This is a genomic window from Anaerovirgula multivorans, assembly GCF_900188145.1.
GTDB classification, from domain to species: Bacteria; Bacillota; Clostridia; order Peptostreptococcales; family Natronincolaceae; genus Anaerovirgula; species Anaerovirgula multivorans.
Window position 1 is genome coordinate 115,344 of the sequence record NZ_FZOJ01000001.1, and the last position, 230,686, is coordinate 346,029.

Consider the following 230,686-nt stretch of genomic DNA (forward strand, 5'->3'; position numbering starts at 1 on the left):
TGTTGGAGTAAGCGCCCTAATTTTAGGCGCAGGTAGAGATACTAAAGAAAGTAAAATTGATTTGTCTGTAGGAATTATTCTAAATAAAAAAGCAGGAGATTTTGTTGAAGAGGGAGAAATCTTAGCCTATATACATTGTAATGATTTTGCTAAAGGAAATGCAGCTATAGATAAATTAGCAACTGCATATATAATAGAGGATTTTGAGCCGGAATATAGACCTTTTATATATGGTGTAGTAACAAAAGATGGTATCAAGAGACTGTAGTAACAGTCTCTTTTTATGTTCTCTCCTTGTATAACTAATTGTATAACTAACTATCTATATGGAAAACCTAACATTAAATAGTTATAAGGAGGAGAATCTATGAAAAAAAAATTAATAAGGATTATGTCTATCGTATTTATTATTACGTTGTTATTAGGTAATTCTACCTCTATGGCAGAAACACAGCCCTTTGAAGTAGACTCGAAAGCAGCTATATTGATGGATGCTTCAACAGGTACCATTCTATATGAAAAAAATATCCATGAAGCTTTACCTCCAGCAAGTGTAACAAAGATTATGACTATGCTATTAGCAATGGAAGCGCTGGATTCTAATAAGATTACTTTAGAAGATAAGGTTGTCATTAGTGAAAGAGCCTCCTCAATGGGCGGCACCCAGATCTACGTGGAGCCTGGAGAGATTAAAACTGTAGAGGATTTAATGAAGGCAATAGCTATAAGGTCTGCTAATGATGCTGCAGTTGCAATTGCTGAACATATTGCTGGAACCGAGGATCTTTTCATTGAAAGAATGAATGCTAGAGCTAAGGAATTAGGAATGCAGAATACTCATTTTGTTAATACAAATGGTTTGCCTGTAGAAGGTCACGTCACTTCTGCCTATGATATTGCATTGATGTCTCAAGAGCTACTGAAGCATAAGGAAGTGCATAGGTGGTTAACCACTTGGATGGATACTGTAGAAGTAGGAAGAAAAACTCCATCTGTACAGGAACTAGTGAATACGAATAAATTAATAAGAACCTATAAAGGTATTACTGGCATCAAAACTGGTTCTACTTCTGAAGCAAGGTATTGTTTATCGGCTTCAGCTACAAGAGGCAGTAATACTTTTATAGCAGTAATTCTATCTGCTCCTACTTCCCCTATACGTTTCAGTGAAGCATCTAAACTTCTAGATTATGGATTTGCAAATTTTAATACGATTAAGATTGTAGAAAAGGATGGAATCCTAGGTACAGTACCAGTTGACAAGGGCAAAACATTAGAGGTGCCTGTTGTTTCTAACGAAGATCTAAATGTTTTAGTTAAAAAAGGAGAAGAATCAAAAGTTAAAAAAGAGATCATTTTACCTCAATCAGTAAAGGCTCCACTAATGAAGGGTGAAAAGATTGGTGAAATAATTGTTACAATTGATGGAAAGGAAGTTAAAAAAACAGATATTGTTTGCGCTGAAAATGTTGAGCAGGCTTCAATCATAAATATATTAAGTAGAATGTTCAATAGAATGATGGGGCGCTAATCATTAGCATATTTCTATAGTAAAACTGATAGTAGTACAGAAATGTACTACTTCACTTTTTGTTGAAAAATATGTATGTTATAATGAATAGGAATTAGCTGAATTGAAGGAGAGATACTGTGAAGGTAATTACTAGTCATATTAACTTAGATTTTGATGGAATCGCTAGTATGGTTGCTTGCTCTAAACTATATCCTGAGGGGATATTAGTTTTCTCAGGAAAGCTTAATAATGATGTTAAAGAATTTTTTGGTCTTTATAAGAATGTTTTATCAATAAAATCAGCTAATGAAATTGATATCAAAGAAATTAAAGACCTAATCATTGTAGATACAAATACTGCGAATAGAATAGGTAAATTTAAAGATGCTATGGAAAATCTCAAAACTATTACTATTTTTGATCATCATATGGAAACAGAGCTTTCAATAAAGCATGCTACTCATAAAACAATAAAGCCCTATGGGTCATGTACAGCGATTTTAGTAGAAGAGATAAGAAGAAATAAAATTGAAATTTCAAGCTTTGATGCTACTTTGTTTATCTTAGGCATCTATGCTGATACAAATTGCTTAACCTTTACAAGTACTACAGCAGAAGATGTAGAAACAGTAGCTTATTTGTTAAAAAAAGGAGGGGACTTGAATATTGTAAGTACTTATATTCAAAAATCCCTGACTAACCAACATGATCAATTGTTCCTATCTTTATTATTAAACATGGAGTCGATAGAAGTAAATAGTTATAAAATTATTATTACAGTCTATTCTCAAGATCATTATCTTGGTGAATTAGGATATATTGCTAACAAAATGCTGGAAATTAAAGATTGTGATGCTGTATTTCTTATCGTACAAATGGTTAATCGTTGTTATATTGTCGGAAGAAGTTTACATAATAATATTATTATCCCCGACATTCTTGAGAATTTTAATGGAGCAGGTCATGCAAGTGCAGCATCTGCTGTAGTAAAAGATGGTAATCCTAACGAAATTAGAGATATCTTATTAGATAGTCTATTTCATCGAATAAAACCTCAGACCACAGCTAAGGATATTATGAATTATCCTGTAAAAACAGTTATAGAGGATATGACGGTGGAGGAAGTAAATAAGATCATGCTGCGGTATGGTCATACAGGGATGCCTGTAGTAAAAGATAATAAGCTTATTGGAATTATTTCTCGAACAGATGTTGATAAGGCAATACAGCATGGTTTAAGTCACGCTCCTGTAAAAGGTTTTATGACCAGAGAGGTTCAAACTATTAATCTCGGTACTTCCATAAATGAAATAAATAATTTACTTGTAAAACATAATATTGGTCGGTTGCCTGTTGTAGAAAATAATATCATCGTTGGTATCGTTACAAGGACAGATTTGTTAAGAATGCTTCATGGAGAGAAACATCCCTATTGGTATAAAAAGACCTTTCATGAAACAAAGGATGCTATGAACTGTATTCAAAAATTGGAGGCACTTCCAGAGGACATCTCTCAGCTATTAATTACCACCGGAGCAGCAGGGGATTTATTAGGTAAAAATGTATTTGTGGTTGGTGGATTTGTAAGAGACTTATTGTTAGAAAAAAAGAATCTAGATATCGATTTGGTAATAGAAGGGGATGGGATTCTTTTTGCTGAGAAGTTAAATAAAACGTTGGGTGGCAAATTATTATCTCATTCAGAGTTTGGTACCGCTACGATTATATTGGATAATGATACAACTTTAGATATTGTTTCTGCTCGACGGGAATATTATGAATACCCAGCTGCTTTACCAAAGGTAGAAAAAAGCTCCCTTTGGAATGACTTGTTTAGAAGGGATTTCACAATAAACTGCATGGCAATTCAAATCAATTCTAATGGTTTTGGAAAGCTAATTGATTATTTTGGAGGCTTAGAAGATGTACAAAATAGAAAAATAAGGGTTCTTCATAATATGAGCTTTATAGAAGATCCTACTAGGATTTTTCGTGCTATTAGATTTGCCTCTAGACTGAATTTTGAAATTGACAGAGAAACAAATAATTTTATTATAGAGGCTATTAAAGGGAATATGTTATCGAAGGTTACAGATGATAGAATTCGAGAGGAATTTATTCATATTATAGAGGATGAAAATATCAGTATGAGTATCTCCCTTATGAATTCCTTAAATATTTTTAAAGCAATGCATTCAAGTTTAATGATTACCGATGATACGATTCACAAACTAAGCAATATTGACTCCTCTGCTAAAGAGTTTAGTAGATTTAGTAATGGAAGTATAGATAAACGAGAATTAATAATAACACAGCTTCTACATAATATCCCAATAAATAAACTATCTGAGGTTATTTGTAAATTTATTAATTATAGGATCATTATGACTAATGTGGAAATGGCTTTACAGCATAAAGAAAATGTATACAATATCTTAATGAAGGAAGATGTAGATAAACTTACTCTACATACTATTTTAAGTCAGCATAGTCTAGAGAATCTAATATTTTACTATAATGATTGTCACAACTCATATATAAAGCATTATATTATGTATTATATGCTAAATCTAAAAAATGTTAAAATTAGTATAACAGGAAAAGATTTATTAGATCTAAATATCAAACCTGGACCAATTTACAAGAGAATTCTTGATGAAACTTTAAAAGCAAAGGTGCTAGGAAAAATATATGATAAGACAGATGAAATTCGTTATGCAGTTGAGCTGTATGAAAAAATAAAGGGGGAAGATGATGTTTAATATTGATATTCCTACTATTCTATTAACATTACCTGGTATATTGATAGCATTAACTGTGCATGAGTTTTCTCATGCCTACAGTGCTTATTTATTGGGAGATACAACTGCTAAGCAGTATGGCAGATTGACCTTAAATCCACTTTCTCATATAGATATCGTTGGATTTTTAATGCTTATCTTCTTTAGATTTGGGTGGGCAAAACCAGTTCCTATAAACCCTAATAACTTTTCTAACAGAAAAATGGGTTATTTTTTAGTGTCTATTGCTGGGCCTCTCTCTAATGTTATATTAGCAATTATTACGACGCTTATTATGGCGATTGCTATACGGTTACAATTAAATGTTTTTATTTATAATATGTTATACTACGCTATATTCATAAATTTAGTACTAGCAGTATTTAATTTGTTTCCTATTCCTCCATTAGATGGATCAAAAATACTTTTAGCGGTTCTACCCCATAGTATGGAACAGAAATACTACCAATTACAGAAATATTCTTATATTCTTTTACTTGCGCTTGTATATTTTAGAGTAATTAATAAAGTATTATTTCCTATTGTTAACTTCATATTAAATTATCTAATGAGCTTTTTATTTTTGATAATATAGGAGGTCAACAATGGCATACACAATTAAAATTGAAGCCTTTGAAGGGCCCTTTGACTTATTATTTCATCTTATAGAAAAAAATGAGATTGATATTTATGATATTCCTATAAATGATATTACTGAGCAATACCTTCATTATATTTATGAAATGGAAAAACTAGATTTAGATGTTACCAGTGAATTTTTAGTAATGGCAGCAACTTTAATCGAAATAAAGTCTAAAATGTTATTACCAAAAGATGTATTCGTAGAAGAAGGAATAGAGGTCGAAGATATTGATCCCAGGGATGAATTGGTAAGGAAACTATTAGAATATAAAAAATATAAAGCTGTAACGGAGGAATTTAAGAAAAGAGAAGGATTATATAATAGAATCTACTTTAAGGCAAAAGAAGAGATTATTTTTGAAAGCCATGATCATGATAAAATACTTGACAATCTTGAAATAAATGACTTAATCAATGCTTTTAATAAGTTACTAAAGGATACTAGCAAAAAAATTCAAGATCCCTATTATAATATTAGAGAAATCGAACGGGAACCAGTCTCAATAGAAGATAAATTAGTTGATATTTTAAATATATTAAATCATAAAAAAAAGATTACTTTTCAGAGCATATTTACATCAATAGCAGATAAATTAGAGGTTGTAGTTACCTTTTTGGCCCTACTAGAGTTAATGAAAGTAAAAAAAATAAAAGTTATTCAAGAAAAATGTTTTGATGGTATAATGATAGAATTAGTAGATTAAAAAGCCTATAGTTTAATAATAGTTTTGAGGTGTAATAATAATGGACAAAGATGAAATTAAATCAGTATTAGAAGCTATTCTTTTTGTATGGTCTGAACCCATATCTGTTAAGGAACTAAGTAAAGCCCTAGCTGTTGATGTTAAGAATATTAATAATGTTCTTGAAGAAATGATAAACGAGTATAATTTTGGTAAACGAGGTCTTCAAATCATTAAAATGAATGATCATTACCAACTATCAACTAGACCAGAGCACTATTCCTATATACAAAAACTCGTAGAACCCAAGCAAAACAAAGGATTAACTCAAGCTGCTTTAGAAACTTTAGCTATTATTGCTTATAAACAGCCTATTACCAAGATAGAAATCGAAGAGATTCGCGGGGTTAAATGTGATAAAGCAATTAGTACTTTGCAGGAAAAGAATTTGATAGAAGAGCAGGGAAGACTAGAAAAGATTGGTAGACCAATCATATATGGTACAACTTTAAGCTTTTTAAAAACCTTTGGATTAAAATCGATTGAAGATCTCCCTGATATTAGTGAATTTAAATTATTAACACAGGAAACCAATGATATCAAGCATATTTTTACTAAAGGATAGTTCAAATGAGAAAGCTGCTTTTTAATAGATTTATTAAAAAGCAGCTTTTTTTATTAGAGAGAAATAGATCTTTTACTATTTTATATAAATAAACTTTATAAAATAGTCTATTATCAGTAAAAATGGAAAAAATAGTAATAGTTCAGTTATGAGGTGATTTCCTTTGGTATTTAATTATTTTATTTTCGCAATAGTTCTTCTAATGGGTCTTATCGTTGTATTATCTTTTTTAAATATAAAAATAGAAGTAAGAGTCATCAGAGAAGATAACAATGATGAGGTTAATGTGTCTATTTCTTTATTAAACGACTTATTGAAATATAGAATGGTCATTCCTTTTATAGATATATTCAATGGCTATAATAATTTGCTAAAAGCTCATATGCATGGTCAAGCTGAAGTGGGGGATGATAATGCCCTCGCTGATCATGCTGAAGAGAAGGGCTTTAATCTAAATGAAATGAAAATATTGATTGAAAAAGCAGAGGTTTTATATAGGAACTATCACAATATTATTAGTTATGTTATGAAAAAAATTATAATTAGCAAAGTACAATGGGAGACAAAAATAGGTGTAGAGGATGCTGCCGGTACAGCTATCCTTACAGGAGCTTTATGGGGAATAAAATCGTCTATTATACTATTTTTTAAAAATAAATTTAACTTGAACAATATTTATGTCAACGTAACTCCCTATTATGTTTCAAAAAAATTTGCTATGACTTTTAACTGTATAGTGACTTTAAAAATAGGATATATTATAAATACAGGTATAAAATTATTCTTAATAAAAATTAGAGGTGGTGATAAATTTGAATGATCATCCAATTGAAGCATTAATGAAGACAACGATGGAAAGTATCAAAGAAATGGTTGATGTTAACACTATTGTAGGTGACGCCGTTGAAACACCAGATGGTACAGTAATCATACCTATATCTAAGGTTTCCTTTGGGTTTGCATCTGGTGGTGGAGATTATATAAGTAATACTAAGCCAGAAAATAACAAAGAAGAAAATAGTGAACCCAAACAAGAAAAGCTTCCTTTCGCAGGGGGTGCAGGAGCCGGTGTCTCTGTGCAACCAGTTGCATTTATGGTTGTAGGCAATGGACAAATTAAGCTTATGCCCGTAGATCAAAGGGCAAATATGATTGATAATTTGATAAATACTACACCAAAAGTAATAAATAGTATTCAAAATATGTTCAATAAAAAACATAAAGGTAATGATCAGGATCATATAATTACTTATGAATAGAGGATATAGCTGTCCTCTATTTTCATATTGTTAGAAATTTGAAACTTATAGAGGATGAGAGTATAATAGTACTTAGATACTATTAAATAAGGGGGAAAAATATGGATCTTAGAGAAGCAATCGAAAAGATATGGAATAATAGAAAGTATAATACCAATGACCCTAAAACCGCTATTAGTCATTTGAATGAAGAAGTAGCCGAATCTCTAAAAGCGCTAATGAAGGGTGATGTAGACAAAGCCAAACGTGAATTACAGGATGCCATGTCTTGTTTATTTATAGCAATGAAAGTCTTAGATGTCGATGCTGTTGATGCTGTTAACAAACAAGTTGAACAAATGAAAAAAAGAAATACTAAAATTATGATATTTAAAAATGATAAAGTGGAAATATATGTAGATGGAGTATTAAAGGGTGGATGGTCCATCTGGAGTACAGAAGATATTAAAGAAGCAGAAAAGCTCGCTAAAGAATTTGGCTGTGAAATAAAACATGAATTTAATGAAGCGTAAAATGATAAGTAGATAATTTTACTTATCATTTTTTTTATTGCACTCTGTGAAAGTGACTGACACCAAATCAAAGATTTGGGTCATCTATTTTGTATTTATATAAGTAACTAACCGAAAATCAAGGATTATACTCTGTATAAGAATGATTTTACCTCCTTTTGTTTATAATAATCTACGTACAGCATTTTTACTAAAAGGAAATGAGGTAAAAGTATATGTTAAAAAAAGTTGTAGGTTTTTTATTAATCATTTTCTGTATAACCCTAGTCTTATCTCCACCTGTGTTTGCTGAAGAAATTCATACAACTGGCAAGGCTAATATCGTGATAGATGTAGCTACTGGAAGAATATTGCATGAAAAAAATATCCATGAAAAATTGCCCATGGCCAGTACTACTAAAATTATGACGGCTTTATTAGCGATTGAAAATATGCCTCTTGATAAAAAAGTGAAAATTCATCCAGAAGCTGAAGGAGTAGAAGGATCATCAATTTATCTTAAGGCTAATGAGAAAATAAAAATGATTGACCTGCTCTATGGATTGATGTTAAGATCTGGAAATGATGTTGCAACTGCTATTGCTTATGAAGTTAGTGGATCTGTAGAAGAATTTGCTAAGCTTATGAATCTACGAGCAAAGGAATTAGGAGCAAACAATACCAATTTTGTTAATCCCCATGGCCTATCACATAATGATCATTATACAACAGCTTATGATTTAGCTATTATCACAAGAGAAGCATTAAGAAATCCCACCTTCAAAGAAGTAGTGAAAACAAAATTTTGGTTAGCTGAACGTGATGGTTACCAACATTTCACCAATAAGAATAAGATATTGAATATATGCGAAGGGGGAGATGGTGTTAAAACAGGCTATACAATAAAGGCTGGCAGGTGCCTGGTTGCTTCAGCTACTAGAAATAACATGCAATTTATAGCCGTTACGTTAAATGATGGAGATTGGTTTAATACAACCAATAAGTTATTAGATTATTCCTTTAATCAATATAAACCCTATACAGTTTTTAAGGCGCAGGACTTAATCAAAACCATAATGGTTAAGAATGGCGTCAAGACCACTATGTATTTAGAAGCGGCTAAAGAATTAATTGTTCCGATCCAAGAGGAAGAAGAAGGTAAAATATTATCTATCATACAAGCCCCTGAGACCGTCTCTGCTCCGGTGATCAAGGGCCAAAGAATTGGAAAAATTTCAACTTATCTAGATGGTGAGCTTATCAATAGTACCTATCTTTTAGCAAAGGAAGATATAGAACGATTAACTACAAAGGATAAGTTTTTAAGATTTTTCAAATTTAAGTGACAATATTTATTATTTATTATACATTATCATAGATTCATTTATTAAATAAGAAAAAAAGTGATAGCTTATAAAAGCTGTCGCTTTTTTCTTATGTTATATAAAAACATTGTAACAAAAATTGTTAAAATAAATATTCTAATATTATAGTGATTTTAAGGATAAAAGGAGGCAGATTATGAACAACCATCGATGGCGGTGTATTGATGCTGGTAGTGAATATTGCCCTTGTTACTTAGCTGAGACAATGGACTGTATTACCTGTTCTCATTTGAAAGGAAAAGAATTTTGTGATTGTGATTGGAGAGGTATATGTATATATCAAGCTTATATCTTTGAAGGCAATAAGAAAAAGGACCCCAGAATGAGTTTACAGGTTGAGGTTGCAGAGATAAGAAAACTAGATGAAAATATATTGGAATTAACCATAAAAGTTCCTCATACATTAGCTAGGCAACTCAATCAACCAGGCTCCTATATTTTTATACGAAATAAAAATTTCAATCAGTATTTTGATATACCTATATCTATTATGCAAGCCGATACAAGAAATGATTTAATAAAAATAGCTGTAGAGGTTCATGGGATAAAGACAAAAACAATAAAGTCTATTAATGATCAATTACTGATACGAGGGCCCTATTGGAATGGTATCTTTGGACTGGATCATCTAAAGCAGGTTCAGAATAGCAAATGTTTAGTAGCAGTGCGCGGTATTGCACAAGCTCCAGCAGTACTAGTAATTAAGCATTTGTTGAAAAATAACAATTCCGTCGATTTAATAATTGATAAGACTTCAACCAGTTATAATTTTATAGCGGAATATTGTAATATACAGGAAGTAAAGGAATGTAACCTTTATGAAGCTGAAGGACTAGAATTTCTCAACAGACAAATATCTTCTAAAGATTATGAACTGATTTTTTTAGGCACTTCTGACTATTTACGAGAAAAAGTGTTTTTGTCTATTGAGAATATAAAGAACTTCAGAATCGTAACGACTAATAATAATGAAATCTGTTGTGGCGAAGGGATTTGCGGCTCATGTACGAATCATGATATAAATGGAATCCCGATTCGAACATGTAAGGCTCAGATGATAACAAACTAGAATTAGGGGGGGATTTCTTATGACAAAACCGAAAGTTGTTAAGGTTGTTATTGTAGGTGGAGGTTGGGCTGGATGTGCAGCAGCTCTAACAGCAAAAAAATCTGGAGGAGAAGTTTCCATATACGAAAGAACAGATATGTTATTAGGCTTAGGTAATGTTGGTGGTATTATGAGGAACAATGGTAGATATACTGCTGCAGAGGAATCCATCTTATTAGGAGCTAATGAGCTATTTCAATTATGTGATGAATGCTCTAGACATAAAAACATTGACTTTCCAGGACACAAGCATGCTAACCTTTATGATGTTGCAATTATAGAGCCTTCTGTTAGAAGGTTGATAAAATCAAAAGGTATCAATATATATCTTCAGCAGCGTGTTACTGATGTTATAAAACAAGGAAATAAGATTACAGCTATAAAACTTCATGATGGCAGTATTATTCAAGGGGATATTTTTATTGAAACAACAGGCTCCACTGGGCCAATGGGGAACTGTTTAAAATACGGCAATGGCTGTGTTATGTGTATATTACGCTGTCCATCCTTCGGACCTAGAATTAGTTTAAGCTACAAAGCTGGCGTGGAGGATCTATTAGGGCAAAGGGCTGACGGTTCCTTTGGAGCTTTTAGCGGGTCATGTAAACTTAACAAAGAATCATTGTCTCAAAAGATCGTTGAAGAATTGAATAGTAAAGGCGTTGTGGTTTTACCAGTCCCTGAAGAAGAAATCAATATGGATAAATTAAATATAAAAGTGTGTCAACAATATGCTTTAAAGGATTATGCTGAAAATATAGTATTGCTTGATACAGGTCATGCCAAATTAATGGCACCGTTCTATCCCTTAGATAAGCTTAGAAAATTAGAAGGCTTTGAGAATGCTAGATTTGAAGATCCTTATGCCGGCGGGGTAGGGAACTCTATTCGATATCTATCAATTGCTCCTCGAAATAATAGTATGAAGGTGAAGGGTATAGATAATTTATTATGTGCTGGCGAGAAAAGTGGTCTCTTTGTTGGCCATACAGAAGCAATTGTAACTGGAAGCTTAGCAGGACATAATAGCATTAGAATGTTACTAGGCATACCCTTGTTAGAACTACCTAGAAATCTCGCCTCTGGTGACTTAATAGCCTATGCTAATGCTGAAATATTAGAAGAAGAAGGTTTGAAAAAAAGATATACGTTTGCTGGTGGCGAGTATTTTAGAAGAATGCAGAAGTTGAGATTATATACTACAGACAGTAATAGTCTCAAGTCTAAAATAGAAAGATTAAATCTATTGAACATATACAACGAAAAATTAGTATAAAGATATTATAATTAACAGGGCAAAATTGCCCTGTTAATTAATTTCTATAGAGGCTTCATTTACTATGCTAATATGTTCTTCGTTTTTTAATTCATCTATTAACTTAAATAAAGCTAAATCTTTTTTCTTTGCCTCGATCATTACATCAAAGTCATGTGAATACTTCTCAGCTATCCCTATAAAATCCATTAGAAAGTTCTTGTCAACATAATCAGCATGAGCTCTTATGTTTTTTTGATCTTTAGGGCTTGAAACATGAATTTTAGGAGGATACTTTTCATTGACCCATGTTTGAAATATGTTGGGCAAAAGTTCTTCAAGGCTTTCGCCATTATTATTACACCAATGATGATGAATGTCTAATACCATAGGTATAGATAGACTTTGACATATCTCTAATACCTCCTTAGCAGTAAAGGATTTATCATCATTTTCCAGTATAATCCTATCTTGATATCTTTTTTCCATCTCTTGAAAATTTTTAATAAACCTTTCAGAAGCTGTTTTTTTATTGCCATATGTACCTCCCACATGTAAAACCAATTTAGCATCCTTTGCACTTAAATTCATAGCCTCAAAGATCTTTACATGGTATTCTAAATCTTTCAACGAAGCCTGTAGGATATCTTCTTTAAGCGTATTAATTAAAGTGAAGTGATCAGGATGCGCACTTACCCTAAGCCCATTTTCTAATATGTAATTTCCTATATCTTTATATAATCCAGCAAATTCTTGAATATAGTTCCATGGTAAAGCCTCAGGATGAGTAGCTAAAGGTACAAGCTTGGAAGTGAAACGGTATAACATAATATTGTAAGCTCTATTATAGATCAGAATTCTTTTAGTGGTGTCTAAATTTTTCTTTGTTAAAGTTTTTAATTTATATAGCTTTGTTTCATCATCTGAAAGCTTACAAAACTGTTTGAAAGTAATTGTTTTGTTAGGAGATCCCTCATTAACATTTAGAGCTATTGCAACATACCCTAATCGTATTCTCAAATAAATCACCTCACCTATTAATATACCCAAGTCAAAGATAAAGATAAATAATTATATTATCAAGTAGGGGAGGAACTGTGCTCATTGATATTACTAATATGTCAATTGATATACATTATCATTTTCTGTAAATATGAATAAACATACAATGTATGTATGTACTGTATATTTATGTATGGTTATGCAGTGACTGGATATTACTTTAATAAAATGTCGAATGTAATAGAATAACTATAACTAATACTATGAAAATGTTGTCGAAGAATCACTGATTGATCCATGCACTTTAACGACAAAATTCATGGAGGCAATGTCAAAAAAACACGTATAGCTAAGGTGAATTTCTATGATTTTTTACAAAATTAGTAACTATAGGATATAATATTTTATAATTTATTATTTATAAAGGTTAATGATTTGATTCATTATAAACCAAATAAATTATCAAACTGATTTGATCTAATTTGAGAATTATAATTTATTTATACAATTATTTATTTTAAATGTTTTTATTGATACATAAATAAGTAAAAGGATATAAAGCATTATCTAGAATTTCAATGCAGAGACAGGCCTATTTACTGGCTCATCAAACTATTCTTTAAATGTATATTTAGGGAATAGTTTGATGGAATTTATCTGTTGTCACAAAACTTATTACAAATCAGTTGTCTATAAGCCATTATTCTATCTGTTAGATATTTATATTGATTATATCGATTCATCTATTTAAGTAATATAAATTAAGTAATATAAAAAAAGTTATCTATATCATAAGTTGCAAGTTCTATATTAATAGGGAAAACAATGGAATTAACTTCCTTGGAATTCTAGTTAGCCATATTTATTTTGTATTTCCAGTGTAATAGATGCTCTTATCTGTCCTGCTTCTTAATTGCTATCCAATTTATTAAACATTTTCATAAATTCATCATAGCTGGTTTTTACTTTTACCTTCCCCAGTAAAAATAGCTTTATAAGTCTTTTTATTTTTATTCTGCTATTTTCTTTTGTTAATGATTTTTTCATTATATAATCTTCTATTTGACTTTCGTAAATTATATAGATGACCTCAGTTGCTTCTCCTAAATTTATAGGAAGAAGAAAAACATTATTTTCCTCGCAGTTTTTTAATATTTCCATGATCTTCTTTTTTAAGCCTTCTTCCCAAGAAGCAATGGTTTTTTCCTTCTCTTTAATTTCTTCTGCCAAATAAAAGGAACAATAAAATTGTTTCAATATATCTTTGTCCAGTTTATTAATTTCTTCGAAATGGAACATAAACAAAAATGTTAATAATTCACTGAGATTATCCAGGTTTAAACTTCCATAATCCATAGATCTAATCCCATAATCTACATCATCCATTTTTTTTAAATCACTAAAAAAAGTTGCTATAAATATCTCCTGTTTTGAAGAAAAATATCCATATATTGTGCTTACCCCTATTCCAATTTCACCTGCAATGTTTCTCAGGTTTGTTTTTTCAAATCCTTTTTCAACGAACATTTTTTTACTTGCTTCAAGTATTTTTTTTCTTGTTTTTATTTTTTCTTCTTCTGTAATCATTCCCATACATTAAACACCTCTCCACAAAACTAATCCGAACGCATTCGCAAGGGGATATCATACAACACGAGCACGTTCGAATTCCTTCTACGTATTTAAATATATCATATTCTAGATACTCTGATAAGAATATATCATTTATTTGGTGAGATAACCTATATCTCCTAACTAATATATCAATATTATATGGTAATTTCAACATATTAGTCAAATCATTACAAAAAGTTCCCTTTAACCTAAGGGAACCTTCAAATTTTACTTTTCACCCTGTAGAGAAAATAAATTTTAAATATCTATCTGAAACCCCTGCTGACGGATAGCCTTGAGTATCTCTTGTCTATTAGACATAGAAGTATCTAATTTCGTCACTACTTGGTCACTGAAGGAATCTACTCTCCTATTTGCATTCCTTAAGTCATAGTAGGTTGTCATTTCTTCATCGTAATCCTTTATTTCTTCTAAATAACTATCAAAAATCCTATAACTGTTTTCAAAAACCCTAAGCCTATTTTCAAATCTTGGCTTAAGCTGTGGATGTTGATTGGGATATCCTATGCCCAATCCTACTACTGGAAATGTTAGCTTAGGTAGGTTTAAAACTTCACAAATTTTTATTGGATCATTTAAAATACTACCTAAATATACAGCACCTAAATCCATTGCTTCTGCTGCATTAACAACATTTTGAGATGCTAAACATGCATCGGTGAAGCCCTGAAAGAATCTATCCATATCTGCTGCATTCTCAGTTGTCGGCCCTTTCTCCTTTGCAATGTTATTATTTCTAAATTGGTCTACCATAAATATCAATAGTTCTGGTGCCCTTCCCACATATTCCTGTTTACAAACCTCTGCAATTGCCTTTTTAATAGAGGGGGCTGTTACACGAATTATTGAATATGATTGCATGCCATTGGAGGTTGCAGTTCGTCTCGCAATCTCCATCAATGTATCGAAAACTTCTCTGGATATGCTTATATCCTTAAACTCACGGATTGTACGATGTTGAAGCTGTCTTTGAATCATTTCATTTATCTGGTTCATCAAAAATCCCTCCGATTATAAATATTTCTCCCTTACTTATTTCTGTATTTGTTTATTCTTGCATAAAAGCATGCACCCTTTAATAATTATATTCTTATGTCTATATCAACTAATTCTTGTCTACAATAATAACTATAAATTTACCAAAAGTTTCTTGTGACGTTCCGATATAGTCTGCCAAATCTTTTTTGCTCATGGATAATGTCACTTTATTTTCCTCGTCGGCCATACTTAAAATCATATCCACCACCCGCTGCTCCACATCATGAGTCCCTAACTGCTCTATTAGGTTTTCTGCATTGGTTCACTTAATTTCTTTAATATTTTATACCCCTTTACCTATCATATTACACCTATATTTGTATAATAACATTTTGATGTTCAAAATTTGCTTAATCATGACCATGCTCATGTTACGACTACACAATTGTATGCTGCCCATAAAAAGGACGTGAAGCGAGAAATTAGAAATTTTACCAAACAAAAAGAGTCAAATGTAACCGCCCTTTTGACTCTTAAAGTCATCATCTATTACCTTTTTATGTAGGGTTTAGCATATAAATGCCTATGCATATTAAACTGCTTAGCCTGAGTTTTCCAACCTTGATTTCCAAAAAAAAGTATATAACCATACTGGGAATAACTTGCTTGACATCAATTCAATAGCTTTAGAAGGAATAGTATCATCATTAACTATTGATTTTGCAGCCATATCTAAGGCTTTGACTATATTTCTAGTCATACCACCTATTTGTTTAATAGGTCTGCCATTTATTGCAGAACCACATCCCATAGTAAGACCTCCAAGCCACTTAAAGTTAGTTTTATCTGCAAAGCTTTTCAATATTTTAAGTGCAGTCTCACTATGAATAGCTTCAGGAAAGCCACTATAAATAAAAGAAGCTCTCTTTTAAGAAAGCTTCTTAACCATAGATGTGTATGATGGAAATCTATTTTAATATGCTATAAATATACTCCTTTGAAGAATTTATGGTATTTGCTTTATAGCTATCCTCGATGCTATTGCCCTTTTCTAGCAAGGCTAAAGTCTCTTCAAACACATGAACTAACATGGTGTTGACCTTGTCATAGTTTTCCGTCATACCTACTGCATTGTAGGTGCCGTTACACCATAAAGTCTTATAACAGCTAAAGATACAATTTGTTATCTCCCTCATGATGGTAGCAAATAGAGCTACCTGTGGATTTTTATAATCAGCACTTCCTTCATAGGTAGATAAAGAAGACAGTTTTAGTCTACCCTGCTCTTTTAATTCTTTGTAGGACTTTGTTCCTTGAAGAATAATTTGATGATGGTAAAGAACATTGACGGTAATATCAAGACTATTAAGAATCTCATTTCTTTTTAAGAAATCATAATTAATTCTCAAGTCCTCCACCGTAGAATCTGGCTCAAACATGATGAATCCTACATTAGGTTTTATGCCATACTTTCTTAATATTTTTAAGGCTTTTTCGTTTTGTTCTACGGTGGTCATTTTATTTAATCTTTTTAAGCTTTCTTCTTTGCCGCTTTCCAGGCCGATGAGGATATGCTTTAGCCCTGCATCTACTAAAGCCTTTATGGATTCATCGTGGATATCATTTACTCTTGCTTCTATACCAAATTGTATATTTCTAGACTTTAATAAAGAAGCCAATTTTATAGCTCTTTCTTGTCCTTGTTTTCCTGGGCCAAAAAAATTGGGATCTGTAAAATAAAAGGATCTCATACCAGTTTTAGCAATAACTTGATCAATTTCCTGTACAATATTTTCAGGGCTTCTTCCTCGCCACCTAGAAGAACTGCCGATAAAAGGATTGATATAACAAAAACTACAGCTACCATAACAGCCTCTGCTTCCCATGATATTCACTTCCCCTATAGATAACGAAGCGACGGTCCTTTCTGGAAAGGGGATGCTATCTAAATCATCAAAGGCTTCAGCATATGCAATATGTATTTTATTTGTTGATTCCCTATAGGCTATCCCCTTCAAATGGTGATGCATATCATGATCCTCTAGCTTTTCAACAAGCTGTAGGAAAGTCATCTCTGGTTCCCCAAGGATGATAGAATCTAGGGCGCTACACTCTTTGAAGATTTCTTCATAGGCAAAGGTAGGATAATAACCATAGGCTGTAATATAAGATACCAAACCCTCATTTTTTACTTTATCTAAAAGATGATATAGCTCTAAATCCGATTTCCATTGGTATACCATATGTATCCCCAATATCTTCGGTTTGCAGTTTTTAATCCTCTGATATATTCCTTCATAGGTGATTTTTTCTAGATTACCTTCAGTAATATCTACATGATGGTCCTGTTGTTTTAACACCCCCGCAATATATCCAGTGAACAAGCATGAGGAAAGTGGTGCATTAGCAATATCATTGATGTTTTCCTCATCAATGTTTCGAGGATGTTCTAATAATAAGATTTTCATTTTATTTCAACTCCTGCCACATGAAAATATTTTTGCACAGATGGAAGGTTTCTAATTGATATCTCATACTACTCAACGGCTCAGGATTGTAATAGACAGGATATAATAGATCTGTGGAAGAGGAAATAAACCCCTTCTTTCTAGCTATTTCAAAAATAGGTGTATTGGGATAAATCCTAACATTGTTTAGAACAATAGTGCCTAGACTTTTGGTTTCCCTATGAATAGTATAAATTTCATCTATTAACTCCATGCCCTTTTTTATGGTATCTTCATTGTCTCCTGGAACATTCACCATAAAGTGATATACACTCAATACACCAGTTTTAGCTGATAGCTTTGCAGCTCTTATGATATCCTCAACCTTGAAACCTTTCCCTAAAACATCTAAGGCTTCCTGAGAAAGACCATCGGGAGAGAAGGAAAAACATTCACATCCAGAGTTTTTGAAAAGCATCATATTGTCTTCATCTAAATAATCCTCTCGAAAAAATCCACTCCATTGAACTTTAATGTTTCGTTCTATTAGCAGTTCACATATGCTTTCTAGATGTCCCCTCGGTATGTTAACCACTGGATCAGTGAAATGTATTCTTTCGATACCAAATTCTTTATTTAACAATTCTATTTCATCTACTACCTTTTTGGGACTTCTGCAACGAAGTTTTTTTCCCTGTAGATTAGGATATACGCAATAACTACAGTTAAAGGGACACCCTCTTTTTGTTTCCACCCCCATAGTCTGTACATAGCTATTTCTATGATTATATAGGGTTGGACTTAGTAAATTTCTATCTGGCTGAATATAATCACAGTCCATATCCAACTCTTTAGAAGGGCTTAATATCACCACTTCACCTTTTTCTCTGAAGCATAATCCCTTGAGGTGTGAAGGATTTTCTAAATTAGCCAGCAGCTTAGGTAATGTATTTTCCCCCTCACCAATGATCCCATACTGAATTTCTGGTAATTCCTCCATAATTCTTTTCGGAAAAAGAGAAAATCCAGTACCACCCACAATGATTTTTCCTTTGGGGACAAGGACTGCTATCATTTTTATGGTTGCTACAAAGGGAGGAATAAGAGAGGTCATCTTATTTCCTAGAGGATCAATATTCCTTAGGGAAATGCATATTATCTCTGGCTGGTAGCTTTCTAATTTTTTCTTTAACTGACTAAAAGGATCCTCTTGAATGTTCATATCGAAAATTTCAACAGTATAGTCCTTCTTAATCAGCGTGGCTAAAGTAACAATACCTATAGGATAAACCATTTCCGATGTACTGGTTTCCGTGGACATAGCTTGTATAAATAATATTTTCATATAATCACTCCAATAATAATAAGCCAAAATATTTGACATAATCATTTTTGTTTTTTACCGGTTCAAGAGTTTCCTTTAAGTTTTTCACTGTTTCAAAAACATCTATGCCTGAACCCTCCATAGAGGGTCTTGCCTTTGGACAAGAGCTTTGGGGCTTACACTGATGACATAGAGAGCAAGGTCCCGCCCACAAACTAAATGCTTTATAAAAACCCTGCTGATAGGCTTCTTTTTCAGCTGCGATGATTTTCAACTGGAAGTCTTTTGTGGGGGGTTCTCCCTCCAACAATAGTCCATATTTAAATTCTTTTAAAAGTTTTTTTGTTTTTTCTATAGGAAGACTGTTTGGAGGACATTTCCCTAATCCATAATGCTCACAACCAAATTGACACTTTACCTCCGCCGATTCAGTGAAACATACCTCGTCACTAGATAGAAGCTGTATGTTCTTAAAACCTAGAGCTTTTAGCTTTAGCATCAGGTATTGTTTTGGCTCCCTATGAATTTCCTTCAAAAGCTCCTTCTTTCTTGAAGCAATAATGAGGGCTGTATCACTTTTCAGAGGAATAAGTCCTTCATCATAAAATCCAAGACTTCTCAATGTTTTACATACCCAATCCCCTTCAAACACCTTGCCGTTGTAGGTATTTACCATCATATTTAAATCAGATAGTCCAGCCTTTAAGGAATGATGTTCCATAAAAAAGTCATGAATAATGATCATTCCATTTGCATCACTCCATTTGGCTACTTGATTTAGGATATGCTCCACTTCCTTTTCTGAATAGGCATGAAGAATATTGGATAATAATATTACATTGAATTTTTCTGTTTTAAAGTTCCAATCTTCTAAAATATTTCCTTGATGATAGGAAATTTTGCACTGATAACCTTCTAAATTTTCTTTTGTTATATCAATTACCGAGCTTAAATCAAAAAGCGTTGGCCTCATAGAAGGAAATTCATGGAGAAAGGCTAAAGAAAAGGCACCAGATCCTGCCCCTACATCTAAGAGATTACCCTCTAGGTTAAGTCCTTCAAAGTGTTTGACAATTTCCTTAGCTTTGGATTTTGCTATGCAATCCATTGCTTTTATATATTTCTTTGTTTTTTGTTTCAGAATCTCCTCCTTTTCATCAGGAATATAGTTGAGCCGTTTTCCGTGGATTAAAGTATCCTTTAAATCCTGCCAGTTGGAATATAGCTCTTTTCTCCATAAAATTGAATCCCCTTGATACATTTCCTTATCTTTTATCAAGTATTCCGAAGCCAATTGGCTGTTATAATAATACTCACCATATTTTACCAACAATCCTAATATCGTCAAGGTATTGAGAAAGCGCTGCATTGCATTTTCATCACTAGTGTAGTGCTTGCTGATCTCTGTTAAAGTTCTTTGTTCTGTTCCTATGTAGGTAAACAATTCTAGCTCCACAGCAGTAAAAATCACCTGGGAATTCCAGTAGGCACAAGCCAAATCCTCTAAATACTGAACACCAGATTTTTGAGGATCATAGAAAGAATTAAGCATCTTTACTAACCCCTGCATCTTCAAAGGTAAGAACCTTGTTGATTACTTGAGCAGCAGCTTCAACAATATTCATAGCCATGACAGCACCAGTACCTTCCCCCAGTCGAAATTTCAAATCAAGTATAGGGTCCAGACCTAGTTCCTGCCACATATGTTGATGACCTACTTCTACAGATTTATGAGAAGCTATCATATAATCCACCACATTTGCATTCAATCCTTTAGCGATCAGTGCTCCTGCAGTAGAGATAAAACCGTCAATAACAACTGGTACCTTATAATAAGCTGCTCCCAAAATCACCCCAGCAATTCCCGCTATTTCATAGCCCCCTACCTTTGATAGAACATCTAAAGAATCCTTAGCATCAGGCTTATTGATCTCTATCGCCTTCTCTATGGCGCGAATCTTATTTTCTAAGGCCTGATCATCTATACCTGTTCCTCTACCGGTAACTTCAGTAACACTTTTCCCAGTCATTACCGACACAATTGCACTGCTGGGGGTAGTATTGCCTATTCCCATGTCACCAGTGGCAATTAATTCTACTCCCTTTTCTTGAATCATTTTGCTAACTACTTCAATCCCTGCTAGAAGTGCTTTTTCAGCTTGATCTCTTGTCATTGCCGGTCCTTTGGTCATGTTTTTTGTCCCATAATCTATTTTATAGGGTAGAACATCTCCTGTTTCAATAAACACTGTTAAATCCTCTGCTACCCCCATATCAACAACAACAACCTTTGCTCCTACCACTTCTGATAGAACATTGATACTGGCACCACCCTTTACAAAATTTGATACCATTTGAGGGGTAACTTCCTGCGGAAAAGCACTGACACCTTCTTCCACTACCCCATGATCTCCCGCCATGACGATAACCATTTTATTCCTTACAGAAGGCTTCAAGGTTTCTTTTATTGCTGATAATTGTTCTGCTAATGTAAGTAATTCTCCTAGGCTACCTGGAGGAATTGCTAGATGATTTAAGTATTCCTTCGCTTTTAATCGCCATACCTTATTACTGGGTTGAATTCCATGAAGGATTTCATCTAATTTAACACACATTCATTATCATCCTTTCCCATTTAGCATTTATGCAATACCAAAGTATTTTGCTGCCACCTGCATAGCACAGTCATCATCACCACAAGCACTGCAATGATGATCTGAATCCTTTTGCTTATTCATTGCCTGCTTTAATATTTCAGGATGAATCGCTCTTTGAAGCTGTTTATCTAAGTTCATCTCTACTCTAGCTTTGGCCATTTGTAGTTCATTGTTGATAACATGACCACGCTTTCTGGCAATATTTGCAGCTTGAGCCGCTATCCTTGTAGAGATTACCCCTGTTCTTACATCATCTTCATTAGGTAACCCTAAATGCTCCGCTGGTGTCAAATAACAAAGGAAGTCTGCACCGTGCATGCCAGCAAAAGCACCACCGATGGCACCCGTGATATTATCATATCCTGGAGCAATATCTGTTGCTAAAAACCCTAGTATGTAATAAGGAACGTTATGACATAATCTTTTCTGTAATTCCATCGTGGTCTTTACATGGTTTAGTGGAACATGTCCTGGGCCTTCGATCATTACTTGAACCCCTGCTGCAAGAGCTCTTTTTACCAAATCTCCTGCAACCATTAATCCTTTGATCTGAGACTGATCTAATGAATCCGCTGTAGATCCTGGTCTTATGGCATCACCTATGCTTAGAACTACATCATAGGCCTTCATGATTTTCAGCAGTCTATCAAACTCTTCATATAAAGGGTTTTCTTTTTGATTTTGAAGCATCCAGCCTGTAAGGAAGGATCCCCCTCTACTTACCACATCTGTTACTCTTCCTGTTTTTTGAAGGGTATTGATAATGTCGAAGTTTAGTGCACAGTGAACAGCCATAAAATCCATACCATCAGCTGCTTGTTTTTCTATAGTTTCAAAGAGATCATCGGAAGTCATACCTACGATACTACCTTTTTTATCTATTGCCTCCACTCCTGCTTGATAAACTGGGACACTTCCTACAGCCACGTTAGCTGAGGATAAGGTTTGTTTTCTCATACCATCTATGTCTCCACCTGTACTTAAATCCATAAAGGAGTGACAGCCCGCTTCTTCAGCAATCCTTAACTTCTTCATCTCCATATCCATTTGGTCTCTATCACTGGAGGTACCAATCAGGGCATTCACCTTAATATCTAAACCTGCACCGATACCACATATTTTTGAACGGTTTCTTAATCTATTTTTAGGTATAACGATTCTTCCCTCCGCTACACCTTTTCTGACAAATTCAACTTCTACCTGTTCCTGTAATGCAACAATTTCCATTTCTTCTGTAACCTTACCTGCTCTTGCCGTCTCTATTTGATTCATCTTTTTCCCTCCTAAATTAACTCACTTTTTTCTAATGCATAAGCCATAATCTTTCGAATGCATTTCATCTAAAGCCTATCTATATTTCTTCTAAGCTAAGGCTTTTTCCTTATTTAAAAATTCTGAAACAATCTTCATTGCACAATATTTTCCACACATACTACATTCAGAGGAGAAGTCATCACTTCTTTCCTTCCACATTCTTCTTGCGGTCTCAGGATCGATGGATAATTCCATTTGTTTTTCCCAATCTAAACTTCTCCTAGCCTGTGACATTTCTAAATCCCATTGCATTGCTTTTTCTATGCCCTTAGCTACATCTGCAGCATGAGCAGCAATTCTTGAAGCTATCACGCCATCATAAACCTGTTTCTTATTGGGTAACCCCACATGTTCTGCTGGGGTAACATAACATAAAAATTCCGCACCAGCAAAGGCACTAATAGCACCGCCTATAGCTGCACTTATATGGTCATAACCTACTGCACTATCTGTTACCAGTGGCCCAAAAACAAAATACGGTGCACCTTTACATAAGCTTTTTTGCAGCTTTACTGTTGTTTCTATTTGATCAATTGGAACATGTCCAGGACCCTTCACCATTACCTGCACCCCTGCATTTCTTGCTCTTGTTACTAATTCCCCTAAGATAACAAGTTCATGGACCTGTGCACCGTCTAGTGAATCTGCAAGACAGCCGGGTCTCATGCCGTCAGCAAAGCTTAGAACCACATCATATTTCTTTGCTATTTCTAAGAGTCTATCAAAATATTGATATAGAGGATTTTCTGCTTGATTGTGTATCATCCAACCGATTAGATGAGCTCCTCCAAAGCTTACTAAAGGATCTATTCTTCCTTCACGTTTTGCCCTTTCAACAATATCCATCGTGGTTCCACAGTGTAGGGCTAAAAAATCTATTCCTTCAGAAGCATGTTTTTCGATAACTTCAAATAAATCATTCACTGTCATTTTTAATGAAGAACCCCTTCTTTTTTTAGCATCAGCCAGCGCCTGATATAGAGGCAAAGTACCAATGGGCTTTGCTGTAGCGCTTAAAGCTGCTTTCCTCATTCCGTCTATATCACCACTTACACTTAAATCCATAAGGGCATCTGTACCTGCTGCAATTGCGGTCATTATTTTATCTACTTCTCCAGTGATACTATCGTCATCATTATGTATACCCACACTTGCACTAACCTTGGTGGATAATCCAGTGCCTACTGCAACTGGATTTACATCTTTGTGATGGTTACTTCCCAGTAGAACGATTTCCCCCTTGGCTATCCCCTGTCGTATAAATTCTTCTGTTACTCCCTCCTTCACAGCAGCCTGTTTCATTTCATCGGTGATGATTCCATTTCTTGCACTTTCTAATAAAGTCATCGTATCTTCCTCCTTTATAAAATTGGCAAACAAAAAAGTCCGCAGTCGTATGACCGCGAACTTTACCATGATTCACATATAGAACACTTCATTACCAGGCAGGTCTCCTGACTTCCGGATCATAATCTTACTTGCGCCTTCCCATTTATTTGTAAATAAACAGTGGCATTTTGCAAAAGACTCCTCGGTTACAGTGGCGGGACCGTTCGGGATTTTAACCCGATTTCCTATTCTCCTCTTAAATAGAGGCACCTAGTAATTGATATTTTTATTCGATTATGAAAAATATTATAATTCAGATTGAAAATATTGTCAATATATAAATGCATAAGAATAAAAAATCATAAAGCTAATGTTTTTGCAATTATGATTCCTTTAATACAACAGGAATTTGAATTTCTGAGATATATTCTTCTTCAGAATCAGAGAATCCATAATCCACTATATTTTTTTCAATAGAATCCCCAGCTATTTCATAACCATTTTCATCAATCCATTGAATTAGCATCTTGTAATAGTGATCAATCTTATTATAGGAACCACAATACACAATACAAGCATGATCATTTTCTGGCAAGACTCTCACTTGGGTGTTAACATTTTCTCCTCTAGATAAGATTTCAATAAAGTAGTTAAACCGTTGAAAACGCTGACCTAGAATATCTTCCTTTGATATAGAAGTATAGATTTGTCCTTCATTAAGCCATGAAGATATCTTAAAGTGGGCTTCATGTTTCTTAAAGGAGTTTTTTATCTCGTAATTATCCTCTATATTTTCAATATCAATAAAAACACCCCATCGTTCTGATAGTCGTTCAATTCTTATTTCATTGATGTATTGATCTGCACCTTCAATTAAATTAATTTTATTTGTGATTTTTCTTTTTAAATTCATAAGTCGATGAATTTCAATATCAATCTCAGTCTCTTCATTTTTAAGAAGCATCAATAAATGATCTGTATTTTGATTATTAAAATAACTTTTAATATCTTCAAGAGAGATATCAAGGTTTTTTAAAAATAGAATCCTACTTAATATAAAAAACTTCTCAATACTATAGTAGCGATAACGATTAACTTCATCATAATCAGGCTTTAATAATCCAATTTTATCATAGTACCTTAATGTATCTGTACTTATATTGAAAATTTTAGAAAGCTCTCCTATTAAAAATTTTTCTTTCATAAAATGCTGACTCACCCTAACCTGATTAATAACTGTATCAATCCCTTTTCCATTGATTTCATCTGCGGAATAAACATTGAGTTTCATTTCTTTGATTAATTCAATTTCCCCAGGATCAAGATCTCTAGCACCTAGAATAAATACATTTTCTGGATTAACTTTTTGGCCTTCAAAATAGATATTCGTTAAGTCCTTATAACCCACATTCATTGCTTTTGCCAATGGCATGCCATGAATATTACCACTTCTACTAGTTTCATGGGTATTGATATCTCCATGGGCATCCATCCAAATCACTGCAAAATTCTTATAAGCACGGCTAACACCAGAAATACTACCAAGTGCAATGGAATGATCCCCACCAATAACTAACGGAAAGCTCTCTGCTCTCAGTGAAGAATATACGCTGTGTGCCAAATTTTTATTGACTTCTACAATCGGCTCTAAGTATTTTAAGTTTGAATGGGAATAGAATTTATCATAATCCTTGACCTCAGGAACATATAAATTGCCAAGGTCGTAGACTTGATGGCTGTTTTTGCTAAGAATTTTTAATAGTTCTTTTTGTCTCAGCTTTTCTGGTCCATATTCTCCACCTCTTTTATCCGCACCATAATATATAGGAACACCAATAATATTAATATCCATAGGATATACCCCCTTTTGCTTTGTCCATTACCAATTTTTATTCGACATTGAATATTTTCCGAATACCTTTAGTATAAAGGTTGGAGTAGCTCAAAGGTCAATACTTTTTTATTTCCCCATTATAGAGGCTCAGATTCCCAAATTTTTAACTTTTCATCTTAGTTTTTTGATATAATGGTTTATAACAGCACAAGAAACATATTCTTTATTTCACAATTGAAACCTATTACTTATTTCCTTCTTTTCAATAATTTTACAATGTATATATCAAGGAGTGATAACATGGTCAAAAATAAAATATCTATACATAATAAATCTGATAAACCTGATAATATTGTTTTAAAAGAAAATGAAATCATAGAAAGATGCTTAGAAATAGAAAATCACTTACCTAATTTTATGAAGGATTTTTTCCTCTATTTAAAAAGTGGTGTTGCTTTATCTACTCGTTTAGCTTATTTAGAAGATGTACTATTCTTTTGCAAATATTTAGTAACTGAATCTAATTTAACTGAGGCTGATTCTACTAAACTTATATCCATTAATGAATTTAACCAAATTACTGCTAAAGATATTAATCGTTTTTTAGGTGACTATTGTTCAAGATACACAATGGAAAATGGTGAATATATCAAAGTTATTGAAAATCGTAATAGGGCTTTAGCTAGAAAAAAATCTACCTTATCTGTATTATTTAAATTCTTATATAGGGATGAAATCATAGAAAAAAACATAACCGATGGTTTTAATCCTATTCGTCTTCCTAAACCTCAACCGGATGCTATTAAACGTCTTGAAATTGATGAGGTAGCAAGAATGTTAGATATTATTGACAATGGTAGTACTTTTACTGATAAAGAAAAAATCTATTGGGAAAAAACAAAGTATAGAGATAAAGCAATCATTATATTATTTGTTACCTATGGACTAAGAGTAAGTGAGTTGCAGCAGTTAAATATTTCTTCCTTTAATTTTAATAGAGGAGATTTTAAAATTTATCGCAAACGTGGGAAAGAGGTTCTAATGCCTCTAAATAAAACCTGCGAAAAAGTTATTAAGGAGTATATTACCCAACAACGCTCTCCTGATCATAGCCTGGATGATATTGATAAAGATGCTCTGTTCTTATCATTGCAAAATAAGCGCATGACTATAAGAGCTATTCGGAATTTAGTTAAAAAGTACACATCGTTGGCTCTAGGAACAAGTCGAGATAATGGATATAGCCCTCATAAATTAAGAGCAACAGCTGCTACTTCGTTGATACAACAAGGGTTTTCAATATATGATGTTCAAAATTTGCTTGACCATGACAATGTCACCACTACGCAATTATATGCTGCACATAAAAAGGACGTAAAACGAGAAATTGTCAAAAACTTTGAATGGTTAGATGAGATTTAGAGTTATTCCAAATAAATGTTCGAAGACATTTAATACAGGTGATTTTATCAACCTTAAGAGTTAAATGAAACCATCTCTTTTAACTCTTTTTCAGTATACCGTTTTCCATACTCAAACTGTTCTGCTATTTTGGCTAAGATTACAACTTTTTTCTTTTCTTTTTGCGATTTCTTTGCTTGTCAATTGGTACTTTACCCTACTGTTTTACATCTCTATTTGAATTTTGCACTTGTATCATAAACTCTTCAAAGTCCCTGAAAATTTACAAGTATTACCCCTAAATCTAAATATAGCCCACTATAAAAGTAGGTAAAGAGTCCTGTTGGTTCTTGTCAAATTTTGTGTTAATATTATCCAGAAAATACTGTTTGAAAGGAGTTTGATACTTATGAAACAATTTAAACATTTTGAAGAAAATTACGGTTTCCAGAGTGACAAAAAACAAGCTTGGGGAGATTATAAAGGCTATCAGTTTGCAATTGGACGCTATGAGAATAATAACAATATTCTCACGGTTTTTACAGCACTTAATTTTGAGGACTCTTCCCATGAAGAAAAGCTAAATTCTATACTGGAAGGTATGGTGGCCAAAAAAGAAATCCAAAACTATGAAATCAATAGAGGCTCACTAACCATAAAAAAAACGAAACTTTTTGGACGATTTCCAATAAAGGAATTAGAAAGCTTGCTGGATAATCTTGTAGATGTATTTCAGAAAATTGATGCTAAACCCGCTTGTTTTATTTGCAACAGTGAGGGCAAACAAAAATTTGCTCGCTATAACAATATTGCCACCACATTGTGTCCTATCTGCTATACCTCTATCTCTGATAATATTAATGAGGTAATGGTTGAATATCAAGACATAGATAATAATTATGCTTTTGGCACATTAGGTGCTATTTTAGGTGCACTATTGGGCTCTATCATATGGGTTATCATCAGTCTCCTTGGATATATTGCTTCTTTTGCTGGTTTTGCCATCATTGTTGCTTCTGTAAAGGGCTATCTCCTCTTCAAAGGTAAGATAACCAGTGTATCATTATGGATTATAGGACTAACAAGTCTTACTGCACTCATTCTGGCTCAATTTGTCACTCTTGATATTGTTTTTTACAGAGAACTTACAAATGCAGGTTTCGATATACCTATTTTTGATGTGCTGCGTGCTACTTTTGAATTGCCCTTCACGGATCCAGAAATCACTAGCGCATTTATTTTTGATACAATACTAGGTCTACTCTTTGCTGGTTTAGGAGCTTATAGTACCTTTAGAAAGCTATGGGAAGAAGTTAAATCACCAGTAGGCAACCTAGAGTGGCTCTAATAAATCCACATTTTACTTCATCTGCAGCACACTATATATTCGTACTCCATACTAAACAGCAATAAAAAGATCTTTTAAAAAATTTAAGGAGTGTAAGAAAATGAAAAAATACAAAAAAATTGTTAGTAGTGTCGTTTTGATTTTTATGATTTTAACATTTACAACTGCTTGTTCATCTCCAGAGGAAGAACTAAGCTTTGAAGGATTAATAGAAGAAATGGAGCAACTAGAAAAGTATGAGACCCAAGGAGAAATTTCTATTAATATTAAAGAGCTGCCGCAAAGCTTTCTAGAAAATCTTGATGACGAGTCTCAGCTTGTCTTGAATGCTATTGAAAATTATTCCTTTATTTATGAATTTAAAGAAGATACCAATACAAGACAAGCAGCCCTTACATTGTTTGTTAATGATAAGATTAATAATGAAAAGATTCCTTTCCTGTCCATACTTTCCAATGAGGATACATACTATGTCAAAATAGATGATATCAAAAACTTCATTGAAAAATTTGTTGATACTAATTCCCTGCCACAGGAAATAAATACTGCTTTTGCCCTTATTTTTGGTGATACTGAATATATTAGTTTTACTGTGGAAGAAATTCTTGACTTGTATATAGATGTACTCGAGTTATCAGGTGAGATGGATGAAGGGGAAATAGATTTCTTGAAACAAGTGATAAGTAATGCTTCATTTGACCAAGAATTCTTACAACAGGAGCAAAATGAAATGATAGAACGTTTTGAACCTTTTGTAGAGAAAGCAATGGATATCTACAGTAATCTTAAAATGGATTTAGTAAACCAAGAAAATAATAAATTTACGATATCCATTAGCATCATAGATTTCTTGGATTTAGTACAAGATTTTACTAATTATTCTATAGATAATGCTAATGAAGTAGGAGAATTATTAAAGGAATTTCTTCCTGTTTATATTGAAACTGTTAAAGAACAGATGTATGATAATAATATGATGGGAATGTATTTTGATGAAACTGAAATAGAATCGCTTACTGTTGAATTTGATACAATGCTTGAAGAAATCAGTAATCAAATTGATTATTTTGTTGAAGAAGTAAGTTCAAATAAAGAACATTATAAATCTATGGTTGATGCGTCTATGGATACACTTCGTAGTGAAGTTCAAAATTATGCAGAGAATACCAAATTAAACATAATATTTGAAAAAATAGATAGCCATACTTATGAAACTATAATAAATCTAAACATAGACATTAATACTGGTGTAGAGAAGATAGCGTTTGACTTTTTTATGGAGAGAACCATCAAGGCTTTAGACTCTTTTGAAATTACGATGCCTACAGATAATGTGATGGAAGGCAGAACATTTTTTAACAGAGTTGAAAATATAATAGAAACAATGCAATAGATTGCTAGTTTAAAAAAACATCAACTACAGTATCATCTCATTAACAAAGTCCTATAAATCTAAATACATAAACCTATGCATCTCATCGAAAGTCCGGCTTTTTTAAAAGAAAGCCAGACTTTTTGATGAGTTCAATTTGTTTTATTTACGGCGCGCCGTTATATTCAGTATACCAATATGTTTTTATACTACAATCCTTTTTTAAAAAATAATTTTGAAAAGTTATTGAAAAGTTCTTTTTGTTGCTCCTTTTCCCTTGAAATTTTTCCATTTTTCTTATCCTTTATATCTAAAGGTAAAGATCTATATTCTCTTGTATTTTTAAATTCTTTGGTCACATTATTATATGCACTTACTAATAATTGTTTATCTGGATCCTTTTCGTGAATCATAGATATAGCCTGATTATGCGCTTCTGCTACTTCTTTTTTAGACTTGCATTGTTTTAATTTCCTCTCCAACATCTCTCTTTGCATCTGAACCCGCTTGATACGCATATACATAATGGGATTCGTTCTTTGAATATAGCTCATCTCACTTTGTGATAATTTTTCACCTGACTTAATCTTTTCATTTAGCTTATTCTCATATCTGCTTTTTTCTTCTTCTGTTTTGAAATTAGTTCCTTCTAAAACCTGCTTTATTTTTTCTAAATTTTTTTTGAACATATCTTTCTTACTTTCTTCATAGGATACCTTACTTTCTTTATTATACAGATCACGTATAACATTTCTTGATATGCCATTCATATTTCTCACCCCAATTATTTTTAACTAATATCAAGCTGTGGTTCAACCCCCAAAATTAAATACTATATCATGTTTCTTGCAGTAACTACTTTCCTCGCAAAATATAGCATTTAATATTCTATATTTACTATACTGCTTCTTTTCAGTATTTTTTAATCACTTATCATGTGTTCCTAGTTTAAACATTAGAATCACCTCCTAATAAAAAAATACATATAAAAATATATCGGCAATTTTTTTCATTATTTTACTATACTGTGAGAAAAACTGTATTTTTTTATACTTTCACGAATCTGCAAGTAGAATATACAAAATATAATTAACAACGTTAAAATTTTAATATATAATAAGAAAAGACACTCTACTGAGTGCCAATATAATTTATTCATTATGTTTAGATATTACTACTCCTATCAGACCAGGTCCCGTATGAACTACCATAACTGGACTGATTTGGGTGAAGACAGTATCTTTTACATTTTTAAGTTCTTTAATTTTCTCAAGTAATGTATAGGCTTCTTCATATGCATTACCATGGGCTACTGCTATGCTTACCATTTTATCACTTGCTTTTTCCTTAACTAAATTATATATTTCTTGAATTGATTTATATCTGCCTCTTACCTTTTTAAAGGTATAATATATTCCATGTTCATTAATTGAGATAATAGGCTTTATATTTAGTATTTCTCCTATAGTCCCTTCTACCTTACCAATACGACCACCCTTTTTAAGATATTCTAGAGTCTTCACTACAAAATAAACTTCAGTATTCTTTATAGTGTCTTTAATCTTTTGAACTGTCTTTTCAAAATCATTTGATTTTTCTAATTCCTTCGCTCCCTCTAGTACTGGAAAACCCAATCCCATAGTCAGTGCTTTAGAATCAATAATTTCAAATACCATATTTTTAAAATCCGCTGCAACATTACGAATCATATTCATAGTTCCGCTTAATTCAGTGGATATTGTTGTTACAATTACATGGGTATATTCTTCTTCCTCTAACTTCCTAAAAAGATTAATTGTATCCTCAGGAGAAGGTAGTGATGTTGTGGGAATATCTTTATCGAATCTTTCATATATATCCTCTGGTGTTATTTCTATTCGATCTCTATACTCTTCTACATCAGAATATACTACTTTTAGGGGTAATATCTTTATGTCATACTTTTTTACTATATCGTCTATTAGGTCGCTGGTAGAATCCGAAACAATGGCTATCTTTGTCATGGTTTTCCTCCTTATACTTAACATTATATATATCTAATAGAACTATATACTCATTCTTAACCGTCTTATTAGTAATATGCTCAGAAAAATAATGGTTATTAATTAAGATTTTTAACAGTTAAATTTTACTAATCATATCATTTCTCAATCGGTTATTCAACAAATTTAAATTATACCTTTATAGATTGTCTAGTAATTTATATAGAAATATTTACATTATCAGTTAGATCTAAGGTTTTTCTTTTGTCTTCCACTTTGTTCACCTCTATTTTCTTGTCTAAATCAAAGAATCAGCATGAGTACCTATTGAATAAGTCTCTAACTAATTGAACATAATAAAACAATTACTAGTAAGAACAACGTCTTCCTTTGGAAGATTTATAGATAGACTTTAGATGAACCAACTAAGTGACCAACACAAAAGTTACAAATCAAACTTGCACTCTGTATAAGCGATTGACACAAAATCAAAGATTTTGGTCACCTGCTTATGGTTGTCTACTTATGTTGAAATACATTACGGAAATTATGACTTATCCACAATTTATGAAAGTACATAATTTTCTATATATTATAAAAAATTTGCTGTTTATATCTTTTGATAAATGGTTAAATCTCATTAAATCAAAAGGAGTAGTGGAAATAGTGTCATTCTCTTATTCGATTTTTTTACTAATGTGTTTAATAGAAAGTATTTCCCTTTGTAAAAAAAAACAGTGGAAAGAATTTATTGCTTTATCAATTATGGTAAGTGTCGCTATCCTCTTTTATGTCTCAAACAAAATGGGCTTACCCTCTATATTACATCATATCCATAATTTATTAAGTCCTTTAGGGGAGTCTATATTTAAGCGCTTTTAATTGACTATAAGATTGAAAAGAAGCCTTATATAGTATACCTGCTGCTCAAATTACATATGACAACAGAGTGTGATAAATGTTGTACAGGAAAAGGAATGATAGCTGATGCAAGAAAAAGGAATTATTAGTACCCACCAATTTGTATGGATGCTTTTTATAATTATTACCAGTTTTACCGCTTTACAGGTACCTGGACTTCTAATTTTACATAGTCATCAGGATGCTTGGCTGGCGATTCTTGGAGCATGGCTTTTAGATGTTCTTCTTGCTATTGTCTATGCTTATATGGGGATTCGATTTCCAGGGGAAAATTTTATTCAATACAGTCAAACCATTTTAGGAAAGTACATAGGAAAAATAATAGGTATTCTCTTTCCCCTTTATTTTATATTGATTTGTTCTATTTTAATGAGGGCTTTAGCTTTGCTGCTCAGCAATGCCTTTATTCCAGAAATGCCAATAAGCGTACCTCTGACAGTATGTTATCTTATTATTGCCTATGCAGTTAAAAATGGTATTGAAAGCATGGCAAGAGTCAGTGAAATTTTGGGACCTTTATATTTTTTTAGCTTTATAGTGTTGTTTATCTTACTAGCTCCTCTAATAAAGCTAGATAATTTAAAGCCTCAGTTATACGAAGGGTTTTATCCAGCCTTAACGGGTACTCCTTTTATGCTGTCTTTCATTGGTATTTGCATTATGATGTCCATGTACATTCCCATCTGCAATAAACCAGAAAACGGATTTTTAGCTAAGTTTATTGCAGTCACTATGGGATCTTTTGCTATTCTAATAATCGTCGTTACCAGTATTGGTGTTTTTGGTATAGATCATGCTAGTATCATGGTTAATCCTGGCCTTCAGCTTACAAAATATATTCAATTAGGTAATTTTTTTGAACGGGTTGAGATTATCTGGATGTCTATTGCTGTTGGGGCCGGCATTATGACTGGTGCCAGTCTGATTTGGGCCTCAAGCTTAGGAATATCCCAGGTGGTTGAATTAAGTAGCTATAAACCGTTGGTATATCCTGTTGTATTGATTTCCTTTGCCCTCAGTATTACTTCTTTTGAAAGCGACACTGCCGCACTTCGATTCGTCTTTTATAGCTACCCTTTTTTAGCGATCTTTGTTCAAAGTGGTTTAGAGCTATTTTTGTTTGTTATGGCTCTCCTATTAAAAAAGCGGGGAAGTGCTACCTAGTATCCTTTTTATTCCTAACATGATTTGTCTTTCCTCTATATTTAACAAATAGACATTTTTGTGCAATGTAGGCAGATATTAGACCTGCTGTCATAATTATAATACCAATAACTAGAGCTAGCATATTATAGGAATTTAGTATAGTCATCTGCATCTACCACCTTTTTAATTTATTTAATAGAATAGGGGCAGCTATATTATCTCTACAAACCTATGAGAGACAATAAAAACCACCCTTTGTTCCTTTCCCCTTCGGGGAAGCTCTCTCTACTTTGAACCCAAAATATTATTTGAAATAGTTTTATACGAGTCAGCTTTATTACTATCTTTCGTCTAAAAACGCTCACCCATTCTGTCTACATTCACCGTTACTTCATATTTCACCTCTACTCTAGGGAATATTGTGTCCCAATCATTTTGTATTTCCTTCCATACATTAGGATACTCTCTATGAAGAATTCTTCCAAAGCCCAAAAAATCCGATTCATATTCTCTTTGAGCTTTTGCAATTGTCTTGTCCATTCTTTCTATAAGATAAGCTTCAAAGCTTTTTTGTATGTCCTTTACAGCATTTTCGTCTAAAACATTGTCTCGACCTAAATTTTCTACTATGTCCCCATCTAGTTTAAGCTTTATAGTAAATAAAATTTCTTCCTCCTTTACCTTTGCTTCAATGTTGCTATTTAAATTTCTGACTTCCAGACTTACCAGTTGGTCATCATTTTTAACAGTAGCAGCGCCATAGTCTATTTCCCCGATAATCAAACGATATCCCCTTGTTTCTTCAGTATCCAACCATCCTATCAGCTTATCTCCTTTAAATACAGCACTACCTTTAACTGTAACTACTTTCTTTTTCTTATCTTCGCCATTATCTTCTATACTTTTGTATTCTTCTCTTGAAGTAGAAAAAGTATCTATATCCGTTTCATAATAAGTGAGTCGACCAGCAACAGCTTCTATATGTTTATCTAAGTACTTAATTAAAAAATCATTTAAATCTGGGACATAGGCTTTTAACCATTCCTCAGTATTTCTAATAATACCTTCAAGCTCCTGGGGTAAACCTTCCTCAATATCAGCTGGAATAGACAAAGTATCCAATGCCTTTCCTTCGGAAACTAGTATTGAGTTTCTATATCTGAATTCTCTAGTTCTTATAAAGAAATCCATAATTTCATCTAGTCCATGCCGTGCCATCTCTTCTCCAACGACTATAATTTTATTATCTATCCATACTAACCGTTTAGGAGCAATAGCTCTTAGGTTTTTACTAGCATCGTTAATACTTGTTCCCACAGCACTTCCAATCCAAATTGTTGATCTGTCTAAAGATTCTTCAGTCCCTCCTATAGGAATAATCGCCAATACCGTCATCCGGAAATTTCCATCAGGCTCTTTGTCAATCCCCGTCACCTGAATAATGCCTAAATCATTGACCTCTTTTTGTCCCCAGCAGCCTGCTAAGATTAATGCCATAAGGATGATTAAAAAAAACAATTTTGTTTTTCTTTTCATCTACATACACCTCATTTTATTCATTATCTTTATTTGGTGGTTTTGGTGCCAATCCCCTTTCAGTACGAACTTGATTATTATGCTGTAAAAAGGTTGGCCGTTTGTGTATTAACCACTTTGGCAGCATGATAAATGTATCCTTCCAATCTTCTAAGCTAATTGGTGTAAAGGGTGATAAGAAAGGAACCCCAAAGGACCTTAGGGATGCTAAATGAATTAGCAGTGTTAATACACCAGCGATTATACCAAAAACACCCATTGTCGATGCCAGTAAGAGCATTGGAAATCGTAGAACGCTAATGGCTCTATAAGAATTAATTTTGGGAATCAAGAAAGAGGAAATAGCAGTAATGGCAACTACAATCACCATACCAGGAGATACCAACCCTGCTTGAATTGCAGTATTTCCGATTACTAGAGCACCAACAATACTTAGTGATTGACCAATAGATATGGGAAGCCTTGCCCCTGCCTCTCTAATAATTTCAAAGGTTATTTCCATGAAAAAAGCTTCAACCACTGCAGGGAAAGGAATCTCTGCTCTGGCATTGGCAATAGAAATCAATAAAATAGATGGAATCATTTCATGATGGTAAGTAGTAATTGCCACATAAAGAGGCGGAAGTGTCAATGTAATAAAAAAGGCAAAATATCTTAATAATCTAACAAAGGATGAAGAAAAAAATTTATTGTAATAGTCTTCTGGTGCAGTAAAAAAATAGCTAAAGGTAACTGGTACAATTAGTACAAAGGGACTACCATCAGCAATAATAACAACCCGCCCTTCTGCCAAGGAAGCAGCACTACTATCAGGTCTTTCTGTAACTTCCGATAGTGGAAAGGGAGAGAGCCAATTATCTTCTGTAAAGAACTCTATCTCTCCTCCTTCTATGATTACATCAGTATCTATTCGACTTAACCTCTGTCTTATTTCACTAAGAACATCCTCAGCAGCAATGCCTTCAATATAACACATAACTACTTCAGTTTGACTCAACCGCCCTAAATTAAACTTTTCTATCTTTAAATCAGGGGTTTTAATTCTTCTGCGAATTAATGTAGTATTAACATTAATATCCTCCACAAAAGCCTCCATAGGACCCCTCAGAACAGTCTCTACCAAAGGCTCTGAAACTTTACGGGCATCTCCTCCTACGGTATTCATGGCCAGGGCTCCATTATTTTCATCTATAAAAATCACACAGTAACCCTTCAATATAAATTTAACTGCTTCTTTAATGGAATAGACGGGTATTACTTCACTTACAGAAATCAAGCTATTCATCACCAGTGATAATAAATTTTCTTGATAGCTTTCTTTTTCATAGTCTGTATTCTTAATATCTGTCATCAAAGACTTTAACACATTTTGATTAATATCATCTCGATTTACCATACCGTCTATATATACAATAAAGCTCTCTACTTGTTTTTCTCCAATGGTAAATTTTCTTAGTATAACCCCATAGCAATTGTTAAAAATACTGCTGATGCTTTCATAATTATCCTCCAATTTATCTGATAACAAACATTTTTCAAGAGATTTTTCACTTTTTATTTCAATTTCTTCAAAGACACTTTGGAGTCTGTTATTTTTTTTTTCTTCTTTTCGATTAAAGTTGCTTCCTATTCTTATAGGTTTTTTAGTCCTTCTAAATTTTTTCATAGTCTTATGATCTCCCCTTTGGAGTTAGTCATGTAATTTATTATTTGTTTTTTTTGCTATTATATTCCTTCTTATATAATAGCTTACTCCTTATTCAAACTCTTTTAACTAATGTTGTATTTAATGAAAGAAATTGTTTTTTTTGAAATCATTCAATTAATCTTTAACATCTTCTTCATATTGTGTATGTACCATTTTATGATCAGTTTCATATTATAATGTAGCAATATGAAGGGAGAGATTATTATGATTTTTCATAAAGTTAGCTGGATCCGTTCCCATAGACATAAGTTCTGTCCTACCTTAAGAACAATGGCTTTAGAATGGTATCGACCTGTTAACTATGTTCCTTGCTTTATACAAAAATACTTTAGAATTTTCAAACAATCTTTTCGTAAAATTCCAGTAATTGTCGAGACAAACGAATTGGGGAAAATGAACCAATCCGTTGAATCCTTAGCCACCTCTATTGGATGTAAAATTGATAGAAAATTGCATACTATTAATGCTTTCTCTACTAAAGTTAATGCCAAAACATTAGAATTACTTGCTCAAAATAATAATGTTAAAAAAATTTGGTATGATAGAGAAGTAAAGACTCTACTAGATGTGGCTAGTCCAACTGTAGGTTCTACACCTCTATGGAATAACAATATTACAGGAAAAGATGTTGTAGTAGTTGTGATGGATACAGGTATTTATGAACACCCTGACTTATCTGGTAGGATTATAGCATTTAAGGACTTTGTTAATCAAAAATCACACCCTTATGATGACAATGGTCACGGAACTCATGTAGCTGGAGATATTGCAGCTAATGGAAGTCAGTCAAATGGCAATTATCGTGGTCCTGCACCTGAAGCACAACTTATAGGAGTTAAAGTGCTTAATAAAATTGGTAGCGGATCGCTTTCTGTAGTAATCGAGGGACTACAATGGTGCATAGACAACAAAGAATCTCTTAGCATTAGAGTTATAAATATGTCCTTAGGTGCTGAAACCACTATGCCCTATTCCGAGGATCCTGTTTGTATGGCAGTTGCAAATGCTTGGGAGGCAGGTATTGTTGTATGTGCAGCAGCAGGTAACAGTGGACCACAAAATAATACGATTAATTCACCAGGTATCCATCCTTCAGTAATAACAGTAGGTGCTTTAGATGATAGAAATACCGTATCCCTAGAAGATGATTCAGTTGCTGACTTTTCTAGTCGTGGTCCTACAATCGATGGCTTTGAAAAACCTGATATCATTGCTCCTGGCACAGATATTATATCTCTTCGTTCTCCAAACTCTATGTTAGACAAACAAAATAAACAGGCTAGGATTGATGAATGGTATACTTCTCTTTCAGGGACATCTATGGCTACCCCTGTATGTTCTGGAGTGATAGCTCAAATTCTACAGGTTAACCCATCTCTTACACCAGATCAAGTAAAAGAACTATTGATTCATACTGCAAACCCACTAGAGGACGTAGATGCTAATTCTCAAGGAGCTGGTATTATTAATGTAAAAAATGCAATTGGCCTATCTAAAAATTCTATAACGATTCATTAAGCTACTTGCATTTTCTGATATCTAGCTAATAAAATGAGACTTAATTCATAAGTAGTCAACCGAAAGTTTGATTTATAACTTTCGTGTTGATCACTTAGTTTGTTTATCTAGAGGGAGTTTTTACTCCCACTGAATTGTAGCCGAATTTACTTCGAGGATGTAGTGCTTGATCTCCCGCTTTAAGTAGACAACCGAAAGTTTGGTTTCTAACTTTCGTGTTGGTCACTTAGTTTGTTTATCTATAAGCAGATAACCAAAATCTTTGATTTTGTGTTAGTCGCTTAGTTTGTTTATCTAGAAGAAGCGGGAGTCTTAGCAATACACCGAAGGATAAACTTTGGTAATATATAGAACCTAAGTATTCATTAGTGAGACTGCTAGAAAGAATTAGACTATTGGCTATACGCTAATAGTCTTTTCTTGTATTTCTTACTTCATAGGTTTATATTTAAAGATTTCTAGAGACTGTAAATAGATTTAGTGTGATCAAAATCCAAAGTTTACAGCTCTTAAATTATTGCAATACACTACTATATCATTCTTTTAAGGTTCTCCGTAATAGTTTTAACGACGGTTAAGTATGTTTTAACCTAAATACTCCAAAATAGAATCTCTTGCTATCTGAAGCATAAAGTCAATTTCATGATCATTTATTACATAAGGTGGCATAAAATAAACGATATTTCCTAATGGTCTTAATAAAACACCTTTTTTAACAGCTATTTTATATATTTGATATCCTACACGCTTTCTCCAGTCAAAGCCTTCCTTGGTCCTTTGATCCTTAACCAGTTCAATTGCTCCAATCATTCCAATTTGTCTAAATTCTCCTACACAGGGTATATCTTCTATCATTTCTTCAATCTTTTCTTTTAACAATTTAGATTTTATTTTGTTTTTCTTTATTATATTTTCTTCTTCAAATATCTTTAAGGTTTCTACAGCAACAGCACATCCAAGAGGATTTCCTGAATAACTATGACTGTGTAGAAAAGCCTTCATCGTATGATATTCATCATAAAAAGCATCATAGATTTTATCTGTCATAATAGTTAGGGATAAAGGTAAGTATCCCGCCGTTAATCCTTTAGAAACACACATTATATCCGGTGAAATACTAGCATGGTTACATGCAAACATTTCTCCAGTTCTTCCAAAACCAACCGCTACCTCATCAGCAATTAAGTTTATATTATATTCGTCACATAGCTTTCTCAGCTTTTTAAGATATTTTACAGCATATATTTTCATTCCAGCAGCTGCCTGTACCATCGGCTCTATTATAATAGCGGTAATTTCTTCGTGTTGTTCTTCTACTGTTTTTTCCATATGCTCAAAGCATTCAGCATTACAGTTATTTCTATTTCTACCATATGGACATCTAAAGCAATCTGGTCCCTGTGGTCTAATCACATCCAATAGTAATGGTTTATATATTTTGTTATATAAATCAACACCGCCTACTGAAAGTGCGCCTATGGTCTCTCCGTGGTAGGCACCTGTTAGAGCTACAAATTTTGTCTTCTTGATTTTACCGATTTGTTGGTGGTATTGAAAGCTAAGCTTCAAGGCAATTTCCACAGCTGAAGAGCCATTATCACCGAAAATTACTTTACTTAAACCTTTTGGAGCAATGTTAATAATTCTCTCGGCTAACGCTATAGCTGGCTCATGGGAAAAGTTTGAAAAAATAACATGTTCTAATTTATTGGCTTGATTATATAATGCATCGTTTATTCGCTGATTTGAATGCCCGAATAAATTTACCCACCATGATGATACGGCATCTAAGTACTTTTTGCCATTTATGTCTTCAAGAAATACTCCCTCTCCCCGCTTAATCACGATAGGAAGAAAGGTTTCATAGTCCTTCATTTGTGAACAAGGATGCCAAATATATTTTAAATCCTTCTCTTGAAAATCTCTCATCCGACTCATTCTATCTTCTCCTCATATTTAACTTCGTTTATAGATTTTAAATTCAATAGCTAATGAAATAAATCTAAGACACTCTCTATTTTTAGACTTGTTTCAAAGGCTTGTCTTATATTGATCACAGCTTCTTTCTCTTCTTTTAAATCAATTTTATAAATAGTAGCTACAACATCTAATCCTGTAATTTTCTTGATCACTTCTATGTTATCCTTTTCGTAATAGCTTCCACTATATTGATTGACAATAAATCCCTTTATCTTTACTCCCAACCTCCTGAGAAAATCAGCAGTTAATACAGTATGATTAATCGTACCTACACCAGCCCTTGCAACGATTACAACAGGGATATTCAATTCCATAATCAGATCATAAATATAATACCGATCTCTAATCAGTGGTACCACTACTCCCCCTGCCCCTTCTACCAACACATAATCATAAGCTGCTTTTAGCTTTGCATAGTCATCAATAATTTTCTTAACATCGATCTCCACCTTCTCTTTTTCAGCAGCTATATGGGGGGACACTGCCTCCTTTAGACAATAGGTATTCATCACAACATCATCTTCCTTTATTGCAGCTATCTCTTTTACAAACTCCGCATCTGTAGCTATTAATTTTTTATTTTTTAAAATCCCCCCACTTTGTACGGGTTTAAAACTTATTGCGTTAAAACTGTTTTTCCTTAAAACATGAGTTATTCCTGCTGTAACAAAGGTCTTGCCTACATCAGTATCCGTTCCTACGATAAACAATCCCTTTTGCAAGTCAATCCCTCCTTCCATTCCACAAGTACTTTTATTATTAGACTAGATAATACCTAATTCCATTCCTGCTTCTTTTAATTTATCCAGAACATATTTAAGCTCTTCTCTATTATGGCTAGACATCAATGTGATTCTTAATCGACTGGTATGCTCTGGTACAGTGGGAGGTCTAATTGCCGAAATAAAAATACCTTTTTCAAACAATTTTTCGCTTAATTTTATTGTTTTTTCTGCATTCCCTATAACAAGTGCAATAATCACTGTGTTGCTTTCTAAAACATTAAATCCAAGTTTTCTTAGCTCCCATTGGAACCATTTGGAGTTTTCAAGAAGTTTAACCCTTCTCTCCTTTTCATTTTTCACAATATCTAAAGAACACAATGAAACTGCAATCATAGCTGGAGATAATGCAGTTGAATAAATAAAACTCCTAGCTTTATGTCTTAAATACGTCACCAAGCTTTTGGTGCCAGCCACAAAGCCCCCTTCACTAGCAAGGGCTTTACTAAGGGTTCCTAACTGTATGTCAACCTGTCCCTTTAAGTTAAAATATTCTACACAGCCTGTACCATTGTCCCCTAGGACTCCTGTACCATGGGCATCGTCAACCATTGTTAAGATGTTATTTTCTTTGGCCAACTTAACGATTTTATCCAATGGCGCTATATCTCCGTCCATACTAAATACTCCATCTGTCACAATGAATCGCTTATTTCCTTTATAAACCTTTATTTTTTCCTGTAAATCATCCATATCACAGTGCTTATAGACAACAATCTTAGCACCACTTAACCTGCATCCATCGATAATACTTGCATGGTTTAACGCATCACTAAATATAATCCATTCCTTATCTGCTATCGCCGTTATCGTACCTATATTGGCCATATATCCTGTATTAAAAAGAATTGCCGCCTCTGTCCCTTTGAAGATAGCTATCTTTTTTTCTAATTGATCATGAAGTTCATAGCTTCCAGTAGTTAGTCTAGACCCGCCTGATCCTACCCCATATGTATGAATTGCCTTCTCTGCTGCATCCTTCAATCTATCATCATTGCATAGATCTAAGTAATTATTAGAGGCCATCAATAACATCCTTTTATTACCTATTGACGTATATTTACTTTGAGGACGATTAAAAAATTTCAACTCTCTATATAGACCTTTATCTTTTATATCACTTAAATATTCATCTATAAACTTCATCCGTTATTCCTCCATAAAATCTTTATAGGAGATATAATCCTTTATCATAGGAATCTTATGGATCAGCGTCACTTTTTTCTGTAAATATTCTATGCATTCTTCTATGGATGTCTTTGATGAATCAAAGCAAAATACCCTTCCTCCAGTGGAATCGCCTAAGGGCTTTAGTTTCGTAATCCTCATATAGCCTACATCTTTAGAAGCTACATATCCAGCAGTATAATCTGGATCATCTGACCAACACAATTCAGCAACGATACCAGGGGCATTGGAAACCTTACTTGCAAGTGCAACTGCCTCTTTTACATGATTGTTGTTTAACCCTTTTTTTTCTAATGCTTTCTCTAAATCTTCCTTTATTTTAAAGCTCCAGTCTATGTTGGTGACTCTCACACCCCTATTTTCATCTGGCTCAAGTCTCTCTAACGAATGAATGTCCAAAAGAATGGCTCCCCTCATCGTATTACAAGTCTTTAACATATTGAGTATTGCCTGAGAGGTTTTACAAGATAAACCACTTTTTTGTAGAGCTTTAATGGCACATTCTCTCCCTTTGAAATAATCATCTACTGTAATCGTTGCTATATTTAGAGGAGCAATATATTCAATCGCTTGATTCCCTATGTTTTGTATAGTTATATTTATAAAGTCCGGCTTACCTTTGCTATGACCCAATGCCCTTGCTGTTAGTTGCTGTACCAATACCTCTATTTCTTTTTCTGAGATAATTCTCTCAGCGCCAGAAATATGTTTTTCCTTCCTTACTGCCCTCATTTTAATACTATACATGTCTTCCTTCATAGGATATCTCTCTCCAAGGCGTATGCTCTTTTATTTTATTCAACAATTTACTTAATGGCCAAGCAACTATAGCAGTATATATCATTCCTGGCAAACCTGCCACTAGCATTACAGCAATAGAATTTTTGAACAATAAACCCAGTACGATCCTTGCAGCTATAGATCCTAATGGTCCTGCTATAATAACAGGTATCAATCTAGGTTTGAAAAAGTGAATGATTCCTCCCGCTACAACTCTAAATGTCATTGCGATTATCACATTAATAATAGTATGGGTTCCAAGAACTAAAGTAATGGCACTAGCTATAATACCTGCCAATATGTATCTCCTAAATCCAAAAGAAGCTGCAATAGCCACCGCTATAGGTGCAGATAACTGAAATTCTGTTCCTGGTATAGGTCCAGGTATTTTAAAGGACCCTGAAATTGCAATTATCACTGCTAACAAGCTTATTAATGTTATCTCTCTTGTGTTATTCACATCATTTCCCCCTTACTTTTTCTCCAATTGTAAGTTAGTACTTAAGTCCCAAGTCTTCAATCATTGCCAGGTCTTCTGAAATTCTCTGACCCTTTGTGGTAAGGTAATTTCCCGTAAGCATGCCGTTTATCCCTGAAACAAGCCCTAATGCCTGAAGGCTCCGTAGATTTACTTCTCGACCACCGGCAAACCTTATATTGGTCTTAGGTAAAACAAATCTGAACATCGCCATGGTTTTTATTATTTCTAAAGGGGGCAGGGGTTCCTTATCTTCTAGAGGTGTGCCAGGAATAGGGTTCAATACATTTAAAGGTATGGAGTCAACCCCTAAATCTCTAAGTGCAAAGGCAAACTCAACTCTTTGAGAAAAGGTCTCACCCATGCCGATTATACCTCCGGAGCAAACTTCCATTCCAACTTTTTTAACCTCCATAAGGGTTTTCTCTCTTTCCTTATAGCTGTGGGTGGAAACAATCTGGTGAAAGAAACTCTCAGCAGTTTCTAGGTTATGATTGTATCTCGTAACCCCCACATCTCTGATGGCCTGAGCCTCTGCCTCCCCGATTACCCCTAGACAGGCACATAGTTGCAGTTTCGTCTCCTCCCTCAGTTTTTTAAAAATATCTAAAAGTGTCGTGAATTCAGGGTCACCTAATTTATAGCCTTTCCCACTAGTTACAATATCAAATCGGTGAACTCCTGCCACTTCCATAGCCTTAGCCCTCTGTAAAATTTCTGCTTCATCAAGATTAATTTCCACTTTTGTATCTGTTTGATGATGTGCAGACTGAGAACAAAAGGCACAGTTCTCTCCACATCCTCCTGTACGGGCACTGACGATAGAACAAAGATCGACCCGGTCCCCATGGTAGACTTCTCTAATTTTAAAAGCGTAAGCCGAAAGAAAATGAAGATCAGCTCCATGAACCTTTCCCAAAGTCAAAGCTTCCTCATAATTGATTTGACCTCCGTCTAAAATTTTTTCACCTAATTCTGCTATGTAATGATGCATAAAATCTCCTCCTAATCATTTAAATTTTCCTCTTAAAACCTTACTGTCTTTTTGCCTACCCCATATTCTTATTGCCAATAAAGATTAATTTTCAAAGCATAAAAGTCGTTTCTACTTTTTCATTCGTCAACCTTAATGCGTGGGTTTGGTTAACAATAGTATAGCTAGACACTTTTTAATTGTCAACCTAAAATTTTTATAAGGTTGACTAATTGCAAATAAATAAAGCCTACCCTCCATGGTTAGGCTCTAAGCTTCTCTTCTATATCCTCATCTTTTTACTATAACCGGAAAACCGCAGTTATGGTACGGTTCACCGCAACGGGTATAACAGCGGTTTTTTTGTAGCTTCTAGATTACTTCTATTTGTTTTTTGAGTTACAGAACAAATCTATTTAACATTGCATAGTTAATTCATCAATTAACCTATCCAAATCCTCATCCTTACCTTTAAAGTACTCCAACCACATACGTTCTCTATGTCCAACATAATAAATATAAGGATAACTATTTTTATTTGAATTTATAAATTGCTCACGATCATTATTATACTCCTTTATTCCATCTATCTTAGCTTGTACATATAGTTTTAGTATATGAATTGGAATGTTATTTAAACTTCCTCTTAACTTGTCGCCTGCAGCTCTACATCCATAGTCATAGTGCTGTTCATTCCCGTCACCTGCCTTTGCTTCGCCGGCTGATTCTATCCATTTCCGTCTTAAGGCAGGAGTCGTCCGGACTCCAGCAGATGAAGCCAACACGGGGATAGGGACAGCCTTCACAACAGTCGGAATCTTTTGGAGGCGGTGTGGTATACTTTTTCGGCGGATCGTTTACCTCGGCACCTGTTTTTTCTTCTGCGTTTACATCATGCTTCATGATTCAGCTCCTTTCTCGGAAAAGCAAAAAAGGTGCTGCCTTTTTTGTAAGACAACGCCTTTTTAGTATTTTATTTTCTCGTATGAGTCACAGCATCTGCTGGCCTGTTTGGGGATTGGAGTATTCTAATACCATCTCATTTTCGTTACGGCGGATGATACCGTAGGGAGTAATGTACGCTTGTTCTTCCGGCAACATGGTCGGATCTAACGGAGAAAAATAAGTTATCTGCACAATAGGATCATTGGCAGGAATCTGATAGCATTTCAGGAATGCTTGCCTAGCATAGTCCTCCAATGCAGTTAATTCTGGATAAAAATCATAGCAGTCAAGGTTTTGAGTCAAATCCAACAGCTAATCCATATTCGTCCGGGCAGCAATTGTGTGGAATTTATCTGTACTAAATGCAATTATTCTTTGTGGGTTCCTAGATTTATTGTCCATCAGCTTGAAGAAGATAATATTTTTGATGACCTTGACCAATCTGTTCCACCTCAACCTTTTTGTCAGAAATGTGATGATACCATGACTCCTGTTTCTTATACTGGTATTCGTGGCATAAAATATGAATTTAAAAAGTAATCTACCTACAAAATCCCTTATTTTTAAAGTCATTCCCCAATGGCCTTTTTGTTGTTCCCAGAAATATCTATCCATTATATGAACCATCCTTTTTTATATAATAGGAAAAGTAGAACTTTCCTATTATATAAAAATAGCTCCAGTCAATTTAATTGACCAGAGCCTTATTTCAATGTTTGTTATTAAATGCAACTTCTATTTAATCATATCCTTATCATACTTATTTAAAAAATAATTCATAAATAATTTCATAGTATGATTTATTTTAGTATCTTTTTTTACTAAAAAACCAATATCCCAGAAAGCAGTAGGAATAGTAATAGGAATACTGATTATTTCATTATAAGTTTCTATATGGGTTAAGGAATTTACAAAAATAAATATGCCTTTATTTAATGTTACAAAATCATATACTATCTTTAAATCATGACTACATCTACTATAAATATCTGGATTAAAGCCTGCTTTCTTAAAATGCTCCATTACTACTAACTGCATACGAAATGTATCATCTAATAAAATAAGTTTTTGATTTTTAAGATCTTTAAAATCTATAGTGCGTTTATAAGCAATAGGATGATTTTTATTAACTACTGCTACCAAATCATCTTTTATCAAACTATAGAAGGAAAAGTCTATTTTATTTCTAGGATTAACCGTAAATGCTATATCAAGACATCCGTTTAGTATATTTGCTTCACAGGAAGTGTCTGAGTATTCAGATATAAGAATATCTATTCCTAGACATTCTTTGCTCTGTTCTAGCACCTCCCTTGCCCCCAATACTTGGAGTGTTCCAGGAGAAAAACCTACTTTTAACTTCCTTTTTTCAGCTTTTACTTTATTGTTAATATCCTCTACAAAATCATCAAATTGTTTTATTAAATCTTCTGCCCTTGAGTAAATATATTTGCCTAATTCAGTAGGTGTTACGCCTCTAGAATTTCTATCAAATAGTGGTGCTCCTATTTCCTTCTCAAAATTACTAATAATCCTACTAAGGGCCTGCTGTGTTATAAATAACTCCTTTGCAGATTTTGTTAAGTTTTTATTTTTATATACTTTTATGAAGCATTTTAAATCAGTTGTATCCATAATATCACTCCATATACTAAAGGAACTTGTACCATATATATATTATACAATACAAGTCCTTGCGAATACAAATACTTGATAAATTAGAGTGTTATTAACTTGTGACAATGTCACCTTTTTACCTAATTTAATATTATTTAAAATCGTGTCATTTAATATGGGAGATATGCTTACTTAAGTTGATTTTCATAGCTATCCTGATTGTTGCGACAGACTTTAATAATATGATACGTATGAAATCTCTATCTTCAGATCAGGCCAGTCTAGACTAGAGATAAAAAAACTCCTAAAATAACTTTCTTTTTGTTATTATAGGAGTTTGAATTTTAATAAGAAATAGAATCTAAAGGTATATTTAGAATTATATTCTAGTAGTATTTTTCTGTATGATATTCAAATAATGCATGTAATATAGTTAAAGTATTATCAACAGATACTGTTGCACCAGTATAAGCATCTACAAAATCATACATATTACCATTTCTTTCTACCTGATCAGCATCTTTAATATCTTTTAGAGTTGTCATAGCATCAATCTCTGCTTTACTCTTATAAATCAAATATGGCAGAAATTCTTTCTCTATCATCTCATAGGTCATTCCGTTTTCAGGATTAACAGCACTGTCTCCCCAAAATTGGAATTCTATATCTCTTATTGTCGCTTCTTGAGCACTGTCATTATTATTGTTGATCTCAACATATAATAGGTGTTGATAATTAGCAGATGCTGCTCTGCAACTGCAGGATAAATAGCTTATTTGATACTTCGTATAGTTATCCATCTGATACTCAAATAATATAACAGCTGCATACTCTTCTGCACTTCCATGTTTAATATGTTGATAGGGAATAATTCTGCTATCATTAAAATTAGGATATTCCTTAGAATTGCTTGTAGGTGCCGCTTGGCAGCCAACAAATAACATGACAGTAATTAGCAATAAAGATAAAATTCTAAGTCTTCTCATAATACATGTCCCCCATTTCTAATATGATGTCTTTTTATTCAATTGATTAAAATCTATCAGGCGATAGTTTAATCTATGAAGAGCATTGTACTCTTTCGCATTGTTTTCTCCATATGAAACTTTCACATGAACTTTTCGATTCCCATTATATTGCCAGAATCCTCCAATATTATAGAGTTTCTCTGGATCATATCCTAATTCAATCAATAACGTTCTTGTAAAGCTAGCATAACCGCCGCCGCCGCACATTAGGAAAATTGCTTTATCTTCTGGAAACAGATCTTTAATAATCATTTCTGATTCTTCATAGTTTGGTTGAATCGTATCAATAATTCCATCAGCATCCCATGTTAAAGTAAATAATGTAGACCCACTATATTGGGAAGCGGCAACTTCCGGTGGTAATCCAGTTAGGTTTGCCAAATACGGGTAAGGAACTACTTGAAATCCTTCAACAGTTCCAGATAATACTGGATCTCCCCCAATTTTATCGTAATCACCTGGATCTACAAGCATTCTAACATCAATGTAAGCTACATCATCTCTACCTAACCAATCATCAATAGTACCAATATTGATATTTCCATCCACACCAAACTGACTTCCTGCATCTACAGAAGCTTTTGGCAATGCCCTTGTCTGTTGAACACTGACTTCATTACTGCATGCTGATAGCATCATAAATAAAGTGATAACTATAAAACAGCCTATAAACTTTTTCATTTCTTTTTCCTCCTTAACAGTCATTATGGATATCCTCCAGGATTTTTAAATAATTATAAAACTGCTTCCTGACATCTTCATAAAAAGTAATTCAATTAGGGCTTTGTCCGTCATTCAACAGTTTCAGTGGGAGATTGAACTCCCACTGAAAAAATTAAGTGGAATCCGCCGCCTATAGAGGCGGTGTACATCTTAATTTAGCTATAATTATCGTACATGTTTTCAAGTATGGTTGTAACTTCCTCTTTAGATAATTGTCTTGGTATAAAGTTAAAGCAAGCATCATCAATAACCATATCTGCTGTACTAATTAGTTCATCTTTTGATATTTCTAATTCCTTTAAGGATTTAATGTTTATCTCTTTAGCAAATTTTCTTATTTCTGTAGCTACTATCTCTCCAATTTCCACTTCTGTTTCTTTTCCAATAAAAGCAATTCCCATAGCTTCTCCTACAATTTTTACTTTTTCTGCATTTATATCAGCTGCATATTTCATCACTTCAGGTAATGCAAGAGCACAAACAATACCATGGGTAATGTGGAATTTAGCACCCACTGCATGAGCTATAGCATGACCTAAATGCACTAAGGAATCATTAAAGGCAATACCAGCAAAATTACTTGCTAATAGGAGATTTTTTCTTGCTTCAATGTTTTTACCATCATCTATAGCTATTGATAGATAGGTTTTTACTTTTTTTATTGAATCCACTGCAAGCAGTTCAGACTTTGGATTTGGAAACTTTGCTGTAATTGCTTCTGCTGCATGTGCAAGCGTATCCATACCAGTATAGGCTGTTATATCAGCAGGAACCGTTATAGTAGCTTCTGGATCTAAGATGCCTAAAGTAGCATTACATATAACTGAGTTTTTAACATTATTAATTGTGTCAGTTACTACACCTATAGATGTACTTTCACTTCCTGTTCCAGCAGTTGTTACAACCATTACTACAGGTACTCCTGGATTATAGAAAGGATTTCCAAAATATTGATTTATTGGGGTTGGATTATTAACTAATACGTTGATGGCTTTTGCTGCATCCATCGGGCTTCCACCACCTATAGCAACGATTCCATTTATTTTTTCTGCCTTAGCTAGTTCTCCACCTTCATTTATAATATAGTCAGGTGGATCAGACACTACTTTATTAAACTCTACAATTTCCAAACCTGCTTCTAATAAACTTTTTTTTGCTGTAGCATAAAATTCTTGCTTTTCAACCGTTTCATCTGACACTATCATAATCTTGCTACAACCAAGATTTTTAACTTCTTCACCTAATAAATTAATTGTTCCACTTCCATAGATTATTGGACATGTTTGTGCATATTTTCCCATTTCTTCTTTCCCCCTTTTATAATTTATAAAGTAAATGCATTTACATATCCTGCTTCTATTGCATCTCTTATTTTTCCAACTTTTTTAGCATCGCCAAGCAGTTTAACATTTTCAAAGTTTGATTTTATTTCAGCTACTAATTCATCATTAGATTGTGTACCAATAGAAATAACAATATTATCAAAGTTAAATTCTTTCTTTTCCCCACCTTCCATGACTTCAAAAATTACATTGCCATCTTTTATACTAGTCAATTTATGTTTTGGATATATCTGTACACCTAATTTTTCGATATGTCCCATTACATCTATAAGGTTTTGGAAATATAATCCTGGCCCTATATTATCAGCCATTTCAAAGATGCTTACTTCATTACCATCTTCAGCTAATAAATGAGCTGTCTCTATACCTGTCATTCCAGAACCAATTACGGCAACTTTTTTACCTATTAGTTCTTTATTTCCACTTAATATGTCAATACTTGATAAAACTTCGTCACCATCAATTCCTGAAATAGATTTTGGTAGGACTGGATTTGAACCATGTGCAATAAATACTGCATAAGGATCTAATGCTTTTAGTTCTTCTATAGTGGCAGGGGTATTTAATCTTATTTCTACTCCTAATTTTTCCACCTGCACTCTCAAATAGTCTATTAACCAATTGATTTTGTCTTTTTTAGGTGGCTTATTAGCATATTGTAATTGACCACCTATTTTGTCGTTTTTTTCGAAAACTATAGGTTTATATTTTCGCTTTGCTAAAATTCTTGCCGCTTCTAAACCTGCAGGACCTGCTCCTATTATCGCTACAGTTTTTCCTTCGCCATCTTCCCTTAAATTACTGTATTCTAATTCTTTTCCAGCTTCTATATTGATACCGCATTGACATGGTGTTGAGGTCATATCAGTTGAACTCAATGTTTCCATACAGTGAAGACAGGATATACACTTTCTAATTTCATCAGTTCTACCTTCTTTTGCTTTACTAGACCATTCAGCATCAGCATAATGCTGTCTGGCAGAACCTACAAAGTCAACTTTTCCTTCTGCTAAGATTTGTTCTGCATATTCAGGGTCTCTAATAACAGCAACACCTATTACTGATATATTTACTGATTTTTTTATAGTTTCAGACAAATGAATTTTCCATCCTTGTTGAAAAGAGGAGGGTTCCCAAGCAACATTCATACTTTCATAAATTCCAGAACTTACATCTAGTGCATCTACCCCTAGTGCCTCTAGTCTCTTAGCTATCTTGACACTATCCTCAAGCTGAAGTCCTTTTCCTGGTAATCCTATAACTCCTAAAAATTCGTCTACAGACAATCTAACTAATAAAGGATAATCCTTACCACACCGTTCTCTTATTCCAACAATTATTTCTTCTAAAAATCTCATTCTATTTTCAAAGCTTCCACCATACTTATCTGTTCTTTCATTGGTATATGGACTTAAAAATTCATTTATTAGATATCCATGGGCTCCATGAACTTCAACACCATCTATTCCTGCTTCTTTGAGTCTTACTGCAGCTTGTATAAATCTTTCTACCATATCAGAAATTTCTTCTGTTGTCATAGTTGTTACTGGTTGATGTACAGCATTACATTCAATAGCACTTGGTGCAAGCATAGGTAAATTCTGATTAATAGCGCTTATACCTTGTCTTCCTGGATGGTATATTTGTACAACTATTTTACTGTGGTACTTATGGATCGCATCCGCCAGTTTCCTTAAGCCAAGTATGAACTTGTCGTGGGATACAGTTATTTGATGGGTATTACCTTTTCCTCTTAAATCTTCAACAATAGCACATTCTGTAATTATGGTTCCTATGCCGCCTTTTGCCCTTGCACTATAAAAGGCAATATCTTCTTCTGATACAGTACCATCTGTATTTGCCAAATAATTTCCCATAGCTGTCATCACAATTCTATTTTTTGTTTCCATTGTTCCAATTTTACCCTGCGAAAATAAATTTTTTAACACTTTAACGCCTCCTTTTAGTTTGAATACGTGCCTTTTATAAGCAAGCAATTATATTGTTTTTTTTTGACATAATTATTTATAAGTATATGTTCTCTTGATTACTCACACTTTTATATTAGAATCCTTTTATCAATTTGTAAAACACCTAACTATTGTATTAGACACAACATTTTCAGATAACGTTTTCATAATGTAGTTTTCAAACATCTTTTCAGATGAAAAGCATGTGATGTCACCTAATTTAGTACTAAGGGCAAATAAAAACACACCTTTACTTCAATAGAAATGCTAGAACATCCTGTACTTCTGGTGCAATATAATTTTCTTTCATGAATAGCTTCATGTTGGCTATCCCTTGTATAACTGAATAATATAAAAGAGATAGTTTATATGGATTTCCTGACTTAAATTCTCCCATCATTTGTCCTTCCTTAATCAATTCTACAGTATTCTACAGTATGTCGTTAACTGGTTAGATGAGATATAGAATTGTTTCGAACAAACGTTTGATAATCCTTAATACATATGATATACTTAGTTTATAAAGAAAGATAAGACTAGATAAGAAACTAGATAAGAGAAAGATAAGAAAGGAGTCTTTATTTCTATGTATGAAGATTTAAGTAATAAACAGATGGAAATACTGCAATATATGAAAAATGAAATAAATAAAAAAGGTTATCCTCCTTCAGTAAGAGAAATTTGCCTCGCTGTTGGTTTAAAGTCCACTTCTACTGTACATGGACATTTAAATAAATTAGAAAATAAGGGTTATATCAGAAAGGACCCCACAAAGCCTAGAGCTATAGAAATCCTGGATAATGATAGTACATATGATTTTAAGATACATAAAGAGATGATCAATGTTCCAATTATAGGTAAGGTTACTGCTGGAGAACCTATTTTAGCAGTTGAAAATGTAGAAGAAATGTTTCCTCTGCCTGCTGACTTTTTAAATCATAATAATGAAGATGTTTTTATCCTTTCTATTAAAGGAGAAAGTATGATCGAGGCTGGAATCTTAGATAAGGACTATGTTGTTGTTCGAAAACAAGCCCATGCTTCCAATGGTGACATTATCGTTGCTTTGCTAGACAACGAAGCAACAGTGAAAAGGTTTTATCGTGAATCTGATCATATTAGATTACAACCAGAGAATAAATTTATGGAGCCTATAATAGTTAAAGACATAGCTGTTCTTGGAAAAGTAATTGGGGTATTTAGAAAAATATAGGGAGGTTTTATACCCCCTATATTTTTTACTATAAATTCTTAATGTTTTGTAACGCCATTAATGCCCCTAGCTTGCTATGTTCATAAGTTAATCCCCCTTGAAAATATACAATATAGGGAGATCTTATTGGAGCATCTGCACTAAGTTCTATAGAGGACCCTTGTACAAAGGCACCAGCAGCCATAATAACTGGATCATCATATCCTGGCATATCCCATGGTACAGGTGTAACAAATGAATCTACAGCTGCTGCAGCTTGTATACCTTTGCAAAATGCTATGACTTTTTCTTTCTTTTCCAACTTAACCGCTTGAATAATGTCACTTCTATCTTCATTATACTTTGGCTTAACTTCATAACCAGCTTCTTCAAATAGTTTGGAACAAAAAACTGCACCTTTAATCGCTTCACTTACTATATGTGGAGCTAAAAAAAGTCCCTGAAACATAGTTCTTGAGAGTCCAAAGGTAAGTCCACATTCTTTCCCAATACCTGGCGAAGTAAGCTTATAAGAAATTAATTCTATTAGTTCTCTTTTGCCAACGATATATCCCCCTGATAAAGCTAATCCTCCACCAGGGTTTTTGATTAAAGACCCTGCCATAATATCTGCCCCTACTTCTGTGGGTTCTTTAGTATCTAAAAACTCACCATAGCAATTATCAATCATACAAATGACCTCAGGATTTTTCTTTTTTACGAAATCAATAATACTTTTAATCGTATCAATATTTAATGCTTTTCTAAATCCATATCCTGTAGATCTCTGAATATATACTAGTCTTGTTTTTTTTGTAACCTCATTCTTGATTAATTCAAAATCAACTTCTCCATTTTCTAAAAGATCGATTTGCTTATAGTTTATACCAGTATTTTTAAAGTTTCCTCTATAATCACCACTAATACCAATTAGCTCATTCAATGTATCATAAGGCTTACCGGTAACAGCAAGCATTTCATCTCCACCATGAAGTAATCCTGTTAAACATAAGGTCAGAGCATGGGTACCATTTGCGATAGTAGGTCGTACAATAGCATCCTCTGTACAAAAAACCTTTGCATAAACTTCTTCTAATTTATCTCTACCTATATCATTATAGCCATAACCTGTTGTCCAATTAAAGTGTTGATCACTTAATCTTGATTTCTGCATTGCATTTAAAACCTTATATTGATTATAAGCTTTGATAGAATCAATTTTAGCAAATGTTTCTTGTAATTTTTTTTCTATTTCTTCAGTTTTTTCAATAATACTTTCATCAATATTAAATAAACTAGATAATATATGATCCTGCATTTATTTCTTCCTCCTCTTTTGTACATTCCATGCAATCTATTTAAATGAATTTTTATTTACTGAGTTATTCAGACAGATCGGACACTTTTTATTATTATAGTAATCTAGCTTCAGTTCAATAATTGCATGATTTTTAGCCCTCTCTCGGCCTTCTTTTATACCAATTCTTCTACCAATGCTATAGCCTAATAGTACCATTGTTAAACAAGCTATTAGTATGTATCCATATAACATTATATCCCTCCTATATTCTAGAATACAAGTGGTTTATTAAAAAGCTTGATGATAATATAATCATCGTATTCATCAAAGATATTATAATACATAGAACCAATAGTATGCCACTTACTAGAATTACCTCTCCTTTGCCATATTTGTTAACAAAGTTTTTAAAACCATATTTGAAATCATATTGATAATCCTGCAAATCATCAAGTAATTGGATAAGAAAAATCGATATAAAAGCAATTGCAAAAATATCAAAAGGTATTAACAATAGATTAATGCAAAAAAGAATGATCATTTCTTCATAACCTTTTAACTTGAAGGGTAATCTTTGATGAGGAAGATGAAACATACCTATCATATAGGCGGAAGTAAATAGTGCAAAGATTAGCTGCGATTCTAGTAGCATCGCTATAGCCAAAAACAAAAGACAATAGGGAAGCTTATACTCCATAACATCTCTGTAAAGATTACTTTGAGATCTTGTATTGGTTTTATCATCATCAATTTCATCATCCAAAAGCTTGATCACAATTCCTATCAATAATATTCCAAAATACTTACTCAATATTTCTAGAAACAAATTTCCTCACCTCTTTAAATCCTATTTGCTTAAGAGCAGATGTTGGGATGATATAAGTATCCTTGAATTCTTTTTTTAGAAACTCTAGCCCTTCTAACCCTTCTCTTAAATCAATTTTATTAGCTAAAATACAGTAGGCCCCTTTAGAATTGCCATATTGATTTATTTGGTAATCAATTTCACTTATTGTACTTGTTTGTTTCTTATAGATACTAGAAGCATCAATCATATGTATAATAATATTAGCTATGTATAAATGCTTTAAGGTTTCTGCCATAGATATTCTAATGGACTCATCTTTGTTTATCCCATCTATTAATCCTCCCGTATCAAGTAATACAATATCTGTTTTCCCCTTATATATAGGAATAGATAGTTTCATCTTGCAGACCTCTTTTGTTTTGAAAGCAGTTGAACTTATTAAATAGCTTTTTGCAGCCTTAATAGAATACTTTTTAACACTCTTTTTACCTTCAAAATCAGTAAATTCTAAGATACAGCTATTCATACCTAAGTATTCTGCAAAATTCAGAAAGAATGATGTCTTACCTACATTGGGCTTTCCTAATAATATACAATTACTCATTATCCTTCACCATCCATAAAATCCTCTCTTTTTAAAGTAATTAAATCATCCCTTGTACAATAAGGCTTATCGCTTAATCTTACTGCCTGTTTTCTGATAGACCTTTCAATTAGATTTCTTACCAGCCTAGCATTACCAGAGTATCTGCCCTCATTTATTCTTTTCGATGCTAATACATTGTAAAGCTTTGCTCTAGCAGATTTTGAAACAGTATATTGTCTTTCTTCAACCATTAAATCAGCAATATCTATTAATTCTTCTATTGAATAATCCTTAAAATCTATATGTATAGGAAATCTTGATTTTAATCCTGGATTCACTTTTAAAAAATTATCCATTTCTTCTTCATATCCGGCTAAAATTAAAATGAAATCATCTTTATAATCCTCCATAGCCTTCACCAATGCATCAATTGCCTCTTTACCAAAATCCTTTTCTCCTCCTCTTGCTAAAGAATATGCTTCATCAATAAAAAGAATGCCTCCCATTCCTTCTTTGATTTGCTGTCTAACCTTTAAAGCAGTATGACCAATATATTCTCCTACTAAATCAGCTCTTTCAACTTCGATAAGATGTCCTTTTTCTAGTAATCCCCTTGCCTTAAATATCCTTCCTAAAAGCCTAGCCACTGTAGTTTTACCAGTTCCAGGATTCCCTTTGAAAATCATATGTAATACGAGAGAAGAGGCATTTAATCCTTGTAATCTTCTTTTTTGCTGTATTTCTACATAGGCCAATATTTCATTTACCATACTCTTAACTTCCGTTAAGCCTATTAATTGATGTAATTCCTTCATAATATCTTCTAGTGATTCTTGACATTCTTTTGCAGTAGCTTCTTTTATTCTTTGATCTTCCATAGTCCTACTTGTCTTGGCATTTATAATAAGATGATTTAAAAAGTCATTGCTTCTAATATCGCCTCTTCTAATTAGCTCATATAAATAATCAATCTCTTTTCTATTTTTGCTTGTCATATCATCACCTCAAAAACATACTATATTATCATATTCTTTAAACATAAGAAATGTTCCATAAAAAAAACTTCTCTATCATGAATTGATAGAGAAGTTTACTTTGAAGTTTTCTATTCTCCAGTATTTTTATTGTTCTGCATGAAATTTACAGCACTTCCAGGAGAAATAGTTGAAATCGCATGCTTATAAATTAATTGCTGTTTACCGTCACTGTCTAAAACGATTGTATAATTATCAAATCCCCTAACTAGACCCTTGAGTTGAAATCCATTTACCAGATATATTGTAATTGGAACACTTTCCTTTCTGACTTGATTTAAAAAAATATCTTGCAAATTGATATTATTTTTCATCTTTTACCCTCCTTGAATTTATCCTTATACTTTACATTCAGGCAATAATGCTTGAACGTTCATTTAATAATTATCTATCTATTATATCTATTGTCATACTAATATTAGTATTCTATAAGATATCAAAATGTCCTTCAACATACTCCATAATATTATCAATTAATTTTTCATTTGAAGTATATTCTGATAAATTGTACCATTTCATCTTTTCTAATCTTTTAAACCAGGTTAATTGTCTTTTAGCATATCTTCTGGTGTCTCTCTTTAATATTTCTATTGCTTCTATAAGGCTATACTCACCCTTTAGATGACTTATTATTTCCTTATATCCTAGACCTTTAAAGGCTACTAAATCTTCACTATACCCTAAATCAATAAGGCTTTTCACTTCTTCAATAAGCCCATTATTCATCATTATATCAACCCGCTGATTAACTCTCTCATAAAGTTCTTGTCTATCTCTAGTTAAACCTATTAATACAAGATCATATTCATTATTGAATTTTACATCCTTATGAAAATCTCCAATACTATCTCCACTTTCGTTAAAAACTTCTATAGCTCTAATGACTCGTTTCACATTATTTTTGTGAATTCTTTCTGCTGCTTGAGGATCAATTGCTTTTAATTTATTATGTATATATTCATTACCATACTCAAGTGCTTCTTCCTGCAGTTGATTTCTTAAATCCCAGTTTGAAACTGTACTTGTAAAATCCATATCATAAATGATTGAATTAACATATAGTCCGGTTCCCCCTACTACAATTGGTAATCTATGCTTATGATTTATTTCTGTAATTAGTTTTCTTGCTTCTTTTTGGAATACCGCAACTGAATATTCTTGATCTGGATCTATGATGTCAATTAAATGGTGAGGAACACCTTTCATTTCTTCAGGAGCTGGCTTAGCTGTTCCAATATCCATATATTTGTAAATCTGCATTGAATCAGCTGATATGATCTCTCCATTTAATCTTCTGGCTAGTTCAATGGAAGTATCTGTTTTGCCAACAGCTGTTGGACCAGCAATTATCAGCAACTTCTTCTTATCCAAAACATCTCCCCCTATTGAATTCTTTTAAAATTCTTTTCTATTTCATACTTTGTTAGTGACAGTAAAATAGGTCTACCATGGGGACAAGTAAGTGGAGGCTCTATTTTACATAAATCTTTTATTAACTCATTCATTTCACTAAGGCTTAATTTGTCCGATGCCTTTATAGCTTCTCTGCAAGACTTTCTAATAATCGTTTCTGTAAAGTATTCTTCATTATAGTTATCGTTTTTTAACTCATCTATGACCTCAAATAAGAAGTCATAATTTTTTGGTTTTCCCATGACTAAGGGAACTTCTCTAATAATCATCGTATTCATACCAAAGCTTTCGATTTCAAAACCAAGATTTTTAAATTTATCTAGAAACTGTGTAATGAAGGAATAGTCTTCATTAGATAAGTGTAAAATCTCTGGGCTTAACAACCTTTGGGCTGTGATGCTATTTTCTTTAAATTGCTGTGACAATTTGTTATAAACTAATCTTTCATGTGCAGCATGTTGGTCTATAAGGAACATAGAAAGTTCTTTTTCTACAATGATATAGGTATTAAATAGTTGACCTATAATTTTATAATCTTTTAATAAATTACTTAGAAAACTTTCTTGAGTTGTTTCTGACTCCTCAAAAGTTTCACTAACCTGTGGACTGAATTCTTCTTTATGATCAATAGAAAGTTTTATATTTTCATTTTGTTTCGTGTCAATTTTATTTTCATTAGGTTCTTTCATAGCGATCTGTAAACTATTAGATTCGTTGTTATTATGTGTATTATAAGTGCTTTTATTCTCTTTAAAATTGTTATGATAAAAAGTTTTATCCAGCCATAAGTTTTTGCCTTCATTATTTTTTTTCATCACTAAGGAAGGAATTGTGACATTTTTTCTTAAACAAGATGTAACTGTATTATGAATGAGACTATACACTATTTGTTCTTCATGAAATTTAATTTCTGTTTTTGTTGGATGCACATTGACATCGATTAGGTTTGGATCTATATTTATGTTTAAAATGCATACTGGAAACTTATTAATAGGTAACTTTTCCTTATATGCGTCTTCTATAGCCTTTGAAATCAGTTTGCTTTTAATATATCTACCATTTACAAAAACAATCTCATAGTTTCTATTACCTCTGACGTATGTAGGTTGACTAATAAATCCATCTATTTCTATCTGGTTCGTTTTAATTTTTGTTGGCAATAGATTTTTAACTAATTCTTTATCTAAGATAGATAAAATTGTCTGTTCCAAGTTATTATTGCCAGGAGTAGTAAACATAATATTGCTATTGTTAATATATTTAAAGGCTATATTAGGTTGACTGAGGGCAAGTCTTGAAATGATCTCTCCTATTTTTGTTGCTTCAGCTTGCGAGCTTTTCATAAATTTCAATCTTGCAGGTATGTTAAAGAATAGATTTTTTACAATAATCGTTGTTCCATTAGGAGCACCGATCTCTTGTCTATTAACAATATCTCCTCCAACAATATCTAAAGAAACACCATGTAATTGTTCCTTAGGCTTTGTGATTATTTGCGCTTGAGATACAGCAGCAATACTTGCTAATGCCTCTCCCCTGAAGCCTAATGTAAGAACAGAATTTAAATCTTCTACAACTTCTATTTTAGAGGTAGCATGCCGCATAAAAGCTATTTCTACATCTTCATCATCGATGCCTACACCATTATCACTAACTCTAATATATTTTTGGCCCCCCTCTTTTATTTCTACTACGATATTGGAAGCACCAGCGTCGATAGCATTCTCTATTAACTCTTTTATAACGGAGTAAGGCCCTTCGACTACTTCACCCGCGGCAATTTTATTTATCGTTAAATCATTCAGAATCCTTATTACTTTACTCATTCAAGGCCTCCTTAAACACCGCTAGCTTTTTTCTGCAAGCGATAAAGAATATTTAATGATTCTATAGGTGTTGTCTCCATCAAATTTAAAGCTTTTATTTGACTAATAATTTCTTCATTATCAATATCTAAGAAATTTAGTTGTTGATTATTGACATTACCCTGTAGAGGATTTTCTTTGATTACGATATCATGCTTTGCTAAATCATTTTTTTCTAAGTCCATTAATATTTTTTGGGCTCTACCTATAACAGCTGTAGGAAGTCCTGCAAGCTTAGCAACTTGAATTCCATAACTCTTGTCTGCACTTCCCTCTATAACCTTTCTTAGAAAGACGATATTGTCTTCTTCTTCTTTAACAGCAATACGATAGTTTTTAACTCCTTCAATGATCCCTTCTAATTCTGTTAATTCATGATAATGGGTAGAAAAAAGGGTTTTGCATTTCAAAGCTTGACTAATATGTTCAATGACTGCCCATGCAATACTTAAGCCATCAAAGGTACTAGTCCCTCTACCTATTTCATCTAATATCAGTAAGCTGTTCATCGTCGCATTACTCAATATATTGGCCATTTCACTCATTTCAACCATGAAGGTGCTTTGCCCTTGACTTAAATCATCACTGGCTCCAACTCTAGTAAAGATTCTGTCAACTACGCCTATCGTAGCACTTTCAGCTGGTATAAAGGACCCTATTTGTGCCATTAAAACAATTAATGCAACTTGTCTCATATAGGTAGATTTGCCTGCCATATTGGGTCCGGTTATTATGGAAATCTCATGCTTTTCTCGATCAATAATCGTGTCATTTGATATAAAGCCATTATTGTTTATCATTTTCTCTACCACTGGATGTCTTCCATTGCTAATAATGATTTTATGATCATTATTAACTAAAGGTTTGATATATCCATTTTCATAAGCTGATTCTGCCAGTGAGTACAGGGCATCTAATTGCGCAATAGATTGAGCAGTGTTTTGTATATTAGGCACCTCTTTTTCTATTTCCTTTCGAATTTCTAGAAAAAGCTGATATTCTAATGTTATCACTTTTTCTTCAGCCCCCAGCACCTTTGATTCCATCTCTTTTAACTCAGGTGTTATATATCTTTCACAATTTGCTAAGGTTTGTTTTCTTATGTAGTCGTTAGGAACCATATGGAGATTAGATTTTGTAACCTCTAAATAATAACCAAAAATTTTATTGTAGCCTATCTTTAAGGATTTAATTCCTGTTCTTTCTCTTTCTTTTGTCTCTAGACTGCTGATCCAGCTTTTCCCCTCTTTTGAAGCGTATCTCAATTCATCTACATCCTGATTATACCCATTTTTTATGATGTTTCCTTCTTTTACATTAATTGATGGTTCATCTAGTATCGCATTTTCTATTAAATGCTTAACTTCTTCATGATTACTTATTTTTGATAAAATATCTTGCAAAAATGTAGATTCTTTATTTGATAATAAATCCTTAATTGCAGGCAGACAAGCTATAGAGTTTTTTAGGGCAATTAAATCTCTTGGATTAACAGTGCCATAAGCAATTTTACCGGATAACCTTTCTAAATCATAAATGTCTTTTAAGTATTCTTTTAACTCTTTTCTCAATAGCAAGTCTTCTTTAAATATTTCTACAATACTTAATCGGTTATTGATACTTTCAATATCCAATAAAGGTTCTTCAATCCATCTCCTCAGTAATCTTCCTCCCATTGAAGTCATGGTTTTATCGAGAACCCACAATAGAGAACCCTTTTTCTTCTTCTCCCGAATCGTTTCAGTTAATTCAAGATTTCTCCTAGTATTTAAATCTAAAATCATTGTATCCTTCAATGTATATACTTGTATTCTTTTCAGATGATTTAGTGTTCTTTTCTGGGTTGATTTTAAATAATCAATCAAAGCCCCTGTGGACTGCACACCTAAATGTTTATACTCAAATCCTAATCCTTCTATAGAAATAGTATTGAAATGGCTCTTTAACTGTTTTGTTGCATATTCATAATCAAAGTGCCAATCTTCATAGTCATTTATATATAAATTAAGCTTTTCTCCACAATCTGTTATTAGATCTTTTAGTAAAGGATCTTCAACATAATAAATAATCTCTTTTGGGTGGACTTTACATATTTCATCATGTAGATTTTCCTTAAACTTTTCCTTTACTATTTCAGTTGTTAGCAGTTCACCAGTTGAAATATCAACATAGGTTATTCCAACACCTTTACCCTTACCATATATTGACATTAAATAGTTGTTCTTTTTTTCTTCCAACAGCTCTGTATCGATTAAAGTACCTGGTGTAATAACACGAACAACATCTCTCTTCACAATACCTTTAGCCTCTGCAGCATCCTCTACCTGGTCACATATAGCAACTTTATATCCTTTTATGATCAACTTATTAATATAGTTATTTACTGAATGATAAGGGACACCACACATAGGAGCCCGTTCCTCAAGACCACAGTCTCTTCCTGTAAGAGTAATTTCTAGTTCTCTAGAGGCGACTAAAGCGTCGTCAAAAAATAGCTCGTAAAAATCCCCCAACCTAAACAGCAATAATGTATCATTATATTGATTTTTAATTTCCATATATTGTTCCATCATGGGCGTTAACTTTTTCAAAAATAAAACCTCCTAATAAAGAAAATCATAGGTTAATTATATCAGATAAGTATTGATAGAACAAAGTCAACATTACTTATTGATACTAATATCAATTATGATAAGATCTGTTATGATTTTTTGCAATAATCTTTATTTTCTTCAAACAAAAACTGGCTATATGAAGAAGCCAGTTTCATCTAACAAAACGCTATGTCGTAGACGTACACCTATAGAATTTCACCATTCAAAGAAAAGGTTTTGGGTTCAGTAATTTTTACCATCACAAGCTTACCTACCAAAGATTTACCTCCATCAAAATTGACTAATTTGTTTTGTCTTGTTCTGCCCATCAGTCTATCTGGATCAGTTTTACTGGGTCCTTCCACTAAAACCTCAACTTCTTTATTTAAATAATTCTTATTAATTTCACCACTTATTTGATTGATCATTTCTACTAGTTTGTTGAATCTACTATGTTTTGTTACGTCATCTACCTGTTCTTCCATCTTTGCTGCTGGCGTTCCTTCTCTTATTGAATATAAGAAGGTAAATGCAGAGTCAAACCTAACCTTTTCTACTATATCTAAAGTGCCTTGAAAATCTTCTTCGGTTTCTCCTGGAAAACCTACAATAATATCTGTTGTTAATGCTATATTAGGTATAGTGTCCTTCATCTGATGAACTAAGTCTAGATAACTTTCTTTTGTATAATTTCTGTTCATCTTTTTCAATATGTGATTGCTGCCAGCTTGAAAAGGAAGATGTATATGTTCACATACCTTTTGACATTCAGCTATTGCTTTAATTAACTCCTGCGATAAATCTTTAGGATGAGAAGTCATAAATCTAATTCTTTCAATACCTTCCACTTCATTGAGCTCTCTTAAAAGATCAGCAAAATCAGTTTTTACTTCTAATGTTTTTCCGTAAGAATTTACATTTTGACCTAATAAAGTAATTTCTTTAGTACCGTTTTTTGCTAAATCAATCACTTCATTAAGAATGTCTTTTACTTCCCTGCTTCTCTCCCGACCTCTTGTGTAGGGAACGATACAATAGGTGCAAAAGTTATTACAACCATACATAATATTTACAAAGGCTTTAATGTCATATTTCCTAATTGACTGAATACCTTCTATTATTTCTCCCTCTTGCTCCCATACTTCTACCAGCATATTATCTGCTTGTTTACAGTTTGCTAATAGTTCAGGAAAGTTATGAAGGTTGTGGGTACCAAAAACTAAATCTACATGTCTATACTTTTTTTTGATCTCATCAACTACTTTAGGCTGTTGCATCATACAACCACATACTGCTATGATCAAATCACTATTTTTTTGTTTTAATGGTTTTAGGGCTCCTAGATTGCCATAAACTTTTAATTCGGCATTTTCTCTTACACAACATGTATTATATATAATTAAGTCTGCGGTTTCTTTTTGAGTAGTCTCTGTATAACCCATATCCTTCAGCATCCCTAATAGCTTTTCAGAGTCATGTTCATTCATTTGACAACCGTAGGTTACAATCATTACCTTTTTTTCTTTCCCAGTTTTCTCAAATATTTCTTTATTTCTATAGGATATTTCCTCTATTATTTCTTGTTGTCTTTGTAGGTCAAGAGAATTGACTTCATAACTACTTTGTCTTTTCAAAACTATTTCCTCCTTATAGTATAACGCCCTTTACAAATATTTCTTTTTGCGCTCTGTGAAAGTGACTGACACCAAATCGAAGATTTGGGTCATCTACTTGCACTCTGCGAAAGTGACTGACACCAAATCGAAGATTTGGGTCATCTACTTGCACTCTGCGAAAGTGACTGACACCAAATCGAAGATTTGGGTCATCTACTTTTCATTAATATATTATATCCTAACTTGACCTATAAAAAAAGCTTCTTTAGTACTTCATAAGTAAATGCTGACTATCCTCCTAATGTGACATCCTGCTTATCATACCATTCTAATGCTTCAAATAAATGTTTAGATTGGAAATTCGGCCAATAGTCATCCACTACATAAAAATCAGAATATACTGATTGGACTGGAAGAAATCCACTTAGTCGACGTCTACCTCCCCATCGAATGATTAAATCTATACGGGATATATCATAGGAATATAAATTTTGCATTATATTATCTTTGCTGCTTGAGTCATTTACAGAGGCCTTTGATAAATCCCAATGCCATCCGTAATTTACTAAAAAATTAACCTTTGTTTTACCTTCCCCAAAAGCTTTCCTTGTTGTATAGGATTCTAACTCTTTAGGAAACATAGGTGAATCTGTATTTCCAATAACTAATAAAGATGCGTCTTCTTTCGATAGTATATTTACCGCATCAATACATGCTTTCGTAAAAGCCAATGTTTGTATAGATGGCCTTTTGGTATTATCCATTGTAAAGCCATAATAGGTTAGTTCCTTTATTCCCACTTCTTGACAAAGCTTAAATAATTCTACACCTGGTCTTAATCCGCTATTATAGCCCTCCTCTTTTCCCAAGCCCTTTTCTTGGGCCCATCTTCTATTTCCATCAGGAATTATTCCTATATGTGTTGGCATTCGCATTTTTCTTCCTCCAAACTATAATTTCAATTCAATAAGGGCTTTGCCCGTCATTCAACGTTTTCAGTGGGAGATTGAACTCCCACTGAAAAAATTAAGTGGAACCCGCCGCCTATAGAGGCGGGGGACATCTTAATTTAGTTATATTTTTTCATTATTACCATTAACTAAATCTATCATTCAAATCGCAAAATAATATTTGCGAATTTATTCTATAGATAACCAATTTTAAACTTTAATTTTGATATACACGGTCTACGGTTTCGCCCAAAACCATGGGTTGCAAATGTAGCCCTTAGTATATCAAAATTAAGTTCTGTAGTTGGTTATCTATATCAATATATCAATTTTGAATAAAATTTATATATAATTTAATATAAAATCTAAATATTCCAACTTATTTTCAGTGCAAAGGTTTTCCTTGTTTAATTTTTACAAATTGTGTTATTATATAATTGTGTACATAAATAATATATATAGGAGGTAATTAGTATGAATTTATCTAAACGAATCACTGGCATGCAAGAATCTCCCATTAGAAAACTAGTTCCTTATGCACAAGCTGCTAAAGCCAAAGGAAAGCATGTTTATCATTTGAATATTGGACAACCTGATATAGAAACCCCGTCATCCTTTATGGAATCTATTCGTAATTTTGATGAAAAGGTTTTAGCTTACTCTCTATCACAAGGTATGCCTGAATTAATTGATTCCATTATCAACTATTATAAAAAATACGATATGGAGTATGAACAAGATGAAATATTGATAACGAACGGAGGTTCTGAAGCTCTTTTATTTGCCATTATTGCTATAGCTGATACAGAGGATGAAATATTAGTACCCGAGCCCTTCTATACAAACTATAATGGCTTTAGTTCAGCTGTAGATGTTAAGGTTTCTCCTATTACCTGTAAAGCTGAAGATGGTTTCCACTTACCAAGCAAAAAGAGCATTGAAGAGGCAATCAACCCTAAAACAAGAGCGATACTTTTATCTAACCCAGGTAATCCAACTGGTGTTGTATATACAAAAGAAGAGATAGAAATGTTAGCAGAACTAGCTAAAGAATACAATTTATTCATTATTGCAGATGAAGTATACAGAGAATTTGTTTATGATGGATTAGAATATACTAGTTTTGGTAACATTGAAGGAATCCAAGATCGAGTAATTATTATAGATAGTGTATCTAAGCGATATAGTGCTTGTGGTGCAAGAATTGGTTCCATTGCTAGTAAGAATAAAGAATTGATGAAACAAATACTAAAGCTTTGTCAAGGTAGATTATGTGTACCTACATTAGAGCAAGTTGGCTCTGTTGAGTTGTATAAAACTTCAGAAGAGTATTTTACCCTAGTAAATGAAGAATATCAGAAACGTAGAGATATCGTTTATACTGCTCTAAATAATATTCCTGGTGTTCTATGCAAAAAACCGACTGGTGCATTTTATGTGGTAGCTAAATTACCAGTTGATGATGCAGAAAAATTTGTTATATGGATGCTAAATGACTTTGATGTAGATAATAGCACTGTAATGTTAGCACCAGCTGAAGGCTTTTATGCTACTCCTGGCCTGGGAAAAGATGAAGCTAGAATTGCCTATATTCTAAATGAAAATGACTTAACAGCATCTATGGATCTCTTGAAAAAAGCTTTAGAAAGTTATCCAAATAGAACATTATAAATTTAATAAAATCTAGACTGTTGAAAAGCCTTCAGATTCGAGGCGCAAGAAAATCCAGCAACCGCAGCGTATACAGAAATACGTAAGGGTGCTGGATTTTTGAAGCAACGAAGAAGATGGAGGTTTTTCAACAGTCTGAGCTCGGATTAAATCCGAGCTTTTATTGTTTACTTCCAAATATTTTAGCGAAAATAGAAACCTTTTTGTTTTCCTCTCTTTTTAGTTTTTCCTTTAACTCTGCCATCTCATAGGACTTCTCTTTAATTTTCATTTTTAGTTTTGCATTTTCACATATTAAAACATCTTTTTCTTGATTAACAAGCTGATTCTGAAGCTCATCTATTTTATAATAAAGCTCTTCTATATCCTTTTTATAGTCAATTTGTTGAATGTGAGCAAATAATTGTTTTAGAATAGTATACAAATTTTCATTACCAAATTCTGCTATGTATGAGGAATTTTCTAAATTTGCTACCGAAGCAGCTATTTCTTGTGCATTATCCTCATTCATCACTATTTCAGGTGATTTTAATACCTGCTTTATTTGTTTGTTTGTTAGTCCCTTTTCCTGCAGAGTTTTGATGTTCCGCAGTTCTTCTAATTCTTTATAGGTAAAAAACCTTCTATTACTTTCATTTCTTGGAATTTCTAAATCAAATTCTTTTTCATAGTATCTTATAACATGGGGTTTGAATCCAGTTATTTCGGAAATTTCTTTTATAGAATATATTTCATTCATTACTTCCACATCTTCACCTCCTATAGATTTCTTCCATATCTATGGAAGGTTTTCCTTTAAAAAACTGAAAATTTCGTTATACAAATTCAGTCATTCTCTAATAAAAGGTTAAAGCTTTAGACAAAAAAAGACATGCACACCATGTCTTTTTAAATAAGTATTTTTATTCGATGCTATTTTGTAAAATATACTTTGTTAATTCAACTGAATTCTCTATGTCGGAAAGAAATACCATTTCACAATTACTATGGAGATATCTACAGGGAATCGAAAGAACACCTGAAGGAACACCACTTTTAGTAATATGAATAGCTCCAGAATCAGTTCCTCCATGCTCCAGCACTTCCATTTGATATGGTATGTTATTTTCTTTTGCTTGTGCTATCATATAATCCTTAACCTTAGGGTGACATAGTATTGAGTTGTCTTTCACCTTAACTGCTGGACCTGCACCCAGTTTTACTGCCATTGTTTTAGCCTTAGGAGTATCTCCTGTCGCTGTAACATCGAAGGCTATGGCTATGTCTGGTTCTATTCCAAATGCTGCAGTCCTTGCGCCCCTAGTCCCAACTTCCTCCTGTACTGTAAATACAAAATATAAATCATTATTTGTATTTTGTATTCTTTTTAATGCTTCAATCATTATGAAGCAACCTATTCTATCATCTACAGCTTGAGATATAACTTTTTTATCATCTATTAAAGGCTCACTATGATATACACAGACATCTCCTATTGAAACCATGGTTTCTGCCTCTTCTTTATTGCTGGCTCCAATATCGATGTAGAGCTTATCTAAAGTTAAATCTTTTAAGCTATCGATCTTTTCATTCCCTATTACACCAATAATCCCATCTTCAAAGATAACTCTTTGAGATAGTGTTATAGCAGGGGAAATACCTCCTACATTAGTAAATCTTAAAAACCCTTTATCATCAATATAGGTTACCATTAATCCAATATGATCCATATGTCCTGCCAACATTACTTTGGTTCCATTACCTTTTCTTCTGGCAATTAAATTTCCTAATGGGTCAACTGAAATTTCATCAACATAATCTTCAATCGCATTTTTTATTAATTCTCGAACATTTGATTCGTTTCCTGAAGGAGAATAGGCTGAGAGCATTTTTTTTAAGAGCTCAAGATCTAAGTCATGCATTATATTATACCTCCTTTACTAATCTCTTCAATATATTTGATAACTAACTCTTTCGTGTTATCTACATCGTTTTTGCTCAAAACTGAAACTGGGGAGTGAATATATCTACATGGAACAGCTATCGATACACAAGGTGTACCTGTACCTGCAAGATGAAATTTGCCAGCATCATTACCTCCGAAGGTAGTTCTACGATATTGCCAGGGAATGTTATACTTTTTTGCTGTATCTATTACAGATTGTATATGCTTTTTTTGATATATGGAAGTCTGATCCATGATAGAGATGGCTGGTCCCTTATCTAAGGTAGTAACTTGAAAATGTGGCTCGATATCAGCAACATCAGAACAGGTAGTTCCTTCCAAAACGATTATTAGATCAGCCTCTAATTGATTCGCTGCAACCTCTGCACCTCTTAATCCAATTTCTTCTTGAACAGTAATCACAGCTGTAACATTCACTGGAAGTTGTCTTTTCAAAACATCTATGATGACATTACAGCCTACCCTGTTATCTAACGCTTTTGCTTTTATTCTATTTTCTCCAAATTCCACGTATTCACTATGGAAGCTGATATAGTCTCCAATAGTGACTTTTTTTTCCGTTTCTTCTTTACTTTTTGTGCCAATATCTATGTATAAATCATCATAGCTTAAAGCTTTTTCCCTTTCTGTAGGCTTTTGCATATGAACAGCCTTAGCTCCTATGACTCCTGGAATTCTAGCGTCACCGATTAAAACAATCTTAGATACTAGTATTCTACTATCAATCCCGCCAACTGATATGAATCTTATCAATCCACTATCCTCTATCCCTTTGACCATAAATCCAACTTCATCCATATGGGCAGTAATAACAACATTGTAAGAGGAGTTAGGTGTTTTTTTCTCTGCTATAATATTTCCGATTCTATCTACTTTAACTTTATCGACAGTATCCTTCAGCTCTTCCAGTATAACATTACGAATCTCCCTCTCACACCCTGAAACACCAAAAGCACTCGTTAGTTTTTTTAATAGCATGATAACAATTCCTCCAAATCCACTTGATTTAAGGCTACTATAAAATGGGCTAACAGTTTACCAGTTTTTTCAATATCAGAAATACTTATTGTTTCAACAGAAGTATGCATGTATCTTAATGGAATAGATAAAAGTCCAGTTGCTACACCTTCTTTTGAAACCTGCATAGGCCAAGCATCTGTTCCAGTTCGTCCTGGAGCTACTTCTATCTGATAATCAACGTAATGCTTCCCTGCTACTTCCTTCAACTTTTTAAATACTTCAGGATGTATATTTGCTCCTAATGTTATGGCAGGTCCCTTGGTCATTTCTATTGTATCAAATTTATTTAATTCTGGTGTTCTTCCAAAACCTACATCTATAGCAATTCCAATTTCGGGGTTGATTCCATAGGTTGAAGTGATTGCACCTCTAGTACCTACTTCTTCTTGTACAGTACCAACACAGTAAACATCCATATCATGTTTCATTTCCGCTAGTTCCTTTACACATATATACATTGCTGCAACTCCAGCTCGATCATCGAAGGCTTTTCCTGACATCCAATCATTCAATAAAAATGTTACATTTCTTTTTATCGTAATGACATCACCAATTTTGATTAAAGACTCTACTTTTTCTTTATTTAAACCTACATCAACCACTAATTCTTCTATCTTTAATGCCTTACTTCTTTCTTGCTCCGTCGTTAGATGGGGAGGCTTCACTCCAATAATTCCAAAAACTTTTTCTGTCCCGTGAACAATAACTTCTTGGCATAGCAATGTCCTTTGATCTATTCCTCCGATATTTGTAAATTGAATGTATCCATTTTCATCAATTTCTTTCACCATAAGGCCTATTTCATCCATATGAGCCGCTAGCATGATTTTTCGCCCATCATTTTGTGTTCCTTTTTTAACACAAATGACATTGCCTAATGGATCAGTGTAAATGTTATCAGTATACTGTGCAAAAGATGTATATACTAATTCAGCAATCTCTTTTTCATGACCAGAAACACCAGTTGCTTCGGATAATTTTTGTAACAATTCTTTTATTTCCATAAGCAGCTTCCTTTCTTTGTTTAAAACATTTTTGTATAGAAAAAAGTTTTAATTGGTGCTAATTTATATCTATGCGGTAATATGATTTGTTCAGTACTTCCAACAAATAATATACCATTATTATTTAACGATTTATAAAATTTATGATACATTTCCGCTTTTGTTTCCTCTGTAAAATATATCATTACATTTCTACAGATAATCAAATCACAATCATCTGGATATTTATCCTCCAAAAGGTTATGCTGTTTAAAAGATATTCTTTTCTTTATTTCATCAGAGATCTTGTAGCTTTCACTAATTTTTTCGAAATATTTATTTATAAACTCTATCGGGAGATTATCTAGACTCTTTTTTGAATAAATACCCATATTGGCTTTAGCTAATGCGCCTTTATCGATATCTGTAGCTATAATATTAATTTCATGGATTGGAAGGAACTTTGTTAACAACATAACCAAAGAATATGGTTCTTCACCTGTTGAGCATGCGGCACTCCATATTTTAAGCCTTTTTTTGTTTTTTAGTAGTTCAGGAAACACTTCTTTTTCTAATGTATTCCACTGTTGTGGATTTCGATAAAACTCAGATACATTTATTGTCAGGTAGTTAACAAATTCTTCTAATAACTTTGGGTTTTTTGTAAGCGCTTCAAAATATTTTTCATATGTATCATAGCTATTGCGAGTTATTAAAGATTCAATTCTTCTTTTCATTTGTCTTTCTTTATAGCTAGATAAATTAATTCCTATCATTTTATATATTTTTTCTTTAAAAACATTATAGCCTTCCATTTTCTGTCCCCCCTACTTATAACATTTTATTAATTACGGCTAAACTTTTTTATAGATAGAAATAGTATTTTATAATTTCCTACTGTATTGTAAAAAATAAAGAGTCTATGACTCTTTATTTTCATTGATACTTTCAGGTGTATTAACAACATCTCCAATTTTTACTGATTCATCATCGCTAATATATTCCTGTATCGTATCTTCTTCCTTCTTTTCTGTTGCTAGTATACTTAGACTAATTCGTTTTCCCTCTTTATTTATATCTAGAATTTTCACTTTTACTTTTTCATGGACATTTAAAACATCAGAAGGCTTTGCAATATGCTTGTCACTAATTTGCGAGATATGAACTAATCCATCTAAACCTGGTTCTAGTTCAATAAAAGCACCAAAATCTAGTAATTTTACAACTTTACCTTCTACAATATCTCCTGCTTTATAATTCTCTTCAACGGAATTCCAAGGTTGTGGTTGTGTGTTTTTTAGACTTAAGGATATTTTCTCAGCAGTTTTATCAAAATCTAAAACCTCAACTTCTACAATATCTCCACTTTTTAATATTTCTGATGGATGTTTGACTCTTCCCCATGACATCTCAGAAATATGTACTAAACCATCAATTCCTCCGATATCAATAAAAGCACCAAAATCCGTGATTTGTCTTACTTCTCCTTTTATACGTTGACCCTTTTCTAATTGGTTGAAGACTTCATGTTTCTTTTCTTTCTTCTCTTCAACTACAACTATTTTTCTTGATAATACTACTTTGTTTTTTTTTCGATCAAATTCTATAATTTTTGTATTAAAGCTTTTACCAACAAAGCTTTTTAAATCCTCTACATATTTATCAGACAATTGACTAGCCGGAATAAAACATCTTATTCCTCTCGATATTGAAACAACACCACCTCGAACAGCTTCAATAACTTTAGTTTCTACCAAGGACTGAGACTCTTTATTTTTTTCCAAGTCTAGCCAACCCTTTTCAATATCTACTTTCTTTTTAGATAATAAAACATTGCCTTCACCATCATCTACCTTAATAACATATACTTTTATTTCATCTCCTATTTTTACAATATCATGTGGGTTAATTGAATTATCATTGGAGATTTCGTTTCTAGGTATGATCCCATCGGCTTTGTAGCCAACGTTTACAACAATTTCATCTCCTGTAACGTTTATTACTTTACCTGTTACTATATCCCCTCTATGTAATCTTATCATAGACTTTTCTATTTCTTCCATCAAATTTTCCATTTCATTATTCATTTTGTAGCCTCCTTAGTTAAATTATATATTACTTAGTTTATGAATAATTTCATTAATAATCCATTTTGGGGTAGATGCTCCAGCAGTTACACCAACTATTTTGTATTGTTTTATATCTTTTAGCGGTAAATCTTCTACAGTTTCTACATGGTAGGTAGCATCAGGTTTTATTTCTTCACAGATAGACACTAGCTTTTGAGTATTGGAACTATGATATCCGCCAATTACAATCATTGCCTCTACCTTCTCTGCTAAGTTTTTTGCTGCCAGTTGTCTTTCTTTAGTGGCTGAACAAATCGTATTAAATTTTACAATTTCATTTGCATAATTTTCTAGTTGTTCAATAATTTTTTCATATTGATCAACTGACATTGTTGTCTGCGCTACTACACATAGCTTATCAAACTTAGGTATTTGTTTTAAATTCTCTTCATCTTTTATAATGATCGCTTCATTATTACACCATCCATTAATCCCTATAACCTCTGGATGTTTTGGATTACCAATGATAGCTATAGTATATCCTTTATCATGATATTTCTTAGCAATATTTTGTATTCTTCTTACAAATGGGCAGGTTGCATCAATAATGTTTAATCCTTTGTCTTTAGCAATTTCATATATTTCTTCTGATACGCCATGGGATCTCACAATGACTGATCCAGTAGATATATCATTAATATCTTCAAATACTTTTACCCCTTTCTCTTCTAAGTCTTTTACTACCTGATTATTATGTATAAGGGGGCCTAGTGAAGAAATGTTATCTTTCACTTGCTTTTTTTCTAATTCTTCAAAGGTAGTGTTGATGGCTTTTTCTACTCCAAAGCAAAATCCTGAGTAGTCAGCTAGTATTACTTTCATTATTAGCCTCCTGTTAAACAACATGTTATGTTAAGTATTTTATCATAAAAAGTAGTCCAAAATTAATTTCTATAAAATATTAAAAATTCCTTCTTTATTATTTAATAGTTTTTGAAAAGGTTATCATTCTTAGTTGTTTAATAAAGTATTACTATCCTTTTTTATTTTTTTCATAATCAAATTTATTATCCTTTCTACTACTTCATCTATGTTTAAACCTGTAGTGTCTATAATGATAGCATCTTCTGCTTTAACTAATGGAGCGTACTCTCGCTCAGTATCAATTCTATCCCTTTCCACTATCGACTTTTCAATATCCTTTAAGTCTATATTTTCACCCTGCTTTAACAGCTCAGAATATCGTCTGTATGCTCTTTCTTCAATCGAAGCTGTTAAAAATATTTTTATATCTGCATCTGGCAAAACAAAAGTACCAATATCTCTACCATCCATAACTACACTATTACCCAATGCAATTTTTTTTTGAAGTTTAACTAATATTTTTCTCACTCCGGGAATCTGAGCTATGTAGGAAACATGATCATTTACCCCTTGACTTCTTATCTCATCCTTTACATATTTTGCATCAACATATAACTCGCCTTTATTAATATTTATATCCGTATTAGCTGCCAGTTGAATTATTTCTTCATGATTATACATACTTATATTATTCATAATAGCTTTATAAGTTAAAGCTCTATACATAGCACCAGTATCAATATATGTTATATCAAGACTTTCAGCTATTTTTTTAGCGATTGTACTCTTACCTGCTCCTGCTGGTCCATCAATAGCTATTTGTATATTATTCAATAATATTCCTCCCATTAAAGTGTTTAAACCACCAGTAGGGTGGTTATTTTTGCTTAACCTCTCTGTTGTGGCATACACTATTAAAATTATACATTAATTTTTTCAATTACTCAAGTATAGATATACGCTTATAGAGTTTAATACACTAATGGCTACATTTGCAGTCTTCAGCAATAGATGAAAGCATATGAAATTAAAGTATAGAGGCTATTAAAATCGAATTAAGCATAGAAATTCTATATTCTGGTTCACAATAACTTGCCTTGCTAAGTCTTCTCCTTTTAGTTTTAGAGATTTATCTACCACTTCTAGTTTTATCTTATCTTTATACATGGTACCATTAATTTGAACTACATCTCCTTTTTTTACAGGAACTAGCAGCACTTCGTCTTTTCTAAATGTTTGAAAAATTTCACCATTAATTAACACCTCCAGGTCAGGATAATTCTTATCTGCTATCAACTGTAGCTTTATAAAACTTTCTTGATCTAATGGCAGATATAAGCTATATTGGCTTCTGTCACTAAAATAGGAGGTATGATAGTATCTAAAGTAATTTGTATAATAGTTAAAAACAAGAATTCCTAAAATAAAATGTATTGAAATAAAGAAAAAGATTTTTTCTATTTTATCTATCTTCAAACTTTTCATTGTCTTCACCATGATTTCTTATTTTAAATGACATTGATCATTATATTTCAATAATACAGGTCCATAATTTTCAAAACTAATAATATTTAGACTACAATTTTGTTGTTTTAATCGATAATAACTACATAATTCCATTCCCAAAATATGTAATAGTAATAATTTAATGATTGTACTGTGACTAATCACTAATATGTTAGAATAGAAGGAATTAATAACTAGTCTTTCAAAAAATTTTACTATTCTTTCTTGAGCTGCTAATAGTTTTTCGCCCTCTGGTATACAGACGTTATGTGGTTCGTTTCTCCATTTCTTTAATTCATTAGGATACAATCTTTCTATTTCTTGACTCGTTAGCCCCTCCCATCGTCCATAATTGATTTCATTTAAATCTTCATTACAAAAATATGGTACATTGACTCTATTACTGATAATTGACGCTGTTGATTTAGCCCTAGATAAGCAACTTGAGTAAATAACTTCGATATTCTCATTTATTAGTCTTTCTGCCAATAAATCTGCCTGCTGTAATCCTAGCTCAGTCAATTCAGAATCCTTTATACCCTGTGTTCTTCCTTGTAGATTCCAATTGGTTTCTCCATGTCTAGCTATATATAATTTTTTCATTTTATCTTGCCTCTATTTGTAAGTATAGTTTTTTTTATTTATGCTCAAATACTAAGGAAATTATTACAACTATTCATATAACAAAAAAATAGAGTACCTTTTTATTATTAGGTACCCTAATCTTTTTTTATGATCAATAAAAAAGTAGATGACTCAAATCTTTGATTTGATATCAGTCACTTTCACAGAGTAAAATTAAAACTTTATAGGATTATATATAAGTTATCATTTTCGTTATTTGTTCCATCTAAGGTAGATCTTTAACTTTTTCAAAAGAAGACTTTTTACTTTTCTGTATCATAAACATGATGTTTATCCCATAAAGTCTCTAATTTATTAAAGTATGCTGTTATTTCTTCTTTTTCTCGCATCCCAACTGCTATTGTGAGTGCATTAATTAAGCTTAAGGGGGCTACTAGGGAATCGACGAAGGATGCCATATTATTTTTAGCTGTTAAACAGTAATTAGATATTCCATATATTGGTGACATAAAGCTATCAGTAATTGAAACAATCGTTGCATTTTGTTCTTTAGCATATTTTAGTGCTTCTACAGTTCGATTAGAGTATCTTGGAAAGCTTATACCAATAACTAAATCTTTATCAGATACCCTAAGCATTTGTTCAAAAATATCGCTAATGCCGTATCCTACAATTTTCACATTATCTAGAATCATATTTAAATAAAATCCTAAGTATTGGGCTAATGCTGTTGAACTTCTAAGTCCAATGATATAGATCTTGTCCGCAGCTAATATCTTATCCACAACTGTTTGAAAGACTTCAAAATCCATACTTTCTTGTGTAGAACGAATATTTTCTATATCAGATTTGAACATTTTCTTTAAAATCATCTCTTCGCCAGAGTAATCTCTAGCCATTTCTACCCGTTGAACAGTCGTAAGCTTTACTTTGATAATGTCCTGTAAACCTTTCTGTAGTTGAGGGTATCCATCAAAACCTAAAGCGTTTGCAAATCTTACAACTGTGGATTCACTAACTCCAACGATCTTAGATAATTTTGAAGCAGTCATAAATGCAGCTTTATCATAATTATCAACAATATATTGTGCAATCAGTTTTTGTCCTTTACTTAATCTAGTAAAGTTTTTTTGGATCTCTTGTATTAAATCTTTTTTTTCCTCTTTCATAGGTCCTCATCCCACTTTTATAATATTTTTGTATTAAATACTTAATATTCTAAACAATGACCTTCAAGGATGTGTGTTCTTCAACTAAATGATATCCTTCCATCAAAGCTTGTTTGTTTAACTCCTCTGTTCCTTTAGGAACTCTATTAAGAACTGCTTTCTCTAGTGCTTCCTTTGTAACAATGTTTGTTAACTGTTGAATTGAACCAATTGCTACAATATTAGCAACCATAGATTTACCGACTTTTTCTGCAGCCGTTGATAATATTGGTATCTGTAGAATTTTATGAGTTGTATTATTATGTTTTACTATTGAATCAATAATCAGAATACCATCATCTTTTAATGTCTTTATATATTTGTCATATGCCACTTGAGTTAAAGCTAATAATACGTCTGCCTTTTCTACCTTGGGATAATCAATGACATCACTACTAATAATTACTTCAGCCTTGCTAGCACCACCTCTTGCTTCAGGCCCATAGGATTGAGATTGCACAGCATTTTTTCCATCTATTATTGCCGCTTCTGCTAAAATAATACCACCTAGAATTAAGCCTTGACCCCCAGAGCCACTGAGTCTTATTTCCTGTTGACTCTTCATAACATCTCTCCTTTAATCTACTTAATTTTTTTAGACTATTTGCTTTCACGAACCATCTCTATGATTTTCATGTATTCTTCAGTGTATTCTGGTTCAGTAGTTTTCTTAAATTCTCCTATTAAAAATTTCCCATCTAACTTTTCTTTTGGTAATTTTTCAGCTACCTTTGCATCAACTGCAAAATCTTTCAAGTACTTCATCATATCTACAGCAGAACCTTTTTTGTTTTTTCGTCCGTAATAAGTTGGACAGGTACTAATTGCATCAACCAGAGAAAATCCTTTATTTTCTATAGCACTTTCAATTAATTTTATTAATTGAGTTGTATGATAAGCTGTTCCCCTAGCAACATAAGTAGCGCCCGCACCAGCAGCTAGTTTACATACATCAAAAGCTTTTTCAATATTTCCAAAGGGTGCTGTTGTTCCAAATTCAGCAGTTGGCGTTGTTGGTGAGTATTGTCCGCCAGTCATTCCATAAATGTTATTATTAAATACAATTGTCGTAATGTCTATATTTCTTCTAGCTGAATGGATCAAATGATTTCCACCAATCGCAGTGCAATCACCATCTCCAGTTATAACGATAACTTTAAGCTCTGGATTTGCTAGCTTTACACCTGTAGCAAAAGCTAGTGCTCTTCCATGGGTTGTATGTAAGGTATTAAAATCCATATACCCTGGAGCCCTCGACGAACATCCAATTCCCGATATAACACATACCTTTTTCTTATCTAGATTACAGTTATCAATAGCTTGTGCAACAGCCTTCATTAAAATTCCATGTCCGCAGCCTGGACACCAGATATGAGGTAATCTTTCCATTCTAAAATTATTTTTTAATAACTCGCTACCTGTATGCATCTTATAGCACCTCCCTAATTTTAGTTAGGATTTCTTCAGGAGTAATTGCCTCTCCATTAACTTTGCCTAAATGACTTACTTCAGCTTGCCCTGCAACGATTCTTTCTACTTCCAATACATATTGTCCTAAATTTAATTCAGGCACTAGTATTTTTTTTGTATTTGAAATTAACTCTTTTACTCTTTTTTCTGGAGAAGGCCATATTGTTAAAGCTTTAAACAATCCTACCTTTAAACCTAATTCTCTAGCCTTTTTTACTGCACTTCTAGCAGAACGAGCTGTACCACCATAGGCTAATACAATTAAATCGGCATCTTCTACTTGCTCCTCTTCATACATTATAATGTCGTTAACGTTTACATCTATTTTTTTCATTATTCTTCTTAAAAGGTTGTCAGATACTTCAGCATCATTTGTAGGAAATCCGAATTCATCATGCATCAATCCTGTTACATGAAAGCTAAATCCTTCTCCAAAGGCAGCCATTGGTGGTACTAATCCACCCTCTACTGGCCTATATGCCATATAATTTGTATCTCCCACCTCTGGCTTTAATCGATCTATTACTTCTATCTCATCTTCAGCGGGAATCTCTATTTTTTCTCTCATATGTCCAACAATTTCATCCAACATCAAAAATACTGGTGTTCTATATTTTTCTGCTAAGTTAAAGGCTTTTATGGTTAAATCAAAGGTTTCCCTTACAGAAGTAGGAGATAGTGCTATAACTGGATGGTCACCGTGGGTCCCCCATTTAGCCTGCATAATATCTCCTTGTGAAGGTGCTGTTGGTAATCCAGTACTTGGGCCCGCTCTTTGAACATCTATTATCACACATGGGATTTCTGCTAATGCTGCATAACCAATATTTTCTTGCTTCAATGAAAACCCTGGTCCACTGGTTGCTGTCATAGATTTAAGCCCTGCTAGTGAACCTCCAATTGTTGCAGCCATGCCAGCAATTTCATCTTCCATTTGAATGAATTTGCCACCTATCTGCGGCAACTTTTGTGCACAAATCTCAGCTATTTCTGTGGAAGGAGTTATAGGATAGCCTGCATAAAATTTCATCCCTGCTGCAAGAGCTCCTTCAACACATGCCTCATTCCCCTGCATTAATTTTACTTTTCTATTTTTCATTGTTATCCACCTCCAAATAAATAGCGTAATCTGGACATCTTAATTCACATAAGCCACATTTTATGCACTTTTCTTTATCTGTAATATGAATTTTATCGTCCTTTAGCTCTAAAATTTTCACAGGACAAAATTCAACGCAAATGTTACATCCCTTGCACCATTCTTTAACAGTTTTTAATTCTTTGTTAACTTTTTCATTAGCCACCCTTTACAACTCCCTCCATCTTCATAAACTATTACATTTTCTTCTTCTTAATAACAGAATATCATTCTTTCAACTATTTTGCAATTTATATTTCATAATTCAAAAAATATTTATTTGTTTTGCAATTTTTATTTCACATTTTTCATTTTTCACTGTTTTTTCGCAAAAAAATATAACCTATTTTATTAGGTTATATTTCAAAATTCCAGCTTTTAATTTTTTCGAAGGTTTTAAAATGAGTTAAATCAAAATGTATAGGTGTAATAGAGATATAATTGTCTTTCAAAGCTACAATATCACTTTCTGTATTTTGCTCCATTTCAACTACTGTGCCTGAAGTCCAGTAATAGGAATTTCCTCTGGGATCCTTTCTTTCAATAAATGTATTAGCATATTTTCTGATTCCTAGAGTGGTTACTTTTACTCCCTTTATCTTATCCTTTGGGCAGGTTGGATAGTTTATATTAATAATTGTATCTATAATACTCTGATGATGAAATATTTTCTCCGCCATCCTGCATGCAAAATCCGATGCATCTGTGTATTCTTTTATATGAATATTCCCCATAGATATAGCGATTGAGGGAATATCCATAATAGCTGCCTCTACTGCTGCTGATACAGTGCCAGAATAAATAACGTCTGTTCCAAGATTAGGTCCGTTATTGATACCGGAAACAACAAGATCAGGCTTTCTGTCCTTTAACAACGCTTCAGTTGCTAATTTTACACAATCTGCTGGTGTACCATTAATCGAGTAGGCCTCAATCGTTGTATCAAAAAACTTAACTTTATCCACTCTTAGAGGATGGTGTATAGTGATCGCATGCCCTGTTGCACTTCTTTCTGTATTAGGAGCCGCTACAATTACTTCACCAATATTTTGTAACCCTTTAGCTAAATAGTATATCCCTTCTGCAAATATGCCATCGTCATTTGTAACTAAAATCCTCATATTTTTCCTCCTTTATAAGGATACGCCTCTAAATTTTAATTATAAAGCCTTATATGTTTAATATTTATTAATAATTTAATCATATATAGTCCATCAATTACAAATAATATAAGAACTAACTTTGTTTAATTAAATATATCTTTCTTATTGAGGTGATACTTTGATTCAAATTGATGATGCAGGTAGCGGAAGCCTACTTGGTGGAACAATTATTGGTGTTCTAAGAACAGAAACTGGTGAATTTACATATGAAATTATTCCTTTGAAATTCTATAGAAACCAAAATTTCGAAAATAAAGCTTATATACAATATGTGATACCTATCGTAAAGAAAATGTTAAAAAAGCTAAGAGTCAATAAAAATGAAGGCATTGAAATTTGTCGTGGTTATATGTTTGATGCATTAGCCCTATGGCTTGAAGATCATGGATATCATTTTATAAAAACAGAAATCAAGGATCCTCTTCAGACAAAAATAGAAAAAACGTTTGAAGAATATACTATTGATTTAGGATTGCCAAAAAGCTTCATCACTTATACAAAATATCCTTTTCATTTTCACCGAATTTTAAAATGGGTTTATGCTGACCATCCAAAACGACATTTATTATGTAAAACAGGTTGGAAAAGCTGGAAAAAGTATGGTAATTTAGAGGTGCAACATAATAGAGAATTAATTAGAAAAAACGATCTGATGTGCTTAAAGTGCTATAAAAATATTCCTCAAGATACCGAAGGCATTGCTATCACATATACTAGCAATAAACTTACTAAAGTATTTGTTCATAATTCTTGTATATAGATAGCCCCTAGTATTCTAGGAGCTATCTGTTTTGTGATTTTTTTACACTGGATGTGTTTTTTCTTCTTCATTATATAAGGTAGACTCTATCTTATATTTTTCTGCCCATCTTTGTTTAAAGAAGTTCATTGCAACTTGAGGGAAAAGAGCATAGGATAATACATCCTCCTCCTGCTCCATATACTCCTTCATCTCGTTTTTTAAAGATTCTAATTGAGGTGGTATATGATTAGCAGGTCTATCGGTAATTAACTCTTTATTACCTATAATTGCCTTTTGTATTTCTTCTTTTATTGGTATTGTAGGTTGCCCATATAAACCACCCACATAATCTTTTATTTCTTTAGGCACCATTTTATAGCGTTCTCCCATAATTACATTAAATACTGCCTGTGTTCCAACCATTTGACTCATTGGTGTTACTAGTGGCGGAAAACCTAAATCTTCCCTAACCCTTGGCACTTCAGCTAATACCTCTTCGAATTTATCTAATTTATTTTGCTGCTTCAATTGAGAGATTAAATTTGATAGCATGCCCCCAGGAACTTGATATATAAGCGTATTTGCATCTACACCCAATACCTTGGGATCAATAAGCCCTTCTTTTAAATATTTATCACGTAAAGGTCTAAAATAATCCGCTATTTCACTTAACAACTCTAAATTCATGCCAGTATCGTATGGTGTATCTTTTAAAGCAGCTACTATAGGCTCTGTCGGTGGTTGAGAAGTTCCCAATGCTAAGGGGGAGATGGCGGTATCAATAATATCTACTCCAGCTTCAATTGCTTTCAAATAGGTCATAGAGGCGATTCCACTACTATAATGAGTGTGCAAATCTATAGGGATTTTTACTGCCTGCTTAAGCTGTTTTACTAAGTCATAGGCAATATATGGAGTAAGAATACCAGACATGTCCTTGATGCAGATTGAGTTTGCTCCTAAGTTTTCCATTTCTTTAGCTTTGTCTACATAGTATTGCAAATTATGGACTGGACTAATTGTGTATGAAATAGCACATTGTGCGTGTCCACCTTCTTTATTTGTGACCTTTAAAGTAGTTTCTAAATTTCTCAAATCATTTAAAGCATCAAATATTCTAATAATATCTATACCATTATAAACTGATTTCTTAACGAATTCACTGACTACATCATCTGCATAGTGCTTATATCCTAATAAATTTTGACCCCTCAATAACATTTGTAGTTTTGTGTTTTTAACAACCTTTCGTATGCTTCGCAGCCTCTCCCAAGGATCTTCATTTAAAAATCTTAGGCAGGAATCAAAGGTTGCTCCTCCCCACATTTCTAGTGAATGATAACCTACCTGATCCATTTTTTCTGCAATAGGCAACATATCTTCAGTTTTCATTCTAGTAGCAAGTAGAGATTGATGAGCATCTCTAAATACAGTTTCAGTAATTTTTAATTTTGTATTCATTTGCACTTACCTCCTTATTAAAGTATGAGTAATAATAAAAAAAATTATTTTTTCTCTATAATTAAAATTATAGGGGGATTATTTTTATGGTTCATATAACTACATTTTAATACTGTAAATTTAGAATCCTCTAGCTGATTAACATAAGTAAGCAAGGCATTCTTTTCTTCCATTCCACCTAAGTGACCATAATAAATAATAAAAGAGATGATCCCCCCTTTTTTTAACAATGATAATGCTATAGAAAGAGCTTTTATAGTAGTGTTAGGATTCGTAACTATTTCCTTAGCCCCACCTGGCAGATAACCCAAGTTAAACATGACAGCATCTATCGGCTGTGTTATATATTTTTCCATATTTTCGTGCCCATCGAGAATCAGTTTAATGTTGGTTGAATCAATTGTTATGTCTCTTTCCTTAAACCGCTGTCTAGTCTTTTCTAATGATTCTTGTTGTATATCAAAAGCATATACAATACCTGAAGAACTCACCTGTTCCCAGAGAAATAAGGTATCATGACCATTGCCCATTGTAGCATCAACTACAGTCCCACCTTGATGAATTCGCTCTCTTAATAAAGAGTGCAAAAAATCAGTTGTCCTATGGATTGACTTTGAGTTCATTTCACACCTCAGTTTTTATTATTTTTACACCCTTTTTTAAAGAATAGCGGTATATTGCAATAATATGTAGAGTTAGAATCATAATCCTTTATTGCGTCCATGATAGCTGTTGAAATTGAAGCCTCTCGAAGTAAAACAAATCCCTCTTTTCTTAGGAATCCATTAAGCTGTATATTATCCTGAACCAAAGTCCATAGGTAACCGTTCTTTTCAAGATAATTCAATGTAGCTCTTAATAATCCATCACCTAAGCCCTGTCCCCTTTCATTTTCATTTACATAAATATTAATTATTTCCGCTATGTGTTGCCCAATATCAATTTGTGTAAATCCTAAAAATTGATTATTATCAAAAGCAACTATAAATTCTTGGTTGCTATCTTCTTCATAAAAAACATTATCCTGATAAAAATCTACCAAAGCTTCAATTTCATCTCGAAGTATTTTTCTAACAGTAATCATTTTTTTTACTCCTTTATCATATTTTTATAGCTCTTTCAGGTATTTAATCTCGTTTTCAGTTAAGTATCTCCACTTACCAATAGGAACCTCCCCTAGTGATATATTTCCCATAGCTATTCTTTTTAAAGCCATAACAGGATGCCCAACAGCATCACACATTTTTCTTACTTGTCTATTTCTGCCTTCTCTAATGATTATTTCTACAATACTATGTTTTCTATCTTTTTTAAGGAGCTCTATTTTCGCAGGCAAGGTAACATAATCTTCTATTGGTATACCATTTCTAATCATTTGCATTTCTTTGTCTGTCATTATGCCTTCTACCTTAGCAATGTAGGTCTTTGTAACTTTAAATTTAGGGTGTGTCAATTTAAAGGTTAATTCTCCATCATTTGTTAGCAGCAACAAGCCCGATGTGTTATAATCTAATCTCCCTACAGGAAAAATCCTATAGGGTAAATCTACTAAATCTATTACCTTCTTTCGGTTAAATTGATCTGATGCAGTGGTTATATACCCTGTAGGCTTATTTAATAGAATATATACCTTTTTCTCAGTTAATTCAACAGGTTTATCATTTATGGTGATTCTGTCATTATCTGGATCTACCGTATATCCCATCTCTGTAATCACTTTTCCATTTACTTTAATGATACCCTTCTCTATTAATTCTTCACTTTTTCTTCTTGAAGCGATTCCACAGGAGGCTAAGTATTTTTGCAGGCGCATTCCTTTCACTTCCTTTAATCTACTTTACACCTTAAAAGTCTACTGTTGTTTGTATGTATATAAGTAGAAAATTCCCTCTTATTCAATTTTTATTCTTTTAATTACTTGAGAAACACTAAGAAATAATAGCCATTTATTAATAAAACTAATCGTAGTCTTATTAGACCACAATTAGCTTTATTATTTAAAAATTCATCAGTTACTATGGATATACACGGTTTAATGTACGGGCAAAAGGAATTGTTTGTCTAATATGATCTATACCACATATCCACGCAACTGTTCTTTCTAGTCCTAATCCAAATCCTGAATGGGGTACTGATCCGTATCTTCTTAAATCTAAATACCATTCATAAATTTCCATAGGTAAATTTTCTTCTTTGATTTTATGTAAAATCAAATCCAAGTCATGAATTCTCTGGGAACCACCAATAATCTCGCCATAGCCTTCTGGGGCAATTAAATCAGCTCCCAAAATAACATCTGGATTCGTAGGATCAGGCTGCATATAGAAAGCCTTCATTGCTGTTGGAAAATGTGTGATAAATACTGGTTTATCAAACTGTTCTGCAATATAGGTTTCATGCGGAGCACCAAAATCATCACCCCATTCAAACTCATAATCTGCTTCCTTTAGCATTTTTACTGCGTCTGTATAGGAGATTCTAGGGAATGGTGCTTTAATACTTTCTAGCTTTGATGTATCTCTTCCTAGTATTTTTAATTCATATTGTTTATTTTGAAGTACCTTTTGTGCAATGTATTCTAACATTTCCTCTTGTATTTTCAAGTTGCCTTCAAAATCTACGAAGGCCATTTCTGGTTCTACCATCCAAAACTCATTAAGATGTTTTCTAGTTTTTGACTTTTCAGCTCTAAAGGTAGGTCCAAAGCTATATACCTTACCAAAGGCCATTGCTGCAGCTTCTGCATATAATTGTCCTGTTTGTGACAAATATGCATTTTCCCCAAAATAATCTATTTCAAACAATTCTGTTGTTCCTTCACAGGAGGACGGGGTAATGATAGGAGGTTCTACTAATACGAAGCCTCTTTCATGGAAAAACAATCTAATGGCTAGATTAATTTCATCTCTGATTCTTAATATAGCATTTTGTTTAGGTGTTCTCATCCAAAGATGTCTATTTTCCATTAAGAAATCTGTGCCATGCTCCTTAAGAGAAATTGGATAACCTTCCTCAGCAATATGTACTGGTTGAACATCCTTAACTAATAATTCAAAGCCACTTGGCGCTCTATCGTCTTTTTGTACTATGCCGATTACTTCCATGGAAGATTCCTGTGTCAAGTCTTTGCATGCCTTAAAAACTTCTTCTTGCACTTCATTTTTAACAACAACCCCTTGAATAAACCCAGAACCATCCCTTATTTGTAGGAAATGTATTTTACCACTAGAACGTTTATTATATAACCAGCCTCTTAGAAGAACTTCTTGTCCATCATGTTTATTTATCTCTTCTATAGTTGTGAATACAGCCATTGGGCTACACCTCCAAATTTACTTGTATAATTCAATTTAATTTAAACCTTTAAATCAACTTCAATTCCAATTAACTCTTTGTTTACTTCTAAGAGTGGATGAATATATTCTTCTAGAAACTCTGTAACCTGTTGTGGTGCTCTCCCAATGAAGTTTAACGGATTCATGATCTGGGATAATATATTCTCTGAAAGATTAAAGGTACGATCTTGAAGGATTCGATGTAATAAATCATTTTCTTTTCCTTCAATTTTCACTACCTTGGCAGCTTCCATAGAATGTATTCTTATTTTCTCATGTAACTCTTGCCGATCTCCACCATTTTTTACAGCTTCCATAATAATATTCTCTGTTGCCATAAAAGGCAATTCTTTTTCAATATGTTGATTGATCATATTTTCATATACTACTAATCCATTACTAACATTTATGGAAATCTCTAAAATCGCATCAGTAGCCATAAATATTTCAGGTATGACAATGCGCCTATTTGCTGAATCATCTAAGGTTCTTTCAAACCATTGAGTAGATACCGTCATTGCAGTATTCTGCACCCCAGCTATTATATACCTTGCTAACGAAGCAATTCGTTCACTTCTCATGGGATTTCGCTTATATGCCATTGCCGAGGATCCTATTTGATTCTTTTCAAATGGTTCTTCTATTTCCTTAAGATTTTGTAATAGTCTAATATCATTTGTCATTTTATGTAGACTTTGTGCTATACCACTTAATATGGATAATACCTCATAATCTAATTTCCTAGTGTAGGTTTGTCCCGTAACTGGAAAAGTTTTTTCAAAGCTCATTTTTTCAGCTACTTTTTTATCAAGCATTTTCACTTTATCATCATCATCATCAAAGAGGTTCATAAAGCTTGCTTGCGTACCTGTTGTGCCTTTTACACCTCTAAGCTTCATTTTATTCAATTGCGTTTCTACATTTTCTAAATCCATTAATAAATCATGTAACCATAGTGTAGCCCTTTTCCCAACAGTTGTCAATTGTGCTGGCTGAAAATGTGTAAACCCTAATGTAGGTAAGTTTTTATATTCATTACAAAATTTCGATAGTACAAAAATGAGATTAACTAATTTCTTTTTTATTAATTGTAATGCATCCCTCATAATGATAATATCTGTATTATCACCTACAAATGCACTTGTTGCTCCTAAGTGTATAATAGGTTTTGCTTTAGGACATTGTTCTCCATAAGCAAAGACATGAGACATCACATCATGCCTTGTTTCCTGCTCTCTCTTTTTTGCTACTTCATAATTGATTGTATCTCTATATTTCTTTAATTCTTCTATTTGTTCATCAGAGATAGGCAAGCCTAATTCTTGTTCAGCTTCTGCTAGTACAATCCATAATTTTCTCCAGGTAATAAATTTATTGTCGGAGGAAAATAAATAGTTCATGTCTTTACTTGTATATCTTTCAATTAAAGGGTTCTGATATGTTGATGAACTCAAATTCATATTGCTCCTTTCTTCAAATCATTAATTCAATACGGTATGCTTCAACAAATAAGATATGAGAAGTCCCCATATCTTATTTGTTCAAATAGTCATCAATTCGATTAAGTCCTTCTTCAATATTTTCTAATGAAGTAGCATAGGATAATCTCATGAAATCATCAGCTCCAAATGCTAGGCCTGGTACAATTGCTACCTTAGCATTTTCTAACAGTATTTCTGCAAAATCAATTGAATTTTTAATAGTATGACCTTTTATCTCTTTCCCAATCCATTTCGAGATATTCATCATTACATAAAAAGCACCTTTTGGCGTAATACAAGATAAATCCTTTATTGCATTTATTCTATTTACCATGTATTTTCTTCTCTCGTCAAAAGCTTTTCTCATTTCTTCTACTGAAGATTGATCTCCTTTTAACCCCTCAATGCTTGCATATTGTGCTACTGTGTTAGGGTTAGAGGTAGCATGACTTTGAATATTTCCCATCACTTTAGCGATTTCTTTTGTTGATGCTGTATAGCCTATTCTCCAGCCAGTCATAGCATATCCTTTAGACATTCCATTAATTACTATAGTTCTTTCTTTTATCTCATTGTTTAGACTGGCAATACTAATATGAATCTGACCATCATAAACCAATTTTTCGTATATTTCGTCAGAGACAACGATAAGATTATTTCTAACAGCTACTTCAGCAATTTCTTCTAACTCCTCTTTAGAATAAAGAGATCCAGTTGGATTGGATGGGCTATTTAAAATAATAGCTTTTGTTTTTGACGTTATTACTGATAACAAGTCTTCTTTCTTTAATTTAAATTGATTTTCTTCACTACATTCTATGTATACAGGAATCCCATCCGCCATTTTTACTAGTTCTGGATAGCTTACCCAATAGGGAACAGGAATAATAACTTCATCTCCAGGATTGCATATTGCTTGAAAAATGTTATACAATGAATGTTTTGCACCATTAGATACAATGATATTTTCAGGATGATAGGACAAATTATTTTCTTTTTCAAGTTTTTGGCAAATAACCTTCTTTAATTCTGGTAATCCTGCAGCGGCAGTATAACCTATTGATCCTTTTTCTATGACCGCTATAGCAGCTTTCTTGATATTTTCTGGAGTTTGAAAATCTGGTTCTCCAACACCAAAACTAATAACATCTATACCTTCTGCTTTCATCTGCTTTGTCTTAGCATCAATGGATAATGTCGGTGATGCTGAAATGTTAAGATTTTTTTTAGAAAGTGTAATATTCATTGATTCCCCTCCATAATATTTATTAATTTTGCCACTAAATTAATTATAGATACGCCCTTAAATTTTAATATACTAAGGGCTACATTTGCAGTCCTTGGTTTTGGACGAAACCGTAGACCGTGTATATTAAAATTTAAGTCTAAAGGCGTATATCTATATACATATTTCTGCATACCTTTAATTTTACCAGATTTTTGTGATTACTGATAGAAAAATGTAGAAAAAAATATATTTAATCAATAGCTCAATCTCGTTTATAGATATCTTTTAAAGTATTCTTTATAATTGTTAATGAATCTAGTAAAACCGATTCATATAACCTTTTAATATTTTTATAGTGTTCTATTCCTTCATCTGTTATACGATAATGTCTAATCGATCTTTTGTCTGGCTCTTTCCACCATCCTTTAATATAATTATTTCCTTCAAGTTCTCTTAATAAAGGATAAATCATTCCGGGACTAGGTTCCCATTTATAATCCATTCTGCTCCTAATTTCATCGATTAATTCATTTCCATAATAACTCTTAAGAGAGAGCAAATGCAGTATGTATAGTTTTACAAGCTGTGTTGTGCTAATCTTCGAAGGAAATTGTCTATTTCTTTCACTCTTTATCATCATAGTCAGCAAATCACCTCTCAAGACCTTTAATAAACCTACTTATGTATTCTTTTAATACCTTTTCACTACCTAAATCCCCATGTCGATCGTCATCAATCGGCGGGCTATGAAAGTCAGAGCCACCAGTAATGATTAAATTATGTTCCTGTGCTATAGATAAAAATCTCTTGCGATCTTCTTCCTTATGTTCAGGATGATAAGCTTCGATACCATCAATTCCTCTTTTTATAATATCAATCAATATTTTCTTGTTTTTAATTAATCCAGGATGAGCTAATACTGCTAATCCTTTTACCCTATGAATTAAATCTATGGCTTCAAAGGGGGTCAGTTTATATCTTGGTACGTAGGCAGGGCATCCTTTGTTTAAATAATTTTCAAATGCTTCCTCTACAGTTTTCACATAGCCTTTCTCCATTAAAACCTTTGCGATATGTGGTCTCCCAACAACACCCTCCTTAGAAATCTGTAATATCTCCTTATATGTGATGGATGCTTTTAAATCTTGCAATTTTTCTACAATTTTTATTGCCCTATTTACACGTTGATTTTGAATTAATTTAAGAACATCCAATAATTCATTTTCATTATAATTAATATCATAACCTAAAATATGCACTTCCTCATTTAATAATTCTGTACTTAGTTCGATCCCAGCTATGATGGAGAATTCACAGTATCTTTTACTATAATTTACTGCTTCATGAATTCCATTTACTGTATCGTGATCTGTTATAGCCATACCACTTAGTCCCTTCTGTAGTCCATAATCAATCAATTGTCTAGGTGTTAATATCCCATCGGAAGCGGTAGTATGGACATGCATGTCTATGTATTTCATCTAACTACTCCTTTTACAATACATCTATCCTCTTATTATATCATTATTGACGATTATTTGTACTCTATGCCCATATATTTTAAAAAGCCTACTTAAAGTAGCAGGCTTTTATCTTATAAATACTATCTTGGTTCTACAATTAGCTTAATCGCCGTTCTCTCTTCACCATCTATTTCGATATCTGTAAATGCAGGTATACATATTAAATCAATTCCACTAGGAGCCACGAATCCTCGTGCAATTGCTACTGCTTTTACTGCTTGATTTAGAGCTCCAGCCCCAATAGCTTGAATTTCAGCAGTGCCGCGTTCTCTTAGAACTCCTGCTAATGCTCCAGCAACAGAATTTGGTTTTGATTTCGCTGATACTTTTAATACTTCCATTTTTAAAAAAGCCCCCTTTGATATAATGTATTTTCCTACAATTAATTAAATTTATCCTATTAGTATTCTACTTATTTTTAAAAATACCTGCATTATTTATAAAATTTTGCGAAAATTTATTTTCTTTTGTCTTTTGTTTCATAGTAAAAGAAAAAACTGCTGGTAGCAGTTTTTACTTAGCATATTCTATTGCTCTTGTTTCTCTTATAATGTGAACTTTAATTTGACCTGGATATTCAAGTTCATTTTCTATGCACTTTGTAATATTTCTTGCCAAGACAACAATTTCTTCATCATTATATTGATCTGGTTTTACCATGATTCTTATTTCTCTTCCTGCTTGGATAGCAAATGATTTTTCAACACCATCGTAGCTATCGGCGATTTCCTCAAGCTTTTCTAAACGTTTAATGTATGATTCTAATGTTTCACGTCTAGCACCTGGTCTTGCTGCTGAAATAGCATCTGCAGCAGTTATTAGAACAGCTTCAATAGTTTCCGGTTCATAATCTCCATGATGTGTTGACATAGCATGGATAACATCTTTTGATTCCTTGTATTTTCTAAGCAGCTCCATACCTATTTCTACATGAGTACCTTCAATCTCATGATCTACAGCTTTACCAATATCGTGAAGCAAACCTGCTCTTTTTGCTAGTTTAACATCTCCACCAAGTTCAGCTGCCATGATTCCTGCTAAATAAGATACTTCTATTGAATGTTTTAGAACATTCTGACCATAGCTTGTTCTATATTTCAACCTACCTAACAGTTTGATAAGTTCAGGGTGAAGTCCATGAACACCAGTATCAAAAGTGGCTTGTTCTCCTTCTTCCTTGATGATATTATCAACTTCTCTTTTAGCTTTTTCAACCATTTCTTCAATTCTTGCTGGATGTATTCTACCATCTACTATTAATTTCTCTAATGCTAGTCTAGCTACTTCACGTCTAATAGCATCAAATCCAGAGAGAATTACTGCCTCAGGTGTATCATCAATTATTAAATCAATACCTGTCAAAGTTTCAAGGGTTCTAATATTTCTACCCTCTCTTCCAATAATTCTTCCCTTCATTTCATCATTAGGTAATTGAACAACTGTCACGGTAGTCTCCGCAACATGATCCGCAGCACATTTCTGAATAGCATAAGTAATGATTTCTTTTGCCTTCTTCTCTGCATCTTCTTTCGCTCTCGTCTCAATTTCTCTAATCATCATTGCAGCTTCATGTTTAATCTCTTTCTCGATATCACTTAGAAGGAGTTGGCGCGCTTCCTCAGAAGTCAAACCTGACAATTCTTCAAGTTTATGAAGTTCTTTCTCATGTAGTAACTGTATTTCCTGTTGTTGATCTTCTAAATCTTTAATTTTTTTATTCAACTTCTCATCTTTGTGTTCTAACACGTCTGATTTTTTATCTAAAGTTTCTTCCTTCTGTATCAGTCTTCTTTCAACCTTTTGTAGTTCATTTCGCCTTTCTCTACTCTCTCGTTCAAATTCATTACGAAGTCTATGAACTTCTTCTTTTGCTTCTAGCAAAATCTCTTTTTTTGATGTTTCAGCATCTTTTTCAGCTTCTTCAATTAATTTTTTTGCCAGTTCTTCAGCAGAATTTATCTTACCCTCCGCAATGTTTTTTCGAATAAAATAGCCGATAAGGCATCCTACTATTGCAGCAACTAACGCTATGAGTATGATTAGACCGTTATTAATACGTGGACACCTCCTTTATTAAGTTTTTCATTCATATTATTATCAATTTCATTATAAAAAACTTTTATCTCTAAAAGTTTAGGTAAAATCATCTAAATACAATGATTTGATATTATTGTATATCTTTTTTTATTATGTGTCAAGTTACATTCTTCCTTCTAATCTTATGTACAGCATACGCTGCGGTGGTTAGGTTTTCTTACACCTTGAATCGGTAGAATTTTAACACGCTGGATTTTGTTAACTTTTGCAACAAACAACAACAGAACTTCTAATATAGAAGTTCTGTTGTTGTTTGTTTTATGACTACGCTTCCTTTTCTACTGCTGCATCATCTTTAATTTTATTTTTCATTTCTGGCAGATTGTAATGTTTTCTGATAATATTTTCTACTTCTAAATAGATATCAGGATTTTCTTGGAAAAATTGTTTTGCATTTTCCCGACCTTGACCTAATCTATGCTCTCCATAACTATACCAAGCACCTGCTTTTTTGACAATTTCTAGATTGGTTGCTACATCTAAAACATCTCCATGTTTTGAAATACCTTCTCCATACATAATATCAAATTCTGCTTGACGGAAAGGTGGCGCTACTTTGTTTTTCACAACCTTTACTCTAGTTCTATTTCCCATTACATCGTTCCCCTGCTTAATAATATCTATTTTTCTAACATCCAGTCGAACCGAAGCGTAAAATTTCAAGGCTCTACCACCAGAAGTAGTTTCCGGATTTCCAAACATGATTCCTACTTTTTCCCTTAATTGATTTATAAAGATAGCTGTTGTTCTTGACTTGTTAATAGCACCTGCTAGCTTTCTCAAAGCTTGGGACATCAGTCTAGCTTGTAACCCTACATGTGAATCTCCCATTTCTCCCTCAATTTCAGCTTTTGGTACCAATGCTGCCACAGAGTCTATAACAACAACATCTACTGCCCCACTCCTTACTAATGCTTCAGCAATTTCTAACGCTTGCTCACCTGTATCCGGTTGTGAAACAATTAAATTGTCAGTATCTACACCTAATTTCTTTGCATAGGCAGGATCCAATGCATGCTCAGCGTCAATAAAAGCAGCTGTTCCACCATTTTTTTGAGCTTCAGCAACAATATGCAGAGAGACCGTTGTTTTACCTGAAGATTCTGGCCCATAAATTTCTATAACTCTTCCTCTGGGAACACCGCCAATTCCTAACGCAATATCTAAATCAATTGAACCAGTAGAAATACATTCAAGATTTAATTTAGCTTCTTCTCCTAGTTTCATGATTGAACCTTTACCGAATTGTTTTTCTATTTGGCTAATAGCCATTTCCAATGCTTTTTTCTTTTCCATAGTAATCCAGAGTTTTCTCTGGTTCACCTGCCTTTCGTTTATTTCGAACAAACGTTCTTGTTTCATTATAACTTATTAAAACTTAATGGTCAAACAAAATTTAGACAAAATTTAGGGCTAACAAAATTTATAGCCTAAAAAAAATTGCCTTTAGTTTATGAAATGCTTTATTCATTTCCAATAATCTAAAGGCTTGTAAAATATTATTTTTTGCATCATCATACTAATGCTTTAATATGTGTTTATTAATTCTAATATAATCTATTCCAGATACAACAGTAAAAATTACTGCTACCCATATCATAATCGTATCAAAGGGAAAATTAATATATTTAAATGGAAAATTATCAATTAAAATCGCTATAATTGCAATGATTTGAGTAATGGTTTTAAACTTTCCCCACCAACTGGCTGCGATGACTACACCCTCTGCAGCAGCTACGGCTCTTAGTATGCTGATAGTAAATTCTCGAGCAATAATGATAACAACCACAAGAGCAGATAACTTCCCCATTTGTACCAAAGAGATTAATGCAGCTGAAACTAAAAGTTTGTCTGCTAATGGGTCCATAAATTTGCCTAATGTTGTAATCTGGTTCTTTTTTCTAGCTACATAACCATCGAGAGCATCAGTAAGTGCTGCGATGATGAAAATAATAGCAGCAATCTCTACTCCATATGAAATTTTGTTCAGTAGAAAAATCATAAAAACTGGAATCAAAAATATTCTTAGCAGTGTTAACTTATTTGCTAAATTCATCTATTCTCTCTCCTATCAAATCATACTCCAGTGCATTATTAATTCTTGCAGGAATAATATCACCAGGCTTTATGGGTAACTTCGATTGAAGGTATACTAAACCATCAATTTCTGGTGCATCTCCTCTTGTTCTACCTAAATACTCGTTATTTCCTTCTAGTTTTTCTTCAATCAGCACATCGACTATTTTCCCAATCTTTTCTCTATTTTTATCTAAAGAGATTTGTTGCTGAAGTTCCATAATTTTTCGTTGTCTCTCTATTTTTACATCTTCGGTAACTTGATCGGTCATTCTTGCAGCTGGAGTATTCTCCTCTTGGGAATAGGTAAACGCCCCTAATCTATCAAACTTTATGCTGCTTACAAAATCTACCAACTCAGAAAAGTGTTCTTCACTTTCTCCAGGAAATCCTACAATTAGTGAGGTTCTAATAACAATATCAGGTATTTGGAATCGAAGTCTTTCAATTAATTCAATTAATTTTTGCTTACTTGTTCTTCTATTCATTTTTTTTAGTACTTCATCACTACAGTGCTGAATGGGTATATCAATATATTTACATATTTTTTTCTGATTTGCAATAGTTTCAATTAATTCATCAGTAATCATTTCAGGATAACAGTATAGCAGCCTGATCCATTGTATCCCCTCAATGTTATTTAACTCTCTCAATAACTTCGGTAACATATATTGATCATATAAGTCTATTCCATATCTAGTCGTATCCTGTGCAATTAATATGATTTCTTTAACACCCTTATCAGCTAATATCTGTGCTTCTTTAATGATACCTTCTATTTTTCTACTTCTGTATTTACCTCTAAGCTTTGGAATAATACAATAGGTACAAAAGTTATCACAACCATCAGATATTTTGACGTATGCACTATAGTTCGCTGTTGTTTGAAACCTAGGTAATGTTTCATCGTAAACTTTGTCAACATTGCCTATCCTAACAGTCTTATTGCCCTTCACCGTTTCGTTAATAATATCTATAATTTCATCATAATTGCCTGTTCCCACAATAGCATCTACTTCTGGTAATTCTTTTAATAAATCTTCAGCATACCTCTCTCCTAAACAGCCAGACACAATCAATAGTTTTAAGTTTTCTCTTTTTAATTCTCCCATTTCTATAATTTTATTTATTGACTCCTCCTTAGCAGAATCAATAAACCCACAGGTGTTTACAATGATAACATCTGCTTTATGCTTATTATTGGTTAATTTATATTTATACTTATTTAGCAAACCCAACATGATTTCTGCGTCAATAAGATTTTTAGAGCATCCAAGGGATTCTAAATAAATAGCTAAGCTCATCTTTTTATCTCCTTTTCTATTGTATGATAAAAGTTCTCGATTACATCCACTGCCTCCTCAATTTTATCATAATCTATAGTTAAATCATAATTATATTTTTTTATAGAATGCTGGTAAAGTGGATCATAGTAATCTATCACTAATTCCCGTGCTACATCTTCATAATGTTTATTTTTAATATATTCAATATATCTTAATACATTTTCATTTCCGATTCTAGCTTTCAAGCTCATAATAGACTCTATTAATAATTCATCATGTTCAGGAATTTTATAAGCATAATCATTTGCCAACCTATCTACTCTATTTTCTATGGTAGTTTTAAGAAGAATATGTTTACCTTTTATAATTGATTCATATAAACTATTTGGCATAGATACATTTCCTATTCTCTTGCTTTCACTTTCAACTATCATCGTTCTTTGCTTTGACTTTATCAATGTATCAACAATTATTGCTTCGAAATTTTTTTGATTAATAGTTTGACTATCTATAAAGCCAATATTGCCAAATACAGAACCAGTATTTCTTGCTAACATTTCAATATCTAATACAGCAATATTTCTTTTATTGATTTTTTGTAGGATTTCTGTTTTCCCAACACCTGTATACCCATGCAGTACAATAAATTGATGATGTTTATTAAGTTCTTCAAAATATTCTAATATAAATCTTCTATATCCTTTGTAACCATTCTTTAACTGATAGACCTCTACCCCTAAATTATTAAAAAAGGATACGATTGAACTACTTCTTAGTCCTCCTCTAGCACAAAAAATTATAATATCTTTTTTTGTTTTGCTTAATTCTAATAGTCTCTCATAGAAAACTGATAGTTTAGTAGCAGCATACTCTATACCTTTGATCTTTGCATGATCAACTCCAACCTTTTTATAAAGCGTACCTACTTCTATTCTTTCTTTATCATTAAATAGAGGAATATTAATAGCACCTGGAATTGTCCCTTCCGAATGTTCAAAAGGAGAGCGTACGTCTACAAGCAATTTTTCTTCCTTATATATGGCATCTTTAACATCTATAAATTTTATCATCTTTTCACCTTCATATCTATTATTTCCACTATTGCTATATAGGTAACCAACTATAGAAGCGAACATCTATATTTAACTGCTATTATCAACTATTTTCGCCAAAATATGTTTCTTTATCCACTAAAACTTGTCTAGGCTTACTCCCTTCATGTGGACCGACAATTCCTTTAGCCTCCATTTCATCAATCAACCTTGCCGCTCTATTATAACCTATCTTCAATTTTCTTTGCAGCATCGAAATAGACGCCTGTTGATTTTCTACTATAATTTTTAAAGCATCATCAAATAGTTCATCAGAATCTGAATTTTCCTCAATGATACTATTTTTATCAATTTTTTCTATAATTTCGGTTTCATAGCTAGGCTTTTCAATTTGTTCTTTAATAAAAGTAACGACTCTTTCAACTTCCTGCTCCGAAACAAAAGCCCCTTGAATCCTTGTGGGTTTACTTGATCCAATAGGGTGGAAAAGCATATCCCCTTTACCTAATAACTTTTCTGCACCACCCATGTCTAATATTGTTCTAGAATCTGTTTGAGAAGCAACTGCAAAAGCAATTCTTGACGGAATATTAGCTTTAATAACACCAGTGATAACATCTACTGAAGGTCTTTGAGTAGCTATAATTAAATGTATACCTGCTGCTCTCGCCATTTGTGCTAATCTACATATGGAATCTTCAACGTCGTTTGGAGCAACTAACATTAAATCGGCTAATTCGTCTATTACAATGACTATAAAAGGTAATTTATCACCTGAGGTCTTTTCATTGTAACCAGTTATATCTTTTACTCCGTTTTCTCCAAACATTTTATATCTTTGTGTCATTTCTTGAACTGCCCAGTTTAAAGCACTAGTAGCTTTTTTAGCATCTGTTACTACAGGAATTAATAAATGAGGAATACCATTGTATTGATTTAACTCTACGACTTTAGGATCAATTAAAAGTAATCTTACTGCTTCGGGTGTTGCTTTATACAATAAACTTAATATTAAGGTGTTTATACAAACACTTTTCCCAGATCCAGTTGCTCCAGCTATTAATAAATGTGGCATTTTGCTAATATCTGTAACAATAGGATTTCCAGAAATATCTTTGCCTAAAGAGAAGGGTAAGTTAGCTATTGATGTCTTGTATTTTTCGCTATCAATAATTTCCTTTAAGGTTACTGTAGTTATATCATCATTAGGTATTTCTATGCCAATAGCAGCTTTCCCTGGAATAGGTGCTTCTATTCTTATGGCTGGCGCAGCTAGATTTAAAGCTATATCATCACTTAAATTCACAATTTTACTTACTTTGACTCCTGTGCTTGGCTGCAATTCATACCTTGTAATAGTAGGCCCCTTACTCACCTGTAAAACCTTCGCTTGAACTCCAAAATTACTTAATGTTTCTTCAAGAATTTTTGCCTTTGAAACAATTTTTCTTTTATCCTCTTTATTGGGTAAATAATCCACTTGATTTAATAGCTCAGTGCTAGGTAGATCATATTCATATTTTTCAATAATATGATAATCTTCTTCTTCTAAAATGGACAACACTTCTTCATCAATTCCAGCTTCACCTTTTGCCATATTATGTCTAGGAATATCTTCCTGTGTCTCAATGTCGTCATCACTCGCAGTGTAATCTAATACCTTAATTTTTTCATCAAGATTCTTTGAAGATAATGCAGTGTCATCTTCAATAAAGGTATCATTTTCAGTGGCCATTGTCTTTATTTTAACACTTTTCTCTTTTTTATTGGAAATAACCTTAGGCTTTACTAACAAATCTTTAATAAGAGTGAAAAATTTGTTAACAGATGCTTTAAATTTTATTGTAATATCCAATAAAGATATTTTTGTATATAGAATGATAGAGACTAAAAATATTGTAGTGATAATAATATAACTGCCAACTTGTCCAAATAAACTTACCAAAAGATAAGTTATAGATACACCAATAATTCCTCCACTTTTGCCCTCTGACCCACTTAAAAAAATCATTTTAGCTGACTGGCTTAAGCCTTCATTAGATATCTCATGCAAAAATTCCATATCCAAAAGAGATTTAAAAACTAACCCACATATAAATATTAATATAAAAAACAACGAACCCTTTAGTTCCCTCCAGAAGGGTTTATCAATAAAAATTAATACACCAAAGAAAACTAAAATATAAGGAAGTGCAAGAGCAATATTAGAAAATAGTCCCATTAATAAATATTTAAGCCCCGCCCCTACCTTCCCAGCACTATTAGTTTGCAGCGCCGTTAACAAAATAAGTCCTGAAGCAATAGTAAATATACCATATATCTCATTATTAAATTGTTCTTTAAAATTAAAAGAGTTTTTTTTATTTGTTTTGCTTTTTCTAGCCACATTCATCACCTCTTCACAATATGTACTTATGTATTGTATCATAATAATAACTACTTGGCGTATATTTTATAACATTTTATCAGATGGCTTATTTCTCTTTAAAATGTTTATGCCTTTAGCAGAAGAATAGGAATTGTAAAATTTCTATCCTACGCAAGAAAGCGCAGGTACCTGCGCTATTATAATTGCTCTCATAATAATTTTACAACATAATTTGTATTTCTACAAATTGTAAATTGCAAAAAATCCAGATTGTTCAATAGCCTTCAGATTCGAGGCGCAAGAAAATCCAGCGACCGCAGCGTATACACAGAAATACGTAAGGGTGCTGGATTTTTGAATCAACGAAGAAAATGAAGATTTTTCAATAGTCTGCAGTGTTAATGAAAAATTAACACTTTTGGTAATTTCTATTTTTCTTTACTAAGTTTAATTAATTCATGTAATTTGATCATAGCTTTATCTAATCCTCCAACTTCGTCTATGATCTTATATTTAACTGCTTCTTCTCCTATGAGTACACTGCCAACATCATTAGCTAATTCATCTGTTGAGTTCATCAAATCAAAGATTGTTTCTCTTGCTACATCTGAAGTTCTCACAATAAAGTCAATAATTCTATCTTGCATTTTTGAAAAGTATTTAAATGTCTGAGGTATCCCGATGACAAGTCCAGTCATTCTGATAGGATGAATCGTCATGGTTGCTGTAGGTGCGATAAAAGAATAGTCTCCCGATGTAGCTAATGGCACACCAATACTATGACTACCTCCAAGTACTAATGTTACCTTTGGCTTAGATAAGCTATTTATTAGTTCCGAAATTGCTAATCCAGCCTCCACATCTCCTCCCACTGTGTTTAAAATAACCAACATACCTTCTACATTAGGATTCTCTTCCACTGCAACAAGCTGAGGTATTATATGCTCATACTTTGTTGTTTTGTTCTGAGGTGGCGCTATTGTATGTCCTTCTATATGTCCTATGATTGTGATCGTATGAATTTTTTCATTTACATTAGGTATATTAGGAGTTCCTAGATTGTCAATATTTGAAATCGTGGCTGCAGAAGCATTGCTTATTTCTTCCCCTTTATTTGCTGGTTCTTTTATTCCTTTATCTTCTTTATCTTCTTTTTTCTTTAATTTAAATTTATTGTTATGCATCATAATTCACCTCTAATAAGTATTTTTAATTCTAGTACTATTTTTACCTTTTGTCAGGTAACTATTCTGGAATTATGATGTGTATTATATAAACTATATAGATATGTGAAAATAAATTTTAATTTACTAACTATAATGAGTATTTTCTTTTTTTACTATCCTCTAGCTCTATTATAATCATATCATTACCAATTTTTTTAATAGCTTCCCATGGTATTTCAAGAAGAGAATTGCTAGAAAATAAATTAAACAAACCTCTTTCATCCGGAATCAATAAAGCAATAATCCTACCAGTTTTTTCATCTATTAATAGATCTGATTCTGCTATGACCCCTAGACGACTTCCATCACATAAATTAACTATTTCTTTACCACCTATTGTGTTAAATCTCATAAAATCCCTCCTTTATATGAATAAATCCTATCAAATATATACTTGTCTTAATAAAATATATTATTTTGAAACAGAATATATTCATAAAAAGAATGTTATCAATTATGATAACATCTATTATGATCGTTGTATAAGTTAAAAAAATAAGGCCTTCTAATTAGCCTTATTAAATATCAAATTTCTTTCTATTTTTCCTACAGTTGTTGAGGCAATATGATTTAAGTCTATAATTTCTTTTATAATATCTCCCACTTCACTCATTCCCACATCATCTATTTTTTGTATTATTTCCTTAGGACTATATATTTTATGTAAGAGTAATTCTGATTTACCAATAGAAGTCATTCTGCTGCTCGTGCTTTCTAAACCTAAAATATAATTTCCTTTTAGCTGTTCTTTAGATTTATTTAATTCTAATGCAGTTAATCCATTTCTGCTTAGGTTTTCTAATTCACTATAAATAAGTGCACTAACCTCATCTAATAGATTAGGATTCATACCTGCATAAATGCTTAATAATCCTCCGCCTTTATAGGTTGAAGGGTAAGAATATATAGAGTAAGCTAAGCCTCTATCTTCTCTAATGTTTTGAAAAAGTCGAGAACTCATACTTCCCCCTAATATATTATTTACAACTAATAAGGGATAGAGTTTGTTTTCTCCTAATGGAATTCCTTTAAATCCTAAGCATAGATGAACTTGTTCAATGTCTTTTGATTTTGAATAATGAGTAAAATTATAATCTAAGGTTTCTTCTTTAATTACTAGATTTTCAGTTTTTTCCCATTTTCCAAATTTATCTTCAATAACCTTCAAAAGATTTCCTTCATCGAAATTACCTGCTATAGATATCACTGCATTATTGGGGACATAATATTTTTGCATATAGTTAAGAATCTCATCCCGTTCAATAGATTCCAGTGATTTATTAGTACCCAGTATTGGAAATCCTAAAGAACTATTTTTAAATATGGATTGATATAATAAGTCATGTGCCAGATCTTCAGGAGAATCCTCATACATACTTATTTCTTCATAAATAACACTTTTTTCCTTCTGAATATCTTCCTTATCAAATTTAGAATTAAATAGCATATCTGCTAATAAATCAATAGCTAATTCATAGTGACTGTCTAATACTTTTGTATAATAACAAGTACATTCTTTACTAGTAAAAGCATTAATTTGTCCTCCTATTCCGTCAATCAATTCAGCAATTTCTTTAGCAGATTTTGAAGTAGTCCCTTTAAATAACATATGTTCAATAAAATGAGAGATACCGTTGTTATTAATAGTTTCTTGTTTTGATCCAGTCTCAATCCAAACCCCTATAGAAATGGATTTTACAAAAGGAATATGTTCTGTTACTACTCTTAAGCCATTATCTAGTGTATATTTCTTATACATTTTTTCCTCCTATGTAACTGATTTTATATATAGTGTACATTATAAATTATAATTCAGTTTAACTTCATATGCAACCTAATCGGATAATACATCACTTACATTGCCAACCTTAAGATTCTGTTCTTCTAATTCTTTTATAATGATTGGTAGCGCTTTTGCAGTTTCAGGCATCGGATGCATTAGTACAATTGCACCGTTATGATTTGATTTTTCTATCACCCTTTTTACAATAAGATCCTTTGTACTACCTTGTCTCCAATCAATCGTATCGATAGACCATAATATTGTCTTATACCCTAATTCTTCTGCCGCCATCAATGTATATTCATTGTAAGCACCAGAAGGAGGAGCAAATAGAGTAGGTTTTGTATTTGTATACTTCATGATTTGATCTTCAGCTTCTTGTATTTGCTTTTTGTTTTCTTCTAAAGATAGTTTGCTATAATCTAAGTGTTGATATCCATGACTACCAATTTCATGTCCTTCTTCAATAATTGTTTGAAACACCTCAGGAAAAGCTTTTACCCATCTTCCAGTAACAAAGAATGTAATTTTAGTATCTTTTTCTTTTAAAACCGTTAACATTTCTGGTATAACTTCATTACCCCAATCAACATTACAAGTAAAAGCAATATAATCATTGGTTGAGCTTCCTCTTTCAATTGGTTTATTTGTAATATTATAATTTACGGTTACAGGAGTAATACTTCTTTTATTATATATTATGGTTCCTACTGCAATTATTATGATAACTAATATTAGTGCGATTAAAATTCTAAAAACTCTTTTATTGATAATAACAATCATAACACTTCCCCCTTTAAACATTGTTTTGATAATATACTATTCCAAAAGTTGAAAGTTATTCTCTTGTTATTAAATTCATTAAAAAAACATAAACCTTTTTAGGTTTATGCTTTCTTATCATCCTCTTGTTTCTTTTCCTTATTAACAGGTTTAGGTAGTAATGCTTTATGAGATAAATTGATTTTTCCCTGCTGATCAATCTCCATCACCTTAACATCTAATTCTTGTCCAACTGTTAAAACATCTTCTACCTTGTTTACTCTTTCATGGGCTAAGTTAGAAATATGTACTAGCCCTTCTTTACCTGGTAGTAATTCTACAAATGCTCCAAAGTTCATTAGTTTTACGACTTTTGCCTTGTAGATTTCTCCTACTTCTGGTTCTTTTATTATATTTTCAATTGTTTTTACAGCCTTTTCTCCCCATTCTTTATTCTCAGCAGAAATATAAATGGTTCCATCATTTTCTATATCAATTTTCACACCAGTTTCTTCGATGATTTTATTAATTGTTTTTCCACCAGTACCAATAACATCTCTAATTTTATCTGGGTTGATTTTCATAGTGAAAATCCTTGGAGCATGTGGAGAAAGCTCTGGACGAGGGGTGTCAATCACTTCTTTCATTTTCCCCATAATATGAAATCTTCCAACCCTTGCTTGTTCTAATGCTTTTTCCATGATTTCTTTATCTATTCCACGAATTTTAATATCCATCTGAATCGCTGTTATACCTTTATCAGTTCCAGCTACTTTAAAATCCATATCTCCTAAAAAATCTTCCATTCCTAAGATATCTGATAAAATAGCGACTCCATCTTCTTCTTTTATCAATCCCATGGCAATACCAGCTACCATGCTTTTAATGGGTACACCTGCATCTAATAAAGATAACGTGCTGCCGCAAACACTTGCCATTGAAGAAGATCCATTTGAACTTAATACTTCTGAAACCAAACGTATTGTATAAGGAAAATCATCTTTTGACGGAATCATCGGCTCTAGAGCTCTTTCTGCTAATGCCCCATGTCCTATTTCTCGTCTTCCTGGTCCTCTTAAAAATCTTGCCTCTCCAGTACTATAGGGAGGAAAGTTATAATGATGCATATATCTTTTGGATTCTTCTTCTCCTAAACCGTCCAAAATCTGCACTTCACCTAAGGCTCCTAGGGTTGCTACATTTAAGACTTGGGTTTGTCCTCTTGTAAACAATCCTGAACCATGGGTTTTAGGTAGCAAACCAACTTCACAAGTAATAGGTCTGATTTCCTCTAACCCTCGATCATCTGGTCTTCTCTTTTCCTTAATGATCATATGTCTAAATTCTTCTTTAACAATTTTATCCAAGACCTCTTTTATGACTTTCAGATCATCTTCATATTTTTCACCGAAGTATTCAATGGTTTCCGCTTTAACACTGTCCATTTTTTCATTTCTTTCAGTTTTATCAACGGTTTTTATTGCCTTCACCATTTTTTCAGTTGCATATTCTCTTACTTCTTTGTTTAGTGTTTCATCTACTTCAAATAAAACAACTTCTTTCTTTGGTTTTCCAACTTCAGCAGCTATTTCTTCAACAAAAGCTACAATCTTTTTAATTTCTTCATGCCCAAATAAAATAGCATCTAACATCTGTTTTTCAGTTAATTCGTTAGCACCAGCTTCAATCATCATAACAGCATCTTTTGTTCCCGATAAAACTAAATCTAAGTCACTAGCTTCTCTTTCTTTACTGTTTGGATTAATTACATATTCTCCATCAACCATTCCAACTCTTACAGAACCAGTAGGTCCATCAAAAGGAATATCTGATATAGAAAGAGCAATCGATGAACCTACCATGGCTACTATGTCAGAAGAATAATCCTGGTCTACCGATAATACTGTAGCTATAACTTGTACTTCATTTCTATATCCTTTTGGGAATAAAGGTCTAATAGGCCGATCAATCAATCTAGAAGTTAAAATAGCTTTTTCTGACGGTCTTCCTTCTCTTTTAATAAAACCCCCTGGTATTTTCCCAGCTGCATATAGCCTTTCTTCGTAATCAACGCTTAATGGGAAAAAATCGATCCCTTCTCTAGGGGCCTGTGAAGAGCAAGCATTTACTAATACAGTTGTTTTTCCGTATTTTAATAAACATGAGCCATTAGATAGTTGTGCTAATTTTCCGATTTCTACTTCAAAGGTTTTACCTGCGATCTCTGTCTTGAAAATATTTGACATTAAATTTGTATCCTCCTTTCAAAATTAACCTTTTCATATAATAATCATCTATAGATATGTGCTTATAAATTTTAATGCACTAAAAGTCCTCGACTACATTTACAGCCAAAGGCGAAGCCGTAAACTCTGTGTATTAAAATTGAAGTATAGAGGCTCATGTCTATATTATTATTACCTTTTAACCATTGTTGAATTACTGTATATTTTATGTTTTTTTTAGCGTATTATGTAAATAGCCAAACCTTCCTACGGAAGATCTCTAATATACTTTAAATCAAATGACTAAACCTGCAGCGGAATTTATCAAATTAAATTGGCTGCAATTTTTCACATGGAAATTATCGTATTCGTCAACTTATAATGTGAATAATTTCCTATTAACCATAAACAATAGAGCGGGAAATTCCCCGCTCTACATTATTTTCTTAATCCTAGTTTTTCGATTAGCTCTCTATATCTTTCAATGTTTTTATCTTTAACATAGTTAAGTAGATTTCTTCTTTTACCTACCATTTTCAAAAGACCTCTTCTTGAATGATGATCTTTTTTATGAAGCTTTAGATGCTCATTCAAGTGATTAATTCTTTCTGTTAATAGAGCCACTTGGACTTCTGGTGAACCAGTATCACTATCATGCGTTTTAAATGATCCAATAATGGTTTGTTTTTTTTCTTTTTCCATTGTATATTTCACCTCCTTATTAAATAACCCCTTATTCTAAGTAATTGTTGGTGAGTCAAATTACTGAGAATAGGTTCTTAGCATTACCTATTTTAGCACATTTAGCTTTGATTGTAAATGTTTTTTTATTTCTTTAATATCGCTGTTAATTTGAATTATTAATTCTTCGGCCGTCTTAAACTTCACTTGACCTCTGATCCTCTCTACAAAGTATATGTCAATATATTGATCATAAAGATTTCCTTCATAGTCTATAATAAAGGTTTCAATAGACGGAGTATGGGATTCAAAGGTGGGGGTTGTTCCAATAAAAGTTGCTCCCCTATAGGTTTCATTGTTGGCCTTAATCAAAGTTGCATAAACACCAGGCTCCGGTAAAAGCTGTAAGGGATCAATAGCGATATTTGCTGTGGGATAACCCAGTTTTGTTCCTCTTGCATCTCCATGGATTACTTTGTTATATAGTGAAAAGTATCTTCCTAGAAATCTATTCACCTTTTGTATATCCCCATTAACCAAATATTTTCTTATGTTTGAACTACTAACCTTCTCTTTTTCTATAGTTACTGCATCAATTACAGTAACTTGAAAGCCATATAATTCTCCTAACTCTTTTAACAGAAAGACATCGCCTTCTGCTTTATGCCCAAATCGATAATCAAAGCCCACAATTGCTTCTTTACAATTCAACATTTTCACTAGTATATTTTCAACAAACTCCTTTGGACTTAAGGCCATTAATTCTTTACTAAAATTATCTAAATAGAGAATATCGATGCCAAAGCTATTAAAAATCTCTTTTTTGACATGTAAACTGGTAATATGTTTCATTGTGTTGCCATTAGAAATAACTGGTATCGTGTGATTCATAAATGTATAAACACAGGATTCTAATTTTTTCGATTTGCTTTTAGCAAGTAAATGTTGAATTAGTTTTTGGTGACCAATATGCACTCCATCAAAATTTCCTAGGGCTATCCCCCGTCCACAATTAGAACTAATTTGTTGATATTCATGTATTACCTTCATAAGTATGCTCCTTTATGCAAAAAGCCTGGAAAACTTTATATATATGTTTCCTGTACTATCCTTTAGAATAGTACCTATACCAATAAAATTTTGATTTATATACACTCTAACATCATCACCTAAGAATATGTGATGTGGTAGGCTTTCAAGAAATATTTTATTACCATTAAGCGCTGCTTTCTCATAGGAAGAATCTAGATCAATTCTTGCAATATGATCTAAGGGATAGTCAATCGGTTTTAGAATTTTTTCAACATCGTGAAGGTCTTGAATGGCTTCTAATTCCTCCAATGTTATGGCCGACGAAATATAAAATTTGCCGGTGGCGGTCCTTAATAAAAATGACATGATTCCACCACAGCCTAATTTTTCTCCAATATCATGGCATAAGGTTCTGATATAAGTTCCTTTAGAACAAGTTACATCAAATAAAACAGTAGAACCCTTCATATTAATTATATCTATGCTTTCTATATGAATCCGTCTCGGTTTTCTAGCAACTTCTATTCCCTGTCTAGCTAGCTCATAGAGTTTTTTACCTTTTATCTTTAAAGCAGAATACATGGGTGGTATTTGATTGTATTCTCCAATAAAGCTTACTACAGCCGACTCAATTTCTTTCGTTGAGACATCAACTTTTCTTTTATTAGTGACTGTTCCATAGGCATCCTGTGTATCGGTGGTAATTCCTAAGGTTAATTCTGCCCTATACTTTTTTGTACTATCTAATAAATACTGAGAAATTTTAGTGGCTTGTCCGATGCAGATCGGTAAAACTCCAGCTGCATTAGGATCTAACGTTCCTGTATGTCCAACCTTTTTTATACGGGTTTTTCTTCTTACTATCGCTACAACATCGTGGGAGGTCATTTCTGGGGGTTTGAGAATGTTTAATATTCCTTTCAAAATTATCTATCCCAGCCTAAATCATTATTTATTTGAACTTCGATTTTATCTCGAATTTCTTTCATACTACCAATCATAGTAGCTCCTGAAGCTTTTTTATGGCCTCCCCCGCCAAATTTTCCAGCTAATTCACTTACGTCTACATTATTTTTAGACCTAAATCCTACTCTAACAGAACCGTTGGATGTTTCCTTTAACAGTATTGCGATCTCTACTCCCTGTATATCTCTGGCATAATTAATTACTCCGTCCACATCATTAGAAGCCAATTTATATTTCCTTAAATCATCCTCATAAACCATCATTATGGCTAATTTTCCATCACAGCTGAGCTCTAATCGATTTAATATATAACCTAAAAACTTTATCGCATCTAAAGACTTGTTTTGATAGAGGTTGTAGGTAATGTTATTGAGATCAATATGATGTTCCATTAGCTCTGCTGCTGCTTTATGAGTTTTTTTTGTAGTATTATCATATATAAAATTACCTGTATCTGTAGCAATACCCGTATAAAGACAGGTTGCTATGTTCGTATCTAAGGGAATATCTTTATCCTTTAATAAGTCCAATACAATTTCACAAGTTGAAGAAGCCTCTAAGTCGATTATATTTATATCTCCAAAACCATTATTACTGATATGGTGATCTATATTAATGACTTTGTTGCTTCTACTTAAGATTTCCTCGCTATAACCTAGCCGTTGTTGATCTCCGCAATCTAAAACAAAACAAAAATCGAAGATCATTTTGTTTTTCTCGTTATACAACTGAATATCTTGAACTCCCGGTAAAAAGTTATACTTTTCAGGGAGTTCATCATTTATATAAATTTTTACATTGTTACATAGCTTTTTCAAACCCATACCTAAAGCTAATAAAGATCCTAAACTATCTCCATCAGGACTAATATGAGAAATAAGAGCAATAACATCATCTTTTTGCAATTGTGGTAATGAATTATATTTCTTCGTTATCATCGTCTTCATCCTCTTGTATCACTGCTAGGTTCTTATCTTTTTCTGTCATTTTCGATATTTTATGATACATATCAATTCCTTTTTCGATAGACTCATCTAATTTAAAGATAATCTCAGGTGTATATCTTACTTTAATCTGCTTGCCTACTTCTCGCCTCACATACCCTGCAGATTTCTCTAATGCTTTTATTGTCTCTGTCTTTTCTTTTCCACTACCTAGAACACTTATATAAACTGTTGCATATCTTAAATCTCTAGTTACATCCACTGCTACAATACTGGTTAAGGTAGATATATCAGGATTTCGCAAATCATTTCTAATAATATGGCTAATATATTTTTTCATTTCTTCATTTAATCTACTTACTCTAGGATAAGCCAAGGTATTCCTCATCCTTTCTATATTAACGTTGTTAACGTTTTATTTCTTCCATGTGATATGCTTCAAAAATATCTCCTTCTTTAACATCATTAAAGTTATCAATACCAATACCACATTCATATCCAGTGGCTACTTCTTTTACATCATCTTTAAATCTCTTTAGAGAACCAATTTCCCCATCATGGATAACAATACCATCCCTAACAAGTCTAATTTTGGCATTTCTTAAGATTTTACCTTCTATAACATAGCATCCGGCAATCATTCCAACCCCAGGAACCTTAAAGGTAGCCCTAACTTCTGCCTTTCCTAGCTCAGCTTCTCTAAATTCAGGATCTAGCATACCTTCAATAGCTGCTTCAATATCTTCTAACGCATTGTAGATAATTCTATAGGTTCTTACGTCAACCTCTTCCTTTTTAGCTAATGCAGCAGCACTTGAGGTAGGTCTTACATTAAAGCCAATAATAATGGCGTTAGAGGCAGTAGCCAACATGACATCTGACTCTGTAATAGCCCCAACCCCTCCATGGATGGCTTTGATAACAACTTTCTCGGTAGAAAGCTTTTCAATGGATTGCTTCACTGCTTCTACAGAACCTTGTACATCTGCCTTTATAATAATATTTAATTCTTTGATTGTACCCTGTTGCATTTGACTATAGAGAGCATCAAGAGACACTTTTTGACTTCTCTTCATTTGTTCTTCTTTTAGTTTATCTATACGGTTGCTTGCTATATCTCTAGCGGTTTTATCATCTTCTACAGCCACCATTTGATCTCCGGCCTCTGGCACTTCTGAAAAACCAGTAATCTCTACAGCGGTTGAAGGAAGAGCTTGTTTTACTGGTTTCCCCTTATCATTTACCATTGCCCTAATTCTACCATGGGTAGTTCCGATAACAACAGAATCACCGATTCTCAATGTCCCATTTTGAACAAGAACTGTAGCTACAGGACCTCGTCCCTTATCTAGTTCTGCTTCTATAACAGTACCTACAGCACTCCGATTTGGGTTGGCTTTCAATTCTTCCATTTCAGCTACTAATAAGATCATTTCTAATAAGGTGTCTATGTTTGTTCCTTGAAGAGCTGATACAGGAACACTGATGACATCTCCACCCCATTCTTCTATTACAACACCACGATCTGCTAATTCTTGCTTTACGCGATCTGGATTTGCACCAGGCTTATCAATTTTATTTATGGCAACAATAATTGGTACGCCTGCCGCCTTAGCATGGTTAATAGCTTCTATCGTTTGTGGCATAACACCATCATCGGCGGCTACCACCAAGATAGAGATATCAGTAACTTTAGCTCCTCTGGCTCTCATTGTTGTAAACGCCTCATGGCCAGGTGTATCTAAAAATACAATTCTTTTACCATCTATCGTTACTTCTGAAGCACCTATATGCTGTGTTATACCCCCTGCTTCCTTTTCTGTAACATGGGTTTTTCTAATAGCATCTAGTAAAGAAGTCTTCCCATGATCAACATGCCCCATTACAGTTACTACTGGAGGTCTTGGTTTTAAGTCCTTCTCATTATCAAGTGGAATGATGATATCATTATTCTCTTCAGGTATGTCAGTAGACTTTTCTAATTCTAATCCAAATTCATTAGCAATGGCTTCAGCGGTTTCAAAATCTATTTCTTGATTAATAGAAGCCATAACGCCTACTTTTATTAATTTGCCAATCACTTCATTTACCGTTTTATCAATTTTTTCTGCAAAATCTTTAACTATAATTTTTTCGTCTATTTTTATCACTTGCTCACCTTTTTCTTCCATTTTATTAAGTCTTTCTTCTCCAGAAGAATAAGCTTTTTTTCTATTTTTGTTCTTTTTCTTAGATTTATTCTTACTATTTACCGACATTTTTGTATCATTATTCTTTTGTTCTTTCGTATCTTTATTGCTTTTTTTATTTAGATCTTCAGGTTTTTTTTCTGAAGCAGCAATAGGTAGTTCTTCTTTTTTATCTTCAGTAAATAATTCTAATAAAAGATTAGCTTCTTCATCCTCTAAAGTACTCATATGATTTCCGACTTCCACAGACAATTCCTTCAATTTTTCAATTAATTCTTTACTACTGACACCCAATTCTTTTGCCAATTGATATACCCTAATCTTTGACAAAGTGATCACCCCCTAAATTAATCTAACCAGTATTATCTATATACCCCAAAAGTGCAGCTGCAAATTTCTCATCTTTGATAGCAATAACAGCCCTGAATCCTTTCCCAATAGATTCACCTAGTTCTTCCTTCGTACTCATTATTCTCAGAGGAACATCATAATAGCTGCATTTATCACTAAACATTTTTATTGTATTTGAAGAGGCATCCCTCGCAACTATAACTAAATAAACATTTTTTTTTAATTCTTTCTTACATGTTTCTTCTCCTGATATTACCTTACCTGCCCTCATGCCCAATCCTATAAAGTTGAAAATGTTAGTTTTCACTAGAATCGATCTCCTTGACTAGCTTTTCATAAATCTCTTGTGGTATTTCTGATTGAAAAGCACGATTAAGCGCTTTGGATTTATTCATTTTTTGAAAGCAGTCTTTATTGTTACAGATGTAGGCTCCCCTTCCATGAGCCTTTCCTGTCAAATCCACATTGATTTCTCCCTGCTTGTTTTGTACTATTCTTATTAATTCTTTTTTTGATTTCATTTCATTACAGCCAATGCATTTTCTTAGTGGAATTTTCTTTACCTTCATGGGGTCACCACCTTTAATTATCAGACTTTACTTGACTTTCACTTTTAATATCGATCTTCCATCCCGTCAATTTCGCTGCTAATCTAGCATTTTGTCCTTCCTTACCGATAGCCAAGGATAGTTGATAATCTGGAACCACTACTTTGGCTGTTTTATTATCAATGTTCACTTCAGTAGAAACCACTTTCGCAGGACTTAGAGAGCTAGCGATAAAGACACTTGGGTCTTCGCTATACTTAATAATATCTATCTTTTCTCCCCTCAATTCGTCAACGATTGCTTGCACCCTTGCTCCCTTTGGCCCAACACATGATCCTACAGGATCTACATTAGGATCCTTCGATTCAACTGCTATTTTGGTTCTAGAACCGGCTTCACGGGAGATACTTTTTACTTCAACGATTCCATCATGAATTTCTGGCACTTCTAATTCAAATAATCTTTTAATTAATCCTGGATGAGTTCTTGATACCAATACTTGAGGACCTTTTGGTGTCTTTTTAACCTCTACAATATAGGATTTTATTCTATCTCCATGTTTATATTCTTCGCCAGGCATTTGTTCAGTCGGCCCTAAAATTGCTTCTGTTTTACCTAGATTAATGTAAACTATACCTTTTGCTAATCTAGCAACTGATCCAGTAATAATATCAGATTCTCTATTTATATATTCTTCATAAACGACCCCTCGTTCTGCTTCCCTAATTCTTTGAACAACTACTTGTTTTGCTGTTTGTGCTGCAATTCGCCCAAAGTTTCTAGGTGTTACTTCTCTTTCAACAATATCATCAACCTCATAATTTCTGTCTATCCCTTTTGCCTCATCCAAACTGAGTTCAAGTAATTCATCTTCTAGGTTTTCCACTACTTTTTTTTGTGAATAAACATGGACTTCTCCGGTATCTCTATTTATTTCTACTCTTACGTTTTGTGCAGACCCAAAATTTCTTTTATAGCTTGATATTAAAGCTGCTTCAAGAGCATCAATTAAAATTTCTTTAGAGATACCTTTATCTTTTTGTATTTGTTCAAGAGCTTCAATAAACTCCACATTCATGATGTATACCCCCTAAAATTTAATAGCAAGTTTAGTAAGTGCAACTTTCTCTTTAGGTATCTCTACTAAACCTACATTAGCAATATTTAATCCAATAATATTGTCCTCAAAACTAATTAATTCCCCTTCAAAAACCTTTTGATTATCAATGGGTTCATATAAGCGGATTTCAACATTTTCACCTTTGAACTTTTCAAAATCGCTGTCCTTCTTCAAAGGCCTATCTAAGCCAGGCGAAGAAATTTCTAAAAAATAATTTTCTTCAATAGGATCGAGCTCATCTAATTTTTCACTTAGTTGCTCACTTACTTTCTGACAATCATCTAATGTAATTCCTCCAGGCTTATCAATATAAACTCTTAAATATCTATGGGGTCCTTCTTTCTTAAACTCAATATCTACCAATTCAAATGCTTCATTTTGCAAAATAGGATTTAGTAATTCTTCTGTTATTTTCTCTATTTTAACTTTCCCCATTTTATACCCTCCCTAATATTTAGTTTTTTAGTGATACTTGTATATTTTGTAATTTAATTTATAATTATTCTAATTTGTAGCCATTCTATGTAACGATTTGATTTTCCCCTTCGGTGTATTGCTAAGGCACCCGCTTATTCTATATAAACAAACTAAGTGACCGACACGAAAGTTAGAAACCAAACTTTCGGTTGTCTACTTAAAGCGGCAGCCCAAGCACTACATCCTCGAAATAAATTCGGCTACAATTCAGAGGAAAAAAAGACTCCCTCTGAATTAAGTCTCATTTTACCCTTATAATAGGAAAGAGTGGGGCATTCCCACTCCTATAGAAATAATATATATTGTTACTTCGAGTATATCATAAACTTTCTTTTGGTGCAAGTTAAAAGAGGCAAAGTTGATTTGTTACAGGCAGTTCTTGAATGCACCCATGATTTATTAAAGTCTCTATGACAGTTTTAGTAATCTTTGTTCTCATCCGTAAATCCTCTATTGAAAGGAACTCTCCTTTGTCTCTTTCTAATGCAATACTACGGGCGGCATTTTGCCCAACCCCCTGCAATGATTTTAATGGAGGTAAAAGTTTGTTCTCTATTATAATAAACTTATCTGCATCTGATTTATATAGGTCTACCGATAATAATTCAATTCCTCTGCAAAACATTTCTAGAGCTACTTCTAATACTGTCAAAAGGTTTTTCTCCTTCGCTGTCATATTATTGCCCATATTCTCTAATTCTATAATTTTCTTTTTAACTATTTCTTTGCCTTTTGTAACTAAATCAGCATCAAAATCCTCTGCCTTCATGGTAAAATAAGTGGCATAAAATGACTCTGGATAATGGACTTTAAAAAATGCAATTCGAAAGGACATCATAACATAAGCAACTGCGTGGGCTTTTGGAAACATATATTTTATTTTATTGCAGGAATCAACATACCATTCTGGTACATTGTTTTCCCTCATTAACGCTTCATCCTCTGGGCTTAGACCTTTTCCCTTTCTTACATTTTCCATGATTTTAAAAGATGATTTTGCTGGTAAGCCTTTTAAGATTAAATAATTCATTATATCATCTCTAGTAGAAATAACATCCTTCAATTCAGCAACATTACTTCTCACCAATTCTTGTGCGTTGTTTATCCAAACATCCGTTCCATGGGACAATCCACTAATCCTAACTAGTTCCGCAAAAGTTTTTGGCTGTGTATCAATCAGCATTTGTCTTACAAACTTTGTTCCAAACTCTGGTATGCCTAAAGTACCTACTTCACACTTATAGTCTTCACTATCAATTCCTAATGTATCTGTTGAAGTAAATATACTCATAGTCTTTTGATCATCCAACGGTATATGCTGTGCATTAAGCTTTGTAATATCCTCTAACATTCTAATAATGGTAGGTACATCATGACCTAGAATATCTAATTTTAATAATCTTCCGCTTATCGAGTGATAATCAAAATGGGTAGTGATCACTCCAGCATTGACATCATTAGCCGGATACTGTATGGGACAAAACTCGTGAATATCTCTGTTGCTAGGTACAATCATCACGCCTCCAGGATGTTGTCCAGAAGTTCTTTTTACACCTGTACATCCCATAGTAAGCCGATTAATCTCAGCTTGAGTGCAATCTATTTGTTTTTCTTCAAGGTATTTTCTTACAAATCCATAAGCAGTTTTATCGGCTATGGTTCCTATCGTTCCTGCTCGAAAAACTTTGCCCTTTCCAAAGAGCTCCTCTGTATACTTATGGGCTTCACTTTGATATTCACCAGCAAAATTCAAGTCTATATCTGGTTCTTTATCTGCCTCAAAACCTAAGAATACCTCAAAAGGTATATCATGCCCGTCCTTAATTAATTCTTGATTACATTGAGGACACTTTTTGTCCGGCAAATCAGCACCTGAACCATAAGAGCCATCTGTAATGAATTCAGAATGTTTACAATCAGGACATACATAATGAGGAGGTAGCGGATTTACCTCAGTTATATCACTCATGGTGGCAGCAAATGAAGACCCTACCGACCCCCTTGAACCAACTAAATATCCATCCTCTAGAGACTTAGCAACTAATTTATGTGCAATAATATACATGACTGCATAACCATTATTAATAATTGAGTTTACTTCTCTATCTAACCTATCCTTCACAATAGCTGGTATCGGATCCCCATAAATTCTTTCAGCCTTACTATAGCACAGTCTTCTCAGATCTTCCTCAGAACCCTCGATTTCAGGAGGAAAAGTACCATTGGGTATAGGAATTAATTCATCAATTTTATCGTTAATTCTATTGGGATTTGTAACAACTACTTCTCTTGCTTTGTCCATCCCTAAATAACTAAATTCCTGTAGCATTTCATCTGTAGTTTTAAGATATAATGGTGCTTGATCATCTGCGTCACTAAATCCTTGGCCTGTCATGAGAATCCTTCTATAATATTCATCATACTGGTGTAAAAAATGTACATCTCCTGTGGCGATAACCGGGATACCTAACTTCTCTCCCATTTTTACAATTTTACTATTTATATTTTTTAAATCTTCATAACCATTGAGCATGCCTTTTTCTATTAGAAATTTATTATTGTCCAATGGTTGTATCTCTAAATAGTCATAATACTGAGCAATTTTCTCTATTGCTTCAATAGGTGCATTGTTAAGTAATGACTGGAATAGCTCTCCAGATTCACAAGCAGAACCAACGATAATACCTTCTCTGTATTGATTCAATAAGCTTTTAGGTATTCTAGGTTTTTTATAAAAATAATTAAGATGAGACGCAGAGACAATATTATATAAATTTTTCAAACCCTCCTGATTTTGAGCTAGTAAAATAATGTGGAAGGAGTCAAGCTTTTTGACATCAACTTTTTTTCCCAGAAATTGATTAATATCTTGTAGTGTATAAATCTCTCGATCATTCATTAATTCTATAAATTTAATAAATATTTCTGCTGTTGCTTTAGCGTCATCTACTGCCCTATGGTGGTTTTCTAGTACCACATTTAATTCCTTCGCAATGGTGTTTAATTTATGTCGTTTTAAATGGCTTAACAGGATTCTTGATAGCTTTAGGGTATCAACAATGGTATTCTTTATTTGACATCCTATTTTTTTTGCATTTTCTCTAATAAAACCAACGTCAAAATCAGCATTATGTGCCACTAAACAACATGTACCAATAAAATCTAAAAATCTTGGTAATGCACTCTCTATTGTAGGAGCATTTTCAACCATTTCGTTTGTGATACCTGTTAATTCAGTAATTTTTTCTGGAATAGGAATTTGAGGATTAATTAGAGTAGAAAAGTTGTCAACGATTTGTCTATTTTTGATTTTCACTGCGCCAATTTCAGTGATTTTATCACGAACATTAGATAAACCAGTTGTTTCAATGTCAAAAATAACATATTCATCCTCTAATGAATAGCTTTTTTCATCCACTTCAATCAATTTGCCCTCATCATTCACTAAATATCCTTCTAGACCATAAATCACCTTGATACCATATTTACTGGCGGCCTCCATAGCTTCTGGAAAAGCCTGTACTACTCCATGATCCGTAACAGCTATAGCCTTATGTCCCCAGCTAGCTGCGGTTTTTACTAGATTAGATACATTTGAAATGCCATCCATAGAGGACATCTGTGTATGTAAGTGTAACTCTATTCTTTTTGTATCTGAAAGATCTTTCCTGTCTTCTTTAGAAATATGAAGGATATCAGAAGCCATTAAAATGTTTTCTCTCAAATATTTATCGTAGGCAATATCTCCTCTAACCTTTACATACTGTCCTATTGATACGATTTCTTTCATATCGACAGTCTGATTTCTTCCTTCAAAAACTTTTACAGTTATTGAGTTTGTATAGTCAGTCATTTGTAGAATAAGCAAAGTTTTACCACTATTTAATGTTCTAGCTTCTAGTGAAAAAACTTCACCTTCAATGATTATACTTTCTAAATCATTTGAGATATCCTTTAAAGGTATTGAATCGCCAGAAAATTTCTTGCCATAGAGTATTGGTGAATATACACTAGCTCCTGCTCCCTTATTTGAGCTATCAGCTTTTTGTTGCTTATTTTCTAACTCTGTCACTTCTTTTTTCATTCTATCTACCAAAATCGTGTTTTCTTTTTCTTTTTGCTCTTCGTAGGTAGATAAATCAAATGAAAACTCTTTACTGCAGATTATTTTACACTTTATATTTTGTTGGAAATAATGCATGAAATACTTTTCTATCTTTTTCCCCACATTCCGTTCTTTGGCTTTTTGAGATAGAAAAGGCTCTTCAATTGTAATAGATAATGTTTTTTCTTTAGCTTCCCATTCTAACTGGTCTGTTATAGCTGCAATTGCCGGAATATCTTTATTAAGAATATATAAAATATTATCCCAATTTATTGTTATTAATTCTTCAATAGTGTGATACTTGTAATTATACTCAATGTGAATCTCTACATCTTTTACAATTTTTATATTTTTCTTAAGTTGTTTAATAAAGAGCTCCAATTCCTCCTGTTTTACTATTTCTGTAGACTCTAAATGAACAACTAACTTTTTTCTTTTCTTATAAAATTTTATTCCTTCTATTAAAGTATTTTCCAACGTTGAAATGGGTTCTATATTAAAAGTTGCTGCCAAGTCAACAATACTAATCTTTTGTTTTAAAGGATCCATATGGTTCCCCCTATTCTAGTTCATCCAGTATTTTAGTATGTCCTTATACATTTTCAACCGCCACACCATACCTTTACTAAAGCCAAGTTTTTCCTCCTTCATCACATGACTAATGTCCTTTAAAAAAACCTGTTGATATTTTATTTTATTATTTTTTATATATTGAGAAATAGCTATCTCGATACCATAACCACTCATATTTAACTTCTTAATATCTTCTTGTAAGGTATTCTTAAATGCCCTCTGCCCCGACAAATTAGGAGCAACCTTTTGAGCTAAATCTGTTATTAGCCTACCAGATTGAAAGATTCCTACTGTCATTTCTATATTATCATATAATAGAGGCGCCAACATAGATTCAATATGTTTAGAATTTAATCCTATTAAATCAGCATCTAATAAGAGTATAATGTCTCCTGTACAATAGCTTAAACCTTCTTTAATGGCCTGAGCTTTCCCTCTGTTTTGTGATAATTTAATTAAATTTACATGATCATATTCCGAGACGATTAAAGATGTATTATCTTCTGAGCCATCATCAACAACAATAATATCTGTGATCAGTGAGTATTTGCTTAATGGCTCTAGTACATTTCTTATCCTTGTTTCTTCATTATAAGCAGGTATAATAGCTGATATTTCCATTATAAACCTTCTACTCCTTAGTTACATATTTTCTATTTCTTCTATCAATGTTCTAATAATTTCGCTTTCGGGAACTTTTTTTATAATTTTACCCTTTTTAAATAATAATGCAGAATCAACTCCTCCAGCTATGCCGATATCTGCATCTCTTGCTTCTCCAGGACCATTTACTGCACATCCCATAATTGCAACTTTTAAAGGTTTCTTTAGGGTACTTATCTTGGTTTCTATTTCATTGGCTAAATGAATTAAATTAATCTGGCATCTACCACAGGTGGGACAAGATATTATCGTTATTTCATTTTGTATTATTCCTAAAGATTTTAATATTTGTCTTCCAACCTTTATCTCCTCAATCGGATCTCCTGTTAATGAAACTCTAACGGTATCACCAATTCCGTCAAGTAGTAATGCTCCTATTCCTATTGATGACTTTATCGTCCCAGCCCATATTGTACCAGCTTCAGTGATTCCTAAATGCAAAGGATAGTCAACCTTATTGGACATTTCTCTATAGGCATCAACCGTTAGCTGAATATCACTGGCTTTTAAAGAAATTACAATGTTATAAAATTTCATTTCTTCAAGAATAGCTATATGAGCTAAAGCACTTTCTACCATTGCATCGGAAGTAGGGCGTCCATACTTATCTAAAAGTTTTTTTTCTAAGGAGCCTGCATTAACGCCTATTCTAATTTTTATATTTCTTTCTTTTGCTAGCTTAACGATTTCTCTGACTCTATCTTTTTCTCCAATATTACCAGGGTTTAATCTTAAGCCATCAATCCCATTTTTAATAGCTTCTAAAGCCAAACGATAGTCAAAGTGTATATCAGCAACAATAGGAATCGTAGTTTGATCTTTAATTTGCTTTAAAGCATAGGCTGCTTCCATATTAGGTACAGCTAATCTAACAATATCACAGCCTATCTCTTCCAATGCCTTTATCTGCTCTACAGTTCCACTTATATCTCTAGTATCGGTTGTTGTCATAGATTGAATTGATATTGGATGATTACCTCCAATATAAACATCTCCACAAGCAACTACTTTAGTTTTTTTTCTCAACTTGATCACCTTCGGTTCAATTTTAATCTATCTATAGATAGGGGTAAGCAACTACAGAACTTAAGCAGATGACTGAAACCTATGATTTCATGTCAGTCGTTTATACAAGGTGAATTTTTGATATACTAATGGCTACATTGCAGCCCATGGTTTTGGACGAAACCGTAGACCGTGTATATCAAAAGTAGATGACCCAAATCTTTGATTTGGTGTCAGTCACTTTCACAGAGTGCAATTAAAGTTTAAAATTGGTTATCTATATATTACCCCGTAATAAAGGTTAAAATATCTTTATAGGTAATAATAATCATCAATAACATCAGTAGTGCCAATCCTATCATATGCACGAAGGCTTCCTTCTCCGGATCTACTGGTTTACCTCTAAAGAATTCGAATACCAAAAACAAAATTCTGCTTCCATCAAGTGCCGGTATAGGCAGTAGATTTACTATGCCTAGATTAATACTTATTAGTGCAGCCAAATACAGCACATTGTATAAACCATCTTGACTCGCTTGCCCTACTAAGCTAATAATTCCTACAGGTCCTACAACTTCTGCAGTTGTAGCCTGCCTAGCAAAAACTCTTCTAAAGAAGCCAAACATTTCGATAAAAATCATTTTTGTTTGTTGATAACTTCCCTTCATAGCCAAAGTAAATGATTTTTCTGTAGCAGGTACAATTCCAATCATGAAACGATTGCTTTCTTCTTCCTTTTGTGGCTCCACTATTTTTTCAATTCTTTCGTTGTTTCTTAGTAAACCAATCTTCATAGGTTCACCTTCTGAAGTGTTTATTTCATTCACTAAATGTTCCCAATCCTCTACTGCAACTCCGTCAATCGTAAGGATTTGGTCGTTCCTTTGAATCCCTACTGACTCTGCAGGAGAATTAGCAATCACTTCATCAATGGTTGTAGTTGGAATCCCCCCTATATTGTAAAAAATAATCGCAAATAGCACTAACGCTAAAATAAAATTCATGAAAGGACCAGCAAAAATGACTGCTATTCGTTCACCAACAGTTTTTTTGCTAAAACTCCTAATATCATTAGAAGTTTCATCCTCTCCCTCCATTTTAACGTAGCCGCCGAGTGGCAAAACTCTAATGGAATAATCAGTTTCTCCTTTTGTAAATTTCAACAGCCTAGGACCCATTCCTATTGCAAATTCATGCACTTTAATACCGACAAGTTTTGCAATGCTAAAGTGGCCTAGTTCATGAAAAAACACCAACAAACCAAACACTAAAATTGCTGTAAGAGCAGTAGTCATAAAAACACCTTCCTATCATAATTCGTCTATTATCCAACTCTTTACCCATTTTTCTAACTCCAATAACTCCTCAACATTATTGTAAGAAAAAGCATTGTGTTTATTCATCACTTTTTCAATATATTTTGATATATCATAAAAGGTTATTCTATTTTTTAGATAATAATCTACCAATATTTCGTTAGCAGTGTTTAATACACATGGCATTGTACCTCCTATTTTTATAGCTTCAAAGGCTAACTTTAAACATGGAAACCGTTGTAAATCTGGTTCTGTAAATGTTAAGCTGTTAATCTTTTTAAAATCCAGGCCCTTAACATTGCCTTCAACTCTATCGGGATAGGAAAGAGCATATTGTATTGGAAGTTTCATGTCTGGGATCCCTAATTGTGCAATAACAGAGCGATCCTTTAATTCTATCATAGAGTGAATTATACTTTGGGGATGAATAATCACTTCAATGTTTTCAACATGAATATCAAATAGCCATTTGGCTTCTATGACTTCTAATCCTTTGTTCATCAGTGTTGCTGAGTCAATAGATATCTTTTTTCCCATGCTCCAATTAGGATGCCTTAAAGCATCACTTGAGCTAGCAGTTTTTATATCAGCGTAGTCCCAGTTTCTAAAGGGTCCTCCAGAGGCTGTTAGTATGATCTTAGAAATATCTTCCTGCTTTTCCCCTTGTAAACATTGAAAAATAGCTGAATGTTCACTGTCAACTGGAATAATACTTACACTATTTTTATAGGAGGTCTCCATTACCAATTCTCCAGCAGCAACTAAAGTTTCTTTATTGGCCAACGCCACATTTTTTTTAGATTTTAATGCAGCAATTGTTGGTAACAATCCCACACTCCCTACTACGGAATTTAACACAATATCCACATCTTCATAAGTAGCAGCTTCAATAAGTCCTTCTATACCAAAACATATTTTTGTATTTGAGGATATCCGAGAAGCCAGCATTTTTCCCTTCTCTTCATTAAAAACCGCCACTATTTTAGGCTGATACTCCCTAATCTGCTGTTCTAAATCATCAATACTTTGCATAGCTGCTAAACCAATCACTTTAAATGTTTCAGGATGTTCTTTTACTATTTCCAAAGCTTGTTTTCCAATAGAACCCGTTGATCCTAGTACGCAAATTTTTTTCATCATTTCACTCCTCAATAAAAAAGCATCTTCGATGCTTTCGCTAGGAAACCCTAGGTTTCCTTCGACGACAGCAAAGCTGTCTGAGCACCTTCCTGAAGACGAGCATAGGAAAGTAGAACTTTCTTAATATATAAAATAAGCATTGCCTCTGTGCTATGCTTACTTTAATTGCTATTTCATAAATATAATAAAGAAATAATACACAATTGGAGCAGTAAATAGAATACTATCAAATCTATCTAAAATACCCCCGTGTCCCGGTATTAAATTACCAAAATCTTTTATTCCAACATACCTTTTAATTTGTGATGCTGTCAAATCTCCTAGTTGTGAAAGAATGCTTCCTATCATTCCCAATATTATAATCATTACCATATATTCTATGAAAAAAACATATGCAAATATACCACAAGAAAACATGCAGCCTAATACGCCCGCAATAGCTCCTTCAACTGTCTTCTTGGGACTTACTTTAGGACATAGCTTTCTTTTTCCAAAAAAATATCCGCCAAAATAGGCAAAAGTATCAGTAGACCATGCAATAATGAATATTAACCATATCATTTCATTATTCGCCAATTTATCTGTTAAAATAATATGTCCCAGAAATGTTGTTACATATAATAATCCGTAAAGAGTTAGACTCCCATCAACAACATTATATTTGAAATTATATAACTGTAAACCACTAAAAATAATAATAGTGAGGACAATAATTGCTAAGAAGTATATTACGTCAAAGGATAAATAAAACATTGTTAAAAGAATAATTGATAGTCCATAACCAATCAAGGACATTGGTTCATAGTTTTTATGTTTCATAGCGTGATAAAATTCATTTAATCCTATTAAAGCCACCAACATTGTTGCCAGGTATAAGTAAATACCACCTTTAAGAAGGATAATAACCAAAAAGGGAATTCCTATAAAACCACTGATTATTCTTTTTAGCATGAAACCCCCCCTAAACTCCACCAAATCGTCTTTGTCTATTTTGAAAATCAAATATAGCTTCCAATAGGTGTTTTCCATTGAAGTCTGGCCAATAAGTATCTGTAAACCATAATTCTGTATAGGCACATTGCCATAGAAGAAAATTGCTTAATCTATATTCTCCGCTGGTTCTAATTAACAAATCAGGATCCGGTATATTTTCAGTATCTAAATATTTTTTAATTATATCTTCATTAATATCGTCAATACTTAACTTATTATTTGATATTTCAATCGATAACTTTTGTACTGCTCTGGTTATTTCATCTCTGCTGCCATAATTTAATGCAATGTTTACACATAACCCAGTGTTACTATTGGTTAAAGATTTTGATTTACTTATTTCATCCTGAACAGCAGTCGGAAATGCAAGTATATCACCAATGGTATTAATCTTAACATTATTCTTGTGAAGCTCACTAACTTCTTTTTTTAAAAATTCTATCAATAGCTTCATCAAAGCAGAAACCTCTTGTTCAGGTCTTTTCCAATTTTCCGTTGAAAATGCAAAAAGGGTTAAATACTGCACACCAATATCTGATGCAGTTCTAACCACATCTCTTAATGCTTCCACCCCTGCCCTATGTCCTAAGGTCCTAGGCAAACCTTTTTTTTTAGCCCATCTTCCGTTTCCATCCATAATAATAGCGATATGTCCTGGTATCTTTTCTAGGTCAATCTTTAAACCGTTTTCGACTTTACTGCTTATTATATTACGAATAATCTTCATTTTGTAACCCACCTTAAGTATTTTTAAACCCCCAAATGGGGGCTTAAAAATAAGATATAATCATCTCTACTTCATCATCAGTTAACTTTTTTAACTGTATAACCCTAGTATCCCCTTGTTTGTTACTTTTTTTACTGATACTTTCCTTTATAACAACCTTAAATGAATTAGAATTTAATACAGCTAAAGCATCTTCAGCTCTGTAGCCTAAAACATCAGGGATTGATTTCAAATTTATACCTCCAAAATTTCTTTTTCTTTGTTTTCTATCATTTCATCAATTTGTTTTGTAAATTTGTCAGTGATTTTTTGGACTTCATCCTGAGCCGCTTTCAAATCATCTTCTGTTAGTTCTCCATCTTTTTGCATTTTCTTTAATGCATCATTTACATTTCTTCGCTCATTTCTTAAAGCAACTTTACTATCCTCTGCTGTCTTCTTAACTATTTTCGTTAAATCTCTTCTTCTTTCCTCTGTTAGCTGAGGAATATTCAACCTTATAATTTTTCCATCGTTTGAAGGATTAATCCCCAAATCTGATTGTTGTATAGCTTTCTCAATAAGATTCATAATAGATGGATCATAGGGTTGAATTGTTATCATTCTTGGTTCTGGTGCAGTTACGGAGGCAATTTGCTTAATAGGTGTCACTGTTCCATAGTAATCAATCGTAAGTCTATCCAGCATTGCAGGGTTTGCTCTACCAGCTCTAATACTGTTCAAGTCATCCTTTAGTACCTTTAGAGTTTTATTCATCTTTTCTTCTAACTCTTTGTGTGCTTGTAAATACATGTTTTCTCCTCCCTTAAATAATAATTATATTAAGTTTCACTATGTATATAAGTACCAATTCTTTCACCGTATATAACTTTGATTATATTTTCTGGTTCGTCTAAACTAAATACTTTAATGGGTATTCTATTATCCATACAAAGAGAAGTAGCGGTTGAATCCATTACCTTCAACTCTAATTTTAGCACGTCTAAATAGGTTAATTCCTCAAATTTCTTAGCGTCATGATAAGTATGTGGATCTTTATCATATACAGCGTCAACTTTTTTTGCTAATAATATGATATCTGCTTCAATTTCAGCAGCTCTTAATGCAGCAGTAGTATCTGTAGAGAAGTAAGGATTTCCAGTTCCTCCAGCAAAAATAACAACTCTACTTTTTTCTAAATGCCTTACAGCTCTTCTTCTTATATAGGGTTCTGCAATTTGTCTCATTTCTATAGCTGTTTGCACTCTTGTCATGATGTCTATATTTTCTAAAGCATCCTGTAAAGCCAATCCATTAATTACAGTAGCCATCATTCCCATATAATCTGCAGTGGTCCTATCCATTCCTTCACCACTTCTACCTCTCCAGAAGTTTCCTCCTCCAACAACAATTGCTACCTGTACTCCCTTTTCAGTAATATATTTTATTTCCTCAGCAATTTTATTAATCGTTTCTGTATCTAAACCAAATCCTTTCGTTCCTGCTAAAGCTTCACCACTTAACTTTAAAAGTACTCTTTTATATAGAGGTGTTTTCATTTACAAGCCTCCAATCTTAATATTTCTACAACGAATAAAAAAATCCTTTATTTTTGTTAATAGTTTTTACTAAAAACCTCTGTTTAACACTAAAAAATAAATAGATTTCTTGAAAATATTTATTTGAAAAGAGAACACAAAAAAGTGTTCTCCCACAAAACTATTGACCTATCTGTTTCGCTACTTCTTCTGCAAAATTTTCAGATTTCTTTTCAATTCCTTCTCCTACTTCAAATCTTACAAATCTTCTAATACTAATATTTTCGCCAATCTTAGCAATTTTTTCTGTTAATAATTGACTAACGGTTACATCTGGATTTTTTACAAATGGTTGTTCTAATAAGCACACTTCTTTATAATATTTTTCAATTCTTCCTTCTACCATTTTATCTACAATTTTTTCTGGTTTGCCTTCATTTAAAGCTTGTTTTCTTAAAATTTCTTTTTCCTTGTCAATTTCAGCCTGTGGAACCTCTTCCTTACTAACAAATTGAGGCTGAGATGCTGCGATCTGCATAGCTACATCCTTAACGAATTCTTTAAATTCTTGATTTTTAGCAACAAAATCTGTTTCGGAGTTTACTTCTACTAATACGCCAATTCTCCCACCATGTATGTAAGCTTCCACTAATCCTTCAGCTGCAATTCTTCCAGCTTTTTTAGCAACAGCAGCTAAGCCCTTTTCTCTTAAAACTTCTACTGCTTTATCAATATTTCCTTGTGCATCAGTTAAAGCTTTTTTACAATCCATCATGCCTGCACCAGTTTTTTCTCTAAGTTCTTTTACCATACCTGCAGTAATATTCATTCTTAACGCCTCCTATAATATTATTAAAGGTAAGGATGTAAGGGAAAACCCCCTAACCCTTACCTTATTATTCTTCAGTCTTAATTATTCTTCAACTTGAAATCCTTGTTTTCCCTCTATTACTGCATTTGCCATAGTAGCAGTAAGAAGTTTTACAGCTCTGATCGCATCATCATTTCCTGGGATAATATAATCGACTTCATCGGGGTCGCAATTAGTATCTACAATAGATACTACTGGTATACCTAAAATATGCGCTTCTTTTACTGCAATTCTTTCTTTTCTTGGATCAACTACAAATAAAAGACTTGGCATGTCCTTCATGTCTTTAATTCCACCTAAGAATTTCTCGAGTTTTTCCATCTCATTTTTAAGTTTAATAACTTCTTTCTTAGGTAATACATCAAAAGTTCCGTCTTCTTGCATTTTTTCTAATTGATGTAGACGGTCGATACGGATTTTAATTGTATTATAGTTTGTTAGCATTCCACCTAACCATCTTTGGTTTACATAATACATACCACTTCTTTTAGCTTCTTCTGCTATTGCTTCCTGTGCCTGTTTTTTTGTACCAACAAAAAGAATCGTTTTTCCTTCAGCGGCTATTTCTTTAACTACATCATAGGCTTCTTCTACTTTTTTCACTGTTTTTTGAAGATCAATGATATAAATACCATTTCTTTCTGTGAAAATATACTCTGCCATTTTAGGATTCCATCTTCTTGTTTGATGTCCAAAATGAACACCTGCTTCTAATAACTGTTTCATTGAAATTACTGACATTTGTTATTTACCTCCTTTAGTTTTCCCTCCATCTTAATCATTTCTTCTTAGGACTTTTGCAAAGCACCACTAAGTAGATTATAAGATGTGTGTTTTATCACCTTTTGTATTCTAACATACCATCAATTATTAATCAATATATTTTTTTTAATTCCTGTTATCATTATTGACAATTAATGGTGTTTTTATTAATTGATTTCTACTAATATTTCTAAAATATCTTCAATAGAGCTTTCGTTAGGAATTCTTTTTAAGCCATATTTCAAACGACCGGTCATTTGTAAGTTATTTGCTACATATATAAATTCATCTCTACTAAGAATAATTTCTTTTTCCTCTAATAATTGAGCTATTTCTTCACTAGTCATACCTTTTCTTATATAAACCTCTTTATACGCTTTGTTACTATCTACATTTTTCATTTCATCGCTGTTGTCTATATTGCTCTCCTCAATAATATTATTGTCTATTCCATCTATATGGCTTTTCTCAGAATCATTCGTTGTTTCGTTTTGTTTTATAATTTTTACAAAGGGGTCATTATTTATACTTTGTATATCATTCATTGAATCATTAATAAAAAGGATGTTGATTATACCTGCTATGACCATCCCAATACCAATGCCAATGGCTATACTATGAATTGAAAAATGTTTCAACCATTCCACCTCATTTTATTAGCTTTATAACCATCTCAATTTCTCTAACACTTTTATTGAGAATCTTCGCTATTTCTTCAGATGTTTTATTTTGTTTAGATAAATCAATAATGGGTTTATTTTTATTAAGGAACTGATTATAGTTTAATAAATGATTGAAATTCTCACTATTGCTTTCAACAGTCAGATTTTCATCATTTTTTTGTTCTTCTAGCAGAAGGTACACCTCCTGAATAACATGGGTCAAATTGGTGACTTCTTTCCTTAATTGTTCAATTTCTATGACAATTTTATCGTTACCTTCCTTAAATAAATCCCGGGAAAGGTTTATTTCTTCTTGATTAGAATTACCGGAGGCAAGTATATATTCTTCTATAGAATCGTTTTCTTTTTTTTTGAATATTAAATAAAATGAAATGATAACTACAGAAATTCCTAATAAAACTACAATATGGTTTATGTTATAATTCATAATACACCTCTTATTGTCAAATAAATATATCTAATTTTTGTCCTTTTTTATTTTTATCTTTATTTTCTCTATTATTTTCAGTATCTGAAGAATTAAAGGATTGATTAGAATTTTGTTTTTTCTTTCTATTTTGAGAATCTTGTTTACCCTCTCGCCTAACCTTTTTGCCATCTGTATGCTCTGTTTGTTGAGTTTTTTTTCTATTTCTCTTAATTTCATTTTTTTGCTGACTTTGCAAAAAAGTATTTGTATCCTTTATTCGATTAAAATCATTTTGCTTTTCTTTTGATTCATGAATTGTTTTGTTAAAGCTCAAATGAAAATCTATTGGTTTAATAGCCATATTATCACTCCCTATTTTTCATAAGGTCCAATCATAATATCTCCATCTTTTTTATATAGCGTGCTATTAATCAGCTCATCATAAATATGTCTAACTGCACTTAAAATAGTTATTTTTGCTCCTGGATAGATTTTACCTGCATGTACCTTGCCGCTTGATAAACTTTGTAGCTGATGTTCTAATAGCTGCATTTCTTTTTGAAGTTGGCCATGTTTGCTTTTCAAGTATTCATATGTTTTCAGGGATTTAACAAGAATTTCCTCTTTACTTTTAGGCAGATTATTATCCTTCGCCAACTTGCTTAATAACTCAATAGTCTTTTTTAAGTTTCCTAAATTTTTTTGAATTTCTGCAATCTCTTCTTTAAGCTTTTCATATCTCATTTTTTCATCTGGATCTATTCCTACCTCTAGATTAGTGATGGTACCCATATGGGATCCAATGATTTTAGCTCTTATCTCTTCACCAGCTCTTACTTGTCCTCCAACAATCAAACCTTTCTTTCCATCTACTATAATATTTCCCTTAGCCACAATATTGCTATGCAATATACAATCTGCTTCAATATTTCCAAAACTCTTTATGGTGGTGTTTTCTATATATTTGGAAATAAGGTTTCCACTACATTGTAAATAGGCTTGGTTGTTTCCTTGTATTCCTCTGTTCAATAGAATATTGCCCTTTGATAGGAGGGTTGCACCTTCCACCACACCATTCACTTCAATGTCACCGTCAGCTTCTACCGTAAATCCTGATTTAACATTACCTTTTATTGTTACCTTCCCATTAAAAGTAACATTTCCGGTTGAATGATCTACATCACCAGGAACCTCATATACCTGACTTACCTGCAATTTCCCGTCTCTAAAAAACACCTGTCCGTCAACATCGGCATAGATTTTTAGTCCGCTTTCGTCCTCATAGATATTTTTTCCTTTAATTACTTTCGCCGGTTTTCCTTTCAAAGCAGATATTTCTGCTCCTAAAACATTTTTGCCAGCAGTTCCATCTGTAGGTGGAATAATTTCAGCTAATAACTGTCCTTTTTTTACATTATTGATTAGATTTAAATGTTTGAAATTTACTGTCCCATCTTCTAAAAGCTGAGGTGTATAGTCTTTTTGAGTATCGAAACAATATATTATTGTCCCATTTTCACCATGTTCAGGTCTATTCCCTTGTGCAATTAGAATTTTGACCCCAAAAGTTCTATTGTCTATTATATCATGCAGCTTTTTATCATCAATCCCAAATACAATTCCTTTTTCCCTTAGCTTTTCCTTTGCGTCGTCAAAACTTAGTTCTTTACCTCCATCAGCTTCTATAATAGTAATATAAGCTTCAAGTTTATCTCTTTTAATCTCAATATGGGCATCTGAATCAATTTTCACTTCTTCTTGATAGGGGGCAATTTTTATAGGTGTAGTTACATTATCATTTAGATGTTTACTTATTACCTCTATATCATAACTTTTTACAGACTTTTTAGATAAATAGTCTACTAACTGCTTTAGCTTGTTTTTCGCATCACAAGCGTTTTGTTTTATGATTGTAATGTAAACGCCATCAGGGAAATAATCTATTTTAAAAAAATCGTCTTCTTCTACAGTAGAAATATTATTTTCTATTTCAATATTACTTTCAATTTGATTAATTTGTTCTATTGCGCTTTGCAGAGTGAGATCTTTTCTAGTAATCTTTAGCTCTATATAACCGCTCCGGAAAAAGCTGGATTTTTTTTCCTGTAGAGTTTCAACTTCAACCTCTTCTAATTTTAAGTTTAACTGTGCCAATCCAGAGTTCAGTGCTTCTTCATAGCTGTTTCCTTTACTAATTATATAATCCTTATTCATGCGATTCCCCCCCTTTTTCTTTAATCCCCTATTTTTCTACTATCTTTGCTTTTAATCTACTGATCGCCTTTGAATGTAGTTGAGATACTCTTGATTCTGAAATTTCTAATATTTCTCCTATTTCTTTATAAGTTACTTCATTAAAATAATATAATGAAATAACTTGTTTTTCTCGTTCGGGCAATTTTTCAATACTATGTTGTAATATTTCATATAATTCTCTATTGCAAATAATGTCCTCTGGCAAAGACTCTTCCTCGTATTTTAGATGATCTACGATATTGCTGTCATATAATTTTTCTTCTAAAGACACTATATTGAAACTGTTTATTTGCTGAAGTATAGTGTTTAATTCGTCGATCGATATATTTAATTCCTTTGCTACCTCTGTATCCTTGACATTTCTTCCAAACCTATTTTCTAAATTATTATAAGCTTCTTCTATCATTTTAGATTTTTGTCTGACAGAACGAGGAATCCAATCTAAATTCCTTAATTGATCTATAATCGAACCTCTAATACGTATTTGAGCATAGGTTTCAAATTTAACTTTTTTATCAATGTCAAATTTTTCAATAGCATCTAATAAGCCAAAAATGCCATAACTTACTAAGTCATCATATTCTATATTTGATCCATATGTAGAGTATAAACGACCTGCTATGATCTTAACTAATTCAATGTATCTTTCTATCAATTGATTCTTAGCTTCTTTGTCATGGTTTTTTTTATACTTCTGCCATAGGCTTTGATCTCCCATTTAAAGACCTCCTGGCTTTTCTAATTCCTTAGATTTCTTTAATACCGTGTCCTATTGTCTTTACTAGTAATCCTCCTGTATCCGAATAAACTTCAATTGTTCTACCGTAATTTCCCCCTGTATCTTCTGCAATAATAGGTACTTTAAGATCTCCTAAAATTTCTTTGGTAGCGACTACATTTCTGAAACCAATTTTCATTACATCGCTATTCCCGCCAAAAGAGAACATTTGTGCCCCGCCAGCTATTTTGGCAACAAATCTACTCCTATTGCCTCCTTCTTTTACCATTTCCTCTATTAATAGATTTATCGCTGTATCCGCAAATTTTGCTTTGTTGGCATTGTTTTTTATTTGTCTACTATCTGGCAGCATAATATGAGCTAACCCAATAAGTTGTATTTTTTTATCATATAATGCGATGCCTACACAAGAGCCTAAACCTAATGTTGTTAATATTTCTGGATATTTTACAATCTTTAAGTCAGCCATGCCAACCTTTATAATCTTTTGCATCTAATCATACACTCCTAGACTATTTAATAAAGTACTGAAGGTTTCTGCATTTGGTATTAAGAAAAAATTTGCCTTTACTAAGTCATTACCGTCTTTCAATTTTGTTTCTATTAGTAAAACTTTATCACTAACATATCCAAATTGAATGGCTGGTACGCTCAATATTGCCCCTGCCATATCTATACAAAGAGATGGAATTGAAAGTAGTAGATTTAAACCAGTAAGAGAGGATAGAGAAGAAATATAGGATCCAGATAGAATATTTCCTACTTCTTGTAGCGCTGATCGATCCATTTCATCTAAATCCTTTGAATAATCTTCCCTGCCCATAAGCATTCCCGTTAACGTCTTTGAAGAGTTTACATCTAGCAGAAACATAATATTTCCAGTGATATCTCCCTCAACGTCAAAATAAATTCCAGCTACTACACTTTCTTCTCCTCCTAGGGTATTGGCAATGTCACCATAATCTAGTATTTTTACTATTGGGACTTCCATGTCTATTTTTTTATCTATCATTTTAGCAAGGGCTGTAGCTGCATTTCCTGCTCCTATATTACCAACTTCCCGTAATACATCTAGATGCATATTGTTTAAATCTTCCACCTTAAACACTTTTAAAATGCACCTCCTTTACACTTCTTGGCTATCTTGAGTTAATATTTTCAAAATGTCTAAAATAATAATCATTCGATCATCTTCTTTACCTATGCCTTTGATATAATCATCTTCAGTATGATTAATTAAGCTATTGGTATTATCAATATTTTCTTTTTCGATGGTTAACACTTCTGAAGAACTGTCCACTAATAATCCAATCGTCATTTCCTCCACAGTAAGTATAATAATCCTTGATTCTTCTGTTAAAGTCTTTTCTCCCATTTTAAATCTTGTTCTTAAATCGATCACAGGAATGACTTCACCTCTTAAATTGATAACTCCTTTAATGTAGTGAGGCGTGTTAGGAAGTCGAGTAATTTCTAGAACCTTTTCTATTGTTTCAACAAAGTTGATAGCTACCCCATAATACTCTTCTTCCAATTTAAATATAACATACTGGTTTGTTCTTTCATTGTTATTGTCCAATCTACCTCACCCCTTTAAAAAAATGAATTCGTATCAAGTATTAGTGCTACAGAACCATTACCAAGGATTGTTGCACCTGCAATTCCTTTAATATTCGAAAGAAACTTACCTAATGATTTTATTACGATTTCCTGTTGTCCTATCAGTTCGTCTACGACAATTCCCGCCGTCCTATCCCCTTTTTTAACAATGACAATTGTATATTCTAATTTATCTTCTACATAATTGGGTACATTTAATAATTTTGAAAGTCTTAATATTGGCAGCGTTGTATTTCTAAATAATACAACTTCATTTCCTTGGACTTTTCTAATAGAATTAGCTTCAATCGTTGAAATTTCTTTTATATTATTTAACGGAATAGCATATTTTTCATCTCCTGTAACAACGAGTAACGCTTGTATAATAGCTAATGTTAGAGGCAGTCTAATAACAAATTTGCTCCCTTTATTAATAGAAGAGTTGACTTCTACCGTTCCTCCAAGGGCTTCTATTTTAGTTTTTACCACATCCAAGCCTACACCACGACCTGATATATCTGATATTTTATCAGCAGTACTAAAACCTGGTGTGAATAATAATTGAATAATTTCATTATCCTCCATTAGCTGACATTGTTGCAATGATATAATATTCTTATCAATGGCTTTTGCCTTAACCTTATCAATGTCTATGCCCTTTCCATCATCCTCTACTTCAATCACAACACTGTTGCCATCTGGATATGCTGAAAGTTTCACCGTGCCTTGCTTGTCTTTATTTACTCGCAATCTGGTCCCTGTATCTTCAATGCCGTGATCAATGGAATTTCTTATTAAATGTATCAGAGGATCTCCAATTTCGTCTATTACCGTTCTATCTACTTCTGTATCTGCTCCTGTCATGATCAAAGATATTTCTTTGTTTAATTCTTTAGAAAGATCCCTCACCATTCTTGGAAAACGATTGAATACTCTTTCAATGGGAACCATTCTGACCTTCATCACTGCATCATGTAAGCTAGTCGTTATTCTTTCAAGATGCTCTGTAGCTTCATTCATTCTCTGCCTTTTTTCTAAGTCATCAATATCCTCTAGTCTGGTTTTAATAATGATTAATTCGCTAACTAAATTCATCAGATTGTCCAAACGATCAATATCTACTCTCACTGTTTTGCCAGTTTTTGACTTTCTACTATTTGCTTCTTCTTTTTTATTTTCACTAGATGGACTATCTAAAGCTTGTTGATGTTCTTCAAATTTTTCTAAATTTTTATCATCTTCTTCCGAAAACTCAACTGAATATCTTGTGTTTTTAAAATCCAATACCTCTACCGACTCTATTTCTGAGATTCCATTTAATTCTTTACGAATATAGGCCTCATCACACTTCGAAACGATGATCAGTTCAAAGGATAAATCAAATTTCTCATCTTCAATATCTTCTATGCTAGGTGTCGATTGAATAATCTCTGCTAATTTCTCTAGCGTATTGATCACAATATAAGCTCTAGCAGATTTTAACATGCATTTTTTATCTAATGTGATTTTTATAGAAAATACATTGAAATCTCTTTCTATTGCTTTTTTAATAATATCATTTGTATAATGATTAATCGTAATGTCTATGGGCTGAGCATCATCCGAAACTTCAAAATTCTTTAATGGTTGTTTTGCCTCACCAATATCTTCATGATGCTTTAATGCTTGCAGTTTTTTTACTAAGTCTTGAGAAGTAAGTGCTCCTTCATTGTTATGCTTTTCAATCTGATCAACATAGCTTTCTAATTCATCAAAACATTCAAATAACACATCAATGACTTTAGCAGTAATAACAATATTCTTATTTCTTATATCATCTAATATGTTCTCCATTTCATGGGTCAGGCTTGCGATATTGCTAAATCCCATGGTCCCAGACATACCCTTTAAGGTATGGGCAATTCTAAAAATTTCATTTAACAAATTAATGTTTTTTGGAGAGTTTTCTAACTGCATTAAAATATCATTCATGCTTTGTAAATGCTCTTTTGACTCTTCCATAAATATGTCTAAATATTGACTCATATCCATATTATGACACCCCCACTCTATTTACTATAACATTCATTATTTTTTCTAAAGAAACTATTTCGTCAACAATGCCCGCTTTAACAGCGCTCTTTGGCATTCCATATACAACGCAGCTCTCTTCCTTCTGTGCAATGATATAAGCAGATGTTTTTTGTTTGAGGTCAATCAAACCCTTTGTACCGTCTGAACCCATTCCCGTCATGATCACTCCTATCAGATTTTTCCTATTTTCTTTTAAATTCGCCAGTGATCTAAATAGCACATCTGCTGAAGGTCTATGTCCAGAAACAAGTTGTTTTTCAGATAAGTGAATGTATAATTTGTTTACATCGTTTGTCTTTACTTCTAAATGATGACTTCCAGGTGCAATATATACACAACCTGGATAAAGTAATTCTGCGTCCTCTGCTTCCTTAACCGTTACACTAGAAATACTATTGAGTCTATCTGCTAAAGATCGTGTGAAACCAGGTGGCATATGCTGTACAATTAAAAAACTCCCAGGAAAATCTTTAGGTATTAGAGGAATGATGTGCTGCAATGCTCTAGGCCCTCCAGTAGAAATACCTATGGCCACAATATTTTTTATAGATGTATTACCTCTTGTATTTCTTTGTCGTTCTATGGAACGTCTTGTAGTATCTACTTTATTGGTAATGCTATGATCATAGAATACCTTTGCCTTATGAGCGTTTTTTACTTTTTCAACAATTTCTTTTTTGAGATGATCAGCGTTGACCATAAAAATACTTGAAGGTTTCTGAATAAAGTCTATTGCCCCTAACTCTAAAGCTATCATTGTAGATTCTGCACCTTTATACGTTAATCCACTTAACATCACAACTGGTATTGGATTAATCTCCATAATGATTTTCAATGCATCTATCCCATTCATAATTGGCATTTCAACGTCTAGGGTTATAACATCTGGTTTTAATGTTTTAATAACCTCGATTGCTTCTTTACCATTTTTCGCATCGCCAATTACTTGTAAATGTTCATCACTATTTAAGATATCGCTTAGGATTTTCCTCATAAAAGGAGAATCGTCTACTACAACTACTTTTATTCTGTTACTAGTTTTTGTCATTCTAAATCAACCCTTTTTGTCGTAGTTCACGTTGTTTTCTAAAAACAAATGCTATAATTTGATTTCTAGCACTATCTGAAATATCTATATATCTTACACCGATTTCATATTCATTCGTTGTAGGTTCCTTTTCTACCCTCACAATCTCGCCTACTACCGTTACTGTATTATTGTTATTCAGTGAAATAATGCATTCAACCTTCTGTTTTTCTTCGAACGCTTTTTTTGTAATTGCTTTTAATCCTCCTCCACTTATGTCTTTAGTAAAAATTTCTATGGACTTATTATCATTAAGATCTCTGATTACCACCTTTGTTAGTACCTTTAATCTAAAATATAATCTTCTTTGTATTTTTTCTGGTGGAGTTATTGGCTTGATAATATATACCGGAAGTTTCAATTCTAGTCTTTGTATTACTTCTCCAGTGAAACTAAATATTCCTTTTTCATCTCGATAAAACATGATGCTAATTTGTTGTCCTTGATGCAGTAGATAAGGCATCCCTTTTTTTATAGGGTTAGCAATAAACACTTTATCTCCTCTTATTTCTATTACCTGACTAACTATAGGTCTTGAAATAATAGTATTTTTAAGTCTAACAGGCTCAATTTCTATTTTTTCCCCTATCTTTAATTCTGTTAAAAGATTCATCACAGCTTCTCTCCTATCTAAACAAGCTAATGACTCTACTAATAAAGCTTTCAGATTTAGCGTAATCTTTTTCTTCAGCGATACTATTTGTCAACTTTAAAGCGATTACTTTAATATTTCTACTAATCGCAGCATTAGGATATTCAATTACAAAGGGTTTTTGAAGTTTTACAGCTTTACTAACGTTGTGATCATCAGCAAGAAATCCTAATTTTTCTATCTTCGTATTTAAAAATTTTTCACAGGCATTTCTCAATTTCTCAAATGCAATTTTCCCCTCAGCAACATTTTCAACGCGATTAATGATGACTTTAATCTTTTTATCCTTATCGCTTAATGCTATATTTTTTATCATAGCATATGCATCTGTTAAAGATGTTGGTTCAGCAGTTGTCACCACGATTGTTTCTTCAGCAGCAAATACGAAGGATAATACTGATTTTGATAAACCTGCTCCAGTATCAATTAGAATGATATCTGCATCATCATATATTTTATTAAATTGTGCTATTAGTATATTTAATTTTTCTTTTGACATATCTACTAAATCAATTATGCCTGAACCACCAGAGATTATTTTGATGCCGTTAGGGCCAGTATTCATGATTTCAGTTATATCTTTATTATGATTAATTACATCTAGCAGCGTATATTTTGATATAACTCCAAGTACAACATCCACATTAGCTAGTCCTAAGTCTGCATCAATGACAACTACTTTTTTATCTTGATTACTTAGGGAAATCGCTAAATTCGCCGTGAAATTTGTTTTCCCTACACCACCTTTTCCGCTGGTTACACATATGACTCTTGTATTATTCTTTCTAATTTTCTTTACATCGTCAGAGTCATGGGACATTAATTTCTTTTGAGTAATCAATTCTCTTAATCTTGTAGCTTGATCCATTAATGTATAGCCTCCCTTATTAAAAGGCTTACAATCTTTTCAATGCTAACTACCTCAATATCATCTGGAACACTTTGTCCTGTTGTTATATAGGAAATAGGTCTCCTCGTTTCTTTTGCCGTATTTAGAATGGTACCGTAGGTGGTAGCTTCATCAATTTTTGTAAATATTATATTATAATTATCTATAAAGTTATAGGTATTAACTATTTCTTTAATATCGCTATATTTTGAGGTGCAGCTCATTACTAAATAAATATCTTTTTCATTGATTTCCTCAAGTAATTTTTCCAATTCCATCACTTGCTGTTTATCTTTATGGCTCCTGCCAGCAGTGTCTACCATGATAATGTCTTTTTCATTCATCTGATTTATTGCATAATGTATTTCTGAAGAATCATATATTACTTCTAGTGGCACATTTAATATATCACTATAGGTTCTTAATTGCTCCACTGCTGCTATTCTATAGGTGTCGGCACTAATTAATCCCACTGTTTTCCCCTCATTTAATGCAAATTGAGCAGCTAGTTTAGCAATTGTGGTAGTTTTACCAACTCCCGTGGGTCCTATAAAAACCATGATTTTTGTACTATGGTTTTTTTGTTGCAAAACTATATATTTGTCTATTACCTTTTTCATTTCTAATTCTAGTAATTGTTTATCCTGTATCATCCCTGGTTTATCATTATCAACAGTAATGCACTTGTTTATTATTTCTTCAATTAAAGCTTCTTCTAATTCTTGTTCTTTTAAGAGGTTAAATAGCTTTAATACTTCTTTATTTTCTGTAGTTTTTAGCATATCTGGCAGTTCTTGTTTGTTCATTTTTTTAATGACTGTATTTAACATATTCTTTATTTCATTTACTTCACTATTGATTGTTGTAGTCGTTACTTTATCCTGTTTACTGCTTTCAACTTTTTTCTGGATCAATTCCATGGCTGATTGATAGCTTTCACTTGTCTTTTCAGGTTTTTTGATCACCCTATCTTCCTTAGCAGCTACTACTTCAATTATCGGTTTCTTTAAAAAACCGAATAATCCTTTTGCTTTTACTTTCTTTTGATATAATATAACAGCATCTGGTCCTAATTCATTTCTTACCATACTCAGTGCTTCCTGGTTATTATTGGCAGAAAACTTTTTTACCTTCATCTATAAATTCACCGCCCCTACCGATTGAATTTCTATTGTCGGATCTACTTCATTATAGGATAGCACAATTAATTCTGAAGTAAGTTGTTCAGATAATCTTTTAAAATATAATCTTACTATTGGTGCTGTAATCACAATTGGTTGTTCCCCAAGAGCAATCAATTTTTGCAACTGATGGGAAAGACTGTTAATAACTTTTTGCATCATGTCTGGATCCATGGATATATAGGTTCCATTTTCTGTTTGCTGTATGGATTCCATAATTTTTTGTTCTAATTCTTTTGCAATTGTAATTACCTTAGCAGGTTGAGAACTTATAAATTGTTTAGTAATGGCTCTGCCTAGAGCTTGTCTTACATACTCAGTAAGCATATCTGTATCCCTAGTAATACTCGAATGATCTGCTAGCGTTTCTAAAATAGTTACCATATTTCTTATGGATATTCCTTCTTTTAGCAAGTTACCTAACACCTTTTGAATATCTCCCAGACCCATTTGATTAGGAATTAATTCATCTACTAGTACAGAATGATTTTCTTTCACATTATCAATTAGCTTTTTCACATCTTGTCTTCCCAACAACTCAAAAGCATGTTTCTTAATGATTTCCGTTAAATGAGTTGCTATAATAGAAGGTGGATCAACAACAGTATAACCTAATATTTCAGCTTTTTCTCTTTCTTGTTCATTAATCCATTTAGCTGGAAGTCCAAAAGCAGGCTCTATTGTATCAATACCTTCTAGTTCTTCTTCTACCATTCCAGGATTCATGGCTAAATAATGATCAAATACTATTTCGCCAACCGCAATCTCTACACCTTTAATTTTAATGATATATTGATTGGGTTCTAATTGTATATTATCTCGCAATCTTATCATTGGTACAATGATGCCCAACTCAAGAGCACACTGCCTTCGGATCATTACTAGCCTATCAAATAGATCTCCGCCTTGACTGGAATCAGCTAACGGAAGAATGCCATATCCGAATTCCAGTTCTATAGGGTCAACATTTAATAATGGCATAACATTTTCAGGTTTTCTCTTTTCATCAACTGCTTCTGCTATTTCATCAGGGATATCTTCTACCTCTGATTCTTTTAATGCCTTTCTCAAATTGAGTCCTAAAAATAAAAATACAATGGATAATGAAACAAAGGGTATAAACGGTAAACCAATAATTCCAAAAAACAACAGCACACCAGAAATTATAAACATAATTTTAGGTTGATTAAAAAGTTGCTTCATTAAATCATTTCCTAAATTTCCTTCTGAAGCAGCTCTAGTAACTACAATACCAGTAGCGGTGGAAATTAGAAGAGCAGGGATTTGGCTCACTAATCCGTCCCCCACCGTCAATATGGTGTATTTTCCCATAGCAGTAGTTAAGTCCAAGCCTTGTATTGAGACTCCAATGATAAAACCTGCAATAATATTAATAATCGTTATTATAATTCCAGCTATGGCATCGCCTTTAACAAACTTACTGGCTCCATCCATAGCTCCATAGAAATCTGCTTCCCGTTGAATCTTCTTACGTCGGTCCCTAGCATCACTATCATCTATTAATCCCGCATTTAAATCCGCATCTATTGCCATTTGTTTACCAGGCATCGCATCTAAAGTAAATCTTGCAGCTACTTCTGCAACTCTCTCGGATCCTTTTGTAATAACTAAAAATTGTACAATAATGATAATAAGAAACACAATAAATCCTACAATTGCATTGCCTCCTATTACAAAATCGCCGAAAGTATTAATAACATTTCCTGCAGTCCCTTTAGATAAAATATATCTAGTCGTTGTAATATTCAAAGCCAGCCGAAACAAAGTTGTTATCAATAATATAGATGGAAATATTGAAAACTGTAGAGCCTCTTGGGTATACATTGCTATTAATAAAATTAATAGAGCCAATGATATATTAAAACTTAACAATACATCAAGAGCACCTAGAGGGATAGGAATAATGATGATAATAACAATAGCAATAATTGCCAAAGCAACAATAATATCTCCGTGTTTCATGTAGCTCCCCCTTCTAAATCTTGTTGTTAATTTGATAAACGTAAGCTAATATTTCTGCTACTGCTTGGTATAGTTCAGGTGGAATAAATTCCCCAATCTCTACAGTATCGTATAATGTTCTAGCTAGCTGTTTATTTTCAATAATAGGCAGTTCATTTTCACTAGCAATTTTTTTAATATTTTGTGCTATCAAATCTTGTCCTTTAGCTAAAACTCTTGGTGCAGCAAACTGCTTTGGATCATATTGTATTGCTATTGCATAATGGGTTGGATTGGTAATAATAACATCCGCTTTAGGTACATCCTGCATCATTCTTCGCATAGATATTTGCCTTTGTTTTTCTTTAATTTTTGATTTTATTTGTGGATTACCCTCTGTTTGTTTAAATTCCTCTTTAATTTCTTGCTTAGACATTTTTAAATTCTTTTCGTAGTCATATTTTTGATAATAATAATCTAAGACTGCAAGAATCAACAACACAATACCTGCTCTATAGCCTATATTAATGGTAATATCAATTAGAGTTTTTACAATGGTATTTACATCCATTGTTATTGTATTAAAGATGGTGCTCAGTTGATTTACAGTATACCGATAAATCACATAACCGATAAGAATGATTTTAACAAAGCATTTTAATAATTCCACTAATGATTTTAGTGAAAACATTCTCTTAAATCCCTCTATAGGGTTTAATTTACTAAGCTTCAAGGTTAAGGTTTTTGTTGTGAAAAGATAGCCTACTTGTATGTAACTAGTTATTACCCCAATAGCCAGACATATCATTCCAATAGGAATCGTCAGTTTAAAAAGATTTGAAAAAACAATCAGGGTAAGACGATTCATGTTTTTTATGGAAAATAGGTAGTCTAGATTCATGTACTCCCCATAAATATGGGTTGTAAAACTACGAATAGAACTTCCTATGTAGCCTGATAATACACTTAAGACTGCAAACGCTCCTAATAACATAAATGCTGAATTTAGTTCTTTACTTTGCAGTACTTGTCCTTTTTCTCTAGATTCCTTAACTTTTTTTTGTGTTGCTTTTTCTGTTTTTTCTTCTGCAAATAACTGTAGGTTTATTATAAACTCCATTGTATCATCCTCTAGCTAGAATTTGGATCATCTCAAATAATGCTTCGAACATTTTGCTAAATAACATTTCGGAAAAAGGCGTTAAAAACTGTAAAGTGATTAATACCGTTATTAAACCTACCATAATCTTCAGAGGCATTCCAACAATAAAGACATTCATCTGAGGCATCGTTCTAGCTAAAATCCCTAATAATACATTAGCAAGGAAAATAGTTCCTAAGATGGGTGCACTAAATCTAAAAGCTAGTATGAAAACTTCTGCCATAATTGCAATTAGTTTTACGATAAAGTCTTCTTCTATAGTAAAATTAAATCCTACTGGTAACAGTTCAAAACTATAAATTAATCCTCGTATTATTAAATGATGGCCATTAACCGCTAAAAAAATCAATGTAACGATGATGTTATAATAATTACCCATAATAGGCATCTGCGAATTGGTTTGAGGGTCCAGCACATTCACCATACTAAACCCCATTTGTGTATCAATAATTGTTCCTGCTAAATACAAGGTGCTAAAATATATAAAACATATAAGTCCTATAATCATTCCTAAAAGGAACTCTCTTGTCGTGTTAATAGCCAATTCAAGAAAACTATTGTATTGCACTGTCGTACTTATTGAAATGATTGGCAATAAAATGAAGGCTATTAACATTGATAAAGCAATCTTCATAATCATAGGTAGATTATTTCTACCGAATACAGGTGCCGCAATAAAAATACCGCTTACTCTAACTAATATAAGGAAAAACAAGCTTATATTTAATAAGATTAAATCGTATAGGTTATCCATATATACCCACTTTTCACTGTATGAAACTACTCATATTTGTATATAATGCTATTGTAAAATCCATAATAATAGATAGTAACCAAGGACCGAATACAACTACAGCCCCTAATACCGCAATTATTTTTGGTATAAATGCTAAAGTAGCCTCTTGAATTTGAGTTGTTGCTTGAAAGATACTTACAGCTAACCCTACGATAAGGCCTAGGCCCAGCATAGGTGCTGCCATTAATAGAATTGTAAACATTGTCTGTTGACCTAGTTCAATAATCATAGCTTCATCCATCATATCACCTCTAACGGAAGCTGGTTAACAAAGAGCGCACTAAAATGTTCCACCCGTCAACCATAATAAATAGTAACAGCTTAAAAGGCAAAGAAATCATAGCCGGCGGCAACATCATCATACCCATAGACATTAACGTACTGGCAACCACCATATCAATTACTATGAAGGGTATGAACAACACAAAACCTAATTGAAAAGCAGTTTTGAGTTCACTTATTATAAAAGCTGGTATTAAAACCGTATTAGGTATTTCATTGATTTCAACAGCTTCCTCTATAGTAGCCATTTCCAGAAAAAGCGCTAAATCTTTCTCTCTAGTTTGTCTTATCATAAATTCTCTAATAGGTTCCATCGCTATAGATACTGCTTCCCCTTGAGTAATTTCTTCTTGCAAGTAAGGTTGAATTGCATTTTGGTTAATATCTGAAGCAATAGGTGCCATAGTAAAGAAAGTTAAGAATAGTGCTAAACCAACCAATACTTGTGTTGGCGGTGTCTGTTGTGTAGCTATAGCATTTCTTAGAAAAGAAAGCACAATAATGATTCTAGTAAAACTAGTCATCATCATCAATATAGCTGGCGCAAGAGATAAAATCGTCAATAAAAAAAGTATTTGGATGGAAGTTGCAACCTCTTGAGGATTGTTTGCTTCTTCTACATTAAGCCCTATTCGTGGAATTGGAATAGCAGGTTGAGCATAAATGCTAGCAGTACTAAATCCAATAAGAATTAGAGTGATTGTTAAAAATAATATTATTTTATAGCTATTCTGTTTTATTTTCAAGGATTTATTATTATTTCTAGTTTCTATTTTAATCACCCTTTTTATCGTTGTTATTTTTTATAGGATTTGTATTTGGGCTTTTGTTTCCAAATTTTTTATTAAAGAAAGAACGCTTAAAAATATCTAATAAATCCTGTTGATCCGTTAGGCTTTGAGCCTTCTTATACTCATGCCATTTTTCATATTCAATCACATCCAACAGTTCAATATTTTTACTGCTGACTGCTAAAATGTATATCTTATCTATTGCTTGTATAATCGTAATAGATAAGTTAGTAGACAAAACAATTCGTTCTAAAACCTTGACAGTTTTTCCTCGAAAATAAATATTTGACCTTTTACTAATGAGGACGGTTGCATAATAAGCCATCAATATTATTAAAATTACCATTACAATCATGGTTGTGATTGTGTAAACTTTTTCCCACATTGTTTCTCCTTATCAAATTAGCCAATAACTTTTTTTACAGCCTCAATAACGCGATCTGCTTGGAAAGGCTTAACAATAAAATCTTTTGCTCCTGCTTGTATCGCTTCAATTACCATTGCCTGCTGACCCATAGCAGAACACATAATGACCTTTGCATTACCATCTAAGTTTTTTATTTCTTTTACAGCTTCTATACCATCCATTTCTGGCATCGTTATATCCATAATCGTTAATTCTGGGTCTAGTTCCTTATACTTTTCTACTGCTTTTTGTCCATTTTCGGCTTCTCCAATTACTTCGAATCCATTTTTAGTTAGCACATCTTTAATCATCATTCTCATAAATGCAGCATCATCAACTATTAAAATTCCTTTAGACATTATATTTTCCTCCTTCATTATCTCCTAATAATAAACTGCTAGATTTGTATTTTAGTAAAATGACCTTATGTTATTTGAAATATTATATAGCTTTTGGTATCAATTTTTTTAAAGTTTCGCAAACCTTTTGTTTGGATTAACAATATCTGTTATTCTTATACCATAGTTTTCATCCATTACTACGACTTCTCCTTTAGCAACATATTGCCCATTTACTAAGATATCTAAAGGTTCCCCTACTAACTTATCTAATTCAATAATGGTTCCAGGACCAAATTCCAGCACTTCATTTACTCTCTTCACAGTTCTCCCTAATTCAACAGTTACCTTTAAAGGCACATCTTGAATCAATGCTATATTTTCAGGCATACCTTTATAGCTCTCTTGATCAAAGGCTTGAAACTGAACCGGTTGAACATTAACCTTTGCATTTTTTTGTGACTGTTGATTTTCCTCTGGTCTTTCTTCATATGCTTCGTTAGAATGACTGGTATGCATCATCAAATTATGAATTTCATCATGGTTATCATTCGATACTGAATTGACCTGGTTTACTTCCTTTTGTGGAGAAGGTTGTTTTGTATCAGCAACTTCACTAGTAGGCATCAATAGTTCTACCATTTCTTTAGCAAAATCAATAGGAATCAATTGCATAATCTCACTATCAATTAATCCTTCTATCTCCATTTTAAAGGAAATTTTCACTAACTGTTCTTGATCATCGGCAAAAGTTTCATGTACATCATCTGACTGTAGATCTATCTCAAAAGCTCTTGGTGGATGAATATCTATTTTTTTAGAAAACATCTCTGATAATGATGTAGAAGATGAACCTACCATTTGATTCATAGCCTCACTAATTGCGCTTAGGTGCAGCTCTGAAAGTGGATCGCTGCTAACTGTGCCACTGCCACCCATCATTAAATCTGTTATGATCTTTACATCGTCTACTTTAATGATCAATAGATTCATACCTTGAATTCCTTCTTTATACCTCACGTCTACGGCTACAAAAGGCATAGGATACTGCTCAGATAAGTCTTGCATGGTGATAATAGAAACCCTTGGTGTTGTGATCGTTACTTTATGACCTAATAATGTAGATAATGTGGTAGCTGAAGTCCCCATGCTAATGTTACCTATTTCTCCAATAGCATCTTTTTCTATTTCAGTGAAGTCAAAGGTTTCATCTTCAGAAGGACTGGTATCCATACCGCTTCCGCTAAGGAGAGCATCTATTTCTTCTTGGGATAACATATCACTCATCTAGTTCATCTCCTTCCTTGTCAATTCTTGTAACTTTTATTGCCATTTTATTGTTAATCGTTCCTGGTATTCCAAAATGCTTGCGTTTTTCCCCTACAAGTATTTCTATTTCATCATTAGCCAACTTGTCCAATAAAACTACATCTCCTTTGTGCAATTCTAAGAAGTCTCTTACAGTAATAAAAGTAGAACCTAGCTGTGCGCTAATATTAACCTTGCTTTTTTCCACCCTGTTCTTTAATGTCTGCTTATCTTCTTCTGTAATTGTTTTGCTAATACTAGAGAACCAAAATTTAGTACTAAGCTTTGGCAAGATAGGTTCTATTACAATATGGGGTATACAAATGTTCATCATACCTTCTACATCGCCAATTTTTATGTTTAAGGTGATTAAAGCAACTGTCTCGTTTGGAGAAATTATTTGGGCAAACTGTGAGTTTGTTTCCATTTTCTCTAAATTCGGTTGAAGTTCAATTACATTTTCCCATGGGTCGATCATTAGCTCTAATACTTGCCGCATTAGCTTTTTTATGAGCGTAATCTCGATTTCCGTAAAAGTTCTAGTTTCCTCATAATTTTTCCCACTACCACCCAAAATCCTATCGATTAAGGTAAATGCTACAGAGGTTGATAAATCAATTATTATTTGTCCTGTAAGAGGATGGAAATTAACAATAGATATCACAGCAGGATTAACTATTGAATTACTAAATTCATAATAGGATAATTCTTCAACAGATGAAACTTCAGCTTGAACATAACTTCGTAAATACCCAGACAAAAAAGTGTTTAGCATTCTAGAAAAATTATCATGAATGATATGAAGGGTACGAAGTTGATCCTTTGCTAGTTTTTTAGGACTTTTAAAATCATAGGTTCTTATTTTTTTATCTAGTTTGTCATCTTTTATTTCTTCCACATCTAATTCGCCAGTACTCAAAGCCTGTAATAATGCATCAATTTCATTTTGAGACAAAACATCAGACAACTGGTTCACCTCCTATTGAATGATATAGTCAACAAAATATATATTGGTGATTCTATCTGATGTCATCACTTGCGATATTGTTTCAATCAATTCCTGTCTTAACGCTTGTTGCCCTTCAGGACTAAGTAAATCATCAGGTTTTTTAGCAATAATTGTCTCGATTATTTGATCCCTTAACTCAGCATTTTTTTCTTCAAACTTATTCAATAGCCTTTTATCATTTGTTTCAATAACAATTTCACCTTTAAAGAAATTTTTATGATTACTCAAATTGGTAGAAAAACTTCCAATTTCGAATTCGTAAACCCTCATATTGTTAGAAGCTTCTTGCGGTGTCCTGAAAACAGTAAAATATAGAATTGTTCCAAAAAAAACACCTGATAAAATAAAACCAATTACTGAAAATATAATTATTTTTTTGAGATTCATACTGTGTTACTCCCCCCAATTTCTTCAATGTTAGGGTGCGGAAATATTTAATTCGGATTTTAAAATTACAATATCCACCCGTCTATTTTTTGACTTGTTTTCACTTGTATCATTTGGTGCAACTGGATGGTACTCACCATAACCTGAAGCCGAAAATCTAATAGGATCCATTTCTATTTCTTCTATTAAGTATCTAACTACATTGGATGCTCTAGCAACTGATAGTTCCCAATTCGTTTCATACTTATCATTAGTTCCTACGGGAACCGTATCCGTATGACCTTCTATCCTCACATACTTAGCTTCAAATTCTGGTTCCTGCAAGAAATCTGAGATAGCGACTAAAGTCTCCTTAAAGTCTTCCTTGATTTCCGCCCTCCCCGGACTAAACAAAACATTATTTTGAAAACGCAGTACCAGTCCCCTAGTCTCTAGATTAACTAATACATCAGTATCTAACTCTTTTTCATCTAAATACTGCTGCAATCGTTCCTCAAGCTTTCTAAAATCCTCTAGTTCCTCTAGCTGTTTTGTTGTTAACTCCATATCGTAAGCACTGAAGATATAGTCACTAGATTCTATGGTTTTACCAGAGTCCAAAATACCGAGAGAACCTTGAAAAGATTGAATGATGGCCTCGAATTTCACAACATCTATCTCAGAAAATGAAAATAGTAGCACGAAAAAACATAGAAGTAATGTAACCAGATCACCATAGGTTGTCATCCATTCTGGCGACCCTTTTTTTGGTTCATCTTGATTCGTTTTTCTTCTAGCCATTAAGCCTCAACACCTTCCTGTTTTTGTTGCAGGTCTTTCCTCAACTTAGGTGGTAAAAAGGCTTTCAACTTCTCTTCTATGATTCTTGGGTTTTCCCCAGCTTGAATTGAGAGTAAACCTTCAACCATAATTTCTTTTCTTAAAATTTCTTCCCTACTTCTAAGCTTCAATTTGTTCGCCATTGGAAGAAATATGAGGTTGGCTAATAATGAACCGTAAAAGGTTGTTATCAATGCTACAGCCATGCTGGGTCCTACGGAAGATGGATCTTCTAATGTCCTCAGCATATTAATCAATCCTATTAATGTACCAATCATACCAAAAGCTGGTGCAAATGTCCCCATCGCTTCAAATATCCCTTGACCTTCTTTATGCCTTTCTTCAACAAAGGCCAATTCTGTTTCTAGCAGGTTCCTCACAAGTTCAGGATCCGTGCCATCGACAATGAGCATAACGCCTTTTTTTAAAAACTCATCTTCTATATCTTCTGCCGCTTCTTCCAATGCTAGTAATCCTTCTTTTCTAGCAGTATTGGCTAAGCCAATAACCTTTGCGATTATTTCCCCTGATTCAAGGACTTTATTTGAAAATGCTTTAGAAGCAATTTTCATACCTTCTAAAACTCTTGTTAAGGGATATGCTACAAATGTGGCTGAAATAGTTCCTCCTAGTACAATAAGAATCGAAGCTAAACTGAAATATCCGGCTAATTCGCCATTAACGAGGATTCCTGAAATAACAAATATCAATCCTACAATAATCCCTATCACTGTTGCTAAATCCAAATCTACACCTCTTCTCCTTAAAGCATACTTTCATTTTCAGGATGAAAACTATGTATTTTCCTTTTATAATTTATAATTTTTTCAATGACTTGATCAACGCTTTCTAATACCACTATCTTATGTCCATTTGATAAGGTTATAATGGTATCTGGTGTTTCTTCAATACATTCTATTGCTTCACAATTTAATGCAAACTCACTATTGTTTAGCCGTCTTAGTTTAATCATCATACTTTCCTCTTTATAATCCTCTATTCGTATTAAAATAGTAGTAGAGTAGTAGAACTACTCTACTACTTTAAAACTACCTCTTCATATTTACTACTTCCTGCAGCATTTCATCACTTGTGGTAATGATCCTTGAGTTGGCTTGGAAACCTCTTTGGGTTGTAATCATGTTAGTAAACTCTCTTGACAAATCAACATTAGACATTTCTACGGCACCAGGTTTTAATGCACCTCGTCCACCAGTTCCCGGATTGCCTATCATAGGATCTCCCGAGTTCGGTGTAGTCCTATATAGATTGTTTCCAGTTTTTTCCAAACCAGCTGGATTCTTAAAGTTGGCTAGCGCTACTTGCCCAATAGATCTCATCTGTTTATTGCTGAAATAACCTGTAATTACTCCATTACTATCTACTGCAAAATCCACTAGACTCCCTTGTTTATAGCCTTCAGTCTTAGTTGCAGACGCATCAGATTCGTTAGCGAATTGGGTGAGTTTGCTGAAATCTATAACAAACCCAAATTGTCTTGATCCATTTGGTAATAAATCATCAGCTGGATCCAGATTTATGATATTATATTGCATTTTCTTAATTGCATCATCATTTTTAATACTACCATCAGAATTGAATTCAATAACATGATTATTAGTTGGATCTGTAGTCAAGCTAGTCAATCGTCCATCTTTATCAGCCCCATAAACTGTATATTCATTTACATCAGTTTTTAAAAAAATCAATCTTACCTCATGGGTTCCTCCTAACTCATCAAATACTGTAAGGGTAGTATCTCGAGCAATAGCACTTTTCCCTTCTGCATCTTTTAAATCCTCTAGCAAAGGTCCCGGAGTAAATGTAATATTTGGTCCATCATAAGGTTTTACATCAGCATTCAAATTTCCGTCAAAATACACACTTGTAGGTATAGTAGCTCCTGCATCTATAGGTGTACCATCATTCTTCACTGGTATCCCGGTAGAAGATGCCGGGTAAGTTATCCCTCTAGAAATCTGTAGTCCTTCTAAAGCAGTACCCATTCTCCCTGTTTCCTCATCATACATATACCCCATTACCCTCATGCCATCTGGTGTTACTAGGTTGCCTACCTCATCTATGGCAAAGCTTCCAGCTCTTGTATAGCTTCTACTATCCCCATCTTCAACAATGAAGAAGCCATCTCCATTGATCATTAGATCTGTATTATAATCAGTGGTTTCTACGGCACCTCTTACATGGAAGGTGTCCATCGATGCAACATTAACCCCTAACCCTACCTGTTGAGGATTGGTACCGCCTCTGCCACCTTGAGCTGCTCCCCCGCCTCTTAAGGTTTGACTAAAAACCTCTTGGAAGGTAACTCTTGAACCTTTAAAGCCAATTGTGTTTACATTGGCAATGTTGTCGCCTACTACATCCATACGTAACTGATGAGCCTTCAGCCCTGATACCGCTGAAAACATTGATCGCATCATAATATTTGACCCCCTATTTTCATAATTAATTCACTTCTTCAATCAGTCAGAAGCGATAAGCCTCCATAGTGGTCCGGCTTATACGATTACAGCACCATCTATATTGGTAAAGACATTCTCCTTTAGCTGCTCATCCACAGCAGCTGTAATTACTGTTTTGTTTCTTACACTGGCAATAAAGGCTGTGTTGTCCATGATGATCAAGGTTTCTCTTATGCCCTTCTTCGCAGCTGTATCTATTGCATTGTTAAGCTTCATGATATCTTGTTTGGACAATTGTATGTTTCTTTGTTCTAACCGTTCAACAGCATGTTTGGAAAATTTCACTTCACTATTTTTCTCAATATGCTGATGTAAAATTTGATCAAAATTTGTTGTAGTATTAAGATTGTTGATTTTCTGCGTACTATTTGGTGCCAATAAAGCTTTGTTATTAATTTTGTAGGTAACCATCTTGCCACCTCCTTACTCAGGCAGGTTCCTAAGGTGTTTCTTCTCCTTCTTCTGTTTCATTTTCAGGAGTTTCAGGAATTTCGATTCCAAAATGCTCTGCTAATTTTATTAAGGTATCATTTACTTTATCTAGTGTTCCACTGATAAAGGTTTGACTCTTTACCATGTTATTGTTCATCATGGTAAAATGATCAGATAGTGTCACTTTGGTAGCTTCTAGGTTGTCATTCATCTTTGTCATCTGCTCTAAGGCATTGAATTGAGCCATCTGGGCTATAAATTCTCTATCGTCCATCGGATTTAACGGGTCTTGATTTTGCATTTGTGCAATAAGCAGCTTCATAAAAACATCTTTATCAAGGTCATTAGATTTCGTATTTTTTTGTTGTTCATCATAGTATCGATATTTGTGTTCCACGTTGGTGGTGCCGTTAACATCACTCATTATCCTTTATCCTCCTTACCCCATTTTATCAAAACCTTCATTAACTAAATAGGGGTTTATATTGGTAATAGAATTCATTTCTTCTATCCCTACTAAGCCTTTATCCATCGAAGCTGGAGCTTTCTTCAGTTTTAATTTTTGCTGAGCAAAGCTTCTATTCTGCAAAAAAGCTTCGGAGTCTTGTCCTACAGAAACCTCTACACTTGAAATGTTGAGTCCCTTTTCTCTTAAGGACTCTTTGAATTGATTTAAGCTGTTTTCTATGATCTCCTTCACCTGAAGAGACTCTACGTAGACTTTTGCCTTAATCGTCTGATTTTCAGAAGATAGATTAATAGAGAGCTTTCCAAGATTTTCTGGCATCAACTGTAGCTTCAATTGAGTTTTTCCAGACTTGTAGGTGCCCTCCACCTTATGTATCAGCTGTTCCATTAGATTTTTAGCATGTATTTCTTCAGGATTAAGGGACTGGTTTGCTATGTTATTGAGCTTCAATTCAAAGTTTTTATTTAGATCTACTACGATATGGGCTTCTTCAATATCTACTTTTTCAATATCTACTTTTTCATAGCCGTCAATTTTCACAGGTTTATCTGTGCTTTGGATATCTAAAGTCTTTTCTGTCAAACCTTTTTCAAGCGGTCTTTCTTCCTCTACAGTTGTGTACTCTTCATTTGTCTTTTCTACATTCCTTTGGTCAATACTGATAGAGTTTTGTATTTTCGGTTCTTCATCAATAATCTTATCAAATGATTGATTTACTGCATCATGTAATAAAGATTTTATTGTTTTTTCAAAATCCGCTATCTCAGTATGGTTATTCGTTTCTAAATTCTGTAGTTCAGTTTTAATGTTGAGTTCTTTGAAGAGATTATTTAACGCTAGAATTCCTTCATCAAGATTACTTGTTCCCGCTAGCTCAACCATGATTGCTTCAGCTTCATCCTCTGTTATATGTCCTTGTTGTTGCATTATTGTAATTAATGCTTCTAGCTGTTGTAATAATTGTGGCGGTATGATGCCTTCGTATTGCTGCAATGCGTCCTCTTCAGTTTCTAACAACAAAAATTTCTTATCCTCATTTTCCTCTTGAGTATTTATTGTTTTACTACTTTCACCCTCCAGGCTTTTGCCTTTTGATTGTTCAACTGAACTTTCTTCATAAGCTAACAGCTTAGGTTGTTTATCTATCCCGTTGTCAGTAGTACTTAAGGTTTTACTATCTGTTGGTTTACTATGATTATTTGTTGTAGAAAAGTTTTTTTGACGATTGCTGTCTTTTAGCTGGACTTTACTTTGAAATATCTGCGAAAAATCCTTTCCATTACTACCTTCAGAATTGTTAGATTGTTTTGTAGTCATGAAATCCATCACATTCATTACCCCATTAAGTGTCACCATCTTTTCACCTCCTTCCATAATAATTTTTTTCATCTATCTCATCAATAGTCTGCAATTATACTGCGCTGCGATAATTTGCACACTAAGATAAGTACATTAAATTTCATCTTTCCACAATATATTTTTTAGATAGATCTACTGATCTTTGTGTTTTTAACTGTTCCAATAACTCAGCCGCTTTTTTGGGTTTAAGCTGACTAATTACATCTAGCACTAATTGTTCTTCAGTGAAAATAATTTCTTCATCACCTATTAAATATCTTTGATAGTTTCTGTTGCTTTTAGCCATTTCTTCAATAATATTGGTTAGCTCCTGTAATGACATTTTTTCATATATACCAACTAATTCCTTCACTTTGGTATCATAATTTTGGAATATTTCAATGGCTTCCGCTAACTGGGATGATAGCTGTTTTGTTTCTTTGTTTAGCATTTCAAAAGCGTCAATTTGATCATAAAGATTTGTGATGAAATCATTATCCTTTACATCTGCTAAAATCTGGCCGCCACTTTTAATACTCATGTTTTTATAGATAACAGCTAAATCCTGTGCCCTAAATTTGTTATTTGTCCCTAAGTCATCCATCTTTTCTTCTAAAGACTCTTTTTCGTAAATATTTGCAAGTCTTATTAGTTCATTTTGTCTGCTATGAATTTCTTGAATCTTCTTTTCAATTTCTCTTCTTTTCGCCTCTTTAATACCATAAAGAGCTCTTTCACTTATGCTATCGTCTAAGTAAATCAATAAATTGGCACTTGCATCAGTAGAAAAGTTTTCAAAAATCAATGGAAGTTCTTCGCTTTTCAACTCTCCACTCTTGTAAGTCCTCTCTATTTCTAAAATAGCGTCAGTGACCTTCAGTGAAGCATAATAATCTGTGTATTCATTAATCTTAGTTGCCTTCTCTTGATTAATTTCTTCTAGAACACGACCCAATACATTTGATTGTAACTGCGTATTTCTAAGGTTTTCCTTGACGCTTCGCATTTTCATCGGGTTTTCTTTACTTAGAAGTATCAATAAATCGTCGTATAAATTATTATCTTCCCCTTTAATAATAAGGAGCTTATCTACTAATCTATCTTCTTCTAACGCTATGTAGAATTTAGCTATTTGCACCTTGATGTTCTCTTTTTCTTCTTTCGTAGGTAATCTTCTAAAATATCCTCCTGCATTCCCAGGTAAAATTCTTAAAAAATTATTGGTAGTATACCTAAAATTTTCATTGCTAGCGTACATTATAGTGATCGTCATTAAAGGAATGAGTAAAAAAGCAATAATGACAACAATAATACCTTTTAAATTACTTGTTTTTTCATTTTCTTGAAGGCTAGTAGTCATTTTAACCTCCTTTACTAACTGTGCTTTTGAATGTGACTAATTGATCGATAAGCGTTGCTTCATTTTTTAATTGAATATTTTTGAAATAATCGTAATCTTTCTCTTTTAATTTTTCAAAAATTTTCGTCTGTTTCTTTGCTTCTATTAGCTGGTTTCTTGATTCATTTAATTTTAATTCATGTTTTTTTACTGTAACAAATTGGTTTTCTACTAGATGATTAATACTTTGTATATCCATTGAAGCATTCTGCAAGTCTTTAATGCTTACTACATTATTATCTCTGGTAATTTCCTTCCATTTGCTTAGATTGCAGTCTTTTTTATCTAAAAGCAATTGCAAGCTGTTTTTTTCTTTATCCAGTCTTTTTTGATCACTGGCTAATTGATTTATTTTGTCTTCCTCTGTCTTTTCTTTTATTTTAAGGATGTTATTAAATCTATAAGAAAATGTCATAGCCATAGCATATCCCCTCTTTACTTAAGTAGTTGTGTTATTAAGTTTAAGGATTCTTCATAGGTAATTCGTTCATCAACATCTTGTTTTAAAAAAGCATGAATGTTATCTATATTTTGTATAGCATAGTCGATTTTTCTGTTGCTTCCTTGAGCATAAGCTCCTATATTAATTAAATCTTCTGCATCCTTAAAAGTAGCTAATACCTGTTTAATCTCATTGGCTTCCAATAACTGTTCTTTAGGAACAATATTTGGCATTACCCGGCTAACGCTAGAGATTACATCGATGGCTGGATAATGATTTTGCGTTGCCAGCTTTCTAGATAGCACAATATGACCATCTAAAATCCCTCTTACCGCATCTGCAATTGGCTCATTCATGTCATCTCCATCCACTAGTACCGTATATAGACCTGTAATGGCTCCTTTATTAGATGTGCCTGTACGCTCTAATAGTTTTGGCAACACTGCAAAAACCGAGGGTGTATATCCTTTGGTAACAGGAGGTTCTCCTATTGCTAGCCCTATTTCTCTTTGTGCCATAGAAAACCTCGTAAGAGAATCCATTAACAGCAGCACATTTTTACCTTCATCTCTAAAATACTCTGCAATTGCTGTGGCTAATAGCGCCCCCTTCATCCTAACTAAGGGAGGTTGATCCGAGGTAGCTACAATTAGCACAGATTTTTTTAGACCCTCTTCTTTAAGATCATTCTCTATAAACTCTTTGACTTCTCTACCTCTTTCACCAATCATTGCAATCACATTAATATCCGCTTGAGTATTTCTAGCCATCATTCCTAATAATGTGCTTTTGCCAACGCCACTGCCCGCAAAAATCCCTATTCTTTGTCCATTGCCACAGGTTAATAATCCATCAATCGCCTTCACTCCTAAGGATAACGGCTGTTTAATTCTTGCTCGATCTAAAGGGTTTAATGGCTTCCCTACAACTGGATAGGTTTTTGTACTCATGATACTTCCCTTGTTATCAATTGGGTTACCCAATCCATCCAGTATCCTCCCCAATAGTTCTTCGCCTACTTTTACCTCCAATGAAGTACCTAATGCTTCCACCTTACTGCCAGGTCCAATGCCTTCCATTTCCCCCAACGGCATGAGAAGAACCTTTTTTTCTTTAAATCCTACAACCTCTGCGATGATGGGCTGACGTTCCTTGAGGGTATATATCTTGCAAACTTCTCCAATTTTCACGGCTGGACCAATGGCTTCAATGGTCAAACCAATTACCTGAGAAACATACCCTGTATATTTAACCAAGTCTAGTACTTCGAGGGATTTCTTATATTTTTCAAGCATGATCTCCTTCATGGAATCCCTCACTTTTCAATAATTCTTTGAACAATCCTTCAATCTGATTTATCTGAGTATCAATACTGGCATCAATTTTTCCTGATAGCGTTTCTATAACAACGCTACCTTTAAGCAGTGCTGCATCACTTTTTATCTGCATATCGTCAATGCCTTCTGTCATCATATAGATTTTATTTTTATAGGTGCTAAGCGTTTCATAATCTTGATCGCTGACACGGATGACTAAGGTTTCAGTAAAGGTGCATTTTTTCAATCCCTTTTTTATAAGATTAAGTAATACTTCGTGATTATTATCTAATTCATAATCGATTACTTTCTCTATGCAAAACATGACAAGGTTCACGATATCTTTTTCAAGTTCCTTAGCTAATCTTTTTTTGTCTAGGAACATTTGTTTTTTTATTTCAGCTGCTTCCTGTAATAGTTGTTGAAACTCTTGATATCCCTCTTGCTTGCCTATCTGGAATCCTTCATTATAACCTTGTGTCTTTGCATTCTCACAAATCGTTTTACTATCTTCATAGGCTTCCTCTATGATCATAGTTGCTTCTTTTTCGGCATTTGATAACAATTCTTTTTTCTCTAACTCAGCTTCCTCCAGTATCTTCTTAGATCTTAACTGCGCGATTTCATTTATATCTTCGGGATTTTCAGATGTTTCTTTTGTATCCTCATCGATATTTTTTAAAATATTATCTCCTTTAAATTGAAGTTCTTTCTTATTTCCCACGATGACCTCTACAGATTTATACACCTTATACAATGATTTCATCTCCTCCGCCACGAGAAATAATAATGTCACCAGTCTCTTCAAGCTTTCTTATTATATTAACAATTTTTTGTTGCGCTTCCTCTACATCTCTAAGTCTAACTGGACCCATAAATTCCATATCTTCTTTAATCATTTCTGCCATACGTTTAGACATGTTGGTATAAATAACACTAGCAACTTCTTCAGTTGCACCTTTCAATGCAATAGCCAGATCACTATTGTCAATTTCTCGAATGAATCTTTGAATAGATGTACTATCAAGGTTAATAATATCTTCAAATACAAACATCCTCTTTCTTATTTCTTCAGCTAGCTCTGCGTCTTGTACCTCTAATGTATCCATAATATTTTTTTCAGTACCTCTATCTACAGAGTTTAAAATATCAACAATAGATTGGATTCCTCCTGCAGAAGTATAGTCTTGACTTACTAATGCAGACAATTTCCGCTCTAAAACCATCTCAACCTCTTTTATAATGTCAGGTGATGTCCTATCCATCGTTGCAATTCTACGTGCTACTTCCGTCTGCTTCACCTGTGGAAGCGCAGACATTATTTGCGCCGATTGACTGGCAGGAAGATACGATAAAATCAAAGCTATTGTCTGCGGATGTTCATTTTGTATGAAATTCAACAGTTGTCCTGGATCTGCCTTTCGAGCAAAATCAAAAGGTTTAACCTGTAAGGAGGCTGTTAATTTATTGATAATATCCATTGCTTTTTGTGAACCCAATGCTTTTTCCAACACTTCTTTAGCATAATTAATGCCGCCTTCAGAAATATACTCTTGAGCTACACAAATCTGGTAAAATTCATCCATGATTTTTTCTTTTTCTTCTGGAGATACTTTTCTCATGTTGGCAATCTCTAAAGTTAACTCTTCGATTTCTTCGTCATTTAAATGTTTAAATATTTGTGCAGAAAATTCTGGTCCCAAACTAATTAACAATACTGCCGCTTTCTCACGGCCAGTCAACTCACCCTTTGCACCTCTTCTAGCCATTTCCCAATTCACCTCTAATCTTCACTAAGCCAATTTCTAAGTAACTGCGCTATAGCGTCAGGCTTTTTACTAACAAGCTTTTCAAGCTGTTGTTTAACCTGAGAGCCTGCTAATTCTAGTTCTATTTCTTCTAGTGCTTCTGGAATCGTTATAGGTACTTCATCGATTGGTTCACTATCCTTCTTTCTTCTCCTAGCAAATCCAAAGTATCCCACGCCTAATAATACTGCAGCAAGTACACCATATAACCAAATTGGGATTCTTGCAGAGGTTCCCATTCCATCTACATCCATTGCTTGTCTAAGCTGATCTTCCAAAGTGTTGCTAAACTCCTGAACAGCAATCTGTACAACTCTAGTATCAAGTCCCGCTGCTGCAGAAATGACATTCTCCAACTTTCTTTCTTCTTCATCATCAAGCGTTCCACCAGCAATTGCCCTACTATTTAAATATACTGCAACAGTGATGTCCTGTACTTGACCTTGTGCCTTTACTACTTTTTGTCTTAGCTCATTGATTTCATAGTTAATTGTTTTATTCGCCTCATAGTATAAAGAATCTCCTTCTTCATCCTCAACATACTGAGGTACTTCTTCGGTATTCGTATCAGTTCCAGGTGCTCCACCTGCTCCGCGGTTTATTACTCTTTGTTCTAGGTCCTGCATACTTCGAACAATGCCTTCGGTTTCACCTTCAATAGGAGGCGAAAATTCTTGTATTTCTGTAACTTCACTATTGAAATCCAGCTTAACATTAGACATTACCACTACGTTGCCATATCCATATACGGATGAAAGAAAATCAGTGATACTCTTTTCCAGATCATCCTTAACCATTTGTTGCAGTGATAACTGTTCAGTTGGCCCAAATACATTGTTTTCACTTGGAGATGTTGGATTTAATACTTTCCCATCAGATCCATGAACCGTAACATTTTCAGGATCTAATCCTTGAACAGCATTAGATACCAATAATGCTATTCCATTTACACTATTGTTATCTAATGGGTTATTATATCCTAAGTTCAAAAACACCGAAGCTTTTGCATGTTGTTCTTGATTAGTACGAATAAACCCTGTTGTATCTGGCACCGAAAGAGTTACATAAGCTTTTTCTATACCAGGTATTTCTTCAATAATTTTCCCTAGCTCGTTCCCCAAAGCAACGATATATTCTTTGGATTTTTCTTCGCTTGTTTTCATAAAGTTATTTCCTGAAAAGAAATCATCATAAGAAAAGCGAGCTTGAGGTAACCCCTCAGTAGCAACGAGCACCTGTGACTTTTGATAGTCCTGTTGTTGCACCAGAATCGTACTACTGGTTTCTCCATACTTAGCTCTAACGCTACTGCCCTGTAATGTATTCATAATTTCCCCTGCTTGCCTAGGGTCGAGGTTGTTGTACAAGACTACGTATTGAGGTCTTGAGAAATATAAGATAATTGCAGTTAAAGTTAGTAAAATCAGTAATACAGCAACAACTATTTTTATTTTTTGTTTTTTTTCCATTCCATGAAGATAATCATTCAACTGATTTCTTACTTGTTCAAGTGCTTCAGCCATTAATTCACCTCTTCTCAGCTATGTTTATATCTGCATCCTCATGATTTCTTTGTAAGCATCAAGAACTTTATTTCTAATTTCCATCATAAATTGTAGCGATATTTCAGCTTTGTGAGATGTAATCATAGCTTCGTGAATATTCTCTAACTCACCAGATGCTAATTTTACTGAATAATCTTTTGAAGTTTTCTCTAACTCATTTACTTTATGTATTGCATCTGCTAAGTAGTTAGTAAAAGAAGTATTACTTCCACTATTAGCCTTATTTAATAAACCTAAGTCATTGTTGTTATATTCATTGACCTTATTGGATATTTGATTTATAGTCATTTTTTATTCCTCCGCTATCTTCCTAATTCCAAAGCTTTCAATGCCATACTCTTTGTTGCATTCATAGCTGTTATATTGGCTTCATAAGCTCGAGAAGCAGATATCATATTAGCCATTTCCGCAACGATTTCGACATTAGGCATCATTACATAGCCTTCTTCATTTGCATCTGGATGTCCAGGATCATAAACCTTTTTGAAAGGCGATTGATCATTCCGAATACCTACAACTTCTACACCCTTCATATGATTGCTGTTATTATTAACAGCATTATTTAATATTTGAGAAAAAGCAGGCTGTTGTTGATCTTTGAACACAACTACTTGTCTTCTGTATGGACCTCCATTTACAGTCCTGGTAGTGTTGGCATTGGCAATATTTTTAGAAATCACGTCCATCCGCAGTCTTTCAGCCGTCAAACCCGAGGCACTTACATTAATCGCATTAAATATCGACATACCCTATCCCCTTCCTTCATTAATAGCTATTCTTAATCTCTTCATGTCGTTGTTCAATTGTGTAGATAATGTATTAAAAACAATATAATTTTTTGCTAATTCTCCCATCTCTACGTCAATATCTACGTTGTTACCATCTCTGCGTGTTTTGAAATTCTGTGGTGTGTTCACTTTATGATTCAAATCATTTAAGCTCTTAACACCAATCTGAATGTGCTTATCATGAGTGGTGCTCCCTGAAAGTTCACTGCCCTTCAAATATTTTTGCAGTAACGCTTCGAATTCTACATGAGATTTTTTAAAATTTGGTGTATTAGCATTGGCTATATTGTTTGAAATCACTTCATCTCTCTTCCATGTAGCGTTTAACGCTTTGGTCATTAAATCAACATTTTGAAACATATTACTCATATCTGTCTCCCCTCCCTCTTTGAAGGTTAATTTTTCATGTTTTACCGTCAAATTACTATTCGATACTACTCTTTATTCCATACTAGTAAACACCAAATTCAATTTGAAATTTTTTACTTTTTTTCTATATTATTGAATTTTTTTGCTTGCATCTATTCTATAATTCGATAATATATTACAAAATTCCTCCATTTTTTTTGTATTTTTTTGTTCCAAACAATTCTTGGGACTATATGACTAATAGCGACAATGGGAACCCATAGATATCTTGTCCTTTTCATCTAATTATTCGTAAGATATTATTAGTAATCTAAAATCAATAGATAATTATTGTCTAAGTGTTAGATGAAATCGAAATATGCATTAAAAATATCTACAACATGTTACTTGTCTTATGCATTGGTAAGTGAATACTCACTTACTTTATCGTAATTATATATGCTAAGATATACATTGTCAATTGCTGTAAGAAAATGTAATTCTATGGTACTACTAATTATTTCCAAATTCTCCTCTTAAAGTACTATTTCTAAATTTTTCACAACAAAATAGGAAGCCAATTTACTTTTGGCTTCCTAAATAATCATTCTATAAATTACTTAACGCTTTAGCTTTCTTAGTTCCTCAAGTAATCTATCATTTAATATTCTAATATGCGTTCCCTTCATACCTAAGGATCTTGATTCGATTACACCTGCACTTTCAAATTTTCTTAATGCATTAACAATAACAGACCTAGTTATGCCTACTCTATCTGCAATCTTACTTGCTACCAGTAACCCTTCATTGCCTTCTAATTCATTAAAGATATGTTCAACCGCTTCTAACTCTGAGTATGATAGTGTATCAATTGCCATTTGAACAACAGCTTTTTTCCTAGCTTCTTCTTCAATTTCTTCTGTCTTTGCTCTCAATATTTCTAAACCTACTACCGTAGCACTGTACTCAGCCATCACTAAATCCTCATCTTGGAATTCCTTTTCATGTCTAGCTAATACCATAGTTCCCAATCTTTTGCCACTACCATTAATAGGTACAATCGTTACCAATTTATTATAGCTTTCAACATCATATATAAATATTCTTAATAATTCATCCTGAGTAATATTAGATTGAGTTTCAATAATTTGTAATAGTTGATCATTGTATTCGTCTGGGAATCTTTTTGTTCCTGTTTTTTCATCAACTACTATCGGACAATCAGAAGTATCTGTTAAACTTACTCCCAGTACCTTTCCTCTTGAACTAGCAACATATACATTAGCATCTAATATCTCACTTAGAATTCTACAAAGTTCATTGAAGGATACTGCATGATCTCCAGATTGTTGTAATATTTTATTAATTCTCCTTGTTTTCTCTAATAAAGCGCTTGCCATTTTATTTCCTCCTTTGTTTTTTTAAATAATATACTTATCTTCTCTATAGTCTTTAACAGTATTTTTTAGCTTAGTTTTTACATATTGTTGATCTATTGTTACTTCTTTATGGATTAACTCTGGAGCATCAAAAGAAATGTCCTCCAGCAATTTTTCTGTTATAGTATAAAGCCTTCTAGCACCGATATTATCTCCTTGTTCATTGGTTAAATAGGAAATCCTCGCAATCTCATCTATAGCTTCCTCTAAAAAATGGATTTTTATACCTTCTGTCTCTAATAGCAGTTTATATTGAGTTAGCAGAGCATTTTGAGGTTGTGTTAAAATTCTTCTAAAATCTTCAACAGTTAAGTTGCTTAAATCAACCCTAATAGGAAACCTTCCCTGCAGTTCTGGTATTAAATCTGAAACTTTTGCAATGTGAAATGCGCCAGCGGCAATAAAAAGAATATGGTCAGTTTTTACTGGACCGTATTTCGTCATAACGGTTGAACCTTCGATAATAGGCAAAATATCTCTTTGCACTCCTTCTCTTGATATATCAGGTCCTGAACCTCCATGACTTCCTGCAATCTTATCAATCTCATCAATGAAGATGATTCCTTGTTGTTCTGTGTTTTTTATAGCAGTTGTAATAACTTCATCCATATCCACTAGTTTTTGCGCCTCTTCCTCCGTTAATACCTTCCTAGCTTCAGCTACAGTAACCTTCCTTTTTTTAGTTTTTTTAGGTAGTATCCCCCCCAGCATATCCTGGAGATTAATATTCATTTCTTCATTGCCTGACCCAAAGATTTCAAATGTATTAGGAGCTCGATCTTCTATCTCAATTTCTACTAATTCATTTTCCAACAAACCATCTTTCAGTTGCCTCTGTATTTGTTGTTTTTTTAGTTCTAAATCAGCTTCATCTCGATCATCCTTTTCATCTATATCCATGGTATTATTACCCTTAAATAACATATCAAAAGGATTTTTAAAACTAGTTTCCTTTTTAGGTGTGGGATCTAATAACTGTAGCAATCTCTGATTTGCTAATAATTTAGCTTTTTCATAATTTTGTTCTATATGTTTATTTTTAATGATTCTTATAGAGGCTTCGACTAAATCTCTAATCATAGATTCTACATCTCTTCCCACATAGCCTACTTCAGTAAACTTTGTAGCTTCTACTTTAATAAAAGGAGCATCAATTAGTTTGGCTAACCGACGTGCAATTTCTGTTTTTCCTACCCCAGTTGGTCCTATCATTAATATATTTTTGGGTTTAATTTCATCTTGAAATTCTGTTGCTATTTTACTTCTTCTGATTCTATTTCTCAAGGCAATAGCTACAGCTTTTTTAGCCTCCATCTGTCCAATAATATATTTGTCTAATTCTTCCACAATTTGTTTTGGTGTATACTCCTTCACATATCCCACCTCACTTTACTTCTACAATGTTTCCACAATGATTTGACGATTAGTAAAAACACAAATATCTGCAGCTATCTCTAAAGATTTCTGTACAATTTCTTTGCTGGATAGATTCGTATTGTTTTTCAGTGCAATTGCTGCTGCTAAAGCATAGGAACCGCCGGAGCCTATTGCAATAACATCATCATCAGGTTCGATCACCTCTCCTGATCCACTAATTAATAACATAGAATTCTTATTGAGGACAATTAGCATAGCTTCTAACTTCGTGAGTATTTTATCTCTCCTCCAGCTTTGGGCCAGCTCTATAGCAGCTCTCTTTAAATTGCCATCATGTTTTTCTAAGTAGTTTTCAAACTTATCTGCTAATGTAAAGGCATCTGATACTGAACCAGCAAAACCTATTAGTACTTGGTCTTTATATATTCGCCTAACTTTTTTAGCTTTTTGTTTAATTACAGTTCTTTCTCCTAATGTAACCTGCCCATCTCCAGCGATAGCACAATCCCTGTCGTTTCTTCTCACTGCTACAATCGTGGTCCCTTTCAACATAAAGCTTATCCACCACCTATCATTAATCCCAATTACTTAGTAAAATCTTAGATATTTCGCTCTCTATTCTTAATGTATTAAACATCTCTAGAATATTTGCAATCTTTATTGGTACATATGATCTTTTCACTTTTCTTATTAATTTTATGAGCCAATAAATTATCACAGTTTGGGCATTTTTCGTCGATCGGCTTGCCCCAAGATACATATCTGCATGTAGGAAATTCACTGCATCCATAAAACACTCTGCCTTTTTTTGATTTTCTTTCAACAATTTCTCCAGATTCACATTTAGGACATTTCACCCCTATTTTATGTATAATTGGTTTTGTAGAGGTACAGTCAGGATAATTAGAACATGCTAAAAACTTACCGTAACGTCCATACTTAATCAGCATTTTTGCATTGCATTTTTCACATACTTCATCACTTTCTTCGACTAAGTCAATCTCTTCAATATCTTCCTCAGCCTTTTCTAACATTTTCGCAAATGGGTCGTAAATTTTTTTTAAGAGCTTTGGCCAATCCTCTTTACCTTCTTCAATATAGTCCAATCTATTTTCAAAATCTGCTGTAAAGTTAATGTCTATTACATCTGTGAAGTAATCTTCTAATATTTCTGTAACAATGATCCCTAATTCAGTAGGTTTTAGATTTTTTCCTTCCTTTTCTACATAACCTCTGGATAAAATAGTTGAGATCGTTGGTGAATAAGTACTTGGACGCCCAATGCCTAATTCTTCCATAGTTTTTACTAAAGAAGCTTCTGTATACCTAGCAGGTGGTTGAGTAAAATGCTGATTCGGAATGATGTCACGAATGTCAATTTTTTCTCCCACCTCCAATATTGGTAAGTTAACTTCTTCAGAGATTGCAGCAAAAGAATAAACCTTTAAAAACCCATCAAAATTCAATCTGGAGCCAGTAGCCCTAAACCTTATGTTGTTTACTTGTAGTTCTATCGTTAAGGTATCATAAATAGCTGGTGTCATTAGGCTTGCTACAAATCTTTCCCAAATCAATTTATACAATCTATATTGATCCCTAGATAAAGAAGACTTAATACTATCTGGATGTCTTAGGACATCTGTTGGTCGGATAGCTTCATGCGCATCTTGAATCTCTTGGTTCTTTTTGGGAGCAGCCTTAGGAGTTTCATTAGCATATTTTTCGCCTAAATTATCTGTAATATATTGATGTGCACTTTTTTTAGCCTCTTCAGATAATCTAGTAGAATCTGTACGAATATAAGTAATTAGTCCTACAGTTCCTCCTTTTTCAAGGTCAATTCCTTCATAAAGCTGTTGCGCAACTGACATGGTTTTTTTTGTTGAATAACCTAATCTATTGGACGCCTCCTGTTGTAAAGTACTGGTTGTGAAGGGATGATTAGGATTTCTTTTTTTAGTACTTTTCTTTACATCCATCACAGTTAGTTCTTTGTTTTTTATTTCACTAATGATATTATTTGCTTCTTCTTGAGACTTAATCTCTTTATTTCCTTGATGATCACTATGAAATTTCACTTGAAAAGCTTCTTTTTTACTAGTTTCTACTTTTAATACTAAACTCCAGTACTCTTCAGGAACAAACTTGATTATTTCTTCTTCACGATCTTTAATGATTTTAGTAGCAACGGATTGCACTCTACCAGCACTTAAGCCTTTTCGCATTTTTCGCCATAATAGAGGACTAAGTTTATAACCTACTAACCTATCTAATACCCTTCTAGCCTGTTGAGCATCAACTAAGTTTTTATTGATTTTTCTAGGCTTTTTAATAGCATTCTTAATTGCATTTTTAGTTATTTCATTGAATTCAATTCTGCAGGGAACATCATCTTTAATATTTAATGCGTTTGACAAGTGCCAAGATATCGCTTCACCTTCTCTATCAGGGTCAGTTGCAAGGTATATCTTTTTTGCTTTTTTTGCTTCCGCCTTGATTTCCTTCAATATTGGTCCTTTGCCTCTTATCGTAATATATTCAGGTTTAAAATTATTTTCTATATCAATGCCAAGTTTACTTTTTGGCAGATCTATAATATGACCCACAGAGGCCTTTACAACATAATTTTTACCTAAGAATTTTTTGATTGTTTTTGCTTTAGCAGGTGACTCTACAATAACTAAGGACTTAGTCAATCACCTCACCTCCAGTATATCGTTGTTTTTGGAATAATTAGACAAAATTAAATTCAATCCATTATATCAGTTTATTTATGTGCTGTAAATGTTTTTCCTGGCAATTGATCAATAAAGCCCTTTAATTCTAAAACCGTTAAGATTGTATTTAAATCAGAAATATTCATACCACTTTGATAAGTAATCAAATCTACATGTATTGGCTCTTGTTTTATGATTTCATAAACCTTCATTTCTTCACTGCTTAAAGCTTCCCTTACTTCTACTTTCTCTTTTCTATTTTCTAACGGATATTTATACTTTAATTCTTCGATAATATCGTCTATATCTAAAAGAATTTTTGCACCTTCCTTTATTAGTTTATTCGTGCCTTTGCTTTGGTAGTTATTTATATTACCTGGAAGAGCAAAAACATCCTTTCCTTGCTCTAACGCACATTCAACTGTAATAAGCGTACCACTTTTCTCCCCTGCTTCAATTACCACTACACCATCTGATAGACCACTAATAATTCGATTTCTCGCAGGAAAATTATGTTTTAACGGTTCTACCCCCGGTCCATATTCCGAAACGATACAACCCTTCTCTTCTATTTGTTTAAATAGCTGATAGTTTGATCGCGGATAATATTGGTCAATCCCACAGCCCAATACTCCAATAGTATATCCATTCGCTTCTAATGCCCCCTTGTGTCCTTCAGCATCAATACCTAATGCTAAACCACTCACCACTCCAATGTCCCATTCCACCAGTTCTTTTGAAAACTTTTTTGCTGCCCATCTGCCATAAGCAGTAGATTTTCTAGCCCCTACTATAGCAATAAGAGGTTTTTGGAAGTTCATTGTTCCTTTTATATATATTACATAGGGTGGATTATATATTCGTTTCAATTTTTCAGGATAGTCATTATCTAAGATCGTCTTAGTTTCATACCAGTCCTGTGTTTTTTTGTTTATTATACCATCCAAGAAACATTTGTTTCTAGTTTTCAACATTTTATCAGCAATTATACGATGATTGTATAGAACTTCGTAAAGATGCACTTCTTTTGCATTCCAAATTTCTGAAAGATTTCCAAAATAATCTATCATATCCAAAATCATTTCATAGGTTATTCCACCTAATTGATTAAGCCAAATTAATAGATTTCTTTCATTTATCATACTTTACCTCCCTACAAGATTAGAAGTCCTTCTATATTGAAGTGCTTCAGCTAAATGATCAACTTTGATAGCATCACATCCATCTAAATCTGCAATCGTTCGAGTAATTTTGATTATTCTATTATAGGCCCGAGCGCTCAACTTCATTCTTTCGTAGGCATTGCTTAATAACTGTTGAGATTTATTATCTAATACACAGTGCTTTTTTACAGCAGAAGCAGTTAGCTGACTGTTAAAAGTAAATTTAGTATTCTTGTACCTTTGCAATTGTCTTTGACGAGCTTTTTCTACTCTTTGTCTTATTTCTTTGGATCCTTCTGTTGCCTTATTACTAGTTAAATCCCTATAGGAAACTGCTGTAGTTTCAATAACAATATCCATACGGTCCATGAGAGGTCCTGATATTTTGCCTGCATAACGATTTACTTGATGCGGTGTACAACTACATCGGTGATCATTGCCTTCAGTACCATAATATCCACAGGGGCACGGATTCATGGAACAAACCAGCATAAACTTAGCTGGGTATGTGAAGGAACCGTTTGCTCTAGATATGGTTATAAATCCATCTTCTAAAGGTTGTCTTAGAACTTCTAATGCATTTTTGTTGAATTCAGGTAACTCATCTAAAAACAGCACCCCATAATGGCTTAAGGAAACCTCTCCAGGCTTAGGGATGCGACCTCCTCCAGTTAACGCCACCATGGATGAAGTATGGTGTGGCGATCTAAAGGGTCTTTGAGCTACTAAGCCTTTATTAGGTTCTAGCAAGCCTGTGATGCTATATATTTTTGTGATTTCCATCGCCTCTTCAAACGTCAACTTAGGGAGGATAGAAGGTAGTCTTCTGGCTGCCATTGTTTTACCAGAGCCTGGGGGCCCTGTCATGAGAAGATTATGGCAACCTGCTGCTACAATCTCCAAACCTCTTTTTAAGTTTTCTTGACCTCTTAAATCCTTTAGATCATCCTCAAACTCATGAAATTCTAATTCCTCTACATTATTTCCAACAAAGGTCTGTACTTGGATCTCCCCTTTAATGAACAAAACCAATTCTTTTAGAGACTTTATTCCTATACACTGTAGTCCATTGACGAGCTTAGCCTCTTCTATGTTCATTAATGGTAGTATAACCTTGCTACATCCTTTATCATAGGCTTCTAACAACATAGGTAAAACGCCATTGATCCGGTTAACCTCTCCATCTAATGATAGTTCTCCTAAAGTAATGATTTCGGAAAAATTTTCAAGTGTAATTTGTCTAGATGCAGCCAAAATACCAAGAGCAATAGGCAAATCAAAATGGGTACCTTCTTTCTTAGTATCTGCTGGAGATAAGTTGATTGTTATTCTTTTTAAAGGAAATTCAAATCCACTATTATTGATGGCAGCCCTTACTCTCTCTTTAGATTCTTTCAGTGCAACGTCTGGCAGTCCGACGATGTTCACAACAGGCAGTCCATTAGCTATATCTACCTCAACTTCAATCTCCGTTACTTGTAGACCATAAATACAACAAGTTTTTATTTTAGCAAGCATATCCACACACCCTAATTCATGAATTTGTCCTTCCGTGCATTGCTAAGTCTCCCGCTTCAACAAGCGGGAGATCAAGCACTACATTCTGGAAGTAAATTCGACTACAAATTCAGTGGGAGTAAAAACTCCCTCTGAATTAAGTCTCATCTTATACTTAATATAAGTAAAGTATTCTATATATAATAGTTTATCCCTTTAAATTCTACATCTTTTTTCCATAAATTAGGTATATGCTGTAAAAACCTGCTGTAATCTTATGATTCAATAAGGGCTTTGCCCGTCATTCAACGTTTTCAGTGGGAGATTGAACTCCCACTGAAAAAATTAAGTGGAACCCGCCGCCTATAGAGGCGGGGGACATCTTAATTTAGTTATATTTAAAAAGCATTTTCAATGTGATTTATTTGATAGGATTCCTCCATCCATTGAACTTCCATGACATCAAAACGAAAATTAACATCTTGTATTTTTTTATGTTGTATGTACTGTTGTGCCAATCTATGTAAAGTCATTTGTTTTCTATAGTTAACTGCTTCCCTAGGCAACCCAAAAACCGTAGATTTTCTAGTTTTTACTTCTATAAAAACCACAACATTATTTTTCTGTGCTATAATGTCGATTTCTCCTAGTTTGGTTCTGTAGTTATTGACTAATATACTATAACCTTGATCAATTAAATATTTTCTACTTAACTGTTCCCCCAGTTCACCAACTTTTTTTCTCATACCCATTCCCCTCTTAATATTAGGTTAAAATTTTTTTAAGGAAACTTTTTCTGTGCATTTCTGTCGCTCCATAATTTATCAGAGCCTCCTTATGGGCTTTTGTGGCATATCCTTTGTGTTGAAGTATCCCATATTGGGGATACTGTCCATGCCATTCTACACATAGCTTATCTCTTGTAACCTTAGCGATTATCGATGCAGCTGCAATGCCATGAACTAAATCATCTCCTTTGATGATGGCCCTTTGAGGAATGTTGGTTTCAATTTCTTCTGCATCAATTAGTATGTAATCAGGTATAGCTGAGTTTCCCCGATAATCCTTCAAATCATTAACTGCTTCCTTCATAGCTAATCTAGCTGCATTTTTAATGTTAATTTCATCGATTATTTTTGATGATACGATGCCAATACCAATTGCTATAGCCTTTTCTTTAATAATTTCATACATCTCCTCCCGCTTTTTGGGGGAGAGCTTTTTTGAATCCTTCACACCCTCTATCTTTAAACCTTTAGGTAAGATTACAGATGCTGCTAAAACAGGTCCAAATAAACACCCTCTTCCAACCTCATCACAGAAAGCAAGGTTCTTATATCCAATTTCCCAGAGACTATTTTCTATATGTAATTCCATTAATTTTTTATCCCCCTTGTTATTCTATACCCACAATTTTTATTACAAAGCTACAAATGGTTCTTCTAAAGAAATTTTACCTATTTTGCCCCCACGAAACTCATCTAGTATCATATTAGCTACTCTTGAATAGTCTACTTCACCGCCACTAATAATGCAACCTCGATTTTTAGCTATTTTGTTCATTATATCTATAGGTAAGTCTAACACTTCATCTAATTTATATCTAGCTACCAATTTATCCTTATCCTGTTGCCATAGCTTCTCTGTTAATTTGAGAGCAAGTGTTTCTACATCCATAATCTCATCTTTAATTGCTCCTGTGAAAGCTAGATTAAGTGCCACCTCTTGATCTTCGAACTTAGGCCATAGAATACCTGGTGTATCTAGCAGTTCCATATTTCCCCTCAATCTAATCCATTGCTTACCTTTCGTAACTCCAGGACGATCTCCAGTTTTAGCACTTTTCCTTCCAGTTAACCTATTAATTATAGACGATTTCCCAACATTAGGAATGCCTACAATCATGACTCGTATCGCTCTTCCCTTTATTCCTTTTGCTTTTAAAGCCTCCATCTTCTCTTTCACAACATCTTCGGCTTCAACTAACACTTGTTTTAGTCCTTTGCCTTCTATTGTGTCAACAGGTATCGCTCTTATTCCTTGGTTTTTATAATAATCTATCCATTTTTTTGTGACTCGATCATTTGCTAAGTCAACCTTGTTTAATACCACGACCTTCGGCTTATTTCCTATTACTTCATCTATAACAGGATTCTTACTGCTTAAAGGAATTCTCGCATCTAATAATTCAAACACCACATCTACTAGCTTAAGTTGTTCTCTTAACAACTCTCGAGTTTTTTTCATATGTCCAGGATACCAATTTATATTCATCATATCGCTCCTTTATCATTCATGAAGAATTAGAGGACTTGGTTAGACTATAATTAATTTTAGCATTATTTAATAGCGAAATAAAAGGGACTGTTTACAGTCCCTTTTATACTAGTATTTTTTCTTTTCTTTAATCTTAAACGCTGCTTTACCAATTCTATCTCTTAAATAAAATAGCTTAGCTCTTCTAACTTTACCATGTTTTATCACTTCAATCTTTTCAAGCTTTGGAGAGTGCACTGGGAAAGTTCTTTCCACACCTACACCATAAGAAATTCTTCTTACAGTAAAGGTTTCTCCAATACCTCCACCTTGTTTTTTAATAACGATTCCTTCAAAAACCTGTATTCTTTCTCTATTACCTTCTTTAATTCTTACATGTACTTTTACTGTGTCACCAGTATTAAAATCTACAACATCGCTTTTAAGTTGTTCTTTTTCAATAGCTCTAATTAAATCCATGGTTGTACCTCCTTCCTTCCTAGACGTTCATATGTTTTCATAGAGGACCGTCCGTACTAACTTTGCAATTATATCATAACTATTCTAATAGTTCAATAGTTTCCTAGCTATGTTTTTTTAAGAAATCCAAGGTTTTTTTATCCTCATCTGATAGGCTAGCATTTTCAAGCAAATCAGGTCTTCTTTCAAAGGTGATTTCTAAGGATTTCTTTCTTCTCCATTTTTCTATTTCTTTATGATTGCCAGAGGATAATACCGAAGGGACTTCTAATCCTCTAAAATCATAGGGTCTGGTGTAATGTGGATATTCCAACAATCCTGAATAGAAAGATTCCTCTTGAAAGCTTTCCTCTTGACCTAAAACACCTGGTATTAACCTAGCTACAGCATCTATTATAACAGCTACCGGTAGTTCTCCTCCAGTTAATACGTAATCTCCAATAGATATTTCGTCTGTTACTAATGAATCAATAACTCTTTGATCAATCCCTTCATAATGACCACAGATAAATATCAAAGAGTCTTCCTTAGCAAGGTTAAGAGCTAACTCTTGGTTAAAAACTTTTCCTTTAGGCGAACAATATATTGTTCTTATGTCTTCATTATTAGCCATAACGTCTTTGATTGCAGCTTGATAGCAATCAAATATAGGTTGTGGTGTCATGATCATACCTGCTCCACCACCATACGGGTAGTCATCAACTTTTTTATGCTTGCTATCTGAAAAATCCCTAATATTTATATATTCTATATCTATTAGACCTTTTTCTTGAGCGTTTTTTATTATGCTAACATCTAAAGGTCCTTTAACTATTTCAGGAAATAAAGTTAGTACTTTAATCCTCATTATTCTATCATTCCTTCAATGGGTTTAACAATGATTCTACCTGTTTCAAGAGAAATTTCCGGGATGAACTCCTTTACTGCTGGAATCATTACTTCTTTTCCCTGTTGATTTTTAATGACATATACTTCACTTGACCCTGCCTGCAGTATATCCACTACTTTGCCTAAATATTCCTCCTCAGCAGTATAAACCTCTAAACCAATGATATCTGAGATATAATAGGTATCCTCAGCCAATACTCTTTTTTGACTTTCATCTATTAGTAGATACTTCCCTTTAAATTTTTCTACTTGATTAATATCATCATAATCTTTAAAGGAAATCAGCAAATTTTTAGGTCTATATTTAATACTATTGATATAGAATTTTTTTTCAACACCTTCAATATAAATCCATTCTAATTCTTCAAATCGCTCATCGTAATCTGTTAAGGAAAGAACTTTCACTTCCCCTTTGATTCCATGGGTATTTAGTATTTTCCCAACTTTTATATATTTCATATATTCTACACCCTTTTTAAAATTAGAGGATATCTTTAAACTAACGTTAGTATTAGCTTAAAAATCAAATTTTATAGTATAAAATAGTCTTCTTTTGAAAGATTTAAAGAATGACTATTTTTAAGATTTAATTTGAATAAGGATTAGGGAACCCTAATCCTTTGCTGTTAGATAATCTCTACAATCACTCTTTTGTTTTCCTTAGTGGCAGCTGCTTTGACCACGGTTCTAATGGCTTTTGCAATTCTACCTTGCTTTCCAATGACTTTTCCCATATCATCTGGGGCTACCTTTAACTCTACAATAATAGATTGATTGCCTTCAACCTCAGTAACTACAACTTCTTCTGGATGATCTACTAGTGCTTTAGCGATAATTTCCACTAAATGACCCATTTGTATACCCCCTAGTATATAGAATTATTATTCAATAATCCCATTCTTTTTAAACAAGTCTTTTACAGTATCTGTTGGTTGTGCACCATTGCCTAACCATTTGATTGCTTTCTCATTATCTATTTTTATTTCCTTTGGTTGGGAAATTGGATTGTAGTATCCTATCTCTTCGATAAATCTACCATCTCTAGGAGCTCTAGCATCAGCAACTACGATTCTGTAAAAAGGTCTTTTCTTTTGACCCATTCTTTTTAATCTAATTTTTACTGCCATTTTTTTCACCTCCTTTAAATATTCAAAAGTTATTGTCCAAGGAAAGGAAACTTAAATTTCCCTCCTTTTTTCATTGATTTTTCCATATCAGTAAATTGCTTCATCATTTTTCTTGTTTGTTCAAATTGTTTAATTAAGCGATTCACCTGTTGAACAGTTGTGCCACTACCATTTGCGATTCTTTTTCTTCTACTACCATTAATAATCGTTGGATTTAATCTTTCTTCTTTTGTCATAGACTGAATAATGGCCTGTATATGAACTAGTTCCTTCTCATCCACTTCAAGGTTTTTTAGTTGCTTACCACCACCACCAGGAATCATCTCTAGTAGTTGACTTATGGGTCCCATACTTTTAACCTGCTGCAGCTGATCTAAAAAATCCTCAAAAGTAAATTGCTGGCTTTTCATTTTGTTATGAAGATCCTTGGCTTTTTCTGCGTCAAAAGAAGCCTGTGCCTTCTCTATAAGACTTAAAACATCCCCCATTCCCAATATCCTTGAAGCCATTCTATCTGGATGGAAAGGTTCAAGGTCGTCTAACTTTTCACCTAAGCCAACAAACTTTATTGGCTTATGAGTTACTGATCGAACAGATAGTGCAGCACCACCTCTGGTATCTCCATCTAGCTTTGTTAAAATGACACCATCAATACCTAATTTGCCATTGAATTCTTCTGCAACATTTACAGCATCTTGACCCGTCATAGAATCAATTACTAATAATATTTCATGAGGTTTAACAGTAGATTTTACATCTTGTAATTCCTCCATGAGCTCTTCATTAATATGAAGTCTTCCTGCGGTATCAATAATGATAACATCATTCCCATGGTTTACTCCATGCTCTACTCCAGCTCTAACGATATCAACTGGACTTAGCTTATCTCCCATAGTGAATACTGGAACATCTACTTGTCCTCCAACAACCTGCAGCTGTTTGATGGCAGCTGGCCTATAAATATCTCCCGCTATCAGCAAAGGTCGCTTCCCTTGTTTTTTCAGTAGCCCTGACAGTTTACCACAGGTAGTAGTTTTACCCGCTCCTTGTAAGCCTACCAACATAATTATGGTAGGAGGTTTAGAAGCAAAGGTTAATTTGCTCTGGGTTTGACCCATTAACTCTGTTAACTCTTCATTTACTATTTTTATAACCTGTTGACCAGGAGTAAGACTTTCCAACACCTCTACTCCAACAGATCTGTCTTTTACTTTTTTTACAAAGTCTTTTACCACTTTAAAATTAACGTCCGCTTCTAATAAAGCTAATTTTACTTCCCTCATAGCTTCTGATACATCTTGTTCAGTAAGCTTTCCTTTGCCTTTTAACTTTTTAAAAGTGTTTTGAAGCTTTTCAGCTAATCCTTCAAAAACCATGTTTTTCACCTACCTAGAGGATTCAATTATTAAACAATTCATCAAATAACAGTTTCATATCATTAATTTCTTGTTTCAATTTTTCTTTTGATGAATTAGACTCTACTTGCTTTTCTAACCTAAAAACTTTATCCTTCAATTTTTCAATATTCGTCATCTTTGAATCGAATAGTTTAAAAAGCTTGAGTTTATCTTCATAATCATAAAGAATTTTTTCTGTTCTTTTAATCGTATCATACACTGCCTGTCTAGATATCTGCAGTTCCTGGGCAATTTCACCTAGCGATAGATCTTGATTGTAATATAAATCGATCATATCTCTTTGTTTTTCTGTAAGAAGTTGACTGTAAAAATCATATAGCATTGATATTTCAATTTTCTTTTCAATCATGACAGCACTTCCTATTCATTGATGTAAAGTAAATTTCCTTTACATTAGGATTTTATACTATAACCCACCTACTGTCAAGTACTTTTTATTTACAATTCTTCATTCTTCACCAAATAATGCTTTTACAAAGGTATTGGAATGGAACTCTTGTAAATCCTCCATTTTTTCACCTACTCCAATTAATTTAACAGGAATATTCAATTCTTTACTAATTGCGATAACGATCCCACCCTTTGCAGTGCCATCTAGCTTAGTAAGCACTAATCCAGAAATATTGGCTACCTCTTTAAATGTTTTAGCCTGTTGTATAGCATTTTGTCCAGTTGTGGCATCTAAAACTAGTAGTACCTCCTTAGAAGCTTCCGGAAATTCTCTTTCTACTACTTTAAACACCTTTCCTAATTCATTCATTAAATTCTTTTTATTGTGGAGTCGTCCAGCAGTGTCGCATATTAACACATCTACATTTCTAGCTTTGGCAGCTTGAATTGCATCGTATACAACAGCTGCTGGATCAGATCCCTCTTGATGCTTTATTACATCTACCCCTACTCTGTCCCCCCAGATTTTAAGCTGATCAATAGCAGCCGCTCTAAAAGTATCTCCTGCAGCTAGTACTACCTTTTTTCCCTGTTTTTTTAACTTATGAGCTATTTTCCCAATAGAAGTTGTTTTTCCAACTCCATTCACTCCTACAACTAAAATAATTGATGGAGAGGGTTCAACATTCAATGCTGTAAAGGATAATTCATTCAATATAATGGTTAATTTTTCTTGAAGTATTTCTTTAATTTCCTGTGGTTCAACAAGCTTTCGTTCCTTTACAGTATCTTTTAGTTCTTCAATAACCTCCATTGTTGTGCTCACACCAATGTCAGCACCAATTAAGATTTCTTCTAATTCTTCAAATAATTCTTCATCTATCTTTTGATAAGATTTTATTAACACATCAATCTTATCTGTAATACCTTTCTTTGTTTTTGATAAGCCCTCCTTTAACCTTTTAAAGAGACTTACCTTCTCCGTAGCTTCATCCACTACCTGTTCCTCTATCTCTTCTTCTTCGATAGCTGTCATTTCAACATCAACTTCTATTTCTTCATCCTCATCTATCTCCTGAAGAAAGCTTTCTTCATTTGCTTCAAAATCCTCAGGTATCTCTTCTACTTCCAACTCTTCCTCTTCAGCTAAATGTTCATTTTCTTCAACTTTATTTGTATCTAATAAATCCATATCTTCTTCTAACTCTAGTCTCTCAGGATTTTCTTCTTCATTGCCACCTTGATTTTCTTGCTTTTTCTCTTCTACCTCATCAGGTTTTTCATTTTTGTTCAATAACTTATCCCATATTTTTTTTAACATGAAGCATCCTCCTAACTAGCAATTTCTTTGTTGAATTCATCTGTAAATTTGACCGATACAATCTTTGATATACCTTCTTCCTCCATTGTTACACCATATAATGCATCAGCGCTTTCCATAGTACCTTTCCTATGGGTAACAACAATGAATTGGGTATCAAAAGATAATTCCTGTAAAAACTTGGCAAATCGATTGACATTGGCATCATCTAATGCCGCTTCAATTTCATCTAATATGCAAAAGGGACTAGGTTTCACTAATAGTATTCCAAACAAAAGAGAAATAGCAGTTAAAGCCCTTTCTCCTCCTGAAAGAAGTGATAAGCTTTGTAATTTTTTGCCGGGAGGTTGAGCAATGATTTCAATGCCACAATCTAACAAATCCTTCTCATCCTCTAATACTAATTCAGCTTTACCTCCACCAAAAAGTTTAATAAACACTTCATTAAAGTTTTCTCTTATTTTATTAAACTCTTGAAGAAACTGTTGCTTCATACTTTCTTCCATATCTTTAATGACTTTGACTAACGTTTGTCGAGCACTTTCCAAGTCATCCTTTTGCTGCTTTAAAAATTGATGTCTTTCTTTAACGCTTTCGTATTCTTCAATAGCATCTAGATTGATACTGCCTAAGGATTTTATTCCGTCCTTTAAAGACTTTATTTCCTTAGTCATGTTAATATGATCAGGAACATCTTCTTTTATTTCTTTAGCATGATTATAGGTTAATTCATATTCCTCCCACAATTTATTATAGAAGGCTTGCTGTTGCATTTCTAATCTTGTACATTTTACATCAAGTTTATAGGTACTGTCATGCAAATCTTTTATTATTTCTTCAACCTGATTTAACATTTCTTTCGTTTGTTTCTGTACCTGTTGAAGCTCTTGCTTGCCATTTTTTAAGACCGTTAATCTTTCTTCAAGTTGGTTTAGCTTATGAACGCTATTCTGTAATTCTTTTTTGCTCTTCATTAATTCCTCTTGAAGAGAACTGTATTGATTGTTGGTGTTTATAATTTCCTCATTCTTTTCAGAACATTGCATCTCATTATGTTTAATCGTTTCCTGTAGATTTTCTATTTCCTGTAATAACCCTCTTTTCTGTTCCTGTAAAGATGCAAGGTTTACTTTATGCTTTGTTATTTCTTCATTCAATTCTTCTAACTTTTGTTTCCCAATAAGTAAATGTTTTTCACAATCTTCTAAAGTATGCTTTGTACTTGCTATCATTTCTTCCATAGAGGCTATTTCTTTATTAATACCAATATATTTTTCTGAAGTTGTTTGTTTTGCTTCCATTAATTCCTTTATTTCTCGCTTCAATTGCTTGATAAAAACATCTGTTTTTCGGTTTTCTTCCTCAGTCTGCTGTTCTTTACTAGCTAATGTAGCCTCTTGAATCTTTAAGTCCTGTTGTTTCTCCGTTAACATTTTTACTTCTTCATCCAAAGTATTTTTTGCTTCAATCAATTGGTTGTATTGTAGTTCTACAGTATGTTTTTCTTTTTCTAAATTTCCTATTGATTCTGTCAGCTCCTCAAGCTCCCTTTTTCTACCTAGAATACTACTTCCTTTAAAACCAGAACTGCCCCCAGTAATCGATCCCCCTAGATTCATAACATCTCCATCAATGGTTACAATCTTAAATCTATGTTGCGTTGCTTTCGCCATTTTAACGCCTATATCTAAATTAGGTACAATCAATACTCTAGATAGAAGGCTAGAAAAAACATTGGTAAAGCTATGATCAAATTCAATAATGTCTATTGCTACCTTTACATCTTTAAAACCTTCGATTATTTTTAGCTCACTATTTTGTATCGTTTTCTTTTGTATAGAAGTTAATGGGAGAAGTGTAACTCTGCCTAAACTATTCTTTTTCAAAAACCCAATTAATCTTTTTGCATCTTCTTCATTTCTAGTCACAATATGCTGTATACTTGCTCCTAAAGCTGTTTCTATAGCAACCTCGTATCCTCTAGGAACCTTAAGAAGATTTGCCACAACGCCATATACACCTTCACCTAATGCTTGGTTCCTGTCACAAGCAACTAATATGTTTTTTACACTTTTGTTATATCCATCATGCTCTTTTTCCATCTCTTCTATAACATTTTTCTTAGAAGCTTTATGTTGAATTTCTTTCCTCATGCTGTCTAGCTTTTTTAGTATATTATTCTCTTGATTCACAAGTAAATGCTTCTCACTTGTAATGTTTTTTATCCTATCCATTATATTATTCATATTGCTTCTTAATTCCGTTAAGCCTTGTTGTAATTCTATAAAGGTTTTATGTCCTGCAACTGCCTTCTCCTCATGATGATTAATTTCCTTATGAATTTGTTCCATACGTTGTTGCATCGTATCCGTAAGCGTTTTATATCTATTGCCTTCACTTTTCAGATCTGAAATAGCATTTAAGGTATCAATAATCGTTGATTTAGAATTTTCCACATCTTCCTCTTTTAAAGACTTCGAACGGTTAATGTCATTATATTGTAAAACTTTGTCCTTCATTTCTGTTTCAAGTTCATCTAAATCTGTATCAATTGTTTTTAGTTGGATGAGCTTAGCTTCCAATTCTCCTCTAGTTTTAAGGTTTATGTTTGAAATATCTTTAATTTCTTTTTCTAATCTATTGATATTTTGGGTATAATGCATCAATTTTTCTTGATTTACATTAATCTCCCCTTCTTTTTTGCCGATTTCCTTTTGAGTATTATGATACTCATCTTGAATCTTTGCGACTTCCTCTTCTCTTAATTCCAGCTGATTTTCTATTTCACTTAGTTTTTCACAAAAATTATTTTTCTCTATTTCTTGGGTCGACAAGGATTTTTTAAGAATCTCCATCTGCTGGTGAATATGTTTCAATTCCGTATCAATTTTGTCGATTTCTTTAATAAATAGATTAACCTCCAGCTTTAGCAATGTTTCTTTTAGCTCATTATATTTTTGTGCTTTAAAGCTTTGTTTTTTTAGAGGCTCTAATTGATTTTCCAATTCATTTAATATATCTGAAACTCTAATTAAATTATCTTTTGTAGCACTTAGCTTCTTTTCTGCTTCATTTTTCCGATGCTTATATTTAACAATCCCTGCCGCTTCCTCAAATAACTGACGTCTATCCTCTGATTTACTACTTAATATTTCATCTATTTTACCTTGTCCAATAATTGAATATCCATCTTTACCGATTCCAGTATCCATTAGAAGCTCTCTAATATCCTTAAGTCGGCAGGCTGACTTGTTTAAATAATATTCGCTTTCCCCTGATCGATACATTCTTCTCGTTATAGTTATCTCATCATATTCGATGGGCAAAGCTTGAGAGCTATTATCTAAAGTTAAAGAGACTTCCGACATCCCCAATGGCTTTCTAGTGCTAGTACCAGCAAAAATAACATCTTCCATCTTACTTCCCCTTAAAGATTTAACACTTTGTTCTCCAAGTACCCACTTAATACCATCGGAAATATTACTTTTACCACTTCCATTAGGTCCTACCACAGCAGTGACACCTTTTTCAAAATTTAGCTCTATTTTATTTGCAAAGGATTTAAATCCATAAAGTTCTAATTTTTTTAAATACAAAAAAATCCCTCCACACTTACCATTCAATCACCATGAAATCATTTTATCATAAAACCTTATTCTTAACTCTATAAAAGTTTTTTCTGACTACCATTATCAATGAACCTCTAACTTCACTGTATCTATTTCTATACTAGGGTAAGGTTTTATTATTATTTTTGATAAATGATACTTATTTATTAAATAATTTTTATTTGACTGCTTATATCCTGCTACTTTAGATGCTGCACTAGGATGACAATAGATTGTAAGTTCTTTCAACTCATAACCGTCATATTTTCTAAGGTTATTTTCTATTAAATCCTTATAGATCTCCGACTCCACTATTTCTCTAAATGCCGGGTGATAAGGTCCCGCCACGATCGCTTTCCCATAAGCAATATCTTCAGTGGATTGGAGTCCTAGTCTAATGACAGGAATGTTATTTTCTTTGAATTCTAATAATAGGCTTTTACATATGTCCACAGTTTCCTCCAAGGTAAAGGGTACGTATTCTCCTTTTTTGTACAGAATTTCCAAATATGTATCTTTAATAACAATGGTTGGATAAATCCGAAGAAAGTCTGGCTTTAACAAAATAATATCCTCAGCAGTTCTTTTAATTGTATTTCCACTGTCCCCAAATAATCCAACCATCATTTGTAGACCCAATCGAAAATCGTATTTTTTCACTAGTTCAACTGCTTTAAATATATCTTTTCTTGTATGGCCTCTTTTATTTAAAAAGAGAACATGATCATCAGTAGATTGCACACCTAATTCAATAATCGAAACTCCATACTGTTCTAATATAGATAATATCTCTTTATTTATATAATCAGGTCTAGTAGAAAGTCTAATCTCCTTTACATAGCCTTTTTTCTTCATCCTATAAGCTGGCGTCAATAATTCTACTTGTTTTTCTATCGGAAGTCCTGTAAAGCTGCCTCCATAGAAGGCTATTTCTAGATTTGTAATAGGTTTTGGATATAATTCCATATACCGATTAATAACCTCTATAATATTCTCCTCACTATTATTCTCAACTTCACCTGCTATTTTCTTTTGATTGCAAAAACTACAATCATGAGGGCAACCTTTATGGGGAATGAAGATAGGAATAATATAGCTTTTTTTAGACATATTTACCTTAACCTTTCTTAATAGCTTCCTCTGCTGCTCTTTGTTCAGCTTCCTTCTTACTTTTTCCACGTCCTCTACCAATCACCTTATTTCCAATTAAAACCTCAACTTCAAAGACTTTGTTATGATCAGGACCATATTCATTTACAACATGATATGTAATTCTTTCTGAGGTTTTGCTTTGCAACAATTCCTGTAGATGTGTTTTATAATCTCTAAATAAGATTCCCTTGCTGGCAAGATCGATACTCTCTAAAAAATAATGCAGTATAAATTGCTTTACCACCTGAATTCCACCATCAATATATATGGCTCCAATTAATGCTTCAAAAGCATCTGCCAGGATAGACTCCCGTTGTCTACCTCCAGTGAACTCTTCACCTTTGCCCAGTAATAAATACTGACCAAGTTTGATTTCTTTGGATCGCATTGCCAAAGAAGGTTCACAGACTACATTTGCTCTTACCTTCGTTAGTTCACCTTCAGGGAGATGTTTATACTTGATAAAGATATATTCACTAACCACTAAGCTTAAAACAGAATCCCCCAAAAACTCTAGCCTTTCATTATACTTAACCTTTTTAAATTTTGATTCATTTGCAAAAGAACTATGGGTTAAAGCTTCTTTTAAAACTTCGCAGTTTTTAAAGTTATAATTCAAGGCCTTCTGAAGTAACATCATATTTTCTTCAATATTTGTATTGTTGTATGGCATCTTTTTCCCCCCAATAAAGAATTGGAATATTTCTTCTGTATTTGTAGTTTAGAGTAGAACTCCTTTTAATATACAGATTTCCTATATTATTCTTTAATGCAACATCCTATTTGTGTACATTAAATCCAATAACATTTTACTATTAAAAAGTGATAAATGCAAAAAATAATTATAGAAATCTAAAGATTTCTATAATTATTTTTTATGAAAGCTTATGCAGAGTATTTTTTAAAGATAATTGTAGCATTATGTCCACCAAATCCAAAGGAATTGGATAGTGCATAATTTACTACTTTTTCTCTAGCTTGATTTGGCACGTAATCTAAATCACATTCTTCATCAGGCGTTTCATAATTTATGGTAGGCGGTACAAGATCATTATAGATAGTCAATGCACATATCATACCTTCTACACCGCCAGCTGCCCCTAATAGATGTCCCGTCATAGATTTAGTAGAACTAATGGCTATGTCTTTTGCATGCTCTTTAAATACCTTTTTAATAGCCATTGTTTCAAATTTATCGTTATAAGGTGTACTAGTACCATGGGCGTTGATGTAATCAATTTCCTCGTAAGAAATACCTGCATCCTTTAAAGCATTTTCCATTGCCCGCGCTGCCCCTTTTCCCTCTGGATCTGGAGCAGTAATATGATATGCATCAGCGCTCATACCATACCCAACAACTTCTCCATAGATTGTTGCTCCTCTATTAAGGGCATGTTCTAGTTCTTCTAATATCAGCATACCTGCTCCTTCTCCCATAACAAATCCATCTCGATTTAAATCGAAGGGCCTGCTGGCTTTTTTAGGATCTTCATTATAGGTAGACATTGCCTTCATTGAACAAAAACCTGCAATAGCTAACGGAGTAATAGAAGCCTCTGTTCCTCCAGTAATCATTATATCGGCATCTCCTCGTTCAATGATCCTATAAGCTTCCCCAACAGCATTGGTAGAAGATGCACAGGCAGTAACAATCGTACTATTTGGTCCCTTTGCATCGAAGTACATAGAGACTTGTCCAGCACCAATGTTTGTTATCATCATTGGAATAAAAAATGGACTTATTCTTCTTACGCCTTTATCTAAAAGCCTTTGGTTTTGCTCTTCAAAGGTTTCTATACCACCTATACCTGAACCAAGAATTACACCAAATTTTTCAGACTCAATCTCCTCTATATCGATACCTGCATCTTGGATTGCCAATTGAGAAGCTGCAACCGCAAACTGTGTGAACTTATCCATCTTTCTTGCTTCTTTTTTATCAATATAATTTTCTGGTTGAAAATCTTTAACCTCTGCAGCAATCTTTGTAGGATAATCAGCTGTATCAAATTTTGTGATAAAATCGATCCCTGAAACTCCTGTTGTCAATGCCTCCCAAAAGGATTTTTTTCCTATACCTATGGGAGTAACACAACCTAATCCTGTTACAACAACTCTTCTTTTCATATTGTCCTCCTTTACCTACTTTGACTTATAAAATCCCGATGACATCGGGATTTTTCAGTCCTATAGGTTTTTTTCTACAAAAGTTACAATATTACCAATGTTTTTAAAATTTTCAGCTTCATCATCTGGTATTTCAACCCCAAATTCATCTTCAATAGCCATTATGATTTCTACAGCATCTAATGAATCTGCTTCTAAATCGTTCATTAGTGATGTTTCCTTTTTAATTGTTGTTAGATCATCTACTCCTAATTGCTCTCCAACAATTTTTACAATTTTTTCAAATACCATAGTAAAATCCTCCTTAAATTTAATTTATTAGATTGCCATACCACCATCTACGTTTATCACTTGACCAGTGATGTAGTTGGATTGATTGCTACTTAAAAAAACCACAAGATTTGCTATGTCATCAGGTTGCCCATATCTTTTAAGTGGTATACTCTCCATTAAACCACTTTTTATATCCTCTGATAAAACAGCGGTCATATCTGTTTCAATAAACCCCGGGGCAATTGCATTTACATGAATATTTTTACTAGCAACTTCCTTTGCAATAGACTTAGTAAACCCAATTACGCCAGCCTTTGAGGCAGAATAGTTTGCTTGACCAGCATTACCTGTCACACCTACAACGGATGATATATTGACAATCTTCCCATGCTTTTGCTTCATCATTTTTCTAATTACTGCTTTAGTACATAGGAAAACACCTGTTAAATTAACATCTATAACCTGTTGCCATTCCTCTTCCTTCATTCTTAGTAAGAGATTATCCTTAGTGATACCAGCATTATTCACTAAGATATCAATGGTATCGAAATGATTCTCAACTGTCTCTATCATTTTTTTTATATCATCACTTTTGGTTACGTCACATTGAATTGCTAGTCCTTTTACATTATAGGCTTCTATCTCTTTTACAACCTTATCAGCAGCTTCTTTATTGCTAGTATAATTAATGATTACATTCGCACCATTTCGGGCTAATTGTAAAGCAATAGATCTGCCAATTCCTCTTGAACCACCTGTTATAATAACATTTTTATTTTCTAAAATCAACGGTACCCCTCCCTACGGTTTTACTGGTAGTGCTTTTAAGCTAGCCATATCTTCTATGCTATATATGTTTATTTTCTTATCTAGGCTCTTTCCTATTCTTTTAATAAATGATGCCAATGTTTTTCCTGGCCCTATTTCAATAAAAGTTTCCACGTCATTTTCTATCATTAACTCCACAGAATCCTGCCACAATACTGATTTGCTTACCTGATTTACCAATGAATCTATTACTTTGGACTTGCAGCTTAATATCTTAGCTTCTGCATTTGTTACAACTGGGATTTCAGGAGAATTGATGCTTAGACTTTGTAAATCTTCTTTAAGTTTTTCACCTGCTGGTTTAAGTAAACTACAATGAAAAGGAGCGCTTACAGGAAGTAATACAGCTTTTTTTGCTCCTAGCTCAAGGGCTTTCTTTACTGCTACTTTCACAGCCTCAATTTCACCTGAAATAACGATTTGACCTGGGCTATTGAAATTCGCAGCTTCAACGATACCATACTGACTACAGCTATTTAAGCATTTCTCTAACACTTGTCTTTCCAAACCTAAAATAGCTGCCATTACACCTACACCTAAGGGAACTGCCTCCTGCATATATTTACCTCTTTTTTTCACTAATTGCACTGCATCACTAAAGCTAAATACATTGGATTTAACTAATGATCCATATTCTCCAAGACTTAGCCCCGCTGTCATTTCGCAACCAATTCCCAGTTCTTCCATGGCCCTTAAAATAGCTACGCTGGTGGTTAATATCGCTGGTTGAGTATTTTCTGTTTTTATTAATTCTTCATCTGGACCTTCAAAGCACAGCTTTTCCATATCTAAATGCAAGCAATCACTGGCTTCTTCAAAGGTTGTTTTTGCAATTTTAAAATTCCCAACAATTTCTTTACCCATACCTATATATTGAGAACCCTGACCTGGAAATACAAAGGCAGTTTTACTCATAAGCTATTCCTCCTTATTCAATGCCTTTAATCTTTTTAACTCTGTGGCTGCTTCATTTATTACTTCATCAATAATCTCTTTGCAGGATTTAATTTCCTTAACCATAGCAGCTATTTGCCCCGCCATAACAGATCCGTTTTCCACATCTCCATCTATTACAGCTATTCTTAGTTTTCCTACCCCTAGCTCCTCTATCTCCTCTGGAGATATGCTATTTTTTTCTAGCTTTAAAAAGTCTTTTGTAAATTTATTTTTTAATACTCTTACAGGATGCCCCGTGCTCCTGGCAGTAACAACAGCATCCCTGTCTTTTGCCTTTAACACCATCTCTTTGTAATTATCATGAACTGTACATTCGGTAGAACAGATGAATCTTGTTCCCATTTGAACTCCTTTTGCACCTAAAGCCAGAGCCGCTAAAAACCCTCTTCCATCAGCTATTCCCCCAGCTGCAATTACTGGAATTTCGATTTCATTTGCTACTTGTGGTACCAGTGCAAAAGTGGTTAACTCCCCTATGTGCCCTCCCGCTTCTGTCCCTTCAACAATGACAGCATCCACTCCAAGGGTTTCCATCCTTTTAGCTAAGGCCACTGAAGGTACTACAGGAACGATCTTCGTTCCAATTTCCTTCAGCTTTTTTATATATTTTCCAGGGTTTCCTGCTCCAGTTGTAACGACAGGAACCTTATGTTTATGTACGATCTCCATTACTTCTTCAACAAAAGGGGATAATAACATTACGTTTACACCAAAGGTTTTATCAGTTAGCTTTTTCGCCTTGATAATTTCTCCTTCTACAACTTCTCCAGGAGCATTACCAGCTGCAATAATGCCTAGTCCTCCAGCATTTGAAACTGCTGCAGCTAATTCCGCAGTTGCGACCCAAGCCATTCCTCCTTGGATAATTGGATATTGAATATTTAAAATTTTACATAGTTCTGTCTGCATCATAACCATCACCTTCTTTTTTTACTTTATCCATTTAATTACACTAGAACCCCATGTCAAACCACCACCGAAGGCTACCAATACAACAGTATCACCTTTCTTAATATGTCCTTTTTTCACAGCTTCATCTAATGCCACTGGTACGGAGGCGGCAGACATGTTACCGTATTGATCAAGATTAACGTACACCTTTTCCATCGGAAGCTTTAATCGTTTTGCTGCAGCTTCTATAATTCTTATATTTGCCTGATGAGGCACTAAAAAATCAATTTCCTCTATTTCTAAATTGCTTTTTTCTAGAGCTTTTAATGCTGCAGCCCCCATAACACGAACAGCAAATTTGAATACATCACTACCATCCATTTTTATACAATGTAATCTTTGATCTATTGTTTCATAGGTGGCGGGCATCCTAGAACCTCCGCCTGGTAAGGTTAAGGATTCGCCTCCCTTGCCGTCGGCCCCTAAATAAGAGGATAGTATACCAAAACCTTCTTCTGTTCTTTGCAATACCACTGCCCCGGCTCCATCTCCGAATAATACACATGTGTTTCGGTCTTGCCAATCGAGAAATTTCGTTAAGGTTTCTGTACCTATAATTAATGCATTTTTATAAAACCCAGTTTTGATAAACTGTTCACCTATGGTCATAGCATAAATAAACCCAGTACAAGCTGCACTAACATCAAAGGCCGCAGCATTTACAGCACCAATGTTTTTTTGAACAATACATGCAGTTGAAGGAATTGGCATATCTGGAGTTATCGTAGCCACAATAATTAAATCTATATCTTCAGCCTTAATCCCAGCATCCTCCATAGCCCTCTCTGCCGCCTCGGATGCTATATCAGAGGCAGCAGTTTTTTCATCTGCTACTCTTCTAGCACCGATACCGGTTCTTGTTCTTATCCATTCATCAGAAGTTTCAACAATCTTCTCCATATCATGATTTGTCAGTATTTTGTCTGGCAAATAGCTTCCTGTACCGGTTATACCAACTGCAAAAAAATTATTCAACAGTATCCTCTCCTAGCTCATTTATTTGCTGCATAATATCTTTTACTACTTCCTTTTCCACAAAAGCCTTCGCCTGCCTAATCGCATTTTTTATAGCCTTAGCATTTGAACTGCCATGGGCCTTAATAAGGTTCCCCTGGACTCCTAGAAAAGGTGCACCTCCATACTCTGTATAATCAAATGTTTTTTTGAAATCCTTTAACCCAGATTTTAATATCGTTGCTGCCAGTTTACGTAATGTGTTTCTGGTAAACTCTTCTTTTAATGTGCTAAATATTGTTGCTGCTATACCTTCTGTCAATTTTAAGATAACATTACCAGTAAACCCATCACAAATAATAACATCTGCAGAACCAGAGGGAATATCTCTAGCTTCTACATTTCCTGCAAAATTAAACTTAGCCTTCTGACAAAGCTTATAGGCTTCCTTTGTAACATCGTTACCTTTGCCTTCTTCCATGCCAATGTTAACAGTACAAACCCTTGGATTATGGATTCCTAAAATTTTCGCAGCATAAATATTTCCCATAATTCCAAACTCCAGATAATTTCGTGGTTTACAATCTGCATTAGCACCGCCATCTATTAAAATAGATGCGCCTTTAGTCGTTGGATATACAGGAGCTAGTGCAGGTCGGTCAATCCCTTTAATCCTGCCTAATACAAATAATCCTCCAGCCAATAAAGCACCTGTATTCCCTGCTGAAATAATAGCATCAGCTTTTTTCTCTTTCACCAAATTCAGTCCAACTACCATAGAGGAATCTTTTTTACGTCTAATCGCTGCTACAGGTTTATCCTCATTAGTTATTTCCTCATTACAATGTATTATTTCTATGTAGCTTTCTAAGTAATCATATTTTTTTAATTCCTTTTCAATTAAATCTCTATTTCCAGTTAATATTATGTTTATTCCATATTCATTCACTGCTTCAACAGCTCCCAATACTGTTACAGCTGGACCATGATCTCCTCCCATTGCATCCAGGACGATTTTCATTGTATCCCTCCTCGTCTTTCATCAATCAATTACAACTAAAATAAACTTTCCTCTAAAAACCTGGGTTTGATCAACTTTTATACGAACATGCACAAAATGATTGTTTCCCCTAACTCTAACAACCTCAGCCTTTGCCACCAGTTTATCTCCTGCTTTAGCTGGATTCAAATATTTAATGTTGGACACACCTGTTAATGCAACCTCAGCATCAATTACTGCCATCGCCAATGATTCAGCCTGAGAAAAAATATGGTGACCTCTGACAAGATTTGTTTTACTAAAGGCCATTTCCTGTGTAGTATCTAGTATTGATATACCATTTTCCCCTAAGTTTAAATCGATTAGCTCACCTACTATTTCCGTTCCAATGATGCTTCTAACTTTTCTATAGTTTTTTTCAGCCACATTTTTAATTCTTTCTCTTAATTCTGGTATGCCTAATTCCAATCTATCCAATCGTATCGTTTGAATGCTAACATTAAATTTAATCGATAAGTCCTCATCCGTTAGAAAGGGTTCTTCTTTAATTAAATCAATTAATTTCTGTTGTCGAACTGATTTATTTAGTTTCCCCGAAGATTTCACAATTTTCACCTCATCATTAGTACTAATAATTAGTACCTGATACTAATGTTTAGTATATATTATTTTATTATAAAAATCAAGTGCTTTATCTCTATTATTTTCATTATACAAATGATTATCATATATATTTTTATATTTTTTCTATATGGGTGAATTCAACAAAGGACTCTTTTTTACGCAATAAAAAAATAGTAATGATTTGTCATTACTATTTTTTTATTGCATTATTCATTTACTGAGATAACCTCTTTGTTTTTGTAATATCCACACTCAGGACACACACGATGTGATAATTTAGGTTCATGACATTGTGGGCATTTTACATAGCCTGTTGCAACCTGCTTTGAATTAGCAGCTCTTCTCATATTCTTTTTAGATTTACTTGTTTTACGCTTTGGTACTGCCATATTTAACACCTCCTTAATCTTGTTGTAACAGTTCTTTCAATTTAGCTAGTCGAGGATCTATATTTTCATCATCATCTGTATTGCATTTACATTTTTCTAGATTTAAATCAACGCCACATACTCTACATAAACCTTCGCAATTTTCATTACAAATAGTCTTCATAGGGATGTTAGAAATAATCTGTTCCTTTACAATTTCATCAAAGTCAATCATGTTGTCATTATAAGTAATGATATCGTCAAGGTCGTCCTCATCCATAGCTTCATCTTCTTCAGTTAATTCAACATCAATATTGGTTTTTAATAAATAAATAAAGGGCTTTAAACATCTTCCACAATGAACCTCTAAATCTGTTTCAAGCTTACAGGATAAAAAGATTTTTTTCCCAATACTATATAAACTACCCAAAACAGAAATAGGTGTAATAACCTTAAGGACATCACCATAATAGTCAATACTTTCAAGATTAACAACAAAGTCTAAGTCTATCTTGTCGTTTTCCCCTCTTTTAATGGTGTTTAAATCAAACTTCAAATTTCTCACCTCTATTTACTGTGAAGGAAACAATTTTTTATATATTTTCTTAACACCATAAAACAATAGATTTCAAATTATCATTTACTAGGTACTCCCGCTTAAGAAAAAGGCACTTTCTAATACATTAACAAAATTGATTATACAAATCAATTGAAGGTTTGTCAAGTATTTTATCTTGATACGTTGAATTAATTCATAAACAATTATTCATTTATCTATTGATTCTTTATTGCTTTAAGAGTGTATTTTTCTGATTTTTAAAACTAGTAAAAAGGTAGAGAAATTTATATCCCTACCTCTTTTTTATTATCCTACAAGGGCTTTTGTTTCTCTTGCTATCATCAATTCTTCATTTGTTGGAACTAATATCACCTTCACTGTAGAATCCTCTGTGCTTACAACAGTTTCTTTACCTCTAATACTATTCTTTTCATCATCAATCTTGATTCCTAAAAATTCAAGATCCTTACAGATTTCTTTTCTAGCTACTATGGAGTTTTCACCTAAGCCAGCTGTAAATACAACTGCATCTAGACCGCCCATTTCTGCTGCATAGGCCCCAATATACTTTTTAACTCTTTGATAATAAAAGTCTAAAGCTAATTGAGCTCTTTCATTACCTGCATTTGCAGCTTCTTCAACATCTCTAAAGTCACTGCTTACACCTGATATCCCTAAAACTCCTGATTTTTTGTTCATAGCATTATTTACTTCAGCTATTGTCAAGTTTTCCTTTTTCATCCAGAATTCGATAATAGCAGGGTCTAAGTCTCCGCATCTTGTTCCCATAGCTAATCCCTCTAATGGAGTAAAGCCCATACTTGTATCAACTGATTTACCATTCTTTATTGCTGTAACACTAGCGCCATTACCTAAATGACAGGTTACAATTTTTAGACTTTCTAATGGTTGTCCTAATAATTCTGCCGCCTTCATTGCAACATATTTATGGGATGTTCCATGGAAACCATATCTTCTTATTTTATATTTTTCATATAAATCATAAGGTAGTGCATACATATAAGAAGCCTTTGGCATTGTTTGATGGAATGCTGTATCAAACACACCTACCATAGGTACATTAGGTAATATCTCTTCACAAGCATAGATTCCCATTAGGTTTGGTGGATTGTGTAATGGTGCTAATTCTGAACATTCCTCTAAAACAGCTTTTACTTCTTTATCTATTACAACAGAACCTGAAAACTTTTCGCCGCCATGTACAACTCTATGGCCTACAGCTGTTATTTCGCTCATAGATTGTATAGCTCCATATTCAGCATGGATTAATGCTTCTAATACAATTTTTATTGCTGCTTTATGATCTGTCATTGGCTCTTCGATAACAGCCTTTTCTTTTCCTGTTGTTTCATGCTTTACAAAAGATCCTTCGATTCCAATTCTTTCGGCTATACCTTTTGCCAATAACTCTTCATTTTCCATGTTAATTAGCTGATACTTGAGGGATGAACTTCCACAGTTCATAACTAATACTTTCATTTGATTAAAAACCTCCCTATGTAATAATAGTTATAGATGATTTGATAAAGAAATATCAAAAACCTTTTAACATTTCAATAATAATAAATTTCGAAGGATTTTTCAAGTTTTTCAATGATATTTTAAAAAATATTAATGTAATTATATATTTACTGATAAAATCTTATTATACTATTATAATAAGATATAGATTGATTTAATCTATATACATCTACTAAAATAACCTTATTTCTTTTAAACTATACATTAAGGAATAAGAAGCATATCCATTACTAAATAGTATTTTTGTAAAAAAATAAACGATGGAGGTTACTATGAAAGTATTAGGACTGATTACAGAATATAATCCGTTTCACAATGGACATTTATATCACTTGAATAAATCTATAGAAATTACAGGTGCAACTCATACAGTAGCTGTAATGAGTGGTAATTTTTTACAAAGAGGCGAGCCAGCTCTAGTTCATAAATGGCAGAGAGCAAAAATGGCTATTGAGTGTGGGGTTGATTTGGTTATAGAATTGCCCACTGCCTATGCATGTGCTACAGCAGAGTTATTTGCCTTTGGTTCCATTAATCTATTACATAATTTAGGGGTTATAGATTGTATTGCATTTGGCAGTGAATACGGAAAAATCTCAACGCTAGAAATGATTGCAGATATTTTATTTAAATCACCGTTATCATTTGAAAACTCCTTAAAAAGTTATTTAAAGGAAGGTCTTCCCTTTCCAGCAGCTCGCTCTAAGGCTTTAATAGATTTTTATAAATTCTGCCACAGTAATGGTTGTGATGAAGAATCGATGAATATAGAAAGCATCATGAATAATCCAAATAATATATTATCTATAGAATATCTTAAAGCTTTAAAGAGACTAGGTAGTACAATCCTTCCTTATACGATTCCCCGTGTTAAGGCTGCGTATCATTCAAAGAATATGACCTCAGATATTTCTAGCGCTACTGCCATAAGAGAACATCTCAAAATGAGAAAACCTTTAGAGGATCTGAGGAAAGTAATGCCCTCTGTTTCACATAAACTACTAAAGGAAGCATACGAAGCTGGCATTGCTCCTGTATTTAAGGAAGATTTTGAACATACTATTTTGACCATTTTGAGACGTGAGAATTCAGTAGGTTTAGCTGAATACTTTGATGTAAACGAGGGATTAGAAAATAGAATCTATGAATGTAGTCATCATTGTAGTTCAATAGAATCTCTATACAATTGCATAAAAAGCAAACGCTATACCCTTACTAGAATTCAAAGAATCTGTATGCATGCTCTTTTAAATCTAAAGAAAAAAGATCTTTTGAGATTTAATCATGAAGGAGGACCACAATATATCAGAGCATTGGGTTTTAATAACAAAGGTAGAGAAATACTAAAATCCTGCAAGTCTAAATCTAAGTTGCCTATTATTAATAAAATAAACCAATATATCCCCAGCGATGAGACAGCTAAAGAACTATTGGAATTGGACATAAGAGCAACAAACATCTATACATTAGCACTAAAAAACCATTTTTTTTCTTCAAAGCCCCTAGACTATTATCAGAGCCCCTACTACGCAAGAAAATAAGTAATGCTATATCCTCTTTTGAAAAGAATATATATTTTTTTATCAAATATATATTATAGATAACCAATTTAAAACTTTAATTGCATTTTGTGAAAGTGACTGACAGCAAATCAAAGATTTGGGTCATCTACTTTTGATATACACGGTCTACGGTTTCGCCCAAAAACCCATGGGCTGCAAATGTAGCCCTTAGCATATCAAAATTTCACCTTGTATAAGCGACTGACATGAAATCATAGATTTCAGTCATCTGCTTAAGTTCTGTAGTTGGTTACCTATAATAAAGCTTTATTAATGTCTTTTCAGTAGGAGGAATCATATGTCTATTATTATAACCTTGCTTCTTTTAGTAATCATAGGTGCTGCTTTTGTTTATTTTTTAAAAGGGTCTTTTACTAGATTTCAAAATTTTTTTGGGGATTATGTCATTGTTGCTATTGTCGTTATGCTGGTTTTTTGTATTATCATTTTTCCAAACGAATCAGTTAAAGCTGCATATAATGGCTTAAATATATGGGTTACGGTGGTTCTACCAGCTTTACTGCCTTTTTTTATAGGTTCAGAGCTACTGGTTGGTCTAGGCGTTGTAAAATTTGTTGGGACATTACTAGAACCAATCATGCGTCCTTTATTTAATGTGCCTGGAGAAGGCTCCTTTGCCTTTGCCATGAGTGTAACTTCTGGTTATCCAGTTGGTGTAAAAATAGCAACCAAATTACGAAATGATCATATTGTATCTAAGGTAGAAGCCCAACGGTTGGTATCCTTTTGCAGTACTTCTGGTCCCTTGTTTTTAGTAGGAGCTGTTTCTATAGGTATGTTTAAATCTTCAGAGATAGGTATTCTGCTAGCTACTGCCCATTATCTAGCTGCTATTATTGTTGGTCTTTTCTTTAGTTTTTATAAAAGAGGGAAAGTTAATACCCGATTACAAAGCTATTCTTACAAAAACCAGAGTATCATAAAAAGAGCCATTTTGAATTTGGCCTCTACCCGTAGCAAAGCTCCTTCCTTTGGTATCCTGCTAGGCAATGCTGTTAAGGAATCTATCAATACAATGTTAATGGTTGGCGGCTTTATCATTTTATTTTCTGTTATTATTAACATTCTAGAGCTTATAGGATTTGTTAGCTTTATTTCTAAAGTCTTATTCTTTTTTCTTAAGCCGCTCCATATTGAATTGCCAATCATCAAAGCTCTTATTACAGGCTTATTTGAAATAACAATGGGCTGTAAAATAGCAGCTGGCACTTTAAGTGCTAGCCTTATTAATCGAATAGCTGCGGCTGCTTTTATCATTGGCTGGAGCGGCTTTTCTATTCATGCTCAATCAATTAGTATTATTAGTATAACTGACATTAATTCTTATTTATATATTTTCTCTAAATTCTTTCATGGGGTACTATCCTATGCATTAATTTATTTATTGTATCCTATTTTTACTTTGTTTTTTACTTTTTCAGTTCCTGCCTCTAATCATTATCAGCAGCTGTCAATATATCATAATTTATTTAATAATTTTAAGTTGTCTGTTGAGTTTTTTTTAGTAATTTTAATTACTCTCTTACTTTTCTCACTTATTGTTGGCTTTTTTACCTATATGACATCTTGTCTTAATAAAAAAAGATGATTCTAAAGTTTGTTAACGCGTATCTATAGATAACCAATTTTAAACTTTAATTGCATTCTGTGAAAGTGACTGACAGCAAATCAAAGATTTGGGTCATCTACTTTTGATATACACGAGTCTACGGTTTTGATCATGGAGCTAAAAGATATAGTCAAGGACTGCAAATGTATCTCCTTAGAATATTAAAAATTCGAAGACCCACATCTAATATAAATCATTAAAGATAAAAAGGGGATGAAAATTATTTCATCCCCTTCAATTCATTTCTATTATTATTTATGGTTTTAGCGAGTTCAGTTAGATTATTTTCTACCTCTGATAATATTTCGTCGGCATAATCTCTAGCGCCTAGTCGCATATCTTTTGCTCCTGTTTGGGCCTGTGAAATAATATCTTCTGCTTGTTTGCGGGCAATCTTAGTAATCTCATCCTGCTCTACCATTGCAGCAATATGTTCATTTGCTTCTTGTATAATTGTATCTGCTTCTTGTTGTGCGTCGATTAAAATCCGCTGTCTTTCTTCCTTGATCCATTGGGCTTGTTTAACCTCATCTGGTAGATGTATTCTAATTTCTTTAATGATCTCTAACACCTCATCTTTATCTACTAACACCTTATGGGCAAAAGGTATTGACGAGCCACTTTCAACGATTTCTTCTAATTCTTCCAATAATTTTAATACATCCACAATTTTGTCCCCCTAACAATTTAATTTCATTTTCCCATTCAATGTATTGCCATGACTTCCTTTTACTTAATTAAAAAGTCAAGCACTACATCCTCGAAATAAATTCGCCTACAATTTTATCTTTTTAAAGATTTCTTTTTTTGTCGATGCTGGTACTAATCCCTCAATACATCCACCAAACTTAGCTACTTCCTTTACTAAGCTAGAACTGAGATAGGAATTTTCACTACTAGTCATTAAAAAAATCGTCTCGACATCTGGTGCTAATTTTCTATTCATTAAAGCCATTTGAAATTCATATTCAAAATCCGAAACAGCTCTTAATCCCTTAATAATAACTTTAGCATCATTTTTCTTTGCATAATCTATTAAAAGCCCCGAAAAACAGTCCACTGTAATATTTTTAAAGGGTTTTACAGCTTCTTCAATCAAATATACTCTTTCCTCTAAAGTAAATAATGGGTTTTTACTGGGGTTCTGCAAAACTGCTACAATAACTTTGTCACAAAGTTTTGACGCTCTTTCAATGATATCTAAATGTCCATTGGTAATAGGATCAAAACTTCCAGGATAAATACCTATTTTCATTTAATTTCCTCCTTTTGCTTATAGAAGGAAACACTTGTATTCCCATAGTCCTTCCTTCGAAAACGTATGATTATATCCATCTCTTCTGGCATATTCTCCATCTTATCATGCTCCACAACAATAATCCCTGATGAATTCAACAGCTTTTTACTTGCAATATGTTCTAATGCCACTAAAGCTAACCCTTTATTATAAGGAGGATCCATAAAAATAATATCAGCTTGTACATTTTTCTCAGCTAACTTGTGGATACCAGCAACAACGTCCCCAGATATTACTTCCGCCTGTGAAATAAAATTAGTTTTAGCTAGATTTTCTTTTATTATGTCTACACTATCCTTACTACCATCTATAAAATATACCTTCTTAGCATTTCGTGATAAGGCTTCAATACCTAAATTACCAGTACCTGCAAATAAATCAACAATAATACTATCATAAACATTACTTTGAATTATATTAAAAACAGATTCTTTTACCCTATCTGAGGTCGGTCTTATTTGTAAATCCCTTGGAGTAATAAGTTTGAGCCCTCTAGCCTTACCGGCAATAATTCGCATATATTTCCTCCTCATGTAATTATATCAATATTTTAACATACTGACTATTGGTTAACAAAATATTTTTGTTTATTTCACATTCTACAACTTTTTTACTATTTTTATACATTACAAAAGTAGATGAACCAAATCTTCGATTTGGTGTCAGTCACTTTCACAGAGCGCAAAAAGGAACAACCGAGGTTGCTCCTATAACTGCTATATACCTTCAAATCCCTTAAACTTTTCTTCTAATTTTGTCTTCAATGAAGGATATTTATCTAAAGATAATAAGGGGTCTTCTTGAAGAATTTCTTCTACTTGTGATTGCACCCTTTTCAATACCTTCATATGCTTAAGTAAATTAGCGATTTTAAAGTCAGGTAAACCATGTTGTCTTAATCCTAAAAATTCACCAGGCCCTCTTATTTCAAGATCCTTTTCTGAAATAACAAAGCCGTCGTTTGTGCTCTCCATAATCTTTATTCTATCTTTAGCTATTTTGCTTTTATTATTGTGTAGTAATATGCAATAGGATTGAGAATGTCCTCGTCCTACCCTACCTCTTAATTGATGTAGCTGAGCTAAGCCAAAACGTTCAGCATTCTCTATGATCATCATTGTCGCATTAGGAACATTTACACCTACTTCAATGACCGTTGTGGAAACCAATACATTGATTTCATTCTTTGTAAACTTCTTCATAATTTCTTCTTTTTCTTTCGTTTTCATTTTCCCATGAAGCAAGCCCACTGTATAGTCTTGAAAAAAAGTAGAGGCCAGCTCTTCTGCTATATCTGTAGCTGCTTTAGCTTCAATTACTTCTGATTCTTCTACCAAGGGACATACTACATAGATCTGCCTACCCGAATTTAATTCTTTTTTTGCAAATTCATAAGCCCGTTCTTTTTCCTCCTGAGTGAGACCATGGGTTTTTATTTCCTTTCTCCCCGGTGGTAATTCATCAATAATAGATATGTCTAAATCACCATATAATATTAAAGCTAAGGTTCTAGGTATTGGGGTAGCAGTCATAACTAAAATATGAGGATTTTCACCCTTCTCCGCAAGAATTGCCCTTTGTCTTACCCCAAAACGATGTTGTTCATCTGTTACAACCAAAGCTAAACGTTGAAATTCTACTGATTCTTGAATAAGTGCGTGGGTTCCAATAATAATATCTATTTGTCCTTCTTTAATTTTTTCTAATAATTCCAGTTTTTTAGTCTTTGTTAAACTGCCGATTAATAAGCCTATCCGTACTCCCATCGGCTCAAGTAATTGCTTTAATGAAGTGTAGTGTTGTTCTGCTAATATTTCAGTGGGTGCCATTAATGCTCCTTGACAACTGTTTATAACAGCTTTATACAAAGCAATGATTGCAACAATGGTTTTCCCAGAACCAACATCTCCTTGTACTAGTCGATTCATCGGAGTTACATCTTCTAAATCCTTTATAATTTCCTGTAATACAGTTTTTTGTGCCCCAGTCAATTGAAAAGGAAGATGGTTTATGAACTGGACTAAACCCTCATTATTTTTAAGTGGTATACTGTTTTTGGAGCTTATTACTTTTTTCTTAATACGTACTAGAACTAATTGTAATAATAATAACTCATCAAAAACTAATCTATACCTTGCTATCTTTACCTCCTGTAGAGAAGTAGGAAAATGTATGCGTTTTAATGCGAAATTTAAGCCGCATAATTTGTTTTTTTCAATAATTATTTCAGGCATATACTCCACAACATCATCATTAACCATTTGCAAGATATTCTTTTTTATACTAATCATCTGATTTTGAGTAAAACCATCAGTAGATGAATAAATGGGGACAATAGTATCTAGTGTAGGATTCTCACCTTGATTCACTACTTCAAATACGGGATTGACCATCTCTAATCCTTGTAAACCCATTTTAATCTTGCCATTAAGCATGATAGAATCATTCGCTTTTAGCTTGTTTTTCACATAGGGTTGATTAAAAAATGTAATACTTATAAATCCAGAATCATCTTTTACTAAATATCTATTAATATTCAAGCCTTTTCTTACTTTTAGAGACTGACGTTGCCCAACGATTACTCCATATATAGTAACCTTCTCACCTGGTTTCAATTCGATTATCTTTTTAGAAAAACTACGATTTTCATAATCTCGCGGAAAATGATAAATCATATCTTCTACATTAAAAATCTTTAGTTTCTTTAGTAGCGAGAGTTTTTTTGGCCCTACGCCTTTAATATACTGAATATCTTTTTTTAACATTTCCATTCATTACCACTCCTGCAACTACTATTTCTTCAAAAATCCATCTATTCAACAGAAAAGATATAATAGTACAAAGGCTGTCCTCCATAATATAGTTCCATATCACACTCTGGATATATTTTTTCTAAATGGTCTAAAAGTTCATTGGCATATTCTTCTTTTATTTCTTCTCCATAAAAAATTGTTATGATTTCATCTTTCTCAGTCACCATTTTTTCTAAAAGTTCTTTGGAAACATTAAATATATCTGAGCCCACTGCTTGGATTTTACTTTCTCCAATACCTAATATATCTCCTTTATTGATGGGCATATCGTCATAGCTGGTATCTCTAACGGCGTAGGTTACTTGGCCGGTTTTTACATTTTTAATAGCATCTATCATTTGAGCTTCATTAATCTCAACAGTATTTTCTAAATTAAAAGCCATCAAGGCTGCTATTCCCTGTGGAATAGATTTTGTTGGTATAACTCTTATGTCTTTATTTGAGATTTCTTTTGCTTGATTCGCCGCCATAATAATATTGCTATTGTTTGGAAGAATAAAAATAGTTTCCGCTTCAATACCATTTAAAGCTTTTACAAAATCTTCTGTACTGGGGTTCATTGTTTGTCCCCCTTTGATGACATAATCAATGTCAAAATCTTTGAAAATCTTGGTTAAACCTTCTCCCATAGTAACAGTAACAAAACCATACTGCTTTTTCTGTGTTTTTGAAGGAGCTTCTACAGCTTCTTGAAAATTTTCATTTCTGTGCTGTAGCCGCATATTATCTATTTTGATATCACTTAGATAACCCAGTTTCAATCCTTCTTCTAAAACCTCTCCTGGATGATTTGTATGAATATGAACCTTTACAACATTTTCATTACCCACTACCAGCATGGAATCTCCATAATCCTTGATAGTATTTTTAAGTGTTTCTATATTACTATTAGAAGCATTAATAATAAATTCAGTGCAATATCCAAATTCAAGATCTTCTTCAATGTATTCTTCATGTTCTACAGTTTGCTGTATGATTTCTATATCTTCAGTTGTTGGTGCATTTCCTGTTAGCGCACTAAGAGCACCTAAATAAATATAAACTAAACCTTTTCCTCCAGAGTCAACAACCCCTGCATCTTTTAATACCTTTAACATATCCGGTGTTTTTTTTAAGGTTATTTCTGCCTCTAATATTACTTTTTCAAAAAATGATACAATATTTTTCTCTTTTTTAGCTATGATTACTGCCTTCTCTCCACTTTCTCGTGCTACAGTTAGAATCGTCCCTTCAACTGGTTTCATTACTGCTTTATAAGCAGTATCAGAAGCCAGCTTTAGAGCGTAGGCAAGATCTGTAGTACTCAGCTTTTCTTTTCCTTTTACTCCTTTAGCAAAACCCCTAAGGAGCTGGGAAAGGATGACTCCAGAATTTCCACGAGCTCCCATTAATGAACCATTAGCAGCTAAGCTAGCAACTTCTTCTAGAGAACTGGCTTTATTATTTTTTATTTCTTTTACAGCAGACTGCATTGTCAATGACATATTAGTACCAGTATCACCATCTGGGACAGGAAATACGTTTAATGCATTAACGACTTTCTTATTTATCTCAAGAGATTGAGCTCCTGCAATAAGCATTTGTTTTAATAATTGTTGATCTATGTATTCAATTTTCAAGTCTCGTACCTCCTTAAGTTACTTTTGAACTCTAACACCTTGTACATTAATATTGACCTTTTTTACATTCATCCCAGTTAAATGTTCAATATTATATTTTACTTTTTCAATGATGTTATTTGCCACCACAGAAATCCTAGTGCCAAATTCTACAATGACAAACAATTCAATCGTGATTTCATCATTTTCTGTAGTAACCTTTACTCCTTTACTGGAATGTTCTCTTTTTAGCAGTTCAACTAAGCCTCCAGCTGCTGATTTAGCCGCCATACCTACTAAACCATAGCACTCCATAGCTGATGCACCAGCAATTGAAGCCAATACATGGTCATCAATAACTATTGTTCCAATATCATTGGTTAATTTTCCTGGCATTTGTTACCCTCCTTAAAACGAATAATAAAATATTCATAATCTGTGCAATAATATATAATAATATATGTAATTACTACAATATATATTTAAAATGTATATAACTATTGTATATGAATCTATGAAATAGTTCAATATAAAACCATGATTGTGTTATACTCTACAGATTAACACACTGGATATTGTGGAATAGCTTTAATTTTTTTATATTTTTATTGCAAAGTAAGGATTATTGTGATAATATTATAATGTTTTTAAAGTCTGAACATAGACTTGAAGGAGGTGTTCATCATGGCAAGAGTATGTGATATATGTGAAAAAGGTAAAGTGCATGGAAATCAAGTAAGTCACTCTAACCGTCATAACAAAAGAACTTGGTTACCTAATCTAAGAAGAGTAAAAGCTATCATTAACGGTACAACAAAAAGAATTAACGTATGTACAAGATGCTTACGTTCCGGAAAAGTTGAAAGAGCAATATAAATAAAAAAAGCCACCTTAAAACGGGGAGGCTTTTTTTGCTTTAAAAATGGTATATCAGTGTTCCAACAACCATACAGACAAAAGCAAATACAAAGATCCAAATTTTGAATGGCATAATATATAAAAATATGCAAAAACCTATGACAAATAGTATGATCCCTATCAATTTCGTTAGAGACATTCCTCTTCTCTTCCGAAACATAACATCACCTGCCTCAATCTCTTGTTATTAATATCATATTCAAAAACAATAAAAATGCCACTCTTTTTTATATAAACATACACCATTAGTCTCAAATTTCAATATACACAGTCTACACTTTTCCCCTTGGGTTAAAACGAGATTTAATTTAGTATATCAAAATTAAAGTTTAAAATTGGTTATCTATATAGAATGACATTTGTTTTTTATTACTCTTTTGATTTTATGATCATTAATGTTCCTTCCACTACAGCAATTGTAGCTATCTTAGAAGAAAAAACATTGCTGATTCCTAAAGTGCTTCCCATGGGTATATCCCTATTGACTAATGGATATTCTAACCCCTTTAGTGTAACACCTTTTACGGTGTTGGATAATGGGATAATAGAGATTGTCTCACCTAACTCTCCTTCAACCTCTAGAACACTATCAGTAATCGTTATTTCATTATTTTCATCAATGATTTTCCCCTGTATTTTGTGTTGTAATATTTTATTTAACAGCATGACATTAGCAATACTATGATCCTGTCTTGATCCTAAAGCCCCAATAATTGTTATACTTTTAGGTTTCATTTTTATTGCATATTCTACTGCAAGCTCTGTATCGGTTGCATCTTTTTTAGTAGGAAACTTTTCCCAATTTACTCCTTGGTCTTTCATCCATAACAAATGACTAGAATCTATAGAATCAAAGTCTCCTACTAATAAATGAGGTACAATGCTGGATTGAACCAAATACTTCGCTGCACCATCAGCACATATGATATATTTATCTTGAATCATTCTTTTCATGAGTTCTAGATTGTGTATATTCCCATTTGTGATAATTGCAATCTCCATTGTCTTCCCTCTCTATAAAGCATTTTTTCTTATTAATTCTACCGTTGTTTTAATATCCTTGCTATTAAATATAGCAGAACCTGCTACGATAACATTTGCTCCCGCCCCTGTTACCAGATGAACATTGTCAGGCTTGATACCACCATCCACCTGTATGTCAATATTTAGATTTCTTTCTTCTATCATGGTTTTCAATTTTTTTATTTTCTCAATCATACTCGGTATAAAGCTTTGTCCTCCAAACCCAGGGTTTACTGTCATAATTAAGACCATATCCAGGTCCTCTAAGACATATTCAATGACTGTCAGGGGTGTAGCAGGATTTAGGGCGACTGCCGCCTTAACACCGTGTTTTTTTATTTGCTGTATCGTTCTATGTAAATGAATGCAGGTCTCACTGTGTACGGATATAATGTCTGCTCCTGCATTCACGAAATCCTCGATATACTTGTCTGGATTTTCTATCATCAGGTGAACATCGAAGGGTAGCTTTGTTTTCCCCTTTAAGCTTTTAACGATCGGTGGCCCTAAAGTAATGTTAGGTACAAAATGACCATCCATTACATCTATATGCAGCAAATCGCATCCAGCCTCTTCAACCTTAGTTACATCTGCTATCAAATTGGAAAAATCTGCAGACAAAATAGAGGGTGCTATTTTTACCATTTATTAAAACCTCCTACTACTTCTAATTTCTTCAATAAATTGTAAATAATTGTTGTATCTTTCCTCTGAAATACTACCTGTTTTCAATGCCTCTTTAATACCACATTTTGGTTCATCAATATGTCGACAAGAAGAAAACCTACATTCTTCCAGATAAGGAGAAAACTCTGGAAAAAAATGCGGCAACTCTTCTGCCTCCATAAAATCTATACTTAGAGAACTAAATCCTGGCGTATCTACTACCCAACTGTTATTACCAATAGAAATAAGTTCTGCATGTCTTGTAGTATGTTTACCTCTAGAGGTTTTTTTGCTAATCACACCTGTTTCTAATTTTAAACCGGGATGAATTTTATTTAGCAAAGTAGATTTTCCTACACCTGATGGTCCAGCAAAAACATTGGTTTTATTGGTTAGTACTTCTTTTAACTGTACTATACTATCTTCGTTTTTATAATTTGTTAACAAAATCCTATAGCCTGTAGTATGATAAATATCAAGAATTTTTTTGAAATGTTGGTCTTCTTCTACTAAATCTGTCTTATTTAAACAGATGACAATATCAAGTTCTTCCTTTTCTGCCAGTATCAAAAATCTATCCAGCAATAAAAGATTAGGCTCTGGTTGTGTCACAGCAAAGACAATAACAGCTTGATCTACATTTGCTACAGTTGGACGAATTAATTCAGTCTTTCTCTCCAAGATTTTTTCCAAAACCCCTTTTTTATTTTCTTGATCTAGGATCGATATTTCTACATAGTCTCCAACTAAAGGTGTTACTTTCATTTGTCTAAAAATACCTCTAGCTTTGCATTCAAAAATTTCTCCAGCTGCATCAACATAATAAAATCCACCTATTCCTTTTATCAACCGGCCTTTTATCATCAGTTCCCTCCTAATATCAATTCTTAAAATTCACCTTAATATTGTCTTGTTTTCTACCATTTACATATAATTCGAACTCTTGTGCACCTGAACCTGTAAGCGTAACCAACGCACTACTTCCATCCTTAGCAACATCATGCTTGATATTTACAACTTCTTTTCCTGATAAGATACTTTTGATAACGATATCTACAACACCTGTGTGACCTTTAAAGTTGATTGTTACATTTTGTGTAGAAAGATTATTGGTAGAGGTATTCACACTGTCCTCTGGTTCATCGTTATTATTGTCTTCTGGATCTGGCTCCTCAATTTCTTCTATTGGTTTAGGTCCTTTACTCACAATGAGGTCTACAACATCATTTTCCTGTACCTCACTTTCAAACGCAGGATTTTGGAAAAATACTTGTCCTTCAGGATGTTCATCGCTATGCTCTTCAACAAAACTGCCTTCCTGCAGATTATACTGTTGTATTCTATTTTTAGCAACCTCCAAGCTCAAGCCCACAAGCTTTGGCATGGGGAAGGTAACCACCCGTGGTCCTTGACTAACCGTATAAGTAACAGTAGTCCCTTCGGGAACGGAAGTTCCTTCCTTTGGGTCCTGTTCTATGATTGTCCCGATAGGCAACTCATCAAATACATAACTGGGAGTTCCTGCCTGTAATCCTTCATTTTCTAATATAAATGGGGCATCAGTAGCCTCTTTATATACTAGATTTGGAACCTTTACTGGTGTTGGTCCTGTGCTAACCACCACTTCAATAGCAAAGCCTGGTTTAACCTTTCTACCTGATGGTGTTGTCTGATCAATAATTTCATTAATAGGAACCTCACTGCTGGCCATTGATGTTTCCTTAAGCTCTAAACCCAGTTGATTTGCCTCTACTCTAGCTACATCAATACTCTTCCCAACTAAATTAGGTACCTCTACCTCTTCTGTTTTAAATAAATTACTAACATAAAAAAGACCAAAGGTAAACAATAATGCTGCAATTAACGCTGCTGCAACAGCAGAAACGATTAAAACTTTATTGTTTTTCTTTTTATTTTTTCCCGGACTCTTTGAAGGACTCTTTTTCACATCTTGGATATCTTCTTCTTTAATCCTCGGTATGATTTGTGTGGGAGAATCTTCATGATTTATTGGGTCTGACATATAATTAGCACTAGCATCTTCCTTTAGCGTTTCTAAATCTTCTATTAAGCTTTGTGTGTTCTGATATCTAGATGCTTGATCTTTTTCAATTAGTTTCAATATGATTTCTTCTAATCCTGGAGCTATTTCTGGGTAAACTTCTGAAGGAATAACTGGCTCCTGTTGAATATGTTTTAAAGCTACAGATATAGGACTCTCTCCCTCAAACGGCACTTTTCCTGTAGCCATTTCATACATTACAATACCTAAAGAATATAAGTCAGATTTTTCATCGATATAGCCACCCCTAGCCTGCTCTGGTGAAAAATAATGAACTGAACCGATTACACTACCCATATTGGTTATGGTTGAGGTCGTTGCAGCTAAAGCAATCCCAAAATCTGTAACCTTTGCCCGATTATCTTCTGCAATTAAAATATTATGGGGCTTAATATCCCTATGAATTACATGGTTATAGTGGGCGTGTTGCAACGCCATAGCTATTTGTTTAGTAAAGTTAATAATTTCTTGTAAGGATAATTTATCTTTTTCTTGTATTAACTGCTTTAAGGTTTGTCCTTTAACATATTCCATTACAATATAATAAATATCTTCCTCTTCTCCAACATCATATATGTTCACAATGTTAGGGTGGGATAAGCTTGCCGCTGCTTGAGATTCTCTTCTAAATTTATCAATGATATCTTTATCGCTGGTAAACTCTGATCTCAATATCTTGACTGCAACATATCTATTTAATAGATTACATTTAGCTTTATATACTAAAGCCATTCCTCCGCCGCCAATTTTTTCCACAATTTCGTATCGATTACCTAATATTTTGCCAATCATCGCTTTCACCTACCTTCTGTAAAAGTGGGTTGATCTTTAACAATAAGTACTGTTATATTGTCATACCCACCCCTTTGATTTGCTAAAGAAACAAGGTTGCTACAGCTTTCAAAACAATCGTCTTCTTCAAGTACCGCCTTTTTCAATTCTTCTTTGTCTACAAAATTAGTTAAACCATCAGTGCATAATATTAGTATATCCCCTTTGTTCAAATCCATCGAAAATATATCTACTTTGAGATTTTCATCTGTTCCTAATGATCTGGTAATAATATTTTTCTGAGGGTGTCGCATCGCTTCCCGTTCGGTAATGCTGCCGTTCCTAACTAGCTCTGCCACTAGGGAATGATCCTCAGTAATTTGTTGCAATACCTCTTCTCTTAAGAGATACGCTCTACTATCTCCAATATGGCCTATGTATACTCTCTTATCTATAATTAAAACCATTGTTACAGTAGTTCCCATGCCTTCACAATCAAAATCTTCTTTAGATCTATTATATATTTCTTTATTGGCTCTATTAAATGCTTCAAATATAACCCCTTTTACCGATTGCTCTTGAAACTCTTCCGTTAAGTAATGAGTAATATGTTCTTTTATTATATTAATCGCTATCGAACTAGCAACCTCACCACTTTTATGACCTCCCATGCCATCTGCCACCATATATAAGCCTACTTGATTTTCATCAATACAATAGTTATCTTCATTTATTTCTCTTACTTTTCCAACATCGGTTATTGCTGCTGCTATCATCTTTGCTTCCCTCCCATCAATATACATATATTCGACAGTTTTACTCCAAACCCTTCCTATGAATACATGCTTATAAATTTTAATACGCTAAGAGTTACATTTACAGTCCTTGCATCTGATCCATATAACTGTTTCTCAATTGTCCACATGCAGCATGGATATCAGAACCCATTTCTCTCCTTATTGTGGTTTCTATACCCTTTCCTTTTAAGATGTTTTGAAATCTTTTTATCTGATCTTGGTTTGACTTTTTAAGTCCTGCTTCCTCCACTGTATTGACAGGAATTAAATTAACATGACAGAGTAAGCCTTTTAATAATTGACTCAATTGTTGCGCGTGATTCTCCTGATCATTTACTCCCTTAACCAAGGCATATTCAAAGGTTATTCTTCTATTGTTATTTTGTAGATAGTACCTACAGGCTTCTATCAACTCTTTTAAGGAATACCTCTTTGCAATCGGCATTAGTTTCTGTCTTATTTCGTCATTAGGAGCATGAAGAGATATTGCTAAATTGATAGGAATTAACAAATCAGCCAATTTTTTTATTTCTGGAATCAAGCCGCAAGTGGATAAGGTAATATGTCTATTCCCTATTTTTAATCCATTTTCATTATTGACTATTTTTATAAAGTTAATGACTTCCTTATAATTATGTAATGGTTCACCACTACCCATGATGACAATATTTGAAATTCTCTCTCTTAAATCCTTCTGCATTAACAGGATCTGATCTATCATTTCTCCTGCGCTTAGATTTCTTACTAATCCTCCAACTGTAGATGCACAAAAACTGCATCCCATCAGACAGCCCACCTGTGAAGATATACATGCTGTAAGTCCATGCTTATACTGCATGACTACTCCTTCTATTATATTCCCATCCTCCAGCAAAAACAAATACTTTGTAGTGTTATCGATCTTTGATACGAGCTTTTTCTCGATTTTCACCTCTGTAATAAAGGTATTTTCCTGTAATCCTTCCCGCAAGGTCTTTGATATATTGGACATAGCCTCAAAACTTTTTTCTCCTCTATTAACCCATTGAAAGATCTGTTTCCCTCGATATTTTTTTTCTCCTAGTTTTTCTACTAAATCTTCAGTCTCTTCCAACGTCAAGCCTAGCAAGTCTAATTTACTCACGTATAAGCCTCCTAATCTATTATAGATATACGCTTATAAATTTTAATACACTAAGGGCTATGTTTTGCAAAATCGTAGACCGTGTGTATTAAAATTTAAGTCTAACGACGTATATTAATAAATGATATTATTTCTTTTTCAATTTTGCAATAAAGAAACCATCTGTCCCATGAAGATGGGGATATAGCTGAATCATATTTCCTTTATGTTCTCCAGGTACTATCGATTTATAGAAATGATTTATATCAATCAACTCATAATTTGAATGCTGTTTTAGAAATCTTTCAACGATTTTTTGATTTTCATTAGGATCAATTGTGCAGGTGCTGTATAAAAGCTCACCTTCCCTTTTCACATATCTTGATGCATTCGTCAATATTAATAGCTGCAGCTCTGTGATCGTCTTCATGTCATCTGGTTCTTTACGATATTTGATTTCTGGTTTCCTTCTAATAATGCCTAATCCTGAGCATGGAGCATCAACCAATACTTTATCTGCAGTTTCTATTAAATCTTCATCTAAATCCTTGCCATTAAATTTTTCTACATCTATCATCTTAACACCTAATCTATTGGCATTGCTTTTTATCAGTTTTAGCTTATGTTCATGAATATCTCTTGCTAGTATTCTTCCTTTGTTGTTCATTAATTGTGCCATATGGGTAGTTTTACCACCTGGAGCACTGCACACGTCTATGATAAATTGTCCTTCCTTTGGATCTAAAATTTTAGCTACTAACATTGAACTAAAATCTTGGATATGTATCAATCCTTTTATATATATATCTAGCTCTTCTAACTGGCTGAAGCCTTCTTCTACAGTTATCGCTTCGGAAATATAAGGATTTCTATTTACTTGAATATCTTTTTCCTGTAAAAAACGAACAACTTCTTCTACAGAGACTTTTAATGTATTCACTCTTATGTGAAGCTTAGGGGTTTCATTATTGACTCTCAATAGTTCCTCTGTAAAATCCTTTGGAAAATACTCTAAAAATCTTTCCACCATCCATTGTGGATGAGAGTATTTGACAGATAAAAACTTTTTAAATTCTTTTTCTTTATTAGGCAGTTCTATATTTTCTTTGTTTCTAATCATATTCCTTAATATACCATTTATAAACCCAGAAGCTCTCTTACAATATATCTTAGATAGGTTTACTGATTCATTAACAGCCGCAAAATCAGGGACTTTATCTAAAAAGAAGATTTGATAGGTTCCTAGTCTTAGAAGATTTAATGTCCATAGATTCATTTTTTTTAGCTTCATTGTAGAGAACTGTTGAATAACGTAATCCACAAAAATTAGGTTTTCTAATGTTCCATAAACCAGCTCCGTAATAAAATTTCTATCTAATTTTGTAAATTCATTGGCTTTAAATGTTTTGTTTAGAGCTATATTAGAATAAGCCTTCTCTGCTTCTATATTATATAAAACCTTTAATGCAGCTTCTCTAGCCTCCATACATGCTACCTCCTGTTTCTAATTATTATATATCATTATAAGATTTATATAAATAAATTTAATAACTTTGTTATTTACTGTATGGATGTACGTCTTTATCATTAAATTTTAATACATACAGTCTATAGTTTTGCCCAAAAAATAAAGGCGTTTGCACGCCTCTATTATCTTCTTCTGTTTCTGAGAGCTATCAATCGGACCAATTGTGCCAATGCCGTTGCCATTGCTGCTACATAAGTTAATGCTGCTGCCTTCAATACTTTTTGTGATGGTCTATATTCCTCACTTGAAATAAAACCATTAGTCTCCAATAGATTTAAAGCTCTGCTACTGGCATTAAATTCAACCGGTAAAGTAACCACTTGAAATAATACTGCGGCTGTATACAAGAGAATTCCTATGTCCAATAATTCTGGTATAAGCAAGAGCCCACCGATTACAAAAAACCAAGCCATTCTTGAACCAAAGCTTGCTATTGGGAAAATCACATTCCTAAGCGTTAAAGGAACATAACCTCCAGCATGCTGTAAGGCATGGCCTACTTCATGGGCCGCCACACTTACGGACGCAATAGAACTTCCATTATATACTTCCCTAGATAGCCTTAGTATTCTACGTCTTGGATCATAATGATCCGTTAAATACCCCTGAGCCATCTCAACCGGTACATCTCTAAGACCATTTTGATCTAATATCGCCCTAGCTACATCGTATCCTGAATACCCCTTTCGAGTTGGAACTCTTAAATATTTACTAAAAGTTGTTTTCACTTTATTTTGGGCATATAAAGCAAAGATGATAGCTGGTAGTAAATAAATCATTGTTGAATCAAAAGGTAAAAACATTGCCTACTCACTCCTCTATAAAATGTATAATTGCCTTCTCTACCTCTAGTAAATCTACTTCTGTATTAACACAAGGGCCCTCTGGTCTTTTATTAACAATAGCTAAAAGAGGTATTGTTTTAACATCCATCAATCCGCTAAGCAAATCTCTCTCACAGGCGATAGCAATAACAGCTTTAGGCTTTAAATCCATGATTAGTTTTCTTGCTAAAGTTCCCCCTGTAACAATCCTAAACTCAACACCATACTGTTCTCTAAACTCCAGTAGCTGATCCACATTACACAAACCACATCTTTTACAATTATTCGTATCGTTAGTGATTTTATGGGGACAAAATGATTTTTGGATACAATGGGGTGTTAGTATTAATATTTCTTCCCCTTTTAAATGATACTTATTACTTAATACTAATTGATTGTTTAAGCTTGTATAACCCCTTCTAATAGTATCTTTATCATATTTCAAAGCTTTCCCCAGTACCATAATGAAGGGATGGGAAGCATCAATAAAGATCATCATAATGTTTTTAATAATAGAGGGTACCTTTTTATTATACCATAATAACATAACCGCAAAAATGGTTATGCCTATAGCTACTCCCACACCAAGCAATAAAATCATACTACTAAACACAATGAATTGATATAAAATGGTGGTACTTCTAAGAGACAACCAAAACAATGCTACCCATACTCCTAATACCATCGTTAACATAATTACTAATAAATAGGCAAACAATTTAGTAGATGTATCCTTAACAATTTCTTTATTCATCTCCATCTTAAGAACCCAGTATGATATTTTTTTCTATTGTATTCCCTACTAAAAAATCCTTAACTGCTAAACGTTTCCCTCCACTAAATTGCAATTCTTCTATTGCTAAGGAATCTTTTCCTGTCGCCACGATGATTTTATCCTTAGTTACTTCAATAATTTTACCTGGTTCATTAGAGCCATTACCTTTTTCAATACCACTTTTCCAAATCTTCATTGTCTTGTCTAGATAATTTGTATAAGCCATCGGCCATGGAATTGTCCCTCTTATTAGATTATGTATCTCTTCTGCAGTTTTATTCCATTGAATATTGCCCAGTTCTTTAGTAAGCCTAGGGGCATAAGTGGATTCCTCATGGTTTTGTCTTACTCTAGGTGCAGTACCTTTATCTATTTGTAATAAGGTTCCTTTCAGTACTTTTCCACCTAATAGAGATAATCGGTTATGTAGCTCCTCTGCTGTTTCATTTTCACCAATAAAAATTTCTTCCTTTAATATCATATCTCCTGTATCTAGTCCTTCCCCCATATACATTGTTGTAATACCTGTTGTTTTCTCACCATTGATAATAGCCCATTGAATTGGACCAGCTCCTCTGTATTTAGGAAGAAGGGAGGCATGCACATTAATACACCCTAGTGGAGGAATGGCTAGTACTTCCTTTGTTAGTATTTGTCCATAAGCAACTACAACAATAAGATCTGGATTTAGATTTTTAATGATATTTACTATCTCAGTATTTTTCAAACTATGGGGCTGGCAAACCTTTAAGTTATGTTCTAATGCCTTTTCCTTCACTGGTGGCATTGTAAGCTTATTACCTCTACCCTTTGGTCTATCAGGCTGAGTGAAAACCTGCACAATATCATGTTTCTCCTCTACCAAAGCTTCTAATGATGGTACTGCAAAATCTGGGGTACCCATAAAAACTATCTTCACCGTCATCACCTCTAATTATCTTTATTCTACAATTTTATCAGTAAACAAAATGCCGTTAAGATGGTCTATTTCATGACAAAGTGCTCTAGCCAATAGTTCAGTCCCTTCAACAATTATTTCTTTACCTTTTCTATTTAGTCCCTTTACCTTTACTTTTTTAGGACGAATTACATCACCTGATTGACCAGGCAGGCTTAAGCAGCCTTCAATATCACATTGTTCCCCTTGCTCCTCTATAATTTCTGGATTAATCATCTCTATAAGTCCTTCTCCAATATCTATGACAATCACTCTTTTTAGAATTCCAATTTGAGGAGCCGCTAAACCAACCCCCTCGGCACTGTACATAGTTTCCGCCATATCCTCTAACAAAATTTCTATTCTCCTGTCAATTTTATCTACACTTCTACATATTTTTCTTAAGATCGGATCATCATCCTGTCTAATTATTCTAATCGCCATTTTTCTCCTCCTAACTAAATTCCCATTGTGTATAATGGATCAATATCAATACTTAAAGATATAGAAGCAGGTACAAATTTCTGTCGATTCTCCATTAATAAATACTTTAAAATAGATTTTAAAAATCTATAGGGTACATCAATATCCTTTAGCAATAATTGATATCTATATTTTTCATTCACTTTAGCAATGATGGTTGGATTAGGTCCAAAGACAATTTCATCATATTTATTATATCCTTTTGACTTTAATATATATTTTATATTATTTGCAATTTTTTTGGAAACAGTATATACCTCTTCTTCTTTTTTTCCAATAAAGTTTATATTGATCAGTTGTACAAAAGGAGGATAAAAATACTCTTTTCTAATAGGTAATTCCTCCTTATAAAAGCTATCGTAATCATGTTGTGATGCTGCAAGTATACTGTAATGCTGAGGATTATAGGTTTGAATAACTACTTTTCCCTTTTCGCTTCCTCTTCCTGCTCTCCCCGCTACCTGGGTGACTAGTTGAAAAGTCTTTTCAGATGCTCTGAAGTCTGGGAGATTTAATGAAGCGTCAGCAGAAATAACACCTACTAATGTAACATTAGGAAAATCTAAACCTTTAGAAATCATTTGGGTCCCAACAAGAATATCTATTTCCCCATTTTTGAAACTTTCAAGTATTCTTTGATGAGAACCCTTAACGCTGGTGGAATCCATATCCATTCTCCCAATAACAGCATTAGGAAAGTATCCTTCGATGATCTTTTCTATTTTTTGAGTCCCCATCCCATTATACCTTATGTGAGTACCCCCGCATGAAGGGCAAAGCTTTGGTTCCTCTCTTTTCTCTCCACAGTAATGACATTGAAGATTTTTCATATTTTTATGATAAGTCATGGTAATATCACAATGGGTACATTTTACTACGTAACCACATTGTTTACAAGAAACAAAAGTAGCATAACCTCTTCTATTTAAAAACAGTATTATTTGCTTTTTTCTATCAAGGTTTTCTTTAATCAAGGAAAAAAGTTTTTCGCTTAAAATTTCTGTGTTCCCATGATCTAATTCCTGACGCATATCAATAACCTCAACTTCCGGTAAGGTTGATGCTGTCGCTCTTTTTGCCAAGGTATGCAATAACACTTCACCTTTTTCCCCTCTATAATAGGTTTCTAAAGAAGGTGTAGCTGAGCCTAGTACTACAATTGCCCCTTCTTCTCTACTTCTGAAAGCAGCAACTTCTGCAGCATGGTACTTTGGATGATGATCCGATTTGTAAGTGCTTTCATGCTCTTCATCAATAATAATCATACCAAGCTTGTTAAAGGGAGCAAATATAGCTGACCTAGCACCAACAACAATATTTACTTTTCCCTCCACAATTCTACGCCATTCATCAAATCTTTCTCCCTCAGAAAGATTACTATGAAGTACAGCTATTCCTTCTCCAAATCTTCCATAAAATCTTTCTATTGTTTGAGGTGTTAAAGCTATTTCTGGCACTAAGACAATCCCCTGTTTTCCTTTGTTTAAAACTTCCTCAATAAGCTGTAAATATATTTCTGTCTTTCCACTGCCAGTTACCCCGTGCAACAAAAAGGTTTTTGGCTCTTCCTTATGAATATATGGTTTGATTTCATCAATAATCTCTTTTTGTTCTATATTAGGGTTAAGTTTTGGAAAGTTCTTAAACTCTAAATTTTTAAAGGGATCCCGCTTATATTCTCTTTCACTAATTGTAACATAGCCTTTGGAAACTAACGCATTTAATGAAGCTCTATTTGCTTTTAATAGGTCAAGTAATTCTTTTACCGGACATTCTCTATGTTCCTTTAAAAACAACAAAATTTCTCTCTGTCTTTTAGCATTTTTCAAGGTGTTGATTATGGTCTCAATTTCTTTCTTTTCTATAGTTAACTGTACATACTGTTGTGTTTGTATCTTTACACGAGAAGAAATTTCATAATCTATTTTAATGAATTCTTTTTCCTCTAACAGCTTTAAGGTATTATTTATATTGTTAGTTGACAATCTGCTATATAGTTTTTCTAAAGTGGCTTTACCACCTAAATCCTCTAACAATTTTAGAAGCTCCACTTGATTTTTGGAATTTTTATAGCATTTTGTTGCCCAATCTTCTTCCAATAAACAAATAGTTTTCTTTTCCTTATTGACAATCCCTGTAGGAAGAACACATTGAATCGCCTCAATATACTTGCACATATACTTATTCTTCAGCCAAACAATTAATCTTATTTGTTTTTCATTAATAATCGGTTCATCATCTATAGGATATAAGAGCTCTTTTAACTTATACTCAATCTTTTCTTCTCTTTTTATATTCATTATATAAGCTTCAAGCTTCTTATTTCCCATACCAAAGGGTACGATCACCCTCATACCCCTTTGGAGAGTATTCTGTAGTCCCTCTGGAATCTTATAATCAAATATTTTATCAGTTTGGAGACTGTTGTTGTTAACAATAACCTGTGCTATATGGATTTCTTTTTTCATTCCATCACCTCCCTGATTTAGCTTAATGCTTTGCTATTCTCTCTATTATATCAAATTTTTATCTAAATAAAAAAGAAAGAGCCTTTATTTTTGAGGCCCTTTTTATGAATGTATGTTAATAATTAATTTCCTTAACACTAGAAGCACTGTGGATTATTGATAAAATTCCTTTGTTTTATTTAAAATTTGATGGGCAATTTCTAGTTTGGTAGCTTTATCAATTTTCTTAATATGATTATTCTTATCAATTAAGCAGACAATATTGGTATCAGTACCAAATCCAGCTCCTTGTTGTGTCACGTCATTTGCTACAATAAAATCCAAATTTTTCTTAATAATTTTTTCCTTCGCATATTCAATTAAATGATCTGTTTCAGCAGCAAAGCCTACTAATACCCTGTCATCTTTTATTTTTCCTAACTCCAATAATATATCAGGGTTTCTCACTAAAGTGATCGATAAATCTCCCTCTTGTTTCTTGATTTTCTTATCAACAACGTCTTTAGGTCGATAATCAGCAACAGCAGCAGATTTAATAATAATATCCTGCTGCCTAAAATTAGACATGACAGCCTCATACATATCTAGTGTGCTTTTTATAGAAATAAACTTAACATGACAAGGTGGTGTCAAATTTGTTGGTCCTGAAACTAATGTGACCTTAGCACCTCTTTTACTTGCAGCCTCCGCTAACGCATAACCCATCTTTCCACTGGAATGATTCGTAATAAATCGAACAGGATCAATAGATTCTACTGTTGGTCCAGCTGTGATTAAAATCTTCTTACCCAACAAATCCTTGTCTTCCCTTTCTAACTCAAGGAGAAACTCTACGATTTTGCTTACTTCTGCTAGTTTTCCTGTGCCAACATCTCCACAAGCCAATCTTCCTTCTCCTGGCGGTATAAATCCATAGCCAAGATCTATTAATCTCTTCATATTTGATTGAAGTATTTGGTTCTCATACATTTTTGTATTCATAGCAGGAGCAAAAACTACTTTTGCAGTAGATGCCATAATGGTAGTAGATAATATGTCATCAGCAATCCCATGAGCTATCTTTCCAATGATATTTGCTGTAGCAGGGGCTACCAAAATGATATCAGCTTTTTGAGCAAGGGATATATGTTCTATATCCCAATATCTCGGAGTCTCAAAGAGATCAGTAATAACAGGATTTTGACTTAAAGCTTGAAAAGTATAGGGTTTAACAAATTCCATTGCAGCTTTTGTCATCATAACGTCGACATTGGCATTCAGTTTTTTAAGTTGACTTACTATATCACAAGCTTTATAAGCAGCTATTCCACCGGTTACTCCTACTACAATATTTTTCCCTGTTAACATTATTCAACAACCTTTGTACTTTTATCCTCTACAGCTGGAGTATAGGTCACCATATCTTCTACGATCTCCTGAGTGGCTATAGAAACTGGTTTATGGGAAGAAGGCTTTACTTTAGGATCATTTCCGTCTATTAACTGTCTAGCTCTTTTAGCAACAGCTACTACTAATGTATAACGACTATCTACTTTTTTCATTAAATCATTCGTTGATGGATATAACACGATATCATTCCTCCTTAAAATATTGATTTGATATTATCTTGAACTCTAGTAACTTTGCATTTTTCTGCTCTTATAATGGCTTCTACATCCTTAGTAGCCCTTTCAATATCATCGTTTACAACCGCATAGTCATATTTTATAACCTGTTCGATCTCTTCTATTGCACAACCATATCTTTTTTCAATATCTTTTTCGCTTTCTGTTCCTCTACCTACAATTCTGTTTTTTAGTTCTTCTAGTGACGGTGGGAGTATAAAAATAAAAACACCATCTTGAAATTTTTCTTTTACCTGTAACGCACCAGCAATATCTATTTCTAATAAAATATCATTGCCCTTTTCTAAATTTTCTAATACGTACTTTTTAGGAGTACCATAATAGTTGTCATATACTTTAGCGTATTCAAGGAGAGCATTCTCCTGAAGCATTCCTTCAAAATTCCCTTTAGAAATGAAATAATAATTTTCTCCGTCAGTTTCTCCCCTTCTAGGTTCTCTTGTAGTAGCAGAAATGGAAATCTTTATGTCTGGATTTAGTCTAGCTAAAGTTTTGCATATAGTACCTTTCCCTGCTCCCGAGGGTCCAGATACAACGATTAATAATCCCTTTTTTTCCATAATTATCTCCTCTTTCATACCTCTAATCACCTTCAACAGTTGTCTCCACTTCTTTATTTGAATCTTTAGCATTTAATCTATGGGCGACAGTTTCTGGTTGTACTGCAGATAAGATAATATGATCACTATCAGTTACAATAACAGCTCTTGTTCTTCGACCATATGTAGCGTCTATTAACATCCCTCTATCCCTAGCCTCTTGAATGATTCTTTTTATAGGTGCTGATTCAGGGCTAACAATAGCAATAATTCGACTAGCAGATACGATATTTCCAAAACCAATGTTGATTAACTTTATATTCATATTTTTTGCCTCCCTATTCAATATTTTGAATCTGTTCCCTTATTTTTTCCAACTCACTTTTTACATCTACTACAATATTCGAAATAGTTAGGTCATTAGCTTTTGAACCAATAGTATTTATTTCTCTATTCATTTCTTGAATAATAAAATCCAGCTTTCTTCCAACAGCTTCTTCCTGTTTCATTGATTTTTTGAATTGGCTAATATGGCTATTCAATCGAACAATTTCTTCTGTAATATTGCTTCTATCTGCAAACAATGCCACCTCCAATGCTATCCTACTCTCATCAACATCGGATTCCCCATCTAATAATTCTTTAATCCGTTTGTTTAAACGCTCCTTATGTTCCAAAACAATTTCAGGGCTTCTAACCTCTATTTTCTTTATTAACAATACAAGAGTTTCTAACCTATGAAGTAGATCTTCTTTCAACTTCAAGCCTTCCACTTGTCGCATTCCTGATAAATTATTTAAAGCGTCTATCAGTCCTTCGTTTAATAGATTCCAAATAATTTCTTCATCTTCTTCCGCTTTTTCTAGCTGTAGAACATCAGGGAATCTAGCAATGGTAGAAACTGCTATATCTTTCTCTATTTTAAAACTGTTATGGATTTCTTCTAATGCGCTAATATATTGATGAGCCAGTGCCATATCAGTAGATACCTTAACATCACTTTCTCCAATATTCTTATAATTAATATATATTTCTATTCTACCTCTTTTTATATAGTTTTTAACAACTTGTCTAATATTATCTTCCAAAAATGCAAAACTTCTAGGCATTTTAATACTTATATCCATATATCTGTGATTTACTGTTTTTAGTTCAATATTAAATTGCTTATACTCTTTTTGGACTTCGCTTCTGCCAAATCCTGTCATGCTTATCAACATAGATTTCATCCTTCCATTTTTACCTTACTTTTTATATTTTATATTCCACTTAATAGAATTACAAGGAAATTAAGCAGGATTATCGAAAAAATAAATTCCACAGCATATATCCTCTGCTGGACCCTCCATCTCTAGCTGTTGATCTTGATGAATTGTGATTTTTAGTCTGCCACCCTCAGCATCTACCCAGACAACATCTTCCACAAGATTTAATAAATGGGCTACTCCACAGACACTGGTAACTCCAGTACCACAGGCTAATGTATGACCAGCGCCACGTTCCCATGTGCCCACTTTTACATGTGTCCTATCAACAATTTGTGCAAAGTTAACATTAGTTTTTTCAGGGAATAGCCAATGGTTTTCAATCATTGGTCCATATTTCTTAATAAGATCTATATCCAATTCTTCTGTGAAGATCACCGTGTGGGGAACACCCATTAAAACAGTTGATATGATAAACTTTCTTCCTTCTATTTCTAATTCTTCATTAATAAAATCTGTTTTCTTTTCTGTTTTTACTGGAATATTACTAGGTTCTAAAATCATTTTACCCATGCTTACATTAACGGTATGCGCCTTATTATTTTTTGTAGTTATTACAACAGTCAATACTCCTGCTAAGGTTTCAATCTTAAATTCCTTTGTTTTTATCAACCCTTCATCGTAAACAAATTTAGTGAAACATCTTATACCGTTACCACACATATTTCCTCTGGAACCATCACTGTTATAATAATACATTTTAAAATCAGCTGAAGGGGATGTCGCCACAACCATTAAACCGTCAGCTCCAATACCAAATCGCCTATGGCAGCTTCTAAGGGCTAATTCCGGGAACTGATCTTCGTAGGGAAAGCTATCATACTCGATTATGATAAAGTCATTGCCAGCACCATGGAGTTTTTTAAAAGGTATATTCATTGTTTAAAGCACCTCGCTTTATTTAAAGTGTTAACAATTTTTATAAAATTCCTTCAAATTCGTAATATTTCCTTTAGTATTTAAAGCATACTAATATTATTCATAGAATGCAATAGTTTCCTTTTGAAATTTTGAAGAATCTTTAGTTTTTTGCATTCATGCTGTTTTTATGCTATATTATGATTACAAAACAATGGGAGGAATCAATCATGCCATTAGATGGATTCGTGGTTGCTGCTTTAACTCATGAACTCAGCAGCCTATTAAGCTATAATAGAATTGAGAAAATATATCAACCAGAAGTTGATGAAATAATAATAAATCTTCGCAGTCAAGGAAAAAATACAAAACTCTTATTATCCGCCAACAGTAATTATCCAAGGGTGCATTTTACCACTGCTAATAAAGAAAATCCTTCTACCCCTCCAAATTTCTGTATGCTTTTAAGAAAATATCTGCAGGGTGGAAAAATTGTTGATATTGTGCAACCAGAGTTTGAAAGAATGATCAAATTCAAGATTGAAAGTCTAGATGAATTGAATTTAGTGAAATCTAGAGAATTAATTATAGAAATGATGGGCCGCCATAGCAATATCATTCTTATAGATTGTGAAAATGATATAGTCATTGATAGTATAAAAAGGATACCCTTTGATGTTAGTCGCTTTCGTCAAATACTTCCAGGTTTGAAATATACTATGCCGCCTTCTAAAGACAAGCACAATCCTCTAGATTGTACTACCCCTGAAATCTTTAGAACATATCTTTCCGAAGCGTCTCAATTGACGATTGAGAAAGCACTTTATCATGTTTTTACTGGTGTTTCGCCTTTAATAGCAAGAGAAATCTGCTATATTGCTAAACTTCAGGAAGCTATGCTTGTAAGTAACCTATCGCCTTTTGAATTGGAAAGCTTATTTACAGCCTTTGCCTCCATGTTGAAGATGGTATTAACAAATCATTATACACCTACTATCTATATTGACACCTATAATGATAAATATATTGATTTTAGTGTTGTTCCTCTACAAAAGCTTTCCGACTTCAAAGAAAATGCTTCTTTATCCGTTAGTAGTATGTTGGAAACCTTTTATGCCAACCGTGATCAAAAAGAAAGGTTAAAACAAAAGTCCTATGATTTAAGAAAAAGTATTAGTACAAGACTAGACAGATTATATAATAAAATGCAAAACCTTCATCAAGATTTTAAAAAAGCAACAAAAGCAAATACTTATAAGATAAAAGGTGAACTTCTAACAGCGAACTTATATCAAATTACAAAAGGTGATGAAGTAATAGAATTAACAAATTATTACGATGAAAATCAAGGCAGCATGATTATAGAATTAGATAAGCGACTAACGCCCTCTCAAAATGCCCAAAGCTACTATAAAAAATATAATAAAGCTAAAACTGCTCTTTTAGAGATTGATAAACAGTTAGAAAAAACTAAGGGAGAAATTGATTATTTAGAACAAATTTTACTAAATATAGACCAATCTACTTATTTATCAGACCTTGAGGAAATACACAACGAACTCATGGAAACCGGCTATTTAAGAAAACGAATTGGCAAAAAAAGTATAGTTAGTTTTAAAAAGTCTGGATATCTTAAATATAGATCCTCTGATGGTTTAGAAGTCTTAGTTGGAAAAAACAATAAGCAAAACGATGAAATCACTTTAAAAATTGCTGATAAAGAAGATTTATGGTTTCATGTGAAGGATATGCCAGGTTCTCATGTGATCTTGAGGGTTGCCGGCAACAACTATACGGATACCTCTATATTAGAGGCGGCTACATTAGCTGCTTACTATAGCAAGGGAAAAAGCGCCACAAAAGTATCGGTGGATTATACAATCAGAAAAAATGTTCGTAAACCTAAGGGAGCTAAACCAGGTATGGTGATTTATGATCATTATTCTACTATATTAGTAGATGGAAATGAGAAAGCAATTAGCCATATGCGACAAATAGAATAATCCTATCATCTACATGCAATTTTGATGATACAACAGTAGGGAACGCCCCCCTGTGGCGTTCCTTTGTCATAGAGAAAATTACAGCATCTGAAAAATTATGATTACAGTCTTAGCAATACACCGAAGGAGAATTGTTAGAGTTATCTATACTACATAGATTCTTTATAGCTTATCAATCATAACACAGTTATCTTGGTCTACTTCTTGTAGATTCACCTTCACAACTTCATCTTTTGATGTAGGTACATTTTTTCCAACATAATCAGCTCGAATGGGTAACTCTCTATGGCCTCTATCCACCAAAACTGCCAATTGAATACTCTTAGGTCTTCCTATATCCACCAAAGCATCAAGAGCTGCTCTAACAGTCCTCCCTGTATATAATACATCATCAACTAAAATAGCTGTTTTATCACTAATATCTACATCTACTTTAGAGCCGTGAATAACCGGGTCAATGGTTTCCTTTGATAAATCATCTCTATATAATGTAATATCTACTATTCCAACAGGAACTACAGTTTCTTCTATGGACTTGATCCTCTCAGCTAGTCTGTTGGCTAAAGGCACTCCTCTTGTTTTGATACCAATTAAAATGATATCACTTGCCCCTTTGTTTTTTTCCAGTATTTCATGGGCAATTCTCGTCAATGCTCTATTTATAGCCTTATCGTCCATTAGTTGTACCTGTTTTTTCATTTTTTCACCCCATTTTATAATAAAAATTATTAAGATCTTATTATGGTTTAATCGTGCTACTTCTTAAAACCCTTAATACTTTTTCAAAGCTAGGAGGTAAAGGAGCCTCAAACTCCATATATTCTCCTTTTGTAGGGTGAACAAATCCTAATACTTTTGCATGAAGAGCTTGTCCTGATAAGTTAAATTTCGTTGTTTTGCCGCCATAGATGTCATCACCAAGCAATGGATGCTTTATATAGGATAAATGTACCCTGATTTGATGGGTTCTCCCAGTTTCTAATTTTGCTTCAACATATGTATGATCCTTAAATCTCTCTAGAATGTTAATATGGGTAATTGCCCTTCTACCATCCTGTACCACCGCCATTTTAAGTCGATGAATAGGATGTCTGCCGATGGGTGCATCAATGGTTGCTTTGTTTTCTTTTATAATTCCAAGGGTAATCGCATGATACTTTCTGGTGATAGAATGTTCCTTCAATTGCTCTGCTAAAGATTTATGGGAATGATTATTTTTTGCAACCATCAGCAGACCAGAAGTGTCTTTATCAATTCGATGTACAATTCCCGGACGTATCACCCCATTAATAGAAGATAGACTTCCTTTGCAATGATATAACAAGGCGTTCACTAAAGTACCTTTATAGTTACCGGGAGCAGGATGTACAACCATATCTTGAGGTTTATTGAGAACAATTACATCTTCATCTTCGTAGACTACATCGATTGGAATATCTTGGGGTTGTACCTCTAATTCTCTAGCAGGTGGAATAAGAACCTCTATTTCATCTCCACCTTTAACAATATATCTACTTTTTTGAGGCTTTTGATTTACTTTTATCAAATCATCTTTTACTAATTTTTGAATATAGCTTCTGCTCAAATCTTGATATTGATCTGCAATATAAACATCAAGTCTAACCCCTTCATCCTCTTCCGATACATAAAACATTTCCCTTTCCAAAACTTACATCTCCTTTTGGTCTAGCTTATCATATTTTAATATAACGTAAGCCACCAATATTTGCCCAATAACGATAGCAGAATCAGCAATGTTGAAAACCGGCCATACTCGAAAATCGAAAAAGTCTATTACAAAACCATATAGAACTCTATCTATTAAGTTGCCAATAGCCCCGCCAATGATTAGACTAAGACCAATCATCATAGCTCTTGGATATTTCCTATGCTTTCTAAAATAAAAAATAATAGCTCCAACAATAAGAACTGTTAAAATGATAAAAAACCATCTTTGATGCTGAAGAACACCAAATGCTGCTCCTCTATTTTCAACATAGGTTAAATGAAATATATTCCTTATTATTGGTATCTCACCAGGATCTTTTAAATAGTTTACTACTAATATTTTACTCACTTGATCTAGTATTAATACAATCAAAGATAACACGTAATTCATAGTTAAGCCCCTTTCCTATGCAATTTCTCTAATGATTATATCATTAGAAAAAGAAAAAAGATACAAAAAGTACCTTTTTCTTATTCAAAATCCTTCTTTCTCTTTCCTTCGCCCTTTGTCTCAGGTAATTGTTGTTTATAATGACCTTCTGTTATTTTATCGGTCCTTTCAACAATGCCTATACTATCATCATCAAATACTCCTTGGTTATCAGCGGTAGAAAAGGAAGGATCGCTTTTTACCTCATTAAATTTTGCCACCTCTTGATAGGCATCTTCTCCATCGAACCCAGTATAATCATCATCGTTTTTATAAGTCCTACCAAAGGGAGGTCTTAATAGTCTTTCTTCGACTGGCCTATTAGCATCGGAATCATATAAAGCAACTTCATGTTCTTCACATTTCATACAAGTATCAGCTTCAGGCATGATTTCTAGTCTTTCCTCTGCTATTTCAGCACCACACCCCTGACATATACCATATTCATCGGTTTCTATTTTTTGTAAAGCTTCTTCTATTTCATTTAATCTATACTTCTCATTATTCTCCAAGTTTGCTTGCATAGCCGCCATAAACATTTCAGTTCCTAAATCAGCAGGATGATTATCGTAGGCAGATAGCTCTTCTGTGTATTCTTTCATGGAGGCACTATGAGGCTGATGATCTTCCATTCGTTTTAAGGTATCTAAAATGTTTTTTTTCTCCTGTAATAGCAATTTCTTAAAATGATTTTTCTTCTGTATATCCAAGGCATGATTCCTCCTATCTGTAGTTTTCAATAATATCGATTAAATCTGCTATAAGTTTTCCTATAACAGGTAGGTTTACCCAACTTTTTAAAATATAGGCCAGTAGTGCTATAATTAGACCTGTTAATAAAGTAAAACCAATACCCATTCCTATGCCTCGTACTAATCCTAGAAGAAAATTCATGAAAATAAGCCGCTTAGGATTAGAATTCATCTCCACATACTCAGCTATTCTCATATTATCCATTTTTCTTGATAAATTTTCTAATTTATCTCCTATATTAGGTTTCTTTTTATTGTTAGGCATAGTACGTTTCTCCTCCATTTTAATATTTTAACCTTTTTATTTCATTTTATCCTTTGGTGTATTGCTAAGACTCCCGCTTTTAATTTAATAATCAGTTGTTAAAATATTGGCTTGAAAACTTAACAGATTGAAGTATTATTATTGAAACCTGTAGAGGAATATCAGCTTTTCGTTACATTTGATTTAACATATGAATAACGATATCCTTTGAATGATTAGATGCTTCTTTGACAAATTCATTAAAGTTATTATGAGCAGATCCATCAGCTTTATCTGACATTGTTCTAATAATAACAAAGGGAATACTGTTTAAAAAACAGGTATGCCCAATAGCTGCACCCTCCATCTCTGTACAATATCCTTGAAAAACTGATTCTAGTTTATTCTTTAGTTCAGGGCTACTTACGAAAATATCGCCAGATACAATTTTTCCCTGTAATACTTTTTGGCTCTGCAATACCTTTTTAGCTGCTTCATAGGCTTTACTTACCAAAACCTCATCAGCTTTAAAGATTGAAGTTTCCATTCTTGGGATCTCTCCTACTTTATATCCAAAACCTGTTACGTCAAAATCATGTTGCTGCACATCTGAAGAAATAACAACATCTAATACTTCTAATTCTTGATTAACAGCACCAGCTACACCTGTATTAATAATACAAGAGACGTCTAACTGACCAATGAGTATTTGGGTACACACTGCAGCATTTACTTTTCCAATCCCACATCTTACTAAAACTATGTTCCGCTGATTTAATTCTCCAATATAGAAATCCATATTAGCCATACTTACTATCTCTTTAATATTCATCTCTTCCTTTAAAATTTCAATTTCTTCATCCATTGCTCCGATAATTCCTACTCTACTCATAATTTACCTCCCTTTTCAATGCTACTGAAACATTTTTCCACTCTGTGAGAGTGACTGACACCAAATCAAAGATTTGGGTCATCTACTTTTATGATAGTTTACTACAATTCATTCACTTCTTATGTAAGTTTTTATTAACAAACCAAAATCTCGTTCATAGTATGATTAGAACGAGATTTTTTTTGTAATTTAACCCTCCTGCATCTCTTCTTTAGGCTCCATTAACGTCTCTAGCTGAGACTGCAATAAAGTTTTATATCGGGTTTTAAATATTTCCATTTGCCTTTTTATTTCATCATACTCACTTCTTATACCCTGAACATCTCGATCAGCCTTGTTAATAATCTCTTTTGCTTTCATTTCAGCCTCTTCAATAATCAGTTGTGACTTTTTAGATGCGCTACTTTTCACTTCTTCTGCAGTGTTTTGTGCAACCACCAATGTGTTTTTCAAGGTTTCCTCTAAGTTTTTATACTGTTCCACTTGTTGATGGGCTTTTTCTACTTTATCCTTCAACTCAGAGCTTTCCTTGAATAATTTTTCGTAATGTACCATGATTTCATCTAAAAATTCATCTACCTCATCTTCTTTATAGCCTCTAAATCCCTTTTTGAACTCCTTATTTTGAATGTCCAAAGGTGTTAGCATAAAAAATCACCTCCATTATGTTATATTGGTTTCCTGAGCTTTATATGTATTCTACCTGATTTTGTTTTACCTTGAATATCATCAACAATGACTCTTCCTTTTCCTCTAACAGAAATGACATCCCCCACATCTATCTCATGGAAATTCTTACTAGCAACACCCCAGTTAATATATACCTTTTCCTTACTTACTAAGGTTTGGGCCTCTGATCTAGGAATCCTAAACCCAAGGCTAACTATACTATCTAACCTAAGAGAAGCAACACTTCCAGATATTTCTTTATAGTTATCTGCTAATAATTTTATTTCTTCAAATTCTACTTCTTTCGTAGAGACAGAAACATTTTTTACTTGATTCAGCTGAAATATAACATAATCTTTAAGATCCTCTTGTAAGACGATATGACAAATCTTTTCACTAACGATGATATCCCCAACTTTTTCACGTTTTATACCTAAAGAAAGTAATGCCCCTAAATAATCTCTATGATTTAACGTGTTGAATTGCGAAGCAGAAGCTACCTCTAGGACAATTAACGGAATAGGGATAGATTCAATAGACATATAATCCTGAAAAATAATTAAGATTTTTCGTTCTGCCTCCTCATACCCGCCTGTTTCAATCCATCGAATCTCTTGAAAAGCATTTAAAATATCTGTAGCTGCCTTTAATTCATATGGATTTAGGAAGTCCGTTATCTTAATGTCATGATTCTTTATTACCGCCTCCACCTTATCTAGAATCTTAATCAAAAGGTGCTTTAAATCGCTATCAATAATATGCTGTACATAGCTTTCTTTTTGAATCACAGGGCAATTACCAACCTTACTATCATTGAGTAAGCCATGTTAATCAATAATATTGCTAAAATCGGAGAAAAATCTATCATTCCATTATAACCTAATTTATGGATCAAATTTCTCACTGGTGATAAAATAGGTTCAGTTACTCCATAAATAAACTGTACCAATGTACTATGAGGATTAGGATTTACCCATGAAAAAACAACTCGAACCAGTATAAAAATATTCATTAATCTTGCCAAATAGTATAATGCATTTACAATGTCACGGGTTGCAAACAAACAGAATCACTCTCCTTTATTATTTCTGCCAAGGAAACACGCCTTTATTCTTCAGCTCCTCTTTAATATTACCTGTAATATCTACATTATTAGGAGCTAATATAAATATTCCTGTAGAAACTTTTTGTATATTTCCATCTAATGCATAAATAGCACCGTTTAAAAAGTCAAAAAACTTCTTTGCCAATTCTGCATCAATATTTTCTAAATTAATAATTACAGGTTTTCTATTTTTTAAACTATCCACGATACCTGGAACTTCGTCAAAGTTACTTGGTTCATAGAGAACAACCTTCATCTGGGTAGTCGTATGAATATTTAACACTTTGTTTTTTTTACTATTGCTGAAAACAGGTGTCATTTCCTCCTGTGAATTTAAGGCTTCATCTTCCTCCATCTCTTCTTCTTCAAAAACATCTAATCCTATAAAATATTTAACTTTATCCATTAATTTTCCTGACATGAATCTCCCTCCTAAAATTAATAATTCCGTTCTCCAAAAATTTTACTGCCAATTCTTACTAGACTTGCCCCTTCTTCTATTGCTACTTCAAAATCATTTGACATTCCCATTGATAAATAATGCATTTTGATATTATGTATTTTCTTCTCCTTAATATCATTGGATAATTGTTTTAGCTTTTTGAAAAAAACTCTTACCTCTTCTGGTTCATCAGTATAAGGAGCCATTGTCATTAAGCCCACAATCTCTATATGTTTCAACAAACTAATCCTATGTAATAATTCATCTACATCCTTAGGCTCTACCCCATATTTCGATTCTTCTCCTGACACATTTACCTGTAATAAACATTGCATTACTTGTCCAATTTGTTTTGCTCTTTTGTCAATTTCATCTGCTAGTTCATAGGAATCTAAAGAATGTATCAAAGCTACTTTATCTATAATGTATTTCACCTTATTTTTTTGTAGATGTCCTATCATATGCCATTTAACTTTATCACCTATTATTTCATATTTTCTGGTTAATTCCTGAACCTTATTCTCACCTACGTGAGTAACACCAAGTTCAATGGCTCTTTCCATAGCTTCTGGTTCTACTGTTTTTGTCACTGCTATTAACTGAACCTCTTGGAGATTCCTATCGGCCTTAACTACTGCTTTCTGGATTTTTTCCTGAACATCTTTAAGATTCATTTCAATATCTACTGCCAACGGTCTTCCTCCTTTGTAATACTAACGTATTCTGTCACCTTGACTGATTTTTTCTGCATTTGTTACAATTTCATCGTAAAAATTAATCGTGTTAATTCTACTGTTTTCACCATTATTACTTTCCTCAAAAAATCCATTATATATTATTGAATACTCTCTATTACTTCCTTTTATCTTAACAGGAATAAACCTTGAGAATCCATTAACATCTAACCTAAATACACCTTGTTTTCCCTCTTGCTCTATGATTGCAGTATTTGGGATCATGATTCCCTCAAAGCTAGTTTTTATCATATCAAAGGTAATCACTCTTTTACTATAAAATTCCTCCATAAACTCTGTTAGGTCTAATACAATCATGGCATCCTCGCCATCTTCATGTATAATCCTTCTAATCATTGCTTTATACTCTTTACTTTCGCCTCGCTGTCTTAATTTTATACTCTTTCCTTCCTCTAACTGTTGTATATCTTTTTCTTTTAATGCTGTAATAATACTCCACTTATGGTCTTGAATAATCCTTAAACTAATTTCTTGATCCCCATCATCATTAGAATTTAATGGTTTGATACTATTTTTTATAGTTTCATATTCTTGTAATGTAAAATCCTCTAAATTATTTAGGGTTAATAAGTCTTCTAAACCGTCACTGCCAATAGCAACAATCCCTGGAAATTCACTATAGATAGCTTCTTCCGAAGCACTAACTTTTTCCTGTAGAGATTTTCGTTGTTGTTCCAATTGTTCTAGGTTTTTTCCAGAAAAACTCTTCTCACCGGTAATGATACTCTTTTTTTCTATTAACAGGGATAGATTTTCTTTTAATGAATACACCTTTTCATATTCTTCATCTTTAATGAGTTGCTGTATTTCTCTAGACACAGCCGCTATATCACTTTCAATTTTTTCAATGTCTTTATGAAAAAGCTGCTGTTCCGGTTGCTTATCTTTGATACTCTCTATCCTTAAGTTGATTATTTCCAAATCCTTTGAAGTTTTTTCATCTAAGTCATTAAAATGTAGAGTAGCCAGTTTTTGACCCTTCCTAACCTTTTCTCCCTCTTTTGTTAAAAGAACGATCTCTCCTTCGCCTAGATGTTTTATTACTTTTTCATCTCTTACGATGTATCCTTCTGTTGATACTACGGCTTCTATTTTACCATATTCAGCTACGTATGTCTTATTGGTTGCTTGGCTAAAAAAAGGAGGCATGCGAGATAGAAGATAGAATAGCACAATGATGATTGTAAACAACCTACTAATTATCTTTAATGGCGATCTTTTTTTTATTTTTTTCTTTTTATACAAAAACATCACCTACCTGCTAATTATTATATACTAATTCTGCATA

Annotated in this window: 232 protein-coding genes, 1 pseudogene and 1 riboswitch (1 of these 234 running past the window's edge); of the genes and pseudogenes, 24 read left to right on the plus strand and 209 right to left on the minus strand. The window is 33.2% G+C overall.

Annotated features, from left to right (window positions below):
• The 12 genes from CHB72_RS00685 to CHB72_RS00740 all read left to right on the plus strand — a co-directional run.
• Positions 1 to 268: the final stretch of a pyrimidine-nucleoside phosphorylase gene (locus CHB72_RS00685; protein WP_089280936.1), read on the plus strand. 1,058 nt of this gene lie to the left of the window's left edge; only the last 268 of its 1,326 coding nucleotides appear in the window; the start codon falls outside the window, past its left edge; the stop codon is at positions 266 to 268.
• A gap of 99 nt (positions 269 to 367) precedes the next feature.
• Positions 368 to 1,531, plus strand: coding sequence for a D-alanyl-D-alanine carboxypeptidase family protein (locus tag CHB72_RS00690; RefSeq protein ID WP_089280937.1), 1,164 nt, complete (start codon positions 368 to 370; stop codon positions 1,529 to 1,531).
• A 119-nt stretch (positions 1,532 to 1,650) separates the two neighbouring features.
• The gene (locus CHB72_RS00695; protein ID WP_089280938.1) at positions 1,651 to 4,275 is read left to right on the plus strand and encodes a CBS domain-containing protein; all 2,625 of its coding nucleotides are present in this window, start codon (positions 1,651 to 1,653) and stop codon (positions 4,273 to 4,275) included.
• Positions 4,268 to 4,888 (plus strand): site-2 protease family protein, encoded by a 621-nt coding sequence (locus CHB72_RS00700; protein ID WP_089280939.1) that lies wholly within the window; start codon positions 4,268 to 4,270, stop codon positions 4,886 to 4,888. Before CHB72_RS00695 ends, CHB72_RS00700 begins: the two co-directional genes overlap by 8 nt.
• A gap of 10 nt (positions 4,889 to 4,898) precedes the next feature.
• Entirely contained in the window at positions 4,899 to 5,639 is a 741-nt protein-coding gene (locus CHB72_RS00705) for a segregation and condensation protein A (protein ID WP_089280940.1), read from the plus strand.
• A gap of 40 nt (positions 5,640 to 5,679) precedes the next feature.
• A complete protein-coding gene (scpB, locus tag CHB72_RS00710) occupies positions 5,680 to 6,243 on the plus strand; it encodes an SMC-Scp complex subunit ScpB (RefSeq protein WP_089280941.1) in 564 nt (187 codons plus the stop codon).
• Between the two features lie 163 nt (positions 6,244 to 6,406).
• On the plus strand, positions 6,407 to 7,063 hold the full coding sequence (locus CHB72_RS00715; RefSeq protein WP_089280942.1) for a DUF2953 domain-containing protein: 657 nt from the start codon (positions 6,407 to 6,409) through the stop codon (positions 7,061 to 7,063).
• Entirely contained in the window at positions 7,047 to 7,502 is a 456-nt protein-coding gene (ytfJ, locus tag CHB72_RS00720) for a GerW family sporulation protein (protein WP_334293320.1), read from the plus strand. Before CHB72_RS00715 ends, ytfJ begins: the two co-directional genes overlap by 17 nt.
• 101 nt (positions 7,503 to 7,603) lie before the next feature.
• Positions 7,604 to 8,014 carry a MazG nucleotide pyrophosphohydrolase domain-containing protein gene (locus CHB72_RS00725; RefSeq protein ID WP_089280944.1) on the plus strand — a complete coding sequence of 137 codons (411 nt, stop codon included), beginning with the start codon at positions 7,604 to 7,606 and terminating at the stop codon, positions 8,012 to 8,014.
• Between the two features lie 215 nt (positions 8,015 to 8,229).
• Positions 8,230 to 9,339, plus strand: coding sequence for a D-alanyl-D-alanine carboxypeptidase family protein (locus CHB72_RS00730; protein ID WP_089280945.1), 1,110 nt, complete (start codon positions 8,230 to 8,232; stop codon positions 9,337 to 9,339).
• Between the two features lie 175 nt (positions 9,340 to 9,514).
• Complete coding sequence (locus CHB72_RS00735; RefSeq protein WP_089280946.1) at positions 9,515 to 10,447, plus strand: sulfide/dihydroorotate dehydrogenase-like FAD/NAD-binding protein; 933 nt, start codon at positions 9,515 to 9,517, stop codon at positions 10,445 to 10,447.
• Positions 10,448 to 10,466: 19 nt separating this feature from the next.
• Complete coding sequence (locus tag CHB72_RS00740; protein ID WP_089280947.1) at positions 10,467 to 11,762, plus strand: FAD-dependent oxidoreductase; 1,296 nt, start codon at positions 10,467 to 10,469, stop codon at positions 11,760 to 11,762.
• Positions 11,763 to 11,795: 33 nt separating this feature from the next.
• Here CHB72_RS00740 and uvsE read toward each other — a convergent pair whose 3' ends face one another.
• From uvsE to CHB72_RS27175, 12 genes are all read right to left on the minus strand, one after another.
• A complete protein-coding gene (gene uvsE, locus CHB72_RS00745) occupies positions 11,796 to 12,761 on the minus strand; it encodes a UV DNA damage repair endonuclease UvsE (RefSeq protein WP_089280948.1) in 966 nt (321 codons plus the stop codon).
• 891 nt (positions 12,762 to 13,652) lie between these two features.
• A complete protein-coding gene (locus CHB72_RS00750; RefSeq protein ID WP_176431117.1) occupies positions 13,653 to 14,330 on the minus strand; it encodes a TetR/AcrR family transcriptional regulator in 678 nt (225 codons plus the stop codon).
• Positions 14,331 to 14,615: 285 nt separating this feature from the next.
• Entirely contained in the window at positions 14,616 to 15,374 is a 759-nt protein-coding gene (locus CHB72_RS00755) for an NADPH-dependent oxidoreductase (RefSeq protein WP_089280950.1), read from the minus strand.
• Positions 15,375 to 15,483: 109 nt separating this feature from the next.
• Positions 15,484 to 15,636 carry a helix-turn-helix domain-containing protein gene (locus CHB72_RS00760; RefSeq protein ID WP_207652467.1) on the minus strand — a complete coding sequence of 51 codons (153 nt, stop codon included), beginning with the start codon at positions 15,634 to 15,636 and terminating at the stop codon, positions 15,484 to 15,486.
• Between the two features lie 321 nt (positions 15,637 to 15,957).
• Positions 15,958 to 16,167, minus strand: a complete 210-nt coding sequence (locus CHB72_RS00765) for a hypothetical protein (protein ID WP_089280952.1) — start codon at positions 16,165 to 16,167, stop codon at positions 15,958 to 15,960.
• Positions 16,168 to 16,324: 157 nt separating this feature from the next.
• Positions 16,325 to 17,824, minus strand: coding sequence for a B12-binding domain-containing radical SAM protein (locus tag CHB72_RS00770; protein WP_089280953.1), 1,500 nt, complete (start codon positions 17,822 to 17,824; stop codon positions 16,325 to 16,327).
• A gap of 1 nt (position 17,825) precedes the next feature.
• A complete protein-coding gene (gene bzaD, locus CHB72_RS00775) occupies positions 17,826 to 19,148 on the minus strand; it encodes a B12 lower ligand biosynthesis radical SAM protein BzaD (protein WP_089280954.1) in 1,323 nt (440 codons plus the stop codon).
• A gap of 4 nt (positions 19,149 to 19,152) precedes the next feature.
• A complete protein-coding gene (locus CHB72_RS00780) occupies positions 19,153 to 20,679 on the minus strand; it encodes a DUF2284 domain-containing protein (RefSeq protein WP_089280955.1) in 1,527 nt (508 codons plus the stop codon).
• Entirely contained in the window at positions 20,672 to 21,742 is a 1,071-nt protein-coding gene (cobT, locus tag CHB72_RS00785; RefSeq protein WP_089280956.1) for a nicotinate-nucleotide--dimethylbenzimidazole phosphoribosyltransferase, read from the minus strand. Before cobT ends, CHB72_RS00780 begins: the two co-directional genes overlap by 8 nt.
• Before the next feature lie 27 nt (positions 21,743 to 21,769).
• Positions 21,770 to 23,056: a B12 lower ligand biosynthesis ThiC-like protein BzaB gene (gene bzaB, locus CHB72_RS00790; protein ID WP_089280957.1), complete on the minus strand. Its 1,287-nt coding sequence runs from the start codon at positions 23,054 to 23,056 to the stop codon at positions 21,770 to 21,772.
• 90 nt (positions 23,057 to 23,146) lie between these two features.
• Positions 23,147 to 24,445, minus strand: a complete 1,299-nt coding sequence (thiC, locus tag CHB72_RS00795) for a phosphomethylpyrimidine synthase ThiC (RefSeq protein ID WP_089280958.1) — start codon at positions 24,443 to 24,445, stop codon at positions 23,147 to 23,149.
• Between the two features lie 80 nt (positions 24,446 to 24,525).
• Positions 24,526 to 24,716: riboswitch (cobalamin riboswitch) on the minus strand.
• Positions 24,717 to 24,809: 93 nt separating this feature from the next.
• Positions 24,810 to 26,279 (minus strand): arginase family protein, encoded by a 1,470-nt coding sequence (locus CHB72_RS27175; protein WP_242974994.1) that lies wholly within the window; start codon positions 26,277 to 26,279, stop codon positions 24,810 to 24,812.
• Positions 26,280 to 26,561: 282 nt separating this feature from the next.
• Here CHB72_RS27175 and CHB72_RS00810 point away from each other — a divergent pair, with 282 nt between their 5' ends.
• Positions 26,562 to 27,683 carry a tyrosine-type recombinase/integrase gene (locus tag CHB72_RS00810; protein ID WP_089280959.1) on the plus strand — a complete coding sequence of 374 codons (1,122 nt, stop codon included), beginning with the start codon at positions 26,562 to 26,564 and terminating at the stop codon, positions 27,681 to 27,683.
• A gap of 53 nt (positions 27,684 to 27,736) precedes the next feature.
• On the opposite strand, the pseudogene CHB72_RS28065 reads toward CHB72_RS00810, so the two are convergent.
• Positions 27,737 to 27,835, minus strand: a pseudogene (locus CHB72_RS28065) (DUF2087 domain-containing protein); the annotation flags it as partial.
• Positions 27,836 to 28,071: 236 nt separating this feature from the next.
• Here CHB72_RS28065 and CHB72_RS00820 point away from each other — a divergent pair.
• Positions 28,072 to 29,010: a hypothetical protein gene (locus tag CHB72_RS00820; RefSeq protein WP_089280960.1), complete on the plus strand. Its 939-nt coding sequence runs from the start codon at positions 28,072 to 28,074 to the stop codon at positions 29,008 to 29,010.
• Positions 29,011 to 29,110: 100 nt separating this feature from the next.
• Positions 29,111 to 30,403 (plus strand): hypothetical protein, encoded by a 1,293-nt coding sequence (locus CHB72_RS00825; RefSeq protein ID WP_089280961.1) that lies wholly within the window; start codon positions 29,111 to 29,113, stop codon positions 30,401 to 30,403.
• Positions 30,404 to 30,591: 188 nt separating this feature from the next.
• Here CHB72_RS00825 and CHB72_RS00830 read toward each other — a convergent pair whose 3' ends face one another.
• Together CHB72_RS00830 and CHB72_RS00835 are read right to left on the minus strand one after the other, a co-directional pair.
• Complete coding sequence (locus CHB72_RS00830; protein WP_141131280.1) at positions 30,592 to 31,071, minus strand: hypothetical protein; 480 nt, start codon at positions 31,069 to 31,071, stop codon at positions 30,592 to 30,594.
• A gap of 462 nt (positions 31,072 to 31,533) precedes the next feature.
• On the minus strand, positions 31,534 to 32,385 hold the full coding sequence (locus tag CHB72_RS00835; RefSeq protein WP_089280963.1) for a DegV family protein: 852 nt from the start codon (positions 32,383 to 32,385) through the stop codon (positions 31,534 to 31,536).
• 966 nt (positions 32,386 to 33,351) lie between these two features.
• Between CHB72_RS00835 and CHB72_RS00845 the strand changes: the two genes are divergently transcribed.
• Positions 33,352 to 34,449, plus strand: coding sequence for a GerAB/ArcD/ProY family transporter (locus CHB72_RS00845; RefSeq protein WP_089280965.1), 1,098 nt, complete (start codon positions 33,352 to 33,354; stop codon positions 34,447 to 34,449).
• Here CHB72_RS00845 and CHB72_RS26150 read toward each other — a convergent pair.
• The 3 genes from CHB72_RS26150 to CHB72_RS00855 all read right to left on the minus strand — a co-directional run bounded on the left by CHB72_RS26150 (position 34,442) and on the right by CHB72_RS00855 (position 37,633).
• Positions 34,442 to 34,597, minus strand: coding sequence for a hypothetical protein (locus CHB72_RS26150; protein ID WP_176431118.1), 156 nt, complete (start codon positions 34,595 to 34,597; stop codon positions 34,442 to 34,444). The genes CHB72_RS00845 and CHB72_RS26150 overlap by 8 nt on opposite strands.
• 185 nt (positions 34,598 to 34,782) lie before the next feature.
• Entirely contained in the window at positions 34,783 to 35,967 is a 1,185-nt protein-coding gene (locus tag CHB72_RS00850) for a Ger(x)C family spore germination protein (RefSeq protein ID WP_089280966.1), read from the minus strand.
• 16 nt (positions 35,968 to 35,983) lie between these two features.
• The gene (locus tag CHB72_RS00855; protein WP_089280967.1) at positions 35,984 to 37,633 is read right to left on the minus strand and encodes a spore germination protein; all 1,650 of its coding nucleotides are present in this window, start codon (positions 37,631 to 37,633) and stop codon (positions 35,984 to 35,986) included.
• Positions 37,634 to 37,879: 246 nt separating this feature from the next.
• Here CHB72_RS00855 and CHB72_RS00860 point away from each other — a divergent pair, with 246 nt between their 5' ends.
• Positions 37,880 to 39,193 carry a S8 family peptidase gene (locus tag CHB72_RS00860; protein WP_089280968.1) on the plus strand — a complete coding sequence of 438 codons (1,314 nt, stop codon included), beginning with the start codon at positions 37,880 to 37,882 and terminating at the stop codon, positions 39,191 to 39,193.
• 585 nt (positions 39,194 to 39,778) lie between these two features.
• Here CHB72_RS00860 and bioA read toward each other — a convergent pair.
• The 15 genes from bioA to CHB72_RS26160 all read right to left on the minus strand — a co-directional run bounded on the left by bioA (position 39,779) and on the right by CHB72_RS26160 (position 53,397).
• Positions 39,779 to 41,131, minus strand: a complete 1,353-nt coding sequence (bioA, locus tag CHB72_RS00865; protein ID WP_330396945.1) for an adenosylmethionine--8-amino-7-oxononanoate transaminase — start codon at positions 41,129 to 41,131, stop codon at positions 39,779 to 39,781.
• Positions 41,132 to 41,181: 50 nt separating this feature from the next.
• The gene (gene bioD, locus CHB72_RS00870) at positions 41,182 to 41,895 is read right to left on the minus strand and encodes a dethiobiotin synthase (RefSeq protein ID WP_176431119.1); all 714 of its coding nucleotides are present in this window, start codon (positions 41,893 to 41,895) and stop codon (positions 41,182 to 41,184) included.
• Between the two features lie 42 nt (positions 41,896 to 41,937).
• Positions 41,938 to 43,101: an 8-amino-7-oxononanoate synthase gene (gene bioF / locus CHB72_RS00875; protein ID WP_089280970.1), complete on the minus strand. Its 1,164-nt coding sequence runs from the start codon at positions 43,099 to 43,101 to the stop codon at positions 41,938 to 41,940.
• A 3-nt stretch (positions 43,102 to 43,104) separates the two neighbouring features.
• Positions 43,105 to 43,902 carry a 6-carboxyhexanoate--CoA ligase gene (locus CHB72_RS00880; protein WP_089280971.1) on the minus strand — a complete coding sequence of 266 codons (798 nt, stop codon included), beginning with the start codon at positions 43,900 to 43,902 and terminating at the stop codon, positions 43,105 to 43,107.
• Entirely contained in the window at positions 43,883 to 44,383 is a 501-nt protein-coding gene (locus CHB72_RS00885; protein ID WP_089280972.1) for a hypothetical protein, read from the minus strand. The genes CHB72_RS00880 and CHB72_RS00885 overlap by 20 nt, the downstream gene beginning before the upstream one ends.
• 34 nt (positions 44,384 to 44,417) lie before the next feature.
• Positions 44,418 to 45,395, minus strand: a complete 978-nt coding sequence (gene bioB, locus CHB72_RS00890) for a biotin synthase BioB (protein ID WP_089280973.1) — start codon at positions 45,393 to 45,395, stop codon at positions 44,418 to 44,420.
• A 395-nt stretch (positions 45,396 to 45,790) separates the two neighbouring features.
• Positions 45,791 to 46,180, minus strand: a complete 390-nt coding sequence (locus tag CHB72_RS26155; protein WP_207652468.1) for a hypothetical protein — start codon at positions 46,178 to 46,180, stop codon at positions 45,791 to 45,793.
• Positions 46,181 to 46,364: 184 nt separating this feature from the next.
• Positions 46,365 to 46,628: a hypothetical protein gene (locus CHB72_RS25795; protein WP_141131282.1), complete on the minus strand. Its 264-nt coding sequence runs from the start codon at positions 46,626 to 46,628 to the stop codon at positions 46,365 to 46,367.
• Between the two features lie 3 nt (positions 46,629 to 46,631).
• Entirely contained in the window at positions 46,632 to 46,934 is a 303-nt protein-coding gene (locus CHB72_RS00900; RefSeq protein WP_089280975.1) for a hypothetical protein, read from the minus strand.
• Positions 46,935 to 47,054: 120 nt separating this feature from the next.
• Positions 47,055 to 47,954, minus strand: coding sequence for a LysR family transcriptional regulator (locus CHB72_RS00905; RefSeq protein WP_089280976.1), 900 nt, complete (start codon positions 47,952 to 47,954; stop codon positions 47,055 to 47,057).
• Positions 47,955 to 48,322: 368 nt separating this feature from the next.
• On the minus strand, positions 48,323 to 48,922 hold the full coding sequence (locus CHB72_RS00910) for a hypothetical protein (protein WP_089280977.1): 600 nt from the start codon (positions 48,920 to 48,922) through the stop codon (positions 48,323 to 48,325).
• A gap of 18 nt (positions 48,923 to 48,940) precedes the next feature.
• On the minus strand, positions 48,941 to 49,645 hold the full coding sequence (locus CHB72_RS00915) for a hypothetical protein (protein WP_089281196.1): 705 nt from the start codon (positions 49,643 to 49,645) through the stop codon (positions 48,941 to 48,943).
• A gap of 197 nt (positions 49,646 to 49,842) precedes the next feature.
• The gene (locus CHB72_RS00920) at positions 49,843 to 50,988 is read right to left on the minus strand and encodes an iron-containing alcohol dehydrogenase (RefSeq protein WP_089280978.1); all 1,146 of its coding nucleotides are present in this window, start codon (positions 50,986 to 50,988) and stop codon (positions 49,843 to 49,845) included.
• Positions 50,989 to 51,011: 23 nt separating this feature from the next.
• Entirely contained in the window at positions 51,012 to 52,979 is a 1,968-nt protein-coding gene (locus tag CHB72_RS00925) for an oxidoreductase (protein WP_089280979.1), read from the minus strand.
• A 271-nt stretch (positions 52,980 to 53,250) separates the two neighbouring features.
• The gene (locus tag CHB72_RS26160) at positions 53,251 to 53,397 is read right to left on the minus strand and encodes a hypothetical protein (protein WP_176431121.1); all 147 of its coding nucleotides are present in this window, start codon (positions 53,395 to 53,397) and stop codon (positions 53,251 to 53,253) included.
• Between the two features lie 189 nt (positions 53,398 to 53,586).
• Between CHB72_RS26160 and lexA the strand changes: the two genes are divergently transcribed.
• A complete protein-coding gene (lexA, locus tag CHB72_RS00930) occupies positions 53,587 to 54,213 on the plus strand; it encodes a transcriptional repressor LexA (RefSeq protein WP_089280980.1) in 627 nt (208 codons plus the stop codon).
• Between the two features lie 28 nt (positions 54,214 to 54,241).
• Here the strand turns inward: lexA and CHB72_RS00935 are convergent, their stop codons facing one another.
• The 11 genes from CHB72_RS00935 to CHB72_RS00985 all read right to left on the minus strand — a co-directional run bounded on the left by CHB72_RS00935 (position 54,242) and on the right by CHB72_RS00985 (position 66,343).
• Entirely contained in the window at positions 54,242 to 55,510 is a 1,269-nt protein-coding gene (locus CHB72_RS00935) for a methionine gamma-lyase family protein (protein ID WP_089280981.1), read from the minus strand.
• A gap of 36 nt (positions 55,511 to 55,546) precedes the next feature.
• Positions 55,547 to 55,744 (minus strand): hypothetical protein, encoded by a 198-nt coding sequence (locus CHB72_RS00940; RefSeq protein WP_089280982.1) that lies wholly within the window; start codon positions 55,742 to 55,744, stop codon positions 55,547 to 55,549.
• Between the two features lie 10 nt (positions 55,745 to 55,754).
• Entirely contained in the window at positions 55,755 to 56,318 is a 564-nt protein-coding gene (locus CHB72_RS00945) for a hypothetical protein (protein WP_089280983.1), read from the minus strand.
• On the minus strand, positions 56,296 to 56,904 hold the full coding sequence (locus CHB72_RS00950) for a GTP-binding protein (protein ID WP_089280984.1): 609 nt from the start codon (positions 56,902 to 56,904) through the stop codon (positions 56,296 to 56,298). Before CHB72_RS00950 ends, CHB72_RS00945 begins: the two co-directional genes overlap by 23 nt.
• The gene (locus CHB72_RS00955) at positions 56,904 to 57,881 is read right to left on the minus strand and encodes an AAA family ATPase (protein ID WP_089280985.1); all 978 of its coding nucleotides are present in this window, start codon (positions 57,879 to 57,881) and stop codon (positions 56,904 to 56,906) included. The genes CHB72_RS00950 and CHB72_RS00955 overlap by 1 nt, the downstream gene beginning before the upstream one ends.
• A gap of 110 nt (positions 57,882 to 57,991) precedes the next feature.
• Positions 57,992 to 58,234 carry an RNA chaperone Hfq gene (gene hfq / locus CHB72_RS00960; RefSeq protein ID WP_089280986.1) on the minus strand — a complete coding sequence of 81 codons (243 nt, stop codon included), beginning with the start codon at positions 58,232 to 58,234 and terminating at the stop codon, positions 57,992 to 57,994.
• Between the two features lie 112 nt (positions 58,235 to 58,346).
• Complete coding sequence (gene miaA / locus CHB72_RS00965; RefSeq protein WP_089280987.1) at positions 58,347 to 59,291, minus strand: tRNA (adenosine(37)-N6)-dimethylallyltransferase MiaA; 945 nt, start codon at positions 59,289 to 59,291, stop codon at positions 58,347 to 58,349.
• Positions 59,292 to 59,302: 11 nt separating this feature from the next.
• Complete coding sequence (mutL, locus tag CHB72_RS00970) at positions 59,303 to 61,159, minus strand: DNA mismatch repair endonuclease MutL (protein WP_089280988.1); 1,857 nt, start codon at positions 61,157 to 61,159, stop codon at positions 59,303 to 59,305.
• Positions 61,160 to 61,170: 11 nt separating this feature from the next.
• A complete protein-coding gene (gene mutS / locus CHB72_RS00975) occupies positions 61,171 to 63,771 on the minus strand; it encodes a DNA mismatch repair protein MutS (RefSeq protein WP_456297864.1) in 2,601 nt (866 codons plus the stop codon).
• Between the two features lie 227 nt (positions 63,772 to 63,998).
• On the minus strand, positions 63,999 to 65,426 hold the full coding sequence (gene miaB, locus CHB72_RS00980) for a tRNA (N6-isopentenyl adenosine(37)-C2)-methylthiotransferase MiaB (RefSeq protein ID WP_242974995.1): 1,428 nt from the start codon (positions 65,424 to 65,426) through the stop codon (positions 63,999 to 64,001).
• Between the two features lie 272 nt (positions 65,427 to 65,698).
• Positions 65,699 to 66,343: an undecaprenyl diphosphate synthase family protein gene (locus CHB72_RS00985; protein ID WP_089280990.1), complete on the minus strand. Its 645-nt coding sequence runs from the start codon at positions 66,341 to 66,343 to the stop codon at positions 65,699 to 65,701.
• Positions 66,344 to 66,832: 489 nt separating this feature from the next.
• On the opposite strand from CHB72_RS00985, the gene CHB72_RS00990 reads away from it, so the two are divergent.
• Positions 66,833 to 68,029, plus strand: coding sequence for a pyridoxal phosphate-dependent aminotransferase (locus CHB72_RS00990; RefSeq protein ID WP_089280991.1), 1,197 nt, complete (start codon positions 66,833 to 66,835; stop codon positions 68,027 to 68,029).
• 160 nt (positions 68,030 to 68,189) lie between these two features.
• Here CHB72_RS00990 and CHB72_RS00995 read toward each other — a convergent pair whose 3' ends face one another.
• The 16 genes from CHB72_RS00995 to surE all read right to left on the minus strand — a co-directional run bounded on the left by CHB72_RS00995 (position 68,190) and on the right by surE (position 81,938).
• Positions 68,190 to 68,768, minus strand: a complete 579-nt coding sequence (locus CHB72_RS00995) for a MerR family transcriptional regulator (RefSeq protein ID WP_089281198.1) — start codon at positions 68,766 to 68,768, stop codon at positions 68,190 to 68,192.
• A gap of 163 nt (positions 68,769 to 68,931) precedes the next feature.
• Entirely contained in the window at positions 68,932 to 69,930 is a 999-nt protein-coding gene (locus CHB72_RS01000; protein ID WP_089280992.1) for a M42 family metallopeptidase, read from the minus strand.
• Entirely contained in the window at positions 69,930 to 70,952 is a 1,023-nt protein-coding gene (locus CHB72_RS01005) for a M42 family metallopeptidase (RefSeq protein WP_089280993.1), read from the minus strand. The genes CHB72_RS01000 and CHB72_RS01005 overlap by 1 nt, the downstream gene beginning before the upstream one ends.
• A complete protein-coding gene (locus CHB72_RS01010) occupies positions 70,943 to 71,998 on the minus strand; it encodes a M42 family metallopeptidase (RefSeq protein ID WP_089280994.1) in 1,056 nt (351 codons plus the stop codon). The genes CHB72_RS01005 and CHB72_RS01010 overlap by 10 nt, the downstream gene beginning before the upstream one ends.
• Before the next feature lie 20 nt (positions 71,999 to 72,018).
• Positions 72,019 to 72,792, minus strand: coding sequence for a CheR family methyltransferase (locus CHB72_RS01015; RefSeq protein ID WP_089280995.1), 774 nt, complete (start codon positions 72,790 to 72,792; stop codon positions 72,019 to 72,021).
• A 105-nt stretch (positions 72,793 to 72,897) separates the two neighbouring features.
• The gene (gene rpsA, locus CHB72_RS01020; protein ID WP_089280996.1) at positions 72,898 to 74,064 is read right to left on the minus strand and encodes a 30S ribosomal protein S1; all 1,167 of its coding nucleotides are present in this window, start codon (positions 74,062 to 74,064) and stop codon (positions 72,898 to 72,900) included.
• A gap of 21 nt (positions 74,065 to 74,085) precedes the next feature.
• Positions 74,086 to 74,928, minus strand: coding sequence for a 4-hydroxy-3-methylbut-2-enyl diphosphate reductase (locus tag CHB72_RS01025; protein ID WP_089280997.1), 843 nt, complete (start codon positions 74,926 to 74,928; stop codon positions 74,086 to 74,088).
• A 129-nt stretch (positions 74,929 to 75,057) separates the two neighbouring features.
• Positions 75,058 to 75,744, minus strand: a complete 687-nt coding sequence (cmk, locus tag CHB72_RS01030) for a (d)CMP kinase (protein ID WP_207652469.1) — start codon at positions 75,742 to 75,744, stop codon at positions 75,058 to 75,060.
• A 210-nt stretch (positions 75,745 to 75,954) separates the two neighbouring features.
• Complete coding sequence (locus CHB72_RS01035) at positions 75,955 to 76,395, minus strand: hypothetical protein (RefSeq protein WP_089280999.1); 441 nt, start codon at positions 76,393 to 76,395, stop codon at positions 75,955 to 75,957.
• 18 nt (positions 76,396 to 76,413) lie between these two features.
• Positions 76,414 to 77,019 carry a histidine phosphatase family protein gene (locus tag CHB72_RS01040; protein ID WP_089281000.1) on the minus strand — a complete coding sequence of 202 codons (606 nt, stop codon included), beginning with the start codon at positions 77,017 to 77,019 and terminating at the stop codon, positions 76,414 to 76,416.
• Positions 77,020 to 77,303: 284 nt separating this feature from the next.
• Positions 77,304 to 78,170: a MurR/RpiR family transcriptional regulator gene (locus tag CHB72_RS01045; RefSeq protein ID WP_089281001.1), complete on the minus strand. Its 867-nt coding sequence runs from the start codon at positions 78,168 to 78,170 to the stop codon at positions 77,304 to 77,306.
• 49 nt (positions 78,171 to 78,219) lie between these two features.
• Positions 78,220 to 78,774, minus strand: coding sequence for a 2-oxoacid:acceptor oxidoreductase family protein (locus tag CHB72_RS01050; RefSeq protein ID WP_089281002.1), 555 nt, complete (start codon positions 78,772 to 78,774; stop codon positions 78,220 to 78,222).
• A 35-nt stretch (positions 78,775 to 78,809) separates the two neighbouring features.
• Complete coding sequence (locus CHB72_RS01055) at positions 78,810 to 79,637, minus strand: 2-oxoacid:ferredoxin oxidoreductase subunit beta (protein WP_089281003.1); 828 nt, start codon at positions 79,635 to 79,637, stop codon at positions 78,810 to 78,812.
• 1 nt (position 79,638) lies between these two features.
• A complete protein-coding gene (locus CHB72_RS01060) occupies positions 79,639 to 80,778 on the minus strand; it encodes a 2-oxoacid:acceptor oxidoreductase subunit alpha (RefSeq protein WP_089281004.1) in 1,140 nt (379 codons plus the stop codon).
• Entirely contained in the window at positions 80,768 to 80,983 is a 216-nt protein-coding gene (locus CHB72_RS01065) for a 4Fe-4S dicluster domain-containing protein (RefSeq protein WP_089281005.1), read from the minus strand. The genes CHB72_RS01060 and CHB72_RS01065 overlap by 11 nt, the downstream gene beginning before the upstream one ends.
• Positions 80,984 to 81,173: 190 nt before the next feature.
• Entirely contained in the window at positions 81,174 to 81,938 is a 765-nt protein-coding gene (gene surE, locus CHB72_RS01070) for a 5'/3'-nucleotidase SurE (protein ID WP_089281006.1), read from the minus strand.
• A 160-nt stretch (positions 81,939 to 82,098) separates the two neighbouring features.
• On the opposite strand from surE, the gene CHB72_RS01075 reads away from it, so the two are divergent.
• Positions 82,099 to 82,740 (plus strand): hypothetical protein, encoded by a 642-nt coding sequence (locus CHB72_RS01075; RefSeq protein ID WP_089281007.1) that lies wholly within the window; start codon positions 82,099 to 82,101, stop codon positions 82,738 to 82,740.
• Between the two features lie 42 nt (positions 82,741 to 82,782).
• On the opposite strand, the gene CHB72_RS01080 is transcribed toward CHB72_RS01075, so the two are convergent.
• The 113 genes from CHB72_RS01080 to CHB72_RS01640 form a co-directional block, all read right to left on the minus strand.
• Positions 82,783 to 84,183, minus strand: coding sequence for an oxaloacetate decarboxylase subunit alpha (locus CHB72_RS01080; protein ID WP_089281008.1), 1,401 nt, complete (start codon positions 84,181 to 84,183; stop codon positions 82,783 to 82,785).
• 44 nt (positions 84,184 to 84,227) lie between these two features.
• Positions 84,228 to 84,806 carry a class I SAM-dependent methyltransferase gene (locus CHB72_RS01085; RefSeq protein ID WP_089281009.1) on the minus strand — a complete coding sequence of 193 codons (579 nt, stop codon included), beginning with the start codon at positions 84,804 to 84,806 and terminating at the stop codon, positions 84,228 to 84,230.
• 8 nt (positions 84,807 to 84,814) lie between these two features.
• Positions 84,815 to 85,267, minus strand: coding sequence for a GNAT family N-acetyltransferase (locus CHB72_RS01090; protein ID WP_089281010.1), 453 nt, complete (start codon positions 85,265 to 85,267; stop codon positions 84,815 to 84,817).
• 24 nt (positions 85,268 to 85,291) lie between these two features.
• Positions 85,292 to 85,996 (minus strand): pseudouridine synthase, encoded by a 705-nt coding sequence (locus CHB72_RS01095; protein ID WP_089281011.1) that lies wholly within the window; start codon positions 85,994 to 85,996, stop codon positions 85,292 to 85,294.
• 202 nt (positions 85,997 to 86,198) lie between these two features.
• Positions 86,199 to 87,497 (minus strand): asparagine--tRNA ligase, encoded by a 1,299-nt coding sequence (gene asnS / locus CHB72_RS01100; RefSeq protein WP_089281012.1) that lies wholly within the window; start codon positions 87,495 to 87,497, stop codon positions 86,199 to 86,201.
• Between the two features lie 41 nt (positions 87,498 to 87,538).
• On the minus strand, positions 87,539 to 88,978 hold the full coding sequence (gene purB, locus CHB72_RS01105; protein ID WP_089281013.1) for an adenylosuccinate lyase: 1,440 nt from the start codon (positions 88,976 to 88,978) through the stop codon (positions 87,539 to 87,541).
• Positions 88,979 to 89,051: 73 nt separating this feature from the next.
• Entirely contained in the window at positions 89,052 to 90,245 is a 1,194-nt protein-coding gene (locus tag CHB72_RS01110; RefSeq protein ID WP_330396947.1) for a pyridoxal phosphate-dependent aminotransferase, read from the minus strand.
• Positions 90,246 to 90,489: 244 nt separating this feature from the next.
• On the minus strand, positions 90,490 to 90,867 hold the full coding sequence (locus tag CHB72_RS01115; RefSeq protein WP_089281014.1) for a PadR family transcriptional regulator: 378 nt from the start codon (positions 90,865 to 90,867) through the stop codon (positions 90,490 to 90,492).
• 10 nt (positions 90,868 to 90,877) lie between these two features.
• A complete protein-coding gene (locus CHB72_RS01120; protein ID WP_089281015.1) occupies positions 90,878 to 91,708 on the minus strand; it encodes a PHP domain-containing protein in 831 nt (276 codons plus the stop codon).
• 122 nt (positions 91,709 to 91,830) lie between these two features.
• On the minus strand, positions 91,831 to 92,091 hold the full coding sequence (gene spoVS, locus CHB72_RS01125) for a stage V sporulation protein SpoVS (RefSeq protein ID WP_044822864.1): 261 nt from the start codon (positions 92,089 to 92,091) through the stop codon (positions 91,831 to 91,833).
• 172 nt (positions 92,092 to 92,263) lie between these two features.
• Positions 92,264 to 93,805 carry a ribonuclease Y gene (gene rny, locus CHB72_RS01130; RefSeq protein WP_089281016.1) on the minus strand — a complete coding sequence of 514 codons (1,542 nt, stop codon included), beginning with the start codon at positions 93,803 to 93,805 and terminating at the stop codon, positions 92,264 to 92,266.
• Positions 93,806 to 94,111: 306 nt separating this feature from the next.
• Positions 94,112 to 95,143 carry a recombinase RecA gene (recA, locus tag CHB72_RS01135; protein ID WP_089281017.1) on the minus strand — a complete coding sequence of 344 codons (1,032 nt, stop codon included), beginning with the start codon at positions 95,141 to 95,143 and terminating at the stop codon, positions 94,112 to 94,114.
• A 223-nt stretch (positions 95,144 to 95,366) separates the two neighbouring features.
• On the minus strand, positions 95,367 to 95,903 hold the full coding sequence (pgsA, locus tag CHB72_RS01140) for a CDP-diacylglycerol--glycerol-3-phosphate 3-phosphatidyltransferase (RefSeq protein WP_089281018.1): 537 nt from the start codon (positions 95,901 to 95,903) through the stop codon (positions 95,367 to 95,369).
• A complete protein-coding gene (rimO, locus tag CHB72_RS01145; RefSeq protein WP_089281019.1) occupies positions 95,887 to 97,227 on the minus strand; it encodes a 30S ribosomal protein S12 methylthiotransferase RimO in 1,341 nt (446 codons plus the stop codon). The genes pgsA and rimO overlap by 17 nt, the downstream gene beginning before the upstream one ends.
• Positions 97,224 to 98,279, minus strand: coding sequence for a tRNA 2-selenouridine(34) synthase MnmH (gene mnmH, locus CHB72_RS01150; RefSeq protein WP_176431124.1), 1,056 nt, complete (start codon positions 98,277 to 98,279; stop codon positions 97,224 to 97,226). Before mnmH ends, rimO begins: the two co-directional genes overlap by 4 nt.
• A gap of 85 nt (positions 98,280 to 98,364) precedes the next feature.
• Positions 98,365 to 100,653, minus strand: coding sequence for an FtsK/SpoIIIE family DNA translocase (locus CHB72_RS01155; RefSeq protein ID WP_089281021.1), 2,289 nt, complete (start codon positions 100,651 to 100,653; stop codon positions 98,365 to 98,367).
• A 404-nt stretch (positions 100,654 to 101,057) separates the two neighbouring features.
• Positions 101,058 to 101,816 carry a ClpP family protease gene (locus CHB72_RS01160; RefSeq protein ID WP_176431125.1) on the minus strand — a complete coding sequence of 253 codons (759 nt, stop codon included), beginning with the start codon at positions 101,814 to 101,816 and terminating at the stop codon, positions 101,058 to 101,060.
• Between the two features lie 127 nt (positions 101,817 to 101,943).
• The gene (locus CHB72_RS01165; RefSeq protein ID WP_089281023.1) at positions 101,944 to 102,207 is read right to left on the minus strand and encodes a YlmC/YmxH family sporulation protein; all 264 of its coding nucleotides are present in this window, start codon (positions 102,205 to 102,207) and stop codon (positions 101,944 to 101,946) included.
• 153 nt (positions 102,208 to 102,360) lie between these two features.
• A complete protein-coding gene (locus CHB72_RS01170; protein WP_089281024.1) occupies positions 102,361 to 103,614 on the minus strand; it encodes a M16 family metallopeptidase in 1,254 nt (417 codons plus the stop codon).
• Between the two features lie 75 nt (positions 103,615 to 103,689).
• Complete coding sequence (locus CHB72_RS01175; RefSeq protein WP_089281025.1) at positions 103,690 to 104,421, minus strand: polysaccharide deacetylase family protein; 732 nt, start codon at positions 104,419 to 104,421, stop codon at positions 103,690 to 103,692.
• Between the two features lie 104 nt (positions 104,422 to 104,525).
• Entirely contained in the window at positions 104,526 to 106,646 is a 2,121-nt protein-coding gene (locus CHB72_RS01180; RefSeq protein WP_089281026.1) for a polyribonucleotide nucleotidyltransferase, read from the minus strand.
• Positions 106,647 to 107,063: 417 nt separating this feature from the next.
• Positions 107,064 to 107,327: a 30S ribosomal protein S15 gene (rpsO, locus tag CHB72_RS01185; protein ID WP_089281027.1), complete on the minus strand. Its 264-nt coding sequence runs from the start codon at positions 107,325 to 107,327 to the stop codon at positions 107,064 to 107,066.
• 87 nt (positions 107,328 to 107,414) lie between these two features.
• Complete coding sequence (locus CHB72_RS01190; RefSeq protein WP_089281028.1) at positions 107,415 to 108,356, minus strand: bifunctional riboflavin kinase/FAD synthetase; 942 nt, start codon at positions 108,354 to 108,356, stop codon at positions 107,415 to 107,417.
• Positions 108,357 to 108,368: 12 nt separating this feature from the next.
• Entirely contained in the window at positions 108,369 to 109,262 is an 894-nt protein-coding gene (truB, locus tag CHB72_RS01195; protein ID WP_089281029.1) for a tRNA pseudouridine(55) synthase TruB, read from the minus strand.
• A 2-nt stretch (positions 109,263 to 109,264) separates the two neighbouring features.
• Entirely contained in the window at positions 109,265 to 110,242 is a 978-nt protein-coding gene (locus CHB72_RS27665) for a DHH family phosphoesterase (protein ID WP_176431126.1), read from the minus strand.
• Complete coding sequence (gene rbfA / locus CHB72_RS01205) at positions 110,223 to 110,624, minus strand: 30S ribosome-binding factor RbfA (RefSeq protein WP_330396953.1); 402 nt, start codon at positions 110,622 to 110,624, stop codon at positions 110,223 to 110,225. The genes CHB72_RS27665 and rbfA overlap by 20 nt, the downstream gene beginning before the upstream one ends.
• A gap of 31 nt (positions 110,625 to 110,655) precedes the next feature.
• Positions 110,656 to 112,767, minus strand: a complete 2,112-nt coding sequence (gene infB / locus CHB72_RS01210) for a translation initiation factor IF-2 (RefSeq protein ID WP_089281032.1) — start codon at positions 112,765 to 112,767, stop codon at positions 110,656 to 110,658.
• A gap of 22 nt (positions 112,768 to 112,789) precedes the next feature.
• The gene (locus tag CHB72_RS01215; RefSeq protein WP_242974996.1) at positions 112,790 to 113,095 is read right to left on the minus strand and encodes a L7Ae/L30e/S12e/Gadd45 family ribosomal protein; all 306 of its coding nucleotides are present in this window, start codon (positions 113,093 to 113,095) and stop codon (positions 112,790 to 112,792) included.
• Entirely contained in the window at positions 113,085 to 113,357 is a 273-nt protein-coding gene (gene rnpM / locus CHB72_RS01220) for an RNase P modulator RnpM (RefSeq protein ID WP_089281033.1), read from the minus strand. Before rnpM ends, CHB72_RS01215 begins: the two co-directional genes overlap by 11 nt.
• A gap of 13 nt (positions 113,358 to 113,370) precedes the next feature.
• Complete coding sequence (gene nusA / locus CHB72_RS01225; RefSeq protein ID WP_089281034.1) at positions 113,371 to 114,414, minus strand: transcription termination factor NusA; 1,044 nt, start codon at positions 114,412 to 114,414, stop codon at positions 113,371 to 113,373.
• Positions 114,415 to 114,426: 12 nt separating this feature from the next.
• Positions 114,427 to 114,891: a ribosome maturation factor RimP gene (rimP, locus tag CHB72_RS01230; protein WP_089281035.1), complete on the minus strand. Its 465-nt coding sequence runs from the start codon at positions 114,889 to 114,891 to the stop codon at positions 114,427 to 114,429.
• 385 nt (positions 114,892 to 115,276) lie between these two features.
• Entirely contained in the window at positions 115,277 to 119,587 is a 4,311-nt protein-coding gene (locus tag CHB72_RS01235; RefSeq protein ID WP_089281036.1) for a PolC-type DNA polymerase III, read from the minus strand.
• 15 nt (positions 119,588 to 119,602) lie between these two features.
• Positions 119,603 to 120,232: a glycosyltransferase family 2 protein gene (locus CHB72_RS01240; RefSeq protein ID WP_089281037.1), complete on the minus strand. Its 630-nt coding sequence runs from the start codon at positions 120,230 to 120,232 to the stop codon at positions 119,603 to 119,605.
• 21 nt (positions 120,233 to 120,253) lie between these two features.
• Positions 120,254 to 121,309, minus strand: coding sequence for a flavodoxin-dependent (E)-4-hydroxy-3-methylbut-2-enyl-diphosphate synthase (ispG, locus tag CHB72_RS01245; RefSeq protein WP_089281038.1), 1,056 nt, complete (start codon positions 121,307 to 121,309; stop codon positions 120,254 to 120,256).
• 254 nt (positions 121,310 to 121,563) lie between these two features.
• Positions 121,564 to 122,574, minus strand: coding sequence for an RIP metalloprotease RseP (gene rseP, locus CHB72_RS01250; RefSeq protein WP_089281039.1), 1,011 nt, complete (start codon positions 122,572 to 122,574; stop codon positions 121,564 to 121,566).
• Positions 122,575 to 122,589: 15 nt separating this feature from the next.
• Positions 122,590 to 123,732: a 1-deoxy-D-xylulose-5-phosphate reductoisomerase gene (locus CHB72_RS01255; protein WP_089281040.1), complete on the minus strand. Its 1,143-nt coding sequence runs from the start codon at positions 123,730 to 123,732 to the stop codon at positions 122,590 to 122,592.
• Positions 123,733 to 123,903: 171 nt separating this feature from the next.
• Entirely contained in the window at positions 123,904 to 124,686 is a 783-nt protein-coding gene (locus tag CHB72_RS01260; protein WP_089281041.1) for a phosphatidate cytidylyltransferase, read from the minus strand.
• Positions 124,687 to 124,696: 10 nt separating this feature from the next.
• On the minus strand, positions 124,697 to 125,455 hold the full coding sequence (locus tag CHB72_RS01265; protein WP_089281042.1) for an isoprenyl transferase: 759 nt from the start codon (positions 125,453 to 125,455) through the stop codon (positions 124,697 to 124,699).
• 43 nt (positions 125,456 to 125,498) lie between these two features.
• Complete coding sequence (locus CHB72_RS01270) at positions 125,499 to 125,687, minus strand: PASTA domain-containing protein (RefSeq protein WP_089281043.1); 189 nt, start codon at positions 125,685 to 125,687, stop codon at positions 125,499 to 125,501.
• 2 nt (positions 125,688 to 125,689) lie between these two features.
• Positions 125,690 to 126,247 (minus strand): ribosome recycling factor, encoded by a 558-nt coding sequence (gene frr / locus CHB72_RS01275; protein WP_089281044.1) that lies wholly within the window; start codon positions 126,245 to 126,247, stop codon positions 125,690 to 125,692.
• A 29-nt stretch (positions 126,248 to 126,276) separates the two neighbouring features.
• On the minus strand, positions 126,277 to 126,993 hold the full coding sequence (gene pyrH / locus CHB72_RS01280; protein WP_089281045.1) for a UMP kinase: 717 nt from the start codon (positions 126,991 to 126,993) through the stop codon (positions 126,277 to 126,279).
• A gap of 160 nt (positions 126,994 to 127,153) precedes the next feature.
• Positions 127,154 to 127,801 (minus strand): translation elongation factor Ts, encoded by a 648-nt coding sequence (tsf, locus tag CHB72_RS01285; RefSeq protein ID WP_089281046.1) that lies wholly within the window; start codon positions 127,799 to 127,801, stop codon positions 127,154 to 127,156.
• An 84-nt stretch (positions 127,802 to 127,885) separates the two neighbouring features.
• Complete coding sequence (rpsB, locus tag CHB72_RS01290) at positions 127,886 to 128,584, minus strand: 30S ribosomal protein S2 (RefSeq protein ID WP_089281047.1); 699 nt, start codon at positions 128,582 to 128,584, stop codon at positions 127,886 to 127,888.
• Between the two features lie 188 nt (positions 128,585 to 128,772).
• Entirely contained in the window at positions 128,773 to 129,243 is a 471-nt protein-coding gene (locus CHB72_RS01295; protein WP_089281048.1) for a hypothetical protein, read from the minus strand.
• Between the two features lie 10 nt (positions 129,244 to 129,253).
• Complete coding sequence (locus tag CHB72_RS01300; protein WP_089281049.1) at positions 129,254 to 129,715, minus strand: hypothetical protein; 462 nt, start codon at positions 129,713 to 129,715, stop codon at positions 129,254 to 129,256.
• 16 nt (positions 129,716 to 129,731) lie between these two features.
• Positions 129,732 to 130,058: a hypothetical protein gene (locus CHB72_RS01305; protein WP_089281050.1), complete on the minus strand. Its 327-nt coding sequence runs from the start codon at positions 130,056 to 130,058 to the stop codon at positions 129,732 to 129,734.
• A gap of 11 nt (positions 130,059 to 130,069) precedes the next feature.
• Entirely contained in the window at positions 130,070 to 131,911 is a 1,842-nt protein-coding gene (locus CHB72_RS01310; protein WP_089281051.1) for a FapA family protein, read from the minus strand.
• 28 nt (positions 131,912 to 131,939) lie between these two features.
• Positions 131,940 to 132,671, minus strand: coding sequence for a FliA/WhiG family RNA polymerase sigma factor (locus CHB72_RS01315; RefSeq protein WP_089281052.1), 732 nt, complete (start codon positions 132,669 to 132,671; stop codon positions 131,940 to 131,942).
• Between the two features lie 28 nt (positions 132,672 to 132,699).
• Complete coding sequence (locus CHB72_RS01320) at positions 132,700 to 133,185, minus strand: chemotaxis protein CheD (RefSeq protein WP_089281053.1); 486 nt, start codon at positions 133,183 to 133,185, stop codon at positions 132,700 to 132,702.
• Positions 133,186 to 133,800: a chemotaxis protein CheC gene (locus tag CHB72_RS01325; RefSeq protein ID WP_330396960.1), complete on the minus strand. Its 615-nt coding sequence runs from the start codon at positions 133,798 to 133,800 to the stop codon at positions 133,186 to 133,188. It lies immediately after the preceding gene.
• A gap of 18 nt (positions 133,801 to 133,818) precedes the next feature.
• The gene (locus tag CHB72_RS01330) at positions 133,819 to 134,271 is read right to left on the minus strand and encodes a chemotaxis protein CheW (protein WP_089281054.1); all 453 of its coding nucleotides are present in this window, start codon (positions 134,269 to 134,271) and stop codon (positions 133,819 to 133,821) included.
• Between the two features lie 14 nt (positions 134,272 to 134,285).
• On the minus strand, positions 134,286 to 136,322 hold the full coding sequence (locus CHB72_RS01335) for a chemotaxis protein CheA (protein ID WP_089281055.1): 2,037 nt from the start codon (positions 136,320 to 136,322) through the stop codon (positions 134,286 to 134,288).
• Between the two features lies 1 nt (position 136,323).
• A complete protein-coding gene (locus CHB72_RS01340; RefSeq protein ID WP_089281056.1) occupies positions 136,324 to 137,412 on the minus strand; it encodes a protein-glutamate methylesterase/protein-glutamine glutaminase in 1,089 nt (362 codons plus the stop codon).
• A gap of 1 nt (position 137,413) precedes the next feature.
• Complete coding sequence (locus CHB72_RS01345) at positions 137,414 to 138,064, minus strand: flagellar brake protein (RefSeq protein ID WP_089281057.1); 651 nt, start codon at positions 138,062 to 138,064, stop codon at positions 137,414 to 137,416.
• A gap of 13 nt (positions 138,065 to 138,077) precedes the next feature.
• Positions 138,078 to 138,971 carry a MinD/ParA family protein gene (locus tag CHB72_RS01350; RefSeq protein WP_089281058.1) on the minus strand — a complete coding sequence of 298 codons (894 nt, stop codon included), beginning with the start codon at positions 138,969 to 138,971 and terminating at the stop codon, positions 138,078 to 138,080.
• Positions 138,971 to 140,128 (minus strand): flagellar biosynthesis protein FlhF, encoded by a 1,158-nt coding sequence (flhF, locus tag CHB72_RS01355; RefSeq protein WP_089281059.1) that lies wholly within the window; start codon positions 140,126 to 140,128, stop codon positions 138,971 to 138,973. Before flhF ends, CHB72_RS01350 begins: the two co-directional genes overlap by 1 nt.
• Positions 140,129 to 142,156: a flagellar biosynthesis protein FlhA gene (flhA, locus tag CHB72_RS01360; RefSeq protein ID WP_089281060.1), complete on the minus strand. Its 2,028-nt coding sequence runs from the start codon at positions 142,154 to 142,156 to the stop codon at positions 140,129 to 140,131. It abuts the gene before it with no gap.
• 13 nt (positions 142,157 to 142,169) lie between these two features.
• The gene (gene flhB / locus CHB72_RS01365) at positions 142,170 to 143,255 is read right to left on the minus strand and encodes a flagellar biosynthesis protein FlhB (protein ID WP_089281061.1); all 1,086 of its coding nucleotides are present in this window, start codon (positions 143,253 to 143,255) and stop codon (positions 142,170 to 142,172) included.
• Positions 143,256 to 143,259: 4 nt separating this feature from the next.
• Positions 143,260 to 144,051 carry a flagellar biosynthetic protein FliR gene (gene fliR / locus CHB72_RS01370; protein ID WP_089281062.1) on the minus strand — a complete coding sequence of 264 codons (792 nt, stop codon included), beginning with the start codon at positions 144,049 to 144,051 and terminating at the stop codon, positions 143,260 to 143,262.
• 13 nt (positions 144,052 to 144,064) lie between these two features.
• Positions 144,065 to 144,334, minus strand: coding sequence for a flagellar biosynthesis protein FliQ (fliQ, locus tag CHB72_RS01375; protein WP_089281063.1), 270 nt, complete (start codon positions 144,332 to 144,334; stop codon positions 144,065 to 144,067).
• A 10-nt stretch (positions 144,335 to 144,344) separates the two neighbouring features.
• The gene (gene fliP, locus CHB72_RS01380) at positions 144,345 to 145,157 is read right to left on the minus strand and encodes a flagellar type III secretion system pore protein FliP (protein ID WP_278277796.1); all 813 of its coding nucleotides are present in this window, start codon (positions 145,155 to 145,157) and stop codon (positions 144,345 to 144,347) included.
• Positions 145,150 to 145,551, minus strand: a complete 402-nt coding sequence (locus CHB72_RS01385) for a flagellar biosynthetic protein FliO (protein ID WP_089281064.1) — start codon at positions 145,549 to 145,551, stop codon at positions 145,150 to 145,152. The genes fliP and CHB72_RS01385 overlap by 8 nt, the downstream gene beginning before the upstream one ends.
• Before the next feature lie 17 nt (positions 145,552 to 145,568).
• Positions 145,569 to 145,931 carry a response regulator gene (locus CHB72_RS01390; protein ID WP_089281065.1) on the minus strand — a complete coding sequence of 121 codons (363 nt, stop codon included), beginning with the start codon at positions 145,929 to 145,931 and terminating at the stop codon, positions 145,569 to 145,571.
• Between the two features lie 108 nt (positions 145,932 to 146,039).
• A complete protein-coding gene (gene fliY / locus CHB72_RS01395) occupies positions 146,040 to 147,197 on the minus strand; it encodes a flagellar motor switch phosphatase FliY (protein ID WP_089281066.1) in 1,158 nt (385 codons plus the stop codon).
• A complete protein-coding gene (gene fliM, locus CHB72_RS01400) occupies positions 147,190 to 148,185 on the minus strand; it encodes a flagellar motor switch protein FliM (protein ID WP_089281067.1) in 996 nt (331 codons plus the stop codon). Before fliM ends, fliY begins: the two co-directional genes overlap by 8 nt.
• Before the next feature lie 12 nt (positions 148,186 to 148,197).
• Positions 148,198 to 148,614, minus strand: a complete 417-nt coding sequence (locus CHB72_RS01405; RefSeq protein ID WP_089281068.1) for a flagellar basal body-associated FliL family protein — start codon at positions 148,612 to 148,614, stop codon at positions 148,198 to 148,200.
• A 30-nt stretch (positions 148,615 to 148,644) separates the two neighbouring features.
• On the minus strand, positions 148,645 to 149,394 hold the full coding sequence (locus tag CHB72_RS01410; protein WP_089281069.1) for a flagellar motor protein MotB: 750 nt from the start codon (positions 149,392 to 149,394) through the stop codon (positions 148,645 to 148,647).
• A complete protein-coding gene (locus CHB72_RS01415; protein ID WP_089281070.1) occupies positions 149,394 to 150,179 on the minus strand; it encodes a flagellar motor protein in 786 nt (261 codons plus the stop codon). Before CHB72_RS01415 ends, CHB72_RS01410 begins: the two co-directional genes overlap by 1 nt.
• 17 nt (positions 150,180 to 150,196) lie before the next feature.
• Complete coding sequence (locus tag CHB72_RS01420; RefSeq protein ID WP_330396961.1) at positions 150,197 to 150,409, minus strand: flagellar FlbD family protein; 213 nt, start codon at positions 150,407 to 150,409, stop codon at positions 150,197 to 150,199.
• A gap of 73 nt (positions 150,410 to 150,482) precedes the next feature.
• A complete protein-coding gene (locus CHB72_RS01425; protein ID WP_089281072.1) occupies positions 150,483 to 151,874 on the minus strand; it encodes a flagellar hook protein FlgE in 1,392 nt (463 codons plus the stop codon).
• A 78-nt stretch (positions 151,875 to 151,952) separates the two neighbouring features.
• A complete protein-coding gene (locus tag CHB72_RS01430; protein ID WP_089281073.1) occupies positions 151,953 to 152,327 on the minus strand; it encodes a TIGR02530 family flagellar biosynthesis protein in 375 nt (124 codons plus the stop codon).
• Positions 152,328 to 152,355: 28 nt separating this feature from the next.
• Positions 152,356 to 152,772, minus strand: a complete 417-nt coding sequence (locus CHB72_RS01435; RefSeq protein WP_089281074.1) for a flagellar hook assembly protein FlgD — start codon at positions 152,770 to 152,772, stop codon at positions 152,356 to 152,358.
• Positions 152,773 to 152,787: 15 nt separating this feature from the next.
• A complete protein-coding gene (locus tag CHB72_RS01440; RefSeq protein WP_176431128.1) occupies positions 152,788 to 154,173 on the minus strand; it encodes a flagellar hook-length control protein FliK in 1,386 nt (461 codons plus the stop codon).
• A 103-nt stretch (positions 154,174 to 154,276) separates the two neighbouring features.
• Positions 154,277 to 155,515: a hypothetical protein gene (locus CHB72_RS01445; protein ID WP_089281076.1), complete on the minus strand. Its 1,239-nt coding sequence runs from the start codon at positions 155,513 to 155,515 to the stop codon at positions 154,277 to 154,279.
• A 1-nt stretch (position 155,516) separates the two neighbouring features.
• The gene (locus CHB72_RS01450) at positions 155,517 to 155,975 is read right to left on the minus strand and encodes a flagellar export protein FliJ (RefSeq protein WP_089281077.1); all 459 of its coding nucleotides are present in this window, start codon (positions 155,973 to 155,975) and stop codon (positions 155,517 to 155,519) included.
• Positions 155,976 to 155,989: 14 nt separating this feature from the next.
• Positions 155,990 to 157,303 (minus strand): flagellar protein export ATPase FliI, encoded by a 1,314-nt coding sequence (gene fliI / locus CHB72_RS01455; protein WP_089281078.1) that lies wholly within the window; start codon positions 157,301 to 157,303, stop codon positions 155,990 to 155,992.
• Positions 157,284 to 158,060: a FliH/SctL family protein gene (locus CHB72_RS01460; protein WP_242975004.1), complete on the minus strand. Its 777-nt coding sequence runs from the start codon at positions 158,058 to 158,060 to the stop codon at positions 157,284 to 157,286. The genes fliI and CHB72_RS01460 overlap by 20 nt, the downstream gene beginning before the upstream one ends.
• A gap of 1 nt (position 158,061) precedes the next feature.
• A complete protein-coding gene (gene fliG / locus CHB72_RS01465; RefSeq protein ID WP_089281080.1) occupies positions 158,062 to 159,081 on the minus strand; it encodes a flagellar motor switch protein FliG in 1,020 nt (339 codons plus the stop codon).
• A 14-nt stretch (positions 159,082 to 159,095) separates the two neighbouring features.
• Complete coding sequence (fliF, locus tag CHB72_RS01470) at positions 159,096 to 160,643, minus strand: flagellar basal-body MS-ring/collar protein FliF (RefSeq protein ID WP_089281081.1); 1,548 nt, start codon at positions 160,641 to 160,643, stop codon at positions 159,096 to 159,098.
• A 24-nt stretch (positions 160,644 to 160,667) separates the two neighbouring features.
• The gene (fliE, locus tag CHB72_RS01475) at positions 160,668 to 160,973 is read right to left on the minus strand and encodes a flagellar hook-basal body complex protein FliE (RefSeq protein WP_089281082.1); all 306 of its coding nucleotides are present in this window, start codon (positions 160,971 to 160,973) and stop codon (positions 160,668 to 160,670) included.
• Positions 160,974 to 160,987: 14 nt separating this feature from the next.
• Positions 160,988 to 161,431, minus strand: a complete 444-nt coding sequence (gene flgC / locus CHB72_RS01480) for a flagellar basal body rod protein FlgC (protein WP_089281083.1) — start codon at positions 161,429 to 161,431, stop codon at positions 160,988 to 160,990.
• 3 nt (positions 161,432 to 161,434) lie between these two features.
• Positions 161,435 to 161,842 (minus strand): flagellar basal body rod protein FlgB, encoded by a 408-nt coding sequence (gene flgB / locus CHB72_RS01485; protein WP_089281084.1) that lies wholly within the window; start codon positions 161,840 to 161,842, stop codon positions 161,435 to 161,437.
• A 599-nt stretch (positions 161,843 to 162,441) separates the two neighbouring features.
• Positions 162,442 to 163,221, minus strand: a complete 780-nt coding sequence (codY, locus tag CHB72_RS01490; RefSeq protein ID WP_089281085.1) for a GTP-sensing pleiotropic transcriptional regulator CodY — start codon at positions 163,219 to 163,221, stop codon at positions 162,442 to 162,444.
• 21 nt (positions 163,222 to 163,242) lie between these two features.
• Positions 163,243 to 164,634, minus strand: a complete 1,392-nt coding sequence (gene hslU, locus CHB72_RS01495) for an ATP-dependent protease ATPase subunit HslU (RefSeq protein WP_089281086.1) — start codon at positions 164,632 to 164,634, stop codon at positions 163,243 to 163,245.
• 21 nt (positions 164,635 to 164,655) lie between these two features.
• On the minus strand, positions 164,656 to 165,189 hold the full coding sequence (gene hslV, locus CHB72_RS01500) for an ATP-dependent protease subunit HslV (protein WP_089281087.1): 534 nt from the start codon (positions 165,187 to 165,189) through the stop codon (positions 164,656 to 164,658).
• 77 nt (positions 165,190 to 165,266) lie between these two features.
• Positions 165,267 to 167,333: a type I DNA topoisomerase gene (gene topA, locus CHB72_RS01505; protein ID WP_089281088.1), complete on the minus strand. Its 2,067-nt coding sequence runs from the start codon at positions 167,331 to 167,333 to the stop codon at positions 165,267 to 165,269.
• A gap of 71 nt (positions 167,334 to 167,404) precedes the next feature.
• Positions 167,405 to 168,496, minus strand: coding sequence for a DNA-processing protein DprA (dprA, locus tag CHB72_RS01510; RefSeq protein ID WP_089281089.1), 1,092 nt, complete (start codon positions 168,494 to 168,496; stop codon positions 167,405 to 167,407).
• Between the two features lie 3 nt (positions 168,497 to 168,499).
• Complete coding sequence (locus CHB72_RS01515) at positions 168,500 to 170,035, minus strand: YifB family Mg chelatase-like AAA ATPase (protein WP_089281090.1); 1,536 nt, start codon at positions 170,033 to 170,035, stop codon at positions 168,500 to 168,502.
• 377 nt (positions 170,036 to 170,412) lie between these two features.
• The gene (locus tag CHB72_RS01520; RefSeq protein ID WP_089281091.1) at positions 170,413 to 170,760 is read right to left on the minus strand and encodes a YraN family protein; all 348 of its coding nucleotides are present in this window, start codon (positions 170,758 to 170,760) and stop codon (positions 170,413 to 170,415) included.
• Between the two features lie 19 nt (positions 170,761 to 170,779).
• The gene (locus tag CHB72_RS01525) at positions 170,780 to 171,391 is read right to left on the minus strand and encodes a ribonuclease HII (protein WP_089281092.1); all 612 of its coding nucleotides are present in this window, start codon (positions 171,389 to 171,391) and stop codon (positions 170,780 to 170,782) included.
• A gap of 42 nt (positions 171,392 to 171,433) precedes the next feature.
• Entirely contained in the window at positions 171,434 to 172,288 is an 855-nt protein-coding gene (gene ylqF / locus CHB72_RS01530) for a ribosome biogenesis GTPase YlqF (protein ID WP_089281093.1), read from the minus strand.
• Between the two features lie 111 nt (positions 172,289 to 172,399).
• Positions 172,400 to 172,750: a 50S ribosomal protein L19 gene (gene rplS / locus CHB72_RS01535; protein WP_089281094.1), complete on the minus strand. Its 351-nt coding sequence runs from the start codon at positions 172,748 to 172,750 to the stop codon at positions 172,400 to 172,402.
• A gap of 103 nt (positions 172,751 to 172,853) precedes the next feature.
• The gene (trmD, locus tag CHB72_RS01540) at positions 172,854 to 173,597 is read right to left on the minus strand and encodes a tRNA (guanosine(37)-N1)-methyltransferase TrmD (RefSeq protein ID WP_089281095.1); all 744 of its coding nucleotides are present in this window, start codon (positions 173,595 to 173,597) and stop codon (positions 172,854 to 172,856) included.
• Positions 173,597 to 174,097, minus strand: a complete 501-nt coding sequence (gene rimM, locus CHB72_RS01545; protein WP_089281096.1) for a ribosome maturation factor RimM — start codon at positions 174,095 to 174,097, stop codon at positions 173,597 to 173,599. Before rimM ends, trmD begins: the two co-directional genes overlap by 1 nt.
• A 167-nt stretch (positions 174,098 to 174,264) precedes the next feature.
• Complete coding sequence (locus CHB72_RS01550) at positions 174,265 to 174,492, minus strand: KH domain-containing protein (protein ID WP_089281097.1); 228 nt, start codon at positions 174,490 to 174,492, stop codon at positions 174,265 to 174,267.
• A gap of 27 nt (positions 174,493 to 174,519) precedes the next feature.
• Positions 174,520 to 174,765: a 30S ribosomal protein S16 gene (gene rpsP, locus CHB72_RS01555; protein WP_089281098.1), complete on the minus strand. Its 246-nt coding sequence runs from the start codon at positions 174,763 to 174,765 to the stop codon at positions 174,520 to 174,522.
• A gap of 29 nt (positions 174,766 to 174,794) precedes the next feature.
• Positions 174,795 to 176,141, minus strand: coding sequence for a signal recognition particle protein (gene ffh, locus CHB72_RS01560; protein ID WP_089281099.1), 1,347 nt, complete (start codon positions 176,139 to 176,141; stop codon positions 174,795 to 174,797).
• Between the two features lie 22 nt (positions 176,142 to 176,163).
• Positions 176,164 to 176,532 (minus strand): YlxM family DNA-binding protein, encoded by a 369-nt coding sequence (ylxM, locus tag CHB72_RS01565; RefSeq protein WP_089281100.1) that lies wholly within the window; start codon positions 176,530 to 176,532, stop codon positions 176,164 to 176,166.
• Positions 176,533 to 176,631: 99 nt separating this feature from the next.
• Positions 176,632 to 177,894 carry a signal recognition particle-docking protein FtsY gene (gene ftsY, locus CHB72_RS01570; protein WP_089281101.1) on the minus strand — a complete coding sequence of 421 codons (1,263 nt, stop codon included), beginning with the start codon at positions 177,892 to 177,894 and terminating at the stop codon, positions 176,632 to 176,634.
• Between the two features lie 11 nt (positions 177,895 to 177,905).
• Positions 177,906 to 181,490 carry a chromosome segregation protein SMC gene (gene smc, locus CHB72_RS01575; protein WP_089281102.1) on the minus strand — a complete coding sequence of 1,195 codons (3,585 nt, stop codon included), beginning with the start codon at positions 181,488 to 181,490 and terminating at the stop codon, positions 177,906 to 177,908.
• A gap of 96 nt (positions 181,491 to 181,586) precedes the next feature.
• Positions 181,587 to 182,681 (minus strand): elongator complex protein 3, encoded by a 1,095-nt coding sequence (locus CHB72_RS01580; protein ID WP_242974997.1) that lies wholly within the window; start codon positions 182,679 to 182,681, stop codon positions 181,587 to 181,589.
• The gene (rnc, locus tag CHB72_RS01585; RefSeq protein WP_089281103.1) at positions 182,620 to 183,327 is read right to left on the minus strand and encodes a ribonuclease III; all 708 of its coding nucleotides are present in this window, start codon (positions 183,325 to 183,327) and stop codon (positions 182,620 to 182,622) included. Before rnc ends, CHB72_RS01580 begins: the two co-directional genes overlap by 62 nt.
• Before the next feature lie 212 nt (positions 183,328 to 183,539).
• Positions 183,540 to 184,781: a beta-ketoacyl-ACP synthase II gene (gene fabF / locus CHB72_RS01590; protein WP_089281104.1), complete on the minus strand. Its 1,242-nt coding sequence runs from the start codon at positions 184,779 to 184,781 to the stop codon at positions 183,540 to 183,542.
• A 60-nt stretch (positions 184,782 to 184,841) separates the two neighbouring features.
• On the minus strand, positions 184,842 to 185,072 hold the full coding sequence (acpP, locus tag CHB72_RS01595; RefSeq protein WP_089281105.1) for an acyl carrier protein: 231 nt from the start codon (positions 185,070 to 185,072) through the stop codon (positions 184,842 to 184,844).
• A 27-nt stretch (positions 185,073 to 185,099) separates the two neighbouring features.
• The gene (gene fabG, locus CHB72_RS01600) at positions 185,100 to 185,843 is read right to left on the minus strand and encodes a 3-oxoacyl-[acyl-carrier-protein] reductase (RefSeq protein ID WP_330396962.1); all 744 of its coding nucleotides are present in this window, start codon (positions 185,841 to 185,843) and stop codon (positions 185,100 to 185,102) included.
• A 12-nt stretch (positions 185,844 to 185,855) separates the two neighbouring features.
• Positions 185,856 to 186,797, minus strand: a complete 942-nt coding sequence (gene fabD / locus CHB72_RS01605) for an ACP S-malonyltransferase (RefSeq protein WP_089281106.1) — start codon at positions 186,795 to 186,797, stop codon at positions 185,856 to 185,858.
• 3 nt (positions 186,798 to 186,800) lie between these two features.
• Entirely contained in the window at positions 186,801 to 187,751 is a 951-nt protein-coding gene (gene fabK, locus CHB72_RS01610; RefSeq protein WP_089281107.1) for an enoyl-[acyl-carrier-protein] reductase FabK, read from the minus strand.
• 18 nt (positions 187,752 to 187,769) lie between these two features.
• On the minus strand, positions 187,770 to 188,765 hold the full coding sequence (locus tag CHB72_RS01615; protein WP_089281108.1) for a beta-ketoacyl-ACP synthase III: 996 nt from the start codon (positions 188,763 to 188,765) through the stop codon (positions 187,770 to 187,772).
• Positions 188,758 to 189,765, minus strand: a complete 1,008-nt coding sequence (gene plsX, locus CHB72_RS01620; RefSeq protein ID WP_089281109.1) for a phosphate acyltransferase PlsX — start codon at positions 189,763 to 189,765, stop codon at positions 188,758 to 188,760. Before plsX ends, CHB72_RS01615 begins: the two co-directional genes overlap by 8 nt.
• A 21-nt stretch (positions 189,766 to 189,786) precedes the next feature.
• Complete coding sequence (gene fapR / locus CHB72_RS01625; RefSeq protein ID WP_089281110.1) at positions 189,787 to 190,350, minus strand: transcription factor FapR; 564 nt, start codon at positions 190,348 to 190,350, stop codon at positions 189,787 to 189,789.
• A gap of 224 nt (positions 190,351 to 190,574) precedes the next feature.
• Positions 190,575 to 190,757 (minus strand): 50S ribosomal protein L32, encoded by a 183-nt coding sequence (rpmF, locus tag CHB72_RS01630; RefSeq protein WP_089281111.1) that lies wholly within the window; start codon positions 190,755 to 190,757, stop codon positions 190,575 to 190,577.
• 13 nt (positions 190,758 to 190,770) lie between these two features.
• Complete coding sequence (locus CHB72_RS01635; protein ID WP_176431131.1) at positions 190,771 to 191,292, minus strand: YceD family protein; 522 nt, start codon at positions 191,290 to 191,292, stop codon at positions 190,771 to 190,773.
• 309 nt (positions 191,293 to 191,601) lie between these two features.
• Positions 191,602 to 192,795, minus strand: coding sequence for an acetate/propionate family kinase (locus CHB72_RS01640; RefSeq protein ID WP_089281113.1), 1,194 nt, complete (start codon positions 192,793 to 192,795; stop codon positions 191,602 to 191,604).
• Positions 192,796 to 193,109: 314 nt separating this feature from the next.
• Here CHB72_RS01640 and CHB72_RS01645 point away from each other — a divergent pair, with 314 nt between their 5' ends.
• Positions 193,110 to 194,378, plus strand: a complete 1,269-nt coding sequence (locus CHB72_RS01645) for a nucleotidyltransferase (protein ID WP_089281114.1) — start codon at positions 193,110 to 193,112, stop codon at positions 194,376 to 194,378.
• A gap of 319 nt (positions 194,379 to 194,697) precedes the next feature.
• Positions 194,698 to 196,008 (plus strand): sporulation integral membrane protein YlbJ, encoded by a 1,311-nt coding sequence (ylbJ, locus tag CHB72_RS01650; protein WP_089281115.1) that lies wholly within the window; start codon positions 194,698 to 194,700, stop codon positions 196,006 to 196,008.
• Between the two features lie 241 nt (positions 196,009 to 196,249).
• Here ylbJ and CHB72_RS01655 read toward each other — a convergent pair whose 3' ends face one another.
• The 6 genes from CHB72_RS01655 to CHB72_RS01680 all read right to left on the minus strand — a co-directional run bounded on the left by CHB72_RS01655 (position 196,250) and on the right by CHB72_RS01680 (position 202,133).
• Positions 196,250 to 196,696 (minus strand): ATPase, encoded by a 447-nt coding sequence (locus tag CHB72_RS01655; RefSeq protein ID WP_089281116.1) that lies wholly within the window; start codon positions 196,694 to 196,696, stop codon positions 196,250 to 196,252.
• Between the two features lie 108 nt (positions 196,697 to 196,804).
• A complete protein-coding gene (coaD, locus tag CHB72_RS01660; protein WP_089281117.1) occupies positions 196,805 to 197,284 on the minus strand; it encodes a pantetheine-phosphate adenylyltransferase in 480 nt (159 codons plus the stop codon).
• On the minus strand, positions 197,281 to 197,844 hold the full coding sequence (gene rsmD, locus CHB72_RS01665) for a 16S rRNA (guanine(966)-N(2))-methyltransferase RsmD (protein ID WP_089281118.1): 564 nt from the start codon (positions 197,842 to 197,844) through the stop codon (positions 197,281 to 197,283). Before rsmD ends, coaD begins: the two co-directional genes overlap by 4 nt.
• Positions 197,845 to 198,042: 198 nt before the next feature.
• The gene (recG, locus tag CHB72_RS01670) at positions 198,043 to 200,097 is read right to left on the minus strand and encodes an ATP-dependent DNA helicase RecG (protein WP_089281119.1); all 2,055 of its coding nucleotides are present in this window, start codon (positions 200,095 to 200,097) and stop codon (positions 198,043 to 198,045) included.
• A 41-nt stretch (positions 200,098 to 200,138) separates the two neighbouring features.
• Positions 200,139 to 201,719, minus strand: coding sequence for a DAK2 domain-containing protein (locus CHB72_RS01675; protein ID WP_176431143.1), 1,581 nt, complete (start codon positions 201,717 to 201,719; stop codon positions 200,139 to 200,141).
• Positions 201,720 to 201,776: 57 nt separating this feature from the next.
• The gene (locus CHB72_RS01680; RefSeq protein WP_089281121.1) at positions 201,777 to 202,133 is read right to left on the minus strand and encodes an Asp23/Gls24 family envelope stress response protein; all 357 of its coding nucleotides are present in this window, start codon (positions 202,131 to 202,133) and stop codon (positions 201,777 to 201,779) included.
• A gap of 288 nt (positions 202,134 to 202,421) precedes the next feature.
• On the opposite strand from CHB72_RS01680, the gene rpmB reads away from it, so the two are divergent.
• Positions 202,422 to 202,613: a 50S ribosomal protein L28 gene (gene rpmB, locus CHB72_RS01685; protein ID WP_089281122.1), complete on the plus strand. Its 192-nt coding sequence runs from the start codon at positions 202,422 to 202,424 to the stop codon at positions 202,611 to 202,613.
• A 411-nt stretch (positions 202,614 to 203,024) separates the two neighbouring features.
• Here the strand turns inward: rpmB and CHB72_RS01690 are convergent, their stop codons facing one another.
• The 18 genes from CHB72_RS01690 to dapF form a co-directional block, all read right to left on the minus strand.
• On the minus strand, positions 203,025 to 203,657 hold the full coding sequence (locus tag CHB72_RS01690) for a thiamine diphosphokinase (protein ID WP_089281123.1): 633 nt from the start codon (positions 203,655 to 203,657) through the stop codon (positions 203,025 to 203,027).
• A 12-nt stretch (positions 203,658 to 203,669) separates the two neighbouring features.
• Positions 203,670 to 204,323: a ribulose-phosphate 3-epimerase gene (gene rpe / locus CHB72_RS01695; RefSeq protein ID WP_089281124.1), complete on the minus strand. Its 654-nt coding sequence runs from the start codon at positions 204,321 to 204,323 to the stop codon at positions 203,670 to 203,672.
• A gap of 3 nt (positions 204,324 to 204,326) precedes the next feature.
• A complete protein-coding gene (gene rsgA / locus CHB72_RS01700; RefSeq protein WP_176431132.1) occupies positions 204,327 to 205,208 on the minus strand; it encodes a ribosome small subunit-dependent GTPase A in 882 nt (293 codons plus the stop codon).
• 16 nt (positions 205,209 to 205,224) lie between these two features.
• Positions 205,225 to 207,198 carry a Stk1 family PASTA domain-containing Ser/Thr kinase gene (gene pknB, locus CHB72_RS01705; RefSeq protein WP_089281125.1) on the minus strand — a complete coding sequence of 658 codons (1,974 nt, stop codon included), beginning with the start codon at positions 207,196 to 207,198 and terminating at the stop codon, positions 205,225 to 205,227.
• 5 nt (positions 207,199 to 207,203) lie between these two features.
• Positions 207,204 to 207,953: a Stp1/IreP family PP2C-type Ser/Thr phosphatase gene (locus CHB72_RS01710; RefSeq protein WP_089281126.1), complete on the minus strand. Its 750-nt coding sequence runs from the start codon at positions 207,951 to 207,953 to the stop codon at positions 207,204 to 207,206.
• Positions 207,954 to 208,053: 100 nt separating this feature from the next.
• Positions 208,054 to 209,097 (minus strand): 23S rRNA (adenine(2503)-C(2))-methyltransferase RlmN, encoded by a 1,044-nt coding sequence (gene rlmN, locus CHB72_RS01715; RefSeq protein ID WP_089281127.1) that lies wholly within the window; start codon positions 209,095 to 209,097, stop codon positions 208,054 to 208,056.
• 127 nt (positions 209,098 to 209,224) lie between these two features.
• On the minus strand, positions 209,225 to 210,562 hold the full coding sequence (rsmB, locus tag CHB72_RS01720) for a 16S rRNA (cytosine(967)-C(5))-methyltransferase RsmB (RefSeq protein ID WP_089281128.1): 1,338 nt from the start codon (positions 210,560 to 210,562) through the stop codon (positions 209,225 to 209,227).
• A 164-nt stretch (positions 210,563 to 210,726) separates the two neighbouring features.
• Positions 210,727 to 211,407, minus strand: coding sequence for a zinc metallopeptidase (locus CHB72_RS01725; RefSeq protein ID WP_089281129.1), 681 nt, complete (start codon positions 211,405 to 211,407; stop codon positions 210,727 to 210,729).
• Between the two features lie 7 nt (positions 211,408 to 211,414).
• A complete protein-coding gene (locus tag CHB72_RS01730) occupies positions 211,415 to 212,188 on the minus strand; it encodes a DUF116 domain-containing protein (RefSeq protein ID WP_089281130.1) in 774 nt (257 codons plus the stop codon).
• 1 nt (position 212,189) lies between these two features.
• The gene (gene fmt, locus CHB72_RS01735; protein WP_089281131.1) at positions 212,190 to 213,122 is read right to left on the minus strand and encodes a methionyl-tRNA formyltransferase; all 933 of its coding nucleotides are present in this window, start codon (positions 213,120 to 213,122) and stop codon (positions 212,190 to 212,192) included.
• A 21-nt stretch (positions 213,123 to 213,143) separates the two neighbouring features.
• Complete coding sequence (def, locus tag CHB72_RS01740; RefSeq protein ID WP_089281132.1) at positions 213,144 to 213,584, minus strand: peptide deformylase; 441 nt, start codon at positions 213,582 to 213,584, stop codon at positions 213,144 to 213,146.
• Positions 213,585 to 213,598: 14 nt separating this feature from the next.
• Positions 213,599 to 216,091, minus strand: a complete 2,493-nt coding sequence (gene priA, locus CHB72_RS01745) for a primosomal protein N' (RefSeq protein ID WP_089281133.1) — start codon at positions 216,089 to 216,091, stop codon at positions 213,599 to 213,601.
• Positions 216,092 to 216,244: 153 nt separating this feature from the next.
• Positions 216,245 to 217,438, minus strand: coding sequence for a bifunctional phosphopantothenoylcysteine decarboxylase/phosphopantothenate--cysteine ligase CoaBC (gene coaBC / locus CHB72_RS01750; RefSeq protein ID WP_089281134.1), 1,194 nt, complete (start codon positions 217,436 to 217,438; stop codon positions 216,245 to 216,247).
• The gene (gene rpoZ, locus CHB72_RS01755) at positions 217,438 to 217,659 is read right to left on the minus strand and encodes a DNA-directed RNA polymerase subunit omega (RefSeq protein ID WP_089281135.1); all 222 of its coding nucleotides are present in this window, start codon (positions 217,657 to 217,659) and stop codon (positions 217,438 to 217,440) included. Before rpoZ ends, coaBC begins: the two co-directional genes overlap by 1 nt.
• A 14-nt stretch (positions 217,660 to 217,673) precedes the next feature.
• Entirely contained in the window at positions 217,674 to 218,276 is a 603-nt protein-coding gene (gene gmk / locus CHB72_RS01760; protein WP_089281206.1) for a guanylate kinase, read from the minus strand.
• Positions 218,277 to 218,298: 22 nt separating this feature from the next.
• Positions 218,299 to 218,580: an extracellular matrix/biofilm regulator RemA gene (remA, locus tag CHB72_RS01765; RefSeq protein WP_089281136.1), complete on the minus strand. Its 282-nt coding sequence runs from the start codon at positions 218,578 to 218,580 to the stop codon at positions 218,299 to 218,301.
• A 13-nt stretch (positions 218,581 to 218,593) separates the two neighbouring features.
• Positions 218,594 to 219,475, minus strand: coding sequence for a YicC/YloC family endoribonuclease (locus CHB72_RS01770; protein WP_089281137.1), 882 nt, complete (start codon positions 219,473 to 219,475; stop codon positions 218,594 to 218,596).
• Between the two features lie 69 nt (positions 219,476 to 219,544).
• Positions 219,545 to 220,399, minus strand: a complete 855-nt coding sequence (gene dapF / locus CHB72_RS01775; protein ID WP_089281138.1) for a diaminopimelate epimerase — start codon at positions 220,397 to 220,399, stop codon at positions 219,545 to 219,547.
• Between the two features lie 209 nt (positions 220,400 to 220,608).
• Between dapF and CHB72_RS01780 the strand changes: the two genes are divergently transcribed.
• The gene (locus CHB72_RS01780; protein WP_089281139.1) at positions 220,609 to 222,381 is read left to right on the plus strand and encodes an Rqc2 family fibronectin-binding protein; all 1,773 of its coding nucleotides are present in this window, start codon (positions 220,609 to 220,611) and stop codon (positions 222,379 to 222,381) included.
• Positions 222,382 to 222,543: 162 nt separating this feature from the next.
• On the opposite strand, the gene pyrR is transcribed toward CHB72_RS01780, so the two are convergent.
• From pyrR to CHB72_RS01840, 12 genes are all read right to left on the minus strand, one after another.
• A complete protein-coding gene (pyrR, locus tag CHB72_RS01785) occupies positions 222,544 to 223,080 on the minus strand; it encodes a bifunctional pyr operon transcriptional regulator/uracil phosphoribosyltransferase PyrR (RefSeq protein WP_089281140.1) in 537 nt (178 codons plus the stop codon).
• 40 nt (positions 223,081 to 223,120) lie between these two features.
• Positions 223,121 to 224,035, minus strand: coding sequence for an RluA family pseudouridine synthase (locus CHB72_RS01790; protein WP_089281207.1), 915 nt, complete (start codon positions 224,033 to 224,035; stop codon positions 223,121 to 223,123).
• Positions 224,036 to 224,050: 15 nt separating this feature from the next.
• Positions 224,051 to 224,500 (minus strand): signal peptidase II, encoded by a 450-nt coding sequence (lspA, locus tag CHB72_RS01795; protein WP_089281141.1) that lies wholly within the window; start codon positions 224,498 to 224,500, stop codon positions 224,051 to 224,053.
• 80 nt (positions 224,501 to 224,580) lie between these two features.
• On the minus strand, positions 224,581 to 225,249 hold the full coding sequence (locus CHB72_RS01800) for a TraR/DksA C4-type zinc finger protein (protein ID WP_089281142.1): 669 nt from the start codon (positions 225,247 to 225,249) through the stop codon (positions 224,581 to 224,583).
• Positions 225,250 to 225,262: 13 nt separating this feature from the next.
• A complete protein-coding gene (locus CHB72_RS01805; RefSeq protein WP_089281143.1) occupies positions 225,263 to 225,556 on the minus strand; it encodes a DUF5665 domain-containing protein in 294 nt (97 codons plus the stop codon).
• Between the two features lie 172 nt (positions 225,557 to 225,728).
• Positions 225,729 to 226,427 carry a 5'-methylthioadenosine/adenosylhomocysteine nucleosidase gene (locus CHB72_RS01810; RefSeq protein WP_089281144.1) on the minus strand — a complete coding sequence of 233 codons (699 nt, stop codon included), beginning with the start codon at positions 226,425 to 226,427 and terminating at the stop codon, positions 225,729 to 225,731.
• Positions 226,428 to 226,616: 189 nt separating this feature from the next.
• Complete coding sequence (locus CHB72_RS01815; protein WP_089281145.1) at positions 226,617 to 227,075, minus strand: DivIVA domain-containing protein; 459 nt, start codon at positions 227,073 to 227,075, stop codon at positions 226,617 to 226,619.
• A 20-nt stretch (positions 227,076 to 227,095) separates the two neighbouring features.
• Complete coding sequence (locus CHB72_RS01820) at positions 227,096 to 227,884, minus strand: YlmH family RNA-binding protein (RefSeq protein ID WP_089281146.1); 789 nt, start codon at positions 227,882 to 227,884, stop codon at positions 227,096 to 227,098.
• A complete protein-coding gene (locus CHB72_RS01825; RefSeq protein WP_089281147.1) occupies positions 227,881 to 228,159 on the minus strand; it encodes a YggT family protein in 279 nt (92 codons plus the stop codon). The genes CHB72_RS01820 and CHB72_RS01825 overlap by 4 nt, the downstream gene beginning before the upstream one ends.
• 19 nt (positions 228,160 to 228,178) lie before the next feature.
• Positions 228,179 to 228,622: a cell division protein SepF gene (locus CHB72_RS01830; protein ID WP_089281148.1), complete on the minus strand. Its 444-nt coding sequence runs from the start codon at positions 228,620 to 228,622 to the stop codon at positions 228,179 to 228,181.
• A 17-nt stretch (positions 228,623 to 228,639) separates the two neighbouring features.
• On the minus strand, positions 228,640 to 229,317 hold the full coding sequence (locus CHB72_RS01835) for a YggS family pyridoxal phosphate-dependent enzyme (protein WP_089281208.1): 678 nt from the start codon (positions 229,315 to 229,317) through the stop codon (positions 228,640 to 228,642).
• 39 nt (positions 229,318 to 229,356) lie between these two features.
• The gene (locus CHB72_RS01840; RefSeq protein ID WP_089281149.1) at positions 229,357 to 230,649 is read right to left on the minus strand and encodes an HlyD family efflux transporter periplasmic adaptor subunit; all 1,293 of its coding nucleotides are present in this window, start codon (positions 230,647 to 230,649) and stop codon (positions 229,357 to 229,359) included.
• Positions 230,650 to 230,686 lie beyond the last annotated feature (37 nt).

What these genes read in the sequence shown, in the direction of transcription:
- CHB72_RS00690 (WP_089280937.1), top strand. Translation starts at nt 368, where the DNA reads ATGAAAAAAAAATTAATAAGGATTATGTCTATCGTATTTATTATTACG.
- CHB72_RS00700 (WP_089280939.1), top strand. Translation starts at nt 4,268, where the DNA reads ATGTTTAATATTGATATTCCTACTATTCTATTAACATTACCTGGTATA.
- CHB72_RS00705 (WP_089280940.1), top strand. Translation starts at nt 4,899, where the DNA reads ATGGCATACACAATTAAAATTGAAGCCTTTGAAGGGCCCTTTGACTTA.
- scpB (WP_089280941.1), top strand. Translation starts at nt 5,680, where the DNA reads ATGGACAAAGATGAAATTAAATCAGTATTAGAAGCTATTCTTTTTGTA.
- CHB72_RS00725 (WP_089280944.1), top strand. Translation starts at nt 7,604, where the DNA reads ATGGATCTTAGAGAAGCAATCGAAAAGATATGGAATAATAGAAAGTAT.
- CHB72_RS00730 (WP_089280945.1), top strand. Translation starts at nt 8,230, where the DNA reads ATGTTAAAAAAAGTTGTAGGTTTTTTATTAATCATTTTCTGTATAACC.
- CHB72_RS00735 (WP_089280946.1), top strand. Translation starts at nt 9,515, where the DNA reads ATGAACAACCATCGATGGCGGTGTATTGATGCTGGTAGTGAATATTGC.
- CHB72_RS00740 (WP_089280947.1), top strand. Translation starts at nt 10,467, where the DNA reads ATGACAAAACCGAAAGTTGTTAAGGTTGTTATTGTAGGTGGAGGTTGG.
- CHB72_RS00750 (WP_176431117.1), bottom strand. Translation starts at nt 14,330, where the DNA reads ATGATTACAGAAGAAGAAAAAATAAAAACAAGAAAAAAAATACTTGAA.
- CHB72_RS00755 (WP_089280950.1), bottom strand. Translation starts at nt 15,374, where the DNA reads ATGAACCAGATAAATGAAATGATTCAAAGACAGCTTCAACATCGTACA.
- CHB72_RS00765 (WP_089280952.1), bottom strand. Translation starts at nt 16,167, where the DNA reads ATGGGATGTGGTTCTGCAATAAATGGCAGACCTATTAAACAAATAGGT.
- CHB72_RS00770 (WP_089280953.1), bottom strand. Translation starts at nt 17,824, where the DNA reads ATGAAAATCTTATTATTAGAACATCCTCGAAACATTGATGAGGAAAAC.
- bzaD (WP_089280954.1), bottom strand. Translation starts at nt 19,148, where the DNA reads ATGAAAATATTATTTATACAAGCTATGTCCACGGAAACCAGTACATCG.
- CHB72_RS00780 (WP_089280955.1), bottom strand. Translation starts at nt 20,679, where the DNA reads ATGCTTAATTCTTTCTATGATCCTCAAAAATCTGGTGTTCAGTATTTA.
- cobT (WP_089280956.1), bottom strand. Translation starts at nt 21,742, where the DNA reads ATGTGTGTTAAATTAGATGAAATCCTTCATGGAATTCAACCCAGTAAT.
- bzaB (WP_089280957.1), bottom strand. Translation starts at nt 23,056, where the DNA reads ATGAATCAAATAGAGACGGCAAGAGCAGGTAAGGTTACAGAAGAAATG.
- thiC (WP_089280958.1), bottom strand. Translation starts at nt 24,445, where the DNA reads ATGACTTTATTAGAAAGTGCAAGAAATGGAATCATCACCGATGAAATG.
- CHB72_RS27175 (WP_242974994.1), bottom strand. Translation starts at nt 26,279, where the DNA reads ATGGATATTAATATTATTGGTGTTCCTATATATTATGGTGCGGATAAA.
- CHB72_RS00810 (WP_089280959.1), top strand. Translation starts at nt 26,562, where the DNA reads ATGGTCAAAAATAAAATATCTATACATAATAAATCTGATAAACCTGAT.
- CHB72_RS00820 (WP_089280960.1), top strand. Translation starts at nt 28,072, where the DNA reads ATGAAACAATTTAAACATTTTGAAGAAAATTACGGTTTCCAGAGTGAC.
- CHB72_RS00825 (WP_089280961.1), top strand. Translation starts at nt 29,111, where the DNA reads ATGAAAAAATACAAAAAAATTGTTAGTAGTGTCGTTTTGATTTTTATG.
- CHB72_RS00830 (WP_141131280.1), bottom strand. Translation starts at nt 31,071, where the DNA reads ATGTTCAAAAAAAATTTAGAAAAAATAAAGCAGGTTTTAGAAGGAACT.
- CHB72_RS00835 (WP_089280963.1), bottom strand. Translation starts at nt 32,385, where the DNA reads ATGACAAAGATAGCCATTGTTTCGGATTCTACCAGCGACCTAATAGAC.
- CHB72_RS00845 (WP_089280965.1), top strand. Translation starts at nt 33,352, where the DNA reads ATGCAAGAAAAAGGAATTATTAGTACCCACCAATTTGTATGGATGCTT.
- CHB72_RS26150 (WP_176431118.1), bottom strand. Translation starts at nt 34,597, where the DNA reads ATGACTATACTAAATTCCTATAATATGCTAGCTCTAGTTATTGGTATT.
- CHB72_RS00850 (WP_089280966.1), bottom strand. Translation starts at nt 35,967, where the DNA reads ATGAAAAGAAAAACAAAATTGTTTTTTTTAATCATCCTTATGGCATTA.
- CHB72_RS00855 (WP_089280967.1), bottom strand. Translation starts at nt 37,633, where the DNA reads ATGAAAAAATTTAGAAGGACTAAAAAACCTATAAGAATAGGAAGCAAC.
- CHB72_RS00860 (WP_089280968.1), top strand. Translation starts at nt 37,880, where the DNA reads ATGATTTTTCATAAAGTTAGCTGGATCCGTTCCCATAGACATAAGTTC.
- bioA (WP_330396945.1), bottom strand. Translation starts at nt 41,131, where the DNA reads ATGAGTCGGATGAGAGATTTTCAAGAGAAGGATTTAAAATATATTTGG.
- bioF (WP_089280970.1), bottom strand. Translation starts at nt 43,101, where the DNA reads ATGAAGTTTATAGATGAATATTTAAGTGATATAAAAGATAAAGGTCTA.
- CHB72_RS00880 (WP_089280971.1), bottom strand. Translation starts at nt 43,902, where the DNA reads ATGAAGGAAGACATGTATAGTATTAAAATGAGGGCAGTAAGGAAGGAA.
- bioB (WP_089280973.1), bottom strand. Translation starts at nt 45,395, where the DNA reads ATGCATCATTACATAGCAGAATTAGGTGAAAAAATTTTAGACGGAGGT.
- CHB72_RS00900 (WP_089280975.1), bottom strand. Translation starts at nt 46,934, where the DNA reads ATGGATAGATATTTCTGGGAACAACAAAAAGGCCATTGGGGAATGACT.
- CHB72_RS00905 (WP_089280976.1), bottom strand. Translation starts at nt 47,954, where the DNA reads ATGGATACAACTGATTTAAAATGCTTCATAAAAGTATATAAAAATAAA.
- CHB72_RS00910 (WP_089280977.1), bottom strand. Translation starts at nt 48,922, where the DNA reads ATGAGAAGACTTAGAATTTTATCTTTATTGCTAATTACTGTCATGTTA.
- CHB72_RS00915 (WP_089281196.1), bottom strand. Translation starts at nt 49,645, where the DNA reads ATGAAAAAGTTTATAGGCTGTTTTATAGTTATCACTTTATTTATGATG.
- CHB72_RS00920 (WP_089280978.1), bottom strand. Translation starts at nt 50,988, where the DNA reads ATGGGAAAATATGCACAAACATGTCCAATAATCTATGGAAGTGGAACA.
- CHB72_RS26160 (WP_176431121.1), bottom strand. Translation starts at nt 53,397, where the DNA reads ATGGGAGAATTTAAGTCAGGAAATCCATATAAACTATCTCTTTTATAT.
- lexA (WP_089280980.1), top strand. Translation starts at nt 53,587, where the DNA reads ATGTATGAAGATTTAAGTAATAAACAGATGGAAATACTGCAATATATG.
- CHB72_RS00935 (WP_089280981.1), bottom strand. Translation starts at nt 55,510, where the DNA reads ATGCAGGATCATATATTATCTAGTTTATTTAATATTGATGAAAGTATT.
- CHB72_RS00940 (WP_089280982.1), bottom strand. Translation starts at nt 55,744, where the DNA reads ATGTTATATGGATACATACTAATAGCTTGTTTAACAATGGTACTATTA.
- CHB72_RS00950 (WP_089280984.1), bottom strand. Translation starts at nt 56,904, where the DNA reads ATGAGTAATTGTATATTATTAGGAAAGCCCAATGTAGGTAAGACATCA.
- CHB72_RS00955 (WP_089280985.1), bottom strand. Translation starts at nt 57,881, where the DNA reads ATGACAAGCAAAAATAGAAAAGAGATTGATTATTTATATGAGCTAATT.
- hfq (WP_089280986.1), bottom strand. Translation starts at nt 58,234, where the DNA reads ATGAAAAATAATATCAATTTGCAAGATATTTTTTTAAATCAAGTCAGA.
- mutL (WP_089280988.1), bottom strand. Translation starts at nt 61,159, where the DNA reads ATGAGTAAAGTAATAAGGATTCTGAATGATTTAACGATAAATAAAATT.
- mutS (WP_456297864.1), bottom strand. Translation starts at nt 63,771, where the DNA reads ATGATGGAACAATATATGGAAATTAAAAATCAATATAATGATACATTA.
- CHB72_RS00985 (WP_089280990.1), bottom strand. Translation starts at nt 66,343, where the DNA reads ATGCGAATGCCAACACATATAGGAATAATTCCTGATGGAAATAGAAGA.
- CHB72_RS00990 (WP_089280991.1), top strand. Translation starts at nt 66,833, where the DNA reads ATGAATTTATCTAAACGAATCACTGGCATGCAAGAATCTCCCATTAGA.
- CHB72_RS00995 (WP_089281198.1), bottom strand. Translation starts at nt 68,768, where the DNA reads ATGAATGAAATATATTCTATAAAAGAAATTTCCGAAATAACTGGATTC.
- CHB72_RS01000 (WP_089280992.1), bottom strand. Translation starts at nt 69,930, where the DNA reads ATGCATGACTTAGATCTTGAGCTCTTAAAAAAAATGCTCTCAGCCTAT.
- CHB72_RS01005 (WP_089280993.1), bottom strand. Translation starts at nt 70,952, where the DNA reads ATGCTATTAAAAAAACTAACGAGTGCTTTTGGTGTTTCAGGGTGTGAG.
- CHB72_RS01010 (WP_089280994.1), bottom strand. Translation starts at nt 71,998, where the DNA reads ATGGAAATAAAAGAATTGTTACAAAAATTATCCGAAGCAACTGGTGTT.
- CHB72_RS01015 (WP_089280995.1), bottom strand. Translation starts at nt 72,792, where the DNA reads ATGGAAGGCTATAATGTTTTTAAAGAAAAAATATATAAAATGATAGGA.
- rpsA (WP_089280996.1), bottom strand. Translation starts at nt 74,064, where the DNA reads ATGAATAATGAAATGGAAAATTTGATGGAAGAAATAGAAAAGTCTATG.
- CHB72_RS01025 (WP_089280997.1), bottom strand. Translation starts at nt 74,928, where the DNA reads ATGAAAGTAATACTAGCTGACTACTCAGGATTTTGCTTTGGAGTAGAA.
- CHB72_RS01035 (WP_089280999.1), bottom strand. Translation starts at nt 76,395, where the DNA reads ATGAAAAGTTTGAAGATAGATAAAATAGAAAAAATCTTTTTCTTTATT.
- CHB72_RS01040 (WP_089281000.1), bottom strand. Translation starts at nt 77,019, where the DNA reads ATGAAAAAATTATATATAGCTAGACATGGAGAAACCAATTGGAATCTA.
- CHB72_RS01045 (WP_089281001.1), bottom strand. Translation starts at nt 78,170, where the DNA reads ATGAAAGAGGAAAAAAAAGATTTAATACAAGAGATCCAAAAAAACTTT.
- CHB72_RS01050 (WP_089281002.1), bottom strand. Translation starts at nt 78,774, where the DNA reads ATGAAGAGTCAACAGGAAATAAGACTCAGTGGCTCTGGGGGTCAAGGC.
- CHB72_RS01055 (WP_089281003.1), bottom strand. Translation starts at nt 79,637, where the DNA reads ATGCATACAGGTAGCGAGTTATTAAAAAATAATTTTAGAATGGAAAGA.
- CHB72_RS01060 (WP_089281004.1), bottom strand. Translation starts at nt 80,778, where the DNA reads ATGAAAAATAGAAAAGTAAAATTAATGCAGGGGAATGAGGCATGTGTT.
- surE (WP_089281006.1), bottom strand. Translation starts at nt 81,938, where the DNA reads ATGAGGATTTTAGTTACAAATGACGATGGCATATTTGCAGAAGGGATA.
- CHB72_RS01080 (WP_089281008.1), bottom strand. Translation starts at nt 84,183, where the DNA reads ATGAATACAAAATTAAAAATTACTGAAACTGTATTTAGAGATGCTCAT.
- CHB72_RS01085 (WP_089281009.1), bottom strand. Translation starts at nt 84,806, where the DNA reads ATGAACTCAAAGTCAATCCATAGGACAACTGATTTTTTGCACTCTTTA.
- CHB72_RS01090 (WP_089281010.1), bottom strand. Translation starts at nt 85,267, where the DNA reads ATGATTACTGTTAGAAAAATACTTCGAGATGAAATTGAAGCTTTGGTA.
- CHB72_RS01095 (WP_089281011.1), bottom strand. Translation starts at nt 85,996, where the DNA reads ATGCGCCTGCAAAAATACTTAGCCTCCTGTGGAATCGCTTCAAGAAGA.
- asnS (WP_089281012.1), bottom strand. Translation starts at nt 87,497, where the DNA reads ATGGCTGTATTCACAACTATAGAAGAGATAAATAAACATGATGGACAA.
- purB (WP_089281013.1), bottom strand. Translation starts at nt 88,978, where the DNA reads ATGAATTTGAGTTCATCAACATATCAGAACCCTTTAATTGAAAGATAT.
- CHB72_RS01110 (WP_330396947.1), bottom strand. Translation starts at nt 90,245, where the DNA reads ATGAATATTACACTTTCTAAAAAAAATCTTAACATTTCAGCATCACCG.
- CHB72_RS01115 (WP_089281014.1), bottom strand. Translation starts at nt 90,867, where the DNA reads ATGATGATAAAGAGTGAAAGAAATAGACAATTTCCTTCGAAGATTAGC.
- CHB72_RS01120 (WP_089281015.1), bottom strand. Translation starts at nt 91,708, where the DNA reads ATGAAATACATAGACATGCATGTCCATACTACCGCTTCCGATGGGATA.
- spoVS (WP_044822864.1), bottom strand. Translation starts at nt 92,091, where the DNA reads ATGGAAGTATTAAAAGTATCAGCGAAATCAAAACCAAATTCTGTTGCT.
- recA (WP_089281017.1), bottom strand. Translation starts at nt 95,143, where the DNA reads ATGGAAAAGAAAAAAGCATTGGAAATGGCTATTAGCCAAATAGAAAAA.
- pgsA (WP_089281018.1), bottom strand. Translation starts at nt 95,903, where the DNA reads ATGAATTTAGCAAATAAGTTAACACTGCTAAGAATATTTTTGATTCCA.
- rimO (WP_089281019.1), bottom strand. Translation starts at nt 97,227, where the DNA reads ATGAGCTTAGCTATTTATTTAGAATCCCTTGGATGCTCTAAAAATCTT.
- mnmH (WP_176431124.1), bottom strand. Translation starts at nt 98,279, where the DNA reads ATGATAAAATTTATAGATGTTAAAGATGCCATATATAAGGAAGAAAAA.
- CHB72_RS01155 (WP_089281021.1), bottom strand. Translation starts at nt 100,653, where the DNA reads ATGAATGTGGCTAGAAAAAGCAAAACAAATAAAAAAAACTCTTTTAAT.
- CHB72_RS01160 (WP_176431125.1), bottom strand. Translation starts at nt 101,816, where the DNA reads ATGATGCATAACAATAAATTTAAATTAAAGAAAAAAGAAGATAAAGAA.
- CHB72_RS01165 (WP_089281023.1), bottom strand. Translation starts at nt 102,207, where the DNA reads ATGAGATTTAACACAATAGGTGGTAAAGAAATAGTTAATTTATGTGAT.
- CHB72_RS01170 (WP_089281024.1), bottom strand. Translation starts at nt 103,614, where the DNA reads ATGTATAAGAAATATACACTAGATAATGGCTTAAGAGTAGTAACAGAA.
- CHB72_RS01175 (WP_089281025.1), bottom strand. Translation starts at nt 104,421, where the DNA reads ATGATTGTTATTATCAATAAAAGAGTTTTTAGAATTTTAATCGCACTA.
- CHB72_RS01180 (WP_089281026.1), bottom strand. Translation starts at nt 106,646, where the DNA reads ATGTCAAATATTTTCAAGACAGAGATCGCAGGTAAAACCTTTGAAGTA.
- rpsO (WP_089281027.1), bottom strand. Translation starts at nt 107,327, where the DNA reads ATGGAAAAAGAAAAAAAACAAACCATTATTGGATCATTTAAAACGCAT.
- CHB72_RS01190 (WP_089281028.1), bottom strand. Translation starts at nt 108,356, where the DNA reads ATGAAGGTAATACATGAATATCAACAAATTAGTTCTAATTGTGGACGG.
- CHB72_RS27665 (WP_176431126.1), bottom strand. Translation starts at nt 110,242, where the DNA reads ATGATAACGAAGAAATATAATTCATTACCACAATTGCAAAAAGATGAT.
- rnpM (WP_089281033.1), bottom strand. Translation starts at nt 113,357, where the DNA reads ATGAAGGTAAAGAAAATTCCACTAAGAAAATGCATTGGCTGTAATGAA.
- nusA (WP_089281034.1), bottom strand. Translation starts at nt 114,414, where the DNA reads ATGAATGTGGAGTTTATTGAAGCTCTTGAACAAATACAAAAAGATAAA.
- rimP (WP_089281035.1), bottom strand. Translation starts at nt 114,891, where the DNA reads ATGGGGAAAGTTAAAATAGAGAAAATAACAGAAGAATTACTAAATCCT.
- CHB72_RS01235 (WP_089281036.1), bottom strand. Translation starts at nt 119,587, where the DNA reads ATGGATCCTTTAAAACAAAAGATTAGTATTGTTGACTTGGCAGCAACT.
- CHB72_RS01240 (WP_089281037.1), bottom strand. Translation starts at nt 120,232, where the DNA reads ATGGAAATATCAGCTATTATACCTGCTTATAATGAAGAAACAAGGATA.
- rseP (WP_089281039.1), bottom strand. Translation starts at nt 122,574, where the DNA reads ATGACTACTGCTCTTACAGCAATTTTAGTGTTTGGTTTGTTGGTGTTT.
- CHB72_RS01255 (WP_089281040.1), bottom strand. Translation starts at nt 123,732, where the DNA reads ATGAAAAAAATTTGCGTACTAGGATCAACGGGTTCTATTGGAAAACAA.
- CHB72_RS01260 (WP_089281041.1), bottom strand. Translation starts at nt 124,686, where the DNA reads ATGCTAAAAAGAATAATCAGTGGTTTTATAGGAATTCCCTTTTTGGTT.
- CHB72_RS01265 (WP_089281042.1), bottom strand. Translation starts at nt 125,455, where the DNA reads ATGAAGATTATTCGTAATATAATAAGCAGTAAAGTCGAAAACGGTTTA.
- frr (WP_089281044.1), bottom strand. Translation starts at nt 126,247, where the DNA reads ATGTATTTACAAGCACACAAAGAGTTAGAAGAAAAGATGAATAAAACT.
- pyrH (WP_089281045.1), bottom strand. Translation starts at nt 126,993, where the DNA reads ATGAAAACACCTCTATATAAAAGAGTACTTTTAAAGTTAAGTGGTGAA.
- tsf (WP_089281046.1), bottom strand. Translation starts at nt 127,801, where the DNA reads ATGAATATTACTGCAGGTATGGTAAAAGAACTTAGAGAAAAAACTGGT.
- rpsB (WP_089281047.1), bottom strand. Translation starts at nt 128,584, where the DNA reads ATGTCAGTAATTTCAATGAAACAGTTATTAGAAGCAGGTGTTCATTTT.
- CHB72_RS01300 (WP_089281049.1), bottom strand. Translation starts at nt 129,715, where the DNA reads ATGAATTATAACATAAACCATATTGTAGTTTTATTAGGAATTTCTGTA.
- CHB72_RS01305 (WP_089281050.1), bottom strand. Translation starts at nt 130,058, where the DNA reads ATGGCTATTAAACCAATAGATTTTCATTTGAGCTTTAACAAAACAATT.
- CHB72_RS01310 (WP_089281051.1), bottom strand. Translation starts at nt 131,911, where the DNA reads ATGAATAAGGATTATATAATTAGTAAAGGAAACAGCTATGAAGAAGCA.
- CHB72_RS01315 (WP_089281052.1), bottom strand. Translation starts at nt 132,671, where the DNA reads ATGGGAGATCAAAGCCTATGGCAGAAGTATAAAAAAAACCATGACAAA.
- CHB72_RS01320 (WP_089281053.1), bottom strand. Translation starts at nt 133,185, where the DNA reads ATGCAAAAGATTATAAAGGTTGGCATGGCTGACTTAAAGATTGTAAAA.
- CHB72_RS01335 (WP_089281055.1), bottom strand. Translation starts at nt 136,322, where the DNA reads ATGGATATGAGTCAATATTTAGACATATTTATGGAAGAGTCAAAAGAG.
- CHB72_RS01340 (WP_089281056.1), bottom strand. Translation starts at nt 137,412, where the DNA reads ATGACAAAAACTAGTAACAGAATAAAAGTAGTTGTAGTAGACGATTCT.
- CHB72_RS01345 (WP_089281057.1), bottom strand. Translation starts at nt 138,064, where the DNA reads ATGAATCTTTTAACAGAATTAAAGATAGGGGAAAAAATAGAAATTGAG.
- CHB72_RS01350 (WP_089281058.1), bottom strand. Translation starts at nt 138,971, where the DNA reads ATGGATCAAGCTACAAGATTAAGAGAATTGATTACTCAAAAGAAATTA.
- flhF (WP_089281059.1), bottom strand. Translation starts at nt 140,128, where the DNA reads ATGAAGGTAAAAAAGTTTTCTGCCAATAATAACCAGGAAGCACTGAGT.
- flhA (WP_089281060.1), bottom strand. Translation starts at nt 142,156, where the DNA reads ATGAAACACGGAGATATTATTGTTGCTTTGGCAATTATTGCTATTGTT.
- flhB (WP_089281061.1), bottom strand. Translation starts at nt 143,255, where the DNA reads ATGGAGTTTATAATAAACCTACAGTTATTTGCAGAAGAAAAAACAGAA.
- fliR (WP_089281062.1), bottom strand. Translation starts at nt 144,051, where the DNA reads ATGGATAACCTATACGATTTAATCTTATTAAATATAAGCTTGTTTTTC.
- fliQ (WP_089281063.1), bottom strand. Translation starts at nt 144,334, where the DNA reads ATGGATGAAGCTATGATTATTGAACTAGGTCAACAGACAATGTTTACA.
- CHB72_RS01385 (WP_089281064.1), bottom strand. Translation starts at nt 145,551, where the DNA reads ATGTGGGAAAAAGTTTACACAATCACAACCATGATTGTAATGGTAATT.
- CHB72_RS01390 (WP_089281065.1), bottom strand. Translation starts at nt 145,931, where the DNA reads ATGTCTAAAGGAATTTTAATAGTTGATGATGCTGCATTTATGAGAATG.
- fliY (WP_089281066.1), bottom strand. Translation starts at nt 147,197, where the DNA reads ATGAGTGATATGTTATCCCAAGAAGAAATAGATGCTCTCCTTAGCGGA.
- CHB72_RS01405 (WP_089281068.1), bottom strand. Translation starts at nt 148,614, where the DNA reads ATGAATCTCAAAAAAATAATTATATTTTCAGTAATTGGTTTTATTTTA.
- CHB72_RS01410 (WP_089281069.1), bottom strand. Translation starts at nt 149,394, where the DNA reads ATGGCTAGAAGAAAAACGAATCAAGATGAACCAAAAAAAGGGTCGCCA.
- CHB72_RS01420 (WP_330396961.1), bottom strand. Translation starts at nt 150,409, where the DNA reads ATGATGATTAAACTAAGACGGCTAAACAATAGTGAGTTTGCATTAAAT.
- CHB72_RS01425 (WP_089281072.1), bottom strand. Translation starts at nt 151,874, where the DNA reads ATGATGCGATCAATGTTTTCAGCGGTATCAGGGCTGAAGGCTCATCAG.
- CHB72_RS01430 (WP_089281073.1), bottom strand. Translation starts at nt 152,327, where the DNA reads ATGGTTACCTACAAAATTAATAACAAAGCTTTATTGGCACCAAATAGT.
- CHB72_RS01435 (WP_089281074.1), bottom strand. Translation starts at nt 152,772, where the DNA reads ATGAGTGATGTTAACGGCACCACCAACGTGGAACACAAATATCGATAC.
- CHB72_RS01440 (WP_176431128.1), bottom strand. Translation starts at nt 154,173, where the DNA reads ATGGTGACACTTAATGGGGTAATGAATGTGATGGATTTCATGACTACA.
- CHB72_RS01445 (WP_089281076.1), bottom strand. Translation starts at nt 155,515, where the DNA reads ATGACTACTAGCCTTCAAGAAAATGAAAAAACAAGTAATTTAAAAGGT.
- CHB72_RS01450 (WP_089281077.1), bottom strand. Translation starts at nt 155,975, where the DNA reads ATGGCTATGACATTTTCTTATAGATTTAATAACATCCTTAAAATAAAA.
- fliI (WP_089281078.1), bottom strand. Translation starts at nt 157,303, where the DNA reads ATGAAGGAGATCATGCTTGAAAAATATAAGAAATCCCTCGAAGTACTA.
- fliG (WP_089281080.1), bottom strand. Translation starts at nt 159,081, where the DNA reads ATGGCTAGAAGAGGTGCAAAGGGTGAGTTGACTGGCCGTGAGAAAGCG.
- fliF (WP_089281081.1), bottom strand. Translation starts at nt 160,643, where the DNA reads ATGGCTGAAGCACTTGAACAAGTAAGAAATCAGTTGAATGATTATCTT.
- fliE (WP_089281082.1), bottom strand. Translation starts at nt 160,973, where the DNA reads ATGACTATAAATCAAATATCCAATAAGGTCAATGAATATAACAACAAT.
- flgC (WP_089281083.1), bottom strand. Translation starts at nt 161,431, where the DNA reads ATGTCGATATTTAATGCGATTAATGTAAGTGCCTCGGGTTTGACGGCT.
- flgB (WP_089281084.1), bottom strand. Translation starts at nt 161,842, where the DNA reads ATGAGTAATATGTTTCAAAATGTTGATTTAATGACCAAAGCGTTAAAC.
- codY (WP_089281085.1), bottom strand. Translation starts at nt 163,221, where the DNA reads ATGGCAAGCGCTTTATTAGAGAAAACAAGGAGAATTAATAAAATATTA.
- hslV (WP_089281087.1), bottom strand. Translation starts at nt 165,189, where the DNA reads ATGTTGAAAGGGACCACGATTGTAGCAGTGAGAAGAAACGACAGGGAT.
- dprA (WP_089281089.1), bottom strand. Translation starts at nt 168,496, where the DNA reads ATGATAAATGAAAGAAATCTATTAATTTGGCTTAATCAATTAGGTGGA.
- CHB72_RS01515 (WP_089281090.1), bottom strand. Translation starts at nt 170,035, where the DNA reads ATGCTTGCTAAAATAAAAACTTGTTGTATTTATGGTCTACAAGTAACG.
- CHB72_RS01520 (WP_089281091.1), bottom strand. Translation starts at nt 170,760, where the DNA reads ATGAGAAAAAAAGTTGGTGAACTGGGGGAACAGTTAAGTAGAAAATAT.
- CHB72_RS01525 (WP_089281092.1), bottom strand. Translation starts at nt 171,391, where the DNA reads ATGGAATTACATATAGAAAATAGTCTCTGGGAAATTGGATATAAGAAC.
- ylqF (WP_089281093.1), bottom strand. Translation starts at nt 172,288, where the DNA reads ATGAATATAAATTGGTATCCTGGACATATGAAAAAAACTCGAGAGTTG.
- rplS (WP_089281094.1), bottom strand. Translation starts at nt 172,750, where the DNA reads ATGGATTTAATTAGAGCTATTGAAAAAGAACAACTTAAAAGCGATGTT.
- trmD (WP_089281095.1), bottom strand. Translation starts at nt 173,597, where the DNA reads ATGAGGATTAAAGTACTAACTTTATTTCCTGAAATAGTTAAAGGACCT.
- rimM (WP_089281096.1), bottom strand. Translation starts at nt 174,097, where the DNA reads ATGAAATATATAAAAGTTGGGAAAATACTAAATACCCATGGAATCAAA.
- CHB72_RS01550 (WP_089281097.1), bottom strand. Translation starts at nt 174,492, where the DNA reads ATGGGTCATTTAGTGGAAATTATCGCTAAAGCACTAGTAGATCATCCA.
- rpsP (WP_089281098.1), bottom strand. Translation starts at nt 174,765, where the DNA reads ATGGCAGTAAAAATTAGATTAAAAAGAATGGGTCAAAAGAAAAGACCT.
- ffh (WP_089281099.1), bottom strand. Translation starts at nt 176,141, where the DNA reads ATGGTTTTTGAAGGATTAGCTGAAAAGCTTCAAAACACTTTTAAAAAG.
- ylxM (WP_089281100.1), bottom strand. Translation starts at nt 176,532, where the DNA reads ATGATTGAAAAGAAAATTGAAATATCAATGCTATATGATTTTTACAGT.
- ftsY (WP_089281101.1), bottom strand. Translation starts at nt 177,894, where the DNA reads ATGTTAAAAAAAATATGGGATAAGTTATTGAACAAAAATGAAAAACCT.
- rnc (WP_089281103.1), bottom strand. Translation starts at nt 183,327, where the DNA reads ATGCCATACAACAATACAAATATTGAAGAAAATATGATGTTACTTCAG.
- fabF (WP_089281104.1), bottom strand. Translation starts at nt 184,781, where the DNA reads ATGAAAAGAAGAGTTGTTGTAACAGGATTAGGTTGTGTTACTCCCATA.
- acpP (WP_089281105.1), bottom strand. Translation starts at nt 185,072, where the DNA reads ATGGTATTTGAAAAAATTGTAAAAATTGTTGGAGAGCAATTAGGAGTA.
- fabD (WP_089281106.1), bottom strand. Translation starts at nt 186,797, where the DNA reads ATGAGTAAAACTGCCTTTGTATTTCCAGGTCAGGGTTCTCAATATATA.
- fabK (WP_089281107.1), bottom strand. Translation starts at nt 187,751, where the DNA reads ATGATGCAGACAGAACTATGTAAAATTTTAAATATTCAATATCCAATT.
- plsX (WP_089281109.1), bottom strand. Translation starts at nt 189,765, where the DNA reads ATGAAAATCGTCCTGGATGCAATGGGAGGAGATCATGGTCCAGCTGTA.
- rpmF (WP_089281111.1), bottom strand. Translation starts at nt 190,757, where the DNA reads ATGGCAGTACCAAAGCGTAAAACAAGTAAATCTAAAAAGAATATGAGA.
- CHB72_RS01640 (WP_089281113.1), bottom strand. Translation starts at nt 192,795, where the DNA reads ATGAAAGTATTAGTTATGAACTGTGGAAGTTCATCCCTCAAGTATCAG.
- CHB72_RS01645 (WP_089281114.1), top strand. Translation starts at nt 193,110, where the DNA reads ATGAAAGTATTAGGACTGATTACAGAATATAATCCGTTTCACAATGGA.
- ylbJ (WP_089281115.1), top strand. Translation starts at nt 194,698, where the DNA reads ATGTCTATTATTATAACCTTGCTTCTTTTAGTAATCATAGGTGCTGCT.
- coaD (WP_089281117.1), bottom strand. Translation starts at nt 197,284, where the DNA reads ATGAAAATAGGTATTTATCCTGGAAGTTTTGATCCTATTACCAATGGA.
- rsmD (WP_089281118.1), bottom strand. Translation starts at nt 197,844, where the DNA reads ATGCGAATTATTGCCGGTAAGGCTAGAGGGCTCAAACTTATTACTCCA.
- recG (WP_089281119.1), bottom strand. Translation starts at nt 200,097, where the DNA reads ATGGAAATGTTAAAAAAAGATATTCAGTATATTAAAGGCGTAGGGCCA.
- CHB72_RS01675 (WP_176431143.1), bottom strand. Translation starts at nt 201,719, where the DNA reads ATGCTTATTGCAGGAGCTCAATCTCTTGAGATAAATAAGAAAGTCGTT.
- CHB72_RS01680 (WP_089281121.1), bottom strand. Translation starts at nt 202,133, where the DNA reads ATGCCAGGAAAATTAACCAATGATATTGGAACAATAGTTATTGATGAC.
- rpmB (WP_089281122.1), top strand. Translation starts at nt 202,422, where the DNA reads ATGGCAAGAGTATGTGATATATGTGAAAAAGGTAAAGTGCATGGAAAT.
- CHB72_RS01690 (WP_089281123.1), bottom strand. Translation starts at nt 203,657, where the DNA reads ATGGAGATTGCAATTATCACAAATGGGAATATACACAATCTAGAACTC.
- rpe (WP_089281124.1), bottom strand. Translation starts at nt 204,323, where the DNA reads ATGGTAAAAATAGCACCCTCTATTTTGTCTGCAGATTTTTCCAATTTG.
- rsgA (WP_176431132.1), bottom strand. Translation starts at nt 205,208, where the DNA reads ATGATAAAAGGCCGGTTGATAAAAGGAATAGGTGGATTTTATTATGTT.
- pknB (WP_089281125.1), bottom strand. Translation starts at nt 207,198, where the DNA reads ATGATTGGCAAAATATTAGGTAATCGATACGAAATTGTGGAAAAAATT.
- CHB72_RS01710 (WP_089281126.1), bottom strand. Translation starts at nt 207,953, where the DNA reads ATGATAGCAGCAGCAATAACCGATGTTGGAAAAGTAAGAGAAATAAAT.
- rsmB (WP_089281128.1), bottom strand. Translation starts at nt 210,562, where the DNA reads ATGGAGGCTAGAGAAGCTGCATTAAAGGTTTTATATAATATAGAAGCA.
- CHB72_RS01725 (WP_089281129.1), bottom strand. Translation starts at nt 211,407, where the DNA reads ATGTTTTTACCTTTTGATTCAACAATGATTTATTTACTACCAGCTATC.
- CHB72_RS01730 (WP_089281130.1), bottom strand. Translation starts at nt 212,188, where the DNA reads ATGGAGATGAATAAAGAAATTGTTAAGGATACATCTACTAAATTGTTT.
- def (WP_089281132.1), bottom strand. Translation starts at nt 213,584, where the DNA reads ATGGCGATTAGAATAATTAGACAGGATGATGATCCGATCTTAAGAAAA.
- priA (WP_089281133.1), bottom strand. Translation starts at nt 216,091, where the DNA reads ATGAAAAAAGAAATCCATATAGCACAGGTTATTGTTAACAACAACAGT.
- coaBC (WP_089281134.1), bottom strand. Translation starts at nt 217,438, where the DNA reads ATGTTAACAGGGAAAAATATTGTAGTAGGAGTAACCGGTGGAATAGCT.
- gmk (WP_089281206.1), bottom strand. Translation starts at nt 218,276, where the DNA reads ATGGAAAAAAAGGGATTATTAATCGTTGTATCTGGACCCTCGGGAGCA.
- remA (WP_089281136.1), bottom strand. Translation starts at nt 218,580, where the DNA reads ATGAATATAAAGTTAATCAACATTGGTTTTGGAAATATCGTATCTGCT.
- CHB72_RS01770 (WP_089281137.1), bottom strand. Translation starts at nt 219,475, where the DNA reads ATGTTGATAAGCATGACAGGATTTGGCAGAAGCGAAGTCCAAAAAGAG.
- dapF (WP_089281138.1), bottom strand. Translation starts at nt 220,399, where the DNA reads ATGAATATACCTTTTAAAAAACTCCATGGTGCTGGCAATGACTTTATC.
- CHB72_RS01780 (WP_089281139.1), top strand. Translation starts at nt 220,609, where the DNA reads ATGCCATTAGATGGATTCGTGGTTGCTGCTTTAACTCATGAACTCAGC.
- pyrR (WP_089281140.1), bottom strand. Translation starts at nt 223,080, where the DNA reads ATGAAAAAACAGGTACAACTAATGGACGATAAGGCTATAAATAGAGCA.
- CHB72_RS01790 (WP_089281207.1), bottom strand. Translation starts at nt 224,035, where the DNA reads ATGTTTTATGTATCGGAAGAGGATGAAGGGGTTAGACTTGATGTTTAT.
- lspA (WP_089281141.1), bottom strand. Translation starts at nt 224,500, where the DNA reads ATGAATTACGTGTTATCTTTGATTGTATTAATACTAGATCAAGTGAGT.
- CHB72_RS01805 (WP_089281143.1), bottom strand. Translation starts at nt 225,556, where the DNA reads ATGCCTAACAATAAAAAGAAACCTAATATAGGAGATAAATTAGAAAAT.
- CHB72_RS01810 (WP_089281144.1), bottom strand. Translation starts at nt 226,427, where the DNA reads ATGAGTAGAGTAGGAATTATCGGAGCAATGGATGAAGAAATTGAAATT.
- CHB72_RS01815 (WP_089281145.1), bottom strand. Translation starts at nt 227,075, where the DNA reads ATGCTAACACCTTTGGACATTCAAAATAAGGAGTTCAAAAAGGGATTT.
- CHB72_RS01830 (WP_089281148.1), bottom strand. Translation starts at nt 228,622, where the DNA reads ATGTCAGGAAAATTAATGGATAAAGTTAAATATTTTATAGGATTAGAT.
- CHB72_RS01835 (WP_089281208.1), bottom strand. Translation starts at nt 229,317, where the DNA reads ATGAATCTTAAAGATGTTCAGGAAAAAATCCAGAAAGCAGTAGTTAAG.
- CHB72_RS01840 (WP_089281149.1), bottom strand. Translation starts at nt 230,649, where the DNA reads ATGTTTTTGTATAAAAAGAAAAAAATAAAAAAAAGATCGCCATTAAAG.